This is a genomic window from Alkalihalophilus pseudofirmus (assembly GCF_029094545.1).
Taxonomy (GTDB): domain Bacteria; phylum Bacillota; class Bacilli; order Bacillales; family Bacillaceae_D; genus Alkalihalophilus; species Alkalihalophilus pseudofirmus.
Map to the genome: position 1 here is coordinate 2,066,288 of NZ_CP117835.1, position 230,686 is coordinate 2,296,973.

General features: G+C 40.0%; 243 protein-coding genes, 3 pseudogenes and 2 riboswitches (2 of these 248 cut by a window edge). Of the genes and pseudogenes, 46 read left to right on the top strand and 200 right to left on the bottom strand.

Annotated features, from left to right (window positions below; all coding sequences use genetic code 11):
- Positions 1-399, bottom strand: the 5' portion of a protein-coding gene (locus PQ478_RS11130; protein ID WP_289234235.1) for a DoxX family protein. It extends 30 nt beyond the left edge of the window; the window shows 399 of its 429 coding nt (coding positions 1-399); it begins with the start codon at positions 397-399; its stop codon lies beyond the left edge, outside the window.
- A gap of 52 nt (positions 400-451) precedes the next feature.
- Positions 452-1,306 carry a VOC family protein gene (locus PQ478_RS11135; protein WP_289234236.1) on the bottom strand — a complete coding sequence of 285 codons (855 nt, stop codon included), beginning with the start codon at positions 1,304-1,306 and terminating at the stop codon, positions 452-454.
- Between the two features lie 170 nt (positions 1,307-1,476).
- Here PQ478_RS11135 and PQ478_RS11140 point away from each other — a divergent pair, with 170 nt between their 5' ends.
- A complete protein-coding gene (locus tag PQ478_RS11140; RefSeq protein WP_289234237.1) occupies positions 1,477-1,785 on the top strand; it encodes a winged helix-turn-helix transcriptional regulator in 309 nt (102 codons plus the stop codon).
- A 131-nt stretch (positions 1,786-1,916) separates the two neighbouring features.
- Here PQ478_RS11140 and PQ478_RS11145 read toward each other — a convergent pair whose 3' ends face one another.
- The 5 genes from PQ478_RS11145 to PQ478_RS11165 form a co-directional block, all read right to left on the bottom strand.
- Positions 1,917-2,225: a hypothetical protein gene (locus tag PQ478_RS11145; protein ID WP_289234238.1), complete on the bottom strand. Its 309-nt coding sequence runs from the start codon at positions 2,223-2,225 to the stop codon at positions 1,917-1,919.
- Between the two features lie 15 nt (positions 2,226-2,240).
- Entirely contained in the window at positions 2,241-2,774 is a 534-nt protein-coding gene (locus PQ478_RS11150; protein ID WP_289234239.1) for a P-loop NTPase family protein, read from the bottom strand.
- A 44-nt stretch (positions 2,775-2,818) separates the two neighbouring features.
- Positions 2,819-3,238: a GNAT family N-acetyltransferase gene (locus PQ478_RS11155; protein ID WP_289234240.1), complete on the bottom strand. Its 420-nt coding sequence runs from the start codon at positions 3,236-3,238 to the stop codon at positions 2,819-2,821.
- Positions 3,239-3,424: 186 nt separating this feature from the next.
- Positions 3,425-4,264, bottom strand: a complete 840-nt coding sequence (locus PQ478_RS11160) for an ABC transporter permease (protein ID WP_289234241.1) — start codon at positions 4,262-4,264, stop codon at positions 3,425-3,427.
- A complete protein-coding gene (locus tag PQ478_RS11165) occupies positions 4,264-5,256 on the bottom strand; it encodes an ATP-binding cassette domain-containing protein (RefSeq protein ID WP_289234242.1) in 993 nt (330 codons plus the stop codon). Before PQ478_RS11165 ends, PQ478_RS11160 begins: the two co-directional genes overlap by 1 nt.
- Before the next feature lie 283 nt (positions 5,257-5,539).
- Here PQ478_RS11165 and PQ478_RS11170 point away from each other — a divergent pair, with 283 nt between their 5' ends.
- A complete protein-coding gene (locus PQ478_RS11170) occupies positions 5,540-6,418 on the top strand; it encodes an AraC family transcriptional regulator (protein WP_289234243.1) in 879 nt (292 codons plus the stop codon).
- 640 nt (positions 6,419-7,058) lie between these two features.
- On the opposite strand, the gene PQ478_RS11175 is transcribed toward PQ478_RS11170, so the two are convergent.
- The 8 genes from PQ478_RS11175 to PQ478_RS11210 form a co-directional block, all read right to left on the bottom strand.
- The gene (locus PQ478_RS11175; RefSeq protein ID WP_289234244.1) at positions 7,059-7,238 is read right to left on the bottom strand and encodes a hypothetical protein; all 180 of its coding nucleotides are present in this window, start codon (positions 7,236-7,238) and stop codon (positions 7,059-7,061) included.
- A 121-nt stretch (positions 7,239-7,359) separates the two neighbouring features.
- Complete coding sequence (locus tag PQ478_RS11180; RefSeq protein ID WP_289234245.1) at positions 7,360-7,611, bottom strand: hypothetical protein; 252 nt, start codon at positions 7,609-7,611, stop codon at positions 7,360-7,362.
- Between the two features lie 49 nt (positions 7,612-7,660).
- Positions 7,661-8,194 carry a tetratricopeptide repeat protein gene (locus PQ478_RS11185; RefSeq protein ID WP_289236972.1) on the bottom strand — a complete coding sequence of 178 codons (534 nt, stop codon included), beginning with the start codon at positions 8,192-8,194 and terminating at the stop codon, positions 7,661-7,663.
- Between the two features lie 172 nt (positions 8,195-8,366).
- Positions 8,367-8,843, bottom strand: a complete 477-nt coding sequence (locus PQ478_RS11190; RefSeq protein WP_289234246.1) for a GNAT family N-acetyltransferase — start codon at positions 8,841-8,843, stop codon at positions 8,367-8,369.
- 445 nt (positions 8,844-9,288) lie between these two features.
- The gene (locus PQ478_RS11195) at positions 9,289-9,888 is read right to left on the bottom strand and encodes a hypothetical protein (RefSeq protein ID WP_289234247.1); all 600 of its coding nucleotides are present in this window, start codon (positions 9,886-9,888) and stop codon (positions 9,289-9,291) included.
- Positions 9,889-10,335, bottom strand: a complete 447-nt coding sequence (locus tag PQ478_RS11200) for a hypothetical protein (protein ID WP_289234248.1) — start codon at positions 10,333-10,335, stop codon at positions 9,889-9,891. It abuts the gene before it with no gap.
- Positions 10,332-13,844: an AAA family ATPase gene (locus PQ478_RS11205; protein WP_289234249.1), complete on the bottom strand. Its 3,513-nt coding sequence runs from the start codon at positions 13,842-13,844 to the stop codon at positions 10,332-10,334. The genes PQ478_RS11200 and PQ478_RS11205 overlap by 4 nt, the downstream gene beginning before the upstream one ends.
- 20 nt (positions 13,845-13,864) lie before the next feature.
- On the bottom strand, positions 13,865-14,926 hold the full coding sequence (locus PQ478_RS11210) for a DUF4236 domain-containing protein (RefSeq protein WP_289234250.1): 1,062 nt from the start codon (positions 14,924-14,926) through the stop codon (positions 13,865-13,867).
- Between the two features lie 230 nt (positions 14,927-15,156).
- On the opposite strand from PQ478_RS11210, the gene PQ478_RS11215 reads away from it, so the two are divergent.
- Together PQ478_RS11215 and PQ478_RS11220 are read left to right on the top strand one after the other, a co-directional pair.
- Complete coding sequence (locus PQ478_RS11215; protein WP_289234251.1) at positions 15,157-15,648, top strand: RNA polymerase sigma factor; 492 nt, start codon at positions 15,157-15,159, stop codon at positions 15,646-15,648.
- Positions 15,648-16,562: a sigma factor regulator N-terminal domain-containing protein gene (locus PQ478_RS11220; protein ID WP_289234252.1), complete on the top strand. Its 915-nt coding sequence runs from the start codon at positions 15,648-15,650 to the stop codon at positions 16,560-16,562. The genes PQ478_RS11215 and PQ478_RS11220 overlap by 1 nt, the downstream gene beginning before the upstream one ends.
- Before the next feature lie 62 nt (positions 16,563-16,624).
- Here the strand turns inward: PQ478_RS11220 and PQ478_RS11225 are convergent, their stop codons facing one another.
- On the bottom strand, positions 16,625-17,665 hold the full coding sequence (locus PQ478_RS11225; RefSeq protein ID WP_289234253.1) for a zinc-binding dehydrogenase: 1,041 nt from the start codon (positions 17,663-17,665) through the stop codon (positions 16,625-16,627).
- 185 nt (positions 17,666-17,850) lie between these two features.
- A complete protein-coding gene (locus tag PQ478_RS11230; protein ID WP_289234254.1) occupies positions 17,851-19,674 on the bottom strand; it encodes a serine hydrolase domain-containing protein in 1,824 nt (607 codons plus the stop codon).
- Positions 19,675-20,196: 522 nt separating this feature from the next.
- Between PQ478_RS11230 and PQ478_RS11235 the strand changes: the two genes are divergently transcribed.
- Positions 20,197-20,526, top strand: coding sequence for a hypothetical protein (locus tag PQ478_RS11235; protein WP_289234255.1), 330 nt, complete (start codon positions 20,197-20,199; stop codon positions 20,524-20,526).
- 4 nt (positions 20,527-20,530) lie between these two features.
- Here the strand turns inward: PQ478_RS11235 and PQ478_RS11240 are convergent, their stop codons facing one another.
- From PQ478_RS11240 to PQ478_RS11265, 6 genes are all read right to left on the bottom strand, one after another.
- On the bottom strand, positions 20,531-20,995 hold the full coding sequence (locus PQ478_RS11240; protein WP_289234256.1) for an ASCH domain-containing protein: 465 nt from the start codon (positions 20,993-20,995) through the stop codon (positions 20,531-20,533).
- Positions 20,996-21,009: 14 nt separating this feature from the next.
- The gene (locus PQ478_RS11245; RefSeq protein ID WP_289234257.1) at positions 21,010-21,456 is read right to left on the bottom strand and encodes a GNAT family N-acetyltransferase; all 447 of its coding nucleotides are present in this window, start codon (positions 21,454-21,456) and stop codon (positions 21,010-21,012) included.
- 20 nt (positions 21,457-21,476) lie between these two features.
- A complete protein-coding gene (locus PQ478_RS11250) occupies positions 21,477-21,908 on the bottom strand; it encodes a DinB family protein (protein WP_289234258.1) in 432 nt (143 codons plus the stop codon).
- A gap of 84 nt (positions 21,909-21,992) precedes the next feature.
- Entirely contained in the window at positions 21,993-23,030 is a 1,038-nt protein-coding gene (locus PQ478_RS11255) for a serine hydrolase domain-containing protein (RefSeq protein ID WP_289234259.1), read from the bottom strand.
- 12 nt (positions 23,031-23,042) lie between these two features.
- Complete coding sequence (locus tag PQ478_RS11260) at positions 23,043-23,474, bottom strand: hypothetical protein (protein ID WP_289234260.1); 432 nt, start codon at positions 23,472-23,474, stop codon at positions 23,043-23,045.
- On the bottom strand, positions 23,467-24,024 hold the full coding sequence (locus tag PQ478_RS11265; RefSeq protein ID WP_289234261.1) for a GNAT family N-acetyltransferase: 558 nt from the start codon (positions 24,022-24,024) through the stop codon (positions 23,467-23,469). Before PQ478_RS11265 ends, PQ478_RS11260 begins: the two co-directional genes overlap by 8 nt.
- 113 nt (positions 24,025-24,137) lie before the next feature.
- On the opposite strand from PQ478_RS11265, the gene PQ478_RS11270 reads away from it, so the two are divergent.
- Complete coding sequence (locus PQ478_RS11270; protein WP_289234262.1) at positions 24,138-24,944, top strand: hypothetical protein; 807 nt, start codon at positions 24,138-24,140, stop codon at positions 24,942-24,944.
- A 390-nt stretch (positions 24,945-25,334) separates the two neighbouring features.
- Here PQ478_RS11270 and PQ478_RS11275 read toward each other — a convergent pair whose 3' ends face one another.
- The 11 genes and pseudogenes from PQ478_RS11275 to PQ478_RS11325 form a co-directional block, all read right to left on the bottom strand.
- Positions 25,335-26,696 (bottom strand): hypothetical protein, encoded by a 1,362-nt coding sequence (locus tag PQ478_RS11275; protein WP_075683017.1) that lies wholly within the window; start codon positions 26,694-26,696, stop codon positions 25,335-25,337.
- 254 nt (positions 26,697-26,950) lie between these two features.
- Positions 26,951-28,588, bottom strand: coding sequence for a long-chain-fatty-acid--CoA ligase (locus PQ478_RS11280; protein ID WP_289234263.1), 1,638 nt, complete (start codon positions 28,586-28,588; stop codon positions 26,951-26,953).
- 74 nt (positions 28,589-28,662) lie between these two features.
- Positions 28,663-29,076 (bottom strand): acyl-CoA thioesterase, encoded by a 414-nt coding sequence (locus PQ478_RS11285; RefSeq protein WP_289234264.1) that lies wholly within the window; start codon positions 29,074-29,076, stop codon positions 28,663-28,665.
- Between the two features lie 117 nt (positions 29,077-29,193).
- On the bottom strand, positions 29,194-30,366 hold the full coding sequence (locus tag PQ478_RS11290) for a thiolase family protein (RefSeq protein ID WP_289234265.1): 1,173 nt from the start codon (positions 30,364-30,366) through the stop codon (positions 29,194-29,196).
- 357 nt (positions 30,367-30,723) lie between these two features.
- The gene (locus tag PQ478_RS11295) at positions 30,724-31,236 is read right to left on the bottom strand and encodes a PadR family transcriptional regulator (protein WP_289234266.1); all 513 of its coding nucleotides are present in this window, start codon (positions 31,234-31,236) and stop codon (positions 30,724-30,726) included.
- A 21-nt stretch (positions 31,237-31,257) separates the two neighbouring features.
- Positions 31,258-31,989, bottom strand: a pseudogene (locus PQ478_RS11300) (SDR family NAD(P)-dependent oxidoreductase).
- A 373-nt stretch (positions 31,990-32,362) separates the two neighbouring features.
- The gene (locus PQ478_RS11305; RefSeq protein ID WP_289234267.1) at positions 32,363-32,623 is read right to left on the bottom strand and encodes a hypothetical protein; all 261 of its coding nucleotides are present in this window, start codon (positions 32,621-32,623) and stop codon (positions 32,363-32,365) included.
- A gap of 225 nt (positions 32,624-32,848) precedes the next feature.
- Positions 32,849-34,000, bottom strand: coding sequence for a serine hydrolase domain-containing protein (locus tag PQ478_RS11310; RefSeq protein WP_289234268.1), 1,152 nt, complete (start codon positions 33,998-34,000; stop codon positions 32,849-32,851).
- Positions 34,001-34,164: 164 nt separating this feature from the next.
- Positions 34,165-34,536, bottom strand: a complete 372-nt coding sequence (locus PQ478_RS11315; RefSeq protein ID WP_289234269.1) for a hypothetical protein — start codon at positions 34,534-34,536, stop codon at positions 34,165-34,167.
- A 28-nt stretch (positions 34,537-34,564) separates the two neighbouring features.
- Complete coding sequence (locus PQ478_RS11320) at positions 34,565-35,167, bottom strand: YgaN family protein (RefSeq protein WP_289234270.1); 603 nt, start codon at positions 35,165-35,167, stop codon at positions 34,565-34,567.
- 130 nt (positions 35,168-35,297) lie between these two features.
- On the bottom strand, positions 35,298-35,705 hold the full coding sequence (locus PQ478_RS11325) for a carboxymuconolactone decarboxylase family protein (protein WP_289234271.1): 408 nt from the start codon (positions 35,703-35,705) through the stop codon (positions 35,298-35,300).
- Positions 35,706-35,824: 119 nt separating this feature from the next.
- Between PQ478_RS11325 and PQ478_RS11330 the strand changes: the two genes are divergently transcribed.
- Positions 35,825-36,265: an Lrp/AsnC family transcriptional regulator gene (locus tag PQ478_RS11330; protein WP_289234272.1), complete on the top strand. Its 441-nt coding sequence runs from the start codon at positions 35,825-35,827 to the stop codon at positions 36,263-36,265.
- 267 nt (positions 36,266-36,532) lie between these two features.
- Here PQ478_RS11330 and PQ478_RS11335 read toward each other — a convergent pair whose 3' ends face one another.
- Together PQ478_RS11335 and PQ478_RS11340 are read right to left on the bottom strand one after the other, a co-directional pair.
- Positions 36,533-37,276, bottom strand: coding sequence for a hypothetical protein (locus PQ478_RS11335; protein ID WP_289234273.1), 744 nt, complete (start codon positions 37,274-37,276; stop codon positions 36,533-36,535).
- Positions 37,273-37,998, bottom strand: coding sequence for a hypothetical protein (locus tag PQ478_RS11340; RefSeq protein ID WP_289234274.1), 726 nt, complete (start codon positions 37,996-37,998; stop codon positions 37,273-37,275). The genes PQ478_RS11335 and PQ478_RS11340 overlap by 4 nt, the downstream gene beginning before the upstream one ends.
- A gap of 286 nt (positions 37,999-38,284) precedes the next feature.
- Positions 38,285-38,453: riboswitch (M-box (ykoK) riboswitch) on the top strand.
- A 297-nt stretch (positions 38,454-38,750) separates the two neighbouring features.
- Here PQ478_RS11340 and mgtE (PQ478_RS11345) point away from each other — a divergent pair.
- From mgtE (PQ478_RS11345) to mgtE (PQ478_RS11355), 3 genes are all read left to right on the top strand, one after another.
- The gene (gene mgtE / locus PQ478_RS11345; protein WP_289234275.1) at positions 38,751-40,112 is read left to right on the top strand and encodes a magnesium transporter; all 1,362 of its coding nucleotides are present in this window, start codon (positions 38,751-38,753) and stop codon (positions 40,110-40,112) included.
- Between the two features lie 6 nt (positions 40,113-40,118).
- A riboswitch (M-box (ykoK) riboswitch) is annotated at positions 40,119-40,281 on the top strand.
- Between the two features lie 107 nt (positions 40,282-40,388).
- Entirely contained in the window at positions 40,389-41,099 is a 711-nt protein-coding gene (locus tag PQ478_RS11350; RefSeq protein ID WP_289234276.1) for an MgtC/SapB family protein, read from the top strand.
- Positions 41,100-41,114: 15 nt separating this feature from the next.
- The gene (mgtE, locus tag PQ478_RS11355) at positions 41,115-42,479 is read left to right on the top strand and encodes a magnesium transporter (protein ID WP_289234277.1); all 1,365 of its coding nucleotides are present in this window, start codon (positions 41,115-41,117) and stop codon (positions 42,477-42,479) included.
- Positions 42,480-42,542: 63 nt separating this feature from the next.
- Here mgtE (PQ478_RS11355) and PQ478_RS11360 read toward each other — a convergent pair whose 3' ends face one another.
- Genes PQ478_RS11360 through PQ478_RS11375 form a run of 4 tightly spaced genes read right to left on the bottom strand, consistent with a single transcriptional unit; the run spans position 42,543 to position 43,528 of the window.
- Positions 42,543-42,698 (bottom strand): hypothetical protein, encoded by a 156-nt coding sequence (locus PQ478_RS11360; RefSeq protein WP_289234278.1) that lies wholly within the window; start codon positions 42,696-42,698, stop codon positions 42,543-42,545.
- Between the two features lie 21 nt (positions 42,699-42,719).
- Positions 42,720-42,998: a hypothetical protein gene (locus PQ478_RS11365; RefSeq protein WP_289234279.1), complete on the bottom strand. Its 279-nt coding sequence runs from the start codon at positions 42,996-42,998 to the stop codon at positions 42,720-42,722.
- Positions 42,995-43,201, bottom strand: a complete 207-nt coding sequence (locus tag PQ478_RS11370) for a hypothetical protein (RefSeq protein WP_289234280.1) — start codon at positions 43,199-43,201, stop codon at positions 42,995-42,997. The genes PQ478_RS11365 and PQ478_RS11370 overlap by 4 nt, the downstream gene beginning before the upstream one ends.
- A gap of 12 nt (positions 43,202-43,213) precedes the next feature.
- Positions 43,214-43,528 (bottom strand): hypothetical protein, encoded by a 315-nt coding sequence (locus tag PQ478_RS11375; protein ID WP_289234281.1) that lies wholly within the window; start codon positions 43,526-43,528, stop codon positions 43,214-43,216.
- Between the two features lie 209 nt (positions 43,529-43,737).
- On the opposite strand from PQ478_RS11375, the gene PQ478_RS11380 reads away from it, so the two are divergent.
- On the top strand, positions 43,738-43,956 hold the full coding sequence (locus PQ478_RS11380) for a hypothetical protein (protein WP_289234282.1): 219 nt from the start codon (positions 43,738-43,740) through the stop codon (positions 43,954-43,956).
- Between the two features lie 19 nt (positions 43,957-43,975).
- A complete protein-coding gene (locus PQ478_RS11385; RefSeq protein ID WP_289234283.1) occupies positions 43,976-44,251 on the top strand; it encodes a hypothetical protein in 276 nt (91 codons plus the stop codon).
- Between the two features lie 42 nt (positions 44,252-44,293).
- Here PQ478_RS11385 and PQ478_RS11390 read toward each other — a convergent pair whose 3' ends face one another.
- The 3 genes from PQ478_RS11390 to PQ478_RS11400 all read right to left on the bottom strand — a co-directional run bounded on the left by PQ478_RS11390 (position 44,294) and on the right by PQ478_RS11400 (position 46,884).
- On the bottom strand, positions 44,294-45,673 hold the full coding sequence (locus PQ478_RS11390; protein WP_289234284.1) for a vWA domain-containing protein: 1,380 nt from the start codon (positions 45,671-45,673) through the stop codon (positions 44,294-44,296).
- Between the two features lie 185 nt (positions 45,674-45,858).
- Positions 45,859-46,050 carry a hypothetical protein gene (locus PQ478_RS11395; RefSeq protein WP_289234285.1) on the bottom strand — a complete coding sequence of 64 codons (192 nt, stop codon included), beginning with the start codon at positions 46,048-46,050 and terminating at the stop codon, positions 45,859-45,861.
- 15 nt (positions 46,051-46,065) lie between these two features.
- A complete protein-coding gene (locus PQ478_RS11400; protein WP_289234286.1) occupies positions 46,066-46,884 on the bottom strand; it encodes an alpha/beta fold hydrolase in 819 nt (272 codons plus the stop codon).
- Between the two features lie 122 nt (positions 46,885-47,006).
- Between PQ478_RS11400 and PQ478_RS11405 the strand changes: the two genes are divergently transcribed.
- The 3 genes from PQ478_RS11405 to PQ478_RS11415 are packed head-to-tail and all read left to right on the top strand — an operon-like array spanning position 47,007 to position 48,031.
- Entirely contained in the window at positions 47,007-47,408 is a 402-nt protein-coding gene (locus PQ478_RS11405; protein WP_289234287.1) for a hypothetical protein, read from the top strand.
- The gene (locus tag PQ478_RS11410; protein WP_289234288.1) at positions 47,398-47,589 is read left to right on the top strand and encodes a hypothetical protein; all 192 of its coding nucleotides are present in this window, start codon (positions 47,398-47,400) and stop codon (positions 47,587-47,589) included. Before PQ478_RS11405 ends, PQ478_RS11410 begins: the two co-directional genes overlap by 11 nt.
- A gap of 16 nt (positions 47,590-47,605) precedes the next feature.
- Positions 47,606-48,031: a YgaN family protein gene (locus tag PQ478_RS11415; protein WP_494337379.1), complete on the top strand. Its 426-nt coding sequence runs from the start codon at positions 47,606-47,608 to the stop codon at positions 48,029-48,031.
- An 89-nt stretch (positions 48,032-48,120) separates the two neighbouring features.
- On the opposite strand, the gene PQ478_RS11420 is transcribed toward PQ478_RS11415, so the two are convergent.
- Positions 48,121-48,447, bottom strand: coding sequence for a hypothetical protein (locus PQ478_RS11420; protein ID WP_289234290.1), 327 nt, complete (start codon positions 48,445-48,447; stop codon positions 48,121-48,123).
- 172 nt (positions 48,448-48,619) lie between these two features.
- Here PQ478_RS11420 and PQ478_RS11425 point away from each other — a divergent pair, with 172 nt between their 5' ends.
- Entirely contained in the window at positions 48,620-48,784 is a 165-nt protein-coding gene (locus PQ478_RS11425) for a hypothetical protein (protein ID WP_012958966.1), read from the top strand.
- A 279-nt stretch (positions 48,785-49,063) separates the two neighbouring features.
- Here the strand turns inward: PQ478_RS11425 and PQ478_RS11430 are convergent, their stop codons facing one another.
- From PQ478_RS11430 to PQ478_RS11455, 6 genes are all read right to left on the bottom strand, one after another.
- Positions 49,064-50,170 (bottom strand): ABC transporter permease, encoded by a 1,107-nt coding sequence (locus PQ478_RS11430; protein ID WP_289234291.1) that lies wholly within the window; start codon positions 50,168-50,170, stop codon positions 49,064-49,066.
- Between the two features lies 1 nt (position 50,171).
- A complete protein-coding gene (locus PQ478_RS11435; RefSeq protein WP_289234292.1) occupies positions 50,172-50,516 on the bottom strand; it encodes a hypothetical protein in 345 nt (114 codons plus the stop codon).
- Positions 50,517-50,580: 64 nt separating this feature from the next.
- On the bottom strand, positions 50,581-51,447 hold the full coding sequence (locus PQ478_RS11440; RefSeq protein WP_289234293.1) for an ABC transporter permease: 867 nt from the start codon (positions 51,445-51,447) through the stop codon (positions 50,581-50,583).
- An 8-nt stretch (positions 51,448-51,455) separates the two neighbouring features.
- Positions 51,456-52,388: an ABC transporter ATP-binding protein gene (locus tag PQ478_RS11445; protein ID WP_289234294.1), complete on the bottom strand. Its 933-nt coding sequence runs from the start codon at positions 52,386-52,388 to the stop codon at positions 51,456-51,458.
- A 117-nt stretch (positions 52,389-52,505) separates the two neighbouring features.
- On the bottom strand, positions 52,506-53,138 hold the full coding sequence (locus PQ478_RS11450) for a response regulator (RefSeq protein ID WP_289234295.1): 633 nt from the start codon (positions 53,136-53,138) through the stop codon (positions 52,506-52,508).
- Position 53,139: 1 nt separating this feature from the next.
- Entirely contained in the window at positions 53,140-54,264 is a 1,125-nt protein-coding gene (locus tag PQ478_RS11455) for a sensor histidine kinase (RefSeq protein ID WP_289234296.1), read from the bottom strand.
- 276 nt (positions 54,265-54,540) lie between these two features.
- Between PQ478_RS11455 and PQ478_RS11460 the strand changes: the two genes are divergently transcribed.
- From PQ478_RS11460 to PQ478_RS11475, 4 genes are all read left to right on the top strand, one after another.
- Positions 54,541-55,242 (top strand): YvcA-related protein, encoded by a 702-nt coding sequence (locus PQ478_RS11460; protein WP_289234297.1) that lies wholly within the window; start codon positions 54,541-54,543, stop codon positions 55,240-55,242.
- Between the two features lie 182 nt (positions 55,243-55,424).
- Positions 55,425-56,096 carry a YvcA-related protein gene (locus tag PQ478_RS11465; RefSeq protein ID WP_289234298.1) on the top strand — a complete coding sequence of 224 codons (672 nt, stop codon included), beginning with the start codon at positions 55,425-55,427 and terminating at the stop codon, positions 56,094-56,096.
- A gap of 2 nt (positions 56,097-56,098) precedes the next feature.
- Complete coding sequence (locus PQ478_RS11470) at positions 56,099-57,697, top strand: DUF6792 domain-containing protein (protein WP_289234299.1); 1,599 nt, start codon at positions 56,099-56,101, stop codon at positions 57,695-57,697.
- 6 nt (positions 57,698-57,703) lie between these two features.
- A complete protein-coding gene (locus PQ478_RS11475) occupies positions 57,704-58,021 on the top strand; it encodes a hypothetical protein (protein WP_289234300.1) in 318 nt (105 codons plus the stop codon).
- Positions 58,022-58,052: 31 nt separating this feature from the next.
- Here the strand turns inward: PQ478_RS11475 and PQ478_RS11480 are convergent, their stop codons facing one another.
- From PQ478_RS11480 to PQ478_RS11500, 4 genes and pseudogenes are all read right to left on the bottom strand, one after another.
- Positions 58,053-58,559 (bottom strand): YsnF/AvaK domain-containing protein, encoded by a 507-nt coding sequence (locus tag PQ478_RS11480; protein WP_289234301.1) that lies wholly within the window; start codon positions 58,557-58,559, stop codon positions 58,053-58,055.
- 101 nt (positions 58,560-58,660) lie between these two features.
- Positions 58,661-59,127, bottom strand: a pseudogene (locus PQ478_RS11490) (YsnF/AvaK domain-containing protein).
- A gap of 322 nt (positions 59,128-59,449) precedes the next feature.
- Positions 59,450-59,611: a hypothetical protein gene (locus PQ478_RS11495; RefSeq protein ID WP_012958979.1), complete on the bottom strand. Its 162-nt coding sequence runs from the start codon at positions 59,609-59,611 to the stop codon at positions 59,450-59,452.
- A gap of 16 nt (positions 59,612-59,627) precedes the next feature.
- The gene (locus PQ478_RS11500) at positions 59,628-60,713 is read right to left on the bottom strand and encodes a hypothetical protein (RefSeq protein ID WP_289234303.1); all 1,086 of its coding nucleotides are present in this window, start codon (positions 60,711-60,713) and stop codon (positions 59,628-59,630) included.
- A gap of 180 nt (positions 60,714-60,893) precedes the next feature.
- Between PQ478_RS11500 and PQ478_RS11505 the strand changes: the two genes are divergently transcribed.
- Positions 60,894-61,712: a YitT family protein gene (locus tag PQ478_RS11505; protein ID WP_075682982.1), complete on the top strand. Its 819-nt coding sequence runs from the start codon at positions 60,894-60,896 to the stop codon at positions 61,710-61,712.
- 63 nt (positions 61,713-61,775) lie between these two features.
- On the opposite strand, the gene PQ478_RS11510 is transcribed toward PQ478_RS11505, so the two are convergent.
- From PQ478_RS11510 to PQ478_RS11550, 9 genes are all read right to left on the bottom strand, one after another.
- Positions 61,776-62,606, bottom strand: a complete 831-nt coding sequence (locus PQ478_RS11510) for a PP2C family serine/threonine-protein phosphatase (RefSeq protein WP_289234304.1) — start codon at positions 62,604-62,606, stop codon at positions 61,776-61,778.
- Complete coding sequence (locus tag PQ478_RS11515) at positions 62,599-63,051, bottom strand: HIT family protein (RefSeq protein WP_289234305.1); 453 nt, start codon at positions 63,049-63,051, stop codon at positions 62,599-62,601. Before PQ478_RS11515 ends, PQ478_RS11510 begins: the two co-directional genes overlap by 8 nt.
- 39 nt (positions 63,052-63,090) lie before the next feature.
- Entirely contained in the window at positions 63,091-64,590 is a 1,500-nt protein-coding gene (locus tag PQ478_RS11520; protein ID WP_289234306.1) for a class I adenylate-forming enzyme family protein, read from the bottom strand.
- A gap of 211 nt (positions 64,591-64,801) precedes the next feature.
- Complete coding sequence (locus PQ478_RS11525) at positions 64,802-66,064, bottom strand: exo-beta-N-acetylmuramidase NamZ family protein (RefSeq protein ID WP_289234307.1); 1,263 nt, start codon at positions 66,062-66,064, stop codon at positions 64,802-64,804.
- A 21-nt stretch (positions 66,065-66,085) separates the two neighbouring features.
- Positions 66,086-68,185: a glycoside hydrolase family 3 protein gene (locus PQ478_RS11530; protein WP_289234308.1), complete on the bottom strand. Its 2,100-nt coding sequence runs from the start codon at positions 68,183-68,185 to the stop codon at positions 66,086-66,088.
- 23 nt (positions 68,186-68,208) lie between these two features.
- On the bottom strand, positions 68,209-69,291 hold the full coding sequence (locus tag PQ478_RS11535; RefSeq protein WP_289234309.1) for a DUF871 domain-containing protein: 1,083 nt from the start codon (positions 69,289-69,291) through the stop codon (positions 68,209-68,211).
- A 63-nt stretch (positions 69,292-69,354) separates the two neighbouring features.
- Positions 69,355-70,707 (bottom strand): PTS transporter subunit EIIC, encoded by a 1,353-nt coding sequence (locus PQ478_RS11540; protein WP_289234310.1) that lies wholly within the window; start codon positions 70,705-70,707, stop codon positions 69,355-69,357.
- Positions 70,708-70,721: 14 nt separating this feature from the next.
- Entirely contained in the window at positions 70,722-71,618 is an 897-nt protein-coding gene (gene murQ / locus PQ478_RS11545) for an N-acetylmuramic acid 6-phosphate etherase (protein ID WP_289234311.1), read from the bottom strand.
- A gap of 130 nt (positions 71,619-71,748) precedes the next feature.
- Positions 71,749-72,612: a MurR/RpiR family transcriptional regulator gene (locus PQ478_RS11550; protein ID WP_289234312.1), complete on the bottom strand. Its 864-nt coding sequence runs from the start codon at positions 72,610-72,612 to the stop codon at positions 71,749-71,751.
- A 421-nt stretch (positions 72,613-73,033) separates the two neighbouring features.
- On the opposite strand from PQ478_RS11550, the gene PQ478_RS11555 reads away from it, so the two are divergent.
- Positions 73,034-73,396 (top strand): hypothetical protein, encoded by a 363-nt coding sequence (locus PQ478_RS11555; RefSeq protein WP_289234313.1) that lies wholly within the window; start codon positions 73,034-73,036, stop codon positions 73,394-73,396.
- A 282-nt stretch (positions 73,397-73,678) separates the two neighbouring features.
- Here the strand turns inward: PQ478_RS11555 and PQ478_RS11560 are convergent, their stop codons facing one another.
- Genes PQ478_RS11560 through PQ478_RS11575 form a run of 4 tightly spaced genes read right to left on the bottom strand, consistent with a single transcriptional unit; the run spans position 73,679 to position 76,719 of the window.
- Entirely contained in the window at positions 73,679-74,380 is a 702-nt protein-coding gene (locus PQ478_RS11560; RefSeq protein WP_289234314.1) for an N-acetylmuramoyl-L-alanine amidase family protein, read from the bottom strand.
- Positions 74,373-75,218, bottom strand: a complete 846-nt coding sequence (locus PQ478_RS11565) for an ATP-binding protein (RefSeq protein ID WP_289234315.1) — start codon at positions 75,216-75,218, stop codon at positions 74,373-74,375. The genes PQ478_RS11560 and PQ478_RS11565 overlap by 8 nt, the downstream gene beginning before the upstream one ends.
- Complete coding sequence (locus tag PQ478_RS11570; protein ID WP_289234316.1) at positions 75,160-75,930, bottom strand: DnaD domain protein; 771 nt, start codon at positions 75,928-75,930, stop codon at positions 75,160-75,162. Before PQ478_RS11570 ends, PQ478_RS11565 begins: the two co-directional genes overlap by 59 nt.
- A 48-nt stretch (positions 75,931-75,978) precedes the next feature.
- A complete protein-coding gene (locus tag PQ478_RS11575) occupies positions 75,979-76,719 on the bottom strand; it encodes a hypothetical protein (protein WP_289234317.1) in 741 nt (246 codons plus the stop codon).
- 75 nt (positions 76,720-76,794) lie between these two features.
- Here PQ478_RS11575 and PQ478_RS11580 point away from each other — a divergent pair, with 75 nt between their 5' ends.
- A complete protein-coding gene (locus PQ478_RS11580) occupies positions 76,795-76,968 on the top strand; it encodes a hypothetical protein (RefSeq protein WP_289234318.1) in 174 nt (57 codons plus the stop codon).
- Here PQ478_RS11580 and PQ478_RS11585 read toward each other — a convergent pair.
- From PQ478_RS11585 to PQ478_RS11730, 31 genes and pseudogenes are all read right to left on the bottom strand, one after another.
- Positions 76,956-77,171, bottom strand: coding sequence for a hypothetical protein (locus PQ478_RS11585; RefSeq protein WP_289234319.1), 216 nt, complete (start codon positions 77,169-77,171; stop codon positions 76,956-76,958). The genes PQ478_RS11580 and PQ478_RS11585 overlap by 13 nt on opposite strands.
- 81 nt (positions 77,172-77,252) lie before the next feature.
- On the bottom strand, positions 77,253-77,993 hold the full coding sequence (locus PQ478_RS11590; RefSeq protein WP_289234320.1) for a hypothetical protein: 741 nt from the start codon (positions 77,991-77,993) through the stop codon (positions 77,253-77,255).
- A 392-nt stretch (positions 77,994-78,385) separates the two neighbouring features.
- Positions 78,386-78,472, bottom strand: a pseudogene (locus tag PQ478_RS21990) (GNAT family N-acetyltransferase); the annotation flags it as partial.
- A 95-nt stretch (positions 78,473-78,567) separates the two neighbouring features.
- A complete protein-coding gene (locus tag PQ478_RS11595) occupies positions 78,568-79,086 on the bottom strand; it encodes an NUDIX hydrolase (protein ID WP_289234321.1) in 519 nt (172 codons plus the stop codon).
- 375 nt (positions 79,087-79,461) lie between these two features.
- A complete protein-coding gene (locus PQ478_RS11600; protein WP_289234322.1) occupies positions 79,462-79,971 on the bottom strand; it encodes a DUF3231 family protein in 510 nt (169 codons plus the stop codon).
- Positions 79,972-80,119: 148 nt separating this feature from the next.
- Complete coding sequence (locus PQ478_RS11605; protein ID WP_289234323.1) at positions 80,120-80,332, bottom strand: hypothetical protein; 213 nt, start codon at positions 80,330-80,332, stop codon at positions 80,120-80,122.
- Positions 80,333-80,429: 97 nt separating this feature from the next.
- Positions 80,430-81,263, bottom strand: coding sequence for a 3-hydroxyacyl-CoA dehydrogenase family protein (locus PQ478_RS11610; RefSeq protein WP_289234324.1), 834 nt, complete (start codon positions 81,261-81,263; stop codon positions 80,430-80,432).
- Positions 81,260-82,087, bottom strand: coding sequence for an enoyl-CoA hydratase-related protein (locus PQ478_RS11615; protein WP_289234325.1), 828 nt, complete (start codon positions 82,085-82,087; stop codon positions 81,260-81,262). Before PQ478_RS11615 ends, PQ478_RS11610 begins: the two co-directional genes overlap by 4 nt.
- Entirely contained in the window at positions 82,071-82,973 is a 903-nt protein-coding gene (locus PQ478_RS11620; RefSeq protein ID WP_289234326.1) for an NAD(P)H-dependent flavin oxidoreductase, read from the bottom strand. Before PQ478_RS11620 ends, PQ478_RS11615 begins: the two co-directional genes overlap by 17 nt.
- On the bottom strand, positions 82,966-84,147 hold the full coding sequence (locus tag PQ478_RS11625; RefSeq protein ID WP_289234327.1) for an acetyl-CoA C-acetyltransferase: 1,182 nt from the start codon (positions 84,145-84,147) through the stop codon (positions 82,966-82,968). Before PQ478_RS11625 ends, PQ478_RS11620 begins: the two co-directional genes overlap by 8 nt.
- Before the next feature lies 1 nt (position 84,148).
- Positions 84,149-84,526 carry a MaoC/PaaZ C-terminal domain-containing protein gene (locus PQ478_RS11630; RefSeq protein ID WP_289234328.1) on the bottom strand — a complete coding sequence of 126 codons (378 nt, stop codon included), beginning with the start codon at positions 84,524-84,526 and terminating at the stop codon, positions 84,149-84,151.
- Positions 84,516-84,959, bottom strand: a complete 444-nt coding sequence (locus PQ478_RS11635) for an FAS1-like dehydratase domain-containing protein (RefSeq protein ID WP_289234329.1) — start codon at positions 84,957-84,959, stop codon at positions 84,516-84,518. The genes PQ478_RS11630 and PQ478_RS11635 overlap by 11 nt, the downstream gene beginning before the upstream one ends.
- A 58-nt stretch (positions 84,960-85,017) precedes the next feature.
- A complete protein-coding gene (locus PQ478_RS11640) occupies positions 85,018-86,067 on the bottom strand; it encodes a phosphotransferase family protein (protein WP_289234330.1) in 1,050 nt (349 codons plus the stop codon).
- Positions 86,068-86,104: 37 nt separating this feature from the next.
- Positions 86,105-86,887 carry an enoyl-CoA hydratase/isomerase family protein gene (locus PQ478_RS11645; protein ID WP_289234331.1) on the bottom strand — a complete coding sequence of 261 codons (783 nt, stop codon included), beginning with the start codon at positions 86,885-86,887 and terminating at the stop codon, positions 86,105-86,107.
- A gap of 29 nt (positions 86,888-86,916) precedes the next feature.
- Positions 86,917-87,639, bottom strand: coding sequence for a 2-phosphosulfolactate phosphatase (locus PQ478_RS11650; protein WP_289234332.1), 723 nt, complete (start codon positions 87,637-87,639; stop codon positions 86,917-86,919).
- 6 nt (positions 87,640-87,645) lie between these two features.
- A complete protein-coding gene (locus PQ478_RS11655) occupies positions 87,646-88,203 on the bottom strand; it encodes a TRAP transporter small permease (RefSeq protein WP_289234333.1) in 558 nt (185 codons plus the stop codon).
- A gap of 11 nt (positions 88,204-88,214) precedes the next feature.
- The gene (locus tag PQ478_RS11660) at positions 88,215-89,540 is read right to left on the bottom strand and encodes a TRAP transporter large permease (RefSeq protein ID WP_289234334.1); all 1,326 of its coding nucleotides are present in this window, start codon (positions 89,538-89,540) and stop codon (positions 88,215-88,217) included.
- Between the two features lie 131 nt (positions 89,541-89,671).
- Positions 89,672-90,811 carry a TRAP transporter substrate-binding protein DctP gene (gene dctP, locus PQ478_RS11665; RefSeq protein WP_289234335.1) on the bottom strand — a complete coding sequence of 380 codons (1,140 nt, stop codon included), beginning with the start codon at positions 90,809-90,811 and terminating at the stop codon, positions 89,672-89,674.
- 80 nt (positions 90,812-90,891) lie between these two features.
- Positions 90,892-91,872 (bottom strand): NADPH:quinone oxidoreductase family protein, encoded by a 981-nt coding sequence (locus PQ478_RS11670; RefSeq protein ID WP_289234336.1) that lies wholly within the window; start codon positions 91,870-91,872, stop codon positions 90,892-90,894.
- 31 nt (positions 91,873-91,903) lie between these two features.
- Positions 91,904-93,109, bottom strand: coding sequence for an acyl-CoA dehydrogenase family protein (locus PQ478_RS11675; protein ID WP_289234337.1), 1,206 nt, complete (start codon positions 93,107-93,109; stop codon positions 91,904-91,906).
- Entirely contained in the window at positions 93,103-94,689 is a 1,587-nt protein-coding gene (locus tag PQ478_RS11680; RefSeq protein WP_289234338.1) for a class I adenylate-forming enzyme family protein, read from the bottom strand. Before PQ478_RS11680 ends, PQ478_RS11675 begins: the two co-directional genes overlap by 7 nt.
- A 13-nt stretch (positions 94,690-94,702) precedes the next feature.
- The gene (locus tag PQ478_RS11685; RefSeq protein ID WP_289234339.1) at positions 94,703-95,311 is read right to left on the bottom strand and encodes a TetR/AcrR family transcriptional regulator; all 609 of its coding nucleotides are present in this window, start codon (positions 95,309-95,311) and stop codon (positions 94,703-94,705) included.
- Positions 95,312-95,769: 458 nt separating this feature from the next.
- On the bottom strand, positions 95,770-98,880 hold the full coding sequence (locus PQ478_RS11690; RefSeq protein WP_289234340.1) for a carbohydrate binding domain-containing protein: 3,111 nt from the start codon (positions 98,878-98,880) through the stop codon (positions 95,770-95,772).
- A 147-nt stretch (positions 98,881-99,027) separates the two neighbouring features.
- Positions 99,028-102,195, bottom strand: coding sequence for a hypothetical protein (locus PQ478_RS11695; RefSeq protein WP_289234341.1), 3,168 nt, complete (start codon positions 102,193-102,195; stop codon positions 99,028-99,030).
- Between the two features lie 101 nt (positions 102,196-102,296).
- Entirely contained in the window at positions 102,297-103,307 is a 1,011-nt protein-coding gene (locus tag PQ478_RS11700) for a LacI family DNA-binding transcriptional regulator (RefSeq protein ID WP_289234342.1), read from the bottom strand.
- 757 nt (positions 103,308-104,064) lie between these two features.
- Positions 104,065-104,664 carry a YesL family protein gene (locus PQ478_RS11705; protein ID WP_289234343.1) on the bottom strand — a complete coding sequence of 200 codons (600 nt, stop codon included), beginning with the start codon at positions 104,662-104,664 and terminating at the stop codon, positions 104,065-104,067.
- A 606-nt stretch (positions 104,665-105,270) separates the two neighbouring features.
- Positions 105,271-106,122, bottom strand: coding sequence for a carbohydrate ABC transporter permease (locus tag PQ478_RS11710; RefSeq protein WP_075682960.1), 852 nt, complete (start codon positions 106,120-106,122; stop codon positions 105,271-105,273).
- 11 nt (positions 106,123-106,133) lie between these two features.
- On the bottom strand, positions 106,134-107,051 hold the full coding sequence (locus PQ478_RS11715; RefSeq protein WP_022627761.1) for a carbohydrate ABC transporter permease: 918 nt from the start codon (positions 107,049-107,051) through the stop codon (positions 106,134-106,136).
- Positions 107,052-107,271: 220 nt separating this feature from the next.
- Entirely contained in the window at positions 107,272-108,588 is a 1,317-nt protein-coding gene (locus PQ478_RS11720) for an ABC transporter substrate-binding protein (protein WP_012959005.1), read from the bottom strand.
- Between the two features lie 181 nt (positions 108,589-108,769).
- A complete protein-coding gene (locus PQ478_RS11725; RefSeq protein WP_289234344.1) occupies positions 108,770-110,113 on the bottom strand; it encodes a GH1 family beta-glucosidase in 1,344 nt (447 codons plus the stop codon).
- A 347-nt stretch (positions 110,114-110,460) separates the two neighbouring features.
- On the bottom strand, positions 110,461-111,141 hold the full coding sequence (locus PQ478_RS11730; RefSeq protein ID WP_012959007.1) for an AIM24 family protein: 681 nt from the start codon (positions 111,139-111,141) through the stop codon (positions 110,461-110,463).
- 78 nt (positions 111,142-111,219) lie between these two features.
- On the opposite strand from PQ478_RS11730, the gene PQ478_RS11735 reads away from it, so the two are divergent.
- On the top strand, positions 111,220-111,342 hold the full coding sequence (locus tag PQ478_RS11735; RefSeq protein WP_289234345.1) for a hypothetical protein: 123 nt from the start codon (positions 111,220-111,222) through the stop codon (positions 111,340-111,342).
- A 124-nt stretch (positions 111,343-111,466) separates the two neighbouring features.
- On the opposite strand, the gene PQ478_RS11740 is transcribed toward PQ478_RS11735, so the two are convergent.
- The 16 genes from PQ478_RS11740 to PQ478_RS11815 form a co-directional block, all read right to left on the bottom strand.
- Positions 111,467-112,618, bottom strand: coding sequence for a hypothetical protein (locus PQ478_RS11740; protein WP_289234346.1), 1,152 nt, complete (start codon positions 112,616-112,618; stop codon positions 111,467-111,469).
- Positions 112,619-112,837: 219 nt separating this feature from the next.
- Positions 112,838-114,364, bottom strand: coding sequence for a galactarate dehydratase (garD, locus tag PQ478_RS11745; protein ID WP_289234347.1), 1,527 nt, complete (start codon positions 114,362-114,364; stop codon positions 112,838-112,840).
- A 173-nt stretch (positions 114,365-114,537) separates the two neighbouring features.
- The gene (gene gudD, locus PQ478_RS11750) at positions 114,538-115,899 is read right to left on the bottom strand and encodes a glucarate dehydratase (protein ID WP_289234348.1); all 1,362 of its coding nucleotides are present in this window, start codon (positions 115,897-115,899) and stop codon (positions 114,538-114,540) included.
- 91 nt (positions 115,900-115,990) lie between these two features.
- On the bottom strand, positions 115,991-117,454 hold the full coding sequence (gene gucD, locus PQ478_RS11755) for an alpha-ketoglutaric semialdehyde dehydrogenase GucD (protein WP_289234349.1): 1,464 nt from the start codon (positions 117,452-117,454) through the stop codon (positions 115,991-115,993).
- 32 nt (positions 117,455-117,486) lie between these two features.
- A complete protein-coding gene (gene kdgD, locus PQ478_RS11760; protein WP_289234350.1) occupies positions 117,487-118,425 on the bottom strand; it encodes a 5-dehydro-4-deoxyglucarate dehydratase in 939 nt (312 codons plus the stop codon).
- 92 nt (positions 118,426-118,517) lie between these two features.
- A complete protein-coding gene (locus PQ478_RS11765; protein WP_289234351.1) occupies positions 118,518-119,546 on the bottom strand; it encodes a tripartite tricarboxylate transporter substrate binding protein in 1,029 nt (342 codons plus the stop codon).
- A 57-nt stretch (positions 119,547-119,603) separates the two neighbouring features.
- A complete protein-coding gene (locus tag PQ478_RS11770) occupies positions 119,604-121,100 on the bottom strand; it encodes a tripartite tricarboxylate transporter permease (RefSeq protein WP_435521081.1) in 1,497 nt (498 codons plus the stop codon).
- Between the two features lie 27 nt (positions 121,101-121,127).
- A complete protein-coding gene (locus tag PQ478_RS11775; RefSeq protein WP_289234353.1) occupies positions 121,128-121,628 on the bottom strand; it encodes a tripartite tricarboxylate transporter TctB family protein in 501 nt (166 codons plus the stop codon).
- Positions 121,629-121,656: 28 nt separating this feature from the next.
- On the bottom strand, positions 121,657-122,670 hold the full coding sequence (locus PQ478_RS11780) for a mannonate dehydratase (protein WP_289234354.1): 1,014 nt from the start codon (positions 122,668-122,670) through the stop codon (positions 121,657-121,659).
- A 170-nt stretch (positions 122,671-122,840) separates the two neighbouring features.
- Positions 122,841-123,560, bottom strand: coding sequence for a FadR/GntR family transcriptional regulator (locus PQ478_RS11785; protein ID WP_289234355.1), 720 nt, complete (start codon positions 123,558-123,560; stop codon positions 122,841-122,843).
- Between the two features lie 180 nt (positions 123,561-123,740).
- The gene (locus PQ478_RS11790; protein ID WP_289234356.1) at positions 123,741-125,348 is read right to left on the bottom strand and encodes a multicopper oxidase family protein; all 1,608 of its coding nucleotides are present in this window, start codon (positions 125,346-125,348) and stop codon (positions 123,741-123,743) included.
- 122 nt (positions 125,349-125,470) lie between these two features.
- A complete protein-coding gene (locus tag PQ478_RS11795) occupies positions 125,471-125,815 on the bottom strand; it encodes an AbrB/MazE/SpoVT family DNA-binding domain-containing protein (RefSeq protein WP_289234357.1) in 345 nt (114 codons plus the stop codon).
- A gap of 197 nt (positions 125,816-126,012) precedes the next feature.
- Positions 126,013-126,171, bottom strand: coding sequence for a hypothetical protein (locus tag PQ478_RS11800; protein ID WP_175585162.1), 159 nt, complete (start codon positions 126,169-126,171; stop codon positions 126,013-126,015).
- A gap of 15 nt (positions 126,172-126,186) precedes the next feature.
- Positions 126,187-128,568 carry a heavy metal translocating P-type ATPase gene (locus PQ478_RS11805; RefSeq protein WP_435521082.1) on the bottom strand — a complete coding sequence of 794 codons (2,382 nt, stop codon included), beginning with the start codon at positions 128,566-128,568 and terminating at the stop codon, positions 126,187-126,189.
- Between the two features lie 134 nt (positions 128,569-128,702).
- Positions 128,703-128,912 carry a copper chaperone CopZ gene (gene copZ / locus PQ478_RS11810; protein ID WP_289234359.1) on the bottom strand — a complete coding sequence of 70 codons (210 nt, stop codon included), beginning with the start codon at positions 128,910-128,912 and terminating at the stop codon, positions 128,703-128,705.
- A 126-nt stretch (positions 128,913-129,038) separates the two neighbouring features.
- Positions 129,039-129,317, bottom strand: a complete 279-nt coding sequence (locus PQ478_RS11815; protein WP_012959014.1) for a metal-sensitive transcriptional regulator — start codon at positions 129,315-129,317, stop codon at positions 129,039-129,041.
- A gap of 218 nt (positions 129,318-129,535) precedes the next feature.
- On the opposite strand from PQ478_RS11815, the gene PQ478_RS11820 reads away from it, so the two are divergent.
- From PQ478_RS11820 to PQ478_RS11845, 6 genes are all read left to right on the top strand, one after another.
- Positions 129,536-130,384, top strand: a complete 849-nt coding sequence (locus PQ478_RS11820; RefSeq protein WP_289234360.1) for an ABC transporter ATP-binding protein — start codon at positions 129,536-129,538, stop codon at positions 130,382-130,384.
- On the top strand, positions 130,332-131,267 hold the full coding sequence (locus PQ478_RS11825) for an iron-hydroxamate ABC transporter substrate-binding protein (RefSeq protein WP_289234361.1): 936 nt from the start codon (positions 130,332-130,334) through the stop codon (positions 131,265-131,267). Before PQ478_RS11820 ends, PQ478_RS11825 begins: the two co-directional genes overlap by 53 nt.
- A 90-nt stretch (positions 131,268-131,357) precedes the next feature.
- Positions 131,358-132,368 (top strand): FecCD family ABC transporter permease, encoded by a 1,011-nt coding sequence (locus tag PQ478_RS11830; RefSeq protein ID WP_289234362.1) that lies wholly within the window; start codon positions 131,358-131,360, stop codon positions 132,366-132,368.
- Complete coding sequence (locus tag PQ478_RS11835) at positions 132,365-133,372, top strand: FecCD family ABC transporter permease (protein WP_289234363.1); 1,008 nt, start codon at positions 132,365-132,367, stop codon at positions 133,370-133,372. Before PQ478_RS11830 ends, PQ478_RS11835 begins: the two co-directional genes overlap by 4 nt.
- Before the next feature lie 147 nt (positions 133,373-133,519).
- On the top strand, positions 133,520-135,283 hold the full coding sequence (locus PQ478_RS11840) for an ATP-binding protein (RefSeq protein ID WP_289234364.1): 1,764 nt from the start codon (positions 133,520-133,522) through the stop codon (positions 135,281-135,283).
- Positions 135,284-135,524: 241 nt separating this feature from the next.
- Positions 135,525-137,291: an ATP-binding protein gene (locus tag PQ478_RS11845; RefSeq protein WP_289234365.1), complete on the top strand. Its 1,767-nt coding sequence runs from the start codon at positions 135,525-135,527 to the stop codon at positions 137,289-137,291.
- Positions 137,292-137,363: 72 nt separating this feature from the next.
- Here the strand turns inward: PQ478_RS11845 and PQ478_RS11850 are convergent, their stop codons facing one another.
- Together PQ478_RS11850 and PQ478_RS11855 are read right to left on the bottom strand one after the other, a co-directional pair.
- Positions 137,364-138,866 (bottom strand): glycine betaine uptake BCCT transporter, encoded by a 1,503-nt coding sequence (locus PQ478_RS11850; RefSeq protein ID WP_289234366.1) that lies wholly within the window; start codon positions 138,864-138,866, stop codon positions 137,364-137,366.
- A 325-nt stretch (positions 138,867-139,191) separates the two neighbouring features.
- Positions 139,192-139,944: an SDR family NAD(P)-dependent oxidoreductase gene (locus PQ478_RS11855; RefSeq protein ID WP_012959022.1), complete on the bottom strand. Its 753-nt coding sequence runs from the start codon at positions 139,942-139,944 to the stop codon at positions 139,192-139,194.
- 177 nt (positions 139,945-140,121) lie between these two features.
- Between PQ478_RS11855 and PQ478_RS11860 the strand changes: the two genes are divergently transcribed.
- Complete coding sequence (locus PQ478_RS11860; RefSeq protein ID WP_289234367.1) at positions 140,122-141,069, top strand: arsenic resistance protein; 948 nt, start codon at positions 140,122-140,124, stop codon at positions 141,067-141,069.
- 68 nt (positions 141,070-141,137) lie between these two features.
- Here the strand turns inward: PQ478_RS11860 and PQ478_RS11865 are convergent, their stop codons facing one another.
- The 7 genes from PQ478_RS11865 to PQ478_RS11895 form a co-directional block, all read right to left on the bottom strand.
- Entirely contained in the window at positions 141,138-142,469 is a 1,332-nt protein-coding gene (locus tag PQ478_RS11865) for a 2-hydroxycarboxylate transporter family protein (RefSeq protein ID WP_289234368.1), read from the bottom strand.
- Positions 142,470-142,500: 31 nt separating this feature from the next.
- On the bottom strand, positions 142,501-143,691 hold the full coding sequence (locus tag PQ478_RS11870) for an NAD(P)-dependent malic enzyme (RefSeq protein ID WP_289236974.1): 1,191 nt from the start codon (positions 143,689-143,691) through the stop codon (positions 142,501-142,503).
- Between the two features lie 130 nt (positions 143,692-143,821).
- Positions 143,822-144,529: a response regulator gene (locus tag PQ478_RS11875; RefSeq protein WP_289234369.1), complete on the bottom strand. Its 708-nt coding sequence runs from the start codon at positions 144,527-144,529 to the stop codon at positions 143,822-143,824.
- Positions 144,522-146,120, bottom strand: coding sequence for a DcuS/MalK family sensor histidine kinase (gene dcuS / locus PQ478_RS11880; protein ID WP_289234370.1), 1,599 nt, complete (start codon positions 146,118-146,120; stop codon positions 144,522-144,524). The genes PQ478_RS11875 and dcuS overlap by 8 nt, the downstream gene beginning before the upstream one ends.
- Before the next feature lie 147 nt (positions 146,121-146,267).
- Complete coding sequence (locus PQ478_RS11885; RefSeq protein WP_289234371.1) at positions 146,268-147,545, bottom strand: Y-family DNA polymerase; 1,278 nt, start codon at positions 147,543-147,545, stop codon at positions 146,268-146,270.
- A gap of 364 nt (positions 147,546-147,909) precedes the next feature.
- Positions 147,910-148,326: a universal stress protein gene (locus PQ478_RS11890; RefSeq protein ID WP_289234372.1), complete on the bottom strand. Its 417-nt coding sequence runs from the start codon at positions 148,324-148,326 to the stop codon at positions 147,910-147,912.
- Positions 148,327-148,397: 71 nt separating this feature from the next.
- A complete protein-coding gene (locus PQ478_RS11895) occupies positions 148,398-149,858 on the bottom strand; it encodes a SulP family inorganic anion transporter (protein WP_289234373.1) in 1,461 nt (486 codons plus the stop codon).
- A gap of 324 nt (positions 149,859-150,182) precedes the next feature.
- Here PQ478_RS11895 and PQ478_RS11900 point away from each other — a divergent pair, with 324 nt between their 5' ends.
- Together PQ478_RS11900 and PQ478_RS11905 are read left to right on the top strand one after the other, a co-directional pair.
- Entirely contained in the window at positions 150,183-150,365 is a 183-nt protein-coding gene (locus tag PQ478_RS11900; RefSeq protein ID WP_012959032.1) for a helix-turn-helix domain-containing protein, read from the top strand.
- A 328-nt stretch (positions 150,366-150,693) separates the two neighbouring features.
- Positions 150,694-151,014, top strand: a complete 321-nt coding sequence (locus PQ478_RS11905) for a YolD-like family protein (RefSeq protein WP_289234374.1) — start codon at positions 150,694-150,696, stop codon at positions 151,012-151,014.
- A 64-nt stretch (positions 151,015-151,078) separates the two neighbouring features.
- On the opposite strand, the gene PQ478_RS11910 is transcribed toward PQ478_RS11905, so the two are convergent.
- From PQ478_RS11910 to PQ478_RS11925, 4 genes are read right to left on the bottom strand one after another with little or no spacing between them, the layout of a single operon-like run.
- Positions 151,079-151,516, bottom strand: a complete 438-nt coding sequence (locus PQ478_RS11910) for a hypothetical protein (RefSeq protein WP_289234375.1) — start codon at positions 151,514-151,516, stop codon at positions 151,079-151,081.
- A 9-nt stretch (positions 151,517-151,525) separates the two neighbouring features.
- Positions 151,526-151,792 carry a DUF4176 domain-containing protein gene (locus PQ478_RS11915; RefSeq protein ID WP_289234376.1) on the bottom strand — a complete coding sequence of 89 codons (267 nt, stop codon included), beginning with the start codon at positions 151,790-151,792 and terminating at the stop codon, positions 151,526-151,528.
- A complete protein-coding gene (locus tag PQ478_RS11920) occupies positions 151,792-152,505 on the bottom strand; it encodes a hypothetical protein (protein WP_289234377.1) in 714 nt (237 codons plus the stop codon). Before PQ478_RS11920 ends, PQ478_RS11915 begins: the two co-directional genes overlap by 1 nt.
- A gap of 21 nt (positions 152,506-152,526) precedes the next feature.
- Entirely contained in the window at positions 152,527-153,885 is a 1,359-nt protein-coding gene (locus PQ478_RS11925; protein WP_289234378.1) for an LXG domain-containing protein, read from the bottom strand.
- A 318-nt stretch (positions 153,886-154,203) separates the two neighbouring features.
- Between PQ478_RS11925 and PQ478_RS11930 the strand changes: the two genes are divergently transcribed.
- A complete protein-coding gene (locus PQ478_RS11930; RefSeq protein WP_289234379.1) occupies positions 154,204-154,581 on the top strand; it encodes a hypothetical protein in 378 nt (125 codons plus the stop codon).
- Positions 154,582-154,642: 61 nt separating this feature from the next.
- On the opposite strand, the gene PQ478_RS11935 is transcribed toward PQ478_RS11930, so the two are convergent.
- The 32 genes from PQ478_RS11935 to PQ478_RS12090 form a co-directional block, all read right to left on the bottom strand.
- Positions 154,643-155,098 carry a GNAT family N-acetyltransferase gene (locus PQ478_RS11935; RefSeq protein ID WP_289234380.1) on the bottom strand — a complete coding sequence of 152 codons (456 nt, stop codon included), beginning with the start codon at positions 155,096-155,098 and terminating at the stop codon, positions 154,643-154,645.
- A 38-nt stretch (positions 155,099-155,136) separates the two neighbouring features.
- Positions 155,137-155,652, bottom strand: a complete 516-nt coding sequence (locus PQ478_RS11940) for a GNAT family N-acetyltransferase (protein ID WP_289234381.1) — start codon at positions 155,650-155,652, stop codon at positions 155,137-155,139.
- Positions 155,639-156,109 carry a DinB family protein gene (locus tag PQ478_RS11945; RefSeq protein ID WP_289234382.1) on the bottom strand — a complete coding sequence of 157 codons (471 nt, stop codon included), beginning with the start codon at positions 156,107-156,109 and terminating at the stop codon, positions 155,639-155,641. The genes PQ478_RS11940 and PQ478_RS11945 overlap by 14 nt, the downstream gene beginning before the upstream one ends.
- 39 nt (positions 156,110-156,148) lie before the next feature.
- Positions 156,149-156,433, bottom strand: coding sequence for a hypothetical protein (locus tag PQ478_RS11950; RefSeq protein ID WP_289234383.1), 285 nt, complete (start codon positions 156,431-156,433; stop codon positions 156,149-156,151).
- Positions 156,434-156,458: 25 nt separating this feature from the next.
- A complete protein-coding gene (locus PQ478_RS11955; RefSeq protein WP_289234384.1) occupies positions 156,459-156,974 on the bottom strand; it encodes a DinB family protein in 516 nt (171 codons plus the stop codon).
- A gap of 67 nt (positions 156,975-157,041) precedes the next feature.
- Positions 157,042-158,391: an amidohydrolase family protein gene (locus PQ478_RS11960; RefSeq protein WP_289234385.1), complete on the bottom strand. Its 1,350-nt coding sequence runs from the start codon at positions 158,389-158,391 to the stop codon at positions 157,042-157,044.
- 101 nt (positions 158,392-158,492) lie between these two features.
- On the bottom strand, positions 158,493-159,425 hold the full coding sequence (locus tag PQ478_RS11965; protein ID WP_289234386.1) for an AEC family transporter: 933 nt from the start codon (positions 159,423-159,425) through the stop codon (positions 158,493-158,495).
- Positions 159,426-159,529: 104 nt separating this feature from the next.
- Positions 159,530-160,396, bottom strand: a complete 867-nt coding sequence (locus PQ478_RS11970; protein ID WP_289234387.1) for a LysR family transcriptional regulator — start codon at positions 160,394-160,396, stop codon at positions 159,530-159,532.
- A gap of 22 nt (positions 160,397-160,418) precedes the next feature.
- Positions 160,419-160,577: a hypothetical protein gene (locus tag PQ478_RS11975; protein WP_012959042.1), complete on the bottom strand. Its 159-nt coding sequence runs from the start codon at positions 160,575-160,577 to the stop codon at positions 160,419-160,421.
- 15 nt (positions 160,578-160,592) lie between these two features.
- Positions 160,593-161,126: a GNAT family N-acetyltransferase gene (locus PQ478_RS11980; RefSeq protein ID WP_289234388.1), complete on the bottom strand. Its 534-nt coding sequence runs from the start codon at positions 161,124-161,126 to the stop codon at positions 160,593-160,595.
- A 37-nt stretch (positions 161,127-161,163) separates the two neighbouring features.
- A complete protein-coding gene (locus tag PQ478_RS11985; protein WP_289234389.1) occupies positions 161,164-161,655 on the bottom strand; it encodes a GNAT family N-acetyltransferase in 492 nt (163 codons plus the stop codon).
- Positions 161,652-162,179 (bottom strand): GNAT family N-acetyltransferase, encoded by a 528-nt coding sequence (locus PQ478_RS11990; protein ID WP_289236975.1) that lies wholly within the window; start codon positions 162,177-162,179, stop codon positions 161,652-161,654. The genes PQ478_RS11985 and PQ478_RS11990 overlap by 4 nt, the downstream gene beginning before the upstream one ends.
- A 201-nt stretch (positions 162,180-162,380) precedes the next feature.
- Positions 162,381-162,569, bottom strand: a complete 189-nt coding sequence (locus PQ478_RS11995) for a PspC domain-containing protein (protein WP_075682919.1) — start codon at positions 162,567-162,569, stop codon at positions 162,381-162,383.
- Positions 162,570-162,616: 47 nt separating this feature from the next.
- Complete coding sequence (locus tag PQ478_RS12000; protein WP_289234390.1) at positions 162,617-163,816, bottom strand: erythromycin esterase family protein; 1,200 nt, start codon at positions 163,814-163,816, stop codon at positions 162,617-162,619.
- A gap of 35 nt (positions 163,817-163,851) precedes the next feature.
- Complete coding sequence (locus tag PQ478_RS12005) at positions 163,852-164,550, bottom strand: HAD family hydrolase (protein ID WP_289234391.1); 699 nt, start codon at positions 164,548-164,550, stop codon at positions 163,852-163,854.
- Positions 164,531-165,238, bottom strand: a complete 708-nt coding sequence (locus PQ478_RS12010) for an HAD family hydrolase (protein ID WP_289234392.1) — start codon at positions 165,236-165,238, stop codon at positions 164,531-164,533. Before PQ478_RS12010 ends, PQ478_RS12005 begins: the two co-directional genes overlap by 20 nt.
- A 46-nt stretch (positions 165,239-165,284) precedes the next feature.
- On the bottom strand, positions 165,285-165,932 hold the full coding sequence (locus PQ478_RS12015; protein WP_289234393.1) for a hypothetical protein: 648 nt from the start codon (positions 165,930-165,932) through the stop codon (positions 165,285-165,287).
- 37 nt (positions 165,933-165,969) lie between these two features.
- Positions 165,970-166,647, bottom strand: a complete 678-nt coding sequence (locus PQ478_RS12020; RefSeq protein ID WP_289234394.1) for a VOC family protein — start codon at positions 166,645-166,647, stop codon at positions 165,970-165,972.
- 183 nt (positions 166,648-166,830) lie between these two features.
- On the bottom strand, positions 166,831-167,586 hold the full coding sequence (locus tag PQ478_RS12025; RefSeq protein WP_289234395.1) for an aminoglycoside phosphotransferase family protein: 756 nt from the start codon (positions 167,584-167,586) through the stop codon (positions 166,831-166,833).
- 233 nt (positions 167,587-167,819) lie between these two features.
- Complete coding sequence (locus PQ478_RS12030) at positions 167,820-168,308, bottom strand: GNAT family N-acetyltransferase (protein ID WP_289234396.1); 489 nt, start codon at positions 168,306-168,308, stop codon at positions 167,820-167,822.
- Between the two features lie 23 nt (positions 168,309-168,331).
- Positions 168,332-169,120 carry a GNAT family N-acetyltransferase gene (locus PQ478_RS12035; protein ID WP_289234397.1) on the bottom strand — a complete coding sequence of 263 codons (789 nt, stop codon included), beginning with the start codon at positions 169,118-169,120 and terminating at the stop codon, positions 168,332-168,334.
- Positions 169,121-169,136: 16 nt separating this feature from the next.
- Positions 169,137-169,676, bottom strand: a complete 540-nt coding sequence (locus tag PQ478_RS12040) for a DUF1572 family protein (protein ID WP_289234398.1) — start codon at positions 169,674-169,676, stop codon at positions 169,137-169,139.
- Positions 169,677-169,704: 28 nt separating this feature from the next.
- Entirely contained in the window at positions 169,705-170,160 is a 456-nt protein-coding gene (locus tag PQ478_RS12045; RefSeq protein ID WP_289234399.1) for a hypothetical protein, read from the bottom strand.
- A gap of 276 nt (positions 170,161-170,436) precedes the next feature.
- A complete protein-coding gene (locus tag PQ478_RS12050; protein WP_289234400.1) occupies positions 170,437-170,892 on the bottom strand; it encodes a DUF4064 domain-containing protein in 456 nt (151 codons plus the stop codon).
- Positions 170,893-170,905: 13 nt separating this feature from the next.
- Positions 170,906-171,193, bottom strand: a complete 288-nt coding sequence (locus tag PQ478_RS12055) for a hypothetical protein (protein ID WP_289234401.1) — start codon at positions 171,191-171,193, stop codon at positions 170,906-170,908.
- A 21-nt stretch (positions 171,194-171,214) separates the two neighbouring features.
- A complete protein-coding gene (locus tag PQ478_RS12060) occupies positions 171,215-171,940 on the bottom strand; it encodes an AAA family ATPase (protein WP_289234402.1) in 726 nt (241 codons plus the stop codon).
- 23 nt (positions 171,941-171,963) lie between these two features.
- Positions 171,964-172,671: a cytochrome c biogenesis CcdA family protein gene (locus tag PQ478_RS12065; protein WP_289234403.1), complete on the bottom strand. Its 708-nt coding sequence runs from the start codon at positions 172,669-172,671 to the stop codon at positions 171,964-171,966.
- A 133-nt stretch (positions 172,672-172,804) separates the two neighbouring features.
- On the bottom strand, positions 172,805-172,954 hold the full coding sequence (locus tag PQ478_RS12070; RefSeq protein WP_289234404.1) for a hypothetical protein: 150 nt from the start codon (positions 172,952-172,954) through the stop codon (positions 172,805-172,807).
- 12 nt (positions 172,955-172,966) lie between these two features.
- Positions 172,967-173,269 carry a hypothetical protein gene (locus tag PQ478_RS12075; RefSeq protein ID WP_289234405.1) on the bottom strand — a complete coding sequence of 101 codons (303 nt, stop codon included), beginning with the start codon at positions 173,267-173,269 and terminating at the stop codon, positions 172,967-172,969.
- Between the two features lie 15 nt (positions 173,270-173,284).
- Complete coding sequence (locus PQ478_RS12080; RefSeq protein ID WP_289234406.1) at positions 173,285-173,710, bottom strand: DUF4181 domain-containing protein; 426 nt, start codon at positions 173,708-173,710, stop codon at positions 173,285-173,287.
- Positions 173,711-173,738: 28 nt separating this feature from the next.
- Positions 173,739-173,954: a DUF3953 domain-containing protein gene (locus PQ478_RS12085; protein WP_289234407.1), complete on the bottom strand. Its 216-nt coding sequence runs from the start codon at positions 173,952-173,954 to the stop codon at positions 173,739-173,741.
- 63 nt (positions 173,955-174,017) lie between these two features.
- Complete coding sequence (locus tag PQ478_RS12090; protein ID WP_075682903.1) at positions 174,018-174,278, bottom strand: hypothetical protein; 261 nt, start codon at positions 174,276-174,278, stop codon at positions 174,018-174,020.
- Between the two features lie 156 nt (positions 174,279-174,434).
- Between PQ478_RS12090 and PQ478_RS12095 the strand changes: the two genes are divergently transcribed.
- On the top strand, positions 174,435-174,608 hold the full coding sequence (locus PQ478_RS12095; RefSeq protein ID WP_289234408.1) for a hypothetical protein: 174 nt from the start codon (positions 174,435-174,437) through the stop codon (positions 174,606-174,608).
- Positions 174,609-174,623: 15 nt separating this feature from the next.
- A complete protein-coding gene (locus tag PQ478_RS12100) occupies positions 174,624-174,923 on the top strand; it encodes a TIGR04104 family putative zinc finger protein (RefSeq protein ID WP_075682902.1) in 300 nt (99 codons plus the stop codon).
- A 534-nt stretch (positions 174,924-175,457) separates the two neighbouring features.
- On the opposite strand, the gene PQ478_RS12105 is transcribed toward PQ478_RS12100, so the two are convergent.
- Together PQ478_RS12105 and PQ478_RS12110 are read right to left on the bottom strand one after the other, a co-directional pair.
- The gene (locus PQ478_RS12105) at positions 175,458-176,012 is read right to left on the bottom strand and encodes a GNAT family N-acetyltransferase (protein WP_289234409.1); all 555 of its coding nucleotides are present in this window, start codon (positions 176,010-176,012) and stop codon (positions 175,458-175,460) included.
- Positions 176,013-176,024: 12 nt separating this feature from the next.
- Positions 176,025-176,642 (bottom strand): FMN-binding negative transcriptional regulator, encoded by a 618-nt coding sequence (locus PQ478_RS12110; RefSeq protein WP_289234410.1) that lies wholly within the window; start codon positions 176,640-176,642, stop codon positions 176,025-176,027.
- A gap of 94 nt (positions 176,643-176,736) precedes the next feature.
- Here PQ478_RS12110 and PQ478_RS12115 point away from each other — a divergent pair, with 94 nt between their 5' ends.
- Positions 176,737-176,922 carry a hypothetical protein gene (locus PQ478_RS12115; RefSeq protein ID WP_289234411.1) on the top strand — a complete coding sequence of 62 codons (186 nt, stop codon included), beginning with the start codon at positions 176,737-176,739 and terminating at the stop codon, positions 176,920-176,922.
- 85 nt (positions 176,923-177,007) lie between these two features.
- Here PQ478_RS12115 and PQ478_RS12120 read toward each other — a convergent pair whose 3' ends face one another.
- The 6 genes from PQ478_RS12120 to nagA form a co-directional block, all read right to left on the bottom strand.
- Complete coding sequence (locus PQ478_RS12120; protein WP_289234412.1) at positions 177,008-177,370, bottom strand: DUF4363 family protein; 363 nt, start codon at positions 177,368-177,370, stop codon at positions 177,008-177,010.
- A gap of 20 nt (positions 177,371-177,390) precedes the next feature.
- Positions 177,391-178,122, bottom strand: a complete 732-nt coding sequence (locus PQ478_RS12125; RefSeq protein ID WP_289234413.1) for a YetF domain-containing protein — start codon at positions 178,120-178,122, stop codon at positions 177,391-177,393.
- Positions 178,123-178,253: 131 nt separating this feature from the next.
- Complete coding sequence (locus PQ478_RS12130) at positions 178,254-178,976, bottom strand: SIS domain-containing protein (protein WP_289234414.1); 723 nt, start codon at positions 178,974-178,976, stop codon at positions 178,254-178,256.
- 13 nt (positions 178,977-178,989) lie between these two features.
- On the bottom strand, positions 178,990-179,712 hold the full coding sequence (locus tag PQ478_RS12135; protein WP_289236976.1) for a GntR family transcriptional regulator: 723 nt from the start codon (positions 179,710-179,712) through the stop codon (positions 178,990-178,992).
- A 25-nt stretch (positions 179,713-179,737) separates the two neighbouring features.
- The gene (gene nagB, locus PQ478_RS12140) at positions 179,738-180,475 is read right to left on the bottom strand and encodes a glucosamine-6-phosphate deaminase (RefSeq protein ID WP_289234415.1); all 738 of its coding nucleotides are present in this window, start codon (positions 180,473-180,475) and stop codon (positions 179,738-179,740) included.
- A gap of 2 nt (positions 180,476-180,477) precedes the next feature.
- Positions 180,478-181,659 carry an N-acetylglucosamine-6-phosphate deacetylase gene (gene nagA, locus PQ478_RS12145; protein WP_289234416.1) on the bottom strand — a complete coding sequence of 394 codons (1,182 nt, stop codon included), beginning with the start codon at positions 181,657-181,659 and terminating at the stop codon, positions 180,478-180,480.
- Between the two features lie 196 nt (positions 181,660-181,855).
- Here nagA and nagE point away from each other — a divergent pair, with 196 nt between their 5' ends.
- Together nagE and PQ478_RS12155 are read left to right on the top strand one after the other, a co-directional pair.
- On the top strand, positions 181,856-183,238 hold the full coding sequence (nagE, locus tag PQ478_RS12150; RefSeq protein WP_289234417.1) for an N-acetylglucosamine-specific PTS transporter subunit IIBC: 1,383 nt from the start codon (positions 181,856-181,858) through the stop codon (positions 183,236-183,238).
- A 335-nt stretch (positions 183,239-183,573) separates the two neighbouring features.
- On the top strand, positions 183,574-184,083 hold the full coding sequence (locus tag PQ478_RS12155) for a GNAT family N-acetyltransferase (protein WP_289234418.1): 510 nt from the start codon (positions 183,574-183,576) through the stop codon (positions 184,081-184,083).
- Between the two features lie 89 nt (positions 184,084-184,172).
- Here the strand turns inward: PQ478_RS12155 and PQ478_RS12160 are convergent, their stop codons facing one another.
- The 17 genes from PQ478_RS12160 to PQ478_RS12240 form a co-directional block, all read right to left on the bottom strand.
- A complete protein-coding gene (locus tag PQ478_RS12160) occupies positions 184,173-185,309 on the bottom strand; it encodes a Ger(x)C family spore germination protein (RefSeq protein ID WP_289234419.1) in 1,137 nt (378 codons plus the stop codon).
- Positions 185,306-186,409: a GerAB/ArcD/ProY family transporter gene (locus PQ478_RS12165; RefSeq protein WP_289234420.1), complete on the bottom strand. Its 1,104-nt coding sequence runs from the start codon at positions 186,407-186,409 to the stop codon at positions 185,306-185,308. Before PQ478_RS12165 ends, PQ478_RS12160 begins: the two co-directional genes overlap by 4 nt.
- A 4-nt stretch (positions 186,410-186,413) precedes the next feature.
- Positions 186,414-187,832, bottom strand: coding sequence for a spore germination protein (locus PQ478_RS12170; RefSeq protein ID WP_289234421.1), 1,419 nt, complete (start codon positions 187,830-187,832; stop codon positions 186,414-186,416).
- A gap of 340 nt (positions 187,833-188,172) precedes the next feature.
- Positions 188,173-189,993, bottom strand: coding sequence for a UbiD family decarboxylase (locus PQ478_RS12175; protein ID WP_289234422.1), 1,821 nt, complete (start codon positions 189,991-189,993; stop codon positions 188,173-188,175).
- An 83-nt stretch (positions 189,994-190,076) separates the two neighbouring features.
- Complete coding sequence (locus tag PQ478_RS12180) at positions 190,077-191,036, bottom strand: SDR family NAD(P)-dependent oxidoreductase (RefSeq protein ID WP_289234423.1); 960 nt, start codon at positions 191,034-191,036, stop codon at positions 190,077-190,079.
- A 36-nt stretch (positions 191,037-191,072) separates the two neighbouring features.
- On the bottom strand, positions 191,073-191,360 hold the full coding sequence (locus PQ478_RS12185; RefSeq protein WP_289234424.1) for a DNA-binding protein: 288 nt from the start codon (positions 191,358-191,360) through the stop codon (positions 191,073-191,075).
- Positions 191,361-191,491: 131 nt separating this feature from the next.
- Positions 191,492-192,715, bottom strand: coding sequence for a M20 family metallopeptidase (locus tag PQ478_RS12190; RefSeq protein WP_289234425.1), 1,224 nt, complete (start codon positions 192,713-192,715; stop codon positions 191,492-191,494).
- Between the two features lie 26 nt (positions 192,716-192,741).
- A complete protein-coding gene (gene panF / locus PQ478_RS12195) occupies positions 192,742-194,193 on the bottom strand; it encodes a sodium/pantothenate symporter (protein ID WP_289234426.1) in 1,452 nt (483 codons plus the stop codon).
- Positions 194,190-194,480: a YhdT family protein gene (locus PQ478_RS12200; protein ID WP_022627843.1), complete on the bottom strand. Its 291-nt coding sequence runs from the start codon at positions 194,478-194,480 to the stop codon at positions 194,190-194,192. The genes panF (PQ478_RS12195) and PQ478_RS12200 overlap by 4 nt, the downstream gene beginning before the upstream one ends.
- A 112-nt stretch (positions 194,481-194,592) precedes the next feature.
- Complete coding sequence (locus PQ478_RS12205; protein ID WP_289234427.1) at positions 194,593-195,354, bottom strand: SDR family oxidoreductase; 762 nt, start codon at positions 195,352-195,354, stop codon at positions 194,593-194,595.
- Between the two features lie 18 nt (positions 195,355-195,372).
- A complete protein-coding gene (locus PQ478_RS12210; RefSeq protein WP_289234428.1) occupies positions 195,373-196,458 on the bottom strand; it encodes a tartrate dehydrogenase in 1,086 nt (361 codons plus the stop codon).
- 39 nt (positions 196,459-196,497) lie between these two features.
- On the bottom strand, positions 196,498-197,952 hold the full coding sequence (locus PQ478_RS12215) for an aldehyde dehydrogenase family protein (RefSeq protein ID WP_289234429.1): 1,455 nt from the start codon (positions 197,950-197,952) through the stop codon (positions 196,498-196,500).
- A 152-nt stretch (positions 197,953-198,104) separates the two neighbouring features.
- Positions 198,105-199,901 carry a sigma-54 interaction domain-containing protein gene (locus PQ478_RS12220; RefSeq protein WP_289234430.1) on the bottom strand — a complete coding sequence of 599 codons (1,797 nt, stop codon included), beginning with the start codon at positions 199,899-199,901 and terminating at the stop codon, positions 198,105-198,107.
- A gap of 127 nt (positions 199,902-200,028) precedes the next feature.
- Positions 200,029-200,334, bottom strand: coding sequence for a hypothetical protein (locus PQ478_RS12225; protein ID WP_251189218.1), 306 nt, complete (start codon positions 200,332-200,334; stop codon positions 200,029-200,031).
- Positions 200,335-200,451: 117 nt separating this feature from the next.
- Positions 200,452-201,651 (bottom strand): formate-dependent phosphoribosylglycinamide formyltransferase, encoded by a 1,200-nt coding sequence (purT, locus tag PQ478_RS12230; RefSeq protein WP_289234431.1) that lies wholly within the window; start codon positions 201,649-201,651, stop codon positions 200,452-200,454.
- Positions 201,652-201,809: 158 nt separating this feature from the next.
- On the bottom strand, positions 201,810-203,246 hold the full coding sequence (gene panF, locus PQ478_RS12235) for a sodium/pantothenate symporter (RefSeq protein ID WP_289234432.1): 1,437 nt from the start codon (positions 203,244-203,246) through the stop codon (positions 201,810-201,812).
- Positions 203,243-203,551 carry a YhdT family protein gene (locus PQ478_RS12240; RefSeq protein WP_075682883.1) on the bottom strand — a complete coding sequence of 103 codons (309 nt, stop codon included), beginning with the start codon at positions 203,549-203,551 and terminating at the stop codon, positions 203,243-203,245. The genes panF (PQ478_RS12235) and PQ478_RS12240 overlap by 4 nt, the downstream gene beginning before the upstream one ends.
- Before the next feature lie 137 nt (positions 203,552-203,688).
- Between PQ478_RS12240 and PQ478_RS12245 the strand changes: the two genes are divergently transcribed.
- Positions 203,689-204,597, top strand: coding sequence for a VanW family protein (locus PQ478_RS12245; RefSeq protein WP_075682882.1), 909 nt, complete (start codon positions 203,689-203,691; stop codon positions 204,595-204,597).
- A gap of 99 nt (positions 204,598-204,696) precedes the next feature.
- Here the strand turns inward: PQ478_RS12245 and PQ478_RS12250 are convergent, their stop codons facing one another.
- Complete coding sequence (locus tag PQ478_RS12250; RefSeq protein ID WP_289234433.1) at positions 204,697-205,785, bottom strand: hypothetical protein; 1,089 nt, start codon at positions 205,783-205,785, stop codon at positions 204,697-204,699.
- 125 nt (positions 205,786-205,910) lie between these two features.
- Entirely contained in the window at positions 205,911-207,200 is a 1,290-nt protein-coding gene (locus tag PQ478_RS12255; protein WP_012959088.1) for a glycoside hydrolase family 18 protein, read from the bottom strand.
- 179 nt (positions 207,201-207,379) lie between these two features.
- On the opposite strand from PQ478_RS12255, the gene PQ478_RS12260 reads away from it, so the two are divergent.
- Positions 207,380-207,895: a hypothetical protein gene (locus PQ478_RS12260; protein ID WP_012959089.1), complete on the top strand. Its 516-nt coding sequence runs from the start codon at positions 207,380-207,382 to the stop codon at positions 207,893-207,895.
- Between the two features lie 122 nt (positions 207,896-208,017).
- The gene (locus tag PQ478_RS12265; protein ID WP_289234434.1) at positions 208,018-208,422 is read left to right on the top strand and encodes a secondary thiamine-phosphate synthase enzyme YjbQ; all 405 of its coding nucleotides are present in this window, start codon (positions 208,018-208,020) and stop codon (positions 208,420-208,422) included.
- Between the two features lie 251 nt (positions 208,423-208,673).
- On the opposite strand, the gene ku is transcribed toward PQ478_RS12265, so the two are convergent.
- On the bottom strand, positions 208,674-209,504 hold the full coding sequence (ku, locus tag PQ478_RS12270; protein WP_289234435.1) for a non-homologous end joining protein Ku: 831 nt from the start codon (positions 209,502-209,504) through the stop codon (positions 208,674-208,676).
- Between the two features lie 130 nt (positions 209,505-209,634).
- Here ku and PQ478_RS12275 point away from each other — a divergent pair, with 130 nt between their 5' ends.
- Together PQ478_RS12275 and PQ478_RS12280 are read left to right on the top strand one after the other, a co-directional pair.
- Complete coding sequence (locus tag PQ478_RS12275; protein WP_435521083.1) at positions 209,635-211,455, top strand: DNA ligase D; 1,821 nt, start codon at positions 209,635-209,637, stop codon at positions 211,453-211,455.
- A 94-nt stretch (positions 211,456-211,549) separates the two neighbouring features.
- Entirely contained in the window at positions 211,550-212,230 is a 681-nt protein-coding gene (locus tag PQ478_RS12280; RefSeq protein ID WP_289234437.1) for a peroxiredoxin, read from the top strand.
- Between the two features lie 166 nt (positions 212,231-212,396).
- Here PQ478_RS12280 and PQ478_RS12285 read toward each other — a convergent pair whose 3' ends face one another.
- From PQ478_RS12285 to PQ478_RS12305, 5 genes are all read right to left on the bottom strand, one after another.
- Positions 212,397-212,855 carry a 2-thiouracil desulfurase family protein gene (locus tag PQ478_RS12285; RefSeq protein WP_289234438.1) on the bottom strand — a complete coding sequence of 153 codons (459 nt, stop codon included), beginning with the start codon at positions 212,853-212,855 and terminating at the stop codon, positions 212,397-212,399.
- A 128-nt stretch (positions 212,856-212,983) separates the two neighbouring features.
- The gene (gene cydC, locus PQ478_RS12290; protein WP_289234439.1) at positions 212,984-214,693 is read right to left on the bottom strand and encodes a thiol reductant ABC exporter subunit CydC; all 1,710 of its coding nucleotides are present in this window, start codon (positions 214,691-214,693) and stop codon (positions 212,984-212,986) included.
- Complete coding sequence (cydD, locus tag PQ478_RS12295; RefSeq protein WP_289234440.1) at positions 214,690-216,423, bottom strand: thiol reductant ABC exporter subunit CydD; 1,734 nt, start codon at positions 216,421-216,423, stop codon at positions 214,690-214,692. The genes cydC and cydD overlap by 4 nt, the downstream gene beginning before the upstream one ends.
- A gap of 171 nt (positions 216,424-216,594) precedes the next feature.
- Positions 216,595-218,058 carry a DEAD/DEAH box helicase gene (locus PQ478_RS12300; protein WP_289234441.1) on the bottom strand — a complete coding sequence of 488 codons (1,464 nt, stop codon included), beginning with the start codon at positions 218,056-218,058 and terminating at the stop codon, positions 216,595-216,597.
- A 367-nt stretch (positions 218,059-218,425) separates the two neighbouring features.
- The gene (locus PQ478_RS12305; protein ID WP_289234442.1) at positions 218,426-219,796 is read right to left on the bottom strand and encodes a hypothetical protein; all 1,371 of its coding nucleotides are present in this window, start codon (positions 219,794-219,796) and stop codon (positions 218,426-218,428) included.
- 289 nt (positions 219,797-220,085) lie between these two features.
- Between PQ478_RS12305 and PQ478_RS12310 the strand changes: the two genes are divergently transcribed.
- A complete protein-coding gene (locus PQ478_RS12310) occupies positions 220,086-221,495 on the top strand; it encodes an LVIVD repeat-containing protein (RefSeq protein ID WP_289236977.1) in 1,410 nt (469 codons plus the stop codon).
- A gap of 80 nt (positions 221,496-221,575) precedes the next feature.
- Here the strand turns inward: PQ478_RS12310 and cobT are convergent, their stop codons facing one another.
- From cobT to PQ478_RS12325, 3 genes are all read right to left on the bottom strand, one after another.
- The gene (gene cobT, locus PQ478_RS12315) at positions 221,576-222,616 is read right to left on the bottom strand and encodes a nicotinate-nucleotide--dimethylbenzimidazole phosphoribosyltransferase (protein WP_289234443.1); all 1,041 of its coding nucleotides are present in this window, start codon (positions 222,614-222,616) and stop codon (positions 221,576-221,578) included.
- A gap of 61 nt (positions 222,617-222,677) precedes the next feature.
- On the bottom strand, positions 222,678-224,063 hold the full coding sequence (locus PQ478_RS12320) for a sensor histidine kinase (RefSeq protein WP_289234444.1): 1,386 nt from the start codon (positions 224,061-224,063) through the stop codon (positions 222,678-222,680).
- On the bottom strand, positions 224,064-224,756 hold the full coding sequence (locus PQ478_RS12325; protein WP_289234445.1) for a response regulator transcription factor: 693 nt from the start codon (positions 224,754-224,756) through the stop codon (positions 224,064-224,066). It lies immediately after the preceding gene.
- A 150-nt stretch (positions 224,757-224,906) separates the two neighbouring features.
- Here PQ478_RS12325 and PQ478_RS12330 point away from each other — a divergent pair, with 150 nt between their 5' ends.
- The gene (locus PQ478_RS12330; protein WP_075682867.1) at positions 224,907-225,494 is read left to right on the top strand and encodes a hypothetical protein; all 588 of its coding nucleotides are present in this window, start codon (positions 224,907-224,909) and stop codon (positions 225,492-225,494) included.
- 17 nt (positions 225,495-225,511) lie between these two features.
- Here the strand turns inward: PQ478_RS12330 and PQ478_RS12335 are convergent, their stop codons facing one another.
- The 5 genes from PQ478_RS12335 to PQ478_RS12355 form a co-directional block, all read right to left on the bottom strand.
- Positions 225,512-226,408 (bottom strand): F510_1955 family glycosylhydrolase, encoded by an 897-nt coding sequence (locus PQ478_RS12335; RefSeq protein WP_289234446.1) that lies wholly within the window; start codon positions 226,406-226,408, stop codon positions 225,512-225,514.
- A 17-nt stretch (positions 226,409-226,425) separates the two neighbouring features.
- Positions 226,426-227,769, bottom strand: a complete 1,344-nt coding sequence (locus tag PQ478_RS12340; protein ID WP_289234447.1) for a cell wall-binding repeat-containing protein — start codon at positions 227,767-227,769, stop codon at positions 226,426-226,428.
- 105 nt (positions 227,770-227,874) lie between these two features.
- On the bottom strand, positions 227,875-229,179 hold the full coding sequence (locus tag PQ478_RS12345) for a globin-coupled sensor protein (protein ID WP_289234448.1): 1,305 nt from the start codon (positions 229,177-229,179) through the stop codon (positions 227,875-227,877).
- Between the two features lie 603 nt (positions 229,180-229,782).
- Positions 229,783-230,550, bottom strand: coding sequence for a 3-hydroxyacyl-CoA dehydrogenase (locus tag PQ478_RS12350; RefSeq protein WP_289234449.1), 768 nt, complete (start codon positions 230,548-230,550; stop codon positions 229,783-229,785).
- 52 nt (positions 230,551-230,602) lie between these two features.
- On the bottom strand, positions 230,603-230,686 hold the 3' portion of the coding sequence (locus tag PQ478_RS12355) for a thiolase family protein (RefSeq protein WP_289234450.1). Its footprint extends 1,071 nt past the window's final position; the window shows 84 of its 1,155 coding nt (coding positions 1,072-1,155); its start codon lies off the right edge, out of view — the gene reads right to left on this strand; the stop codon is at positions 230,603-230,605.

A 230,686-nucleotide genomic window follows, 5' to 3' on the forward strand; every position in this document is an offset into this window, starting at 1 on the left:
GTTTTTGTTTCCAAATAATTTAGTGTCCAATGCAAGCAGTTTGCTGCCACTAATAACAAGGGCAGCTGCCATTGCCAATAAAGCTATGTCTAATTCATAACCTGCTGCTTCTGTACCCATGAAACCGAGTGGTAATTTGACCATAAAGATCGCCCCTAGCATGACGAATCCAATTAATGCAGAAATCATTCTAGTTCCAACTCCTAGTAATAAGGCAATTCCACCCACAAGTTCAATGATCGCAACAGCATAACCGAAAAAGCCCATAATACCAATACTTTCAAACCATCCAGCTACGTTACCAAGCCCCATTTGAAACTTATCAATCCCGTGAATTAAAAATGTCACTCCTAATACGACACGAATAATAAATAGACTTACTTCATACTTTTGTTCCACTGTTCATTCTCCTCTATGTTTCTTATTTTCTTACTAACTCCAATGCAGCTTTCTATTGTTTAGCTATTAACCGAATGTGATTGCCTGAAGGGTCTACAGCTACAGTAGAACCGTCGTCTTCTTTTACGGTTGCTCCGATTTCTTTTAACTGTGAAATGATTTGATTTCTCTTTTCCTCACTTGAGAGCATAAGATCAAATGATTCGAGTCCTACACTATTTAGCGGCGGTATCGGAGCCCCTACGCCGGCCCACGTATTTAACCCGATATGATGATGGTACTTTCCATCTGCTATGAAAAGCGCCTGACTTCCGAATCGATTGACAACCTCAAAGCCAAGACCCTTGATATAAAACTCTTCAGTCTTTCTTAATTCTGATACATGTAAATGGATATGGCCCATGACTGTTTCTGATGGAAGGCCTTTCCATTGCTGCTGTTTATGCGTTGTTAAAAGATCAGGAAAATTTAACGGATCAACTGCCATTTGCACCTCTCCATTGCTCCAGCTCCACTCTGATGGGTCTCTGTCTACATAGATCTCAATTCCGTTTCCATCTGGATCAGATAAATAAAGAGCTTCACTTACTAGGTGGTCAGAAGAACCTAACTGTACGTCATGTCTTACAAAATGATGAACGATCTGAGCTAAGTCTTCTCGCTTTGGCAGAAGGAGCGCAAAGTGATATAAGCCCGTCGTTCTTGCTTGTTTTGGAATAACTTGTTCTGGCTGCTCTACTGATAATAATGCTGTCGTTCCATCCGTTGTAAATACAGCGGATCTTGGCGTTTGGTTTAGCACTTTAAACCCAATCACTTCTTTATAAAAAGCAATAGAACGGTCTAAATCTTGTACTTTAAGGTTTACTTGACCTACATATGTAGTAGGCTCACGATGAAAATTCATTATAGTTACCTCCTGAAAATGATTAAATGACAACTTGTTTTATAAGTAGCTTACTTTATGTAAGTTAGTATATAATTATAACTATATGACGTCAAGTAACTTTTTGATATAAAATAATTTTATTATTTCTCGATGCAGTTTATAATATGTGAAGTGAGGAGTTGATTGAATTGGATAAGTCAATTTGTCCTAGATTTGAAAAAGCTATGGGTTTAATGAGTCAAAGATGGACAGGTTTAATCATTTACCAGCTTCTAACTGGTCCACAGCGTTTTTGCAGTATTGAATCGGCAATCGGTGTCAGTGGAAGAGTCCTTTCAGAAAGGCTAAAGGACCTTGAAAACGAAGGGATTGTAAAACGAGAAGTGTTTCCAGAAACTCCTGTTCGAATCGAATATTCTTTAACTGAAAAAGGAAATTCACTTGAGCCTTTCATGCGAGAAATGGAAAAATGGTCACAAGACTGGTTAGAAGTGTGATGTAGGAGATATATTTCTTAAAGTATAGTTGAACATAAAAAAATAACCGTCTAATGAGGCGGTTATTTTTTACTGGTGAAAGCGACAAAAAATTAGCGGAACGAATTAAGTTTCAGTCTCTCTTTTTATTTTTAAGATACAATTATCTTAAAATCTACAGGGGTAAATAGAATAAGGTTAATCATTATTGTTATGAGCGGAAGCAGAATAGCTAGAGCGTTGCAGGTGAGTGCAGCAACAGCCAATGCTCTTCCCCGCTGTGCAGTGTAATGAATTTCTCTCAAACTTAAGAAAGCAAGGATGAAACCGATACTAGCTATGGCGATGCCCGCTAAACTAAAATAACCGATAAACATGGCGGTGATCCCAAAAGTAAGTGATACGATAGATTTTGTGTTCAGGTTAATATCTTTAGATGGTGTGATGGATGGGTTATTCAATGTTTTCTTCCTTTCTTATATGAAGCCTAATCTATTAGGTGATAATGATTGCATATATTCGTCTACAGGTCTTTTATTTTTTACAATGAGTATTTTATCTTGTAACGAAGCATATTTCTTAAAGAATCTTGGCTTTGCAACATCCTCAAAATACTTGTTCCATTTAAACATATTAAATAAGATTTCTTTGGTTGGTTTATAGTTTGATGGTTCAATTCTTAATTTCTGTAACAAATATCTTTTTAGTACTGGGTACAATCTTACGTGGTTAGCTGTATCCAAAAATATGACCAAATCCGCATTGCGAAAACTAGTATCAACCCATTCTTTCGTGTGTACTCCCTCAATAATCCACTGGTCTGATTGAACGAGGGTATGTAATAAGGCTGCACACTCTTTCTCTGTCCGCCTTTTATCTCCTGAAGGGCTTCTCTCCCAAGAAACATTATCTAACTCTATATGTGGAAGATTGAGTTTTGCAGCTAACTCCCTTGCTAAAGTGGTTTTGCCGCTGCCGACCGAGCCAATAATATGTATCTTATTAATCATCTTTTACAGCCTCACTTATCACGTGCGGTGGCCTATATTTGTTACTATGGATCATTATTAAATGCCCATACTTTAAATTCGGTATTTTGCTTTTGTAGAACCCACCCTGACTTGTAATAGTACTCATTAAAGTTGGAACTAGTCGGACAGGAGACAAGGATTGGAAGATCATTGATTGTTTTAAGCATATCAATTAATAAACCTTCCCCCCGATGACTTTCACTTATTGCAAATTGGTATAAAGATATTTGCTTCTGCGTTTTCTTTCGGTAAAAACGAAGGGCCCCTACTACTTTTCCTTGATCTGTCGCAATCATCATTTGGTTTCTTCTTATGGCTGCTTTCATTCCAAGAGGGCATAAAAATTCTTCAGAATAAACTGCACTGTTATTAGTGTCAAGATGTTCATTGAAGAACTTAATCACTTCTGACCCATGTGATACGTTTGCTAAGGAAATTTGCATCGTTCTATCCCACCTTTACTTGCCTGTCAGTAAGGCCGCGCTCGCACCATTCCAGCAATGTCTTACTATTATTACCTTACCATAATTCTCCTTATTTATGGTTTTATTTACTGTATATCCCTCTTTTTTAAGAGTTAACATCAAAAAGCTTAACGACATACAGTTCGTCGTTAAGCTCACACAATATTACTTTTTACGGTATAAATACATCGTCAAAGGTGCGAATATAGCCATGATTAGAACGGAGACAAAGAGCACCCAGCCAATTTGTTCAAGTGTAGCCATCCCATGCATCAATCCACGAACAGCAGTCACTAGAAGTGAGATCGGGTTTACATCAACGAACTTTTCCAACCAGCCTGGCAGCGTCTCTGGATCTACGAATACATTACTGACGAACGTGAGCGGAAAGAGTACCATCATACTGACCATCATCAATGATTTCTCAGAACGCATGATAAGTCCAAGTGTCGTCCAGATCCATGATAAACTAAAGCAGAAAAATAACATTAAGGCGACTGCTTGAATGATCCCGATAAACCCGCCATCCGGCCTGAAGCCAAGCAGAAAACCAAGTCCGATCATAATGGCCGAGGCAATCGAGTAACGAACAGTATCAACAAGTAATGCACCTACTAAGGCTGAAGGCAGCCAAATCGGTAACGTGCGGAAACGATCAAAGATCCCTTTTCTAATATCATTATTTAAGTCAATCCCTGTATACATCGTAATTTGCGCTACAGTCATGACAAGAATACCGGGAAGGAGGAACTGTAAATATTCACTCGTGGATCCCGCAATCGCCCCTCCAAACAGATACGTAAACATAAGTAAAAAGATAATTGGAAACACAGTCACATCAAATAGCTGCTCAGGAATATGCTTAATCCGAAGCATGGCCCTTTTGGCAAAGGTAAGAGATGAAGATAAGGCACTCGGCCGATCTGGGCGTTTACTTGAGGCAATCGCATCAAGCAGTTTTGCATCTGCTCCGTTTTGTTCTTTCGTCTCTGATTGATTATTCATTATCTTGCTTCCTCACTTTCTTTCGCTTCCTCCACAGACTGATCTGTTAACGTTAGAAACACCTCATCTAGACTAGGCTGACCGAGTGAGAAATTATGTACAGCTATTTTCTCCTTCGCTAATTCACCAAGGGCCTCAGCTGCTAATGAAGCATCGGCGGCTTGAGCGGTGAGAGAAGCGGCATCGCCAGCGGGGGAAACTGTCACTTGTAGTTTTTGTGTCAGAACATCAATGGCTCTTGGACGATCTTCTGGATTAAGAAGCGATACATTCAACGTTCCTGTACCGACTGAAGCCTTTAAATCGTTGCTCGTTCCTTCGGCAATAATCTTTCCTTTATTTATCACAGCAATTCGATCCGCTAATTGATCGGCTTCCTCTAAATATTGAGTTGTTAGTAACACTGTTGTGCCAGCATTTACTAAAGCCCTCACGATATCCCACACCTGGTTGCGGCTCCGTGGATCTAATCCAGTCGTCGGCTCATCCAGAAATAACAGCTCGGGTGTCACAACGATACTCGCTGCAATATCAATTCGACGGCGCATGCCGCCAGAATAAGTCTTTACTTGTCTTTTTGACGCTTCTTCGAGGCCAAAGGCACTAAGTAATTCATTTGCACGTCCTTTTGCCTCTATTTTTGAATAACCCATTAATCTGGCTATCATCACGAGATTCTCAACGCCGGTTAAATCCTCGTCAATTGAGGCATATTGACCCGTCAGGCTAATGCGGCTTTTGATGGCCTCTGTTTCTTGAACCAAATCATGACCAAATATGCGAGCTGATCCCTCATCTGGCTGCAGCAATGTCGCAAGCATGCGAATTGTGGTCGTCTTCCCTGCCCCGTTAGGCCCTAAAAAACCATATACTGTTCCTTTTTGAATGGATAAATCTACGCCATCCACTGCTCGGTGATCCCCAAATACTTTGACAAGCCCTTTTGCTTCGACTGCTAAATGACTGGATTGTTCGAGTTGTTGTTCTTTCATATCATTCACCCTCTCAAATACTCATTCCTATTAAAACCATACTTGATTCATTCATGGAATAACAGATATTTTTGTTTCCGTGTGTATCTTCATTTTATCGCCTATTAGAAAACTTCAATAGTTAAACCATCATACCTTCAATACTTATAATTTGTATAATTGAACATTACATTTAATGTTCCACATTCCGGTTCCTTGCCTCTATCCGACAAAAACTGTATTAAAAATATCGAGTATCCAGCTTACAAGGCAGGTATTCTTATAGATGACAGGAGGGATTCACATGCTAAAACGTATGAATGATGCAATTGATTATATCGAAAACCGTTTAAATGACGAGCTCGAACCACAAGAACTTGAGAAAATCACAGGGACTTCCATCTACCACTTTCGGCGAATGTTTTCTTATTTGTCAGGGATGACCTTGGGTACCTACATTCGAAATAGAAGGCTCTCTATGGCAATGGCTGAGTTATTACGTGAGAATGTTTCCGTCACTGAGACGGCATTTAAATATGGTTACGATTCGGTTGATGGATTTACACGAGCGTTCAAAGAGTGGGCTGGATTTACTCCCTCTGAAGTGAAGAAGCATGAATCGTACAAATTGCAAGCTTTTCCCAAGCTGTCCTTCCAATTAACCATTCAAGGAGGAATAAAGATGGAATACAAAATAGTGAATAAGAATGCCTTTAAAATAGCAGGGGTTAAAAAGAGAGTCCCGATTCAGTTTGAGGGAGTTAACAAAGAAATTGAAAAGCTCGCAGAAAGTATTACGAATAAACAGTACGAAAAAATGAATGAATTGAAAAATATGGATCCGTATCAGGTAATGAACTCGTCCTATAAATTTGATGAAGGCCGTTCGGAAGAGAAAGGTTACTTAGAACACATGATTGGTGTCCCAACAACGAAAGAAGGCCCTTACGACGACCTTGAACTTCTAGAAGTGGCGAGCAATACTTGGGCAATCTTTTCTTCTAAAGGCCGTTTTCCTAAAACGATGCAGGACACATGGGCTAAAATTGCATCTGAATGGCTTCCAAGCTCCAACTATGAGTTAGTTGATGCCCCTGAACTATCGTTTGTAGAAGACTATTCAGATCTAGATAATGTGTACAGTGAAATTTGGATTGCTGTAAAGAAGAAGACTGCATTATAACTAATACAAACTAAGACGATGTCCGATTATGGCATCGTCTTTTGAAGTGGCAGAGATATATTCAATGTTTTTAGTATTATGAAGAAATCGGAATTAGATAGTTTGAAAAAGCATTATAAAGAATAAAAAGGTAACTCCGCCAACCAGAAATAACCCCCCAGCAAAATCATTAATCTTTAGGTTGTCTAAAAGCCCATTTCTATTAATAATTGCCATAGTTATATAGACTAAAACGATCCCAATTATAGGTTCAACCGTATCTTTAAATAAATACTCGTATTCAATAAATAACTCGTTAATTTGTAAGGTGATCCCTAAAAGCACTATTCCTATAAAAAATTTTAAGTGATAATTTCTCTTATATCCCCCTACTGATATCCCTTTTTTGTTAAGAAATGTGATAACTAAGATGATAATTGCAATTGATAAAATCATATTAAATTAGTAGATTTGAGGATCCACCTTTCACCTTCTTTGTATAGTTGAATAAAAAACCGCTTGATACATCTATTCGACAGTTCTGGTAACTCAAGTAAAGCCGTTTCGTTAACTTAATGAAACGCTTTACTAATTATTACTCATATTGTATGCATTCTTAATGGGATTCTATAATTTCTCTAGTAAATTGGTTTAGACAGCCCTAAAAAAACATAGGAATAAGGTACAATAAAGTTGTTGCTGCTAAAACGGTAAAAAAGATTAAGATACAGTTTAAGATAAACTTCATTGGCGGTACATATGTAGGGTTTTCTAATCGATCAATTTTTTCGTTTAATTTCTTAAGCTCTATTAATATCTCTTTATTAGTCTGTTCTGACACTTCTATCTCTCCATTCATATGTAATAATTAGTCTACTTCTAGTCTTGTCTTCTTCAAATTAAATAATGTCCTATAGTTTGCCTTTGTCCATAGCTGACCTCTCTTTCGGTATTCTCGGTTGTTAGTCAGAAGGCTTTTGTGTAGAATATGCAGTCCATACTAATACCAGCCCACGAGTTAGTAAAATGAGACCTAATAAATAGGGAAACCAACCCATAATCTCATTCATAACGATGAAAAACTTCCCAACTTGACTACCCCAACTCATAACGTGTGGTACATGCAACGCTATGGCTAAATGCATAAGTCCAAGCAGTAGTGTTCCTGATAAGATGAATACGGAGCCTAATAGAAAACCTTTTGTTTCGTTCAAATGTAACTCCCCTTTTTTAGGATGGTTTATGTATGAATTCGTTAGTACTCTATTTCCACACTTGATCAAGTTTATCAGAATAGAATTCGATTGCTTTTTGGTACAATTTAATTTCTGGATCTGAGGTTGTCTTCACTAAGCAGTTTAGCAATAGATCCATTGCTTTGTTATGTTCATTTAAATTATATAAAGTCATGGCATAAAAAGTTTGAAGTGCTTTATTATGAGGAAAATTAGATATACCATTACAAAATGTTTCTTTAGACAAACCGTATAATCCTAATGTTCGGTAAGTACTACCAAGTCCAAGATATGCTCCTTGAAGTTCCTTTTCAGGTAATCCAAGTGAAATGGCTTTTTTATAATACGGAACAGCTAGTGACTCTTCTCCCAATATGTCATAGCTCCAAGCACATTGATAATTTGTTATTGCATGGTCTGGGTGTTGACGTACAAGTTCTAAAAGGAGCTTGTTTGACTCATTATACTCGTGGTTTTGCCTATATGAGATAGCCTTCTTTATTTCTCTCTCTACTGGTTGCAGTAGAACCACCTGCCTTTCTATGAAATTAACATCCTCAATCCATTTCACTAAGATTCTCTTCAAGACATATCTGATCATTCTTAAATAGATAGGTCAGGAAAAGTATTGATTTAGCTTTTCATCATCAGTACGATTGCTTCACCATGATTCTAAACGATTCTATGCCTCCATGCTTAATACCCCTTATTTAGCTTAAACTTATTAATATTCTTCATAGCTTTAATTGCAAGATGTATTGTTCGCCTATGGGTCCAATTTTTCGTGAGCCTGTGTCGTAAAAGCCTGCTTTTTTGTACAAGCTCTGTGCTGCAAGATTTTTGTGATTTACAGCTAATACTACTTCATTATAATAGGGGAATTCTTCACTAATAAATGTCTTTAGTAATAGCATTGCTTGTTTTGCGTATCCTTTTCCTTGTTTGTCTTCAGTAATTGAAAAAGCAGTAAGCAACATACTTAGTGGATTAGAAGTATATTCTTTAACTCTATCAGTTGAATGGAGCAAGAAGAAACCAACCGGCTCTCCTTTATAATATATTCCTATCCGATATTGACCCTCTTTTACTTCTTTATAATTATCTGGTAGCGAAGTATACATTTCTTGATCTTTCGGCAGGTGAAAAGAATAAAATCCTTCCATTCCTTTATCTGATATCAGTTTTAATTCAAGCTCGTTTGTTTGATGCAAACTTATTCCTCCTTTAATGGGAATTAAACTCTTGTATTCGTATAAAAATCAATTGAATAACATACCAAGTCGGGATTGTTAGGAGATGAATTAACTTATCCTTTCAGAAAATAACTATATACATAATCTACCAACTAATTATACATGATGTATCTGAATTTAAAAAAGTATTTTTTATAGTAGATAAATTTAAAGAGAGAACTGAGTTATGCAGTTCTCTCCTTTTGTGTAGCTTATAATTGTATCTTTTCACCCACTTATTGCGTGGCTTCAAAAGTTAATTGCGCGGCTTTTCGGCTTATTTGCTTCGGTTGACCGCACAATTGCGTCACTCTCTTTGAATTGCGTCAGTTGCGAGCGGATATGCGTCGGTTTAGCGCTGAATTGTATTAATTTTCACTATAATTGCGCCGGTTGCATGCCCTGGCACTGCGCTCCTCCTCCCCTAAGGCAACACGCTCGGCGTCAACGTATACGCATTAGCCCCGCCTGGTGCGACGGCATTGAAAATCGTGTATTTCCGCTCTGGAAATTTAACGGCATATGTTGCCTGGCCTTCTAGCCCTTGGATCGTCACAACACTTGGGACAGGGACGCTGTATGCTGCGGCATTTGATGTGAGCGTATGGCTTTCACGGATGATTTGTCCGTCTACCATGATCTGAACTCGGTCCTCGCTGTCACCGGTGAAGTCCCAGATCAGCATACGCGCCGTGCCCCCGTCAAAGTTGCCGACTGCAAAATCCTGCGAGTCTAAGGCTACTTGGCTTGCATCTTCTAGAACAAAGCCTGATTCCATTTCAGTCGATGTACGGTTTGCGATTTCATCGGCTGCTGCTTCATCAGACATCGTTCCTGTGGAGAATGCCATGCCTGAGATTGTAAGGATCAACGCCAAAAGTCCGATTGCTGTTCGTGCCAGTTTGGCGGATGGGGTCAGCTCTCTTTTCTGACTAGATCCCTCCCGCTCTTCATTAATCAAGTTTTTCACTTGGCTCGCTCGGTCTTGGTTCTTTTCGTTATGCATATATGGTCGCTTGTTCATCTACATCGTCCTCCTGTTTGCAAACGGAGATGAGGCTGGGTGACGGTGAAACCACCATGACATCAGCACTCTTACTCCGATGAAGCTCATAATTGCAAGGAAGATCGCAAAGCCTTTTGAAGGGAAATTATGCTCTGCCCAACTATTCAAAAAGGTCGCTCCAAGCCCAAGGCCAATTAGCATAAATAGCCCCATTTGCAAGATTGGCCAGAGAATCGGCCACTTTGTATAAATCCAGCTTAAGGTCTCTATTCGGATGGATAAATAGAGGAAGAAGCTGCACAGACCGATCATGAACAGATAGACAGACCCGGTTGGTGTTCCGTATTGCAGCATCGTCCGTATATCATCAATGGCCAAAAACGGACCAATGAGAATACTTACAGCAATAAAGAAGAAAAACGGATAAAAGACCAGCCTTCCGCCGACACGTACTAAGCGCATCATGCGATCTCCTCCCTTCTTGCGACATCTTCTTTTGTGATCGTAATTAATTCTTCAAGCTCTGCATCAGGCACATTCATCAGCCTGACGGAATGCTTGCGGATGGTCGCTTCCATTAAACTACGGACAAATCGCCCGTTGCCGCGGGAAGCCTTTGCTGTTTCCATTTCACATTGCTCACGAATCGCATCAAGAGCACCGGCCTCTATTTTGTAGCCTTTGTGCGTGAACATCACGTTGGAAATTTTCACGAGCTCATCTGTTGAATAGTCAGGAAAGGCAATTTGATGTGGGAAACGTGATCGCAAACCGGAATTTGACTCCCAGAATTCTGTCATTTCTTTTTCATAGCCGGCAACAATGACAACGAGCTCTCCTTTTAAATCTTCCATTGCTTTTACGATCGTATCAATCGCTTCTTGTCCAAATTGATCACCAGCCAGGCTGTAGGCTTCGTCAATAAATAAGACACCGCCTCTTGCCTCATCGATGATTTGTTTTGTTTTTAAGGCCGTCTGTCCGACATATCCAGCTACGAGTCCGCTGCGGTCGGTTTCGATTAAGCGGTCTGTTGCGATCACACCGAGTTCATGCAGGCGTTTAGCCGCTATGCGAGCGATGGTCGTCTTCCCTGTTCCTGGGTTACCGGTAAATGACATATGCAGGCTTTGCCCGCTGATCTCAGGCAGATTCAATGCCTTACGTCTTTCGTTCATTGCGACTTGAGCAAAAAGATTTTCCATAAAGGTTTTCACATTTTGCAAGCCGATAATGTCATTTAACTGCTCTTTGGCCTGATCCTTGTTTTCTGTTTCCACGTGGATGTCGAAATCTTCTGCTTGCAGCTCGATCAGTGCTTCAGGTTCATTTGAATCTATTTCAGCAATGCGCACTGACTGTCTTCTAATTGCTGCTTCTAATTCATTTCGAACCATCCGCCCATTTCCAGCCGCTTCACGATCGGCTGCTTGCTTCCTTCTAAATGCTGATTCAAGTTCTGTATCAAGCTCGTGAGACAGCAGAAACCCACGGTGCTTTGTCAGGATATGGAGCATTTGTACAAGCTCCGTCGCTGTGTAATCCGGGAAGTGAATATGCAGCGGAAAGCGGGAATATAAGCCCGCATTGGTGTCGAGTAATTTTTTCATATCGTCTTCGTAGCCTGCTAAAATGACGATGAGATTATCTTTATGAATTTCCATCAGCCGGACAATCTCATTAATTGCTTCTTCCCCGTAGCCTCCGTGACCATCGACTAACGCATACGCCTCATCAATAAACAGCACACCGCCAAGGGCTGACTCGACTACACTCTTCGTTTTTTCTGCCGTTTGACCGGCATAGCCTGAAACGAGCTCGCTTCGTCCCACTTCCACTAAATGTCCTTTTTTCAACACCCCGAGCTCTTTCATCATCTGAGAGAGGGTTCTGGCGATCGTTGTTTTTCCTGTACCTGGATTTCCGGAGAACACCATATTCAATACTTGCTCTGTACGGATCGTATGTCCCGCTTCTTTTCTGCGTTTATTTGCAAGAAGCTGTTTCTCAAGCGTACGGATAACGTTTTTGACAGAGTCTAAGCCGACGTAAGCTGAGAGCTCTTCTTCAAGGTCAAATCTTTGAGTTTCCATGATGCCAAAGTCTTCAACTGTTAACAGTTGATAGTCAGCCTCGGCTTCTTCGTTCACTCGCACCGATTGCTTGCGGATGGCTTCTTCTAATACGTTACGAACAAGGCGTCCGTTGCCGCTGTCATTACGGCCTGGTATCTGTTTTCGTTCAAAAAGTTCAATTAAAGGTTTCTTCGACTCTTGATCAAGGTGGTAGTCACGCTTTTGCGCCATTAACTCAAGCATCGTATAAAGTTCGTCAGCACGGTAATCTGAGAACTCAACTTGAAACGGGAAGCGAGACCGCAGACCAGGGTTTGTTTTAAGAAAGCCCTCCATTTCCTGCGTGTAGCCAGCTAAGATGACAACTAAATCCTCGCGGTGATCTTCCATCCCTTTTACAAGAGTATCGATGGCTTCCTGTCCAAAGCTGTCATGCTGATTTCTTGAAAGAGCGTACGCCTCATCAATGAACAGCACCCCGCCTAGAGCTTCTTGGATTTTGCTCATCGTTTTTGGTCCGGTGTGACCGACATATTCACCGACTAAATCCTGGCGAGCGACCTCAACCAACTGCCCTTTTGATAGAATGCCAAGTCCTTTTAATATGGAGGAAATGAGTCTAGCAACCGTTGTTTTACCCGTACCAGGATTGCCGGAAAAAATCATATGAAGCGTCAGCGGAGTCGTTGATAATCCCATCTCTTTTCGTTTCAACTGCAGTTCAACTGTTTTCGTTAATTCATGCACAAAGGTTTTCACTTCAGCTAATCCGATCAAGCTTTCGAGTTCGTTAAAAGCTTGCTCTACAGACTCTGCTTCTGCTTTTTCTAAAGTGAGAAGCGGGTGTGCCTGACCTTCAATATAAATGGCATGATCAGCAGTGATTAAATGTGCTTGATCATTTAATTGACCGCGGGCACGAGCTGCGACGAGACTTTCAACAAGCTGAATGCTGATCCACTTTTTTAATACCCGTCCGTTTTCTTCTGTGTTCAGAGATAGCTCTGCTAATAATTCAGCAACCGCATCATCATAGGTAATCTGTTTATTTGTAAGCTCGGCTGCTTGTGATTGAGCTCGTTGCAGCATGTGAGACGCTATTTTTATGAGATGCTCGAGCTCTAACGGCTTTGTATGCAGCTGATCTTGGATCTGTGAGCGGATGGCTTCTGGCAGATCTCTTTCTTTTTCAGTAATAAAGACGAGTCTATGATTCGCAGCATCAATCATGACGCCTGCTTCTGTTCTAAAATAGCCATTTTTCACTAATTGCTCTAAGTTAGTTAGAACCTGTGTATGTGCACTTTTGATCCCTTTAAACACGATCGTTGAGCCCCCGTAGGAGAAGGCACTTGAGAAATCTTTGACGAAATTAGAATGTATATCTTTTTCACTGTAGAGACTCACATCGAGTGTAATGACTTGTTGGTTGGTAAGCAGTTTATGGTGATGAAGCGTCTTTACGACTTCTGTCAATCCTTCTGTTTTCCCTGTTCCGATCGGCCCTGTCACAGAGATCACTTGAGCTTTACCGTCAAGACTTCCCTCAAGTAAGTATTGCTTCTTAAACCATAGGACGAGCTCTTTCAGATATTCCTTTTGACCATACACACGCTGGCCAACAGACGTCTCAACTAAATGGAATAACTGATCAATCTCTTCTTTATAAAGCCGCTTTCTCGAGGACTTCTCTTTGACTGGCTTAGTCGTTGCAACAGGACGGTTCGACTCCCTGTTATGGGGAGTCGGGGATGGCTTCATTGCTTCAAGACCATTTGGTGTATGAGTTGTATGTGTTCCCGGCACTCTCATATGTGCCTTGTTCTCTTTAGTGTTACGTTTAAAATCTAATAACTGTAATTCTGGTAAGATGATCCGCGACCACTTTTTCCACATCATTCTTATCTCCTTAACCTGTTTTAACGGATCGGCTGGAATCCCTTCGTTTTTAAGAACTTCCATGCCGGATCATACCCAGCTACTGCAGCTTGGGCATCAATATGTTCAAACCGCTTAGACGCCATTAGAGCACGGGTAAATGTCACTTCTATTAATCTAATATCCTTATGATGACCATCAGTTGGATCAATGCGCCTCTCCTCTACATGACAATGAACCGTCGTGACATCTGGCAATGCATGCAGGCAGTCGCGCGCTGCTTTTAAAAGAAGAGAGCAAATGAATTGCTGATATAAATGATAGTAATTAGTTTTCGTCTGTGCTTTTCTTGAAAGCTTTCCTGTCTTCGTTAAACTAAATGTCTCATCGGGGATCACATCATCGTTTACTAGCACCTTCAACAGTACTTCACTTCTATCAATCGGCACAAGCTCAACTACGGCACCATATTCATTTGCAGCAATGAAAAGATCTGTTTCAGCGAGCAGCTCCTGATACATTTCTACACCGCCCGAAGCAAGTGTTTGTGCTTTATTTACACGGTTAAGCCATGAGGCATAATTCCCTTTGTCCTCTAAGACGGCTTGATCCACCTTTTCCTCTAACCCGGCACGTTCCTTTGCTTCCTTTTTTAATAGTCGCGAGAAAAAGGACGGCTTATATTGTTCGACATCTCTTCGTGCATCCGTCTCGTGTGGCCCCATTTCACCTATTGAAAATGGCGGTGCTTCACTTGCTTTTTCCTTCCAATTGATCGGTTCTGATACTCGTAAATGGAGGTGTTGTAATGCTTTTATGTGTTGTTCGTATTCTTCTACAAGCTGAGAGGTTTCATTAGATTGATCCGTTGCGTTCTTGCTCAAAGCCTGGCTTGAGTTCGTTTTCCTTCCTTTCCGAGAGGAATGAGACTTAGAGTAGGACATGCCGGTCCCTGGTATTCCAGCAGTCGTTGTCCGTCTTCCGCTCGTGTTGATAGAATGTCTAAACCCCTTTCCTCCTACACTTAATCCAATTGATTTTTTGCTGACATTTATTCTTACGCCTGGAGCGATTTTCTTACTTCGCCGAAATCTGAAGGCCATTGCAATGCTGCTCCCCTTTCAATAGAAATATCCACTATTTATGTACATTTTTATTGTCTCTTAATTTTAGCATAGATCTCTTTATTGAGATTCATTGATTACAATTATTGAAGAAAATGCCAAGGCCTTTAAATTTGTCTCCATCCAAGATTACTTTTCATATAAAATTGGTTTTACTGTATACATTTTGAAATGCTGATTCGTTGTATAAGTGTTGGGAGGATAAAGAAATGAAAAAAGAAGATGTGCTCGCCTCCTATCTTATCCAATTGGGAGAGGAAGTGTTTCGGTTGTTATTGGTGAGAGGTGCTGTGAAGGAAGATGCAGAAGATATTATTCAAAATACGTTTTATAAAGTGTATACGCTGCTTGATGATTTAACAGAAGGCAATTTGCGTCCTTGGTTTTTTCGGGTCGCTTTGAATGAACATATTGACTTGATGCGTAAAAAAGAGAAACAAACCATTTATTTGAATAATGAGATTTATACGAAGCTTGCGCATGCAGACCGTGAATTTGACGCGGTCTTGAATAAGGATGAGATCTTCTACCTTTTAAAAGAGGTCAAAAAAGAATACAAAGAAATTTTTTTGCTGAAGTATTATTATGATTTTTCTTATGAAGAAATCGCTGACATGTTAGGTGTGAAGACAGATACAGTAAAACAAAAGTTGTACCGCGCAAGAAAATTTATTCACTCAAAGACCGGAGGAAAACGCTGATGGATCACTCACTAAAAAAAGCCTTAAAAAAAGCAAAGCGAAAGCAACTCCTAAAAATTACGATGATTTCTATCCTTGTCGTCATGCTTTTACTGCCTGTCTTTTATAGAACGGGAAATTATTTTGCGGCAAAAAGTACGATGAGACTCCACGATGCATTAGTGATGCACCATGCGATTTCTCAGCCGAACGTGCATATGGATTCACGAGTGACGAGCAACCGGTCGATGTTCGGCGGAAATATTGTCACAAATCGCTCGAAGAATATTAATGGCTATGTTGTTCCTTGGAGTACTCTAACTAGCTCGTATGGCTGGATCCAAACGGAAATTGATTTTAATGAACTAATACCCGGATCTTACAGTTCTGATACAGGATTTTACGAGTATGATAAGCAAACAAAACAGAAAGTGGCAACCTTTTATCATCCATTAATCGAAGACTACCATGATGGGGTGCAAAATCAATTAGCAGCTGTTGCAGAAATGGAGAATTACGTGGCTGAAGTGGCTATTTCGTTTGACCGCCCCTACACATTTGCAGAGGTTCAAGGACGTATTCCTGACAACTTAAACATCGTTTGGTTGTATATGACCTCTGAAATTCGAGATGAAAGCATGGGTCCGGCTGGGATGCCTGTTTACGGATTTGCTCCTGGTTCCTCGCCTGATGATGATACCTATGCCTATTTTGTTGAGACACTAAAAGAGTATGATGACAGAGGCTATAATGACGCCATTCAAGAGTTTCTGAGTGAAAACGGCGATAAATCCATTGATGAAGTTGAGGTGCTGGGTGTAATGCTGACGGGTCAGACAGAGAATTTTGAAGCGTTAGTTGGTGAAGATTTCATCCGTGGTGCATCTGTTGGAGTGACTGCGGAGATGGTTCCTTATATTACGCCGGAGAAGTAAGACTATTAAAAGAAGCCTAATCCCTGCTACTAAAGAGAGGAATTAGGCTTTTATTCTTATGGTTATTCTTCAGGAAGCAAGACTACCTTTCCTAGCTTTCCTGCTTTTTTAAAATAGGCTTGAGCTTCTCTAGCTTGTTCTAGAGGGAACGTGCAATCAATGACGGGTTTGATTTTGCCCGCAGATATAGCTTGAAGCATGCGTCTGAACTCATCTCTAGTGCCCAATACAGAGCCGTAAAACGTAATATGTTTTAAGTACAGTGTTCTAAAATCAAGTTCTGTCTTTTGACCGCCAGCAGAACCAGATATACAGAACTTCCCGCCTTTTTTCAGTACTTCGAGGGAAGTTGGGAATAATGCATCCCCTACTACATCTAACACGGCATCAATTGGTCCGCCATTTACTTCGATTATTTCTCGAGCAAGATTAGGTGATTTATAAGATAATACATGGGTAGCGCCTAGCTCCTTTAATTGTGCTTCCAAACGCAGGTCGCCAACAATTGCAATCACCTTAGCGCCAAAAACGTTAGCCGCAATTTGCACATTAAGAGATCCCACACCGCCATTTGAGCCTGTAACCATCACAGTCTCGCGGGGGTGAGCTTGAATTTGTTCAACCATATGCCAAGCCGTCAACCCGCTAACTGAAAAAACGGCACTTTCGATATAATCGGCAAGCGGCATATCAAAGCATAGTTCAGCCGGCCATACGACGTATTCTGCATATCCCCCATCAAATTCTGAGCCGATAAAGGACATATCATCTGAAATATGTTCGAATCCTTCCTCTCCACTCGATTTAAACGGGAAAAGAACGACATTTTTATTGAGCATCGATTGATCTACAAGGCTGCCCGCCTTTACGACGGTACCGGTAATATCAGAGCCTGGGATGCGTGGAAACTCTACCCCTTCTGGACGCCATCCAGACTTAGAGCCATTTCCGTAAGCTCCTTCCCTCATCCAGATTTCTGTATTATTTATGGCACAAGCCTTTATTTTAATGAGCACTTCATTGTCTTTCGGTTCAGGAATAGCCCTTTCAACAATTTCTAATTTATCTACATCACCATACCCTGTTACTTGTACAGCTTTCATACCTTTTCCCCTCCCTTCGTTGGATAGTATAGAGTGTAGTACTTTTCGTTTAAATATACAAAAGGAATAAGATGAAAAAAATATGTAACATTTAAGTAAGCAACAGCTTCAAACGTTAAAAAGACAGCACTTCGTGAAAAGTACTGCTCTGGCATTGCAGCATTGACGCTCACTTATTATGGAGCTTAGAAATAAAACTCCCAGTACAGCATGTTTACACATAGAATAACCGTAAAAATAATCGTCATGATCCAAAATCGCTTTTCACGTTTATCTAAGCGTTGATTTTTTAATTTCACAGTTAAAAATACACTATTTATAAGAGCGATCACGATATAGATTAGGTTCAGAGTTAAAAAGGGCTTGAGAAAGTCATAGCTGACCATGGATGCTGTCTTGTAAACGATCCAAAGAACGTTTGTGAATATAAGCAGATTTAAAAGATTTTGAGTAAATAGTAATCGATGCAGAGGTTGTTTAGTCCATATCCTTCTAATAGCAGCAATTATCACATAGATGAATGAAAACAGTATAGCTGCTGCACAGAGAACGAGTCCGCCCCACTCTAGCACATGTTTATAATAAGGCACGTAAAGGAGATCAGAATAAGTATTAGATAACACGTTTTTCAGTTGTGGGTGCTCTGAATACACATCTAAGCTGTATAAGCTCGGGCTGTCCTCTGTTTTGTAGATGCCTGGTTCTAGCTGGGTATATTGTAAGCCATTAATAGCTAAATGATTCGATTCACTTTGTGTCGTTTTCCCTCTTAAAAATAACCCGTACACCTTGCTGAATCCAGAGCTAGGTAGCCTGGCTGGCTCATACACACCTTTCCACATAGATGACTCTTCAAGATTTCCGTTATTTTCAACATGAACATATTCACCAAAAATCAGTTCAGGTATTCCCGTTGTGAACGTACTTTCATTTTTAATGTTGGTTAACACGATCACTCCGGTACGTTCGTTTCGATCTACATAAAATGAGGAGCTAAAGGCTTTAGAATTACCGCCGTGACCATACACATGCTGACTTTTGGATGGTAAATAAAAGAAGCCATTTGCGATCCTTGGGATAGTGGTACCCGGATAATATAATGTTGTTTCAAACAGTTGATCAAGTGTCTCTTTATTTTTAAATAGAGGGGTATTATCTTCAGCTAATAAAGCTTGCATTAATCTTTGTAAATCTGCAGCTGTCCCGGTCGCACTGCCAACTGGATACATAGGGATTGAGTAAAAATTAGGTTCAATAAGCTGCAGTGCTGACGAATATCCCTGTACCTCTTCCCTCGCTTCTCTTACCCATTCGTTATCGTCTAGTGCTGGGTCGATTGCTGTTTTTGTCATACGAAGCGGTTCGAAAATTTTCTGCTGGACGTATTCAACGTAGTCTAGGCCGCTCACTTCTTCCACAATATAGGCAGCAAGACCACTTCCGTAATTAGAATAAGCAACCACATCACCAGGAGGAAATACCTGCTTTATATCTGCATTTTCAAGTACTTCTTTTAGGGTGTGCTTTTCAGGTGGATGATGAATCATTAAATCTGTATAGCTGTCATCAAATCCCGCTGTATGATGCATTAAGTGACGCATCGTGACTGGTTCTTCATACGTGGTTTTGGTGCGGAAATCATCTGGCAAGTACGTTTTTATATCTGTTTCTAAATCGATTTGTCCTTGCTCGACTAATTGCATGACACTGATCCAAATAAGAATTTTAGACACAGATCCCCATTCAAATACCGTATCCTCTGTAACGGGGATTTGATTTTCTATATCGGCGTAACCCTTCATTTTGTATATGAGTTTATCTTCGTCTATCACCATTGTGGCTAATCCAGCGATGTCTTTTTCGTGTTCTTTTAAATACTCCTCAACTTTATTTTCTATGGAATCAGCTACATTTGCAGATAAAGTTGAGGGAGAATCGAATGTAAATAAAACTAAGAATAATAGATAAAGGATGCTTACCTTGGAGAATTGATTGGTATGATGATTCACTGTAATTTTGTCCCCTTTTTGTCGATTAAACGATCAGTAGAAACTTGCTGTGTTCAGTTACATCAAGTTAGGGATGAAGACATACAGGAAGAATAAAAAGCCGAGGAGCCCAATTCCTGCGCCTGCTAAGATGAGTAGCAGTGGAGTTAATTTCTCTCTCATAGTTTCTCTCCTTTTATTACAAGGATTTGATAAAGTGCAGCTTATTGGTTTGGTGAGAATGAATTAATTGTATGTATTGAATTGATTATTGCTTTGCTTACCGTTGCAATTGCGTTGGTGTTTGTCTTAAATGCTCCTGTTGAGAGTGTAAGTGCGTCGATTCTCACTTATTGCGCCAGTATTGATACTATATGCGCGAATATAGTTTGTTATTGTATTCACTTATGTATTAATTGCGCCCGTTAATACCGGAAAGCTTCTTCACTCATCATTATTTAGGTCTTTTTAAACCTATACAAGCAACCTAGGCCCATGCCTCTCATAAGATAAACTAACGATTCTAAGTGAGGTGGTGGTGACATGAACAGGCAAATTCCTGCTACATTTGCTAACAATGATTCGGATAATTCGCTCCCATCTAATAACCAGCAGCCTGGTCCTTCACCACAAGATAATCCTTATAACGTTAGCTTGAGCCTGCGATTAGGATTAATAGCAGGGATTATTACGACCATTGGTGATGCTTTAGCTGCTTATTCAGCAAGGCTTGCTATAGATGAGGAGATCTCAAGTAATTTTGATAATCTTAAATCTCAACAGGAGCAGGACGAACGTTTTGCCAAATTAGAGAGCCAAATGGAGCAATTACAGCAGCAATTAGCGAAAATGTCCGATCAAAATAAGAAGTAACATCTTACTTATAAACGACTTCAAACCTCTCACAAACAACGGGCATTTTATAGGTGAATTCTTTTTCAATTTGATCAAACTCTTTTCTAAAAAACGTCTCATGCACATCACGCCAATAAGCTAACGACCGGTCCCCTTCGCCTTCTAAATACGCATGTTCTTTTGTCACTTCATCAAATGGAATAACTTCGACTGACGTTGTTTGCACAATTGCTGCGGCATCTCCTTCTCCATTTAAAATGATATTCAGCTGACCCACTTGCGGCAATGCTTCATTTTCGAGTTCATACAGCGTAAAGTTTGATGCCGTCGCTGTTTTCACTCCTTCAACGACTAATAAGGCAAGCTCATCTGCCATTTCCTTGGAATCTCCAAAGGCCCAGGCTGAATATTCCTCTGGTGCATTGGGATTGCTTTTACGGAAGGTTTCCCATAGTTGTGTAATAGATGTATTATTATTCAATTTCATTCACTCTTTCTTTATTAGTTTGTGTCAAAATCATAGGGTAGAATCTTATAAAAACCCGTAGCTTTTCCTTCAAATCCTCTGTTTGTATAAAATTGATGAGCACCGTCTCGCTCGTCACGATTACCGCTGTTCAATACTAATTTCACAATCTGATTTTCTATGGCCCATTCCTCCGCTTTATTAAGCAGAGCAGCCCCAATACCACTATTCCTGTAATTTGATGCAACGACGAAAGCGACTATACGTATGTAATGATCATTTCTTTCATAATGAGTTCCTAAAATCATGCCAATCATGCCTATAACTTCACCATTCATCTCCGCAACTTGGGTATTGTAGTCAGGATTAGCTTGAATTTTATTAAATCGTGTTTCCATCTCTTCACTAGTTGTCGGATACCCCAACTCACCCATTAGACTTGCTAAGCTAGGAATGTCTTTTTCGGTCGCTTTTCGAATCATGAAAGATCCTCCATTTCTAGCTAATACTTGTTTAAGGCAGATCTGATTTGTTCAAAATGGTGTAAGTCATGTTGTATCAGCCCTATTAAATAATCATTAAGAGTGAGAGTTGACGTTCCTATAATGAAGGACGTCTTCCAATATTCATTTGCAATCTCCTGAACATTGTTATGTAAATGAGTCCTAGTAGAAATAAATTGGCTGATGGTCGTTTGTTTACTCTGTCTCCTGCTTAAACTTGCTGATTGCTCATTTAGTGCATGCGCATCTGGTCCTATTAGCAGTGGCTTGTTAGTAAATAGGTAAGGTAGTCGTTTGTCGATCACAAATTGATCCCAAGGAATGAGGTGGCCAACTATTTCTGCGACAGTCCATTTTCCACTACTTATTGCGGTACGCCATTCTTGGTCAGTTAAATGTTCTAATGATTGGACAAACTCTATTGAATGCATAATGAGCTAAAACATAAGCTTTATCATCATGCAAAGCTAGTTCACCTCACTTCCGTTTCTCAAATCGTGTCAATATCAAGTATTTCATGAATCTAAATGATTACTAATCAACTCTTTCTCTAATACTTTAACAATATCATAAGCTCCATCAGACTTGTTGGAACAAACAACAATGGAAATTGAAGCTTCTGGATAATAAGAAGAGTGAAAACATACACCAGGGTCATAGCCCATTACATGATACTTCTCAACAGATGTTTGGTTCTTCTTAATCCATACACCATAACCGTAGTAATGAACCTCTTCTTCAACATTGACATGAGGGTTAAGCAGGAGCTTGGTGTGTTTCTCATTTAGTATGGAGTAATTCATAAGCGCATTCCAAAGTTTCGTCATATCGTTAACTGTGATAAATGCTCCTCCATCTGAACCACCCTTGACAGGTAATGAATAGATATTTGTCTTCCACTTTCCACTAGGTAAATCAATATATCCTATAGCTGTATTTTGGGGCAGCGCATCAAATTCAAAGTATCCAGAATCTTTCATATTATTTTTATTAAAAATAAATGTTTGGATGTAATCCGTAAAGGTAAAACCACTTGCTTCTTCAATAATTAATCCGAGTATGATATATCCTGCATTGTTATAATGAAACCTTTCTCCGACTTTTAATTTCATCTTTTTATTTTGAAAAAGAGGCAGGAACCCACTTAACCTCCTTAATTGATACATCGGAAATTCAGACCAAAGCTCTTCAAAATCGTCCATTAGTTCCTCGTCAAAATAATCTGAGATGCCAGAAGTATGGGTTAAAAGATCATGAACTGTTATGTTTTTATCAAAGTGCGGAAAGTCTACTTTAAGGCAATCAGATAATTTTGTATCGAATGATAGCTTTCCGTTCTCTACTAGCTGGCAAATAGCTATTGCTGTTAGGAGCTTACTTCCTGATGCAATTCCAAACCTTGTAGATGTGTCATTCTTAAGCTTTTCAGAGCGGTTAGCATGTCCAAAAGACGTTTCTACCAACACATTTTCATTTTCTGTAACCAAAATCGAACCTGAAAAGTAATTTGCTTTTTGAATATCGGATATAATTTTCGTTATGTTAGCCTTCATATTAAGTCTCCCTTACTGACTGGAATGAATTATTTCAGAAATCGTACGGTGCAATTCTAGATGAGCATTAAAATGAAAGGCTGCTAATACGATGAGCAGCAGGATAAAACCTGCTGTAATCCACTTTGAATAAGTTTGCGGTTTAATCACTTTTGGATAGATCAAGTTAAAGGTTGCTACGAGTAATGCGAAGATGGCTACGTTCAACTCCCATAGTTGATTCGCTTCTGTAATTGGCAAAACAATGCGTAATGCTTCACTTGTTTCCACTTCGAACTGGTACACTTCTTTTGTTAGATATCCCTCTTCAATCGTTATCACACTCAAATCATCACTTAAGGAGTACGCATACCCAACAGGATTAAGCTTGTTTGTTATAATAAGAACGATGGCAAGGACGATTATTGCCATGTAAATGATCAATAAAAGTTTTCTATTATTCATTTAATAAAACCCACTCACTTCTCAACATCCCCATCTTGATCGCGTCATAATATTCACCTTCTACGGTTCTAGCCTGCCTGATCCGTGCTTCTTCTTTCATTCCGATCTTTTCAGCTGCTCTCATCATCCGTATATTTCCAGACCAAGTAGACATTCCTAAGCGATGCAAGTCTGTAGTGGTAAATAGATAATCAATCCAGAGACGATAGGCTTCTGTACCGTAGCCTCCATTCCAGTATTCCTTGTCATAGATGACGATTCCCGTTTCCAGCCAATTTGTATGTTTATCTACCCAATAACAGCTGACAATGCCAATCAGCTTTTCATTAACATGAATGGTTAGTGCACTTGGAGTGTTTGGAATGATTTCATTAGTCTCTTGCCAATGCTGCTTAAATTCCATTTTTGAAATTACAGGCTCAGGTATGTAGGGTCCATTCCACTTTTTAGCGGCTTGTTCTTCTTCTACGTACTTCCAATAATACAGTCCATCTAGATCTTTTTCGGTTGCTTCTTTAAGAGTGACTAACTTGCCTGAAATGTTGATCATGATAATCCTCCAGCCATTCTCTATTAGTCTCCTATTTTATCGTAATAACCCACTTTTATCAAAGGTTAGAATAATATGGTATAATTATGCCAAGATAGGTGGTGTTGATTGATATGATGAAGTATATATGGGGGCTTGTCTCCGTCGTAGGAACAGTATTGATTTCTTCTCTACTGCTTTTATTAGGATCTCCTGTACACTCTTTTGCAGTGTGGGTATTCCCTCTAGGTGCCTTCATACTCGGCTTACTGTCTTCACTTGGCTATTTCATTTATTTAAGAAAGAAAAGAAAGTGGCAGGTAGGTGATTTAGTATTTGTTAGTTTCACTTCACTTCTTACTTTTATCTCGATCTTTTTTATCCATTTTCAAGCGACATTTATTTCTGATCATGGGTTTATTAATTATTTCGGCGATGGAACGCATATTAGTGATCCGAGTGTGGTATTAATGGCCGGGCAGCAGGTAGATTTCTTCTCATTTATGAATAATCTTTATACAGATCGAAACTTTCAACACCTAATACCTGTAGATCAAGTATTAATTGTACCTGCCCTATGGGTGGAGGTTGCTGGATATGTAGCAGGAGCTTTAGCTATTCCGTTTTTGTTGTCAGCAAATGTTTATAAATGCAAAAGCTGTACGCCAGGCTATTATTCTACTACTAAATTATTCGATGTTCTTCCTGAAGAATATGAAAAAGAGAGGGCAATTTTGCACCACTTATATCAATCAAACAGCTCTGAATTATCTAGTTACCTGATTGAAAAACAAATGACAACTGACCTAAGACATTCAACTAATAAGGTGACAATATATAACATTGCTTGTCACACCTGCAGCACTAGACACTTAGCAGCAAGACATTATACAACTGAAAAAGATGCACCACCTTTGAAAGTTGAGTCAGAACAAATTTAGTATAGAGCAATAGCTGTTAATGAAGGGCCTTATCTACGTGACAAGAAACCATGTATATAATATCCAAGGGTGCTTCCCTCTTCATTCTATGAATTACTCAACTATAAAATGGGTTAGATCAACGGTGATACGTTTGCGTTGTTTATTTAAAATTTTGCGCGTTAGTTTGTGCGTCTTTTAAACCACTGTTGCGCTATAACTGTGGCACTATATAGGTTAAATCTGAAAGACGATCACCTTAGCAGTGATCGTCTGGTGATAGATAATTCATTTGACAGTATCGTAGTACAAATATGACATTTTAAATGAGATAGCTCTTATTAAGCAAAAGAAAAACGTTCCTGCTTACAACAGAAACGCATGATTTTTTTAATATCAATTATAGAAGCTTTATGAAACTTGCTTATCCTCTTTTGATGCAGTACCTTCCATAGCACCACCATTTTTGCCGATTAAGAGCAAGTATAGAACGATACCGGCTCCTATTCCCCATGCTGGACTTACAAAGGCAGTGATCATCCCAATCGCTAATGCATATCCACGGGAGATATTATCATTTACCATCGACATCGCAACATAAGCACAGGCAAACCCTGTTAATAATAACGTAAGAGATAGAGCAACTGGTAATAACGGGACGATGAGCCCGATAATTGGCAATAAAAACCCTAATGGTAATGATAGTAAATACCAGCTGATGGTACCAGAGTAGATAGAATCTAATGCTTTTCGACCAGACTTGTAACGCTCCATAATAAATACTTGAATTCCCGTCCACATCGGGCCATGCAAGGGAATGAGCACCCCGCCTGTAAACATTTGACCAACGTTACGAATGGCTAGTGCCCAGTGCGTACGAGTGTGATTGACATCAACCTTTTCATCTTGTCTCGATTTAGATGCTTCCTTTAATAGCGAATCGGCTACAAGAAGGTCACCAAAGACTAAAACATAAATCATAAGGGAAATGGGAACTGCAGATAGGATTAATGACCATGATGGCATGCCGACTCCCCATGGAGAAACTGTAGCCAGCAATTCACCAAATTGCGGGATGAAGAATCCCCACTCAATCGAAAATGTTAATTCCCCTGCAAATGTTCCAACAATCCCGGCTACGATAAAACTTACTAGCATCGCATTGGATGCCATCAATACTTTTGCCTTCGTATTTGGTAAACGCCCGAATGGTATTGAAAACATGAGTACTAATACAACAATCCATGAGGTGATCAGTGTAAAGGGTAATGTTTGTACTCGATTAATCTCCGACATAAATGCAGCTATGGCAGCACCAAGGATTATCCCGGCTTTTAAGGGCCCGGGGACTAGTTGATTAAACTTTTGTCCAAGGCCTGTTATCGCGAAGAAAATAAATAAGAAGGAGACTACTAAAGTGATTGCTATCATCGCTTGCACGGCTTCAGACCCCGGTGATACACCACCTAAAAAGACTAATATTAAAGGGAGCGCTGGGGTGATCCAACCAGCAGCATAGGCATCTCCAAATAGTACTGTTTGCGACCATACCCAGAACAATTGAATCGTTAAAATCGACCATGCTACTTCGAAAGGAACTTCAAAAAATTGCATCATGAGCGGTGCTAGAGCTCCCCCTGTAGCAAGCGATAAAAATGCCCCTTGAATTGCTTCAGGCCACGAAATAGCCACATGTACCCCAGGTAGCCGCATCGTAAAAGGTCCCCACTTAACACCTGGCTGAATTCCGCCGTATGTACGTTTTTTTCCCATCTTTCAACCTCCCTATTTCATCATTATTTTTGTTTAGGTGCAAATAACCCCCCCATATAAGTAAACGCTTTCATTTTTCCTTGAAATTAAAAACTAACCGGTCAGTATGTTAATTTTATATTCACTCTAAATCTATTTGTTTACGATGTCAATAAAAAAGATTGAATTTTCTAATTTTTGTTCCCTTAATTCTAAAATGATAAATCCATTAAGGATCTAGCTTTTCTTAATGGATTTACGAACGATACAGACCTTTATGAACGAGCCTTGTTTATTTCCTCATCACGGAGCTTTTTTCTTAATAATTTCCCGACAGCTGATTTTGGAAGTTCATCGCGAAATTCTATAAAGCTTGGAACTTTGTAAGGAGCAAGTAATTTTCTTGCAAAGGCAATTACGTCCTCTTCAGTCGCCTTTTCACCTGCTTTTAAATTAATAAAAGCTTTTACAGTTTCTCCTCTGTATTCATCTGGAACACCGACGACAATCACCTCTTGAATGGCAGGATGTTGATAAAGGATTTCCTCAATTTCTCGAGGATAGACATTGAACCCACTTGCAATAATCATATCCTTTTTGCGATCGACGATATAAAAGTACCCTTCCTCATCCATTCGCGCCAAGTCCCCTGTATAGAGCCATCCTTCTTTTAATGCGGCATTAGTCTCCTCTTCTCGCTGCCAATAGCCTTTCATCACCTGTGGCCCTCTAACGAGTAACTCACCTACTTCACCTACAGGTACGTCAATCGGACCACGATCAGTCTCTTTAATTATTTTTGATTCTAACCCAGGAAGTGGTATACCGACGCTTCCCACTTTTCTATCTCGCGTTGGAGGATTAAAGTGAGTGGTTGGTGAGGCTTCAGACAGACCATAGCCCTCGCATAAATTACAGTTCGTTCTTTTTTCAAAAGTCTGTAGCTGCTCAATAGGCATAGCTGAGCCTCCGCTATTAAAATAGGATACTTGATCGAATCCGTATTCTTCTAATTTCGGATGACTATTTAATGCTACATACATGGTCGGAACGCCCGAAAACTGGAAAGGCTTCTGTCGTTTAACCGTTTCAACGACTTCTTGGAGCTCGAAACGAGGTAAGATAATTTGATTACATCCACATTTGAATCCCAAAAAGACGTTACACGTTAAGCCGTAAATATGAAACATAGGTAAAACACTCATGATTTTCGGATTGTCTGGGTACTCAATAGGTTTAAACATAAACTCATAGATTTGTTCTATATTCGTCATCAAATTACGATGTGTTAGCATAACCCCTTTTGACACACCTGTTGTCCCACCTGTATATTGAAGCATTGCAATATCTTCCACTGGATCAATCTCTACATGAGGTGGTTGCTCTGTTCCTAAGGATAAGAAGTCATTAAAAAAGAAATCATTCTCCTCTATTTCCGTTATTTCTGACCCCAAGCTTACAACGATGATATGTTTCAGATTTGTTTTTTCCTGAATTTTTTTGACGCGTGGATACAGCTGATCTAAAACAATCATGTATTCTGCCCCGGAGTCTTTGAGCACATGTTCAATCTCTCTTTCGATATACATCGGATTGACTTGAACTCCGATGCCACCAAGTTTTGACACACTAAACAACGTAAAGAGATAGTGAGGAGTATTCGGAAGCATAACAGCGAAGCGATCTCCTTTTGAAAATCCTAAACTATGAAGAGATGACGTATATTGCTTGGTGATTCCATCAACCTGCTCATAGGTAAAGGTTCGGTCATAGAAAGTTAAAGCGGTTTTGTTCTTGTATTTTTCAATCGATTGGGTAAATAAATCATTTAACGAGAGATCGTTTACTTCAATTGTTTCTTCTACACTTTCATGATAAAGCGATAACCATGGCTTATCGTTGTAAATGGACATAGTGATCCTCCTTGTATTAAGTCGTTTCAAGATTACTGATCGTAAGCTTTCGTCCATCACGTGAAAGTTGCCTTCTAGTTGGATGATATCTTTTCTTGGTAATACTTGTTTAAACGTTCTTTCATAAAATCTGGCAGGGATTGAGTTGTTTGCGAATGAAAATCAAAATGGACCACAGCTGCCCGGCCTCTCGCTACAACTTCTTTAGCGGGATTAAACACTTCATGGACAATATGGAAGCTAGATGTACCGATTTTTTCAACCGATGTCTCTATCGAAAGAATTTCGTCAAAATAAACTTGTTTAATAAAGTCACATGAAGTTGATGCTAAAATGATATTCCAATTTTCGATTGTCATATCTGGATTGAGGGCTTTAAAAAATTCTACACGTGCTTCCTCCAAATAGATAAAGTAGCTGACATTGTTAAGATGACCTAAGGCATCCGTTTCACAGAAGCGCACTTTTACATTGGTTTCGAATTTCATTTCTGCCTCCTTAGTATAATGGCGTTCTGAACACTCACATTTATATCCTTTGCAACTAAAACATACCTACTAGTTAGTATGTTTTAGTTGCGTACGTTCATTTCTCTTTCCTTTTTGTTATTCTCTTTCAATCAAGGTAGCAATCCCTTGCCCTCCACCTATGCAAGCGGTAATTAAGGCTGTTGATTGATTTCTCCTTTGTAATTCATAGATTGCCTTCGTTAAAAGAATCGCTCCTGTTGCCCCTAATGGATGTCCATGTGCAATCGCCCCACCATTAACATTTAATTTTTCAGGGTCAAATTCTAATTCGCGATCACATGCGATAACCTGTGCTGCAAACGCTTCATTTAATTCGATTAAATCGATCCTATTCAATTGAATTCCTGCTCTGTTTAACAGCTTTCTGGTCGCTGGTACTGGCCCGATCCCCATAATCGTAGGGTCGACACCACTCACCGCATAATCTAGTATGACCGCTAAAGGTTCTAACCCGCAAGCTTTTGCTTTTTCTCTAGACATGATCACAACAGCACTTGCAGCATCATTTAATCCAGAACTACTCCCTGCGGTTACAGTCCCATCCTTAAGAAATGCTGGGGATAGCTTTGTTAAAGCTTCGAGACTGGTTGAAGGTCGTGGATGTTCATCGGTATCAAATGTAATACTTTCCCCTCGTTTAACAGGGATCTCTACCGGAACAATTTGATCTTTAAAATAAGCTTCTTGCATAGCTCTAGCCATTCTTTGTTGACTTCGCACAGAGAATTCATCTTGTTCTTCTCTGGAAATACTGTATTTCTTTGCAAGATTTTCGGCTGTAATCCCCATAGGCGGGTCGCCAATTTCTTTAGGTGATAGTTGAGAAGTACGGAATTTAGGAGGAACTGGTGAATAGGTTTTCGTTGGACGATCCATTAAGTAAGGTGCCCGACTCATGCTCTCGACCCCGCCGGCAACGAACACATCCCCATCACCTGCTTTAATCGCTTGTGCTGCAAGGTTAATAGAATTAATACCAGATCCACATTGACGGTCAATCGTTAGACCAGGGATTTCTAAGGACAAACCTGTTTGCAGAGCTGTTAAGCGAGCGATATTACCGCCACCACTTAACACATTCCCCATAATCACGTCATCCACCATTTCGGCTGAAATCGAAACCCGCTCAAGCGCTTCTTTAATCACAACCGCTCCGTACTGATGGGCATCTAAACCTGCTAGTGCACCACCTTGTTTACCTATTGCTGTTCGAACTGCTGAAACAATCACTGCATCTCTATTCGACATCCTTTTCCTCCTTCTATCAATTTTTGAGGTCTTCATCTTTACCTTTCTAGATAATTGAAACAATTCCTTTAAATTTATATGCTTGTTCTATTTAAATAAAATCATTTCACTCAAAAAAATTTCTTATTCCAACAATAACAACCTACCTCAGTTGGTGAGGTAGGTTGTTATTTCAATTGGATTACGTCCTACAAAAGGTTCGATAAGGACGATCTGATTGAGGGAGCAGTGTGGCATACTCATCTCTACGCTTATTTCTTTTTGTGAAAACGTTTCTTCGTACTTCAAATAATAAAACTCTTCTAGATCTTTATCGGTTGCTTCTTTAAGAGTGACTAATTTATCTGTTAATTTAATTTAAGAATCTTCCTCTCTTAGAACCTCATTTACTCGCTTCAACCAATTGTACTGCAACTCTAATTGTTCATAATAATGCTCTTGAATCAATTGATTGATTTTATCATTGTATTCTTTGCGTTGATTCAACTCTTCACTTAATTGATTCATCCATCTTCCAATATGCTGCAGCACGTTTGATTTATCTGCATGCTCAATATAAGCGAGAGCTGGATAAAGTGTTCTTGCATCTGTTTGCTGCTTTTCAAACACTGATACAATCGATGCTTGGAGATGTTCTTTTCCAGTTGGTGTGATTTCATAAATCGTGCGGTTGGGTCGATTATTCTCTTTCTCCGATTTCACTTCACGAATGCATTCTAATTTAGTTAACGTTCGGATCGCTTGATATAGGTTGCCATCTGTAATCAGAATTAATTTATTCCATCCATCTTTATAAAGAGTTTGTTTGATTTCATATGGGTGATTCGGCTTCTTTTTAAGTGTAGCCAACACTAGAATTTGCATGGACATAAGAACATTCCCTTATTTAAATTATAGAGCAGAGAAACCTCCGTCAATGACAATTTCAGCTCCTGTAATATAGGATGACTCATCAGAAGATAAGAATAGAACGGTATTAGCAATGTCTTCTGGTTTTCCTAATCTGCCTAGTGGTGTTGCTTGAATAAGCTGGTTCAACATTTGACTTGATGATTGCAAGGCTTGGGTCATCGGTGTTTCAATCACTCCTGGGAAAATAGCATTTACTCGTACTCCTTGGCGGCCGTAGTGAGTAGATGCTGCCTTAGATAAGGCTCTCACCGCCCCTTTTGAAGCGGAATATGCATTCAACCCGAGTCCGATTTGAGCTGTATAACTAGAGATGTTTACGATTGATCCTGCTTTCTGTTTTTCCATAGTAGGAGCCACATGCTTAATCCCTGCAAATGGACCAAAGCTGTTAATACGCATCATCACATCCCAATCGTTGATTGATATTTCTTCCAACGGCTTCTCACTTGAGATTCCTGCATTATTAACTAATATATCTATTCTACCAAATTCATCCTCTACCGTCGAAGCGAGTGCTGACCAAGATTCTTCAGAAGACACATCAAGTACCTTCGCATGGACAAGATCCCATTTTGCCACTTCTTTTAAGGCTTCTTCATTGATATCAGCTGCAATTACCGTTGCACCTTCCTATTTAAATAATCGTACAATCTCTTTTCCAATCCCTGATGCTCCACCTGTTACAATCGCTACTTTATCTTTTACTCTCATTTTTAATCCCCCTGGACGTCTTTTTACTTTGTTCAAATTACTTTGTGCAAAGTATAAGTATAGTATAAGGCCTTCACAGCTTTTCAAAGGAATAGTCTTGAAGGATTAGCATGTTTTGCATTAAAAAAAGAGCTGATGTGTGTCAGCTCTTTTTAGGTTTGTTGATTGCGCCTTTTGAGAGGTTAATTGTGTTGCTTGAGAGAGCTATTGTTCTGGTCCACTGTTTTATTGCGTCGATTGGACAAGTATATGCGCTGATGTGGTTCAATTGCGTCTATTCAGCTCAGATATGCGTCAGTTGAAAGCTTGATTGTATATACTTTCTGACTAATTGCGCCCAAGCACGAGACCCCTACATTAAACCACCCCGCCATTACTTTTGTTCCTCAGGATAGATCAATGCGTGATCAACAAAAATTTTGCATTGAATTTTAAAGGTGCCACCAACTGTTACTTTTATATTTCTTTTCTCGCCGTTTTGATCAGTTAACTGACCTTGTAAAGTGGATCTTAATGAGAGACCTAGGTTTTGATCTTGTAAATTCCCATCTACATAGAGCTTCTCCCCGCTAAACCAGCTATTTTCGACTCGGATTTGACGTCCTTCATACGTTGCTTCAAATACCTTTGTCACATTAATCACTCCTCCACTATGTTTCTCTCTACTTATTTGCCACTATAATTGTCACTTTTTTAACAAATGGCTCGACCATATAAATGGCTTCCTCACGGGAATTATAATCGACCAAATGGAAATCTATATGATAAACCATACCAGATTTTTGGAAACTTAGTCTAGTTATATTATAGTTTTCTTGTTCAAAACATCTTTGGGTATACTGGTTTAAATTATTTATCTTTATCCTTCAAATAACTTCAATAAAAACTGTTCCGTTATTTGTTCAAAATACAGACCGTAAGATTCGTTTGGCAAATTGCTTGTAAATACAGCGACAATATCGAAATGAGGAATGACGATCAGTTTTTGTCCAAATGCACCTGAGCCGTAGTAACTATGAATCAACTCGCCTGTATCGAGATGCAGCGTCTTAACCCACCACTGGTACCCATAATCTCCGAAGCCTGCTGTATTTAATTCTGTCATAGTGTGATAAGCAGTTGAAGTTTCCACCCATTCTTGAGGGATGAGCTGATCTCCTTCCCACCTACCACCATTTAAGAATAAATAGCCGATTTTTGCGAGGTCAGCTGGCGCCATTTCCATCTTATATCCACCAGTGTAATATCCATTAGAATCAATGTCCCAGAAATAGTCCATCGTCCCAATGCCTAGCTGTGAAAATAAATGCTCATTCGCAAATTGCTTTGTTGACTGACCTGAAGCTCTTTCAATTATGACAGATAATAAATGAGATGATCCTGTATTATAGTTGAATTTCATACCCGGTTCATATGCTAGTTCACGAGAAAGAATGAACTCCACCCAATTCTCACTAGACTCTAGCGGCACCATGATCTCATTCCATGAGGTTGTTTCCGGCCAATCCAAACCATCTGTCATGGTTAAGAAATGCTCGATGGTCCAATTCTGTTTACGCGTGTCCTCTTGATCTAGTATTTCTGGAATGAAATCTGATGCTTTTTGATTGATTCCCTCAATATGGCCTTGTTCAATCGCTATGCCGATTAAGGAAGAGGTAATACTCTTTGCAACCGAATTGATCGGAGTTCGTGAATTGTCAAAAGCTATCGATTTGTAATATTCCTCCGCTAAATAACCGTCTTTGATCAACAGCATACTGTACACATCTTCGTGACGGACTTCATCTGTTAATTCTTTTAACACCTCTTCATTTAAGCCCAGTACAGCAGGTGATTTCGTTTGCCAATTTTCAGTAGGATAGTAATCTCTTTCTTTGTCTATTTGCGTTCTTACTGCTTCAGCCGGGAAGTCTTCTGAGGCTGGCAATGAGGAGGTATTAGCTTCTATGCATCCAGCAAGCAGCAGAGGCAGGAACGTATACACTAAAGCTTTATGGATTTGATTCATAGCAGCTCCTTCCTTAAATATATTAAATTTAACTTTATTTCTATTTAATACCTATACGTATTATTTGTTGTCGTGGTTTCAGGTTGGGCGTAATTCATTATCTTTCTTAAATTGAAAAAACAACAAAAAAGCTAAGAACATATCACTCTCAGCTCTTCTACCCTTTAATTTAAATGAATGTTTTCTAAATAAATCTCCCCTGCTTCTCGTTCATCACTCGTTTCAAAAACAATTCCGTTTGTATCTAGAAATACATAATAAGGAGCTTCAGCTATCGCTAGTTCAGAGTATTCTAAGTTAAAGTTTTCAAGCGACATCATGGTTCCGAGTGTTAAGTTTGAATTTTGTTCATACCCTCTCATAAATTCAGGTATCCTATGCTCTGTATGTTCGTTTGGATAAATCACTACATAAGAGTACTTCCCGTCTTCTGCCGGAAGTAGCTGTGGATATGAAAACTGGCTAGTATTTACTTCGTTCTTACAACCTGAAACTAAACAAAGAACAATGATTAGAAGAATAAATTTATTATTCATAAACGTCTCCTTTATTATAGGACCAAGCTCAATTCATAAATTTACTTCTCAGCAGGTAAACCACTTCATACTTTTCAATCTCATGTATCCGTCCTTCCACATCATGATAAAATTCTGAAGAAAGTGAACTCATACCTGCTTCGTCCCATGAATAACATATACTGCCTAGAACAAGCTCATCGTTTGTAATATCGATCTCTTCGTTAAGGGTATCCCACACTGTTTGCATCCCTTCTGAGTCTTTATTAGAAATGATGTCAGAAAGCGCAGAAGATCCTGTACTTCCATTACTGGAAATGCCTAAACGAAAAAAGGCTTCGTTAGACTCTACACTTGATTGATTAGTAGTAAAGAAAATAGAACCGTTCTCCTCAATCTCCGTTCTAATGTGACCTATTGGTTCATCAACCAACTTCCCAAATTCATATTTTTCAATCCAAACATCTAGTTCGTTAAATTCACTGCCGGTAGTGAAGTCAAAAATAAATGTTTGATCCGTTGTTGCCGAAAGGATGGTTTTTTCTCTTTCGGTTAACTCTGCATTTACAATTGTATTTGAGGGTACGTCATTATTCCCACAAGCACTTAAAACAAAGGCTGCTAATAGAACTGTCGTTATTAACTTTTTCATTTTGATTCCTTTCTTCTAGAGCAGGTAGTTAAATAGAATAGTATATTCCTTATTTTAATATTAAATGCTATAAAAGCAGTGAATAATATTAACATATTTTGTTCTATCAGCAGCTAATGTATTTATACTTTCACCCTTCCAACTGCATTATTGCTCCAAAATACTGCGAGGCAGTGGTAAATGTAATAAAGGCAAACAGTTCACTTATTTCTTCTTGTGAAAACGTTTCTTCAATTATTTGAAACTGTGAATCTGAGATCGTTATGTTTTGTTTTAAAAACACTTCTGCTAGCCCGACTGCTATTGAGGTTTTTTCATCAAATTGCATAGCGTTTGGTTTTCCCTTTGCCTTACAATACTCACACCCGTTGCCCTGTGCTAATGTTCTTCTGACTTGTTCTTTTAGATCAGCAGAGATTAATGCATCCCGCTCTAATACATTACCTAAATTTGACCATGCATTCATCACTTCGGGGTTATGTCCCAATAGTCGTTGAAATGGTGTTCTGCCTGTTTTTGATTCCGTTATCCTTGCCATTTAGATCTCCTCCTTGTATATTCATTATAATAATTCGATAATACAAAGCACATTAAATAGTAAACGTATAATCAACATTTACTTATATAATTTAATTAATTCAAGGAGAATAACATTAAATGAAAATTGATGAGATTGATCGAAGGATATTAGATGAATTAAAGCAGGACAGCCGCCTTTCAATGAGCGAGCTCGGAAGACGAGTAAACCTCTCATCCCCATCGGTCACAGAACGCGTGAGACATATGGAATCATTTGGTATTATTAAAGGCTATACCTTGACGATTGACTATGAGAAATTAGGACAGTCTATACAATGCATGGTTGAAGCGACGGTTAAAAATGGAGATTATATTGGATTTAAACACTATATTCAGTCCCTTTCGAATGTAGAGTTCTGCTACCGTATTGCTGGCCAGGCTTGCTTTATGATGAAGCTGCATTTTCAAAGTTTTAAAGAAGCAGAACAATTTATAGAAGACGTAAATCCCTATGCACGTACAGTCACGCATTTTATTTTTTCAGAAGTGCCAACGGAGGTTAAGATAAAAGGCGAGTAATAAAAGAAGAGTCCACTTACTTAAGTGAACTCTTCTTTTACTTTTCTTCATATTCGTGATCTAAGATACTCATAAAGACATCTGTTTCATATTTACCATTTATCAGGTTCCTTCACATTCTGCCCCTTCCAATTCATTTACATTCAAGTGTATTTCCAGCATCTATTACAATATAAGCTAATTCTCCACACTATGTATTTGAAAAAGCTAAGCATTATTGAGCCTACTATTATCAACAAATGATTTCATCCACAAATTAGTTATTTTTTACTCTAGTTCGTCTTCTCTTACCCAAAACAATGTTTCTCCATAGAAGCTGCCATAGCTGCTAGTTGAGCCATTTGGCGAAACACGTTCGCTTATTTTACCATCCTCACTATACGGTATCCAGCCGTAGCTTAAGCTGCTCCTATGAAAATGGTTTAAGAAAAAATCATCCGTACTTTTAGCGCCTTCAACTTCTAAATAAGTTTCAAGAAAAGTAATCCACTCTTTTGGCAAGCGTTCTACACCGTATGATGCCTCATCAAGGTTAGTTTCAATTTGATGCTGCAGCTGGACTCCAGGTGTATAAGTATTTGTTTGGTTAAAGTCACTTGATCTAAAACCCCTGCGATTCATGAGGTACAAATCGATTTGTGAAAGGTCATTAACTGGATCAAGATTCCATGTAATATAGAAGGTGTTTGGGTCGTTAGGATCAAGCTGCCATAAATATGGATCTAACATTGTATTAAATCCTTTCATCTCCCAATTACGTTTCTCCCATATCCAAAAACTGGTTCCGTAAATTTGATCCTGTGCAAATGGTACAAACACATGTGTATCATCTAAGTAGATCGTATCTAGAATTTCCAATGAGTCAAAACCATATTGTGGTTCATTTATGATGTCGATCCTTTCATCTTCTGATAAAAACTCCGACGGGTTTGAAAAGTAGTTATAATATACACTAGCTACAATGATCATAGCTATGATGCCACTAAGTGAGATCCATACTTTCTTCATCATTCCATTCCCCCGCCCTTCAACACGGAGTCATCCGCTTGGAAATATCTCTGCTCGTCGGGCAACTCAATTAAAATGCCTTTTCCATCTCTCTCCACATATAGTATTGCAGGCAGTCCGCTTCCCCATTTCGTATATGTGCCCGTAAGCATGTATGGAAATTGCTCGTTTTGTTCTGATCGTTCTCCATAGGCTATTTCTTCGTACCAGCTCAAATCCATTAATGAGGATTCCTCAAACAAAGGGAGTTGTTGCTCTAGACTCTCCATATCTAACATGACCTCATCTGCCGAGGGATGGGTTGCCATCAATTCAGCATGTTCATAGTTAGCTATAAACGTTGTCAGATCATCTTTCGGGTAAACCAAATTATGTATAACTAGTGATAGAATCATAATGACAATCGTTATATAATTACTTAAAAATCCAAACCAGGCGAATGGGCGATACCTCTCCCATGCTCCGTTTTTTCGCGTTGAGGCATACCAAAGCAATAACCATACTCCGATAGGTAAAATAGGCAGGCTGAGATCGGTGTTAAACATCGTTGTATTAATGTTAAAACTGATAACCCCTGCAAATGCGGCTAGACATGCCTTCCAAAGCGTCGATTCCTTTTCTTGCTTTTGATAAAAATAATAAATGAAATAAATAAAAATACCCCACGATAAAGCCGTACCAACTAGATCGATCACATTCATTGGTACGTGAAGTGAAAACTGCATAAAACCCCACCTATATATCCTTTATTACTGTTTACAACCTTGAATACATCTATTGACCTCTGTATTTACCAAATAATTGAGTAACAAAAAAATCCCCTCCCATTTTTGTATAAGAACGAGATTTTCAATTAATAGTGTATATCCTGTAAACCCCTATTACTCTATCATTTTCCAATATATTAGTAAAACCTATTTCAGAATTATTTTTGTAGTAAGCTAATTTATCGATTAATAAAAGCTGTTGACAAAAGAATATTTCTCTAGTAGCCTTTTAACTGTTGTTAATTGAATACCTCGTTAGGTGAGGCTCCTGTGCTGGAGATACGCTGCTGCCCAAAAACGTCCAAAGACGCCAATGGGTCAACAGGAACCATCGACATAAGGTGGTTTTTAATGTAGCTGGAAGAAGATTCCTATGCCGCACAGTGCTAAAGCTCTACGAATGGAGGAAATTAGATGCATATTTGCTGTGTCTTTGCTTTGACGTGCTTGTTAAAGTATATACATAGCTTTAATTTGCTGTGAACAAGACGCCTTCATTGTAGAAGGCGTCTTTTTTTGTGGAATTAACCAGGTATTCTAACTAAACAAACATCTAGTATGTGGAGGTGGTGTGGATTGGATAGTTATTCAGAACCTGATTCAGCGTGTTCATTATTTAGTTTATACGAAATTAAAAGGATCAGGAGTACATGTCACACTACCTTTGCGAGGGAAATTCTAGATGTACTCCGATGTTAAGGAGGATTACTATGGTTAGATTAGATAATCAAAATCGTGAGAAATATGAACAAATTATTATAGAGACTCTTAAATTACAGGACGCTAAGCAATTTCGAGACGTATTTTTAGAGCTGCACCCTTCCGATCAAGTCGATATTTTTATTAAATTACAAGATGATTTACGTAACCAAGTTTATGAATATCTAAATCCAGGAGAATTTTCGGACATCTTTGAAAGATTAGAAATAGATCAGCAAAAGCGAATTTATGTTGAACTAGACGAAAGCTACTCATCAGAAATGTTTAATAATATGTTTGCTGATGATGTTGCTGACTTTTTAGAGCTGATGACAGGAGAAAAAGCTGAAACCATCTTACGAAAAATGAACAAAGAAGATGCAGATGATGTTAAAGAATTAATGTCTTACGAACCCGAGACAGCGGGTGCTGTAATGACCAAGGAATATGTAAGTATTTCTTCAGCAGATATTGTTTCAAATGTGATTGATAAATTAAGAAGTGCTGCTCCAGATGCAGAGACGATTTACTATTTATACGTTGTAGACGAACTTGAAAAATTAGTAGGTGTTATTTCGCTTAGAGACCTTATTACAGCGCAGCCAACGGATGTGATTGAAAACGTAATGAGTACTAGAGTTGTTTCAGTCACCGATGACACTGACCAAGAAGAGGTTGCAAAATTAATTAAAAAATATGATTTCCTAGCAGCTCCTGTGGTCTCAAAACAAAATCATTTAGTGGGAATTGTTACGATTGATGATGTTATTGATATTCTTGAAGAAGAAGCTACAGAAGATTTAGGTGAGATTTCAGCTGCAAAAGGGGCAACTGACGTAAATGTTAGTGCTATAACAGCTGCAAAGAAACGTTCGCCTTGGATTATTATGCTTATGTTTTTTGGTCTGATTACAGCAGAAGTCATCGGCCAATTTGAAGAAACCCTAGAAGCCATTGTTCTGCTTGCTGTATTTATCCCGCTGATTATGGATTCAGCCGGTAACACAGGGACTCAATCACTTGCAGTAGCCGTCAGAGGATTAGCACTTGGTACGATTAAAAAAGGCAGTATTGGAAAGATGGTTAGACGTGAGTTAGGAACAGGAGTTATGCTCGGGTTTATCTGTATGATTGTGTTAAGTATCACCGTGACGGTTATGTATCAAAATTGGATGTTAGCATTAATTGTTGGCTTCTCAATTTTTTGTACACTAAGCATTGCTACAGTCATCGGAGCAACAGTTCCACTGGTTATTAATAAACTGAAATTAGATCCTGCGATTGCATCAGGGCCTTTTATTACAACTGTAAATGATATTCTTGGCCTCTTGATTTATTTCTCGATTGCCACTGCCCTACTTGATTTCTTATAAAACTTGATATTGCTTCGTTAGGTGAGGCTCCTGTATGGAGATACGCTGATGCCCAGAAATGTCGAGAGACGCCAATGGGTCAACAGAAACTATCGACTAAGGTAGTTTTTAATGCAGCTGGAAATTTCCTATGCCATACAGTGCTAAAACTCAACGATTGAAGTGGTTTGCTATCTTTGATGAAAGGCACCCTTTATCGTTTGGGTGCCTTTCTATTTTTGGGGCAATATTTGGGCAATATAGAAAGGTTAGTGATATGTAAAGAAGGTGAACGAAATGACAAACGAATTAGAGCTAGTGATAAAATTATCTCTAGCGTTATTTTTTGGCATGTTGATCGGAATTGACCGCCAATTAAAACATAAACCACTCGGGCTGAAAACCTGCATGATCATTTGTGTGGCAAGTTGTATGGTAACGATTGTATCTATAGAATCATTTTATAAGTTTGCTACCCCTACTTATCATGCAATGGACCCTATGCGTCTTACCGCTCAAATTGTAAGTGGAGTTGGTTTCTTAGGTGCAGGAGTAATCTTACGTCGAAATAATGATGTGATCTCAGGCTTAACAAGTGCTGCGGTCATTTGGGCAGCCTCTGGCTTGGGAATAGCAGTAGGTGCAGGTTTTTATTTATTACCCTCTATCGCTGTCTTGTTATTCATTCTAGCCATTAACTTCATTCCGAATCTTATCAAAAAAATTGGTCCGCGAGCATTAAGTCAAAGAGATGTACTAGTTAAAGTGGTAATGGAACCTAACTTTAAGATGACTGAATTAATCCAAGCGATTGAACGAAAAGGTCAAGGGCTTAATGCAACTGAAAAAAGCGATATTGTTATTCGTAACTTGAAGCTGAAAGATCTCGATAATGGCAATCAACAAATAGACTTAAAATTATCTGCTCCTGAAAAACAATACACAACAGAAATTTATTACTTGTTGAAGAAAATTGATAATGTCCTCTCGGTTGAAATTGAGCATTAGAAGGAGGGATGACTAATGAAGAAAATAAGCTTTAAGAATCGTGAAGAATATACGTATTATTTATTTATGTATTTAAAAAACAAGCAAAAAGATCTGTTCCGAGAAGAGTTTTTGGACTTACACCCTACCGACCAAGTAGATATCTTTAAACAAATGAGTCTAGAGAAACGAACACAGGTCTATGACTATCTATCGGTTGATGAATTTGCTGAGCTTTTCACAGGGCTTAAACCAGATGAACAAAAACAAGTTTTTACTGAGCTAGATGATGATTATGCGCATGAAATGCTTTGTGAACTGCCTGCTGATGAATTAACCGACTTCTTTAATGTACTGCCTGAACATATTACGACCTACCTGTTAAATAAGCTTGATAAAGCAGATGCGGAAAACATTAGAAACCTACTCAGCTATAATGAACATTCTGCCGGCTCACTTATGACGACAGAATACGTGAAAGCATCTGCTCAGGACACCGTATCACTTATCATTGAACGACTGCGCTTAGAGGGTATGGATGCAGAAACGATTTATTATATTTATATAGTTGACGAGTTCAATAAATTAACTGGAGTCGTTTCTTTAAGGGAGTTGTTATCTGCTCCGCCTTCTTCAACTGTGAATACGATCATGAAAGAACAAATCATTTCTGTCTCTCCTGCAACTGATCAAGAACAAGTTTCTACGATTATAAGAGACTACAATCTTCTGGCTGTACCTGTATTAACCTCAGATGAGATTATTATTGGAATAGTCACTGTTGATGATGTGATGGATGTGATCGAAGAAGAAACAACTGAGGATTTAGGAGAGTTTGCTGCAGTTAAGGGTGCTCTAGATCTAGAAGTCACTGCACTAACAGCAACCAAAAAAAGATTACCTTGGTTGATCCTTTTATTGTTTATCGGCCTGTTCACTGCGGGGTTAATTAGATCATTTGAAGCTACCTTAGCTGAAGTGGCTGTACTAGCTATTTTTATCCCAATGATTGCTGATATGGCTGGTAATACAGGAACTCAATCCTTAGCTGTGGTAGTACGTGGCTTAGCTCTTCGTAAATTTGATCAAAAAACCATTTTACGATTACTTAAAAGAGAAGCAGCAACCGGTTTTCTAATGGGTCTAGTATGTGGGATATTAGCTTCTTTAATAGGTTTTTTGATTCCTGGTGGCAGTGCGACACTAGGAATCATCATTGGAGTATCCCTTTTCATAACTGTTCTTTCTTCAACATTGTCTGGCACACTAATCCCCTTGGTCATTCATCGTTTAAAGGTTGACCCAGCTGTTGCATCCGGACCGTTTATCACGACAATTAACGATATTATTGGTTTATTTGTATATTTTACAATTGCGACTTCCCTTTTACACTATATGTAATGACTGTGAAGGAGCTATTATGAAATCAGGCTCCTTCCCTCAATTTTCTAAAACGAATGCCTTTTATAATAGGATATTCTTTAATGCTAATAACCCGTATAATAAGGCGGTTCCAATAATTATAAATAACGCTATCATGACAAATCCATAAAGAAACCCTTTTCCCATTGAAAATAGATCGAGAAACATATTTTTAAATCCATTTACGACCTTAAACATTTAAATACTCCTTCTTATTCATTAAGGTTCACTGATCCCCATAGCTAGCAGTAATAATGCAGCTATAACAACAAAAAATCCATTTCCTAGCAGGCTGAAGATAAATAATAGATGGCGTTTCTTCATATACCAGGATACTAATGCGAGTGCGATCCCTAGAGCAGCAAGCATCCCGTGTGTTTTGATTATAAAATAAATATCAATATTTGGTCCTCTATAAACATAAAAGATAATAATGTTTGCCACGATAGGGATCAGAGAACAAACATACAGAATTATGCTTGCATGTGTTTTCTTCATTTTCCAAGCCTCCTTAAAAGGATAGGAACGGCAATAAGTAGAGCGACAAATGTCACTTTAACAAGTGATACTTGTTCAATCATCGGCGTGTGAGTCGATCGATTTGATGAGAAAATTGACCACCAGCTTGGTTCTGGGTATATAAAGGAGAGGATGACCCAAGAAACAAAGATAACACCTACGAAAAAGGAATAAATTTTCATACGTTTCCCCTCTTAAGGTCCGAATTCAATCAAGCCTGTAAATAATGCAACGAAAAGAATAACTAAGTAGATTGGAAATGATAAAGTTAAAATCAAGGAAAAGATCAGTAGTGGGCTGCGGCCATATTTTTTCAGTAAGATGCTTGTTAACGTAACACCGATGAACATAAGGGTAATAGAAATCATATCCCCCCACGCATGACCTGTCATGGTGATTCTGGTAAAAGGAATGAAAACAATACTGAAGCAAAGAATGCCAATGATGAATGCAATGAGCTCAAGCCTTTTTTTGTTAGGAATATAACTGCTATTATCCGCTTTTTCCATACATACCTCACCTGCCCCTTTATGATTCTATAAATATAGCATAAATCCCCTTAAACGGTATCTAAATATGGTAAAATAACCTTATCATTCCATTTTATTTTTGTGAAGGTTGGTTCATGACTAATGGTTAACTAACTTATTGATTTCGAATGAAAGGTGTAACGATCTTAATAAACCAAATATCTAATATTTCTTAATGAGGTGTTTTTTTGAAAAACGTAAATACAATCGCCTTTCTATTGTACTTCACTGCTATGTGCGCCATCTTTTTCGGTATTTATGTGCAGGTTCAGTTTGATACATCAAGTGACGGATTGATCTTGCTAGTAAGTGTAGGTAGTTTAGTGGCGGGATTGTTGTTAGTAGGTATAGCAGAAATGATTAGACTGCTTTCAAAGATTAGTCGGAAGCTTACTGCCACTAAATAAAAGGAGCTGAGGTGAGAATGTGAGTGATGGGAATCGTAAAATAATTGGTTATTTGTTTGCTGTATTAGGCTTTTTGATATGGTTGTACGTTTCAAGTCATCACTCAGCTGCTGGACATTGGTGGTCGGTATGGACCTTACCGGAGAAGCATAATGGTCTTCATCTTATAACCATTATTCTAGATCCAAGCTTCTACAAGATTTCTCCACCGAAAGTAATCATAGGTTCAGCTGTATTTATACTTTTAGGAGTCTTTCTTACGTTGTTGATTCCGAAAAGCCGTCAAAATGCATAATAAAAAAGCTCAGAGTATGAGCTTTTTTATTTTTATCATTCATTACTCTGTCTTTTCATTGACCAGCTCGTCAATTTTTTCTCTCATCTGCTCTCTATTTTCTTCATTTGCATTGTACAGCTCATCATACACTTCTTCACCGATATCATAGGCAGCTTGTTGTCTTTCGAGTAAAATATCCCATATTTCAATTGTATGAACTGGAGCGACTTTATCGTTATCATTAAGGTATTTAACTAGATCTACCATGTATAAACGTTCGTCCTGAGTTAAAAGGCGCCATTTTACTCGTTCATCCATAATTTCGACAGCTTGTTCGGTACGTATTGCCTCAATTTCTACTCTAGCGTCGGTTTGAAACATCATCCATGCTTTTGCGAGTTTGCCACTTCGGTCGAGTTCCGCTCTTAACTGTGCTTGATCATTTACCGTAGCAAATGCACTTCCTGAAGCTTGAGCCATTTCTCTTAGCTGCTGCTGCTCGTTTGCAGGCACATCGAAACCAATGATCGAAATAAGCGGTGTCACATCCAATTCACTTAAGTCTTTAACGGCCTGTACAGGATCACCTCCGCATGTGTCCATCCCATCACTTACAATTAGCACCATATTTGTCGCCTCTTCTGAACCATTTCGATAATCGTTAATTGTTACCTCTATTGCCTTTGCAAGAGGCGTCCAGCCATTAGCCATGACCCCATCAATCGCACTCGTGAAACTGCTTTCATCATATGGTTGAAGATCATATACACGGTCAATTCCTTTACATGACTTCTCAGGACTTTCTCCTACGTGTCCATAGACTCGAAGCGCCACATTTGCTTGATCAGGCAGCTCTTCGACAAAGTCTTGGATCGCTTCACGTGCTAGGGTCATCTTATCAACCCCATTCACTTCATCTTTCATGCTTCCGCTTGCATCGAGCAAAATTTCGACATTCAATTCCCTCTTTTCGGGTCCTAATTCTCCCTCTTCATTCGGTGCTAAGAAACTTAATTGCTCCCAGCGATTCGCTAGCAACCTGGGGTCGGGGTACGCTGGTGCCGTTAATGTTGATAAGTGGATAATGTATGTACGGATTTCCTCTGATGTAGCCTCTTCTCCAAGATTAGGCAGTTCTGCCAATACGTCTTGAAACTCTTTAGACTCTGTTGGATCAACAAGAGCAAATTCCCCCACAGGATACGTGAGCACACCCTCCATTGACTCTGGCACATAAGGAACCTCAAGTTGATTAAATATAAAATCGTTCGTTTCTTGTTCACTTTCTTCTTCTGTTATTTCTTCTACTTGTTCATTCTCATCTTCTACAGCATTTTCTACAGCTGAATGTTGCACTTCCTCAGTTTGTGTATCAGACGATTCTGTTGAACAGGCAGCCAGCATGCACGCTGCTGCTGTGATCCATACTATTTTCTTCATTCTATATATTGCCTCCCGTATCCCCGCCCATAAGTGTAAAAAATACCCACTGATTAGCAGTCACTTTCCATCGTAGATCATACCAAACCTTCTTACCAATACGAATACATTCGACAAACTTCGATGAAAAGACGTGACAATCAGCCTATCTGCACAAAAAATCCTAGATCAATAGTTGGAGGATTTTACATTGTTTTATTAAACCACCATGATACTAGAAAAAGACTGATCACTCCCCAGCCAGTTACCGCCATTATCCATCTAACTACAGGTTGAGGATTTGAACTTTCCCTCTTATCTATTTTCTTTTTTATTAAAATAAGAACCAGCCATCCGCCGAAAAAGAAAAGCAACATAAATGCTAGCAGTAGATCCATTGGGTATACTCTCCTTTAAATGATTTCCTCTAACCAGGCTTCAATTTTTTGTGAAACTAAATCTCTTCTCTCTATATAGAGCATATGACCTGCATTATGAATTGCAACAAATGATTTGTTTGGAAACTTTTCAAAATAATTCGAGTGATCTTGATACCCACAAATACAGTCTTGTTTCCCGACAATGATTAATACTTTGTGTATTACACTCGCAACCTTTGCTAATGGCGTTAGAGAAAATAAATAATGATTCTCTTTCCACGTATTGTTTATGACTTTCTTATTCACAAGCAATCTGCCAGGCTGTATTTCTTCTAAAAATCTTTTAGCGTTTTTGCCATTTTGATACGTCATTAATAAGTTATAAGCATTCTTCACTTCTGTATCCCATTGCTTAATAATAGATTCGTCTGTACGATCTGAAACAATTGTTTTCATTGGAAGAATTCTTTCTTTTAGGTGCAAAACAGGTGCTAGGAGACATAAACTTTGAACTTGATTGATATTATGATCTAAAATTCCTTGTGCGATATATCCTCCAAAAGAGCAGCCAATCAGAGAAAATAGTTGATTACCCAGCTTCATATTAATAAATTCAAGTATATTTTGAAGCATGTCATCGGTTGTCTTTAATTGATGAGAGGCGATGCTTTTACCGTGTCCTGGGAGATCTATATAAATTCTTTGAAACCCAGTACTTCTTTTGAACAGTGGTTCTAACCATAGATACATAGAGCGATAGTCTGTACCTAAAGGATGTAGAATTAAAATTGGAGTTCCTTCCCCTTCTATTTTATAGTGAATCCTCCCCTTAGAAACATGACAAATACCCATGAATTCATCTCCTTATTGCGTGCTTTAACATAAATACTACATTTTCTCAGTTAGCTATAACCTATATTATACATTTAGTGGTAATATAAAGGAATGAATGTTCAGTCAAAAGGAGAATTGTGATGAGTAATCGGATATATCTTGCAACACAATTTTCAGGGGCTGGATTCTTCATTTTAATGCTCGTCAAAGACTTTTTTCCTGCTGTTCCAGTTAGTATGACAGTGGCTGCCTTAGGCGTAGTTTTTTCTATTTTGCTTAGTGTGGTTTTCCGGCCTAAAGGTAAACCTGTCTTTCAGTCTGCTAAGCAGGAATTGATGTTTATTATCGTAACAAGCGCTGGTTTTTTCGGTTTGTTAGCTTTGCTGCCTATTCTTGGCGGGACATCGGAAAGAGGAATCAGTATCACAAGCCCAATCCTCTGGGGAGTATTTCTGATTAGCCTATTTACAGCATATAATCGATATAAAAAAGAAAGACAACAATCTACATTTCCGAGAGGAGCTCATCAAAATGAGTCGTAAGAAGATCACTGCTCTATGTATAGCGGGCTTGCTAACAATTCTTTCTGCAGGATGCTCAACTGGAGTGTTTCAATCTAATAACAATCCGACAATCAAAGCAGCGCCAAATTCTGATTATGTAAAGGCGTTTGAAGCGATGCATCTAGGAATCTTATTTGATTTTGAAGTTTTTTGTACCTGATGCCGATAAGAGATGGGTGAATCTTTGGGTCGAGAGATATCATATGGGTGAGTTAGATCCGGAACCTCTAACGCATCTTTCATACGGCAGTCAACCTTCAGATAAATCAGAAGGTCCTTTAGGTTTTGGGTTAATCAATCCGAATACAGAAGATCCTCTTATTTTTCTATACGCACCCGGAGTAAGTATTATCCCTTCATCAATCGAGGAGGAACTTCAATTTGAGGCTGGGATGGCGAGTACGTGGGATTATGCCATATCTGAAGACAAAGCGGAAAATGTAGAGCTAGGTGAAACCGTACTTTTAGCTGCTTATAGGCAGTCTTCTAACGGCTCGATCTCAGGCTTTAATTTTGAAAATGAGCAAGATCTAGAACAGATGGTAAAAAAATATTCGACGGTGTTGTTATTGAAAATGAAGATTGAAGAAGATATTGAGTGACTTTTAGGTCATGATTTTTACCCCGAAAACCTCCTAAACCATTTGTAAATAATGGGTAGGAGGTTTTATTATGGTTAAATGAAAGAATCTTAAAAATTTAGTTTACTTGCTACATAATATTTTCCTTCCATCTCATAAGCGATATAGCCAACTTCACCATCTGAAACTTCTCTTCCCTCTATTTGATATAATTTTGTATTTTTTGCGATCTCTTTTGCTTCGCCATTTTTCTCTACGTCACGATTAACAACAACTGAGATTTCCCCAATTTCTCCTAGGATCTCCTCTTCTGAGATAGGTTCATTTGTAGCAATGTATAGATTGTCGTTCCACATAAAATGAGGAGCGTCAATCTTATTTGAGCACCCAGCTAATAATAAGAGAATTATTAGTCCTATCCAAATCACTCGTACCAACGTATAAACACTCCTTTTCTTTTTCATTTCATTTCAAGGAAAACTTTATATTATTATACCTACATAAGGAAGGAAGTGGTAAAAAGATATTCTGTAACAAGCAATTTGCTTATGCATAATTCTTACTCTTGTTGAAGACACTACTCACATATATGTGAAGGAGGTTTTCAACATGTCCACTGGTAAAAGCCATAACCATAAGAGAAAAGGTCACCCTGGTGCCTTTCCTGAAGGCAGCGAAAACGTGCAGGCTAAAAACACGGATACTAAAACACCTGAAGAAGAAGGATATTTGTCTACTAAAGAAGCATTTAAAAACCGTGTAACGGAAGAGTAAGAATAGAAGCTGCGGCCTGAAATTGTATGATTTCAGGCTGTTTATGCGTTGGTTTGTTAGTTTATTAAGCGGGTTCCTCGCATAATTGGGCCGTTTGCTGAACCAGTTAAGAAAGTGCTGCCCACAATGGACAGCACTTTCATTATATAAACAACTGACAAGTATTTTTAAACGAACTTAGCATTTTATGAACGAATTTCCTAATTTTTAAACGAACTTAGCATTTTTATAAACAAACGGAGCAAATATTTGGAAAATACTTCTTCCTAGTCACCGGTACTACCCTCGTCTTTCCATCAAATTCATCCCCACTCCCATACATAAGACTCCTATAAGCAACAGGATGGAGATTGGTTCGGCGAGAGAGACGATTCCTCGGTCATAAAGAGCGGCCCCTTTTAATGCTTCCATTCCATACAGAATCGGCATGCCTTTTGATAAGGTTAACAGAATATCGTTTGTTACCGCTTCGATTGGCCAATATGCTCCGCCAAGCATCGCCATTCCACTTGCAACAATGGGTATAATCGCATTTAACTGCTGCGACGATTTGGAGAGTCCAATCAACAAGATTCCAACAGCAACAATGGTAAATGTGTAGCATGCAATGACAAACAGAACCGTACCTATTCGATCCCCTAAATCAAAACCAAATCCATAGATAAACAGGATAAATATTAGGATGATTTGTAAATATCCGATCACAAAGCTGAATGCTAAGTGGCCAAGATACACCTGCCACTTTTTAACCGGTGAAATGATTAAACGATCCCACGTTCCAAGCTGCTTTTCATCTACTACATTCATTAAACTATAGATAATCGTATAAATGACAAAGAATAAAGTCATTCCAACTAAAGCATGAACTTGCTCAAATTGATTAGAAGAAGACTGGTCCCCTCCTAATGCTGACGTTTTCACTTGTAATGCAGGCTCCTGCATGTATTCAATAACGTTTGATCGAAACTCCTTATTTTCAAGGGAAGAATCTAACTGCTGCAAGCGTAGTTCTTCTCGGTAAACCTTTTGTAGATAAGTTTCAATTGCAAATCGTGAAGGATCTTCCGTTGCTACGACAATCCTGTAGTCATCTGGTAAAAGCTTAAGTGCCAGACTTTCTTCTCCTAATGATACAGATTGTTTGGCTGCATTTTCTTCGACCCAAACAAACTCATAAGCATCTGATTCATTTAAAGTCGTGATCCAAGCTTCTTTTTCTTCTTCAGTTAAAGAGTCATCAGCAAAAGTAGAGATTGTTAGCTGGTGATCGCCCGATGAAAATCCTGCGATAAACGCAACAAAGATGATCGTTAAGACAAAGAATGACAGCACTAACATAGGAGATCTTCTGAACCTTTGCCATTGTAGTAAAAAGACAGATTTCATCCTACACGGACCTCCTTTTTGGAAACACAAGAACACTGAGCGCTAATAACACAACAGTGATTATCATGATCCGGAGTAAAAGCGGCCAAACAGCCACCATTCCAAGTCCTTGCATCCACTGCAAGTAAGCCGTTAATGCTGCCCCGTTCGGCGTCCAGTTTCCAATTTCGCGAACAATTTCAGGCATTCCTGTGGTCGGGAAAAAGCTTCCTCCGGCAAAGGCAAGGATCGTTACAAGTCCTCCAGCAAATACGTATGACACACTGTCTGTATCCCATTTAGTTGAAAGAGCAGTTAATAATGCGGCAAACCCTCCTACACAAATAGAAAGCAATAATGATATCAATCCCATGCCTGCCCAAAATTCCACTGATTCAAAGGAAAAGGATTGGAATAACAAGGCGGATAAACTAAATAAAATAACAAGCTGCAAAAAATGATATGACGGTAGCTGCGATTGCTTTTCCACTTAAATAAGCCATTGGTGATGTACCTGAGAGCATAATTCGGTGAAAAACATGCTGCTTCTTTTCTACAAACGCCTTACTTGAAATGGTTGAGCCTACAAATAGAACAAACATGACTGCCATTCCAATTGTGTAGTACTGAAAAGAAGATATCGGTTCCGTTGCCGTAATGGTTTCCACCCCGCCAACCTCGGTCGCTTCTGCTTCAGTTATTGCTGCCCCACTCTCCCCCGCTGCTTGTGCAATAGCCGTCTCAAAATTCAAGGTGTCAACAAAGCTTTCCATAATGTTTTCGAGCACAGTTGTTTTCAAGGAGTATTCATTTACGGTGATTTCTAACTCACTTTCGCTGCTTTTGTTTAGTATCATTTTATTTAAAATACGGTATGTGAAATTATTTGGTATAGTAATGATTGCATCAACGCTGCCTTCTTTTAATTGCTGTTTTGCAGCAGCTTCGTTTAGCTCGGTAATTTCTAAGAGCTCTTTCACTTCATCATTAGAGAATAATTGATGAAGCATTGGAATCGGACTGACTTCAGCAGCTGTTGCTCCTAACGTTTCTACTGCCTCATCAGGCAGGCCGCTCCCTCTCAGATCTTCAACAAACTGTGCAATCCCCTCTTCTTCATGATCATTTTGCACGATGGCTACGTTCATGTGCAGGGCTTCCGTATCTCCGCCAAGCAGTCCTCTTAATGCAAAGCCAAGAATTGTTAAAAGGATAAACGGCATGGCAAGCAGGACAATTAATTCACTTCGATCGCGGATCAGCACGAGAATATCTTTTTTCAAAAATGTACCCATCATATCCCCCCCTAGTCTCTTAGCTTTCTGCCCGTTAAGTGTAAGAAAACATCTTCTAAGGTCGGGACTTGGACGTTTACATTCAAAATATGCGCTTGATGTTTTTCTGCCTCTTGGAAAATCGTTGCTAAAAGCCTGCTTCCCTTTGGTACAATCAGCTTCAAGCCTTTCTCCGTTTCAATCGTTTGCCGGATGCTGTCATGCGTTTTTAAATCGGCAGTGAGATTCGGGTATGGTTTATCGAGTTCTAGAATGATTGTTTCTTCACCAGATAGAATGCTTTTTAACTCTTCTTTTGTGCCGCTCGCCATGACCCGGCCGTGATCCATAACGTAGACGCGGTCACACAGCCTCTCTACCTCTTCCATGTAGTGGCTTGTGTAGAGCACAGTCAGTCCCTTCTCCTCATTTAAATGACGCACGGTTTCTAAAATATGACTACGTGATTGAGGATCGATTCCGACCGTCGGCTCATCCATAATAAGAATCTCCGGTTCATGCAGCATCGCAGCGGCCATATTAATCCGGCGCTGCATCCCGCCAGAATACGTTTTAACAACCTCTTTTTGCCTTCCTTCTAGTCCTACAATTTCAAGCACCTCTTGGATTCTCTTTTCTAACGTTTTCCCTTTTAGCCCGTAGAGCCTGCCGAAGAACTTAAGGTTTTCATACGCCGTCAGTTCGGTGTATAACGCAATTTCCTGTGGTACGATGCCTAACACATTCCTCATTTTACTCGGATTCTTAATCACACTTTCTCCGTGCAAATACACCTCACCTGACGTTGGTTTGACTAATGTAGAAATCATGGAGATTGTCGTTGATTTGCCTGCCCCGTTCGGACCTAGGAGACCAACTGATTCCCCTTTATCTAAATACAGACTCACCCCGTCTACTGCAGGCTTTGTTTTAAATGCTTTTTTCAATGCTTCTGTCTCAAGCATGCTTCATCCCTCCCAAACAAAACTTCAACCTATGAAATAGTATATAAACGAAAAGACAGTGCGCACACTGTCTTCAGTCATCACTTATGTATCTACCTATGACTTGAGTCACTTTTTCTACACCACATTGTGGCGGATCGCATAAATCGCCAGCTGTGTGCGGTCACGTAAGCTTAATTTATCAAGAATCGCACTAATATGATTTTTGATCGTGCCGACAGATAAAGAAAGCTCTTCTGAGATCTCTTTATTGCTTAGCCCTTCGCCAACAAGCTTCATAATCGCTAACTCCCTTGGGGTAATGGTCGGGTCTACCGTGGCATCCTGCGTTTTCTGCATTAATCGTGGCATCACTTTTGCTGCAACATGCTCCTCGATTGACAGCCCGCCTGATAAACAGCTCCTGATCGCCCGGATTAACTCAACCGCATCAGCATCTTTCAGCATATAGCCGCGAGCCCCGTTACGCAGCGCCTGAAGCGCGTATTCATCGTCATTAAAGGTCGTCAAGATTAATACCTTTCGTTCAGGCCAGCGAGAATGCATAATCCGTGCTGCTTCTAGTCCGTCCATTACAGGCATACGGATATCCAGGATGATGACATCAAAATACTGGCTTTCACATAAGGCGACTGCCTCTTTCCCGTTCGCAGCCTCACCCGTCACCTTTAGCTCTGTATCTGTTTCAATCATCATTTTCAATCCTTGTCTGACCATTCCCTGATCCTCTGCTAATAAAATACGTACCATCCTACCCCTCCTTCCTATCTTGTATCGGCAATGTACCGCGTACAACAAATTGACGATTTCCTTGAAAGATTTCAAGCTGTCCTGAAACATTCTCTACTCTCTCTCGCATCGATTTTAGTCCAAACCCTTCTGTATAAGGCCTTTCTTCCTTTAATGGATTCGTGACTTCAAAGCGAAATACCTCCCCGGCAGGTGCTTCAAACGTAATACTCACTTCACGGCCTCCGCTGTGGCGCATCATATTCGTCAGAGCTTCTTGAATTGCTCGATAAACGGTAATCATTTGCTCATTAGAAAGAGCGGCTGAGAAGGCACCAGGTTTTAACGAAAATTGAATCCGTAAAAAATTCTCTGATTCAAGTTTTCTGATTAAATTCATAATCGCAGATATCCCGCCAACCTCATCTTGTTTTAATGTTTTAACCGCACTTCTTGTTTCATCCAAGCTTTCCTTGGCTAGTTCCTTTAGCTTTAGCAAATCGGATGCTGTCTGCACGTCAGCTTTAAGCCTTGAGACTTCGATCTGCATTAAGAGCGCCGTTAATTTATGACCAACTGAATCATGGATATCTCGTGCAATCTGGGTGCGCTCCTCCTGCCTTACAAGGTGCTCGCTTGCAGCTACCTGTCGTTTTACTTTACGGTATTCACTTAAAAGAGCTTCATTTCGCGCAGTAACCTCTTTGTGACTGTTGTAATAATGATAGAAAGCAATGAAGCCCAACCCGACCATGCTGAAATAGAGGATCAGAAACACTGCAGATAAAGAAGGATACCCAAGCATCGTTGGTGCCAATGCTACGCCCAATAGGAGGACACCCAACATTCCTGCATACCATTTAGGTACATGCAGCACTGCCTTCCCCAAAATAAGTGAATAAATGAACAACGTATGAGGATTAGGTTCAGTAAGCGGCTCGGGCCATAATGTCAGCGTGGTGATGATTGCTGCAGAAGCTAAGATCATCGTAAAGATCGTTTCACGTCTTTTATAAAGCGCAGATATAAAGAATAATGCAAAAAAGGCCGCTGTTCCAATCAAGTGCTGCGGAGTTATGGATGTGTGTATTATGGCCGCTGTCCAAGAGATGCCTAGTATAGCTAGCCATAACCAGTATGAAGGCATAGTGTTTTCCCTCCTCTCTGATGTTAAATATTTATTGGTAGATGTCTTTTTTAACCAGTTAATTGTAGCAGAGATAAGGGTGTGAGGGGAAGGTTTGAAGTAACATGTATTAGCTGAACATCTGGTTTGTAGCACCTCTATCCCTTTCCTTATAATCATAGTTCAAATGGAGCAATTCCATACGAACCTACTAACCTTGTTATGTCACCTGTGATTATATGGTAAATTTAGAAAGGTGTATTTCATTTACGAATTTTAAGATTAGGTGTGATGTGGGTGCAAAAACGTATAGTAGTTTTGACTATGGTAGCAATACTCGGATTGGTGAGTTATTTTACAGTAAGACTTATGAATAATGAGGCCACTGCTTTAAACGATTCATTTACGAAAGAGTTCATTGTAGAGGAGTTTGTAGAGGAGTTTGTAGAGGAGTTTGTAGAGGAGTTTGTAGAGGAGGATTTTCATTTATTCGAATCTAAAACTGGTCAATATCGGATGCTTTTTCCAAATGAGTTTCAAATGATTAGTGAGCCGCCGGAGTTTTATGGGAGGCAGGGAGATTATTATGAGCATTGGGCCGCGCAAATTTTTAATGAGAAAAGTAATGGAATTAGCTATTATTTCACAGTGAAGTTTAGAGAAGATGAAGGGGACTTCCATGAAATTCGGTTAAATAGAATGTTAGAGGATAATTCATATAACGGACTTTTTGAAGAGCTAGTAACAAAAGATAAAATTATCTCTCATGGCTCTTCGTTTTGGGATTCTAATGATCCAAGGGGCGACAAAAAAGATCCAAATAAATATAACGCAAATGTATTTTTCGGACTCATAGTTGATACTAACTCACATCGTTCAATAGTAATTAACTACTCAACAATTTGTTATAAAGAGGAACTAGGCTGCGATTTAAATAGTGATAAAGAATATGAGTTTGCTTTGAAATTAATGAAAAGTATTGAATTCCTTAACCCTTAAGCGAACTAAGAATCGCCTTCTATACCTTTATAACTACCTCACTCGCCCCCCACTCTTTTTTATTAGTCCTTATGAATCAATTTGCAACTATACTCTGCTGAATGCGTTAAAGTAATTGTGATTATATGGTAAATTTTAATAAATGTTATTTTTCTATGAATTTATGATTAGGTGTGATGTGGGTGCAAAAGCGAATTGGAATGATTAGTTTATTCTTTTTACTTGTGTTAGGAGGTTTTTTTGTAGTGAAAGCCATGAATGGTGAAGCGACTGCTTTGAACGATTCGTTTACGAAAGAATTCATTGCAGAGGAGTTTGTTGAGGAGGATTTTCATTTATTCGAATCTAAGACTGGTCAATATCGGATGCTGTTTCCAAATGAGTTTCAGATGATTAGTGAGCCGCCGGAGTTTTATGGGAGGCGAGGCGAAGGCTTTGAAATGTGGAATGCTATGGTTTATGAAGATACTAATGATGGGATACGCTATGACTTTAGAGTTATGTTTAGGGAGTCAGAAGCAGATTTAACCAGTACAAGACTAAATGTTTTACTGGAAAACAATTCTTATCAAAATCAATATGATGAATTAGATAATGATCGTACAATTATTTATCACGGTTTATCACACTGGGAAATGAATGATACAAAAAGTGAGTTTAGAGATCCGAAGCAAAGCCCGGCTAATAATTTTTTTGGACTTATAAAAGATCGGCATTCAAACCGAACGATAGAATTCGTTTATTCAACAATTTGCTATAAAGAAGAACTAGGCTGCAAAATAGACAGTGATGAACAGTATAAGTTCGCTTTAAAACTAATGAAGAGTATTGAATTTACAGGTCAAGGGGATTAATTATGAGTAAACCAACACTAGATAATAAAACCCGGAATTATTTAACCGAATTACAATATACTGATGATTTTACCGTAGAAGATGTTAGGACAATTATTCATGAAAGATCTAAAAGTGACTTATCAGATATTGATATGAGGGTTTACCATAGTAAAGATTTAAATATTGGAATAGAGTCAGGGTTTGATGGTTCTGCTATACACCTATATAACGAAGATCAAAACATAAATGAAGTATACTATATTTTTCGTGGTACAGCGAAATTTGAGGATATCTATTATAATGCTGCTGGAATTGCCACGGCTTCTAACAATGATCAAATAGAGGATGCGGGAGAATTTTTTAAAAAAGTACAAAATAAACTTTCAACAGTGAATCAAGAATTATATGGGGATGGTCATTCATTAGGGGGACATCTTATAACAAGTTTAGCATTGAATACAAAAGCTTTCTCTGATGTTAGAGGATTAAATGATGCCCCAATAAATGTTTTTCAGATGGCTACATACGATAGAGAATTCAATAGATATTTGGTTAATCACACTGGAGAATTCGATACCAACAAAATAAAAGAAGAAACCATCACAGCCCTTGCTCGTGATTTCTACAAGGAACAATCGAAAGTGATCAGCCACACTCGGGTTAAAGGTGATCCACTTTATTCGCAGAGCTTTCCTGGCAAATTGTACATTGGTGAGCAGATTCATTATATTGGCGATTTAGAGACGAGGGATTTTCCAGACGTTGGGCAGTACCCGTTATCTAATTTGGCTAAATACTCTCCTGTTCTCACATTAGATAAGCTTAGGTATGAATCAAAGGTTGGTTCGTTGTTTTGGCTGGTGCGGGAAACGGATCAACGCTTTGGGAGTGAAGGTGTGGAGTACGTCATGAAGAACTGGCAGGATATTCTTCGCCGCTCAGCTGCCAGACCAGAGGGTCAAATAGCTTTAGGAGCTTCTGGTACGTATTTATTGTACACAGCTCAGCAAGCTCTGAGAAGTCCGGGGATCTTATACCAGTCTTATGAGGTTAAGTCCAATTGGCACCTTGTCCATAACCACACTTTAGATGCGCTTATTTCCTCTTACAATGAACAACATGATACTAAGCAAACGATTTATCAAGTTCAAGATGTACTTTCTGGGGAGTATGTCCTTTTGAATAAACAGGACTTAAGGGAATTCGGGTTGCGTTATGAGCATGCGATTGAACAAAAATATCTTATCCTGCAAGAACTGAGGGCGTTCTTGCATCAAGAAATAGATGATTTGTATGATGAGGTCAAACGAGATTTAAATGCGAAAATGACCTCACTTGAATCCTCTCCTGGCTCAATCGTATCCACACCGAAACGATCCTCAGGAGGTGTCCTGGGTGGAAGTTTGTCTGATTTTAGAACGTTAGATCGGATTGAGTTTGATCGTTCCTTTAAGCCTATGGATGAAGCGATTACCAATCCTGTAAATAATGTGATCAATCAAATCGAAAATGAGATTAATCACCTAGAATCCTTCGTATCGTCGTTTCAGGCGACTTATCTTGAAATGTTTGCAACAGATGAATCAATTGCCAGCTCAATCGGCACTTATGCGAGGTGAATCTATATGGTCTTTAGACGTACCCATACCTTTACCAATCATTCAAGTTCGCTTATAGACGAAAAAGCGAACCGGCTTAGAGCCTTAATTGAGCGAAATGAAGAAGCGAATCATACGATTTATCAAGCAAAACAGCTGATTGAATCACAATCTGGTGAGTATATTGACTCCCTTTTAACCTTTTCCGATCAATATCAACGTATATCCACTCATACCAATCAAGAACATCTTTTATTCTCTGTGCCTGAATTTCAAATGAGGTCGCAGCATTTCTTTCAAAACGCACATAAGAGGCCATATTCGGTGTTTTATACGTACGGCTAAAAAAGGAACCTTCTAAGAAAGAGATTCCTTTTTACTGTTCTTCCTTTTCTATCACATCCGCTTGCCCTTCTGTTTCAACAACCGCAACTTCTTTTTTCACGTTTTCTTTTATATGCTGCACACCTTCAATTTGCTGCTTCTTAATCGTGACTTCATTTAATTGGACAGGATGTTTGCTGATATCTATTTCCTCTTCTTTCAATGGAATTCGTAACTCGTCCTCACTTCCCGCTTCGATCACCATCTCTTCTCGTCTAATCGGGACGGTAATGGTTTTTTTGTCTTCCACTATTTCCTTGTGTATCTTCACTTCCCCTGTTTGTACGCGTTCTTTTTTTATATCCATTTCCTCTTCACGAAGCTGCATGGTTTGTGAATCAGAAACCTGCTTACTTTCTGAGGATGATTTTTTCTTATACCATGTGCCCACGATCCCCCCGACAATAGCTCCAAAAATGGCTCCAGTCGCGACTGTCATATTCAAAAGTAAACTTAGGAGTCCTCCTACAACTGCTCCACTGATGATAAACATACCCATTGACATGCCTCCTGCAACATATTTGGCTATAGTTTAGCCTATTTTTATATCAAAAATCCCTACTTAACTTAAGCTAAGTAGGGAAAAAAGAGAGTGACTAACTAATCCTCATTAATCACTTCTGCATCTCCATGTTTTTCAACTTCAGCCACTTCTTTATGAAGGACATCATGCACCTGCTCGGTTTCCTCAACTGAGCGTTTGTGAGCTGTTACTTCACCTGTGACGACAATGTGTTTTTCTACATCTACTCTTTCAGCAGTTACAGGTATATGCATCGTCTCTTCTGCAGAAATAGGTTCTTCAGTTGGTTCATGGTCAACTGCTCTTTGTTCAATATGACTTGATCATGTGATACAGGAACATTCACTTCTTTTTCTTCCTCAACAATTTCCTTGTGAAGCTCGACATCGCCTGTTTCCACACGGTGTTTATGGATATCCAATTCTTCTTCACGTAGATCTAGGTGTGCCTCGTTCGCAAATTCTGTATCTTGCCCTTCCTTACGAACTTGTCTTTGTTTGTCTTTGTTTTGTTCTGGCTCTTCAAATAGGTCAAAAAATCCCATGCTGCATACCTCCCCAAAAGTGTGTGGATCAAACGTACATAAGTATTGTGACCTCTCGCGCAGGAACTATGCTTGGAAAAAAGTCCTTTGAGCGGTTGATACACCTATTGAAAAAATGGACTTTGTCACCTACATCCGGTTGGCTGTATACATATATTCCATATAGGAAACAATGGAGAGGACAAGCAAAGGGCAGGAGGGTTTTCGTTTGAGTAAATCAGAATCATCAAAGCAGATGGAACAAATGATGAATGAGATGAAACGCCGTAATGAAGAAGCAAAAAACAAAGCGAGCGAAGCATTAGGCAAATAAAAGCTGACACTATGTGCCAGCTTTTTCTATTCGCTTATCGGCTTGTCCTTCATTCTTTTCTAAGGCTTGAAGCGCTTGTTCTCGCACTTGTTTGTTTTTTAATTTACGCTTATTCAAATAATGGTTAGAAAGTTGTTTGGAGTAGGGTTTCATCGTAGAGGCTTGTCTCATTTTAGCGCACCCCTTTCTATTGGGTAGTAGAGTGAGGTGAAAATTTATTTAACAATTCGCAGCAGATCCATAACAGCTCTTGCGTTATGGTTACATTCAGCTTACCAGCTTCCTCTGAATGGTTCAATTTATGTCGGTTCGATTGATCTAGATGAAGAGAAATAATCCATTCCGTTCCATCTTGTAGCGTTCTTTTCCATGAAATAAAATCAGTGAGAATGAGCGGATTTTCTTGAGTTTTATCGATCGACATCACGTATTTATTTTTACCCTCGCTTAGAGGGATAGAAACATCAAGCTCTGCTTTATTCAAACCATAGGAATCAATAAAAGTTAAGTGGTCTTCATTTACTTTATATAAAGAATAATTGACACCAAAGTCAAGATTATCTAAGTTAAATTGATCGGTAACGAGAAGGTTCAGCTTTGCTTTTAATTGAAAAAGAAAGTCGATTAACAGATCATACTTTTCTCTGAATAAATCTGCCGAATCTTCTGTCTCTTCAAGTTGGACGAGCAGTGATTCAATCGCTTCATTTTTAAATTGGATTGCCTCTTCTAGCTTCTTCACTAAGCTTTCATATCCGCCTTGACCATCTGGCTCCGAGCCTTTAGCTTCTTCTATTTCTTTTATAATATCTGCACGCAGCCTGTCAATAAAGTCTAATTCCTTGGCAAGTGCAATCAAGGAACGATATTCAATCTGACGTCTTCGTTCAAATACCTCAATATGAAACAGGTCGCTTTCAATCCTGCTCATTTCATTTAAGGTAAGCGTTCGAATGTATAAAAACGTGAGTGCGAATGCCGCGCCACCTAGCAGCATAAGAGAGCTTAGGGGCAGACCGACAATATGCTCAAATGCACTTGTTGTTTCGTAGATAAAGTAGCTAGGAATAAGAATGAATATGATGCTTAAAATGCCTTGAAGAGATAAAAGCAGCTGGACTTTCCGAAATAGCATTATGAACGCATTTTTGGTCATAAGCGCCCAGGTGAGCTTTTGATGTGTTTTTGAATGATTATAGAGAATATTCAGCAGGTCATTTAACTCTTTTGATAGGACAGATAACTTTGATTTGATTTTCTCTCCTCGCATCATGCCCCCCTTTTTCCTCAACATTCCTTTTTGTAAATTATACCAAAAAGATTTGGTTTTTAGCACCTTACGGCTTGATTCAGTACTTTTTACCTCCTTCTATCTTTTTTCCAAATTACTTTTGCTCTAGTTGTTTTTGGGGTAAATAAGTGGAAGATCTTGTTATAAGTTAGGAGTGTCAAAATGAGCAATATGTATCGTTTAATTGGAATCTTTGCTGCCTCTATAGTGCTTGGCTTTGCGTTTAATTTATTCCTCTTGCCGCATGAAGTGTTAACGGGCGGCGTCACTGGTCTTGCCATGGTATTTGGCTTACTTACACCTATTAATGCGGGGATATGGATCTTTGTCTTAAATATTCCGATCTTCATTTTAGGCTGGCTTGGGCTTGGTAAAACGTTTATTGCAAACAGCGTATTTTCAGTAGTTGTAACGTCAATTTCTATGCTTTATATTCCGGTTGTCCAAGTTACAGAAGATGCCTTATTATCGTCGGTGTTTGGAGGCGTGATTGCAGGTGCTGCGATCGGATTTATCATTCGTTTTTATGGATCAACAGGCGGCTTTGACGTCATTGGACTTATACTTACGAAAAAGCGCGATGTTCCACTTGGCGCGTTAATATTCGCATTAAATAGTATTGTTGTGTTTATTTCAGGCTTTGTCTTTGCTTGGGATTTAGCCCTATATACCATGGCATCCATCTATATAACAGGGCTCGTTATCGACCGTATTCATACCCGCCATATCAAACTTAGCCTTGTCGTGGTGACGAGCCGGGAAGATGAGTTAAAGGAAGCGCTGCTTAAAAACCTGTATCGCGGAATCACCGTGATGGAAGGAGAAGGCGCGTATTCGAAAGCGAAATTGCAAGTTCTCTATACGGTTATTTCTCGCTATGAGTTAGCGATCATTAAGCCGATCATAAAAGAAGTTGACCCTAATGCGTTTGTGAGCATAAATGAGACAATGGAAGTGCTGGGGAATTTCAGGAGAGGATAAGGACTTGTTTTATAAGTGTTGGTCACTAGAAGAGGTGCTCTCGGCACCTCTTTTAGTGAAATCCTATGGTGATTGATTGTGACTATTACTTGGCATGGCTGCTTCCTTTACACTATTTATATTCCAAGAAATGATTGTCGTATTATCTTTAACATTATGATCACGGAGTTCGTCAAATATCGAACGAATAACGCTTTGATCATCGTTACAATTCTTAAAAGAGTTATATAGTTTTAACGGATTTGAGTATGGTTCGTTTGGACATTCAATTAAACCATCCGTTGTGACTAAAATCCGATTCTCTCCTTTTCTTAACTCATGTATTCCGACACTATAACAAGGTACATCACCCTCAAAAGTATTCACTTTCCCGATCCATTGATAAAAATGTCTTTGATTTAATTGATATTGACCGAGTGCAGCTAATTCTTTGTGAAACAAATACAGCACACAGTCCCCAACCGAAAACCACCAGACATACTTATCTTTTCTTGCCACAATTAAACAAGACGTTTCACCTTGGACTTTAGAACAAGCAGATCGAAAGTCGCTTGATTGAAACAAGATTAGTATGTTTTCTTCCAATCTTTTAAATGTGTGATGGGTGGTCTGTAGGAATAATAGTTTGGTGAGTTGCGACCGTCGCTGATTGAATTCTGTGACGATAAGTTCTGCACTCTCTGCTGTATGGTGAGCATCCAAAATAATCATAAATTCCCAATCTTCCTTTTCACTAAACCAGACGAGACAGCCATCTTCATTTTTCGATTGGCCTGCTTTCGAATGACCACCATATCTCCCTACAATGATATGATTGAGTGTAAAAGTGTGAGGGTTGTCGATAAAGTGTTCTTCACTGCCTACCCAGCTGAACTCATTCCTATCGTTACTCATTTGTATGGTTCTCTAAATACGTTTTTATACGGTTACAAAGCTGAATGACCTCTTCATTGTCCCCCATAGGAGCCTCTTCCCACTCATAAACTGCATTTGGCCCCCAATGTTCTTTAGGAGTGTTGGGATAACGAGGAACAAGATGCATATGAAGATGGGGAACAGCATCGCCCATCACATAAGAATAGATATGCTCGGCATTCTCGCTTTCTATCAGAGCTTTACTCACTCGTGCGGTGATCATGCCAAATGCTTTAGCTTCTTCCATATTCATATCACCAAGCGTTGGGACATGTCTTTTTAAATCAATCATGATATGACCTAAGTAATTGGGATCTCCATTTCGATCAATATGACCTACATACACATAATCATCCTTATAAATCATTACTCCCGAGGTTTGGATTGAATTAGAGTGTTTTTGGCAGATAAAACAATCGTTCATGTCACGCCTCCATTTAAAAGAATATTGCTAATGAAACCGTTAGTGGGCTCTTAAGTTTGTCTTTAACACTTTCCCGCTTGCATTCCTTGGTAAGCTCTCGATACGTTCAATTTCTTTTGGCAGCTTATAAGGAGCAAGTCTCTTTTTGCAGAAGTGCAGAATCTCTTCTTCTTCCAAATCAACCCCTTCTTTCAAAACCACAAAAGCTTTTGGTACCTCTCCTAATACTTCGTCTGGGACACCGACCACTGCGGCCTCTAGAAGCTCAGGTATTTCATATAAAACCTCTTCCACCTCAACAGGATACACATTCTCCCCGCCCCGGATGATCATATCTTTTTTTCGGTCCACGATATAGAGAAGACCATCTTTATCCAAACGGCCTAAATCGCCGCTGTAGAGCCAGCCGTCTTTTATCGTCGCATTTGTTGTTTCTTCATTTTTTAAATAGCCTTTCATCACTTGAGGGCCTTTGACAATAATTTCTCCTACTTCTCCAACATGAACAGGTTCACCCATTTCATCAACGACTCGAATTTCCGTTTGAGGTAAAGCTTCTCCCACCGAGCCTACTTTATCAAGGGCATAATGGTCTTTTAGGGTCGATGCCGCTGGGGAGTTTTCTGTTTGACCATATAAATTTTGAACTTTAATAGCAGGAAAAAGTGCTTTTACTTTTCTTACTAACTCATAAGGCATAGGTGCTGCTCCGTATGTGAATAATCGCAGATGAGATAAATCTAAAGTAGACATCTTAGGGGTATTGAGCAGGATGCTGTACATAGCTGGGACGCCAAAGAAAATGGTTACCTTCTCCTTTTCCATCGTTTGAAGCGCTTGGTCAGGAGAGAAGCCTTCTTCGATTATGATCGTTCCCCCTGCATAGATCACTGGTAAACTAAACACATTACTTGCTGCACAGTGAAAGAGAGGTGCGACAATATGCATTCGATCCTCACTTGTAATGTCCATCGCTTCCATCCATATGTTTGTAGAGGCTTTGATATTGTCTGCTGATAGCATGACGCCTTTAGGTTTACCTGTAGTCCCTGAAGTGTAGAAGACAACTGCCGTTTCCTCACCTTGGTTATCATTTTTTTGAACAGGCAGCTCGGGCCCTCTTAAAATATCAGCTAATGAATGATCATCCTTGCCAACGATGATCAGGTCATTCATTTTGGAAGTTGTCTCTTTTAACTCATCAACAACAGATTGATAGCGTTCATCATAAATAAGAGCTTTAGCTTCAGAGTGAGTGAAGATATAGTCGATCTCAGCGGCAGTCAATTTCGTATTAACAGGTAAAATGGTAAACCCGCCAATCTGACAAGCATAATAGCATACTAGAAAATAATCGGAGTTTGGTAAATAAACGGCAATAATATCTTCTTTTTGGTACCCTTTCGCTTGGAAGTATCCCGCTAAGTTTTTTGCTTGTTTATAAAACTCTGCGTACGTCGTATCTCGGTTGTTAAAAGTAGTGATCACTTTCTCTGGGTTCATCTCTGCGCATAAGGCTAATTTTTCTGATATGTTCATTATTTAACCCCTCTTCCCTGTATAGTATGAAACCTAATGTTCGGGTACCATTTGTAACATACGTCGAGTTGATTTTATGATCTTATCCCCTTCACTATTAGACTTCTCTTTTTGTAAGGGTAATCCTTTGTCCTCAGACATTTTTTTGCAAATCAGGACCATATAAAGCAAAGAACTTGAGGATCCTCACCTCAAGTTCTTAACACACTCCCTAATAGAGCAAGTATTTACTACGGATCTTTTTAAACGATCGTAACTCTTTATCCCATTGCTTTGTCATGTCTTCCACTGAACGTCCCTCTTCGATTCCTTTACGAATCCAGCTGTTTCCGATGAGATTATCGAAAAATGAGATGCCCGCACTGTTTTCTGCACGGAATTCAAAGTCTTCCGGATACAGATCATGGATCGTACTCACGATATGAAGCCCTGTTTCGACTGGCTCATAAAGATTTCTGTCTGTTACATGTATTTCAAAACCATGTGAAAGGCTGCCTGCGTGTTTAGAGAAGGTTGGTGTAAATGATGCTGCTCTAAACGTGACGCCTGGCAGGTTTAATTTGTTTAAGGTACTTGATAACTCAAATGCATCTATAAAAGGGGCTCCGATTAATTCAAATGGTTTTGTTGTTCCTCTGCCCTCTGATACATTCGTGCCCTCAATTAACGCTGCTCCGGGATAAACGAGAACAGTATCTAATGTCGGCATATTAGGCGAAGGCAAGACAAATGGCAACGGCGTCTCGTCATAGTACATACTTCTTTTCCAACCATTCATTTCCACTACAGTCAAATCGGCTCCAATGTCGAATTCATCATTAAAAAAGTGAGCAAGCTCTCCTACCGTCATCCCGTGACGAAGCGGGATCGGGTAATTTCCAACAAACGTAGCGTAATTCATATCAAGTACCGGCCCCTCAACATCCACACCATTAAGCGGGTTTGGACGGTCGAGAACGATAAATGGAATGTCCTGCTCTTGGGCTGCTTCCATCGCATAGGCCATTGTGTAAATATAGGTATAGAATCGTGTACCAACATCCTGAATATCAAAAAGAAGTACATCAATATTTTCAAGCATTTCCGGTGTCGGTTTTCGTGTCGGACCATATAAACTGTATACTGGCAGACTTGTTTTATCATAAATATAGAACTCTACATAATCACCGGCCTGTGCATCTCCCCTTACCCCATGCTCCGGACCGTAAAGCGCAGTTAATTCTGTATCCGGGTCTTCATGCAAGAGGTCGACAATGCTTGTAAGCTCTTGGTTTACCCCTGTCGGATTGGTAATAAGACCTACTCTTTTACCTGCAATCAAGTCTTTTTCTTCTAATAACACTTCTACCCCAAGAGCAAAGGCCTTCTCTTTTCCTTTTCCCTTGCCTTTCCCTTTTCCATTATCAGCAAACACGACAGATAGGGAACTTAACGTTAGAGCTGCAACGAGTAATAGAATCAACCATTTTTTCAACCTAATCCCTCCGTTTTATGCTTAATAGTTTAAGTAGTGGCCAAAATTATAAAGCACTCCCTTATCATCATCCGGGATGGTAACAGGTAGCTGACCAGTCGGTTGAATTTCACCAAAAATGGTTGCTGCTGTTGCCTGAAAGCTTGCTGCTCTAAATCCATATTGTGTTAAGTACGCATCCACTTCCGGATAAGCCATAATGTCATAAGGATTACGGATTCCCACTGCAACAACTGGTGTTTCCGTTTCATTTATAAGTGAATGAACGAGCTGCATTTGCGGGCTGTTTGGCAGACGGTCATTGACTCCAGCTGTAGTGGTACCGACTATAACTGAACTTGCGGACTTTACTTTTTCGAGCTGCGCAGGAGTTAATCTGAAATCTGCACCTACTTCAATTACTTCTGTTTGCTCATGATGCAATTTAACGGCAGCGCCTAACTCTTTAATATAACTTCTGCCTACAACGACTAATGAATCACTTGCCTCAGGGCTTAGCGGCAGCACATCTTCATTTTTGATTAAAGTAATTGATTTCTCTGCTGCTTCTTTTTCAACTTCTTTATGTTCCTTAGAACCTACCACTTGTTCGGCGTGTTCTATTTTTTCTTCCACCGATAAAGGCGTTTCTTCAAGGATTACACCTCGTTTTAGTTTTAAAGCGAGAATACGTTCTACTGATTTTTCAATACGTTCAACTGTCAGCTCTCCTGCTTCAACTGCCTCTAACAGGCCATTTCTCACTTCACTCAGTCCGACAGGCATTAAGATGATATCTGATCCTGCTTGAACGGCACGAACAGCCGCATCTACAGGTCCAAAATGATCAGCAATCGCAAGCATGTTTAGTGCATCTGTTGTGATTACCCCATCAAAGCCCATGTCCTCACGCATCAGTTCAGTTAATACTTTATAGGAAAGTGTCGCAGGGATCGCGATTTCTTCTCCTGTCTTTTTGGAAATCGCTTTTGTATCATCAATGTTTGGGAACGTGACATGAGCTGTCATGATCGCATCAATTCCAGCATCCATCGCTTGTTGAAACGGATACAGCTCTACCTCTCTTAAACGCTCGATATCATGCGGGACTTCCGGCAACCCTAAATGAGAATCCACAGCCGTATCACCATGGCCTGGGAAATGTTTAGCTGTACCTGCTACTCCGCTCGATTGAAGCCCGTGAGTGTAGGCTACACCCATGTCTGCGACAAGCTTAGGATCTTCTCCAAACGAACGAACACCAATAACCGGGTTATCAGGGTTGTTGTTCACATCCATCACAGGGGCAAAGTTCATATTAATTCCAAGTGAATGCAGCTCGCTTCCAATCACTCGCCCGACATTTTCGGCAAGCTCAGGTGAGCGCGTTGCACCGAGTGCCATGTTTCCAGGCATATCGGTTCCTGATTGCAATCTCGTTACAATTCCGCCTTCTTGGTCAATCGTCATTAATAAGCCAAACTTCTCACTTGCTGCTTGGTAGTCAGCGACAAGCTTCGTCGTCTGCTCAGTTGTCACCACATTTTCACGGAATAAGATGACACCGCCTAAATGATAGTCTTTCACTAATTGCTCGATCTCTGGAAGCATCTCTTCTACATTTGCTCCGTTATATGTCCGGAAATCAGGCATGAGCAATTGACCAATCTTCTCTTCGATTGTCATTTGACTAATCGCATGATCGATCAGGTTGTAGCGGTTTCCGGATTCTTTTTTGATCTCAACTTTTGATGCTGGTTTTCCTTTTCCTTTGTTTGGCTCTGGTTTAACACTAAAGGCAATTCGGTCTGTATATTCACCATTTGTCACGCTAATAAATGTTTTACCATTTTGCCCAGTTAGTCGCACATTTCCATCCTGATCAATATCGGCCACATTTTTATTGGAAGACTTCCATTCCAACCCTTCTGTGACAAGGAGAAACTTCCCGTCTTTATAGACATTCAGGGCGTTTAACTGAAAGGCGTTTTCTAAATCATTTATATCTGCTTGCGGCACATTTTGATAGATGACAAGATCTTTAAGCGAGTTATCAGCGAGTACAGATCTTGGTTGAAAGCTTGTTAGGAGTAATGCCGTGATTAACATACATACCAAACCGAGACTAATTAGTTGTTTCATTCTCATCCCCCATTACCGTTTATTTAAATATGCTGCTTATTTACTTCATTTAATACAAACGCTTCTCCTGGTTGCAGCAGGTCTAGTAAAGGCTCGTCCTGATTGATCACATGTCCTATGACATTTACGCCCGGCTGCGGGGCTAATGACGTTTTCGTTAGTTGAAGCTCCCCTCCATACCTGCCGTTTAATTCATTATCAATCGTGATCGTCCCCCTAGGCCGCTCGTCACATCGCTCAGCTAGTATGCTTATGTTAGTCTCTTGAACATAGATTCTTGTATCTTGGGACCTGATCACATCTCTTGCTGCATCCATTCTCTGTGTATGAGTTTGATTAACTATTGCTTTTACCTCATCATTCATTGGGTAATGATTTGTACGAAAGGTCATTATGCCTTGATCATACTGTTTAAATGCTTGAATCGTGGACTCAGACAGATCTGGGTCTCCTATGAGTACTTTATCGATCTTACACATTCTTGACAGCTCAACTGTAGCAGCAAACGGAGAAATATCGCGGTGTTTTTCTAATGTTGGCAAGCCTTTGAATAAAGGCCCTCGTCTATTAGCATCCCCCGCAACAAATGCTGCCATCATAATCCCGTAGTGACGCAGCTGTTCATTTTTTTGAATAAAGGCCTCTTTATCTAACCCTGTTTCAGGGCGTGGATAATAGTTGTGCCAGGCTTCTACATTATGTGTGACGAGCCCTTTTTTTATTAAGTTTTGGATCGCTTCTTCAGTCAGGGTGCTGGCATTTAAGACGACTTTCATTTTTTTCGATAAGGAAACGATGATGTCTGTATCTATGCCGTAATCAATACGTAAGCCTGTAATGCCCCAGTCAGTTAATTCATATGCCTGTTCAAATGAATATCCTAGGTGGCCTAAGGATGCAGGGGAGATGTCAGCAACCAACTCTAAAGATAAATCTGATGTTATTTGGGCCAGCTGCTGCAACTCCTCTTTATACACTGTTGGATCGTCCTCAGGAATATGAAGTGATGTAAAAACACTTTGAAACCCAGCTTCTTTCATTTTCACTAAATAGTTTTTCAGTTCAGGATATGTCTGCTGTCCTAGATAGACAGAAAGTCCTCGCATGTCTCTCACCTCCTTTTCGTAATGAAGGGCGTCTCATCTTGATTCATGAGACACCCATGTCGATTATTGCAAGTTTTTCGCCATTTCCTCTTTGTAGCCAAACAGGTACGTAAAGATGAAGCCAAATGTATAGGCAATCACAAGTCCTGAGAAGTAGAGTAAATATTTATTATCAGCAATCAGCGGGATAAGTGACAGCCCAGAGACCCCGATTCCAAGTGAAGCAGTCTGCATAACAGCTTGAAATGCTCCGCCTACAGCAGCACCTAGACAAGCAGTAATAAAAGGACGTCCTAGCGGGAGTGTGACCCCGTATAGCAGCGGCTCGCCAATTCCTAGGAAACCAACGGGAAGTGCCCCTTTTACGGTATTTTTTAAGCGCTCGCTCTTCGTTTTGACGAATACGGCAATCGCTGCCCCGACCTGCCCCGCTCCGGCCATTGCTAAAATCGTTAACAGCGGTGTGACGCCAATGGTGTTAATAAATTCTAAGTGGACTGGTGTTAAACCGTGATGCATGCCAACCATAACGAGTGGCAGGAAGGTACCTGCTAAAATAGCCCCTGCAAACGCACCGCCAACATCTAATACGGCATGCAGGCCTGTCGTAATGCCATCTGATAAAAGACTTCCAATCGGCTGGAGCACTACAATTGTTAATATTCCGACAATTAATACCGTTAAAAATGGCGTTAAAATAATATCTAATGAAGACGGTACACCTTTTCGAATGAATTTTTCTACGTTTGCCATCACCCATCCGGCTAAAATGATCGCAAACAATCCCCCCTGACCAGGTATGAGCTGTTCTCCGAAGAGGGTGATGTCAGCTAAAGCTGGATTAATAATGAGAATACCAGCAATGGCCCCAAGTGCCGGCGTTCCGCCAAATTCCTTTGCCGTGTTCCACCCAACTAAAATACCCAAGTACGTGAAAATCCCTCCACCAATCACAAGTAAGATTTGAAGCCATGTGGTCTCGGGGTCCACACCTGCATTCCTTGCAAAGTTAGCTCCTCCGTTTATCAATCCTGATGCGACAAGCGCGGGAATGAGCGGGATAAATATATTTCCGATTCGTTTTAAAAAGCTCTTGATCGGTGTTCGTTTCACTTGCTGCTTGTTTGGTTGATCCTGCCCCTCGCCCTCATCCACACTGCCTAGCGAATGGCCTGTTATTTGACAAAGCTCCGCTGTCACTTTATTAACGGTACCTGGCCCAACAACAATTTGCAGCGTTTCATCCTCTACTACACCCATGACGCCTGGAAGTTTCTTTAGCTCTTCCATTTGAACCTTTGATAGGTCCTTCACATCTAGGCGTACTCTCGTCATACAATGAGTGATGCTCTTAATGTTTTCCTTGCCGCCAACGAGATCTGCTATCCCCTGTGCGATCATCGTTTCTTTTTTCATTAATTACTCCCCCTTTACGAAGTGATAGAAATCGCTTCTTTTACAAACCCTTGAGCTTTTTCCAGCCGCTTTTTTGCCTCTTCATAAGAAACGTCTGCTAAGATCATCACAATCGCAGGCTTAACTTGCTGCTCTGCTTTTTGAAAAGCATTCTCTGCCGTCAACTCATTTACCCCAGTTGCTTGCACAATAATTTGAATCGCTCTTGCCACAAGCTTTTCATTCGTTGGCTGAACATCGACCATTAAATTATTGTACGCTTTTCCTAAGCCAATCATTGTGGCTGTGGAGATCATATTTAAGACCAGCTTTTGTGCTGTCCCTGCTTTAAGACGGGTAGACCCTGTGAGCACTTCACTCCCGGTTACGACTTCTACTGGACAATCCGCCCACTTGCTGATTTCTGCGTCATGATTACAAGCGATGCTGCCTGTCACAGCCCCTATTTCTTTTGCATATTGCAACGCCCCAATCACATACGGGGTACGGCCGCTTGCTGCAATGCCAATGACTACATCATTTTTTGTGAGATGGATTTCTGCTAAGTCAGCACCTCCTAATTCTAGTGAATCTTCAGCCCCTTCAACTGCTTTTGTAAAAGCCTTCTCGCCTCCTGCAATGAGCCCAACGACCATCGACGGGTCTGTACCAAAAGTCGGCGGACACTCGACTGCATCTAAAACACCTAATCGTCCGCTCGTACCGGCTCCAGCATAGATTAAACGACCGCCATTTTTCAAAGACCTAATCGTTTGTTCTACTAATTTTGCAATATCGGGGATTGCTTTTTTCACAGCAAGAGGTACTTCAGCATCCTCTGCATTCATAACCGTTAAAATCTCTTGAGAGGACATCTCATCCATTCTCATCGTTTTGTCATTTCTACCTTCCGTTGATAAATTGTCCAGCATACCTTCCCAGCTCCTTGGATGAACAGCTAATATTTAGCGCGTTAAAATTAAAATTCTAAATTTATTTATCTTTACCTGAAATTAAATTTCAACAAAGACATCAAAAATCCTCCTTTTTTCTTCAATCTTTTTATTTTCTTTTTTCACTAGCTTTCTCCCTCGAAAGATCAAAGGCCTCAACAAGGTCCTCTCCAATCTGATGAAAAATACTGACATATAAAGCGTCCACTACATTTTGATGTGCGGTTCTAGAAGCAATACTGCCAATTCGTTCTTCCGCTTCAAGATCTGGAATACAAAGTGTAATATCAGACATTTTATATAACGGTGATTGGTTCAATGTGGTAATGGAGATCACAGTAATACCTCTTTCTTTTGCATATTGAGCAATGTCGATGACTTCTTTTGTTTTTCCAGATGTACTGAAAACGAGGATCACATCCCCTTTTTTCATGTACGTGATAAAAGGAACCATATAATGATAGTCGGATGAGGCAGCCGCGTGATAGCCGATCCGCATCAGTTTGTACTGTCCATCAACAGCCGGAGGGTAGGAGCCGCCCACTCCAAATAAAGCCACTTTTTTTGCTTGAACAAACGCAGCCACGGCTTTCTCAAATTCTGAATGACTGAGTGTTTTTAATGTGAGATCGAGTGCCATTTTATTCACATGGGTTACTTTTTGAAACAAGCTGTGCGGCGTGTCATTGGACTCGAGAAGCGACACACTGTTCACCGTCATCGGGCCTTGTGAGAACTCTTTGGCTAACACCACCTTTAACATGCGAAAGCTGTCAAAGCCAATTCGCTTACAAAAGCGGACAATACTTGCCTCACTTGCATCAGCAGCTTCTGCTAATTGTTTGGTCGTCATCGTCGGAACAAATTCTCCGTACTCCAAAATATAATCAGCAACTTTCCGTTCTGCTGCTGTAAATTGATGTATATGCTTTTTTATTTTTAATATGATCATCGTCTCTTCCAAGGAAAGCACCTCCTGACGTCTATTATAAACAATTCATAGATAGAATGTAGCGGTAAAAATGAAGTTAAAGGAAAAAGTACATGGTCATAAGTGTTAGCTTTTAAACTTTAATAGCCATAATCATGTTTTATAGCGGAGTCTACGCATATTTCATCCGCTAGGTTAATGTTTTTTCAGCAATTAAGTGGAGGGATGAGGATGATTCCGGACCGCCTGTGGGAATCGACTATCGGAATGGCTGAAACCGCGTGTTGCGAGACATCAAACGCCTAAGGAAATCGTGGTAGTTGATCAACTGCCTTATAACCGCAGTCGGTAAGCTTGATAAAAAGCAGCTGCGTAATTGGTAAAGTGTTACAATTTCAGACTTAAGACGGAGGCACTCCTTTTCTATTATTTGTAAAATGAAGGTAGAAATGAGGTGATGTTTATGTATTCATTGGAAAGATTGTTATTTGGTACAGGGTTGTTTTTACAAGGTTTGATCACCGTGCTTGTGATCCCGCCGGTTGCTTTTGTTCACATGTATTATCCGGAATTACTGCCGACCCAGCTTGAGCTGTGGCTTGCATATGTTGTCCTCGGAGCTCACCTTATCGGTCTTGTGATCGGATTACAGGCTTACAAACTGTTAGAAACCGAGCCGCAAAAGGCAGCAAAGCGTTTTCTGATCACTGCCCTAGTGATGCTCGTTTTAACAATTGGCGGAACGATTATTCAATCTACGTTATTTCTTATTGCAAGCATGATGATCATAATTAAGGGGCGAAAAGCTGCACCTGTTGAGAGCTGACCTATTGGGGCGGCTCTTTTTGATGAGTATTGGTTTTTGGCGGTGAATGAGGACTAGCATGAAGTGACAAGGCGTGGACTGGCGCAATTACTAGCAGATTGGATACCATTCAGCTGAACACCGACGCATATAGCGTCTGAACTGACGTAATAAATGGAGATCGACGCAATAAGACTTGCAACCGGCGCAATTAGCTGACGGAACCGCGCCTATCCTCCGTCAACTCACGCATAAGCGGTCTCATCTGACGCAATCGCCGCCCCCCCTGACCCACGCAAACCGCTACTCCACTCTCTCCACCTCAATCTTCTTCGCTGAATCGAGAAACTGATTGACCTGAGCCATCACATTTTCACGTTCGCCGTATGCTCCGACCTGCACGCCGTCTACAAGGAGGCGGTATACCTTGACAAGCTTTGGTCGTGGAGCTGGATTTTCATTTAACAATTTCAAATTAAGCGTTTCCTGCAAACCGACGACATGGCCTGTAGCGATGGCTTTGATCACACTTAATTCCTTTAACTTTTTTGAGTCTTCTACATGATCGATGAAGTAGCTCTCAGTCAGGACAGCAGCCATTTTTGTTAAGCGCAGCACGGCATAATTGGCCGTCTTTCTGCCGCGGTCACGAGCCTTAATTTTCCCCAGAATGGCTTGGTGGATGCAGGCTTGAAATTGGCCGGTGTGCTTTGCTGCATGCGGGTGGATAAAGCTTTCAAATCCTGTGCCGCCTCCTGCATTAATATGAACAGAGATGAAGTAATCAGCTCCCCAGCTATTAGCCAGCCGAGCTCTGTCTTCAAGGGAGACGAACATATCACTATCGCGGGTCATCCTGATGAGCACGTCATAATTTCTTAGCAGCACTTCTCGTATTTCACGAGCAATCGTCAATGTTAAATCTTTCTCCACTAAACCATTTGCTACAGCTCCCGGATCTCGTCCGCCATGTCCTGGGTCGATCATTATTTTGATTTTACTCATGCACACCACTCCCTTTTTCTTGTGAGAAATGACTTAAGCGGTGGTCAGGTCCGCTTATGGCAATCACTTTTGTTTGCTGCATCATCCGGGAAAAATTCCTGGCCCCAACCTTATCCTGCAATGCTTTTCCACCTAAATTCGTTGTATAGATTGTATGCTTGCCTATCCGGCTGTCGATAATTTCAAACAGCTTTGATGTTGCCCAGCTAGATGGATCACGTCCGTGCTCAGCGCCGACATCATCCAGGACGACGCAATCAGCTTTTTCTAGCAGCTCTAAATAATTATCTTCTGAGAACTCACTATGTTTGTTGTAGGTTGCTTTTAGTTTTGTTAGGAGTTTCGGTACAGAGATGAAGATCGAGGTGTATCCTGACTCTATCAATACTTTTAGAGCGGCTGATGATAAGTGGGATTTTCCAAGACCGTATGAGCCGGTTAATAGAAGGTTTCTTGGTTTATCTTTTGAATACGTATCACAAAACTCTCTCACTTGCTCGTATGCAGATTTTTGGCTTTCCGTACGTGGGACATAGCTGTCAAAACTTGATTCAAGTAAGTCTTGATTTAATAAGCTTTCACGATCGAATATCTGATAGATTCGCTTTCTCTCTAATTCTTTCCTTCTTTTAAGCACATTCTTTGCCAGTTCAATATCTTCACAGCGGCAGCCATACGTTAATTCCTTTTCTGTTCCTTTCTCCGGTCCGAATGGAATCAAGATCTTTCTAACCGTAATGTTTTCATGGCAGCCTGGACATACCATTCTTTTTACAATATTAGAATCCGAAGTCATAGCTTGAATAGTCGGCGGAAGATGGGCATTGACTTGTTTCATGTGGACTCACCCCTTTCTTCTTCGCATGATATGCAGCCATTTTTTGTTTCCACTTTTCTCGTTCTGCACGAATCTCACCCACCGTCTGCAAGCCTTTGCCGCTCCAATCTTGCAGGATCTTTGAGACATAGCCCCAAGTTCTCACATTTTGCAGGAGCGACACTTTCATCGCTTCAATCACCACTCCACTCGGTTCTGTAAAGGTTGAATCATCGAGCCAGGCATTGATTGATTCAGAGATAAATGGTGAGAGCCTTCCAAATCCGTTCTCTTCATAGAATTGAAACGGAGTTATATCTTTAGTATCTTCTTTTAAATTGTTTTCTTTAATTAATAGGGAACTAGGTTGTGCATTAGGTTGGGAAGAAGATGATGCATTAGGTTGGGTACGATCTTGTGCATATAGTGCACGAGGTTGGTGATGAAGGTTAGTTGATAGGTCGGTCATCGCATATTGAGCAGCTTGACCGCTGCCTCTGCTTTTAAAGGTGAGATAGCCCTTTTCTTCCAGCTCTTTTCGAATGTTATAAAAGTGACGTACCTTCATTCCTGACTTCACGGCAATGACTGATACAGCAACAGTAAACGACTTCGGCCAGCCTGCTTTTTGCCATACTTGCATTAACGCATGCCATGTCGCAATTCCTGATGGGGTGAGCGGGTTTGTTTCTAGTTGGTTGTAGAAAGCTTGGATGTGTTGTTCGTAATTCATGGATTGCCTCCTTAGGGGATAGTTTTGGTTTTTGGTAGATTGGGTTATTTACATTTGCTCAAGCCACACGGGCATTCCGTCACGGTCTCTCACAATACGTCGTTTTTCTTCTGCTAGTTTGGCAAGCAGTGTACCGTAAAAGTACGAATAAATAGTAGATTGTATCTTTTGTTTTTTGTACTGTTGAATGACTTGCTTAAAGGTTTGAATAATAAGTGGAAGGTGGTTTTCAATCGAATCTGTGAATTTCATTCGTTTGAAGGAAGCTTCGGCAATCGACCAAAGCTTAACAGAAAGATTCGGTTCCCAATCAGTGAATGGAGCTGTTGCTTTAGTAAATTCTTGTGGAACGGACGAATTTACTTTTTTCTGAGTGGCTGAATTTACTTTTTTGTGGAGTATGGGACTTGTTCGTTGCTTTGGGGAGATGTTTGAAGAAGTAAAAAGCTGAAAAATATAGATGCTGTGATGGTAGCCGCCCGTTTCGCGGATGGTATGATGCATGGTGATGACCCCTAGTTTCCGAGCTTTCACGAGCATCCTCTCAAATGTTGACCGCGATACCGGGTTTCCACTTGCATGGGCCGCTGCAAGCATTTTGCACACGGTAGACACCGCGACACCGCGATGTGGAATACTTGTTCTAATTAATTGATTCCAGGCAATTCGCTCACTTGGGGTGAAGCATTCCGTATAAAATGCGAGATGCTGCCTGACCTCTTTTTTAAAGTGATCGTCTGTTTGAAAAGAACTTAACTGTTTGTAAGTCTCTATTTTTGTATGTTGCATGTTTGTTGCCTCCTTTAAGTGGTAGGCAAAGCATAACTGAGCAACATAGAGCGCGCATGTTGGTAAAATATCAAAATGAGTGGTCCATATGCTGGTGTTTTGCTTTTTTCGCATAGGGCAAAACGTCATTTTGAGGGGTGGAGAGGTGGTCATTTTAAGAAAATGAGTGTTTTTATTTTTAAAAAACAAAAAGCCTTAGAAGATGAATGCTTCCAAGGCTTGAAAATGGTAGCTGATTATCTTAAATAGGTCATCATCATAAGGAGCAACGGGATGCTGATGACGAAAAATGCGATCGTTTTCCACCTAGATTCTCTAGGTGACTGCAGTAAAAAAATGACCACCCCCGCCCCAAGAATACTTAATGATAAGATTCCCGAAACTGTAGTTTGAAAAATAATATAGTTAAGAAATGCGACAGGGATAAGTAGTACTAATAGAATTCTGATCATTGTTGTCACCTCTTTATATGTACCATAGTAAATAGTCGATAAGAATAACAGTCTAAGCAGGAAAACCTAGACTACTATGAATTAATCATTCGGACCCCATCCTGTAGTATATGTATCATAATAATGCGGTCCTTCTATATAGTGTTGATTTGCTTTATCTGCATAAATTGTGGTCTTGCTGCGTTCTCCCCTAGGCAAAGAGGTTCCCTTAATATATTTATAATAGACTTCATCTTTTACCCAAAATGCATCTGTATTCATGGCGTTAATGATCCCGGCTGCAGTTATTGCTGCACCTGCTTTCCAATTGTAAATTCCTACTAACGTTGCCGCAATTGCGTCTCTCGCCATGCCTTGGATATCTTGTCTGTAGTTCGAGGTGAAGCTATATGTCCAAGGTCCAAGATCTGCATAATTGCTTGTTGTAAACATTAACCCCTCGGTCTGTGCTTCCTTTGTAATATCATCCACATCGGGCGTGTCAATTGTAAATGAATTGGTTTGTCCATTTTCCACTGAAGTAATGTGAGTATGTTCTCTGTCTGTAATGAATTCGGTAGTTCGAATTAATTCGTACTCGCCTTTTTCATTTTGTTTAAATACTTCATTATGTATCACACGGTCATATTCAGAAAGATACATATTTACTTTATAATGATCGCCGTCTTCCACATACGTATATTGTACAAGGTCTTCACCTTCCTGAATGATTTGAACAGCCTCCGCGCCATCGATTTCCACAGTTTGCCCATTAGTATCAGCTGCAACGGACATAGGCAGCACATATCCCATAGTTAATAATAGACTCAAAACTTTCTTCATTGCCTTACACTCCTATCAAGTTTTTTTGAACAAGAAAATTGATTATTCTCATTTTTTGCTTGTTGTCACTATAAATGGTTTTTTTCTGATGAACAAGAGTGTTTCCATTATTTATTAAAATTGGTGTGAAAGTATTGAGACCAATAGAGTGGGGTCATTTATGTAGGAGACTATCAGCAGACCGTTAGATTTACCTGCAAAAAGGTCCGAGTTTATCGCGAATCGGTTCGGATGATAGGGAGAGAACCCCTATTAAAAGTGAAATCACCTGTTAAGCGACCTATATTTAAACCTAATTTAATAGTGTATATGAAAATAAAAACGCTCAGAATTCTGAGCGTTTGTTGATCTATAGTTGCTAGCCTTCTTCTATAAATTCCATTATTCATCACCTATTTTCTTGCATTTCTTAAAACACCCTCTTTTACAAATCCAGACTTTTCATTACAAGCAATGGCAGAAGAATTAAAGTCAAACACTCAGACATTTACCTCTTATTTATATACTTTTAGGATTTCCAGCTGCTACCTCAACGAACATTTTTCGTAACAACAGAACCCATCAGCAAAGACTTTTACCCTTGAATCGTCCCTCTCTTGTCTCGGCAGTCAAATAATAAATGGATCAGACTTTCATAGTATGGTAGAAATTCTTCGTTTTTTATCATCTTCAAAATCTCTTCCTTACTAGCCCATTTCACGGCTTGAACCTCCTCATACTGTAGCGTGAGCGTATGTAATGACACATCTTCTTGAATTAAATATAAGTCATCAAATCCATTCTCAAAGTTAATCGTTAAGTGAGGTCGGATATCCTGAAAATCTATGTGCAAACCAATCTCTTCATGTAATTCTCTTTGCGCAGCAATTTGACTTGTATCTCCTGCAATCGCACTCCCTCCTGCAGTGAGATCCCAGAGATCAGGCCATCCATCTTTAAAGGACTGCCTTTGCTGAATGAGCATTTCTCCATTTGAATTAAAAATGCATACATGAATTACTAAATGAAAATCCCCAGGTTCAAGCTCTTTACCTCGAACCCATGTGCGGTCTGTCTTCCTGCGATTGATATCATACACATCCCATAATTCCACAAGTGTACCTCCTGCTTTGAGTTTATATAGTTACAGGTAAAGCCTATTAATCTTTATACAGTGAGCGCAACAAATGATGTTAAGAAAACCGTGCTCAAACCGTTTACTTTGTAATGTTCCATTCGTTGTTTAAGGTTGATTTATCTTAATTTCATGACTCCCCCTAATTAACTATTTCCTAAAATTAATATCCCTCTTTAGTTTAACATTAATTTCCTTTTCATTAACTTAAAAAACATACCTTGTATAAGGAGGGCAGCCGTTGAGACAAAAAAGGGAGACACCTCTTCGTATATGAATAGTGTCTCCCGTATGGTTGTTCTTTGGTGTTTTCTCACCAGTAACCGAACCTGTAAGCTTTTTTGGTATTAATAATTAATCACATTTCTTCGTCATGTGTAATGGCGGCGGGATTAACCAGCCTTTTTCTTTGTTTAGCTTTAACACTTTAGCGCCGAATTGAGCTTTTGCTGCATGGAACTGGCCATACATCATAGCGATATCTTCTCTGATCGATTGCCCCATCGCTTGGCTGCATGCTACAAGACCGGCAGCTGAGTCAGCTGACAATTTCGCACCGATCTCAGGGTCCATAAAACGAGCTCCAGCAGGAATTGATTCCAGGTCCGCACATGGACGTTCCGGTGATGCTTGTGGAAGTCCTACTCCATTTGCTTTAAGCAGCTCTTCTAATTGCTTGTTCTCGTTTTGTAATCCTTCAATACCTTCTTGAACAAGCTTTTGTAAGTCTTGATCACCGGCATGATTTAATAACGATTGATAGCCAGCAATCATTCCGTTATTTGCAAGTACATTGCTCCATACTGTAAAAACTTCCCCGTAATGCATAGGCTCATCTTGCGGATTCCCACTTAAAATACCCATAACGACACTCCTCGCTAATTTTTGTAGATTCATCATATACCTCGTTTCAGGTGAGGGTTGACATGTCACAGGGGTTATTGTTTGCATTAGAACATTCAAATATGCAATATCTTCATGATAAATGGGTATTATAAGTATGGTACTTCAGCTAGGAATCCAGTTCTTCTTGATAATTTTTCCGATATTTGGACCAATTGATCCATGCTAAAATAATAAAGCTTAATGCCATAATACCAAGCTGAAGCGGGTCGCGATTAAAACCAAATAAAAGATTTATTGCTGCAGCAATAGGAATGAGTAATAAACAGATGATGGCGAGTACTTTATAAAATGTCCGATTATCTTTTGTTGATTGATTCACAGTTTCACCTCAATTTAATGGGTAATTTAAAATGATTTACTGTTAGGATTGTAACATAAAAAACGAACAGCTGATTACACTGCTCGCCAAAACTTGTTTAGTACTCATAAAATCCTTTTCCGCTTTTTCTTCCTAACTTTCCTGCCTCTACCATGTTCTTAAGCAATTGAGGTACCCGGTATTTAGGATCGTTTGTTTTAGTATATAAAGCATCCTGAATATGAAGCATCGTATCTAAACCAATCATATCTGCAAGCCATAATGGACCGATAGGATGATGAGCTCCTAATTTCATGGCTTTATCAATATCTTCTGGGGAGGCTGTGCCTTCCTCTACAAGATAGACCGCTTCACAAATTAATGGGACAAGAAGACGGTTCACCACAAATAGGGGTGTATCCTTTACTCGAATGCTTTCCTTGTTAATGTTCTCTACTAGGCTTTCAGCTATGGCTAATGTTTCTTTGGAAGTTTCTTCCGTTGCGGTTACTTCTACGAGTTTCATGAGCGGCACTGGATTGAAAAAGTGTAATCCTACGACGCGGTCTCGCCTGTTCGTAACAGAAGCCATTTCTGTGATGGATAAACTTGACGTGTTAGATGCTAGAATTGTTTTTGCATCACATAATTCATCTAGTTCTTGGAATATGATTTTCTTCGCTTCTACATTTTCAATAATGGCTTCAACGACCACTTCTGCATCTTTGAGCTTCTGTTTATCTGTTGTAAAGTGAATATTATTTAGTACCTTATTAAACTCTATGCCGTCCTGTTTTTTGCTTAGTGTCTCTAAGCTATTTTTCATATTTACCTTTGCCTGTTGAAGAGCTTCTTCTGAAAGATCGACCAGCACAACTGAGTGGCCGCTCATTGCGAACGATTGAGCAATGCCATTCCCCATAATCCCTGAACCTATGACTGCAAGTTTCATTTATGTTCCTCTCCTTTGTTAAAACAATCGGGTACATCGTGACTGTTTAATGGGAATTTTGCCGCTCTTTTCTCCAAGAATGCTTGGATTCCTTCTTTGGCATCAGCATTTTTCCCCGCCCAATAAAGAAATTTAGATTCAGCTAAATGGGAAGCATAGGGATGCTCTTGTCCGCTCATTTTCCAGATCAATAGTCGTGTAAAACTATTTGAAGTAACTGCTGTTTCTTGTGCAATCATCTTTGCGATTTCGTACGCTTTTTCTAATGGCTGTTCATCCACATATTGCACTAATCCATGATTGAGCGCTTCATCAGTAGGGATATATCTGCCTGTATACATCCATTCCAATGCTTTTCCCACTCCTACAAGACGTGATAAAAACCACCCAGAGGCAGCTTCTGGTCCGATCCCTCTTTTTGCAAATACAAAGCCGATCTTAGCATCTTTTTTCACGATCCGGATGTCCATCGGAAGCGTCATTGTCAGCCCAATCCCTACTGCAGGGCCATTAATCGCAGCGATGATCGGTTTTTTCGATTTATAGACCTGCAAGCTGATTCGACCTCCGCTATCTCGGTAATCTTCCATCTCTTCATTCGAAGAAAATGTCGAACCTCCCTCACTTAAATCCATTCCTGCACAAAACGCTCTGCCCTCACCAGTAACAATAATCACTCTAACCTCGTTGTTCTCATTCGCCTCTTTGTACACTTCTATCAGTTCTTCACACATTTCTTCTGTATAAGCATTCATTTTTACTGGGCGGTTCAAATACACCGTCAGCACACCTTCTGCAAGATTGGTTCTAATTGTTTTGTACAAAGCTTTGGACCCCCTCTTTGTATTCAATCTTTAGTTGTTGAATGATCTCGGCTGTTGTTTCGTGCTTTTTCACGTTGGTTACCCCATGTCCTGCTGACCAAATATTGCGCCATGCTTTGACATCGACCAAGTGCGAAAGATCAATATCATCTCTTGATTGCAGCGTTTTCGGATCAATACCTTCTTTTATGAGGCTCGGCTTCAAAATATTGGCAGACACACCGCTGAATGCATTGGTATAAAGGATATCGTGAGCAGAAGCTTGAATAACCATCTCCTTATACTCGGTATCCGCACTGCTCTCTTCGGCGGCTAAAAAACGTGTCCCCATGTAGGCATAATCCGCCCCCATCATTTTTGCAGCCGCTATATCTTTTCCGGTAGATATACTTCCAGATAGAATAATCGTTCCATGAAAAAATTCTTTTACTTCATTTATAAAAGCGAAAGGATTTAATGTCCCGCCGTGGCCACCTGCTCCGGCACAAACAAGAATCAGTCCATCCACTCCTGTTTCAGCCGCTTTTTTTGCATGGTTAACCGTCGCCACATCAGAATAGACTAATCCACCATAGCTATGAACCACTTCAATCGCTTCCCCAGGGTGGCCTAAAGAGGTAATAACAATTGGAGGTTGATAGTCTTTGATTAAGGTTAAATCTTCTGTGTATCGATTATTTGATTTTTTATGACAAATGAAATTAACAGCCCAAGGGAGCTCAGGTATTTCCTTTTTTATCTGCTTCATCCACTCCGCACATTGTTCAGCGGGACGAGCATTTAACAGCGGAAAAGAACCAATCACTCCAGACCTTCCCGCTTCAATGACCATTTCAGGAGTAGATACTAAAAACATCGGTGCAATAATTAACGGCAGTTTAGACATTCTCGATCACCATCGCAATTCCTTGGCCGCCGCCAATACATAAACTTACAACTGCGTATCTACCATTCCGTCTTTTAAGCTCATAAGCGGCTGATAGTAAAATACGAGTACCGCTCGCCCCTACAGGGTGTCCAAGAGCAATGGCTCCACCATTAACGTTGGTCTTCTCACGATTTAAGCCTAGTTCTTTTTCAACGGCTAAATACTGGGCAGCGAACGCTTCATTTACTTCAATCACATCCAGGTCTGCTAGCGTAAGATTAGCCCGTTGTAAAGCAGTCTTAATCGCTGGTACAGGTCCGATCCCCATTATGGATGGATCAACTCCAGCAACAGACCAAGAAAGAATTTTAGCAAGAGGGTTAATTTTATTTTCTTTGACAGCATTCTCACCGGCTAACACAACAGAAGCTGCCCCGTCATTAATTCCAGAAGCATTTCCAGCCGTTACGGTTCCTCCTTTTGTAAATGAGGATCTCAGTTTGCTCAATGCTTCTATGCGGCTGTCATGTTTGATATGTTCATCTTTAGTAATGAGTACATTTCCTTTCTTCGTTTTCACTTCAACAGGAACAATCTCTTGTTCAAATCGTTGATTCCTGCATGCATCAGCTGCTCTTTTATTGGATTCTACTGAAAATAGATCCTGTTCTTCTCTTGAAATCTCATATTGATTGGCTAGTCTTTCTGCCGTTAAGCCCATTCCCTCTCCTGTATATTGATCGGTTAACGTTACTAACAGCATATCCTCAAATGTTAAAGAGCCCATTTTCGAGTGTCCAAATCGTTGAGTAAAGTTTGAATAGGGCGATTGAGACATATTTTCAGCTCCGCCAGCTAAAACCACCTTGGCATCTCCTACTAAAATATGTTGGCAAGCGCTCACCACAGCCTGCAGTCCAGAGCCGCATAACCGATTCAGGGTTAATGCCGGTACTTCTTGTGGAATGCCGCCCTCTAGTCCAATATGCCTCGCTAAGTATGAGGCATTCTTTTCAGTATGAATCACATTGCCGTAAATCACATGATCCACTTGAGCAGGTTCGATATGTGAGCGTCTCATTGCCTCAACTGCTGTTGAAACGCCTAGTTTTGTAGCCCCGACTCCGGCAAAAGAGCCACCAAAGGCCGTAAATGCTGTTCTTGCCCCTTCCACTATATATACGTCCGTCATTTTATTCCTCCTCATGTAATGCAAATGAGCCTTTTAATTTAATCTCTTCTCTATCATCCGTTATCTCTATTAGACCTTCTCTCCAACCACCCGTAGCCGACTCTGTGCACTTAGCTTGTATAATTAATTGATCATTTGGATAAGTAGGGCTCATAAACCGAACTTGAATCCTTCTTAATTTTTGATGTGGAAACCATTCTTCAATGGATCTTGCAGCAAGCCCCATCACATACATCCCATGCGCAATAATATCTCGATGCCCTTGATTCTTGGCACAATCCGGCACTGTATGAATCGGATTAAAATCCCCAGATGCTCCCGCGTATTTCACAAGGTCAATCGGCTCAATCGGTCCCATCATCATCGTTTTATGATTCATGTCCGCCTCCTTTTATATCGATTATAGTGGACCGAGCAATTAAAACGAGTTCCCCAAATTGATTGTGATAAATAGTCTTAGTGTAGTAAAATGTCTTCTTTTGTTTGACTACTTCACGCTCAAGGGTGACCTCTGCTGAGATTGTGTCGCCTGAGAACATATCCCTTACATACTCATACTCTAGCTCGCCGTGAAGGACATGTTGTGGACTGAGATTGAGCTCTTTGAAGAATTGATAGATATCACGTTGGTTTGTATAATCGATCACCGTGGCAAAAGTAGGGGGCGCCACCACCCCTCTGTATTCTTTTTCTATAGCTGCTTGTTGATCGTAATAAATAGGATTGGTCAAACCAAGTGATCGTGCGAACTCCCTTACTTTCCCTTGCTCTATTTTAAAAGGCGTATAGTTATGACTTCGATTAATTCTCATGTCATCCCTTCTTTATTTAAATAATCTGAATTTAGTTCCCGTAACTCATAAAATAGATTTAAATAATCTGATGAGATCGTGTTAAATGCGCCATTTCAAATAGATTGGCAACCGAGTGGTTTAAGTGTTTGAAACGAGGATCTTCTATCTCGCCTCGATGCCAGCGGTTATAAATCTGCTGCAAAATGACAGCAAGCTTATAAAAACCAAAGGCTGTATAATACGTAATCTCAGATACGTCACGCCCGCTTTCATTCGCATAATGTTCGATAAATTCTCTCCGGCTTAAAAAACCTGGCTGGTCTGTGATAATATTTATACCTAAATCAGGATCATCCGCTTGACCCCAATAAGCAACTGTCGACCCAAGATCTGTCATCGGATCACCAATTGTTGATAGCTCCCAGTCTAGTACCCCGCAAACCATACTCGGGGCCTTTGGGTGTAATAAAAGATTATTTAGTTTAAAATCGTTGTGAACGATCGTGGTCTCTTTTGTTTTCGGACGTTTTTCAGTGAACCAAGCTTCTAAGTCAGCTAACCCGGCATAGTCTTCCGTTTTCGCTTGTTTATATCGCTTCATCCACCCATATACTTGCCGCTCTAAGTACCCTTCAGGTTTTCCAATATCCGATAAATCAGCTTCCTGATAGTTAATAGACTGCAGCTCTATCATGGCATGAATCACACTTTTCGAGATAAGGGGCCCTGCTTCCTTTGATGTACCATACTCTTTAGGTATACAATCATCTATTGTCACGCCTTGCTTTTTCTCCATTACATAAAAATGCCTGCCCATGACCTCTTGATCCTCACTAAATAAATAAGGTTTAGGAGCCAATGGATATACATGACTAACCTTCTTTAAAATTGAGTATTCTCTTTGCATATCATGCGCTTTTGGCGGAATGGCTCCAAACGGCGGCCTTCTAAGAACGACCTCAAACTCTCCAAATGATAATAAATACGTTATATTCGAATAGCCTTCTGAGAATTTTTTGACGATCATCTCTGCATCAGGAATATCATCCAATGATGCTCGCAGGAGATCTTCCAGCTTACCCCAGTTAACGTATTGATGATCGATACGTTCTTCAGATTTTCTCATAAAAGTCCCCTTTCTATTAGGTATTTTTTCTATAGGTTTATTTTCCTGTAAATTGAGGAGCGCGCTTTTCTTTAAAGGCCTTAACCCCTTCTTGCATATCTTCTGTTAAGCATAAACGGGAGAATAACCTGGACTCTAGCTTTTGACCTTCTTCAAGAGTTCCTTCAAGTCCTTGATCTATGGCTAATTTAGCTTTTGAAATCGCAATGGGACCTTTAGTTGCTATTTGTTCAGCTAACTTTCGGGCTGCTTGATACGACTCACCGTCCTCAGCAACCTCCTCAATCAGGCCGAATGCATAAGCTTCAACAGCAGAGATAGCCGCTCCGGTAAAGATCATTTTCTTTGCCTTCCCTGGTCCGACTAACCTCGCTAGACGCTGAGTGCCTGCGTATCCCGGCAGAATTCCTAAGCTTGTTTCTGGAAGGCCTAGCTTTGCTCTTTTTTCTGCAATTCGAATGTCACAAGCAAGCGCCAATTCTAATCCCGCTCCTAGTGCCAGCCCGTTAATTGCACAAATGACTGGAAAAGGTGCGTGGGCGATTCGATCAAACACCTTTTTTCCTTTCTCAACGAGCTCTATGCCACTCGTTTCAGTTAAACTTGGAAACTGACGAATATCTGCGCCTGCAACGAACGCTTTCTCTCCAGCAGCTCTTATAATCAGAGCTCTGCACCTTGGCTCTCTCAATATATTTTCCATGACTACGTCTAGCTGGGTAATCACCTCATCTGTTAATACGTTTAAAGGAGAGTGATTGATGGTAAGAGAGGCAAAATCTGAGTTTATTTCATATGTGACAAGTTGTGTGTCCCCCATAGTTCCCTTCCTTTCTCGTTCTTAATCATTTATTGAGCAGCTACAAAACGGCCATGTTGATAAATAGGTACTGCCTTCAAGTTTTCAATGTTTGAAAGAACCCAGTGAATGGTGTGTTCATATCCTGTTTGACTCAGCAAGTCGGCTGTTTCTGTTGTTAGCAGATTGATAAAATGTTTGGCCCGCGCCTGTTGATAGGATTCTCTCGCACTTGTTGCAGCATCTGAGAGAGTAAACGTGCCCTGAGTAAGAAGGTGATCAATCAGCTGACCTGCCCCGACAAAATCTTCGATCGAAAATCGTCCGGCATTTCCTGAACAGATGAGGACAACAGATGAATCATCCCCCTTTAAAACAATATCCTCTGACACTCGGTCTCCATTTACTAAGGAGGATGCATATAATCTCTTTGCAAACTGAGCTTTTTGTATCGCAACCGTTCCATTTGTAGAGCAAATTACAGCCGATTGCTTACCCACTGGATGTTCAATAAGGGTAGGATCGGGATAGATAAATTGATCGATCGATTTTCCATTCGATTCTCCCATCAATAGGCAAGGAGTTTGAAGTGTATTTGCTTGGTCTAAAGCAATGGATGCATCTTTTACGGCAAAGACTTCCGTATATTGACTCTCAATTAATGCCGTGATGGTTGATGTAGCCAAAAACACATCAATTACAACTGCCGTGCACCCACATATTAAGTGTGAATCTACAAGTTCTTTTTGAGTAATGACATGAATTTTCCGCATAGCACCTCAACCTTTTTGATGATCAGCATTTTTATCGGATTTAAATAGTAAGGTCGGTTCTTTCACTAAAAAATTTTTAAGTAATAGAAACATATTTTCAATAATGATTAAGAAAAACGAAAGCGGGATTAAAAAGAATAAAGGGTAGAGCGGATAGAGCGTTCCTGCTGCCGGAAACGACATTTGCCTGGCTAACCCATTCATGGCGTAATCGAGCGTATACTTTGCCATAATGACCAGGATAAAGACCTCAATTACCAGCATCCCAATAATTAAACACTTTCTAATCGAACGCTTACACTTTTCGATGAGTAAATCCATGCGCGGCAGTACACCAGACGCGTAAATATAAGCGAGTGCCGGGAAGACGACGAGGGGCATAAAGTAATTTTGTACGATTTCAAATCCCCCGTTAATAGAGTTGCTAAATACATTTCGCAATACCACATCAAAAACAATAAAAAACATCATGCCGAGTAAACTAATGCCACTGATCCATACACCGGCTATTTTCATATAGTCAAACCACTTGTACGCTATCTTTAGGCCATTCATATCCATCATCCTTTCGTTCCTCATTTCATGGAATCAGGCAAAAATGTTACGATACTAGGAAATGCAATCATTAAGCCACAAACGATTACTAATACTGCTAGAGCAAAAACCATACCGATCTTAAAAATCGGTTCTAAGCGGATTTTACTCACACCTGAAACCGCGTATACACTCAACCCAACGGGCGGTGTGATGAGGCCGATTGTACATAGGATCCCTACAAAGACCCCGAACCATAGTAAGTCAACCTGAAGAGCCGTCATTATCGGAAGAAGAACTGGAATGGACATTAAAATAACCGCAGCCCCTTCAATAAACATGAATAGTACAAACAGAACGAGTGAAATGACAATCAACACAAGGGCTGGTGTATCCATAATTGGTTCTAGAAGCGAAAGCAGCTTTCTAGGTAGTAGAGATAACGAAACAAAACGCCCGAAAATCTGAGCACCGATCATGATTAACATGACCATTCCTGTAAGTTTAAGAGTTTCAACAATTGAGACTTTGATAAATCTTGCATTCACTTTTCCAAGAACAAATGCCGTAACTAAACCTACAAATGCTCCGACTGCACCTGCTTCTGTTGGAGTAAAGACGCCCGAGTAGATCCCGCCAAAGATGATCATCATAATCAACATCGCAACAAAACTTACAATAAAAAGCCTGATCGGTGAAACGGTATGAGGAGCTTGTTCATTAATTAGTCCTGCTTCTATTTCAGCTGGCATCTCTTTTTTCTGTAATTTCAAGTAGACCAGCATCACTAAGATAAAGACGATCATGACCATAATTCCAGGGATGATCGCCCCTATAAAAAGTTTTCCCACCGGAGTTTCAGTAGCTACTCCATATAAAATAAGGATAATACTTGGAGGAATGATCCCTGAAAGTGAACCTCCTGCTGCAGCAATGGCTCCTGCAAGCGGTGCACTGTAACCATGTCTTCTTAATTCCGGTATGGCAACTTGCCCCAATGAAGCTGCTGTAGCCGTACCAGACCCAGAAACAGCCCCGAGTACGCCTCCAATGCACATCGTTAAAATACCTAAGATACTATTTTTCCCTCTGGACACTTTATGAACGATATGAAAAATATCTTTGACGATGTCTGAGTGAAGGATAAACTGAGCCATCAAAACATATAAAGGAATCGTCGTCAGGGTATAACTTGCGACCCGGTTAAACGGTTCATTGCCTAAAAGACCAGGGAGAGTAGAAAAACCCTCCAGTAAAATCAACCCAATCACACCGCTTGCGAATAACACCGAATGGATATAGAGACCTGAACTGAGAAAGAGCACTAACATTGTAAGGATAATGCCTATCACTATTAAACTGCTCATCTGTATCCCTACCTTTCTTGTATTCAACCAACAAGAAAGAACCTATCACCATTCGCAATTGTCCATTAAAGATAAACTGTCTGACATCGAAGTGATAGGTTCAACCTTTTTCTTATTTCCGAGCTTATTTGTTACTCCATTTCTTTTAATCCCTCTGGTACATCTCCACCTTGCTCGATGACAATATCACGCCATAAAGTAATTAAGTCCATGCCAGGCAGTCCTTGTGATTCTAATAGTTCTGCATAATTCTCCCATGTTTCTTCAATCCCTTGGTTAATCACATCTTGGACGCCTTGATCAAGATTGGTAAACTCAACAAACTCTCCGCCATCCTCAATATTTTGTTCAATTGCAGCTTCTGCACGGGTAATCCATTCCTCCGCACCAGGTGTAAAGATTTCTTCATTCGCTTGAGTCATAGCCTCTTGCACATGTTCCGGAAGTCCTTCCCACTTTTCATTGCTCATCCCAATAAAGGCATTAAAGTGTCCAAAGTTGACCCCTGTTACGGTGTATTTGAATAGATCTTGGAATCCGTAACCAGACCAGTCTGCAATACTGTAATAGCTGCCATCAAAGGCTCCTCGGCTTAGGGCATCGTACATTTCAACAGCTGGCATCGTGATACTATTGACACCAATTTTGTCTGAATATACTTCATGAATACGTGAGGGCGTACGAAGAGCCGTTCCTTGTATATCTGCTGCTGAGTTGAACTCTTTACCAGTAGTTGAGATGGAATATTCTTGAGTGGTTGAAATAGGGAAAACTTTAAAGTCGGCAAATTGCATCTCTTTATATGTTTTACCATCATCTAATTCAACGTCACTTTCTAATAGGGCTTTCCATGCATTCGATCCAATATGAGTATCTGAATGAGCTAAAGGAAGCATCGTGACTTCAGCCATCGGATATTCACTTGGTTGATAGATTGGCAGAACGAGCCCCACATCAATGGTTCCATTTAATACGGCATCCCCTTCATCTGGAACAGAAACGAGCTCTCCACCTGGGAATGTTTCAAATTCTACTTGACCTTCTGTTAACTCTTCTACTCTCTCCATCCAAGGAACCATCGTATCAGACCACCACGCATGCTGGGTACTTAAGCCAGTAGCTGCTCGAAGCGTAATAACTTCTTGATTTTCGGCTCCATCCTTATCCGTTTCTGGCTCGGAATCTGATGTAGTATTATCAGAACAAGCACCAGCTACAAGGAAACCGCTTACAACCACTGATAGGAAAAGATATTTCTTTAGACGTTTCATCACTAAATCCCCCCAATAATAATGTTTCTCTTCATTCCTTCATAGTCTGTAACCTTTTATCAAATCAATTAGATAAATACTCAAGGATGGACGACTAATTTTCCCCATGTTTGCCGGCTTCCTAATTCATCTAATGCCTGTGGAACTTCTTCAAAAGCATATTGCTGATAGATCAGAGGATCGATTTTCCCTGCCATATATAGTTGCATTAGATCCGCATGAGCTTTTTTCACTTTTTCCGGGAATAACTTTCTGAAGTAGCCAAAATGAACGCCGACGAGCGAATAATTTTTAATCAAGGCGTGATTCATTGGTGCATCAGGAATAGCTCCTCCTGCAAAGCCGATCAACAGCAGCCTACCGTCAAAAGCGATACATTTTCTAGAGCGGTGAAATACCTCTCCTCCCACTGGATCAAAAATGACATCAGCACCCTTACCTTTTGTCACCTCTTTTACCGTTTGATCAAAATCATCTTCACGATAATTGATGACTACGTCTGCTCCTAATCGTTTACAGACTTCCTGTTTTTCAACTGACCCAACTGTCGCAATAACTTTGGCACCAAGTGCTTTCCCTATTTGAATCGCAGCAGATCCAACCCCGCCAGATCCTGCATGTATTAAAAGACTTTCCCCTTTTTGCAAATTGGCTTTTGAAGATAGCGCGTAATAGGCCGTATGGTACGTAATGTGCATTCCTGCCGCTTTTTCAAAAGGAAGGTCCTCTGGAATGGGGTACAAAGCATCTTCCCCTACGGTGACATATTCAGTAAAACCACCGTTTGGGAGCTTCGGTGTGGCCAGTACACGCTTTCCTCTTTCAATTTTCACTCCCTCACCCTTTGCAACAATGATTCCAGCTACTTCAGCACCAGGCGTAAACGGGAGGGAAGGCTTCTCTTGATAAGTACCTTGGCATTGCAGGATATCAAAGAAATTAAGCGAGAACGCTTTTACCTGAATAAGTACTTCTCCTTTTTGTGGAACGGGCTTTGGTGTTTCTTTTATTTCTAGTGCGTCGTTTGGTTCTCCTATTTTTGTTACAAACCATGATTGCATTCCAACAACACCTCCTCTGCGTACAAATCTGTTATAACTGTTCTCTTAATTCCAATTTAGCAATATCTCTTAAGTGAACTTTGTCAGGACCATCTACTATTCGAAGCGTTCTAGCATTTGCAAAGTGAGCAGCAAGCGGGAAGTCATCAGATACACCGGCTCCGCCAAATACTTCAATGGCTCGATCAATCACGTTGATTGACACACGCGGTACTGCAATCTTAATCATGGCTATATCTTTACGGGCTGCCTTTGCACCTTCTTGATCTATTTTGTGAGCCGCCTGCAATGTCAGCAGTCTCGCTTGTTCAATTTCAATTCTGCTCTCAGCGATTTCCGTGCGGATCGTATCCTTATCCACAAGCTTAGAGTGAAACGCTTCTCTACTATTCGCCCGGTTGATTAATAGAGTTAAGGCTCTTTCCGCCGCACCAATTGCGCGCATGCAATGATGAATTCTTCCCGGACCTAATCTGCCTTGTGCAATCTCAAAACCGCGACCCTCACCGAGCAGCATATTCGAAGCTGGCACTCTGACATTATCGTAGTGAACCTCTGCATGACCGTGCGGAGCATGATCATATCCAAACACTGGCAAATGCCGTTTCACAGTTACGCCAAGAGCATCAAATGGAATGAGAATCATCGATTGTTGTTTATGTGGTTCTGCATTTGGATCTGTTTTACCCATTACAATCGCCACTTTACAGCGAGGATCCAGTGCGCCTGTTGACCACCATTTTTTTGCATTGATTACATACTCATCTCCATCACGTACAATGGAGCTTTGGATATTAGTAGCATCAGAAGAAGCAACATCAGGTTCAGTCATGGAAAATACAGATCGGATCTTGCCTTCAAGCAGCGGCTCAAGCCATTGTTTTTTCTGCTCTTCTGTTCCGTATTTTACGAGCACTTCCATGTTCCCTGTATCAGGAGCGTTGCAATTAAAGATTTCTGGTGCCATCAATGAACGTCCCATGATTTCACAAAGGAAGGAATATTCATAGTTACTTAGACCACTGCCATGTACCGTGTCTGGTAGAAAGAGATTCCATAGCCCTTGCTGCTTTGCTTTTTGTTTTAATTCTTCAACGATCGGCGGGATCGCCCATCTATTCCCCTGTTCATTTAACTGTTCTTCAAACACGGATTCATTTGGATAAATATGTTCATCCATAAAAACGAGCAGTTCTTCTCTTAATTGATTTGCGTAACTTGAAAGTTCTTTTAACATGGTAACTCCCCTTTATCTGTTTTTAGTGCGTGTTTCATAATTTTTCCAGAGGCATTTTTGGGCAGCTCTGAAACAAATCGATAGACTTCAGGCACTTTGTATTTAGCTAAATACTGTGAGCAATGACTCTTAATTAAAGAAACATCATCTGCAGTAAGATGATCACTGACAATGTAAGCTTTTACTTTTTCCCCATATAACGTATCCGGAATGCCGATGACAGCCGCTTCTTTAATAAGCTCATGCTTTTTAAGAGCATCTTCGACTTCAATGGAGAAGATTTTCTCGCCGCCATGATTAATCATATCTTTAATCCGATCTCGAATATAAATGAACCCGTCCCTATCCATCATGCCAAGGTCTCCTGAATGCCAATATCCATCAGTAAAATTTATCTCATTTGCCTCAGGGTTCTTCCAATATTCTTTAATCACCATCGGTCCTTTTATATATAGCTCTCCTACCTCTTCTAGGGCGCATTCCTCCCCGTTTGCGTTCATAATCTTAATATCGCCAACAGGAACAGAACGTCCTACAGAAGTGACCTTGGATTCATCATAAGTAATCGGCATCAAAGTAGCTGGCGATGTCGTTTCCGTTGCGCCGTAGGCGTTATGAAGTTCCGCATGAGGAAATGCCTCTTTTAACATATTGAACGTTTGCTGGTAAATAGGAGACCCACCAAATGCTACTTTCGTTACAAAATCAAAATTCATCTGTCTGAACGTTTCCTCTGTAGACATCATTAAGAAAATAGTAGGAACGTTAAATAAAAAATTGATTTTGTATGCTTGAATGTATTTAATGTATTTTCTATTTTGATAGCGATCCATGGTGTAACATGTGCCACCTACATAAATCATGTGCAGCAATTGACCGACTAGACCTGTCACGTGAAACATGGGAACCGCTATTAATGTTGTCGTTTGGCTGTTCGTTTGAAACGTTCGCTGATAATTAAGCAAACTATGAATGACATTAATATGGGTAATGACAGCCCCTTTTGGCCTTCCTGTCGTTCCAGACGTATATAAAATGAAGAGAGGATCTAATTCGTCAACTACCACATTAACGAGCGCACTGTTTGGCTCTAGTAACCTAGTAAAGCTGTTCACACCCTCTATTTCAAAGATATTCTCTTTATTTGGAAGTGCTTTAGCGTTCTTCATCCTAACCTCTTCTAATTTGTTCATATGCTTCTCTTCACTAATGACGACTTTCACTTCTGAATGACCTAAGATATAGGACATCTCATCCGATGTGAGCTTTACGTTGACTGGTACTAGAATGGCTCCTATCTTAGCGCAGGCTAATACCACAAGTGGAAATTCGCTGCGGTTGCCGATAATAGCAGCGACTCTGTCTCCTCTTTCTACCTTACAATCCTGCTGAAGGTTAGAGGCAATTCTTGAAGAAAGCGTGTCTAGTTCTTCGTACGTATACGTTTGGTCCTCAGTGACAATGGCTTTTCTATCTTTATATCGTCTTACACTGTTTTGCAGAACGGCCGTTAGATTTTTAGGCCGCTCACTAAATACCTTCACATGGTCTCTTTCATAGAGAGTTATTTCTTCGATCACGAGTATCCTCCTCTCATTTCAACAGCTTTATAATGTATTGACTATATAAAGCAGTGAGTTCATCTATCGTTAGTCTTCCGTTAGGTTTATACCATTGCTGCACCCAGTTCATAGAACCCAGAATGAACATTCGAATAAAGGCTGGTTCTTCTACACTGAATTCGCCGCTCTTCATTCCTCTTGAAATGATTTCTTCAAACAGCCCTTCATATTCTCTTCGCAATTGAAGAACTAGTACCAATTGTTCTTTATTGAAGAACTGTTTAGGTTCCATAATTAAATTAAATGTTTCCTTTTCTTTAATCGCATATTTAATATGTGCAGCAATCATTAATTGAAGAAATTCTTTAATTGAACGTTCCTCAGTTGAACCTGCTTGATTTAAAATGTTCCTTAATTCATCGGTCGCTTGTGAGAGGACGAAGTTATGACATTGATACATCAGATCACTTTTATTTTTGAAGTAATAGTACAAGGAGCCCTTTGTCATCAGTAATTCTGCTGCGATCTCTTCCATCGTCGCTCCGTTGTAGCCCTTACGATTAATAATCTCAATCGCCGATGCGAGAATTTGCTTCTTTTTTTTAGATAATCTTTTCTCTGACAGTTTGACGATAACCACCTCCAGACAATCAACGTAACCGCTTACAATTTATATCTATTAAATGTTTTCATCCACCTAATCCTCTTTAAAAATTAAACACTCTTCAATATTTGAACCTCGTTAAGAAATTGAATTAGTCTATATATAGTTAGCAGGTACCTTTTCTAGAACGAAAAGTTAAAAATTGAACGTCGTTTAACTAATCGAGGGCTTTGGAGTCCGCTGTAGATACATTTTATTTGTATTGTTTTAAAGCTTTTATGCGCCGATATTGAGCTTAAGTACGCGGGATCAATAGTTATATGTGCGCATTTCCGACACTATTGCGTCAATCTCATGTAATTGCGTCCGTTCACCTGCTGTATGCGTCAGTGCAAGGCACAATGGTATCCACTCTGACAGTAATTGCGCTCATCCACCGCATGACAACACTAAAAGGAGCTGCCTAATTCGACAGCTCCTCCACGTACATATCATCAATTATTCTTTTCTTTATTTATCCCTTTGCCTTTACCTTTTTCTTTAGCTTTTTCTTTCATATTCTTGCCTTTCTCTTTGCCTTTCTCTTTCTTATCCTTACCCTTGCCTGGCTTATCCGTTACCGGCTCTTCATTTCCTGGTTCCTCTGTACCCGGCTCTTCGGCAGCTGCTGCGCCATGTAAGGCATCTTGTGCGCCTTTTACTTCGAGGATGACATTATCGATCACAATGTCATGTGCGTTCCCGATTGTTTCTCCAGCTACTTTTCCGACTAAGAAGCTCAGTGTAACTGAATCACTTTCAGGCATCTCGAATTCATAGCTGAATGTTTGCCTCGTTTGATCTAATTGGACGATGTCTTCAAAATAACGATGATAATTTGGTGCCCCGTTGTCGACGACTAGTTCATTTTTTCGGTCCAAACTCGCTCTTGCGTCAAATTGTAAAACATATGTTTCTCCTGATTTTAGTTCCATTTCTTGCTGAGATAAGGAGATATCCCAAGGGTTTTCCCCTTCGTTAGTGACAGAAATAACTGCTTCCCTGTCTCTTTCTTCAAAGCTCGCTTGTGACGGCCCGTCATAGCTACCTTGAACATGTCCATTCCAGTTGTCTAAACCACTAGAAAAATCACCATTAGCTAAAGGGAAAAACTTTTCTCTTTCGCCTTTCACTTCTAATTTTACTTGATCAATCTTCACCTCGTGAGGACCGATCGCTGCTGCGTCCCCTACTTTCCCCATTAAATACTTTAGGTCAACAAGATCAGTTTCCGTCATGTTAAATTCAAACGAATAGGTTTGCATATCCGGAGTTAACGAAATCACCTCATCGACATATCGTTCATATGCACTGTTTTCAAGCACGACTTCTAGCTCTCGTTTTACAGTAGAAGAGGCATCAAATTCTAGAATATACGTTTGATTCGCTAGCAGCTGCATCTGATTTTGCATTAATAAAACATGCCACGGCTCATATCCTTCATTTTCGATCGATGCTGACACCATTCCGTCTTGATGCTTAACTTCAGCTATGGATGTACCTGCCTCATGATCGCCTTGAATATGTGTATCCCAGTAGTTCAGACCATTGACAAAGGCACCATTTTTAAGCGGGAAGCTTTCATCAAACGTTAATCCGTCAAATATATCGGTTAAACGTTCAAGTTTGATTGAATCAAGCATTACATCATGCGCAGATCCTCCAAAATAGAAGACTAATTGTCCTTCAATATCTGTCGTATCAGGCATTGTAAACGTCATGACGTGTTCATTCATTTCTGTTGTAATGGTTTCAGTCCCTTCAAAATAACTGATTGTTCCGTCTTTACTAAGCAAGGCTGCTCCGATCTCTCTTGCTTCATCTGCTCTTGCTTCAAATGACAATTGATATTCATTGTTTGCTAGAAGGTTCATCCCTTTTTGTGTGAAAGTGATCGCATCAGTACTCTCGCCGCCATCTGAAATTTGTACATGAAGCTCACGTTGATCAGGTTCAACCGATGCTTCTGCTTCGGCGCCATTTGTCTCGAAGTTCCAGAACGTCATACGATCCATGCGGCCTAAATCAAAGTTTCCATTGTACACATGGTTTCCATTTCTTAATGGATTTTTAGGAGCATCTTCTTGGTATGGATCTTCGGCATCTACTTCCTCAAGCGTCACATTCCCTAACCAAACGGGATTTGTGTTGAGCCCCATATTAAATTCTAAACGCGAGAGAATATCTGTATCGTGCTGCATTTGAAACACCAATTCATACGTTTCCACTTGATTAGACAGGGTATAATCACGATTTGGTGAATAAGCGGTATAGCCACGGTCAGGCCCCCCGCCAAGCTTTACATTCAGTGGACGTGCTGTCGTAGATTTAGCATCAAAGCTCAGCTTATACCATCGGCCTTTTCCTAGCGTCACATTTTGAATCATCTGAACGGAATAAGACTGGCTTCCTCCGCGTGCAATATCTACTTTGGCAAAACGATATCCATCAAGTTCCTCTTTAGATACCGTTGCATCACCGTTGAAGTCTGATAAGTAAACTAAGTTCCAATAATCTTTACTCCACTTCTGGTCAAGCTCTGCACCCGTTGCAATCGTCGTAATCTCCTGTTCAAAGCTTGAATCATACACATAATTGCCGTCTATAGCTTCTTTCGCATTTTCAGGCAGCTCTTCTGCCTCAAATACTGGCTCAACCGGCTCACGGTAGTCACGTCCTTCAAGCTCATATACTTTAACGTAATCAACCTGCATCTCACCTGGGAAATCGGTTGTCGCATCAGGGTTGCCGCCATACCAGCCGCCGATTGCTAAGTTTAAGATCAGATAAAACTCTTGATCAAACGGAGCAGGATAAGCAAATGGTGCAGGGCTGCCTGCATCTTGTGAGCTCCAGTTATTCAGTGTTTGGTACAGTTCACCGTTCACATACCAGCGGATCTCACCAGGCTCCCACTCCACCGCGTACACATTAAAGTTTGTTACATCCTGTCCTTCAGGAAAATGATAGTCTTTTGCCGTGTATGTGTTATTCGGCCATTGTCCGCCGTAGTGAATCGCCCCGCCAATTTCATTAGGCCGTCCGCCGGCATTTTCCATAATATCAATTTCCCCTGATGCAGCCCAGCCGCCATATACATCATCCTCTGGCATCATCCAAAATGCCGGCCAGTAGCCTTGTCCTTCTGGAAGGGCCATTTTCGCTTCGAATTTGCCATACTTTTGCGAAAATTTACCCTGTGTATGGATCTTTCCTGAGGTATAATTGTACGTTCCATGTTCATCTGAAACGGATTCTTCCTGGCCCGTAAGTACAAGCTTGCCATCTTCTACTCGGACATTTTCTTGTTGATATGATTGCAGTTCTTCATTTCCCCATCCTGACACATATGTCCCATTTGAATCAACGAAACCATTTCCTGTGTCATAGCTCCATTTGTCTAAATCTAAATCAGTTCCTTCAAAATGATCCTCCCAAACAACTTTCCATTCGTCGCTTGATTCATTCGTATCGTTTTGCTCTCCGGCAGCTTGTGCGTTGATGTTCATGCTAATAAGTGAAGCTGCCATAACTGTTCCTGCAAGTAAACGAAATGATTTTTTCACTCGATTTTCCCCTCCCATTTAATCATTGTTTCAAGATTTTGAAAGCAGCAGCCACTCCTCACCTCCTTAACAAGATATATCGAAAGCGCTTTCAGTTCCTGTTAAAAGAGGCAGAGAAGGAATCGTACTTCCCTCTCTGACCAATTTTTAGCTTAAGTAAACGTTCATCTTGCTTACTTCACGGTTGCGGACTGCCTCTGCAAGTTCTCCAGTCACTTCATTCGCACCAGCTTCTTTTACTGCACCATCTTTAAACGTCAGTTCAATTCCAGATGGAGTGACTGCATCTTCTCCGTACGTAGAGCTCTTTGCACGATTGATATACGTCACAGAAATCTCACCAAGGAAGGTAAACGTGACTTCCCCATTCTCATCAAACAGCCAATCAGGCAGACGTGGAGATAATTCTAATGACAGCTCGCCTTCTTTAAGCTTAAATGGTGAGCCTCCTGTCATCATCACAAACCACATATTCATCAGTTCAATCGTTGAGCCGCTAAGACGTGACACAAATCCTTTGCCGTGAAGCTCAACATTTGGATTGGCACTGCTAGCGATAAATGAAGAGTTCTCTAAGATACTTCGTCCATACATTTCTGGATCTAAAAATGGAATCAGTGCTTGTTTCATGTCCTCATAAAACTCATCATAGAGACCTGATTTAAGCGTTGCGAGCAAATACTTATATTCCATATGAAGGAAAATAGATTCATTTTCCAGCCAGCCTGGTGTAAAGGATTTTACTCGGCCAAGTTCATTGGGCTCACTGTTAATGCTCATAGATGTTTTGTACATCTTCAGTTTGCGGTCATAAATTGGTGACTGCTTCACTTCATCGTACAGTGCCTTAGCTGAATCGCGGTCATCTGTTAGCTTTAACTGTTTTACAACTCCCTCTAAATATGGAGTGACTGCTTTAGGCGACCAATCAAACTCAAGACGCTCAAGCGATTCTTGTGTGAGATCTTCCTTTGGTTCAAAGTAGAAATACGTCGGGCTGAACGGTTTCGCATATGACTCAACACTTTCGATTCCTGTGTCAACTCGTTTAGCCAGTTGTTTTACGTAATCTTTGATTTCGTTTACGGTGTACGTAACTTCCTGACCGCTGATTCCTGCATACACGTTTTCACGATACGCTTCTCGCTGAGATGTGACTTGCTTCCAGTAGCGTTGTTCTGCTTCATCAGAGCCCTCTTCAACCTCTTTCACTTCACCTGCGACTTGTAAAAGGAAGTCATTCACTTCAGCCGGCAGAGCAACCTCACCCTCACTTTCCACACTATCTAACAGCGTGAGCAGGCGTTTTAATTCATATAACTCAGACGTACTCGCCCCAATCATTCCAGGCAGTCCGTTTAATGAATCATTCCAGCCCGGCTTGTCCCCTTCCATCTCAATGCCTAACCCAAAAGGTGCCATTGTCGATGTTTTCACTAAAGCAAGTGTGACGAGCTTTGAATACAAGCTTGTATGATATATCTCTCCGCTTGCATCTTTGACCCAGAGGACGCCTTCATTTTGAGCCGCTTGAGATGCTTTTTCCGCGATTTTCTCTACAGCTTCATATTGTCGCAGACCGCTCTTTACGAAACGATACTTCTCCCGTCGTGTTTTCACTCGTACAGGACTGTCAAAGAATCGGTAGCCAGGCGTTAAGAAAAACTCGTCTGCTTTATCAGGATAAATAGCTAGATAACTATCAATTAAGTCTAAGTTATACGTCCAGTGATCAACCCAGTATCCTTCACCAAACTCTGCCTGCTGCAGCTCTTCTGATGCATGCATCACATAAGCAAGAAATGATTCAAACGGCTCGGATAAAGAAATGTTCTCATCTTCAACAAAATGCTTCAGCTCACCCGGTGTATAGCTTTTTTCAAGAAACGATTGGAGCTTCTCTTCGCCTGCTTCTACATAGGATGCGAGATCCAAGGTGCTGTTTACTTTAAAACGAACTCCTTTAACCACTAGCGGATTGTATCCATCAAGCTGAATCAGATTCATAAACAGTTGAACATTATAGTCTTTAACTCTTGGTTCTAGTAACACATCACAGCGGCGATTTTGATTAATATCACGGTAATTCCCGTTCCCTTGAGAATAATAGGTTGGACTGATTGAGAAGAAGTTATAATCTCGCTCTAGGTCCCCGTGTTTTCTTGAGAATAAGTAGTACATTTTATCCTCGTTGTCACGTTCAATCACTAACGGGAATCCACCGCGCAAACCGTTGTCTAAATAGCTTTGCTTCACATACGCATCAAATAATGGCTGGCTCGTTTTCGTCGCCATTTTATTTGTAATCGAATCTGTGATTTTTTGGGCACGCGTCTTCATTTCACTAAGAGCATTGATAGAAAGAGTTTCTTTTACACCTGTATTTACAAGATCAAGGTTTTTTGCATATCCAATCACAGTGTATAGGTCGATCTGTTCATTTGTTTGCAGACTGGCTGATTCACAAGAGAATCCGCATGAAACTTTATTAGTCGTATGCTGCGGCTTATCTTTTAAGGAGTCTACCGGCTCTTTAATAAATACTCGCGGCACCTGCAGTGAGGTGTCACTTCCAAAGATCGCATCTTTATCAATAATCGGTTCTAGGTGCGTTTCCTCTGATGCCGGTGTGCGTGAGAAGCTCGTATAGAAATGTCCGTGATGAATCTCTTTGACTTCAGCTGAATCTTCAATACTTCCTCTTAATTGATAAAAAGGAATCTTATTTTCGATATTTTTGACGTCGAACCAGCTTTTGATCGTATGGCCTAATTCTTTGTAGGCTGCATGCGGCACACCACTTGGAAAAATCGAAGGCAGACCGTCTACAATCTCAAACTCTCTTGCTGCATCTCCTAGATTCGTTAACGTAACCGTTCTCACCAGGCCGGCAAAAGGCGCTTCAGGAAGGATGAAATATTCAACATTTAACTTAAATGCATGTTGATGATGGACGTATTCAAGTGCAAGCATATTCTCTTCGATTTTCATCGTTTCCTGCACTTCCTCCTTACCTGATGTGAGAGGAGAAAACGCTTCAATAAAGGTTTCCTTCCCATCTTCTTTGACTTTAATAAAGGTTCTAAATCCTTGAATCTGTACCTGCTGATAGGATTTATCTGCTGGCATAAATTCTAGCATCGCATGATTTTTGTCTTGGACACCAAAGCTTGCAATGCCTTGTCCGCGGTTCACATAGAATACCCACATTGGAATGCCGTCGACCCCTGCAATTCCTGGCAAGAAACTTGCAAACGGGGATTTTTGCTGATAATTAGTGATCTCAAAGCGTTTATGATCTTTTAATGTATACATGGTATCACCTTCTAAATATATAGTAGACTTTTACTAAAGCGCTTTCGAAACAAGTTAAACGAAGCCGTACAGAAAAAGAAGTGAAAGAATGTAGACCAATGTTAAGAAATTGGTCTACAAGAGTTTCTTTCAATAAGTGTTACTGGAATTTTGATCGACATATAATGCTTTTTCTTATCGTTAATTTGTTCTAACAACAATCCTGCTGCTGTTTTTCCAATTAAAAATGTATCCTGTTTAATGGTTGTAAGCCCTGGTGTCATATACCGAGCAATCTGGATATCATCAAAACCGATAACCGAGATGTCATTTGGGACACTTAATCCTTGCTCTTGAATCGCAGTAATTGCACCTAGCGCCATTAAGTCCCCCGCCGCATACACAGCTGTCGGTCTATCTTCTAGCTTCAGTAAATCTTCCATCGCTTTTTTTCCGCTTTCAAAAGTGAAGTAGCCGCCATCTGCAATGTATTCATCTGGTATATTAAGATTATGCTTGTTCATCGCTTGAATATAGCCTTTTAACCTGTGAACGCCGACATATAAACTATTGTGACCAGCAATATGAGCAATCTTTCTATGTCCTAACTCATAAAGATGATCCACTGCTAATTCACTTCCATGAATATTATCACTAAAAACGACACTTGCTCCCCTTGTATCAAGGTCAATCACCACAGAAGGGAGATCAGATTCCATTAATATATCAAGGTCGGGAGAATCCATGGTTGAACAAACGACAACAACCCCGTCAACGCCACGGTATAGAAAATGGTCTAAATACGATCTCTGCTCCGTGCCGATCTTATTTGATGCAAACAAAAGATCGTAGCCTTCTTTTTCGGCAGCCTTCTTGAAGCTTTCAATGACTGCGTTAAAGAAAGGATGCTCAATTCCAATCCCGGAGTCCTCTACAAATACAACGCCGATCGTCCATGATTTTTTTGTCGAAAGTGTTCTCGCACTAGAGCTCGGATAGTATCCCAGCTCTTCGACTGCTTCATTAATAATCCGCTTCGCTTTTTCACCAACATCACTATAATTATTTAACACTTTCGAAACCGTGCTGATTGAGTAGCCTGTTTTTTTCGCAATATCATAAATAGTAGCCATATGTATCCCCCCTTTACTCTTTGATGCTGTTGATAAAATTTCTATTAAATAGTTATTCCGCCTGTCAGATACATGAATCAATAGATAAGCCCCGACTGTGATTGTTGATCTCCGCTGCAGGCACACGCTTTCCGCGGGCGGTCCGGGAGCTTCTTCGTCGCATTGGCTCCTGTGGGATCTCCCTGGTCTCCCGCATCCCGCTGGAGTCGGTGCCTTCCGCTCCAATCAGCGGAGGAAGCATGTTGTATAGTGCTCCCATTTTTATAAACAGAGTTCAGTGAACTTAGCAAATGAACTCAAAAGTGTCTTCATTTTTCAAATTTGAACTGTACCATAACTAAATCACTCAACATAATAATTACAAAAACGCAATAACTTAGCGGATGAACTATACGAAGACTCCTGTGTGGACTAGAGCAGGGGTGAGATCCCACAGGGCCCAAGCCCGAGGAAGCTCACCAGCTCCACACGGAAAGCGAAGTATAGTTCAGGAGCGGAGATGCTGCTATAACCCATGTTTAAAGCATTTAAGGTATTTAAGGCTTTGAGTCTGTTATCACATCACTCCACGTAAAAGTCATTTAGAGCAATCACTTAGCGGATGAAATATGCGTAGACTCCTGTGTGGACTAGAGCAGGGGTGAGATCCCACAGGGCTTAGCCCGAGGAAGCTCACTGGCTCCACACGGAAAGCGAAGCATATTTCAGGAGCGGCGACTATGCTAAAAATCATGTTTAAGCATGTTGATGTTTATAGTTAAACCGCATTATATTTCTTAAAAACAGAATAATTCACATTCATCAGCACATAAGCAAACACACTTATCCCTATCACAAAGGACACTCTCGGGAAATTGACCACAATTAAAAAGTACGCAAGAAGCCAAACAAGCTGCGTAAGGGTCATTAATGGATGAGCAAAAACAAGTCCAAGTGATGCTTTAATATAAGAGAACGTTTTATATTCAAAATGCGCCATAACAGAAAATACATTTAAAAATGTCATTAGTATAATAGCTGCAATGGCAGCAATGACGAGGTAAACGAATAATTGTGTCGACTCACTGTAGAAATATCCAGCAAATGAAAAGTTTACATAAATAATATAAAACAATCCGGTAAAGATTGCACCTACAAGATTTGAACGTATAAATTCCGCTTTATAATATGTGAAGTAACTTGAAAATAAATTGAACTGATTTCCTTTGATCCAGTCTCTTATGACTCGAAACAAAGCAAGGGTTGCTGGCATAAATCCAAATAAACCAAGCCCTGCTACAAAAAAGAACAGCCATAGGATATTCAGTGCAATAAACTTATAGACGACTTCGGTTATTTGAACGATTAACTTGCCCATTTGAAACCCTCCTTTTACGTAAGAATACTAATAGTTGGTTGTAATGCAGATTCCCTGCAATAATTGTTGATTTCCGCTGCAGGCACTCGCTTGCTCTTGTGGAATACCTCTTGGCCACGCATATACTGAAAAAGTCTCCCCTGCGATAGGTGTTGATCTCCGCTGCAGGCACTCGCTTTCCGCGGACGGTCCGGGAGCCTCCTCGGGCTTTCGCCCTGCGGGGTCTCCCCTGGCCACGCACATCCCGCAGGAGTCGGTGCCTTCCGCTACAATCAACCGAGGAGGGATATTGTAAGTGCTCCCTTTCTATATGCAGCTGTTCACTGTTTTTAGCAGATAACCCACGGATGTCTGCTTTTTTTAATTTGAACCTATGCATTACTAAATCGCTCAACATAATAATTACAAAATGCAATAACCTAGCGGATGAAATATGCGTAGACTCCTGTGTGGACTAGAGCAGGGGTGAGATCCCACAGGGCACAAGCCCGAGGAAGCTCACCGGCTCCACACGGAAAGCGAAGCATATTTCAGCCGCGGTGACTTCGCTCTAACCAATATTTAAGTGAATTACCTTAAACAGACACCGCAAAGAGCTGATGGTGATCAGCTCTTTACTGCTCCTTCTGATAAACTTTGAATGAACAAACGGTTAAATAATAGGAAGACAATTAGTAATGGTACTGTTGCCCAGAACGTACCAGACATTATCATACCATAATCCATCTGTCTGGAATCATTTAATGCACGAAGCGCTACTTGCAAGGTGTGCATCGATGGGTCGCGAAGAACAACGAGCGGCCATAAGAAGTCGTTCCATACATGCATGAATACGATAATTCCTAATGTTGCAAACGCCGGAAGCGTCATCGGTACAACAATATTCCAATAAATTCGGAAGTTAGAGCAGCCATCAATTTTTGCTGCTTCAATCATTTCAAACGGTACACTTTCTTTAATATACTGCCTCATCCAGAAAATACCGAATGCATTTATTAAACCAGGAATGATCAATGCTTTAAAGTCATTTAACCAGCCTAATGTTGTAATAATATAATATTGTGGAATCAACCCAAGCTGCGGCGGGACCATCATCGTAACAAGAATCATGACAAATAGTACGTTTTTTCCTTTGAATTCTAACTTAGCAAAGGTATACCCAGCTAGGGAACATAAGAATAATGTCCCAATGGTAATCGTCGTGGAAACAAAGAATGAATTCCACATCGCACCGAAGAAATCAATATTACTCGTTACTTTTTGAAAGTTTTCAACTAAATGTGTACCTGGTGTAAATGGCGGCGGTACAGAATTGATTTCTCGGTTTAATCGTGTTGCCATAACGAACATATAATAAAAGGGAAACAGGGAAACTAAAGATCCAGTGATCAAGAACAGATAAACCAGAACCTTATTTAGTGAAAATTTCCCTTCTCCAACTTCTTTTTTAGCTGCCATGCCAATCCCTCCTAACTAATCTTTTTTGATCGGCCGATTCTGTTTGTAATCCATAGGTTAATTGCAGTTAACGTAATAATGATTAAGAATAAAACGATTGCTGCAGCTGATGCGGTTCCAAATGAGTTGTAAACAAACGCATCTCTCCATAAGTATGCAACCATTGTAATCCCTTCTTCACGTAAATTACGTCCTAAGAAAATTAATGGTTCTGTGAATAATTGAAAGCTTCCGATCGTTGCTGTGAATACAACAAACATCGTAATCGGCTTAAGCATAGGAAGGGTAATGAGACGAATTTGCTGGCTCAATGTAGCCCCGTCCATTTTTGCTGCTTCATATAATTCTTTTGGAATACTTTGCATCCCTGCTAAGAAAATAATCGTGTTATAACCAACCCATCTCCAAAATACCATCGTTGCAATGGCAATCTTTACAGGCCAGTATTCAGCATCCCAGCGAATAGGCCCTACATCAAAGAAGCTTAAAATATAGTTTGCAAATCCAAACGGCTGATTATTGAATACAACACCGAAGATGATTGCTACTGCTACAATTGATGTAATATACGGCAGGAAAATCATCGTTCTGAATGTGTTACGAAAACGGATCAAAGTAGAATTTAAGGCAAATGCTATTAAAATAGCAATGATAATCTGCGGTAATGTTCCCATGATCCCAATAATGAACGTGTTTTTGATAGAAGAATAAAACACTGGATCATTAAAGATAAATTCAAAGTTTTTAAATCCATTAAATGTCATTGGATTTAATCCATCCCACCTAAAGAAGGATAAATAGAAGCTGAATATCATTGGGAATAGCCCAAAGATAGCAAATAGAATGAAAAAAGGAGAAATAAATAAGTAGGCTGATAAAGCGGTACGTCGTTTTTCTGTCAGCCATTTGGCTTTTTTAGATGTCTCCAATCGTATGTACCTCCCTGCAAAATAATTTTGACTGCTGTTAGAATGGCTTGCTGGTTTTCGAGAGTGGCTTATATTCCCTATGGTCACTTGAATGTTCATTTATAGGTGTAGAAGCCAGCCTCGAAACGATGTAATATTAGTCCAACAAGCAAAGATAACTGTCAATTTCTTTGTGAGTGAGAGGGAATACCTGTGTAGTCAGGCATCCCCATTCACTTAGTTATTGTCTGTCAAGAATACGCTCCATACGTACTAGCGCTGCTTCCCACTCTTCTTGTGGATCGCTGCCTGCTGCTACGTTATCAATCGCTTCTTTCACTTCGCCGTCAACAGGGTAGTAGTTTCTGCCTTTGTATACAGGTACAACTGCTTCTGCAGCTTCAGAGAAGATTTGAGCAACTGGCGCACCCCCGAAATACGAATCTTCATACTCTAAGAATTCAGGCATTTCATATACAGCTGGTGCTGATGGGAATAAACCGTAATCTAAGAATGCTTTTAGCTGCTGTTCTGGAGCAGTAAGCCACTCAATGAATTTATACGCTTCTTCCGGATGCTCACTCTCAGCTGGAACTGTTAAGTAAGAACCGCCCCAGTTTCCTGCACCTTCAGGCATTGTCGTTAGAGACCATACGCCTTCTTCAGGGCTGTTGTCTTTAATAACCCCTTGCATCCAAGCAGGAGCTAACATTGTTGCATAGCTTCCTTCATCCATTCCAGCAAACCATTCAGGCGTCCAAAGCGGAATGTTTCCAATTAAATCTTGGTCAAGTAAACTAGCTACATAGTTATAAGCATCACTAATTTGGTTATGCTCTTCTACGATTAGCTCATCGTCTGTGTTAAAGTATTGCTCCGTTGCTTGATCACGCCTTGCATTGTATACAAGCTCCGCTCCATCAACCATTTGCTTTCCTGTTTTCTCTTGAATCTCTTTGGCTACATTTTCAAAGTCGTCCCAAGTTGCAACTAAATCAGATACAGCTTCTGGTGAAGAATCAAAGCCAGCTTCTTCAAACACATCTGTGCGGTAGAACATAACAGTTGGTCCAATGTCTGTTGGCAGTCCGAACAGGAAGTCGCCGTCTGCATTTTCACCATTTTGCCAAACCCAATCAAGGTAGTTCTCAGACACTTCTTCTGCTCCAAGATCGTATAGGTTTGTAAACGCATGTTCAGCATTACGGTATCTCTCGATTTGAGCTTCTTCGATCATCGTAATGTCAGGAGCACCCGTCCCAGCAGAGATCGATGTAAATAAGTTATCATGTAAATCATTCATATCACTGTTTTGTAGGTTAATTGTTACATTTGGATTCTCTTCTACATATTCTTCAATTAATTTATCGTAGCCTGTATTACCGAACTCCCAAAAAACTAACTCAATGTCACCATCGCCAATTGTTTCTGACGTTGTGTCATCTCCTGCGTTATCAGTGTCACCGCCATCGCCGTTCGTGTTTTCATTTCCTCCACAAGCAGCTAGAACGGATAGAGCTAATACAGTTGTTGCTGTTAATCTCAAGAATTTTTTCATTTTTATTGCTCCCCCTTATACCAGTTATTTTCTGTCTGAAACAGTGATGTTATTTACTTTACAACAATTCTCTACCCCTCACCCCCCTTAATGAAGTAAAAAGTAATAAAGGAAAAGGCTGCAATCTTAAGCTCGAATTAGCTACTAAAGCGCTTTAGTTCATTGTAAAAAAATATATCACTTACACTTCAAAGAAATTATTCGCAACCGTTTGTTTGTACCAGTAAAAGCTGTCTTTTTTCGTACGTTCAAGCGTTCTGTAATTCACGTGAACGATTCCAAAGCGCATTGTATAGCCTTCTGCCCATTCAAAGTTATCTAATAGAGACCAAGTAAGATATCCTTTAATGTTCACACCAGATTCGATGCTGCGCTGCAAAGCTACTAAATGCTGCTTCAAATAATCTGTGCGGCGATCATCTTTCACTTCACCGTTTTCCACACCGTCATTAATGCAAGCACCATTTTCCGTGATATAGATCGGAACATTTCCGTAATTCTCATTAATATGTGTTAACACTTTATAGAAACCTTCAGGGTAGATGTTCCAGCCAATATCTGTTTTCAAGTATCCTGCATCGACTTTTTCGTGGTCGAATAATCCTTCATTTTCTTTGTAGCGTCCGACCCCGCCAGAGTAATAATTAATTCCTAGAAAATCGATCGGCTGTGAGATGATCTCCATGTCGCCTTCTTCAATTTGCAGTACCGCTCCCTTTTCTTCAAACCATTTCACCATGAAATCTGGGTACGTTCCTTTGAATACCGGGTCAAAGAACCAATCCATAAAATAGCCATTCACTCGCTTACATGCATCAATATCTTCTTCTTTATTGCTGTATGGCTCATTCCATTCAACATTCGGAGCGTAACCAATCTGTCCTTTTATTCCAAGTTCTCTAAAGCGAATAACTGTTTTGCCGTGTGCCACAAGCAGGTGATGCGCCACATTCATTGCTAGCTGCAAATCATTATTACCAGGAGCATGAGCACCTACGTAATTGGATAAGAATGACACACACCAAGGTTCATTAAACGTAATCCAATGCTTAATTTTCCCTTCGAATTCTTTGAACATTAACTCTGCATACTGCAAGAAAGCTTCAATCGTTTCACGGTTATCCCAGCCGCCTTGATCTTGAAGTGCTTGCGGAAGATCCCAGTGATAAAGGGTACACATCGGCTCGATACCTTTCTCAAGCAGACGGTCTACTAAGTTATGATAATAATCTAAGCCCTCTTGGTTTACTTCTCCAGTGCCTTCTGGAAAAATTCTCGGCCATGCCACTGAGAAGCGGTAGAAATCAACCCCAAGGTCGTCCATAATCTCAATGTCTTCTTCATACTTGTGATAGCTGCCGCAAGCGACATCTCCGTTATCTCCGTTTACTACTTTGCCTGGAGTTTTTGAAAATGTATCCCAAATCGATGTTCCTCTGCCGCCCTCATTTGCGGCGCCCTCTATTTGATAGGATGCTGTAGCGACTCCCCATTTCATATCTTTAGGAAATTGGATAATAGTCATGTATGATAACTCCCTCCATGTCGTTTTGAATATTCTGTCTAGTAAAAGCGCTTTCGTAGTTAGCGAAAAAAATAGATCGCTGTATTCTACTAAACGTAAACGTATTATTGGAACCTCGACTGCCTGCTAGCAGTGTGAGATCTCGTTTATATAAAATTGTTTAAGAAAGCCCTTTCGTAAAGTTATTATATACTCTCCTTTTCTAGTATGCAATACTTTTTTCGAAACCGCTTTCCTAAATTTTTTCGAACAATTAGAATAAGACGCCGCCCTTTTTCGGACAGCGCCGCTGCAACACCCCATATCTAGCTATGAGATAAAATACTTAGTGACTCACTAAAATTCTTTTATTTAGCCCCTTCAAAATATGGCTGAACAATGACAAAGCCATTTCCTTCAAACGCCATTTGAATGGACTCGCCGCTTCCTCTGCCTAAAAAGGTCCGGTAGTTCATATCGGTTTTAAATTTCGGTTCGAGATGACCTGACCAAGCGACAGTTGCACTAGGGTCTGTAAATACAGGCTTTCCAGGCTCAACGAGTAAGGTCAGCGGCTCGTAATGCGTCGTAATTGCTACTTTCCCACGCCCCTCTAAACCAATATTAAATAGCCCTCCGCTCATCATCCCTGCTACCTTCCGCATCATATGAATATCCCAGTCAACCGAAGGCTCAAATGCTAACACATCGTCTCCATTGACAGTGATTTTATCTCCAAGCAAATCTAAAATTGTAATCTTTTTTCCTTGATCTGATAAATAAAGAATGCCGTTTCCTTTCGCTTTCATCAGCTCGTTGCCTTCATTCGTGAAGGCTTTTTTAAACATCCGGTTTGCCCCGTGCTCAAGCATCCCTTCACGTTCAAAGCGAATATCCCCTTCATAGGCAATCATTGAGCCCATTTTAGACCAAATTAAATCATCAAGCTCCACTCTTAATATGCGGTCCGTCTCTAATCCGAACGTATCGTATTGCTTCTCTTTGTTCATCGTCTTTTGAATAAATTCTTGGATCGAGTATTCGCTCACTCGTGCCTCACCTCTTATTCATTATCTATCACCCTATGTCAAGATTCTACCATTATATGGTTTAGGTGGTAAAGAGATGTGAGTTGGAGTGCTGAGTGTCTTGAGACTGACGCAATTATTATTGGACTAGATACAATTGCGACTGACACCGACGCAATTGTCCTCTCAATCGGCGGAATTAATGCAGACAGACGCAATTGACCCCAGAACAGACGCAATAACCTATGCAACCCGCTCAATTATCTCCGCAACCTACGCATAAAGCGTGTGAAAAGATACAATTGCCGGCAAGGTACACCTACAAACGACCTCAAATAAATGACCTTTATTTCACCATCATCACAAAACTGATTCCTAAAATGGCCAGAACAAGCAGGTGAACACCATTCGTTCGCAGTCCTGTCTGTACTCCTGTCATGCCGACTAGCCGGCTGACCATTAAATTTAATCCTGAAAAAGGACTTAAAGCAGCTGATATGGACCAAGTGAGCAACAAAAGCATAGCCAGTGACAGCGTACTGATTCCTAACTCATCTGCATTAAGCTGCATGGCAAGAGCAGCAATAACGGCAATTTGATGAATGCCGATATAAGTGACAAGCAGGACAAGAGCCATGATAGCCATGGCAAATAATAAAAATGATTGTTCAGCTATTACGATTAGCAGCTCACTAATCTTATTTGCGAAAGTGGTCCCTTGAAGAGCGTGAGCTAATACGCCGGCACTCATAAACAGCATAATTTCATTGTTTAACATCGGGACCGATTGATCACGGTACCCCTTTAATAGTGGATTGAGTTTCCTCCAGCTTTTCGTTAATACTCCCCACATTAGCGGAAGGATCACAGAAATCATGCTCACGATTATGACCATCGACCACTTTGTCACATACTCTATTGCTAAGGACGAACTCATAAGGATCATCACAAATAAGACTAGTTTCAGCAGCTGCCATTTATGTGTTTTATCTAATTGCTTTTGGGGAAATCCTTCTGCAGAAACGGTATGGTTTCTACTCCATAGATAAAATAAAAGATTGCCAATAAGGAGTGAAAGAATAGAGAGCCCCATGCCATAGATAATATAGCGGCCCACTGGCATATTTAAGTAATATAAGATTAGAGAAACAGAAGCAAAGTAGGGAGACCACATTAGTGCTGATGAGAATCCAATTAAATAGCTTTTAGCTGACATTTCTGATGGGAGCTTTAGACTCTCTAAAAACTCACTGACGATTCTTATCGATCCTAAATTTAAGATTGGACTCAAAATAAATAATGAACTTGTAATGCCGAAGAACAGTTTTCTCGGATGATGCAGCAGATTTTGTAAGAACGACTCTACGGATTGGAAATATCCATTCAGTTTGAGCGGCATCGAGAGCATAGGAGAAAGTGTTACTAAGCAAAGAAGAGGCAAAATGAGTAAAACCCCCTCACTCACCCCATGAAACCCAGCTCCTTTACTAAATTCCAACGCTATCCCTGTTCCCATCATGATAAAACCAATTATTCTTGGAAATCCTCGAGAAAAATAGGCACTTGTAATGAAGGCTAGCACAGCTATCACAACGACCACGTACCCTAACCATGTAAGCTCTGCGAAGTATTGTATAAGAAATAAAAAACACATCGATAAAATGAGATAACTACGCAGCAGCTGCCCCTTTCCACTAAACGAAGACATGGCGTTCAATTAAGAGATCGGCGCAGGATTAAATAGTGTTAGATCATTACTAATTCCCCACTGATCAGCCCATGTTTGTTTTCTTCCGCTCGCAACATCGAGGATAAAATGAAATAATTCCCAACCTACTTCTTCAATCGTCGCTTCACCAGTTGCAATGGTACCGGCATTTATATCAATTAAGTCCTTCCATTCTTCCATTAATGAATTTCGGGTGGACACTTTAATCACTGGTGCCATTGAGAGGTTATACGGTGTACCTCTCCCTGTTGCAAACACCTGTAAGTGCATACCAGCAGCCAACTGCAACGTACCGCAGACAAAATCACTCGCTGGAGTGGCTGCAAAAAGCAGTCCTTTTTCCGTTGCTCTTTCCCCAGGGGGGACAACCCCTGAAATGGGACTGGTGCCTGATTTCACAACAGACCCTAACGATTTTTCCACCACATTGGATAGCCCGCCTTTTTTATTACCTGGAGATGGGTTTGCACTGCGGTCTGCCTCGCCTTTTTCTAAATAGGTATCATACCACTTCATCTCTTGAATAAGCGAGCGGCCTACCTCTTCATTTACTGCCCTTTCTGTTAATAAATGAATCGCGTCTCTGACTTCTGTCACTTCAGAAAACATCACAGTTGCACCTGCCCGAACAAGTAAATCTGCTGCATATCCTATTGCCGGATTCGCTGTTACACCCGAGAATGCATCACTTCCACCGCACTGCAAACCTACGACTAACTCTTTCACAGGGATCGTCTCTCTTTGCCTTTCATTTAACTTCGCTAACCTAACTTCAGCCATTTGGCAAATCTCCGTCACCATCGCCTCAAATCCAGGCTGTTGTTGAAGGGATAAAATATTTGATGGCCCGCTTAGTTGTTCAGGCTGAAGCTTCTCACACCCTAACCCCACTACTAACACTTCTCCACCAAAATTAGGATGAACGGCGATATGTTGAATGGTACGAATTGGTATTTTTGCTTCAGGTGCACCAATCGCTACCCCGCAGCCATAGGCGTGATTTAGAGCAACAACATCGTGAACATTTGGGTACTGCGGCAGAATGTCTTTTTTGATTTTCTCTACTGCATAATCTAGGACACCTGTTACACACTGTACGCTTGTCGTAATTCCTAAAATATTTTTGATTCCTGCTGTTCCGTTTGCATTTCGATATCCTTCAAATGTATAACCCTCTAGAGGCGGAAGGGGTTCGTGTTTTCGCGAAGCTATCGACAAATGATCTAAATCAGGCGGTTTAGGCAAGTCTATTAATGACTCCTTGACCCAGCTTCCGGTCGGAATAGAAGATAATGCATAGCCGATAATTTCCCCGTAACGTATAATTGGTTGATTTTGCTCGATGTCAAAAAGAGCCACTTTATGCCCTTGCGGAACAAATTCGATCAACTCTAAACCACAGGTGAAGGCTGTTCCCTTTTTGAGGCCGCCTGAGTTTACAATAATCGCAACGTTATCATTCTCATGTACTTTAATATAAAGCGGGATGTCATTTACTTTTGTATGTACATCCATCCGAACCTCTCCTTTCTTAGTCATAAAGCAGATTGGTTGACTGGCCAGCTGGGCTTTTTACCTGTTCATACTGCATTACTAATAACGGCATACCCTTTTTCCATTAAATAGGAAGAACCGACACCTGAAACACCTTTTGCAATCACTACTTTATAGCCCACAGCCTCATCCTCCTACTCTCGAACAAGGCATGGTCGTTTATTGTCAAACTTCCAACCTGGGATCAAATACTGCATCGCGATTGAATCATCACGCACCCCAAGACCCTCTCTTTTATAAAGCTCATGTGCTTCTTCAATCTGATCAAAATCTACCTCTACCCCTAAACCTGGAGTATTTGGAACATCGACTTTCCCATCTTTAATTTGGAACGGGTTTTTCGTAAGATACTGCCCATCTTGCCAAATCCAATGCGTATCAATTGCCGTGATCTCACCAGGCGCAGCAGCTGACACATGTGTAAACATAGCAAGGGAGATATCAAAGTGATTATTAGAATGAGAGCCCCATGTTAAGCCCCAATCGTGGCACATTTGAGCGACACGTACCGAGCCTTGCATCGTCCAGAAGTGAGGATCTGCTAGTGGAATATCGACTGATTGTAAAGTAATAGAATGCCCCATCTGTCTCCAGTCCGTAGCAATCATATTTGTGGCTGTTTTTAACCCGGTTGCCCGTCTGAATTCTGCCATAACCTCACGGGCGGAATAGCCATTTTCTGCACCACATGGATCTTCTGCATAAGCGAGCACATCATGTTTATCACGACATAGTTCAATCGCTTCAGCTAGAGACCAGGCACCGTTTGGATCAAGTGTAATTCTTGCCTTTGGAAAACGCTCGGCAAGGGCTGTCACTGCTTTCATTTCTTCTTCACCAGATAAAACTCCGCCCTTTAGTTTAAAATCATTAAACCCGTAGCGTTCATGAGCAGCTTCAGCTAAACGAACGATAGCCTCTGGTGTCATCGCTTCTTCGTGACGAAGACGCATCCACTCATCCTCATTATCAAGATTACTTAAGTATGGCAGGTCTGTTTTCGTTCGGTCTCCTATATAAAACAAGTAACCTAGCATTTCAACTTGGTCACGCTGCTTGCCTTCTCCGAGCAATTCGGCTACTGGCACACCTAAATGTTTCCCGAGTAAATCTAGAAATGCAGACTCTAAAGCTGTAATCGCATGTATGGTAATGCGCAAATCAAATGTCTGCAGTCCACGGCCGGCTGAATCACGATCAGCAAATTGATGCCGAATGACGTTTAAAATAGAATTGTAGGTGGCTATCGATTTTCCAACAATTAAAGGTGCCGCATCTTCAATTGTTTTTCGAATGCCTTCTCCTCCAGGAACTTCGCCAACCCCAATATTTCCAGCGCTATCTTTTAATATGACAATATTTCTAGTGAAAAACGGGCTGTGTGCTCCGCTTAAATTTAAGAGCATACTATCATGACCTGCTACAGGAATGACCTTTACCTCACTTACAACCGGAGTAGATGTAGCTTTTTCTTCTTTAACTTGTTCGATATGCATCCTGATCCCACCTTTATAGATTGAATAAATAAATTGATAGACTGATTCAAGCGCGACCACCAGAATGATTTATTCTAGTGGTCACGCTCTTTTATTTAACAAATACAGTTTTAATTGAAGTGAAGAACTCTTTCGCTGCCTGCCCTTGCTCACGAGAGTGCGAGCTTGATTGCTTCATTCCGCCAAACGGAGCTTGCAGCTCAACTCCAGCACTTTCTGAATTCACACGGACAAGTCCCGCTTCCATCTCATCCACAAAGGAAAGCATCTGTTGGATATTTGTTGTAAAGATGGAGGCACTTAACCCAAACTCCACGTCATTTGCCACTTTAATCGCATCTTCTAAGCGATTCACTTGAATAAGGGCAATGACAGGACCGAAAATTTCTTCTTGAGCAATCGTCATATCAGGTGAAACATTTTCAAAAATGGTAGGTTCTACAAAATAACCTTTATCAAATACTCCCCCTTTTAATCTGTTCCCACCAGCAATGAGTGCCGCTCCTTCTTCTTTTCCTTTTTCAATGTAGTGAAGTACCGTATTTAACTGATTTTCACTTGCAGAAGGGCCCATCCACACATTCTCACCAAGACCATCACCTATTGTAATTTCTGCTGTTTTTGCGAGAAGTTTCTCTTTAAATTCTTCATACACGTCAGCTTCCACTATCACTCTGCTTGTTGCGGTACATTTCTGGCCTGTTGACCGGAATGCCCCGCTGATCGTTGCTTCAACAGCTAGATTAAGATCTGCATCTTTTGTTACAATCACAGGGTTTTTACCGCCCATCTCAAGCTGATACTTCGCTCCGCGGGCAAGACAACCTTGGCCTATTCTTTTTCCAACTGAATTTGATCCAGTAAACGTAATCCCAGCCACATCCGGATGATCTGTTAATGCCTGACCGATCACAGAGCCAGAACCTGTAACCAAGTTCACTACACCTTTAGGAAATCCTGCTTCTTCTAAACATTCCACTACTTTTGCACATGTCACAGCTGCCTCTTGAGCCGGCTTTATGACGACTGCATTGCCATAAATTAAGGCTGGGGCCATTTTCCATAATGGGATCGCGACCGGAAAATTCCACGGAGTAATCACACCAACAACACCTAATGGAGCTCTTTTGGTAAACATGAGGGCACTTGGGTCTGTGGAAGGAATGACGTCCCCTTCGCTGCGCAGACCTTCCCCGGCATAATACCTGAGGATTGCCACACCACGAGCGGTTTCTCCTTTCGCTTCCGGTAAGGTTTTGCCCATCTCGCGAGTCATACATTCTGCGATTTCATTTAATCTGTTCTCTAAAATGTCTGCTGCCTTAAATAAGTACGCGCCTCGCTCATTTCCGGAGAGCTTTCTCCAAGCTTGCTGAGCTTGTTTAGCGGCCTTTACTGCATCATTAAGTTCTTCTTTTGTAGACATTTGAATTGCACCCACAACATCATCCGTATTAGCTGGGTTGAGGTTCGTTTTCACTTCTCCGCTTACTGATGCAACCCATTCACCATTTACAAAATTTAAGTACGTTTTATTTTTTGTTTCAACTGTCATGAAATATAATCCTCCTTCTTTTTTAAATAGATTTATAGATTGGAGATTTCTTTTTGTTCTGCAGGGTATTTTTCTAACGCTTTCTTAATGATTTTGCTTAGTGTTTCGTAATGATCGCTTTCTACAGCAATACACGGCGGTCTTACTGAATTCTCTACTGGGAAGCCCTGAATGTTCATTCCAGCCTTAATCAATGAAACAGCATATCCTTTTCTCGCTTTTCTAATTGAATTAATCGGCAGTAACACATTTACATAAATATCATTGACGACATCCTCGTTGCCTTCTTTAAGTGCTTCAAAGAAAAGGCGTGAAATATGCGGCATGTAATTTGACATCGCTGATGAGTAAGAATTAAAACCGATTTTTGCATAAGCCGGCATTGTAATCTCAGCAAACGGCATTCCATTTAACCATTCCAATCGATCACCAATTGTTTGAACGAGCTCTAAATTCAACTCCATATTACCCAGACCGTCTTTTAACCCTACAATTTGAGGGAATTCATTAACTAAACGTTGGAGTGTGTCAAGATTAACAATTGCATTGTCACGGTTATAAAGAATCGCGTCTAGCTCACTCTCTTTGACAATGGCTTTGTAGTACTGATACAATCCTTCTTGCTCCCCGTCAATTAGGTATGGAGGTAAAATTAAATATCCATCTGCCCCAAGATCCTCAGACAGCTTAACTAATTCAATAGCATCGGTGATGTTGCCGCCAACACCTGTGTATACAGGAACTCTGCCAGCAGTCGTTTCAACCGCAACCGCAACCATTTTCTGATATTCTGCTCGACTGATCGCATGAAATTCACCAGAACCGCAAGCAATAAATATAGAGCTGAGTCCTTCATTTATTAGAAAATCGATATTCACTGCCAGTGCTTTCTCGTCAATTGTACCTTTTTCATTGAAAGGTGCTGTTGGGAAACCAAGAATACCTGTTGGGAATTTTTTTCTAGAATTCATCTCTTCATCTCCTATTGTTTGTTTTATGATTTAATTGTCTTACAAATAACTCTAAAAATTTTTTGTTCTTATACTAGCTATAATTAATCTGTTTATTCTTCTGCATACAGCTCCTCATAATAGGCTTCTGCTTCCTGCATGTAGCTTGCAGCCTCTTCTGGACTCATATAAGTTGGTGCTACTAAATACTTTTCAGCTTCTGCGCGGTACTCATCATTTGCAACAACTGTTTCTACAGCGTTTGTAAATGTCTCAACTACTCCGTCTGGTGTATCAGTTGGAAATCCGAAAAAGAAGAATTTCTCGAAGCTGCTATTAACACCTTGCTCTATAAAAGTAGGTACATCAGGCATTAAGTCAGATCTTTCAGCTGCCATTATTCCAAGCGTTCTCATATCACCCGACTCAACATACTCTTGCACTAAACCTAACGACGTTGGAACGATATCAATATGCCCTCCGAGTAGTGCAGCAACTTTATCAGCAGCGCCGCCCACATCAACGATATTCAGCTCGATATCTTGATCTTGCTCAAGTGCTAACAGCTGCAAGTGAGTAAAACCGCCAACTTCAGTTGCAATCGATACTTCATTTGGGTTTTCACGAGCATACTCTACTAAGTCTTGCAAGTCTTCAAATTGAGAATCACTGTTGACCATGAACGTATTTCCTTCATCTAAGATTGGGATGCCAGCTAGTTTAAAATCATCAAAACTAAAGTCAACCAAGCCCAGGATCTTGTTTAGAAGCAGAGAATTGTGGAAAAACAGAACGGTTTGTCCATCTGCAGCAGAATCTAGCACTTCACGAGCTCCAACTGTTCCACCTGCTCCTGTTACATTTGAAATGACAACTGGCTGCCCAAGTTCTTGCTCTAAGTATTTAGCGAATGTTCTAGCGTTAATGTCTGTGTCGCCGCCAGCACCGGCAGGAACGACAACGGTGATTAGACCTGCTGGATAGTTAGACGCAGCGGCTTCCGAACTACTTCCTTGCTCTCCGTTTCCTGATGATTCACTTGCCTCACCAGATCCACCCTCACTAGAACAGCCTACAATCGCAGCACCTAGAAATAAAACAGCGAACATAAATACAAGCTTTTTCATATAACCTATCATCATACAACCTCCCCAATTGTTTTTATCTATCTTAATAGAGTTTCTCTATTAAAATCTTAATTAGATTCCTGTGTTAATTCCGCCAGCCTCATCTAGTTTTTTCTTTTTGTACGTATCTCTTAACTTAAATACAATGGATAAAACAGCGAGGATCAGAAAGACTGCTGCAATCGGCTGAGTAAGAAATGGAATAAAATCTCCTTGAGAATACATCAAGCCACGACGCAAATTCGTTTCAACAAGCGGTCCAAGGATAAATCCAAGAATGATCGGTGCAATCGGAAATTTATATTTAATGAGTAAATAACCAAGGATCCCAAAGAATAACAATGCCGCAGCATCGAACATTCTGTTGTTTACGCCAATGGCCCCTACTACACATAAAACGAGAATGATCGGCAGCAAAATGTATTTAGGTATACTTAGGATTTTCGTAAAGAACCTCATTCCGTAATAGAGAAAAGCAATCATCGCAATATTGGCAATAATTAAAGCGATGAAGATCCCATACACTACATCCCCGTTATTTTGAAATAACAGCGGTCCTGGAGTGAGGCCATGAATCACTAACCCGCCTAGTAAAAGGGCTGTAACTGTGTCTCCTGGTATCCCTAGAGCAATTAACGGTACAAGCGCTCCGCCGACTGCAGCATTATTAGCTGACTCTGATGCAACAACGCCATCAGGGGTGCCTTTCCCAAATTCCTCTGGATGTTTAGAGCGGTTTTTCGCTGTTACATAGGCAATTATATTAGCTGTTCCGCCGCCAATACCAGGCAGAATCCCAATCCCTGTTCCAATAAAACTTGACCTTAGCCCATTCCAACCCTGCTTAAAGAAATCTTTAACCGAAAAACCGAAGCCTTTCATTTTGTAGTCAACGGACTGCCCTTTTGAAATTTTCCGTTCGGACGCTTTGATAATTTCTGCAACAGCAAAGAGTCCAATCAGCACTGGCAAGATATTAAATCCGGCATCGAGGGCACTATAACCGAACGTGAACCTAGGAAACGCATCAATTGGTGCAGATCCGACCATCGCTAGTGCAATCCCTAATAATCCGGCGATCAACCCTTTGACAAGTGAATTCCCTGCAAGACTAGAAATCATCGTTAATGCAAATATCGTAATGGCAAAATATTCGTAAGGTCCAAATTTCAATGCAATCGTTGCCAGCGGCGGTGATAAGAGCATTAAAATGATAATACTTAATAAACCACCTAAAAATGAGAAGAGAATTGCATACCCAAACGCTTTACCGACTTCTCCTTTTCTAGCCATCGGATACCCATCAAATGTCGTTGCGATTGAAGATGGTGTGCCTGGCAGTTTAAGCAGGATAGCAGGAATGAGCCCGCCTGAAATCCCCCCTATATACAAACCCATCAATATAGCCATGCCTTCCATTGGACTCATCCCAAACGTCATCGGAAGAACGATCGCGATGGCCATCGTTGCTGTTAAGCCTGGTATTGAGCCAAATACTAATCCTACTGCCGTTCCAAGTAAGATTAATAATATCGTTGATAAAGTCATGACTTCAGAAAAGCCTTGCATGAAAAGATCAAACACCTTCTCACCCCCTTATCCTAAAATCCCTGCTGGAAGTCTTAAGTAAAAAATATTCTTGAAACAATAATAGATAACACCAGATGAAATGACAGAGACCACTAAAAATAGTACGATTCTTCTTTGTGATTTTTCAGCCAATATATACATCTGTAAAAATAAGTAGACGACTGTCATAAGCAAAAATCCAATGATTGGAATGAGCGCAACATACCCAATCAATAATCCAATTGTTAGGAAAACAGACTTTTTGCTTATTGGCACGTTCTGATCAGCTTCAGTATCTTCATCACTCTCTTCTTCTGCTTGGGAAGCAGGGTTCTTTTGTTTTCTTATCGAGGTAATAAGCATGATGAAGCTAAGGATAAATAACCCTCCAGCTACTAATCTAGGAGCAAAATCTGCTCCTATCGCTGAAACAGTCATTTGTTGAATATTGTATGTGGCAATAAACATTAGCACTGAAACCGCTAATAAGAAAACGCTTGCAAAAGCATCTTGATTTCGTTGGATCATCGCATCCTCCCCCTCTCACTCTATTATGCTACCCTTCAAATTCTACTAAAGCTGCTAACAAGGCTTTAATGTAGCCGATTGAATACGCAAAGCCGACACTTCCATAACTCCAGCCAATATTCGAATGAGCCCAATTCCCGTCAAGGTCTGGGTTATCTCCTTCCATCATTGGTACGTGGTCTGGGTTTAAGCAGCCATTGTATCCAACTTTTCTAAGTTCTAATAAAATCTTATACATATTCATATCACCATCATCTAAGAGAGCTTCTTCAAATGCACCTGCTGTAGGCAAGGAACCGCGCACATTTCGAAAATGAACTAGAAAGATGCGGTCTTTTCTGCCGTATTGATTAATTTCATTCAATACAAGAGGGCTCCCACCTTCTTCTGCCCTCGTACCTACGCAATAGATGTAGCCTACATTTTTGCTTGGGAATTCATCCATGATCCTGCGGTATCCAAGTCCACCGAAGGGAGTATCATGATTAGGCGAATCCGATGGGTGCATCCCTAAATTCACATCGTAGTCTTCACAAGCTGGCACCAGTTCAGCGTAGGCCGCTCTAAAACGTGACCACCATTTTTCATGCTCTTCTAAAGTTGGTGTTACATAAGGTTCTTTTTGAAAGCCTAAGCTTTCTCCTCTAGCAATGGCACCGCCTCGCTGCCTGGCTTGATAGCTTTTTGTCATATAATTGTATGTATCTCCTGCAAATCGCTGTCTGACAATCTTAATACCAGCCTCACCGAAAACTTTTACAGCTTTAACGGAGTTTTCAAGCTCCAGCTCACTTCCATCGTCTTCGTTCATAAAGCGCTCGGAGAGATCCGGAAGCGTCACTCTGTTTACATCTAAACCGAATGAGCGAACCCGTTTTTTCATCTTAAGTACCTTATCTAAATCAGGAAAACCTTGTTCTTTCACTCCAGGAAAAGAAGAACCTGTACCAAAGTCCACACAATCCACACCAAGCTGGCACATTTGTCTCAATTCTGCGTCTGTTAAATCAAATTTAGTCGTGGTAACCGATACCTTCATCATATTGGTCATCTCCATTCAGATAAGAATACGCTTACATAGTTTTGTATTGTATTTGATTCAGCTATTTGTTTGTTATTTTAATTGTAAGACAAATGAATTTATAAGTCAATATTGAATTTTCTAAAAATATAGATTTTAAAATCAGCCAAATAATGATTAAAAGGTAACCATTATTTGGCTTCTTCCATCTTTTTCTTTAACGCTCGTAAGGCTTTCTTTCTTACAAAGTCTAAATGCCGATACATCGCACTGTATGCTTCGATTGGATCTCTTTTTGCAAGTGCATCATAGATGTCTTGATGATAGTTTAATGTAGCATTCAAATCACGATCCTCAATAGGGATCTGTTCTAACACTTTCATGTGAGATTTCTGCAGAGCATCAATCATCCCTTCAAATAGCGGGTTTCTGGCACTATGAGCAATTAATTTATGAAAACGCATATCAATCTCAGATGAATCATCAGTTGGCAGCTTTTTCATATCATCTATAGAATCTTTTAATTTGGCTAGCTCCCCGTCCGTAATTTTTTCAGCTGCAAGGGTTACGAGCCCCAATTCCAAAGCAATACGTGTTTCAATGATCGAAACCACATCACCTGCTGAGAGGGCGAGCATCATGGAAAATGGTTTACTCCCTATCTTTTCTGAAAAAAATGTCCCATGGCGCGTTTTCCGATTCACAATTCCCATCACTTCAAGTGATGTTAAGGCTTCCCGGATTACGGGCCTGCTCACATCACATATTTCCATTAACTCCATTTCAGATGGGATTTTATCACCTGGCTTCAACTGACCTGTCATAAGTAAATTTATGATTTCATCTATCACTTGTTTCGATAATGATTTCCGACTAAGCGATTTAATATCAACTTCTTTATTTTCTTCCACTGGAAAATCCCCCCTTCTTCTAAAGATGTATTTTAATTGTAAGACAAATAACTAGAAATTGAAAGCGTTTAATAAATATTAGAGATATAAATTAATTTATATGAATTTTGATGTAAGTTCCTCGCTACAAAAAACCCGAATAAGAGAACACTTCTCTCTACTCGGGCCATTGTTTATTTTTTATTCGGGTTTATTAGGAATATCAGGATCTACCGTGAAATCAGGTGCAAAACCTTTGTAGCGAACTTCGGCCATCATTCCTGCATTCGCATGATGGAATTCATGACAGTGGAACATCCATATCCCCGGATTTTTTGCTTCAAACACAATTTCATACGTTTCTCCTGGTCTGATATTCAAGGTATCTTTTACAATAGGCGACCCAGAAATTGGAGTGCCATCTTTTGAAATGACGTTGAAAAATTCACCATGCATGTGCATAGGGTGATCTACTTCTGTGTCGTTTTCAATAGTAAACTTTACAACATCGCCTTCTTCCACTTCATAGCTTTCATGGTTTGGAAACTGCTTATCATTAATTGTACAGGTTTCCCCTCCATCATCTGTCCCTAGAATCATCTCATATTCTCTTGTTATTTCGCCGTAATCTACTTCTTTTGTTTCACCGTAAGAACTTATATCAAAGAAAGAGGAGCTTGCTTCTTCAGTTTCAAGATCATTATCTTCATAACCTTCGTAAACAAGTGGAACGATTGCATCTAATCTCTCTTTATTTTCTTCTGCATAAATTTGAATGCCCCACGCACCAGTTTGATCCAGCTCAATTTCCACATCAAATCGTTCAGCAGGAGCTATACGGAATGGTGTACCTTGAATCGCCTCTGGTTCGTTTACAGCCTGTCCATCATAATGAGTGATTTTATAAGAGTGCCCAGGTATAGATACAACTTGGGTAAAGAGCCCGGCATTAACAAAACGAAGCTTTGTTTTTCCAACTTCCTGTACCTCAATCGCTTCAATTTCAGGCGCTGCCTTCCCGTTAATTAAAGGGGTATCATACATGCGGTTCATCATTTCTGCATGAGTCATACCGTCCATGTTATGATTCTCCCCTTCCTCATTAGAGTTCATATTTCCATGGTTCATGTGTCCATCATTCATATTTCCATGATCCATGTCTCCATCATTCATATTTCTATGATCCATGTCTCCATCATTCATGTTTCCCTGGTCCATATCACCCATCCCCATAGAAGACCATTCATCTATAACAATAACTTCGTCTATATCATAGTCTTCTTCATCTTTGGGCTCTACAATAAAGACTCCGTATAGTCCTTTATCTACTTGTCTAGCTCCATCTTGATGAGAATGATACCAATACGTTCCTGGAATGTCTGCTTCATACTCATAGGTAAATGTTTCCCCAGGCATAATTGCATTTTGCGTAATACCTGGCACCCCGTCCATTTCATTTGGAACCGGAAAACCATGAAGATGAAGGGCAGTAGGTTCATCTAATTGATTTTCTACATTGACAATCACCTTGTCTCCTTCTTGAACTCTAATCTCTTCACCAGGTAAACTGCCATTATATGTCCAAGCATCTTCCATTACCTCTTCATTGAACATCCAATGGGTTTCTTCTACAGTTAAATTAAATTCTTTGACTCCCTCATTATTTGAAGATGTGTTGATCGTCTCTTCTTTTTCCTCTTGAGTGACCTCCTCATCTGATACCTGCAGGTCAACCGCTTCATTTGAGCAGCCTGCTATTACGAGGGCAAAAGCTGTTGCAATCCCTGTCGCTTTCAAAGTCTTTTTCATTATTGGCGCTCCTTTCTTAAATCCTTATACTCCTAAAATAAACAAAAAATATTTAGAAAGTATGAAGAAACGATAGATATCTTAAAATTTATTATTGAAATTAGATAACCCTTGTCCCCTCTCTACATTTCTAATTTGTGTAGCAGTATTAAACCATCTTTTTCTCTTACATGAATACGAAAGCGATCACCTTTACAAAAGCCCGCACGCTTGGTTATTTCAGACGGGATCCGAATAGAGCCATTTTCACTAACGACCATTTTATTATCAACCAAAGATCCTATATCTTTTTTAATAAAAATGCTTGTTGTCCCAGGTACCAGACCAACAGTAATCAATACGCCTGGTTCAATTAGTAATGTTTTTCGAACGGTATAAGGAAGAGTGATATCTTGTCTGCTATTAAGTTTACAGTAAAAGGAATTCCCTTCTAGTTTTTTTAATGTTTCATCCTTTGTTCTACGCATCTTGTATCCCTCATTTCTAACGATCATCATAAAGAATAGATGATATGTATTTAGAAAGTATTAAGATCTTTAAAAAACGAAAAAAGCTGGATCTACTGAAAAGCAGACCACAGCTTTTAATCATTCTCTCGTTTTTTAATACAAAACTGTTAAGGGCGTAGTGACTTCTTTTATCCCGTCACCATATCTTTTAAGAGTTAGGAAGAATGTTCTCCATGTTCAGTCTCTGATTGAGGATGGTGATCATGGAAATCTCCTCGCTCAAATGGATCTTCTCCAGTAATTGCACCATATGCAACCATTACGAGCGCGACATACACAAATCCAGCTAACGCCCAATTTCTTTTATTGTTCATAAAAGGAGCCTCCTTTTATTTTGTAAACTTCACCTTCTGTAAACGTAGAGCATTTAATACAACCGATACGGAACTAAACGCCATTGCAGCACCTGCAACCCACGGGGCTAACAGGCCGACTGCAGCAATTGGGATGGCAGATGTGTTGTAAATAAAAGCAAAGAATAAGTTTTGCTTGATATTTTTCATCGTCTTGCGGCTCATATGAATCGCATCTGCTACACTATTTAAGTCGCCTCGCATAAGTGTGATATCTGCCGCTTCAATCGCAACATCTGTACCTGTTCCGATGGCCATTCCGATGTCAGCAACTGCAAGGGCAGGCGCGTCATTAATCCCGTCACCAACCATCGCTACTTTCTTCCCTTGCTTTTGCAGCTTCTTAACCTCAGAACTTTTTTGCTCTGGAATGACTTCTGCTATGACGTGCGTGATCCCAACTTGGCTGGCAATAGCCTTGGCAGTACGTTCATTGTCACCGGTTAGCATGATCACTTCAAGCCCCAAATCATGCATTCTTTCAATTGCTTCTTTTGAGGTTTCTTTCACCGTATCAGCAACCGCGATAATCCCTGCAAATTGCCCTTCCACAGCTATTAGCATCGCCGTCTTCCCTTGGTTTTCTAGTTCTTCCATTAAAGAATCTGCGTTCTTCATAGGAACAGAATGTTGTTTCATTAAGTTTCTAGTCCCAGCTAGAATCTCTTTATTATCGACAATAGCACGGATTCCATAGCCTGGAATTGCCTCAAAGTCCGTTGAGTCATTTAGACTGATCCCTTTTTCTTTAATTCCTTTGACAATTGCCTGAGCTAAAGGGTGCTCTGAATGTTTTTCGGCAGAGCCGACATAATATAAAACGTTTTCTTCAGTGAAGCCCTCAGCAATTTCTACATCCGTTAATTCCGGCTGTCCTTTTGTGACGGTCCCTGTTTTATCTAACACAACTGTTTGGATGTTCTGCGTATTTTCTAAGTGTTCGCCGCCTTTAAATAATAACCCCATCTCAGCTGCACGGCCTGATCCCGCCATAATAGAAGTTGGAGTAGCTAGGCCTAGTGCGCATGGGCAGGCAATAACTAAAATGGAGATCATTGGAATTAATGCTTGACGTAAATCTCCAGGCGCAACAATAAAATACCAAATAAGAAATGTAGCAATGGCAATAGCTACTACGACTGGAACAAAGATTCCTGACACTTTATCCACTAAACGCTGGATGTCAGCTTTAGATCCTTGCGCTTCTTCGACGACTTTTACGATTTGTGATAAAGCTGTATTTCTACCGACTTTTGTTGCCTTTACTTTAATCGATCCATTCTTATTAATAGTGGCACCGATCACCGGATCGCCTACACTCTTATCAACCGGAATACTCTCACCTGTAATCATTGATTCATCTATCGCAGATCTGCCTTCGATCAACTCTCCATCAACTGGAACTTTTTCACCTGGCTTGATGATAACGACATCTCCCACAATAACTTCTTCTGCAGGAATTTCCACCTCTTCTTCGTTCCGGATGACTCGTGCTGTTTTGGCTTGAAGACCAAGCAATTTTTGAATGGCTTGGCTTGTGCGGCCTTTGGCACGAACTTCAAACAGCTTTCCTAGCACAATTAAAGTAATGATCACAGCAGCAGCTTCAAAGTAAAGCTCAGGCATCCCTTGACCTCCGGCTGCCATCCATTCCCATCCTAAATAGATACTGTAAAAATAAGCTGCACTCGTTCCAAGCGCCACTAGCACATCCATATTGGCACTTTTGTTTTTTAGAGCTTGGTAAGCACCTTTATAGAATTGAGCACCTACAATAAATTGAACAGGTGTTGCGAGCGCTAATTGCACCCACGGATTCATGAACATACCTGGCATATACAAAAACGCCGTCATTTCAAAATGAGTAACCATCGTCCATAAAAGCGGTAATGTTAGAATGGCTGAGAAGATAAACTTCCCGTATTGCTTTTCAATTTCTTTTTCTTTATGGTCGACCGTCTCCCTTGCATCTTGCTTGGGAATGAGTGTGAATCCTAATTTTTTAATTGTTTCTACCATTTCATTCGGGTTAATAGCCCGGTTATCATATTCAACGGAAAGAGTTTCTAAGGCAAAGTTAACATTGGCAGATGAAACGCCCTCTAGTTTATTCATTCTTTTCTCAATCCGGTTTGCACAAGCCGCACATGTCATACCTGATATATCAAATTCTGTCTTGTCGTGAATGACCTGATATCCTAGTTTCTCGATTTTTGCTTCGAACTCTTTCTTATCAACGATAGAAGGGTCATACTTAATTGTTGTTTTCTCAAGGGCAAAGTTTACGTTAGCTTCTTCTACCCCTTCGACTCTAGATAACCCTTTTTCTATTTTATTGGCACAGGCTGCACATGTCATACCTGTTATAGTTAACGAAACTTCTTTTTGTTCCAATGTAAATCCCACCTAACCTCATACCCAGTATAGGTATATTTTTTTGAAAAAATATCGTGCTTCACAAGTAAGCACGACATTTTCCTAAATAGGGATGCTTATGATACTACATCATATCCTTGGTCTTCGATTACTTCCTTGATCGTTCCAAGGTTTAATTCGTTTTCGTTATAAGATACTTCCACTTGACCTTTATCAAGGGCAACCTTTACAGATTCAACTCCTGATAATTCGCCAACACTTCCTTCTACTGAACTTACACAATGCCCGCAAGACATTCCTTTTACTGTGAGTGTTTCTTGTGCCATTTTGAACCCTCCAAGAAATAGTTTTTAATCACTTCAACCTCAATATACTATACTAGGGTATAGTATTCAAGGGTTAAATAAAAAGTAAAGTATTAATTGCTTTTTTACATCTAGTATGAAGGCTTATTAGAGCATTTTCTTCATTACATCCATTAGTTCATCAATTGCCTTTTCACCGTTATCATTTTTAATAGCATTGGCTACACAATGACGAGTATGGTCCTCGACAAGTCCTAAAGATACTTTATTTATAGCAGCTTGGATAGCTGAAATTTGAGTCAATACATCTACACAATAGCGATCATTTTCAATCATATTATGGATTCCTCTAACTTGTCCTTCTATTCGTTTCAATCGGTTTAGCATTTGCTGTTTATTCGGCTGGACTGTTTTTTTTGCTTCCATAACCATCCTCCTTATACGTATACCCCGTAAGACTATCCTAACACAGCCTATTCAAAATTTCTAATACATCCTCCTCTTTTGCTTATTAATATAAGAAGAATCGTCTAATTACTCACAAAAAAATTCATTGACACTTAGAAATTCTAGACTTATAGTGTAATCATAAATGATAGTGATAATTGTTTTCAGTTAGATGGAGGGATTGGAGGCTACATAAAATGACTCGTCTTTATACAGAAGATTTACGTATCGGTTACGGTGAGAATGTCATTGTAAAGAATTTGAGTATAAACATACCTGATGGCAAAATCACAACCATTATCGGTCCCAATGGCTGCGGAAAGTCGACGCTGCTTAAAGCGATTACGCGTGTGATTTCCTCGCAATCTGGCAACGTCATACTAGACGGCGAGAGTATTTTCACGAAGGATACGAAGGCTCTTGCCAAGCAAATGGCGACATTGCCGCAGACTCCTGAGAGTGCAAGCGGATTAACGGTTGGAGAACTTGTTTCCTACGGTCGTTTCCCCTACCAGAAAGGATTTGGTCGTCTAAGTAAAAGAGATATCGAAGTCATTGACTGGGCTCTTAGTGTGACAGGTACTCTCGAGTATAAATATCGTTCGGTCGATGCCTTATCAGGCGGACAGCGGCAGCGGGTCTGGATTGCGATGGCCCTTGCACAGGAGACTGAGATTATCTTTCTGGATGAACCTACCACTTACCTTGATATGGCTCATCAGCTTGAAGTGCTTGAGCTGTTGCAGAGGCTTAATCATGAAGAAGGCCGTACGATTGTGATGGTGATTCATGACTTGAATCAAGCTGCACGATTCGCTGATCATATCATTGCGCTAAAAGACGGTCGCATCATTCAATCTGGTACATGTGAAGACGTCATTAAAAATGATGTTCTCAAGCAAGTGTTTGGAATTGATGCTGTCATCGGACGCGACCCGAATACGAACAAACCAATGTGTATTACTTACAATTTACTTAAAGGAGAAAACCACCATGAAAAAACAACTGCTCATTCCCTTTCTTATGCTCTTAGTGCTAGTTCTTAGCGCTTGCGGCAGCACATCAGAAGACTCTGCTTCTTCAGCTGAAGAAGATACAAATACTGAAGAGACTGGTACAATCACTTATCAGTCAGAAAACGGTCCGATTGAAGTTCCAGCTGATCCACAGCGTGTCGTTGTGTTATCTTCATTTAATGCAGGAAGCGTCATGGCTCTAGATGTTCCTATTGTCGGTGTTGATTCTTGGGCAAAAATGAACCCACGCTATGAGGAATATATTGGCGATGCAGCGGAAGTGACCGATGAAAGCTTAGAGCAAATTATTGAGCTTGACCCTGACCTTATTATTGCAGCACCAACAAACAACAACCTAGACAAACTGGGTGAAATAGCTCCAACTGTTACGTTTACGTACGGAGAGGTCGATTATTTAACGCAGCATGTTGAAATTGGCAAGCTGTTAAATAAAGAAGAAGAAGCACAAGCTTGGGTTGATGACTTCAAAGAACGTGCACATAAAGCAGGCGAAGAAGTGAAGGAAAAAATCGGCGAAGACGCGACGGTTACAGTTATAGAAAATTTTGATAAACAATTATATGTATTCGGCGATAACTGGGGCCGCGGCACGGAAATTCTTTATCAAGAAATGAAGCTTGAGATGCCTGAGAAAGTTCAAGAAATGGCTCAAAACGAAGGCTACTATGCTCTTTCTGTTGAAGTATTGCCAGAATATGCTGGTGATTATATGATCGTCAGCTCAGATGGTGCGGATACAGCGTATCAAGAAACGGAAACGTATAAGAACATCCCTGCTGTTGCAAATGAGCGTGTATTTACAGCAAATGCATCTGAATTTTATTTTAATGACCCAATTACACTAGACTTCCAATTAGACTTTTTCACTGAAAGTTTTTTAAGCAGTAATTAATAGTTGTTTCAATGATTAATTTGGGAGGAATCTAAAGCGGATTCCTCCTCTTATTTTATCCTATTATTTCAGAAGAAGAGTTGAGATGTGATGGTACATACTAAACGATTAATTAAATCTAAATCCGCAGCATTTCTTATAGCTGCAGCAGTATTTATCGCCATTTTTATAAGCTCCGTCTTGTTTGGCGCAGCTGATGTGACGATTCAGGATGTGCGGGCGGCTATGTTTACAAGTGATTCTGGTGAGAAGCTGTCGATGCTTCGTGAAATCCGCTTCCCACGTGCAGTTGGTGCAATGGCTGTTGGAGCTGCTCTTGCGGTTTCAGGTGCGATTATTCAAGGGTTAACGAGAAACCCGTTAGCTGATCCCGGCCTTTTAGGAATTACAGCAGGTGCGAATGTTGCGCTCGCTATTACAATCGCCTTTATCCCTGCCGCTAATTATTTCGGCATGATGATTGCCTGTTTTATTGGTGCAGCTGTCGGAACTCTTATGGTGCTTGGCATAGGTGCCTCCCGCCGCGGCGGGTTCTCCCCGTTTCGGATCGTTTTAGCCGGGGCTGCCGTAACGGCTTTTTTAACAGCCATCGCTGAAGGGATCGGGATATATTTTAAGATTTCTAAAGACGTCTCAATGTGGACGGCAGGCGGGTTGATCGGTACGTCTTGGGGACAGCTTGAAATAGTTACGCCCTTTATTTTTGGGGGAATTTTAATTGCGATCCTTCTGTCTAAGCAGCTGACAATTCTCAGCCTAAGTGAAGAAGTGGCTGTGGGGCTTGGCCAGCATACGACCAAAGTCAAAATCATGCTATTTATTGTAATTGTGATTCTCGCAGGTGCTGCAGTCGCGCTTGTTGGTAATATGGCATTTATCGGCCTCATGATCCCGCATATCGTTCGGGCAGTAGTTGGAACAGATTATCGCAATGTATTGCCGATGTCCGTCTTATTTGGTGCCGGTTTTATGCTTCTTTGTGACCTTGTTGGACGTACAATCAGTGCACCTTATGAAACCCCTGTTGCTGCAATTGTTGCAATCATTGGGCTTCCATTTTTTCTCTTTATTGTTCGAAAAGAAGGGAAGGCATTTTTATGATTCATCCAAGTATTATCAAAAAACAGCGCATGATTTTAATTGTCTTAACGGTTCTAATCATACTTACAGCGGCCATCGGAGCAAGCATAGGCCCCTCTTCCCTCTCTTTTAACCGCATCCTCCCTACTCTGTTTGGTCAAGGAGAATTTAAAGAGGAATTTATCTTATTTTCTGTGAGGCTGCCTAGAATTGTTGTAACTCTTCTTGCAGGTATGGCCCTTGCGTTATCGGGCGCAATCTTACAAGGCATTACACGAAATGATTTGGCTGACCCGGGTATTATCGGCATTAATTCTGGAGCCGGCGTTGGAGTAGCTGTCTTTTATTTATTTTTCCCGGTTAGTAATGGCAGCTTTGTCTTTTTGCTCCCTCTGATCGCCTTTGCCTCTGCCCTCATTACAGCAATAGCGATCTACTTATTCGCCTATAATCGTACAACAGGCCTTGCTCCTGTGCGGTTAGTATTAACGGGTGTAGGGTTTTCGATGGCTTTATCAGGTGTGATGATCTTGCTCTTTTCATCTGTTGATCCATTTAAAGTAGATTTTATTGCCAGGTGGATGGCAGGAAATGTGTGGGGGGCGGATTGGCCATTTATTTGGGCGATACTGCCTTGGCTTGTTATTTTAATTCCTTTTACGCTCTATAAAGCAAACCGATTGAACATTCTCGGGCTTGGTGAGCCGGCTGCGATTGGAGTTGGCATCCGTGTTGAGCGTGAACGATTTGTACTGTTGATCACAGCCGTAGCTCTTGCTGCATCAGCTGTTTCAGTTACTGGCGGCATTGCGTTTATTGGTTTGATGGCTCCTCATATGGCAAAGGCGTTGGTTGGACCAAGAAATCAGCTCTACATTCCTGTCGCAATCCTGCTTGGCGGCTGGCTCTTAGTGTTAGCTGATACGGTTGGACGAAATCTTGTCGAACCTGATGGGATCCCGACAGGCATCATGGTCGCGTTAATCGGTGCTCCTTATTTTATGTATTTGTTGATGAGAAAATAATAGATATTTATACGTTTACCTAATATAGCCCTAGTTATTTCATGGAGAGACAACCCTTGTTGAATAGAAGAAATTGAGATACAATATTTGAATCGATAAAGCAGGGATTGTATTAAATCTTGATCCCCAGAAAGGGTTGTATGAACGATGGAGAAAACAGATTCTCTATATACATTACTACAAAAAAAGAATCATATAGACTCCATCCAAGCCTACTATACTTACACTGAGCGTGAAAAATATTTACATCATGCGTTCCAGTTTGTAAGTTTTGCATTAAAGCATAATTATAAAGTCATATGTATAGAAGATGACTCTCTATATCAAGAATTGCTTTCTCAATTATCACTAGTATACTCTGATGATTTACTTAGGAATATCACTTTTTATGACAGCAGCGAATTTTATCTTGCCTCAAATGTATTTAAAGGCGAGGACCAGTCTTCAAAGCTATTAAATGCAATGAGGCCTGTTATTAACAATGGGGATCGTCTCATGATATGGGGCAATATAAAATTTGCAAATGAAAAAGTTGTTCTTCAACAACTCAAAAAGTTTAAAGTTTATTGCGATCCATATATTACAGAGCATCAAATATCAACAGTGTGTGCGATGAATGGGTTTAACACCCCTGCCTATATTCAAACTGAATTACTTAAAACACATAAATATTTTATGACCGATGATGAAATTACTAAATCAGGTATCTTTAAGATGGGGTATTACCACGTCGAAGAAGAATTAGAGAATAAACGTATACATATGATTGAACAACAGAACAGACAACTCTCTATTGATAATGAAAAATTGAGTAACGCGTATGAACTGCTTAGTAGAAAAAAGAAGGAATATCGCAAGTTATTAACCGAGTTACCCATTGCTACATTTATTACCAAATCAGATTGTATAGTATATGCGAACGAAAAAGCTCTCATAGATTTAGAGCTCCCGAACTTTGAATTTATTCATGATGTAAATGTATTTGATATCATTCAATTTATCGATCATTCCATTAAAGAGCAATGGTTACTTAGCCTTCAATCAAATCAAGATTTTCAACTGAAAGAAGTAGAACTAATCCTTTCTAATGGGCAGGTTAAAACGTTTGAGCTAAAGTCGATGCGTACTTGGTATCAAGGCGGCGAAGCCATTTTGCATGTTCTAATTGATTTAACTCCATATAAAGTGTTAGAAAAAGAAATGATTCGTTCAGAAAAATTAAATATCGCCGGGCAGTTGGCTGCAGGAATTGCCCATGAAATTAAAAACCCGCTTACTGCGATCAAAGGGTTCTACAAATTGTTTAAACTTAATATGGGGAAAGAATTCTATTATAAAATAATTGAAGATGAACTTAATCGGATCGAACAAATTGCTAATGAATTCCTAGCTTTATCTAAACCTCATTCAAATGTATTTGAAGTTCACTCGATTTCAAAAATCATTCAAGAAGTGAAAACTTTACTAGAAACAGAAGCGATTCTTAAAGGAAATGAAATTATAACGTCCTTTCAGAAAAGTGACGAGCTTTTCATTTATTGCGAGGAAACAAAAATGAAACAAGTATTTGTTAACCTCATTAAGAATGCCATTGAAGCTACAACAAACGGACACATATTTATAACGACCAATCTACGAGGCGAGAATGTAGAAATCAGCATACAAGATCAAGGCTGCGGGATTTCAGAAACCACTTTAAAAAAAGTGGGAGAGCCTTTCTTTACAACGAAAGAAACAGGAACTGGCTTAGGTTTATTGATTTGCGATAAAATTATTGACACTCATAATGGTACTAGGAGCATTGAAAGTACTAAAAATGTAGGAACTACGTACACAATCTTATTACCTCTAGCACAAAAACATTTGTCTTTAGATGCAGATTCACCTTCTTATAGTAAACAGTATATCTAAATGATTCAAATAAGCGACTGCAAATGTAATTAAATGTAAATTTACCTCGAGAGCATATTTTCTCTCGGGTTTTTTTACTTAAATTGGGTTATTATTCCTATTAACCACGTATGAAGAAAGTCATCCATGTTTGCAAATATTTTTTATAATAAACAGAAAATTCAGTCCTTTTAAAGGGTATCTTTGCTCTTATGTTGAATACTATCAGCAATGACTAGTAAGAAAGGGTGAAGTTTTAGTTATGAAAAATATGACAACTCTACAACTGTTCTTAGACCAGAAGGATCGGGTTGAGCCCCTCCATATTTACTACACATTCTCAGAACGTCATAAATATATTAGAAACGCTCTCTACTTTCTTAGTTATGCACTTGAACATAATTTAAACGTGCTTTTTCTTGAAGAAGATACTGTCTATCAAGAAATAAGAGTTCAGCTTCTCAAAACCTACTCTTCTGAAAAAGTAGATACAATTATGTATCAAGATAGCATGCAATTTTATCTCAATGGGAAACAATTCGATGCAGACCGTAACTCAGAGCATGTTTTATCGCTCTTAACTCCCCTGCTTCAAAAAGGAGAACATATATTAATATGGGGTCAAGTACTTTTCCCAAGTGAAAACTCTCTATCTCAACTTAGACAATATGAAATGAACTGCGATAAATTTATTTCGGAAAAACATATTACCAGCGTATGTGCTTATAATGGCCTTACCATTCCTGCTTATGTTCAAACGGAGCTCCTCAAAACACATAAATACTTTATGACCGATGATGAAGTAACCATATCAGGTCTATATCAACGTGAACACCTTCAAAGTTTTTCAGATCATGATAGAAAACGCATAGCTAATATTGAGCGAAAAAACAGACAGCTTATTCATGATAATGAAAACTTATGTGAAGCCTATGAAATAATCGCTAGAAAAAAGAAAGACTACTGGAAGCTACTAAAAGAATTGCCTATCCCCATCTTAATCTCTAAAGATGATACCCTTGTGTATGCCAACGAAAGAGCCCTCGCAGACTTAGAACTTCCACCTTTTGAAAATATAAAAGGGGAAAGTATTTTTAACTTCATTCATTTTACAGATCATTTCCTAGAACAAAAATGGATAAATACCTTGCAATCGAATCAAGAATTTGAAATGAAAGAAGTTGAATTGAAGCTAGAAAATGACTCTATTAAAACGTTTAAGCTTAAATCAATCTTTACTTGGTATAAAGAATCTGAGTCTATTCTGCATGTATTAATTGATTTAACTCCATATAAATTATTAGAAAAGAAAATGATTCGTGCTGAGAAGCTAAATTTAGCTGGTCAGCTCGCTGCTGGGATTGCTCATGAAATTAAAAATCCTCTCACATCAATTAAAGGCTTTTACAAGCTGATCAAATATGGAATGGGCAAGGAAAAGTACTTTAACATTATTGATGACGAGCTTGACCGGATTGAACAAATTGCTAACGAATTTCTTATCTTATCTAAACCTCATTCAGATATCTTTAAAATTCATTCCATTTCTAGAATTATCGAAGAAGTGAAAACTCTCCTTGAAACACAAGCCATCATTAAAGGTAATGATATTATTACATCTTATCCCGAAGAAGAGCTGCTTATTAAATGTGAGGAAACGAAAATTAAACAAGTATTTGTGAACCTCTTAAAAAATGCTGTAGAAGCAACAAAAAATGGTCATATTTATGTTACGGTGAAAAAGCAGCTTGATTTTGTTGATATCATCATTCAGGATGAAGGCTGCGGAATCTCAAAAGAAGCTTTATCAAAAATATCTGAGCCTTTCTTCACGACAAAAGAAAAAGGCACAGGCTTAGGCTTACTTATTTGCGACAAGATTATCGAAAATCATAACGGAATGAGATCAATTGAAAGTACAGAAGGCGTTGGTACTACTTTTACAATTACATTTCCTTTAACAAAAGGACAACAGACTTATATTCCTGTAGATCCAATCCTATATAATGACCTTTCTACCCATGTTTAAAACAAATTTGAGTAATTAAAATTTAAAAAGGGGCTTGCCCTATTTAGTAATAGGTAAGCCCCTGCATTCTTATTAACTCACTTTTTTCTTCTTCAATTCAACAGTTGGATTCGCACCTAAATCTTTTAATTCTTGATTCAGTGCTTTGACTAATCCGTACGTCATCAAAAGAACAATGAACGTTAGCGGCAAGGCACTGACGATAATCGCTGTTTGCAGTCCTTGCAAGCCTCCTGACACCATTAGAACACATGTTGCAGCAACTAAAATAATGCCCCACGTGACTTTAACCTTATTAGACGGGTTAAGCTTTCCGCCGGTAGTCATCATACCAAGTACAAACGTTGCCGAATCAGCTGATGTCACAAAAAATGTGGTGATTAGGGCAATTGTTAAGAATGATAACAAAGCACCTAACGGCAGCTGCTGGTATACATAGAATAATGCTGTCTCAAGAGACTGACTAGATACAGCGAGTCCCTGTGTCAACTCTAAAAACATTCCTGTCCCGCCAAAAACGGTAAACCACATTGCACATACTAGTGATGGAACCAAAATAACGGCTACAGTAAATTCTCTAATCGTTCTTCCTTTTGAGACTCTGGCAATAAACATACCGACAAACGGCGTCCATGAAATCCACCATGCCCAGTAAAAGACGGTCCAGCCTTGAGTCCAAGCTGCTTCATTTTCATCAAACGGAGATAAACGTAAGCCCATTTGCATTAAATTCTGCATGTAGCTTCCAAGACTCGTGGTAAACATATTCAGTAAAAATAAGGTTGGTCCTAAAATAAGCATCGCAGCAAATAATACAACTGCGATTGACATATTCGCATTACTTAAGTATTTAATACCTTTAGAGATTCCTGTATTGGCTGAAACAATAAAGAGAACGGTGATAATCCCCATAATCAGCATTTGAATGCCGAATGTATTAGGTATTCCAAATAGATATTCAAGCCCGGCATTAATTTGCTGTGATCCAAGTCCAAGCGATGCTGCTACACCAAATAATGTAGCGAAAACAGCAGCAACATCAACCGCATGCCCAATTGGCCCTTTCACTTTATCACCTAATACGGGATACAGGGTTGCACTCATTAATCCCGGTGCGCCTTTTCTAAATTTTTGATAAGCCAGCGCCATCGCAACAACAGCGTAGATTGCCCAAGCATGAAGGCCCCAATGCAGCCATGTATAACGCATACCCATAATAGCGGAAGCTTCTGTGCTTCCTTCTCCCATCGGAGGTGCAGAGAAGTGAGCAATTGGTTCTGATACTCCGTAAAATAACAGCCCTATTCCCATCCCTGCTGAAAACAGCATTGCAAACCAAGTAGGACGGCTGTATTCAGGTTTAGAATCAGGCGCTCCTAATTTGATCTTTCCGTACTTACTAAAAATCATAAATGCTGCAAACAGCAGGAAGAACGTCGCAACAAGCTGATAAAACCAACCAAATGATTCAAGCACAAAGGCTTGAGCGATATTCATTGCCTCACCTAACTGTTCTGGAATTAACGCACCGATTAATACAAAAATGACGGCAATTCCAACTGAAATCTTAAACACTATCCTGTCGTCTTTAATAGTCAACACTTCCTATTCAATTATTTTTTCCCTATCGTCAATGAAAACACTTTACTATTTAACCACAAACTTGATGTTGATTTAAAACGTCGTTCGTATGGATAAATCGTGATATGCAGTGATATACTATAGCAATCTAGTATTAGGATGGAGATCTTAACTATTCCGCTAGATTCGTAACAAATCCTTATGTTTCCTCAATAATTTTAGGATTTATTGGAAGAGTTTACAGCGGTGGCGCTTACATCATTCTAATTTTAATGAAAAAAGCAGTCCATACCCTGATGACATGGACTGCTTTTATGCATTAAAATTTAGTATTCGTAAAGCCTCCATCAATTCTAATGACCTCACCGTTGATATATTCTGCTTTTGACGTCAGCAAAAATGTGACCAGTTCCGCTACTTCTTCTGGTGTTCCAAGCCGTTTTTGCGGGATGCCGCTTTCTGCACTTTCTTTCATTTTCGGATTCGCTTCAAAATAAGACTTCACCATAGGCGTTTCAGTAGGTCCTGGAGCAATCGCATTTACCCTGAGCCCGTCTTTTGCATACTCTGCGACCAGACTCTTCGTTAAGCCGACGATCCCATGCTTTGTTGCTGAATAGGTGACAACCGTATCCTGCCCAATTACGCCAGCACTTGAAGCAGTGTTGACAATCGAGCCGCCTCCATTTTTCAGCATTACTTCTGCGACATATCGAATGCCATATAAAGCACCGAGCAAGTTAATTCCGACAATCTGTTCAATTTCCTTAATATCAGTCTCAAGAAAATACGCTCCGCTTCCTGAGATTCCTGCATTATTGAAAAAATAATCAATCGTGCCAAAATACTCTATCGTCTCATCTACATATCTTTTCACATCTTCTGCTTTTGAGACATCTGCTTTAATAAAAATCGCATCCTGGCCGAGTTCTTTAACCGCTTCAACTGTTTGATTACCACCTTCATCACTTACATCGACAACTGCAATATTTACCCCTTCTTCAGCTAAACGAATTGCACAAGACTGACCTAACCCGCTGCCGCCGCCAGTAATAACCGCTACTTTACTCACATACATTCCTCCTGTCATTTACTATGTACAAAATTGGACCACATTTTTCCTACTACCATACAATACCCTGTTTGGATAAAAAATATCATCGACTGAAAGAATTTTTCCCCTGACTTGATAAACTCTGAATATGGTAAAATGAACTTTACTACCTCTTGAAAAGAGTTGTCATGTTGAATGAGTGTTATTGAAAAATTATATTCCATCATTATTTTAGCGGCGGTTATCCTTGGCTTAAGCCTAGGTCAAGTCGATCTGATACGTATTCATGCTGAGAGTCTTATTGTTCCTTTTTTATTAGCCATGCTCTACATCACCTTTTTACAAATACCGCTTGATCAATTGAAAAAAGCGTTCAAAAACATCAAATTCACATCAACCTCACTCTTGCTGAATTTTGTCTGGACACCTGTTTTTGCTTGGTTATTAGCAATGATTTTTTTAAGTGATCATCCTGCACTCTATATTGGTTTCATCATGTTGATGGTGACACCTTGCACAGATTGGTATTTAATTTTCACAGGCATTGCAAGAGGAAATGTTGCCTTATCTACCGCAATCCTCCCCTTAAACCTACTGCTTCAAGTAATGCTGCTGCCTATCTATTTATTGCTGTTCGCAGGGTCAACTGGTGTTGTGGAGGTTAGTTTTTTAGTAGAAAGTGTGCTGGTTGTGTTGATGATACCTCTTATACTGGCTGTTATGACGAATTTCCTTTTAAAAAGGCATAAAGGACTCCAAGAAGCGATACTAGTAAAGCTAAGTCCCTTGCCTATTCTCTTGTTGAGTCTCGCGATTATGGCGATGTTTGCTGCACAGGGACAATTGCTGCTTCAGAACTTAGAATTGCTATGGATCATTTTCGTACCGATCCTCCTCTTCTTTATTGTAAATTTATTTATCTCTCAAAAAGCGGGCAAGCTCCTTAAGTTTTCATACAGCGATTGCGTGAGTTTAAGTTTGACGACACTCGCTAGAAATTCTCCGATTGCTTTGGCAATTGCGATGACAGCCTTCCCCGATGAGCCTTTCATTGCACTGATACTTGTGATCGGCCCGCTGATTGAGCTTCCTATTCTAGCAGGGATCTCACAAGTGTTGTTGTGGAGTTCAGCTCGAAATTAGCTTTTTAAAGCCCTAAAAACACCCTCGCTTCTTGCTCGAATCGAGGGTGTCTCATTTATTCTATAAGCTTAAACGAGCAGCGGTATAATCAATCCGGCTAAAAGAAGGATGAGCGCGCCGCCAAGTCTTGATGCAATTTGTGCAAAAGGCATTAACTGCATGCGTTTAGCTGCAGATAAAACGGCAACGTCTCCCGTACCGCCCATATTGGCCATACATAAACCAGCTGAGATTGCAGACTCGATCGGATAGAATCCAACTAAACGACCAAGTAATGCTGCTCCTAACACTGCTCCGAAAACCACACCCGCAACAAGTAGAATATACTGCAGGCTTAGTGCGGCTAAGACTGAATCAAGATCCGTGAAGGCTACCCCAATTCCGAATAATAAAGCAAGCGTCCATGTTTTTGCGACAAATTGATACCACTGGCTTGCTCCTTCAACGACTGTTTCAGGAATAAGATCAAGTATTTTCACCAACGCGACTAACATAATCATTAACGCATATGGGTGAAGCGGAATAAATGCTCCTAGCAGATGCCCTAATGCAAAGAATAAAAGAGCAGTTAGAAGTCCGATACCCATTTTAGAAATATCAAAGCTTGACTGTTTTTCTTCAATTTTAAATCCTGGAATCAACTGACCATTTCCAGATAAAGACGGCATTTTATTTCCAAGCGAGTTTAACAGACTCGCAAAAACGATTGCAAAGACATTTCCGAGTGCGAGTGCCGGCACGAGAATTGAAATATAATAGCTCGGAGGATTCCCTAAAAACTCAGAATACACCTGCGCCATTGGGATTGCCCCAGCCCCCATGCCGCCGCCTAAGATTGGCAGGGCGATTACTAACACAGCATCTTGAACGGAAAACCCAATTAAGAAACCTACAATCCCGGCAATCACCATTGCACCGATGACCGCTCCAAAAATCGGTACAAAATAACGTACGCCTATTTTGACTAGCACTTTTGAATTCATTCCTAGGATACTTCCTGTAATTAACGCAGCAATATAGAAATCAAGAAATCCGCCTGTTGTCATAAATTCATCGACGCCTGTAATCACACTTTCAGGAAGGAGACCAGCATACACCATATATGCCGATCCAAAAATTGCAACAATCGCTCCCCCGCCTAAATACGACTTAATAATTGGCAGCCTGTCACCAATCCAGCCAAGCGCCTCTCCTAAAACCACCATTACTAGAAGACTTCCAATCATTCCTGTTGGCAGGTTTCCTGTATATAGTGTCACTAGTGTAATCGCTAAAAAAACAGCAAACCAAATTAGCGGCAGTCCCATAATTTTGAGTTGGTCTTTTCTTTTCCTATCATACACTTTCAGTTCGTTTGCAGTTAATTCTTCTGTGTGAAGTTTCTTTGCTGATTCTCCCATCTCCTGCACTCCTCTCTACTCTATCTATGCTCTAGCTCGTTTTCACTGCTTGCTTCCTTGTTTTTAAAGCTTCATCTGCTACTGATTTCGCAACAACGTCAGCGACTTGCTCGTTAAGTGCATGCGGAATGACGTAATCAGGCGCGAGTTCTCCTTCTGGTATAACGTTCGCGATCGCATAGGCTGCAGCAATTTTCATCTCAATAGTAATGTCTGTGGCTCCTGAATCAATCGCCCCTCTGAAAATTCCTGGGAATGCGAGGAGATTATTAATTTGATTCGGATAATCTGAACGGCCGGTGCCGATCACTTTTGCTCCTGCAGAAAGCGCCTCTTCGGGATATATTTCTGGGATCGGATTTGCCATAGCAAAGACGATCGGATCAGCTGCCATCAATTTGACCTCTTCAGCTTTTAAAGCAGCGGGACCAGAGACGCCAATAAAGACATCCGCCTCAACGATCGCATCCTTCAAGCGACCTTTACGATTCTGTTTATTAGTGAGAACTGCCATCTCTTTTTGACTAGGATTAAGCCACGCTTCATCTTTGTGAACGATTCCTTCTAAGCTGACAAGAGTCAGATCACGAAAGCCTGCTTCAAGCAGCAATTTAGCAATCGAGATGCCCGCTGCCCCTGCGCCGTTAATGACGACTTTAACCTGGCTCATATGCTTGCCCACCACTTTCAAACTGTTCAATAACCCTGCTAATACGACAATCGCTGTTCCGTGTTGATCGTCATGAAAAACAGGAATGTCGAGCTCCTCTTTCAACCGCTTTTCAATTTCAAAACAACGCGGAGCTGAGATATCTTCTAAATTAATTCCGGCAAATGTCGGTTGCAGCGCTTTCACAATTGCCACAATTTCATCAACGTCTTTTGTATCCAAACAAATAGGGGAAGCATTAATATCTGCAAACTTTTTAAACAGCATACACTTGCCTTCCATCACAGGCATCGCTGCTCCAGGTCCGATATCACCCAGACCCAAGACAGCGGTTCCATCAGTGACAACGGCTACTGAATTCCCTCTTGAAGTTAAGGTGTTCAGCTGTTCAGGATTTTTCTCAATTTCCTTGCATACATCTCCTACTCCGGGTGTGTAAACAAGGCTGAGATCAGATTCAGTATGGATATCTATTTTGCTCACCATTTCAATTTTACCTTTATGTTCTCTATGTAGTTGAATGGCTCTCTCACGAAGATTGCTTTCAGTCATCATGTTTTCCCCCTTGGTGTAATCGGTTTCAATAATCTTGAACCTAAGTCTATACTCATCACATCAAATCGAATAGTTTATGAAAGATAAGTAACCTTTTGTAATTAAAAAAAGCAGCCATAACGGCTGCTTATACTAAATCTTGAAAAGACGATTTCGTTAAATTTCTATTCACGTATACATAATATGGTCTTCCGATCGCTCCATACGTCATTCTCTCTGCCAAGGCCCCAATCTCTTTTAAATACTTAATGTATTTTCTGACAGAAACACGTGAGATTTGTACAGTTTCTGCTATTTCATCCGTTGTAAAGGGTTGATTTTCTTTATCGACAATCGCTGCTGCTATCACCTGAAGCGTATTCGGAGTAAGGCCTTTTGGCAGCGTCATATTCTTTTTCTCATGTTGGTGAAGAATGCTTGCATCTAATTCTTCTTGCTTTAAAGACTGCTGGGCCGTGAGCAGACTGTGCTTTTCACGATAGGTTGTTAATGCTTTATTAAAGCGTTCAAATTCAAACGGCTTAATAATGTAATCAACTGCCCCGTACCTGAGCGCCGTTTGAATACTATCCACATCGTCTGCAGCTGTAACTAGAATTACATCCACATTGTAAGCCGTTTCTTTACGAATATATTGCAGCAATTCAAGCCCATTTTTACCCGGCATATAAATGTCTAGTAAGAGCAATTGTACATCGTTTTCCTCTAACAGCTGCTTCGCCTCATCGAAGGATTTTGCCAAACCTGCCAGTTGAAAGCCTTTTATTTCTTCTACATATTGTTTATTAAACGATGCAACCATTGGATCATCATCTAAAATAAGTACGTTAATCACTGTCATTCTCCTCTGCATCATATGGTATATCAATCATAATCGTTGTTCCTGCACCTACGACCGTATCGATCGTCAAGTGACCAGAAAGCTGATCAATACTGTCTTTAACGTTGGCTAAACCGTATCCGCGCCCTTCTCCTTTTGTAGAGTAGCCTTTAGTGAATATTTCTTTCAATTGTTCAGTCTTAATGCCCGGACCTGTATCCTTCACTTCTATGTGCAATTTTCCCCTTTTTACTGCAAGAGTCATTTCTACTTTTTTAAACGGTGACTCAGCAACAGCTTCAATCGCATTATTGATCACATTTCCGAGGATTGTAATCATCTCATGCACCATTTCTTGATCAGGCGATTTATGAATAGGTGTCTGACTTTTTATGGTCAGGGTAACACCGCATTCTTTCGCATAGCTTAATTTACCTAATAGAAAACCTGATAAGACAGGGTCTCGTACGTGTTGCACTTGGCTGATTTCATGACTTTTGTGATCGACTAATTTCAGGATAAACTCCTTTAACTGATCATACGCCCCAATCCGAAGCATCCCTAAGATCACATGCAGGTTATTTTTCACCTCATGGGATTGTGAGCGAAGAGCTTCGACATACAGCTTTACTCCAGTTAATTGCTGCGCGAGCTCTTTCACTTCTGTTTTATCACGTAATGTCGAGATCGCTCCAATTACTTTATCATCAACGATAAGCGGCGCACGATTCACAATGAAGGACATGTCATTAATAACAAGCTCATCTCCTAGCTCTGCCCTGCCTGTCTTAAGCACTCGTTCTAGTCCTGTCATAGGCAGGAACGAAGCAATATCAACTCCGATCGGATCTTCTGTTAGTCCGGCTCGCTTTAACAACTTACGAGCAGATTTATTAACGAGCGTTATTTTCCCCTCTTCATCTACGGCAATAATCCCTTCATGTACCGATTCAAGCATCGCATTCCGCTCTCCTAAAATGCTTGCAATCTGTTTAGGTTCAAGGCCGTATAATGTTTTCTTTATGTATCTTGCCATAAAAAAAGCCCCGAGAACCCCAGCCAGCAAGCCAAACAGCGATCCTAGCAGAATATTTCTGTGGTTCTGGTTAATCATCTGCTCAATATATTCAAGCGAGATCCCAACGACTACAGCCCCAATTTGTTCCCCCTCATCATCTAAAACGGGTGTAAAGGACCGAAGTGAAGTAGTTAGAGTTCCTTCGGAGATTGAGCTATACTCTTGATTTAAAAAGACCTCTTTCTCATCACCGCCTTCAAACGGTTGGCCGACCATCTCCTCATTTGGATGGGAATAACGGATACCGTTCATATCTAACACGACCACAAACAGCACCTCAGCAGAGCTTCGTACACGATTCGCATATACTTGTACGGCATCTGTTTCTTGGTTTTCTAACCCGCTTATCACAATATCAGAATCAGCAACAATCCTAGCTGTCGTAAGAGCCTTCTCTTCTTCATAACGCATGCTGTTCTCATTAATCGACCTTGAGACTAAGAGGTCTGTGATAAACAAAGATAATAAAACGACCATACATACAAGCAGCAGAATCACGGTACGAAGCTTTACTTTTCTCATCAACATTCTAACCCTTCTCTCAAAACATCATTAGTTGATATTGTAACGGTTGTTTCTTTTTTTAGAAAGATTCAACTTGAGAAAGTTTCTTATCGTTAAAGTAATTGAAGCTAAACAACTCCCGGATATCAGAAGATCCCGAGAGTTTCTCACTTACTTTTTATGTCCGGCGATCAAGCCGCTCCTATGTCTCGTTGTCCCGCCTTTTGTATACGAGCTTGCACGAAGAATCGCTGTTGCCCCGTACTTTTCTCGAATTGAATCCATCACATAACCAAGCTCCCGCTTACGAGTCACTTCTTCCTCATCTACAAATAGAGATAACTGGCGCTCGGTATCCGGCTGTACTTTTGAAAGGGCCACATACACCTGCCTAACCGTTTCCCCATGATAATGTTTGTTTAAAAGTTTTAAACAGGCATTGTAAATATCGAGCGTGCTGTTTGTCGGCTCATCAACTGTGAGCTGCCGGGAAAACCCTCCCCCGCCTTCGTTTTTACTATAGCCTAGACCAAGGCTGATCGTTCGGCCTGCTGCTCTTTTCTTCCTTGCACGGCGCACAACCTCCTCACACATTTCAAGAATGACCGTTTTAATTTCTTCGGTCCCGACATAATCTCTAAGTAAAATTTGGCCGACGGAATAGCTTTTCGATTTGATTTTTGCTGGCTTATGAATGTCACTGACATCGATTCCCCACGCATGCTGATACAACTGCTGTCCCATCACTTTGCCGAATTTAAATTCAAGACGTTTAAGAGAGGAATTCGCAAGCTGTGCGACCGAGCGGATTCCCATATTCATTAATGTTTTCTCATAGCGGCGCCCAATCCCCCACATATCTGATAATGGCTGAATTCTCCACAGCTTCGTTTCAACGTCCTCATAATCCCAGTGGGCAAAATGATCCTCCTGCTTTTTAGCTTCGATGTCTAAAGCTACTTTAGATAAAAGCATATTGCAGGAAGATGAGCCGACAGCAAGCGTTAATCCGAAGCATGATTTAATCGACTGCTGCAGCATACGTGCAAACCCACGCTGATTCTCCCTTCCTTGATGACGCTTTGAGGTAAGTTTAATAAATGCCTCATCAATCGAATACACAAAGATGTCCTCTGGCGGAACATATTGTTCCATATGTAATGTAATCTCGGTCGAAATTTTTAAAAACTCCTCCATTTCCGCGTTCACAACGACGATATCAGGATCTTTTGGAATCTCGAACAGCCTTGAACCAGTTTTGATGCCCATTTCTTTTAATTTAGGTGTCGCCGCAAGCACCACGCTTCCGTTACGTTTTGTATCTCCAACGACAGCAAGCTTTGTTACAAACGGGTGCAGACCAAGCTTCACAGCCGACACACTCGCATAAAAACTCTTTAAATCACAGCATAAATAAGACTGTTTAGGGAATGCTTCATAATTGAACATCCTACTTCCCCCTTTTTCTCTCTTTAAGCTTATTATACACGAACAAACGTTCTTACAAACATAAAATATTGGTCGGCTGGGTTGAGGGATTATGAGATGTGATTCGATTGCGTCAGTGTAAGCAGAAATTGCGTGGATGCTGCAGCTGATTTTGCAAGTGTTTGGCTTTTTTGCGTCTGTTTGAGCATTAATTGCTTCTGTTGGTCTTTTATGCGCCGATTGGAAGGGGAATTGCGTGGGTGCAGATGCGAATTGCGTCGGTGTCAGGCTTTATTGCGCCTGTTCGCTTTTAAAGGCCTCACACAATCCACTTCAAAACAAAAAAGCTGATACTACACTCAGTATCAGCCTCTCTACCACCTATTCACTTCACAATCATGACCGGACATTCCACTCGCTTCGCCACTTTGTGGCTGACGCTTCCGAGCACCATGGTCTGAAGGTTATTTAACCCGCGGCTGCCAATGACCAAGCACTCATATTCACCTTTATTGGCAAAATCAACGATTGTCGGGCCCGGCTCTCCGCGTAAAACGTGGATCGTGCACGAGATTCCTTCGTCTTCAAAAAGCTCTGCGATCCCTCTAACTTTCTCTTTCCTTGCATAGTCCATTTCTTCTTTACTCGCATGATGCAAAACGTCTTGTCTAGAAGATGAACCGCTTACAACATAGACAATATCAACTTTTCCCTTTTTAGGATCTACTAATGTTCTTGCCTCTTTCGCAGCTCTGAATGAGTGCTCTGAACCGTCTGCAGCTAATAGTATATTGCGATACATGTTCATTCCCCTTTTTTATTTATTAAAAGGTTGATTGCAATCTCTTACAATCAACCTCTCTTTTTAGATGATTAATGTCCAGATGCTTTAGATAAGCCTCCGATGCGTTCTTTTAACTGTTCGCTTTCGCTGTTAAGGCCAGCGTAGCTCACTTTAATATCATTTTGTTCAAATTTTGATTCAATCTTGTCAAACGCACCAATTGCTGAATCATCCCATAAATGAGCTTCTGACAAGTCAAGAACAACTTCCTTTATATCTTCTTTGTAATCAAATTTATTAATTAAATCTGTTACCGAAGCGAAGAAAATTTGCCCTCTGATGCGGTAGATCTTCTTAGCACTCGTCTGTCCTCTAATTCCTTCGACATCTACTTTAGAAATTTTCGCAGCAAAGAAAATTGCACTTAACAGGACACCGGCAAATACACCGATGGCTAGGTTATGAGTAACAACAACCGTTGCAACCGTAACAACCATAACAATCGCATCTGTTCGTGGCAGTTTATTGATGTGACGGATTGAGCCCCAGTCAAATGTACTGATTGATACCATGAACATAACCCCGACTAATGCAGCCATTGGAATTTGAACAACAAGACCACCTAATACCAAGATCAAGAACATAAGGACTACACCTGCAACAAGTGCTGATAAACGCCCGCGTCCGCCTGATTTCACGTTGATCACCGATTGACCAATCATGGCGCAACCAGCCATACCGCCGAAGAAACCAGCTACAATGTTTGCAATCCCTTGTCCGCGGCTCTCTTTATTCTTATCACTTTCCGTATCTGTCATATCATCAACAATATTCGCCGTCAGTAATGATTCAAGGAGACCAACGATCGCTAATGCTAATGAATAAGGAAGGATAATCATGAGTGTTTCTAAATTAAATGGGATTTGCGGAATTAAAAACATTGGCAGTGCTTGCTGCAGCGCACCCATATCTCCTACTGTACGAACATCGATGTTCATAAAAATAACAATAGCAGTAATCGCTACAATCGCTGCTAAAGCTGATGGCACAGCCTTTGTTACACGCGGCAGTAAATAAATAATCGCAAGTGTTGCAGCAACTAAGGCATACATTACCCATGTCGCGTCTACAAATTGGTCAAGCTGAGCCATAAAAATGAGAATTGCTAGAGCGTTTACGAAACCAACCATGACCGATCTAGGCACAAAACGCATAAATCTAGCAAGCTTGAAAACCCCAAAAATAATTTGAATGATCCCCGTTAAGATTGTGGCGGCAAGTAAGTATTGCAGCCCATGCTCTGCTACAAGTGTAACCATAACAAGCGCCATAGCCCCTGTTGCAGCTGAGATCATACCAGGTCGTCCACCTACAAAAGCGATCACTACAGCAATACAAAAAGATGCATAAAGTCCTACCATCGGGTCAACACCGGCAATGATAGAAAAGGCAATTGCCTCTGGGATTAATGCTAGAGCGACAACGAGTCCTGCGAGCACATCTCCCCGTACATTACTAAACCATTCTTGCTTAATTGATTCGATATTCAATTTAGCACCTCTTTCTATTAAATTGTTAAACTGTTTTTGCGACTTTCGACTCTCACGAAAGCCAAGGTCCGTTTTCAACAGAAAGAATCATACCACAAAGTTACATAAAACCTAAAATCCGATGTAAGCGGGAACAAATATACTTTTTATCGTTCAAACATCCGATTTCGTCCATATTCTCTTCTTTTGAATGAATCACCTTTTAATTACTTTTGAATTAAACCATTTATAACTGAGTATAAATATCTCTAATGTATAGGCACAAAATCGAATTATATAGTATGATAAAAGGAAGGTTAGCTTTGATTCGGAGGGACTTATCGTATGGAGAAAGAGATTATGACGGTTACTCAGGTCGCTGAGTATTTACAATTAAGTGAAGTGTCTACGTATAAATTGGTTCAGGAAGGAAAGATTCCTGCTTTTAAGATCGGCAGACATTGGCGCGTAAAAAAAGAAGACTTGAATGAATTTATTGAACGATTGAAAAAAGGGGAACGGATTTAAGATGTAACGAGACCTTGCTAGTAGTGTTAATGACTACTTGCAAGGTCTTTTTTAAGGTGAATGTCAGCAAAGGTTATAAAAGTAGAATTGCGTCAGTCTTCTGCTTAATTGCGCCTGCTACAAAGGTGATTGCGCGGGTGTTTTGCTTTATTGCGCTGGTTCAAACGTGTATTGCGTCAGTTGGCTTTTATTGCGCCTTTTCAGAGTGTAATTGCTGCCATCTGAATGCGAATTGTATTCTATCCCCCTTTTAATTTCGCCTCTTTCCGGGTATACTAAACACGAAATACGAACATATATTCTTATAAAAGGGAGGAAGTGATGTATTATGCAATATCGAGGTATGATTAAATGGACACAGCTGGCGATACCAGAACATATGGAGATGATCCGCACAGAACGGGAAAAACGCAATCTCCCGCAAAAACCAGAACTTGATCCGCAAGCAATGGAAGAATTGATGTACATAATAGAAGAAAAAATCGCCCTGCAGCAGCCAGCCAAAGTTACTTATTGGCAGCAACATGAAGCGCGTGTGGTTGACGGGTTTGTGAAGAAGCCTTCTTCGTCTCCCTCTTTGATTGAAATAAAGGATGAGGGGGAAAACAAAATGAAGATTGAGTTAGAAATGATCCTTAGCATACAGTAAGAAGAGGTTACAAGAACCTAAAAAGGCTAGGACCAAACATTTTAGTTATGTCCCAGCCTTAATATCATTCTTTAGAATTTAAAAATGCAATTGCTTGATCAACATTTTCTGTTGAAAATACGACATTATCAGGATTTATCATCATCTCATCATAAATTCTTTGATATTTATAACCAGGAATTAGATTAAATAGCTTCTTCCACTTATGTCTTTTATTTAGCGCATCTATTTCTGCATCTATTTTATCTTGATCCACTCTTATAATGACGTAAACAGGCCGTATTTTAGCTTTTTCTAATATATCTTTTTTGAATCTCTGAGTATATTCCTTAGGTTGGTCGTTTAAAACAAGATTACCACTAAAAGCCATATTATCAACGTTATATTTGATCTCTTCTTGAATATCATTTCTAACAGAGTCTTTTAATTCTGTTTCAGTAACAATCAGAACGCTAAACCACTCATGTTCTTGTTGAGGTGCTTTCTTTTTATTAAAGAGCATATGCGACACCTACACTTCATTAAGAACTTTTTGAAATTCTTTCTCTTCTTGATCCGAATATCCTTTATGTATGATTTCGGCAATATCCTTCTCATTAAAAACATACGAATAATCCGGATTAATATAGCCTTCTGGATAAGGAACAGCTAAATAATCATACATTTCCTCTTTTTCTTCAGCAAGTAACAGTTGCTTTCTCCCATAAATCATTAGTTTTTTATTTCCTCCATTTAAAAGAACAATTGAGCCGTTTGGTATAAATGTTTTTGCGTTCATTATTTCACCTCAATATGATGCTGTTTCGATTTTTTTAGTGGTTTTTCTAGTTTTACTAAATGACTATTTGCTCGCATGAATAGATACTTGTGGATGAATTTGACACTTGTATAAGAAAAGACCAATGCAAACATATAGAATACCCCAAGCAATGCCATTAACATAGCCATTTCAGATTGCTTTGCAACTTGATGGTAAAAGATATAACCAAGGGCAGGGCCAGCGCCATATAATATGTAAGTTAATTTTGAAGGTTGCTTGATGTTTCTCTGACCATCCAAATTTAACATTTTCCCCTTATAATATAAATACATAACTACTATAAGTACCACTTGAATTCCAACGGTTAAAAAGAGAAATAAAGGACCTTGAACGTTTAAGATTATATATGCATATTTTTGAACAGCAACAGTATAAGCCCATGCAGCTACAATACTCAACATACCTAAAAACAAAAAAACGTGTACTTGTATGGTGTAAGGACTCCTAAATAATAGGTAAATAGACCATAAGTTTATGATTATAATTAAAGGGACTGTCAGTGCAGCATATAGATAAGTAAAAGGTACCAGGAGAGGAAATAAAGAAAAATTTAATAATATAAATGTAAATCCCCCAATAATTTGTTTAGTTTGAAATGAAGCAAACACATGTAAATGTTGTTGTATAGCCTTAGGTAAATCCCTATATTTTATTTCTTTATTTATTTGCATAATAACCACCAAATCTAATCATTATTTTGCCGTCTGTTCTTTCTTAAACCAACCAGCTACCGTCCCTGTAACCGTACTTATGCCCTTTTGTACACCATCCTTTATATGATTTGAAATTGATTTACCCCCAACCTTAATACCATCAAGGAGCACAGAAGCACCTATTGAAACTCCAGCACCAATCAATGCTCCTGTTAAAACAGGCAGCCCAGCAGCAACTACAAATGATGTAACAACTGCCCCTCCTACGATCGTAGCAACTCCAATACTTACATCAATAGCTGCATCACCTATCGTTTTTGCCACTTTTTCATCTGCTTGCACATTTTCATATAAATTATGACCAGTCGTAACACCGACTCCTACCCAGCTTAGTCCATTTTTCAAAGCATATTTAGCAGCTACCTTTGGTTGCACATACCTAGCAATTTGAGGTTCATTGCCACGCTCTAACTGTGAACTTATATAAGTGTTTTGGTAATTCGTCCCATTAATTTTGTTGACCATACCATTTTTCACTTTATAACCCGCTTTGTATTTTTCTATAGCGAAACCCTGAACTTGTGTCTTATAGAAAACACTTGATATAACAGCTGCTTCAGCAACCGTATTCACAGTATTTCCTACATTTGAAAAAGGTGCTGAAGGGTCTAGAGTTACTTTTCCATTGGGACCTAAATAGATATTATTAAATCCATTAGATGATTGTTTTTCTTCTAAGTTATTATTTATTATATGTATATCTGATTTGTACTGCTTTAAACTTCCAACTCTATATGAAGAGACCCCTACATCTCTATAAATACTTTGTACGCTCGTTATATGTTTATTCAAACTTTGAATACTAGTTTCTATGTTTAATAGAGCGCCTGACATTGCCCAATCAAAAGAGTGTACTTCTTCGATTGTAGAATGAATTTCTTTTTTACCTTGATTTATGTATTCCAATACATTTTCATCATTTAGCCTTGGCAAAGAAACAATGTGTTGTACTTGTTGCATTATTTGATTAGCAACATTAGTAAGATCAATGGTGAAATTTTTTACTTTGTCTAAAGAAGGCTCTAAATCACCTTCTAAAAAACTCTCCCTAATAAACCCGTTTGAATCAGGTTCTATTGTGTATAAGCCGTCAGTTATTTGATGCAGAACATTTTCGTAAGCATTAAAAAGATCTTTAAAGGATTTTAGAAGCGGCAGATGACATTCCTTATAAAAAGATTGAATTGACTCACCAGCATCCCCCTTAAAAGAATCATTCAAAGAAGTAAAATTACGAATATTGTTTTCTATCAAATCAAATTGTTTTGATAATAATTTGATTGAATGAATAGTCTCATTTATTCCAGCTTCCATTGATTGGACTTCTAAAACTTTCATTCGTGTCCTCCTCCTTTAAAAGGATAAACCCACTTTTTATGTAAAATTATCCTATTAATCTTTTCCATATTAAAGCAAGGGAGTTTTTTATTCAATATGACTAAAGTGATTAGCCTTAATCACATCAAAATTCCTAGTCAAATAGATTTAGATAGGATATAGTTATATGTAATTTTTTAAATTCACCTTAAAATTTAACATTAATAATAAAGATTGTTATATTAACCTTAATTAATAATAAATAGTGAGGTTGACTTGGAATTTTATGCTAAAATGAACCTATATCATATAAAATACTATTCATTATGGGGGATGCGGATGGAAAAGGTTATTGGAACAGGATTATTATTTATGCTGCTTCTCACCCTGACTGCTTGTGGGCAAGACACTGTGAAGTTTAGCGGGCAAGGCGAACATTGGGAGGCTGTTTATACGGCGAATATTTACGAGGAAAATAGTGAACAAACTGAATTTAGCATCCGCTATTTGGGAGAAAACCCTCCTGCCACTCCTGTAGACTTTGAGATTGGAAGCATTTCGGCTAACGGTTGGGAGCTAAATGATAACGGCACATTATCAAGCAGCGAAAGTGGTGGTTGCAGCGGCTGTGCAGTTACCACCCGTGATGACCGTATTAAATTTACGATTGAGTGGGACGGCCAGACAGAGAGTTTTGTTCTCGAGAATGTGAATTAAACGTACAGTGACATAAAAAAGTGCGATTTCCGACCATTAGATTCGCACTTTTTTCCTCAGATTATAGCTTTAGTTTTAATCCCTCATGCGTGGCTTCAAATCCTAACCGTTCATAAAAGCGCAGGGCATCAGGTCTTTTTTTATCTGTTGTCAGTTGTATCACCTGACAGCCTCGTTGTTTTGCTCGATTGATTGCCCATTTAATTAGCTCGCTGCCAACCCCTTGACCACGTACTGATGCGGCTGTTCTCACACCTTCTATCGTTGCCCTCCATCCTCCTTGATGCGTTAAATAAGGTGTAAAGGTTAGTTGTTGCACACCTACGACAGTCTCCTCTTTGCAGGCAACGATTAACTCATTATTTGGATCAGACTTGATTGAATGGAAGGCTTTTATATAACTTTCTGGGAGTGGTTGTTCATACTTTTCTCGTTTGCTGCCTAATACATCGTCAGCAAGCATATACACAATCGAATCCAAATCACCTTCTGTTGCTAGTCTAAAATGAATGTCCATTTTAATCTTCCCTCCTCAACTAAAATAATAGGAAGTTACTAATTACATTTCACTTCCATCAACCACTCTCTTCCCTCATTGATCTGCTTCACTTTTCTAAACCCACATTTCTCATAACACTTTATCGCTCTCACATTCGATATCGCTGGATCGACAATCACCGTGTCTGCTCCCGTATCCTTTACTATCTTCCTGACAAAAAAGGAAACCATTAGGGTACCTATCCCTTTATTAAACAAAGCAGGCTCGCCAATAAATTGATCCATCCCATATACTTTGAGGCTACGGCCGTATCCAAATTCATTATATTTATCTTCAGCAAGCTTGTAATACTGCATAAAGCCGATCGGCGTGCCTTGCCACTCGACGATAAAAGGAGGTACATTCACTTCTCCCTGCACACGCGGTTCGTACTTTTGCTTTACTTGCTCAAATGAAAAAGGAGCATTGACATCACCATAGTATTCTAAAACCTCATTCGTACTTAGCCACTTTGCCATGATTGAGAAATCCTCTTGAGTCATTTTTCGGATATAAATATTATGATCTTCCATGTTCAGTTCTCCCTATAAAATGAGCTGAAACAGGCTTAAATTCAAGTTCCCTTGCCCAGACTGATAATTGGCCTATATGGTGAATGTCATGAGCAATGACGTGATGAAGGATCTCATCTTTAGTATAAGATTGATTTTCCCAAGACACATTTAGACTCTCATCTTTGTTTGCAAATAACCCTTTTTCTATAAACTTCATAATTTCAGCACGACATTCATTAGAAAGCTTTTTCAATTGTTCCAGCGTATCGTATTGTTCAAATGAAATAATTTCATCCTCTTTGCCTTGAATGGCTTTAATCCAGCTGTTTTCTACCTCAATAACATGAAACAGGGTATATAGTATACTGCCTGGTCCGCCAGTGCGCGGCTTTAGCAGCTCTGCCGTTGATATCTGTTCACACCATTCGAGCCACTCGTCTCTCACCTGCCAGTTGTACTCAAAAAAAGATCGCATCACTTCACCTCATCCATTATTGCTCGTCTTTATCCACTGTTAAACCATTAATATGATGATCCACCCAATAATGATCAACGGAAAGATCATAAAAAATAAATTAAAGCCTTGCATGATTTTCAGTGAAACATGAGCCTTTCCTTTGCTCGTTATTCTAATGTAATAAAAAGAAATCCAACCAAATACAGGCATCAAAAATGACCATACCCCGTAATTGGGTTCTGTTGCATCAATTAATTCTTCCATTAACAATAGAAATAAAAAGAGATTAATCATTAATAGAGTAAGAGGTATCCATTTGTTAAAACTTATCGTTGTTTTCATAGGGCGGCACTCCCCTCAGCAAGCTCTATCCTAATTCAAACATCCTCTTAATTAACCTGATCTGTCCTCGATGACTGATTTCATCTTCCATTACGTGAAACCATAGGTAATAGTTATTATAGGAGACACCATTATCCCATTTACTTTCTTCAAATAACCATTGATCATCTTTTTCTTTTAAATGAACCAATGTACGCTCCCTTATTTGACGCAGTTTTTCAGCATAATACTCAACTGGTTTATTTCTGATTGTCTCTTTTGCTAATGTATTTATTTCTAACAACGGGCCCCATTCTTCATACTCCTTGTTTGTTAAGTCTCTCTTTTCAAACGAGATTACCTGATGAACAAATTCAATGGATGCAATATGTGCCAATAAAATAGCAATTGAATTTATCGTTTTTTCTGCAACTAAATCAAGTTCTTCCATGCTTAAATGAGCAATTTCGCTTAAGGTCACCTCTCTTGTATGCTCTAACATCCATATAAGCTCACCTATTCTCTTTGAATGATATGTGCTTGCCTGTATACAATAATCCATCCACCTTTACCTCCTTTAAAAAAAGAGCTGCATGTAAGCAGCTCTAGAAAGCAAGCTTCAGTTATATTTATTGATTCACCTGCTCGCGGTATTCCTCTAACATATAATCTCTTGCCTCAATCGCTTGTTTTTTCAAGCTGGCTAGATCAACATTCAATAATTTCCCGTCTTTCTTAACCGCTTCTCCTGCCACATAAACTGAATCAACATTTGCTGTGTTCGTCGTTTGTACCACGGTTCCAATAGGATCATTCACAGGGAAGATATTTAAATCATTCGTACGGATCATAATCATGTCCGCTTGTTTGCCTGGAGCTAAGCTGCCGATTTTATCTTCTAGCATAAGAGCTTTAGCACCTTCAATGGTGGCACATTCTAAGATCGTTTCTGCTGATAGATTCAGCTCGGGACCTGGCATAATCCCTTTTTCTAGCTGAATCTGATTATATCTCGCTCGCTCTGCTTGAAGGGCAAACTTCATTTGTGCAAACATATCCCCGCCTGTTGAGGTGACGACATCGACTCCGAGTGCTGGTTTTAGTCCATTTTCAAGCGATAACCCTACAGCGGGATACCCGTGTCCCATCATCATCTCAATTTCAGGTGTTACGGAAATACTTCCGCCTTTTTCTGCTAATAGCTTCACCTCTTCAGGGCTGATCGCATTAGCATGGACAAAGTTTAAATCTTTTCCTAATAAGTTCTCCTCATTTAACTTTTCAATCGAACGAGCTGTTGATCCCCATGTACCAAAACCAAGATGCATGCTACATACGGCATCCAGCTCTCTTGCTAATTGAATTTCTTTTACACTAGTTTCCCAAGAACTAAACTCAGGGCCGCGAATGGCGAGGCCCATTGTTAACAGCTGATCCCGTGAAGAGAAATAACGCGCTTTTATTGTTCTGGCATCCTCTGCATTATCGATGGTGCTGTCAGCATTCCAATATTCTGTGTCCCCCGGGCTGCCATGAGCAAAGACTGCTCTAATTCCAGAGTCTTTCAACCCTCTAATCATCTCTTCTGTATGGTCAGGAGAAATGATCATCGTCCAATCAAGCAAGGTGGTGACCCCTGCATCTAATGCTTCAAGAGCACCGAGCCGGTTTGCTGTATAATCATCTTCAGGCCTGCGCATCGACCCCAAGCCACCATAATAGATTTTACTCAAATACGTTTGCAGCGACCAATCTGCTCCTATATTACGGATGAGCGACTCCCATGTGTGCCGGTGTGAATCCACCAACCCTGGCATCACGATCATATCCGATGCATCAATTACTTCACAGTCTCCTGCTTCTATATTGGGTCTTACCTCAACAATAGTAGATCCTTCAACGAGAACATCAGCCGTCTCAAAGTTCCCTAAATTCTTATCTAACGTCAGTACTGTGCCGCCCTTAAATAGCTTTCTCATCGATCTTCATCCTTTCTGCTAAAGTGGAAATCTATCTCAACTCTTCCATTCTAGCATTCACAAATCGGAATAATCGAATCATTCGCTCAATTATAAGGGAACTAATAAAGAGGAAATAAAATTCCAGCCGCATAAACGACGGTTGTAACTGTGACCATACTGAATATTGTCGAGACAAGTACAGTTTGGGCTGCATACTCAGGGTAATTATTGTACTCAAGCGCAAAGATCGAGCTGTTTCTAGACGTTGGAAACGCACTTGCGATAAACAATGCTTGAGCAATGATTCCATCAAGATTTAGAAGAAAAATAACGAGAAGTCCAATACATGGGGATAAGAGAAGCCGGCCTGCTAAACTCATGAGTAAGGGCTTTTGGAATCTGTACAATTTAATAAAAGCACTTTGTGCACCAAGGGTAACAAGTGCCATCGCGAGAAAAGCATCAGCTATATTTTCAATGGGCGAGAAGAAAAAGCTAGGTATCGCAATAGAAAATACTTTTAAAAATAGAGCGAGTAATAAAGCATAGATGACGGGGTTCTTTAAAAGGAAACTAAGAGATTGAAGCCCTTTTTTCTCAGCTGACACAGCATTGAATAATCCATAGGTAAACGTAAGGATATTCTGAAATAGCAAGACGACTACTTGAACGGTTACGCCTATTGGGTGCTGCGCAAAAACGAGCTGACTGATCGGAAGGCCAAAATTCCCATTATTACTCAACACTACACTGTTTTTAAAGGTAGACGTTAAGCGATGATCGAAACCTGCTGCTTTTGCAACGGCTGCACTTATAATAATGAGAATGCTATTTTGAATGACGAGAAAGAGAAGAATAAGAGAAAGCGCCTCGCCACCCATTTCACTTTTATATACATTCACAAAGCAAACCGCCGGAATGAGCAGGTACGTATTTAATTTAGATAACGTCTTCATATCTAAAGTGAATTTCCGATGAAGGTACGCACCGATCGCTATTAATGAAAAGATCGGCACCATTACCTGAATAAGTATGGCGAATAAAACATCCATTGCACACCCCTCCTCTTAAGCTAGCTTATAGCTGAAAGGAAAGAGTGTAAAATTCAATTTATCTATTGAGAGGTATTCAAAAAAGGAATGATATCTTGGAAAACTTATTCATTAAAATCAATTCGTTTCATAAAACGGACGAATTCAGCGATTGTCTTAAGCTTTAAAGAGTCTTCATGAAACAGCATCCACGTCTTCCGCACGATAGGCTCGCCGTTTTTATCCGTTAAATTCACACGGAACAAACCTTCTTCCTCTTCTATTAACGTGCTAGGAAGAATTCCGTACCCTAAGCCATTAATCACCATTTCCTTGCATGTGACTCCTTTGTCAACTTCCATTCCAATGAGCGGAGGGTGCGAATACGACCTGCTCCACCAGTTATCGATTATCTGCAAAAGAAGAGTATCCGTTTCATAATCAATTCTTGGATATGACGGCAGATTCTCAAGATTTATTTCCTCTTTTGAGACAATGCAAATGTTTTCTTCAAATAGTAGAAGCTTTGATTCCGGCCACTCATACTCACCGCGGACGATCCCAATCTGTACATCCCGGTGATACACTTGATTAAACACTTCTTGGCTCCATCCAGTCGTAACCTTATAGTTTACGTTTGGAAAATGTTCTTGAAATAGCTTTAACATGTGAGGAAGTTTATGCGTCGCAATATAATTAGAAACCCCTAATCGCAGTGTCCCGCTTACCTCGTCTTCCATATTTAAGACCGTTTCTTTAATGCTTTGAAAACGAGCAATCATCTCTTCTGCGCATGTTGCCAAGTACTCACCTTGTGGCGTGAATTCCACTCCTCTTGCCCCTCGATTAATAATAGAAACATCATATTCTTTTTCCATTTGTTGAATTCTCTTCGTTAAGGTTGGTTGTGAAATATAGAGACTTTGAGCTGTTTTTGTAATGTTTTTCTTTGCAAAAAGCTCTTTTAAAATGAGCCAATTCCGTTCATCCATATGTATTCCCCCGTGCAATAAACTACTCTTTTTTACTATGATAAATCTTCTTTAACGTGTTATTGATGTTGTTTAAGCTCAGCAAAATAAAGCCAAGCATAACGAACGTCACAATTTCCCCAGTGAAAAAGGCAACGACCCCTAATACGATAAAATAAAAACTATACCACCATTGATTCATCTTTCTAACATCCCTCTATTTATCTTTATTTTTCTCTATGTACTCTCTTTTCAGAACTCCCATAATGATTTCATCCGAATATTTTCCGTCTATAAACAGGGCGTCACGCAGAACCCCTTCTACTTTGAACCCTGCTTTTTCATATGCTTTCAGTCCTCTTTTATTATGGGAATATACTTCTAGTTGAAGACGGTTTAAGTTTAGCTTATGAAAGGCATAGTCTAACGCTAATTGAACTGCCTCCGTCCCGTATCCTTTATTAAAGTACTTCGGGTCATGAAGAGCAATCCTGAAGGCGGCCTTATTATTGCCTTCATCTATTTCCAAGATAGCTAAATCCCCGATACACTGATCATTAAGAAGGCAGATCGCAAAATCATGTCTTGTAGAGTCATCTGCCGCTTTGTCATAGAATTGAACGACATCTTCATATGTAAATTGCTTTTTGGTCCCTGTCATATATCTAATTTCCTTATTTTCTATCGCCTGGTAAAAGCTATGAAGATCTCGCTTTTCAAGTCTTCTAAGACAAACTAAATCTCCTTTCATATATACACCTCCTCTTACCACTTATAGCGCTGAGTTTTTAATCAATTCCAACAAGCTGACTTCTTCTCTCTAACAAAATGGTATCCCGCCACACACCGTTCATCTTACCAATCCGCTCGCGTTTGCCAACTTCTCTAAACCCACACTTCTTATGTATAAAAAGGCTTGCTGTATTCTCAGGAAAAATGCCTGATTGAAGGGTCCAGATCTCTCTATTTTCACTAAGGTCCACTAATGCGCTAAGTAATAAGCTTCCAAGACCTTTTCCGCTCCACTTGTGACTAACATACACACTAACTTCTGCCACACCTGCGTAGACACGGCGGTTCGATACCGGGCTAAGTGCAGCCCAACCTGCAACCTCGCCGTCTATTCTTGCCACTAACCGGCATTCATTGTCATGACTTCTATCCCACTCTTCCCACGCCGGCGCCTCAGTTTGAAAGGTGGCATTCCCACCAGCAATCCCCTCACAATATATAGCTTTAACTTCGGTCCAATCGGTCGGATTCATTTTATCTATGATCATGACGTATCACCTTTCGATTCATGTTGTCTAAAACCCGCATAAATGTAGTGATATTTATAAAAAATTAATACTTCTTTTTCTCTCCCAAAACCTATTTTCTCTGCCACTCGAATAGACGGCTTGTTTTTAGGAACAATCAAGCTGATTAGTCGATCAACCTTTAATTGCTGAAACCCATAATCTCTGCATGCGATGGCCGCTTCAGTAGCATACCCTTTTGACCAATGCTTTTTATTGATATGATAGCCAAGCTCAATTTCATTTTTCCCCTCGACTTGTTGGGTAACCAATCCGCAATCACCGATGACTTCACCCGTTTCCCTAAAGCATACTGCCCATAAGCCATGACCGTCCTTTTGATAACGTTGAAGATTTTTCTCCACCCAGCTTTTCGTTTTTTCATAACGGAATGGTGCTGGGTAATGCTGCATTGTTTCAGGATCAGAGAAGATCGTATGGAGATCCGGAATATCTTCTTTAGTGAAAGGCCTTATTGTAAGTCTTTCTGTTTCAAGTTTGAGCACTTTTTCCCCTTTTATCATCGCTGCCTTCAAAAAGCATACCACATTCTTCCTTTCTTATTGGCAAACGATGAAGCAAAGATCAGTAGCGACCTTATGCTTCATTATTATGTATGAATAGGGTATGAATAGGACAACTCCATATTTGCTATCCTTATCTAATACTAATTGCGTAAATACGGTACTTACCTCAATATACTTTAATTAATACAAAGACTCAGGTGCATCCGGCAGTATTACTGAAAGAATAATGTAAACCAGTAAATTAACCGGTAAAAAGATGAATAAGACTCTTACAACAAAAGAAGAGATTCCTAGATATTCTGCAATGCCTCCGCACACTCCTGTTAGTGCTCGATCATTTGATGATTTCATTAATGTATTTTTACGCATAATATCCCCCTCTTTTTATGTGTTATTTCTGGCTTACATCTCATTTTTCACGCTTTACATTCATTCCGTTTTAAATAAGCAGGAGGAGATGCTTCTCGGATAAACATAATAGCATCATAATGCTTTTGCGGTTGAACAACCATAGGAGATAGTCCTGAAAATCCTGACTCTAATAATCGCCATCTTCTCAACCACTTTTGATCTTCGTTTCCAGTTAGTGGGAGGAATAAATCCGCTTCTTTTACCTCATAAAGAAGCGATTCTAAATGATATTGTTTTTTCTTCATATATATGTTTAAATTTACCCGTAATTGTGTGGCAAAGGTTCCGCTCCCTGCATACAACCCAACAGTATATATATCTTCAGGGTACTTCTTTTGCAGCCAATACCCGACTGATTTAATCCCTAATGCTTTTGCGATCATCGGGCGTTTTTTTCTTATATGAAAATTATGAGCCCATACAATGATCTTCTCACCTTTATAATAATGATTCATGAGCCACTCTAGATTCTGAAACATATGTAACCCTCTTTGAACACCTGAGGCAACATACCCTTTTAAATTCACTTGCAGCCACTGCAGCCTATTCTGCATTCCCCGCTCAATAAGTAAAAGCATCTTCTGTATTTCAGGAGTTTTTTCTCTCATTTGTTTGATTGCTAGTAAATCTAGTAAGTCTTCATAATCTTGAATGCTTTTTTTCATTTTCCTTTTTAACGGCTTTGTGATCTTAAATAATAGTTCATCTTGAAATTCAAAGTACTGTTCTTCAGCTTTTTTCATTGAGTGATATAATTCGTCATCTACGTGAGTTTTCACCCATTCTACCATGTATTCAGAGACTAAAGGGTATGTAGGCTGAGGGTCCATTCCGCTGAGTTTGATAGACTGGGCCCATTCTTCTTGAAACAATGGCTTCATTTCTTCATTATGGTAAATATCTAATAAGGTTTCTTGGATTTGTTTATCGGGGGATAGATTTGTTAAGAACTCTTTACACAGAGTGGCTTCAAGAAGTCCGCTTTCAAGTACGACAACGTTAAACCCGTGATGTTGATGCAGGTAACGGATTAACTCTGTTTTTGTGGTAAAATAATTTCCTATTCCGTGTGAGTTTTCACCAAGGAGAATAATTCGCTTATCTTTTATATAGCGAGCAATACATGAAAAGTCTTCGCTAGAATTGATTTCAAAAGTAGCTTTCTTCACTTCTTCGCGCCAGCTGTTTCTTTTGAGTTTTCCCATTATACCCTCCCCAACAGAACTCGCTTATCATTCTGTTATTCAGTGTGTAGTATACTTTTTGAGGTCGCAGCTTCTTTCATTAAAGAATAAAAGATTTTAGGTATTTCTGAAAGATCTTTAACAATAAAGTCCGCATCAACTTGATCCCACTCACTGTCTTTTTTCCAAATCGCTTTCATTCCAGCTTGCTGCGCTGCATAGACATCATTATCCGGATGATCTCCTACAAAAACACTTTCAGCAGAAGCTACATTCATTCTCTCTAGTGCACTGTGAAAGATCTCCTGACTTGGCTTCTTCATCCCTTCCCATTCAGACACTACAATGACATCAAAGAACTCTTTTATACCTAGAGCTTCAATGTTATCCATTTGGAACTGTCCATAACCATTTGTGATCATTCCTACTGGAAGCTTCATAGATTTAAGCTCTTTAAGCATTTCTATCAACCCATTGAAAGGGACGCAGTGATGTTTAAATTCACTGATATAATCTTCAAGCATGTCCTCCCACTGTAAAGCTGACAAATCGAAATCAGTGAGAAGCTGCTTATAGACTCTGTCCTTCCACACATAGCCCCGCTTATCTAATTCGATAAACCTGGAACAATACGTCTCTTTCGGGATATGTTTAAGGCCGTTATTAAGCCGATCATATTGATTTTCTATAAATGCATGAACAGAGGCATCTCTATTTAATAAGGTTCCATCTAAATCAAAAAGGACAGCTTTCATCTAGCATATCCCCCTTTCGCTCTTGCTTATTTAGCCTTCCCATTAAAATTTCTTTAACCTCCTCAACACTTTCCACTAGATACGTAGGATGACACGCCTTTAACTCTTCAAAGGATCCGTAGCCATATGTTACAGCAATTGAGTCAATGCCTATTTGATTTGCGCCGATCAAATCATGCTCCCTATCACCGATCATCACAAATTCGTCTAGCTCACAATCAGGAAAGCAATCCAGTATAAATTGAATAATTTCTGCTTTTGAAGATCTTGAACCATCTAATTGACTTCCTACGATGAGTTCAAAATAATGATCTATCGCAAAATATGTAAGGATCTTTTCAGCAAAAACGGTTGGCTTAGAAGTGGCCACTACCAATTTAAACCGCTGATTATTTAAAGTATGTAATAAGTGAGGAATACCTTCATACAGCTCATTCTCATACATCCCCGCTCTCTTAAATCGTTCCCTGTAATAATTGATTGCGGTTTGAGTATGCCACTCGTCAAAACCGCAATATTCCGAAAATGAAACGTGTAGTGGAGGACCAATAAATGGTTCAAGCTCTTCTTCATCGGGAACAGCTTTATTCATTTTCTCTAAAGCATACTGAACCGATTTAGTAATTCCTGCCTTCGGATCTGACAGTGTGCCATCTAAATCGAATAAAACGACTTTATATGGATTCATAAGTACCTCCTATTTAAAGTTCACACCTATATCTTACTATTATTTACTATCGAGAAAAGTTGAAATCAAAAGGATATTGATCACTTTGCTGAATATGTTGTTGATTGTTGAGGACACGGGCAGCATCGATTTCTAAAAAGTAAGTCGCTTTGCTGAGCTCATCATAAAAGAAAGAAAGGAACTCCAAGTCTTTAAATAGATAAACCTCTATTTTTCTTTCACCATTACGATACGCTTCAAAGATCCGGTGGTTTCCATTAATACAATAATACTCATTGTTAGTAAGATAATGACTTTGAATGACCATTACCGGATTTTTATGATTGGGTTTTATTTTAGCTGGACCTCTATTGATGTTACCTGGATCAACAGCATCAATTATATTTTTCGGCGAGACTTTTATTGGCGACATGCCTTTTTCTTTAATTAAAGAAGTCGCCAGGTCAATATCTAAAGCATACTCAAAAATACCTGATGGATAGTCTGCATAGAGAGAAAATGTTTCCTTGCCAATCGGATGAACAACTGGATAAACCTCGTTCATCTTTGATCTATTTAATAACTCTCTCCATTTAGAAGCAAGCTGCACCCCGTAACTGGATGTCTTCTCCATCTCTTTTATTCGTGATGCAAAATGAATTGAAGGGTTAAATTCACGTGATTTTCGCTCAAAGACTTCAATCATATTCTTCAAGTCCATTCCCCCTTAATACTAGTGTAAGAAAGTTGGATTACTCTTCCTCTTCTTTCTCATTAATAACTTTACCTTGTTCTTTTCTAAAAAAGAACCTGCCCATCCCTTCTACACTCACTTCCAAGGGAAAGAAATGCGCTTCTTTATCGGTGAAAAACCAGCGCCTGCCTTCTTTAACGATAATAAACAGGCCGTGCTCATCCCCTGTTGGTGTTAATGCCTCGCTGTCCTCTTTCCAATTTGGGATACCAATTTCATTCAGCTTCCTTACAAACGGTACAACCTCATCAACCACAATTCCGATTTCACTGATATAAAGAAGGTCCTCAATCGAGAAGCGATGATCCACTTCATTTTCTAATTCATGCCTGGCAATAAATTCTACAATATTACCGGATGGATCTTCGAAATAGAGTGCATGTGCGTTCCAGCTCTCAAAAAATACCTCATCGGCTCCATTCTCTTTATTTAATTCTACTCTTGGTTTCAGCCAAGACTTTGCTTCTTGAAATGTGTTTGAAGGAATATTTACAGCAAAGTGATAAACAGGGTTTTCCTTAGTATCAGCTTGCTTAAACGTCACTGCACTGGTGCCTATTTGTATAACAAAGCTAGTTTGATCTTCATTCAGTAATGGAAGTTCAAGTACTTCTGAGTAGAATTGTTTTAACTCCCCTAGATTGTTTGTTAATAATGTTATATTAGTAAATTTCATTAGTCTGCCTCCGTTGCATTTTATAAGGTGGGTTAGCATACTTCTCATGCAGCCCTCTTTTTACAGCATATAATCTTTTAAGGCAACTAAACACGTCGGAAGGTAGTAATCTTTATACAACTTTAGATGGAGAAAGATTACTACGTAAGGTGAACTAATGCGTTGTTTTCAAATTAATCCGCTTTACTCTAGGTTAATATGATATTCAATGCATTTTATTAGCCATTCAGCTTCTGCAGCTGAGACATTTTCAGTCAGCCTTGCAGCGGAAAGAATCGGAATCCATCTTAATATATCCTCCTTAGCTAACCCGCTTTTTTGACAATACAGCTGCAGGTACAATTCCGCTAATCTTTCAGAGAAAGGTTGATATAATAAGTAGGTTCTGCAAACGTCAGCCAGGATGTCTCCAGAACTTGCATCTACCCAATCAATGATTGAAACACGATCATCCTCTGTGACTATTAAGTTAAATAAATGAAAATCTCCGTGACATAGTTTCTTTTCATAGTTCATCATTGATAGTTTTTGAAGCAGATAAGATCTTTTTTCCTGATGTAATTGATTAGCTGCTTTTATTTTCCTAACTAATTTCGCTTCCATTGACTCAAGATTAACCGTATTCACACTATGTATCCTCTGTTGGACATCTATTGAGAGGTTGATATAGTCTTCTGCAAGCTCCATATTCTCCATTAGCAGCTCACCCATTGCTTTACCTTTTATATACTCCATCACAATAGCTTGCTTCTGATTAATCCGGGTAACATCAAACACTTCAGGAACAAAGAGCCCCGCCTCGTAAGCACGCCTTTGCTTATTTGCTTCATAAGCTGCTTCTGCAGGCGGCAAGTGATCCTTGAAAATCTTTATGATCCTTCCATCTATCAGATAGATCTCTGCTGTATTACCACTTGCAATCGGTGTCTCTAATATCACTTAAATCCCCCTCTATTTCTTAAGGTTCCTTCTTTTTATGGCCGAATTCTTCTGGTTTAAGATCACTCCGAGGATGACACGCGAAAAGAAAAATAAGGCCAACACGACAAAGACAATTACTAAACCTAATTCTTGATTACTGTAGTTTCTGAATGCATATAGTGCCATGGTAAATGCACTAATAAGTCATGAGAACAGAATCAGAGGATGAAAGTAACTGGACTTTACTATTGTCATATCTTTTTCTGTAAGGAATAGATCGCTTGTTCAGCTCCAAACCGAAAGAGGATCTGCTCTTTTTTCATTCCTACTTTTTCTAACAGTCTGCATGATGCGATGTTAGCTGTTTGTGTTTCAGTAACTATTTTTGAAAGATTCAGATCATTCAGAGCGTAAGGAATAATTACCTGAAGGATTTCTGTAGCATAGCCTCGCCCCCACCATCGAGGTAGCAGTTGATAAGATAATTCAATATTTACCCCATCATGATGAGGATCAAGAGAAGCCAATCCTATAAACTCGTCCGTTTGTTTTTCTCGGATAATCCAATAATAGGAACCACTTTTAGGTCGCTCCATTTCTTTTAAAGACGCATCAATTGTTTGAGCTTGTGGAACTCCGCCTAAATACTTTCGAACTTCTTCACTTTTGTAAAGCTTTCTTATCTCTCTTATATCTGATCGTTGAAAAGCCCGTATGATACACCTTTTAGATTCGAGCAATTAGTGTCATCCTTTCAAACATATTAAGCTAAGCTAAAATCAACAATGGATACCTGTGCAGCCGTCTCATAGCCTAAATCTTTATATAACCGTATAGCTGGAAGATTATCTCCCAACACACCTAGATAAATATCAGAGGTTAACTCTATACCTAGATGCGTTAACTCACTTGTCAGCTTCTTGCCTAGACCTCTGCCTCTGTACTTTGGATGCGTATATATATTTCCGAGCTCGACATATGATCGGTCATAGAAATGAAATCCCCCGGCTGCAATGAATTGATTTTCTTCTTTCACACCATAAAACGGACAGCGAATTAATTCCTCGCTCATAAAGAACTTCATCCCTCCCTCATGTAAAAACCTAGTTACATTTTGGAAGTCCTCTTCAATCACACGTTTACTCATACTAGAGTCCAATAGGTTAGACTCGTCTACATGTTTCATTGACAGAAAAGTCTGTGGTGGATTTTTAAGGAGATTATGAGCTTCAAAGAGTTCAAGTTCCTTTGCGCCAAGGATGGTTCCACAGATAGCCTTATGATCTAACCCTGTGATCTCTCTTGTGAAACTCATCAGCTCTGGTAAATAGACTTCGTTTACATTGCCACAGTAAAATGAAAAAGCAGGGAATGGGAAGTCACTTAAGTAGCCTAAAACAGCTGTCAAATGCCCCTCGACATATTGACCAATAAAGAATGCACTATCTCTTCGCTGTGTTAAATAACTGTAGAAAAGCAGGTTTTGCTCTTTATCTATTTGTTTTGTCAATTGATTAATCGTTTCTTCTACAAGCAGCTCATGTGATACCATTCGTCTTTCATCTCCATTATTGATCTCGGTGTTTTTCCATCAGTTCACTCTTAAACTCTACTGATTTTCCTTTTGGAATACTCAGGCTGCTCCAACCGCTTCCCTTAATTTGTTTGGCTATGTATACGATTTGCCCTACGTGATAGGAATAATGAGCTAGCTGCCTTTCGATTGCTTCTATTACAAGATGACCTTCTCCGCGGATGTATACCTTCTTTAACAAATCTTCTTCTTTTAAACTAGTAAGTGAATTGAGCATTACTCTCCAGCCATTATCCCAATATTCGATCAACTCAGCTTTTGAATAGGCAGCGATTTTAAATTCTTCATCGCGGTTACGCCATTCCTTTTCTCCATCTGAAGTCATAAAGTCAGTCCATCTTGAAATCATATTTCCACTAACATGCTTGATGATTACTGCTATACTATTTGAATCATCGTTAAACGACCATAACAGCTCTTCATCAGATAATTGCTCAATCGTTTTGTCACCAAGCTCTTTTACATTGTTAAATCGAGCTGTGATTACTCTTATGTATTCTTCACTAATATTCATTTAGACCTCCTAGGGAACATAGCATCTTCTATCTCCGGGGCGATAACACTTCCATTAACCCTACTATATAATAGGCGTATTGCTGGGTATGAAGGGAATGCAGCTCCTGTTCTTTATCAAATCCAAATAACTCCTGTGGTGACTTTAGTGAATCTGCATAATGTAGATAGACGCTATAATCAACAAAGGAGGCAAAATACGTTGATTGAATTTCTTTAAATTGTTCCTCTGAAAGGGAGGCTGCGGTATATAAGTAGGTCTGATAACTTCCGCTTTGTAAAACGTTACGTGTATCTGTTTTTAACATCACTTCTGTGTATTCTTCTTCGTTTAAATAATCTTTAGCCTGATCTACTAAGATAAGTTGTTCTTCTGATAACATTCCGCCGTTAAATGCTTTTTCCGTTTGTTGATCACATCCTGAAAAAAAACACATACTAAGAGCCAACCCTACAAAGACGGCGACATATTTCAATACGCCCATTCCCTCACCTCCCTGACTAGTGATAACATTAATGAACTATGGAGTATGTTTTTCTTTCCTTCCTCTGATTATAAGAGCTCCTGAACTTAGAATGGCGATACCTGCTATATTCATAATGATGTTTCCAAAGGTTCCGAAGCTATTAACAGTCAAACTCAATAAGAAAGCTCCAATTAAAATAATTGGTATGCCAAAAGGAAGTTTCCCACTCGTACTCTTTCCCCATCCTTTTATACGAGTTGCTAGATAAAAAGTTCCCAACAATTTCTCGTTTCTTCATCTAGACTCAGCCTTTAATTCCCTTCCCCCGTTTTCTCCTTTTAAAAGCAGTGATCCTGAAATCACCTGCATGATCGGTGGAATGACAGTAAAGCAGGATGCAGCCGCTGCAAACATAAAGAGACTGCCAGACATTTTGCTGTTTTTATTTAATATGAATAAGCTCACTACAGTTAAGACTGCAGAAAGAATAAGGGCTCCAATCGGCAGGTACATATATTGATTTATGTATTGCAAAGTATCTGTTGCAAATTCATCTGGCTGGATTTGCAAGGTCCCGGATAAGGTATCACGCTGAACTTTAGGATCCATCTGATACAAGTCAATCACCACAGAACGTATACCTTGATGTTGTTCTAACGGTCCGATTGAAAGCAAAAAAACGGTTCCACCAACTAACAATCCTAACGAAATTACTGAGATAAAACGGATCATCATGTGTTTCTTATTCATCTCATCACCTAATTTACTGTTTATTTTTGTATGTATGAACTGTGAAACCCTGTACGATAAATGTGATTAAAATAAGAATCCACATCAAATCACGGTACGTTTCAAACGAATAATTTATGAATGAGTGCGTGACTTCAATCAACAGCCACCCAATCGGCATAATTGGTAGAGCTGCCTTATACGAATGATTCAAGATGTTCTGCCCTCGTTCACTTTTCCCCTCACTGCTTCTTATAAAGGTGAAAAAGACATACAAAGCATAGAAAAAGAATGGTAATAATAATACGCCTGCAATCTTCATTTGTGTCCTCCAAAACTACTCTTATGAATCTTCTTTAAAAAGCTCTTCTAGCATACGTTCTCTATTTTGCAAAAATGATTTCGTGATGAGATAATGATCAGTCGTCTCATACTCTACTCTTTCCATTCGATCTTGATCAAAGCTAAAGATGTCAGCTCCCGGATATCCTAATAAAATAGGTGAATGAGTGGCGATAATGAATTGAGCGTTTCCTGTTGAAGCTAAGTCATGAATGATTCTCAAAAATGTCAGCTGTCGTTGCGGCGACAATGCTGCCTCGGGCTCATCAAGTAAATAAATCGCTTTCCCATTAAAACGATTTAAAAATAAAGATAAGAATGATTCCCCGTGTGATTGCTCATGAAGAGACCTGCCTCCATATGCTTGAAAACCCGTCGTATCTACTTCATCAATATGAGTAGCAAAATGATAAAAAGATTCTGCCCGAAGAAAAAAGCCGTTCGTCGTTTTCGGCATCCAAGACAGCCTGATATACTCCCCGAGCGCAGACTCTGAAGCATGCGCCTCATAGAGATTATTCCTGCCTCCGCCTGCTGTATTAAATTCACATTTATCCGCAATCGCTTCGAGTAACGTCGATTTACCAGACCCATTTTCACCAACAAAGAACGTCACATTCTTGTCTAACTCTATCTCGTCAAGATTCTTAATAGCAGGAACTGTAAAAGGAAAAGCTGTGAAAGATGAGATCTCTTCACGAAGAAGGGTTATTCTTTTTAGAAACATGTGCATCACCTTTAACTATTTAATTAAAACAAACCGCTGAAAAACTGTTGAATTCGGTTGCCCCAGATATTTACGTAATACATCTTATTAAAGAAAATCGTCACACCTAATATAATCATGATTACGCCGCCAATTTTCATCAGGACGGCTGAGTATTTAGTTAAAAAACGTACTTTTCCAATTGCAAAACCCATCGCTATAAAAGGAACAGAAAAGCCGAGGGAAAAGGCCGTTACATTGACAAATGCACCTGCGGGGTTCGCAACAGATGAGTACATAATTGCACTGAAGATCGGCCCAATACATGCCGTCCATCCAGCTGAAAAGATCAATCCGATTAAAAAGGTATTGATGTAGGAGACTTTTTTAGGACGATACTTTATTCTCCATTCAGACATCAGCAATTTTGGCTCGATCACTCCAACTAAAAAAAGCCCTACTAATACAAGAAAAATACCACCGAGCTGCTGGATTAACATTTGATTTTCAATAAACAGCCTGCCAAACAGACTTGCTGAGAAGCCAAGCACATAATAAATGATTGAAAATCCTACGCAAAACAAACTTGAGTGCGCAAGGGTGATTTTCCAAAGTTTCTTATTTGTTTTCAATTCGTGCACCGAGACTCCGGTGATATAAGATATAAAAGATGGATATAAAGGCAGTGTACAGGGCGATAGAAAGGCTAAGACCCCTGCTGCAAAAGCTAAATAAATCGTAATCTCTTCCATATTCCGCTTCCTCTCTTATGTCATCTTACAAGCTGATTAAATGATATCATCCAATTCAGTAAAAAAATGGAGAGGATATGGATATTTACTGACATTCTTTTACTTTATGTATGTAATGGACATATTTATTTTATTAATCTCCATTTTTCCTATCAGTCTCATTTTGCTGCTTTAATAAGTTTATGATCTCTTCATTTTGCTCGTTCATCTTAGCTAGTTTCTTCTCAATGGCAAATAACGTTGCCATTAGTAAAGTAAAGGCTATAAGTGCAAAAATAAACATCTCTTCTCTCCTTTATGATTGAAAAAGGATCGGTCCGAGACCGTCTCCTTCCACTGATAAATAAATATATACAGTAAAAAGGATAATAAACAGAGAGGAAACAACCGCTCCTAGCGAACTAATAGTCAGCCATAAGGAATCCGGATAAGCTCTTCGAATCGCTTTCACTCCTGCACCTAGACTGACAGAACCTATTAAGAGACAGGTGGTAAAACCAACAACAGGACCTATATATAAAAGACTTCCGCTTAAGAAAAGAACAAAAAAAGTCGCCTGCAATAATAAGTTTAGGATTACGAAATGGTATGTTCGCATGGTCAACATCCTTTTTTAAAGATAGATAATGTGCGTTAGTCCCATAAGCGTCGCAATGGAAATAAATGTCGCTGCGGCTGCTATATCATGATAATACCTTCTCTGACTCTTGTTCTCTTTCCACTCTTCAAAAGCTCGAAATGTACTTAGAACAGCCGAAAACAAAGTGAACATTACACTACTTAATAGGCTTAAAAATGGCGACAAATCTACAGATTCGGTAATAAGTATAAAAAATGTCATAATTATAAAGATCAATATTAAGAGCCCAAACAACCCAATCTCAATTGCAGTGTAAACTAATTTTCTTTCTACGGAAAAAATACTTATTTTGCTTCTTGGAATATTCCACTTTCGTTTAAAGATATATTCAGTTACGATGATAAAACCAACTAATATAGCAACCGCACCAATAATCAAGACAATAAAAGCCGTATGCAATACTTCTCCCCCTTTGGACAAGTATGTACTAGCTACCTAGCAAAGCCCCTTGAATGGCCACAATTAAAACAAACAATGCCGCAAATAAGCTTAAGTAGCCTGTAGTACCTTTTATATTTTTTTGTAGTTCAATTACACCTGTTGTAAGAAGTGTTAGTCCGATAATGATCAGTAAATAATTTGTATATTCAACGTTTTGAGTGATAATTCCGTACCCGGCCAAACTAACCCCAGCTACGGCCAACACAATCCTTAGTTTGTTAAGAATACAGATTCCCCTCCTATATCTATCATACAAAATCTTGTTTTATTTCTTTATTTTTTCATACTGAATGTCAATATCTTTAGCTATTTCAAGACTTGCACCTTCATCATACACAATCCCATTTACTTCTGCTCCAATCGATGCTTTTGAGTATTTTCTTAAAATGAGATCACCTTGTACTGGAGCCGTTAACTCTAATTTGGCACCTGGTAAAACCGTTAGATTGCCATTAATCTCTGCCATCACTTTTGTATCTGCTTCTATAATGACATCGCTGTTTCGTTTTTCAAAAAATAAGTTCATATAGCTTCAACTCCTATATCTTTCAACGGATACCCACACCTTAACATAGAAATGTGAAATAAGTATAAAATCTGTCGTTTTATCCATAATCTTCTTTTTATTATTTGTTACACTAGGTAGAGAACTTTTGAAAGCTACGTTAGGAGAGGTTTACATATGGACGGCTATCATATTCCATCAATGATTTTTCAAGTATTTAATTTTATTATTTTGTTTACGATCATCTTTTTTATTATTCGATATTTGGTGAATGCGTCTAAACAACGTAAAGAGATGAATAGACGTTTGCAAGCGATTGAAGAAAAGCTAGATGACATAAATCATCTGTAGAAGGAGGGATCATGCTTGAAATTACCTGCATGCTGGAACTGCAAAAAACAGTTTAGCTACGGAAAGCTCTTGCTATTATGGGGAGGAAGTACTGTCTGCCCACGCTGCGGAGAAACGAATTATTTAACCGCGGAATCAAGAAAAAAAGGCGCTTGGTATACGCCTATTCTAATCATCCTCATGGTTATTGGCTTAAATATGTTTGACATAGGATTTCCTGGGATTATTCTTTACGGCCTCATCTTCTTATTAATAGGATTATCACTCAGCCCATTTACGTTTCATTTTACAGATGAACAAGAGCCGTTGTTTTAGGTCCAATAAACGGTTCAGAGTAACTAAAATTATTTACCTTCCCTGCTGTAATTGTTGATTTCCGCTGCAATCAACGGAGGAAGTATTTTGTATAGTACTCCCACTTTTATGAGCAGCAGTTCAGTGAACTTAGCGGATGCATTTTTATATAATTTGAACTGAACTATAACTATTTCGCTTAACATAATAATAATAATACGCAGTAACCAAGCGGATGACATATACGTAGACTCCTGTGTCGACTAGAGCAGGAGTGAGATCCCACAGGGCTTTAGCCCGAGGAAGCTCACTGGCTCCACACGGAAAGCGAAGTATATTTCAGGAGCGAGTACTATGCTATCACCCATGTTTGAGGCCCTATATGTTTAATAGCTTTTGAACTATAACTAAATCCTCCACATCATCATTACAAAAAACAATAACCAAGCGAAGCATATTTCAGTAGCGAAGACTATGCTATAACCCTTGTTTGAGGCAATTAATGTTTAATAGCATTCTTTGTTTAGATGATAAAGCGATTATTTATCCCCCCTATTAACCCCACTCTTCTTTCAACAATGAATACATATACAAATCATCAAATTTCCCTTGAGTGTATTCATATTTTCGTAGAAGGCCTTCTTTAACAAACCCCTGTTTTTCTGCTAATCGCTGCGAAGCAATATTGAGCGGTTCAATCAATGCCTCAATTCTTTCAAGCTGCATGTGATTAAAGCCTGTGCTAATTACAGCTTGAAATGCCTCACTTGCTATCCCTGTCCCCCAATACTCCCTGCTAAGCTCCGTTCCAATTTCTGCTCGAAAATGCTTTTTTGCTCTGTTAAGAAACCCGCAGCTTCCAATTAGTTGATCTTTTCCTTTCAAGGTGATGCCCCATCTCATTCCTGAACCTTCTTTATGGATCGTATGATACCAACTAATTTCACTTTTGGCATCTTCTAGAGATTTAAACCGCTCTAAGCCGATATGCCTTACTACTTCAGGATCAGACATATAGTTCAACATATCAGCTGCATCATCATGCGTAACTTCACGCAGCTTCAATCGTTTTGTTTCAAGCACAGGAAAGACGCTCTTTTTTTGCTTCATTTAACCTCTCTCCTAATCATTATTTTTAGATTGTGCCATCATCCACTCAGCAATCAGCTTATCATTGGTATGCTCACTTTTCGCTAATTGTTTAGCTACCCGCTCTTGGCGTTCTTTTGGATGATTTTGACTCAGTTTGGCTTTTCCCTCTATTTCTGTGATTCTGATACGGAACGCTTGGATTCCTTTTCTTAGTCCATCTATATAATCAGCATCAACTTCATTAAGATTGTATGTACTATCAAGGCCTTCATATTTATCTATCAATTGACGAAGAGATGCCAGCGTACTCTTTTCTTCATCGATTAATTCTACGCTGCCATACACATGGACAGATAGGTAATTCCACGTTGGAACAGCTGTTTCTGTTTCATACCAAGTTGGTGAAATATAACTATGCGGACCTTGGAATACCGCGAGCACCGTTTGACCTTCAATGTCCTTCCATTGTGAGTTAGGACGTGCGAAATGACCGTATAAATAATGACTTTCACGATCTAGCATCAGCGGTAAATGTGTGGCAGCAGGTCTTCCGTTACGCTGGCTGAACAGGGTGGCAAAGCCATTCTCGTTTATAATTTTCTCTATTACGGCTTGATCATTCAGCTTAAAAGCTTTTGGGATATACATGGGGATTCCCCTTTCTTTTTTACTGCTTATCTAATACCATTTATATTAACGTAATTTTCCAAAAATAAAAATAAGAAAGAGGTGGACTCCCCGGATGAAGATAGAAATTCTATTATTCTGCGCCTTTTCAGCAGTAATCGTCTTTATAACCGTATTTTATATGGTAAAGGTATTAAAAATCGCATTATCAAAAGAAGAAATAAGCCGAAGAAAATTTATGATTCTCTCATGTGCGTTTGTAACTGGAGGAGTTTTTGCAGTTTTAGTATTTATTATTTAGCTCAACCGGTGTTCCGGCTGTTATTATAAACGTTCAAGCAAAAAACGGATCAACATTCCCCATCCGCAAACGTTGATCCGTATTGTTATCCGAGATCTTTCCATATCCCATAAAAATAATAAATGTCTGGCATAATAGTCGGTTCATCTTTTGCTTTAATCCCTCCTTCAATTCGAGATAAGACCTCTGTGATAGCCATCATATCATCACGTTCTACGCTATATTGAACTCGTTTGGATATTTTCCTCCAAGCATGTTGTGCTTTTTGATGCTCTTGATCTGCTTGCTCCCAATTTTCTGCTTTCACATTTTCTTCAACGTTTTGAATGTAGGAGAGAAGATGATCATCTTCGCCAAGAGGCTCCTTTAACCACATGCCGCTGATCATAATGGAAAAAGATACGATCATAAAAAGAATAGGAATGGCATACAATAGAAACTTTCTCACAAGTAGTCATCCCTCCTTTCTTAATAAGGTCCCTTATAGTCACTAATGTTCATATCATCTGAAACGTCATCATCAAACTTATCAACATAGAATTGATCATTTGGAAGAATCGCCGCATAAGAAACCTCTTCTAATGAAGAAATCCCGTGCAGTTTTAACTGACTCATTAACCAGTCTTTATCTTTTTTCCTTTGTTCTAAATTTTGTTCAATGATTCTTCCATCAATAATTAATTCTGTTGTAAGTTTTGCTGGTTTTGGCGGAAGATTAAGATCTCCCCTCTGGACCGGCTGATACTGTGATCTGGGTAAAACAGACACCGTGCCGTCAGGTTCTAACAGCGCTACTTCCACTTCTATAGGCGAGAATATATTTTTGGAGCGAAGCTGGAGCATCAATTCATCTTTCGTGATCCTTACTTTCGCTAAGTTTTTCTCTAGCATATTCCCACGCTGCAGAAGCACAACAGGTTCAGAGTCTTGAACTTTTGAGAGAAAGCGGCTTTTTAAACCAATGTATTGCAAAACAATCGTTAGTACGAGGAATACGGTTAACGCAATCCAATGGACAAGTGCTTTTGAGGAAACATCCGTTGCGAGAGTCGCAGCGATTGAACCTATTGTTATCCCATTTATGTAATCAAACATCGTAAGATTTCCTATGAGCTGCTTGCCGATTAACCTTGAATATAATAGGATCGTAAAAAAAGTTATAACTGCTCGTACAATCGTAACGAGAGATTCTTGCATCATCTACCATCAACCCCTGATAATAAGACATGTTCTTAATCTCCCCTTTAAAAGATACCTTATTCTCCCATAAAAAAACCCCAGACAAAGTCTAGGGCGAATCTACATATTTGCAAAAGCTTTTTACAAGCTTGTTAAAAGCGAATGCGGTCCGAATATTGATCCATGAGATGTTGATTATACTCATCAGACCCATCTATGTTTCCGCTTTTAAATACAGGCGGTGTCTTGCCTGATTGAATCAGATTATCGACTGCACCTGCCATTAACGCATTGATTATGGCAAGTCCGATCACAGAGGAGGAGGGGCCAAACGAGAGCTCCCCTCTATGCAGTACGCCATCGCCTGGTTTTGTATGATTGTTCAAAACAAGATCAACCGCATCCGCTAACAGCTTCCCGCTTTTATGTCTGGATGCTTGAGATTGATTATATAACAAAGAGGTAAGCCCAATCACGTAGGCACCCTGTTCTTTTCCATAAAGGGCAAGATCGATCGGCACTGGGTTCCTGCCAGAGGTGGAGGCAACAAGCAACACGTCCCCGCTTCTAATGTCAAGCTGTCCCTTTATCTCCTGAAAATAATCCTCACTTCGTTCCAGTTTCGAAGAATTAGCAGCTCCTTTATGCAGCATCAGTTCTTCGATAAAAATCGGCTGTACAGGTACAAGGCCGCCAGCGCGGTAAAACACTTCTTCTGAAAGCATATGAGAATGCCCACAGCCAAACACGTGTACAATCCCTCCACTTTCTATGGCGTGAGCGATTTTAAAAGCCGCTTTTTCAATAGACTCAGCTTCGGTTACTTCTACCTTTTTTATTAGTGCTTCAATCTGCTCAAAATAGTTCGTAATCAATATAACCCCTCATTTAGCGTTTTAATTTAGATGTAAATTTATAACGGTCGGCTCGGTACGAAGAACGAACGATCTCAAATGGGGTGCCATTTTTTAAATACGTACATCTTTCAATTAAAAGGATCGGATCACCTTCATTTATTTTTAACAGTTCCACTTCTAAATCATTAGCAAGTGCTGACTCTATTACTTGCGTTGCTTCGCCGATCTCGAGCTGAAGTTTTTCTTCTATATATTGATATAATGACTGGTTAATAATTTCTTCTGTCAGCCCTTTAATCAGGTTGGCAGAGATATAACACGTTTCAAGAGCCATCGGAGTATTGTCAGCCATGCGTATACGTTTGATTTCATATACAGGTGTATATTCAGAAATGTGCAATACGGCCGCAATGTTAGCAGAAGCCGGGATTAATTCAAACGAGATAAGTTTGCTGCTTGGAGTAAGTCCTCTTCCTTTCATATCTTCAGTGAAACTGGTCAATCCTTGGAGAGGCTGTTCAAATTTCTTCTCCGCAATAAATGTTCCGCTCCCTTTTTTACGATAAATCAAGCCGTCATTCACTAGGTTATTAATCGCTTGCCTGATTGTCATTCGGCTCACATCAAACTGCTCTGCATATTCTCGCTCAGGCGGGAGAACGTCTCCTGGCTTTAATTCCCCTTTTTCAATTCGTTCTTTTATATATTCTTCAATCTGGCTGTATATCGGCAGAGGTGAATTTTTATCTATTATCAAAATAAAACCAGTCTCCTTTCTGTTAACGAGTGATTCCTGTCGACATGAGCGCTTCGTTGTCAGCAATAATTGTAACACGAGGGTGTGTTTTTAAAATAGAAGCAGGAAAGTCCTCGCTTGGTAATTGATCTGATAACAATCGTTCGAGCGCCTCACTTTTTGCGTCCCCTGAGACAAGGAGCAAAATTTCTTTACTTGCCATAATTGAGGCAATCCCCATTGTAATTGCATGCTTCGGTACATCATCAATTGAAGGGAAAAAGCGTGCATTGGCTTCTCTTGTCGATTCAGCAAGGGCAACAACATGTGTTTTACTATGAAAGGATGTACCTGGCTCATTAAATCCAATATGTCCGTTCGCACCAATTCCAAGAATCTGTAAATCAATAGAAGCTTCCTTCACTTTTACCTCGTAACGAACACATTCCTCCTCTTTATCCACGGTATCTCCGTTAGGAATATGCGTATGATTTAAAGGAATATCAATATGATTAAATAAGAGATCTTTCATATAAAAATGATAGCTGTTTGGATCTTCCGCCGAAAGCCCGATGTATTCATCAAGGTTAAACGTTGAAATCTGCTGATATGACGTCCCATTTTGCTTGTGATCTTCAATGATATATTGATAGGTGCCCTTAGGCGTACTTCCAGTTGCTAAACCAAGCGTTATCTTAGGGTTAGCTTTTATTTTATCTATAATATAACGAGCACCAGCCTTACTCATTTCTTCATAACTATCTACTCTTACAATATTCATGATTACACTCCTTCTTGGAAAGCAATATGTCCCTTACAAATGGTCAATACAACTTGATTATGCTTGTCTAAAAGGACAAGATCCGCAGCTTTTCCAACGGTAATACTACCTGTGTTATCCCAAAGGCCAGTCTGTTTCGCTGGATTCTCCGCCGTCATTTTTGTTATGTCCCTTAGTGAGCATCCAGTATAAGCGATCATATTTCTTACAGCCTCATCCATTTTCACAATACTTCCAGCGAGCGTCCCATCGGCTAATAATGCTTTGCCGTTTTCTACCTTTACTTCCTGTCCGCCTAAGTCATATGTTCCTTCTCCAAGCCCTTTCGCTCTCATGGCATCTGTAATTAAAATAATCTCATCCGCCCCTTTTGCTCTATAGGTACTCTTCACGACTGTCGGATGAATATGCACACCATCCACAATCATTTCGACCATTAATTCAGAATGGGCTATTGCTGCACCCGCAACACCTGGCTCCCTGTGGTGCAGACCTCTCATGCCGTTATATAAATGGGTGACATGCGATAAGCCTTTATCAATCGCCTCCACAATGACCGGATAAGTGGCATCAGAATGTCCGATCGATACGACCGTGCCATTTTTCTGCAATTCTTCTAAAAAAGCGAGTCCATTCGTTTCTTCTGGTGCCATCGTTACTACTTTAATTTGATGATTTGAACATTCTTGCCATTGATTAAAAAGCTTGATGTCAGGTTCTTTAATATGATGAAGGGGCTGTGCTCCTGCTCGTTTATCCGAAATGAAAGGCCCTTCTAGGTGTACACCTGCCATATCTGAACCAAGATTTGAGGCTTTTACCTCTTTATAGAAAGCCGTTTGTTTTAAAGCCTCTTCGATTAAATCTTCCGATTGGGTGATGGTTGTTGCTAAAAAGCTTGTCGTCCCTTCCCTTGGAAGATACTCAGCAATCACTTTTAACGACTCAACACTGCTATCCATCGTATCAGCCCCATTGGCCCCGTGAATATGAACATCAATAAAGCCAGGAAGCAGCGAATACTCATTGTTATAATCCAAAACTGTGTCCGTTTCAGCGCATTTAAACGCATCCATTGACCCAACCTCTGCAATTTTCCCGTCATGTATTTTGATAAACCCATTTGTAATCAGGTTCATCTCCTCATATATCTCTACATTTGTAATAAAAAGATTCTCTCTCATACCTACTCTCACATCCTTCTCCAAAACAAAACAACTTTTATTTGTCTATACCAATTCTATATTATTTTCTTTGTTAATTCAATAAACGACTGTCATAAGTCTCAAAATAAAATAATAGGTATAGACATCTATACTTTTCTAATGCTACACTAATTTCATCTTTACTACCCTATTATTCGATAAGGAGATGAGGTACATGCTTGCGTTTTTACAAAAAATTGGTAAATCATTAATGCTGCCAATTGCTGTTTTACCAGCAGCTGCACTGTTGCTCAGGCTTGGGCAAGAGGACTTATTAAATATTCCATTTATGGCCGGAGCTGGAGCTGCTATTTTTGACAACCTGGCGTTGATCTTTGCGATGGGTGTGGCAATTGGATTTGCTCACGATAACAATGGATCAGCGGCTCTTGCCGGGGCGATCGGATATTTTGTCTTAGTCAATGGAACACAGGCAATTAACGACAATATTGAAATGGCGATTTTAGGAGGAATTATCTCAGGGATTATTGCTGGACTTTTATACAACCGCTTTCATAACATCCAGCTCCCGCAATGGCTCGGATTTTTCTCCGGCCGGAGGTTTGTCCCGATCGTTACTGCTGCGACAATGGTTATATTAGCTGGTATTTTCGGTGTCGTTTGGCCGCCGATTCAAGAAATGATTAACGGCCTTGGGCAATGGATCATCGATGCAGGTGCACTAGGTGCAGGAGTATATGGTTTCTTAAATCGTTTGCTTATTCCAATCGGACTGCATCATGTGTTAAACAGTTTAGTATGGTTTGTATTTGGAGAGTTTAACGGTGCAACAGGTGACTTGAATCGTTTCTTTGCAGGTGATCCTAGTGCCGGAATCTTTATGACTGGTTTCTTCCCTGTCATGATGTTCGGTCTTCCTGCAGCGTGTCTGGCGATTATTTTAACAGCTAAAAAAGAGAAGAAAAAGCAAGTGACAGGAATGTTCATTGGTCTTGCGCTTACATCATTCTTAACAGGAATTACAGAGCCGATTGAATTCTCGTTCATGTTCTTATCTCCATTACTTTATGTGATTCACGCACTCTTAACAGGGGCTGCGATGTCCGTTACCTACTTACTTGAAATACGGCATGGGTTTGGATTCTCAGCAGGCTTTCTAGATTATGCGTTGAACTTCTCCATAGCACAAAGGCCTCTCTTATTGTTAGGAGTCGGACTTGTGTACGGGGTCATCTATTTTGTCATCTTCTATGTATTAATCCGCGTACTAAACTTAAAAACACCGGGCCGTGAAGATGACGATGACATCGTTGAAGAGTCAAGCACAGAGCACGCAACAGGCGACAAGTATCACACGATGGCTGTTCAATTCATTGATGCGTTAGGCGGCAAAGAAAACATCACTTCTATTGATAACTGCGCGACACGATTGCGTCTTGAGATTGCTGATTCTAGCTTGATTAATGAGAATGCACTTAAGAAAAGCGGCGCCCGCGGTGTGATGAGAATGAGTAAATCAAGCATTCAAGTCATTGTTGGAACGGATGTTGAGTTTGTCAGTGATAAGATGAAACAGATGTTGAACGATCGTTCATAGTACGAGAGAAAGAGCATGATGAGGATCATGCTCTTTTTTATGTTTCGTAAAGAGGTAACCGTATTTGTCCCTTTGTCACCGTTTATGCGTCGGTTGAGGATGTTAATGCGCGGGTTCAACCGGTTATAGTATTGCTTCAAGGCTTAGTTGCGTCAGTTTACTCTAATTGCGCTGGTTCAGCGGGGATATGTGCCGGTGGAGAGCACAATTGTATTCACTTAATCGATTATAGCGCCACTTCATATGTGAGCTGATTAAAAGATACACTACCTTATTTATTTCGTACTCTTTAATCTATTGTTATACTGAGTAGTAATAGATTGGAGGGCTCTGACATGGATATTCGATTACTAGATGCTGCGAATGCTTATGATTACAAATGCTTACGCCTACGAGCACTCAAACATCATCCGGAAGCGTTTAGTTCGAGTTATGAAGAAGAAAAGAAATGGTCGCTGAAGAAAACAGAAAAACGCCTTACACTCGATCATTTTATAACGTTTGGCGCGTACGTGGATGCACAACTCGTTGGAATGGTCACTTTACTCAAAGAGGCAAAACAAAAAATCATGCATAGGGGAACCATCGTTGCCATGTATGTCGCACCAGAGCAACGAAAGTCTGGCATAGGAAAAGCGTTAGTGAAGCAAGCGATTTTAACAGCAAAAAATGAATGTGAGATGGAACGAATCTATTTGACAGTGACCTCAACAAACCTCCCAGCAAAACGATTATATGAATCACTCGGGTTCACCACATACGGTGTTGATCAACATGCTTTGAAAATTGATGACTGTTATTATGATGAGAATTTAATGGTTTTGCCTGTAAAGGGTAGTGTATAAGAAGTGTCTTGAATTCTTTTTAACCACCTTTACTTGGTACCCTACTATAAAAAGGGGAGCGGCAAGTTGCTGCTCCCCTTTGAACATATTCAATCTCCATTCTGGTTTTTACCGCGTGTTCCAAAGTCGACGATGGTTAAATCTACTTCATACGTTACTGAGGCTTTTTCAAAAACAGCATCCCACTCATCTTTGTGTTGCTTCCAAAATGGATATTGCTGCACCCGAACATATTTCTCAAGATCAATAAGATCTGTTTTATACTCTGTTTGCAAGAGCTCGATCATGTGTGTGACTCCATTTGTTAGCTCTTCCTCAAAAATTGTTTCTAGCTTTTGTAGGTAATCAGGGTTATAAGGATCTTCATTAGGATCCCAGTTTTCTGCTAAACGACCGTCTGACACCACTTTAATATGCAAGCTTAGCTGATCTCCTTCAACAGATGATAAAACGGAATCAACATTTGCTTCTAAAATTTCGTAGACGATTCGTGATTCGTTTACTTTTGCATTAATCACTCCAGATTGCACATCACCGATTAACCAGTTTACGTAGCTTATTTGGTCGGGAGATAGAAACCCATCAATATGTTTCCCATTTTTTAATATATGGGCTCCTTCTAATTTAACATCCTCTTCGCTGATTGTTATATTTGGTATTAAGATTGATTGCGATCGTTCAATCGAATCAGATAACTTTCCAAGGGTTACGGGTACCGTAATCTCAGTCGTTCGATCATTATTTTGAGCAAGTGAATCTAGTGTCTGTGAGGTTGGAGCTACATTACTTCCTTTAGGGTAATTAAAAAGGTCAATAAGGTCCTCGTTAGTTACAAATACCCGTACCCCTCTCCGTGCTCGTTCATCTCTCATTTTCTGATTAATTAATGCCTCAGCTTGCCACTTTTTAAGTGCCTCGCTGTGAAGGACTAACGCCAATTGATGATCACTCATAACTCCTTGATCAACCAACTCAAGATTCCGTATCGCTTCAAGGGTGGACTCACCTGTTGAGTATTTATTTTGGTAAGTTAGTGTAGACGCCCCTTCATTTTCGCTTATTGGTAAGTAAAGCTGAGTAACCATACCTACTTTTTCAGGGTTGCTATGGTCAACGCCGATCCCGACACCCATGACAAAGGAAAATGTTTCAATATTGGCACTATCCCAGCAGCCACAAAGACATAGAGTCAACACTATACATGCAATAGAACGAATTCGTTTCATGTCTTCACCTTTCTTCTAATCATAACAAGCACATAACAGAGGATGGGTAGAAGCATAAAAATGACGGCAAATCCATATTGCTGCCAATCAGATACTTTTGAAATCTGATCAGTTGTTTGTGGAATTAATGCAATCGTACAAGTGATTATCGTGGCACCGATTATGAGGTAGCCCCTTTTTATCGGTAATGATTTATCGAGTAAATAGGTTGCAGCATATAACGAAAATACACTTGTTAAGAAAAATTGAAGCGTCCATGTCGTGATTAAAAAAGAGTCCATTCTTTCGGTAAATAAGAGACTACTATCGGCAGCGTGGGTTAGGGCAATTGTAGGCCATATGACCGTTTGAACTTCAACCACTCCAAGTACTGAAACAACAACTATATAGGTGGTCACATAAAAAACAGTAACAAAGGATAAAGCACCAATTCCTGCTTTTGTTGTCTTCGCTTTTTTTTGAACGGACGCCAATAAAATCAGGATCAACTCAATCCCTTGAAAAGGCTGAAGTGCATATTTTAAATTCTTTATAATAGGCCCTATCCCTTCTGGAGCAACCGGTCGTAAATTATATAATGAAGCATCTCTCGCACCTAATCCTAGAACAAATAGAAGGACAAGAAAACTAATCGGAAAGAAAAAGCAGGCCACACGTACAATGGTCGGTAAAGAATGATAAACGGCATAAGCACATAAGACAATAATTATACAAATAACAAGGTAATATGGAGTACTCTCAAGCAGGAAATAGCGAATCATCTCACTCATCGCTACAGCCTGCCAGCCGCATAATACAAGAAAATAGAAGGCAATGGCTAAACTAATAATTTTGTTGAGTATATCTCCAAAAGCGATACTCATATAATCATCTAGTGACGATACCTGATGCTTTTTAAAAGCGTAAATGATAAACAGATAAAAAATTCCCATTCCTAGTCCTGCAATAATAACTGAAATCCAGCCATCTGCTGTATCTAGGTGATCGGTTAGAGTTCTTGGTAAATTTAATAGACCAACCCCAAGCATCATTGAAATCAAGGAAACAGCTAACTGATAAGTCGTTAACGTATCACTTAACCGAACGTGGGAGGATTTCATACGATCACCCTTTCTTATCTTTCATGATCGACGGAAAGCGAATAAGTAAATCAGAAAGACCGTGATGTTTAAGTGAAAAAGCAAATGAAAAGTAATGAACACCAAAGTTACGTAAGCTAGCAAGGTGAATCGACATCAGAATAAAAAATACGATGACTCCGAATAAACCGAGTACTGAGGCAAAGGCAATAGCGATAAAACTTAAAAAGCGAAAGGACATACTCAGGCTGTATAACGGGACAGCAAAAGATGCAATAGCCGTTACAGCAATAATAATAACCATAATAGAGCTGACGAGATTTGCCTCAACCACAGCCTGTCCGATAACTACCCCACCTACTAGACCAATTGTCTGCCCTAGTTGATTGGGCAGTCGAATACTTGCTTCACGCAACAAGTCCACAAAGAGTGTCATTAAAATAACTTCTCCTACGGCAGGAAACGGCACATTCATTCTAGAGTTCATGATGGTTACAGATAGCTCATTTGGGATTAACCCCTGATGAAATGACACTAAAGCAATGTAAATCGGAGCCGCAAACAAGGTAATAAATAATGCTATGTATCTTAAAAGTCTTATAAGAGAGCCAATCATCCATCTTTGGTAATAATCATCTGGCGCTTGCATCTGCTGTTCGAATGTCGTTGGAACCATGAATGCAAAAGGAGAACCATCAACAAATATAGCTACTCTTCCTTCTTCAAACCCTGCTAAAATACGATCCACTCGATCAGAACTTTGAACCTGAAGAAAAGGGGAATAAATAGGCGACCCATCTAAAAAGCCCTCAATTTTTCCAGAATCCTCGATATTTGCTTGCTTTATTTTAGAGAGCTTTTCCTTGACTTCTTCTACTACACTTGGATTCGTTTTATCTTTATTAAACATGTATAGAATCTTTTTTTCTTTTTTCATATCTGTTATGACATGTTTTGCAGCAACCAAATTCTGATCATCTGCAAACTGACGAATTAGCGCTATATTTTGATCTACATCTTCAATAAGAGAAGCACGCGGGCCTCGAATCACCCTCTCTGTTTCTGACTCCTCTAAGGGTCTCTGTAGTTCTTTTTTTAACCGCACAGCATAGGCAAAGGAAAGACCTTCTATAAGGATGATGCACAGGCCTTTATGTAAATAAGAAACAGATTCATCCACACTTTTTGTGGTCGCTTCTGCCATACAGATCATGGGTTCACGCTGCTCTTCTAGTATCTCTCTCTCTTCAACAAAAGATAGAGTTAAGCTATTCATATAGTGTAGACAGCGGTCAAATTTATGCTCATCCATCTCCCCAAACGAATAAAAAGTAACTCTACGTTTCAATGACGAAACGTATGCGCTTTTAACAACAAGGTCTGATTGGGGTCCGATGCCGGTTAATAAGTCAGTTTTGTTTTGAACATAATCGACCGTAAACATAATGCGCCCCCTACCATATAATATGGTTAGGTTTTCATTAATGGTTATTTTTATACACTGATTAGTAGAATTAAGAGGTCGAAATAACTGAAGAGATGAGACTGACCGGTCAATGTACTCTTTCAAGACATTTTTGAGTCAGTTGAATGGGTAATTGCTTGGGCTCATCCAGTTATTGTATTGCTTCATAGACTAATTGCGTCAGTCTGCTCTATTTGTGCGGGTTCAGCAGTTGTATGCGTCGATACTGATCCGCATTGCACCCATTCACGTAATAATTGCGCCTCTTCACATCACCAAACAAAAAGCTGCCCCAAAATGGGACAGCTTCTATACCTATCTATTTATTCAAATTCCCCAACACAGCACCCTTTTCAAAAAAGCGTTCAATTTTCTTTTCAACGGCTGTATCTGCAATAAGCGGCGGTGCGTGATGCGGTTTAATTCTTGCATCAATGATAAGATTGTCACAGCCCCAATGCTTGTGCTCTATCGAACTGTTTACACCGTGCATATCATGTGAAGGATTGCTGCGAGTAAATGTGGCCCATAAGAAGTTGCTTAATGAAGCGCTCATAAACTCACTGTCATCACACACAATGAAGAGCGGGCATCCTGAGAGGTCCCCTTTTTGCTTTAATGCAGCGGTCAGTTCGTTCATTTCCTGTTCAACCTTCGTATAGTCTTCAAACTTAGATGCTTGGAGCGCAACGACCCCAGGCATCACACAGCGGGCGTTCATGAAGCCTTCAAGCTCGCTTGGAAGACTCGCAGCAAGGTCTCTTTTCTTATCGCCGCAAGCAGCAAACACGACTTTACTTCCTGTATTTAAGCCCGTTCCAGAATAATCGAGTGTATCAATCGTCGTATTCGTCTGGAAATGAATATCGCGGCGCAAATCCATCCGTTCTAGTATATACGATAAGAATTCTACTTCTTTATGAGTCGATAACGGCTTGTCCTCTTCTGCTGCGATAAACAGGTACTTAGCCAGACTAAGCTGCCCTGTACCGAGCACTCGATTGGCAATCGTCAAAAGCTCTGCTGGCTGCTTTACTTTTTGGTAAGGCGTATACCGCTCACTTCCGATCGCAAATAACAACGGGTGAACCCCTGCTGCATCAACCGCATGTACTTCTTTAACCCCGGGGATCTCCTGCTTCACTGCATCTCCTGTCAGTTCATGGATTAAATCACCAAATGCTGTGTCCTCTTGAGGCGGACGTCCCACCACCGTAAACGGCCAAATCGCATTGTCCTTTGCATACACTTTATGCACACGCATCAGCGGGAACTCGTGCGTCAGACTGTAGTAACCGAGGTGGTCACCGAACGGGCCTTCAGGCTTTGTCTCTCCAGGATGAATTTCTCCTGTGATGACAAAATCCGCATCGTGGCTGATGCAGTAGCCGTCTTCATAGCTGTAGCGGAAGCGGCGTCCTGCAAGCATCCCGGCAAACGTCATTTCACTCAAACCTTCAGGCAGCGGCATCACAGCAGATAACGTATGCGATGGATGTCCGCCGATAAAGATACTCACCTTTAACGGCTTGCCTTGTTTCACCGCTTTCGCTTGATGAACGCCGATCCCGCGGTGGATTTGATAATGAAGGCCGATTTCTTTATTCAACTCATACTCGTTCCCGCTTAACTGAACACGGTACATTCCTAAATTGGCATTCATAATACCCGGCTTTTCAGGGTCTTCTGAATACACTTGCGGCAACGTCACAAACGCTCCGCCATCATCCGGCCAATGATGAATCAGAGGAAGATCTGAAATTCTCACTTCTTTAAATGTGCTAGGCAGTGAAGATTTTTTTTGCGGAAGAGCTTTCGTTGCTGCAAGCCCTGAACCGACATGCTTAAAAGGGCTTTTCAGTGCGCTCATCGGGTCATTTCTAAGTCCAATGATTTCCTGTGTTTTATCCCATGTCTTTCTAAAAATAAATTTACTGCGCTCAACTGTGCCAAATAGGTTGGACACAGCTGGGAATTTTGAGCCTTTCACATTTTCAAACAAAATAGCAGGTCCATTTTCATTAAATACTTTCAAATGAATGGCTGCTATTTCTAAATGAGGGTCAACCTCTTCTTTTATGCGGATCAATTGTCCATTCTTTTCTAAGTCAACAATACATTCTTCAAGGTTTTGGTACATGATCTAAACTCCTATGTCTATGTCGTCATCAACCCCTATTATAACTCTTCACACCTGTTGTGTCTTGTGTGGGCTAGGAAGGTTCAAAGAGTTGAAACATCTTGTTGATAGGGAGTCATGATCGATTCGCAGAAATCAATCAGCTTTTTTCTCTCTTCTGGATTGTCTGCATAATACGGATAAAACTGAGATCCGGTTAGCTGCTTAACCTGCTTTAAGACAGATGGCTCCTCATCTGCACGCACCATCGTTTCTAGCTTATCGTTCATTAGTGACCCTGTTACATCCTTAAAGCGTGATGATGTACAAATATCCACATAGCATTTCGCCATTTTTTCAGGAGGCGGTAAGAATACATTTTGAGCTCTAGCTGCAAGCCTCCACTTAAGCGTGAATTTATCCAGGGTCTCTCGTGACATTCGTGCCCCGTTGATCTGCAATGCGTTTACTCTGATGCCGTCCTCTTTATACTTTTCAGCTAAATAGAAGGTTAACATCACTAGAGCCATTTTTGATTCACAGTATTGTTTATACACACTAAACGGCTCTCTCGCACTCCACTCACCCTTTAAGTGCTCAAAATGAATGTGCTTTTTCGGATCAAAGAAGTGCTTAACGATATTGCTCGATGCATTTAAAATGACAGGCTTTTCTCCACGCTTTAAAACATCTCTCAGTATTTCACTCATGTAAAACGGACCGACCACATTCGTGGAAAATGTCAATTCTATATTATCTGAATTTAAACGATGCGGGGAACCATGATTAATATAAGCCGCATTATGTATCAAGATATCAAGTTTATTAAAACGTGCTTTATACTCTTTGTAAAATTCTTTAATTGAGTTAACTGAGGACATATCCACCTGCATGAGGTGTATATGCCGGTTGTTTGTCGTTTGAATGATTTCCTCTTGTACCTGCTTACTTCTTTCCTTATCTCTACAAGCCATTACGACCTCACAGCCAAGCTCTGCAAATTTAAAAGCAGCAGCACGGCCAATGCCTGAATTTGCTCCCGTTATTATAACGACTTTGCTCATTTATACTCCCCCTTTTACTAGCATGCAGAAAATCGTTTAGTCCTTTAGCCACGCTCTGACCTTAGCTTTTGGATAATAGACTGTATTATTAATTATTAAATGAGGAATTTGGGGATGTTCTTTTATTAAATGTTTTGCATCCTCTTTTGAAATCCCCATAAAATGATGAATCTCGTTTTCTTTTATTAATCCATACTCTTCATCTTCAGTTAGTGAATCAAAAAAATTTGGCGAGTTTGGATTTTTGAAGTTTTTTAACCCCTCACCAATAAAATACCCAGCTGCTGCAATCCCCGCTCCAATAAAGATAAAATCCCAAACCATATGTACCTTCCTCCTAATCTCAATCCTATAACTTATTACATACAACTAAAGTTTAGCATATGATTTAGGCATAATATCTAAAGAAAAGATAAAGAGTGCAGTCTCACAAGAAACTGCACTCATATCTCTCTTTATTTGTTTAAGAAATGTAATGCTGCTTGACGATAAATCTCTGTGGTTTCTGCTAATTCGTCTAAATCAACATACTCATTTATTTGATGAGGAACTTCCCGATCTCCTGCTCCTGTGGTTACAATCGGTATTCCTTCTAAATGTAAGAAGGTACCATCCGTAGCACCAGGAACACCATTATAAACCGGTTCTTTTCCAGTAACTTCTTTGTAAGCAAAAGCAAGCGACTTGACTACAGGTTCCGTCCTGCTTGTTTCGGTCCATGGACGGTCTTCTATGACTTCAAAAGAAGCTTTGAAATCAGGATCCGCTTGCTTAAGATAATCCAGTATAGATTGAATATCTCTTTTTATAGTCTCATGGTCTTGACCAGGAACGGTTCTAATATCCAGAGTAGTCATACACTCATTTGGTACAACGTTAATTTGTGGATCTCCTTTCACTGGCGCTTGTAAAATAGTCGGTGTCACACTAGGCCAGCCTAGCTCGGGGTGGCAGCCTACTCTCTCTTTTTCTAGTTGCTCATAGCGATCAAGTTCACAAATCACCTTAGCCATTCTCGTATTAGGATTAATTCCTGATAATGGCATCGCCCCATGAGCCATCTTTCCATACGTACGCACGATGACTCTCATCGCACCTTTTTGACTGATGCATAGTTGATTTTCTTCAGGTTCACAAATAATAGCCGCATCCACCCCCTTGGCCCAGCCTCTCTTTATAAATTCCTTAATACCGATCATCATTCCTTCCTCATCACATGGGATGCAAAGGAGGATTTTCCCTGTGAACGATTCGTTATCACGGAGAATTGAATGGACTGCTGTAATCATACATGCTAAATTCCCTTTGGTATCATTCGTACCGCGTCCATACATTCTGCCCTCTTTAATAACAGCCGCAAACGGCGGGTCATCCCAGGCTTCTGGGTCCCCTTCTGTTACAACATCTGTATGCCCTTCAAACAACAAGGTCTTTCCAGGCTTACCTGAGTCAACGATGCCAATCACATTTGGCCGGCCTTCCTCTACGTACTCAATATGGGCTTTTATACCAAGCTTCTCTAAATAATCTGCCACAAACAATGCTACCTTCTCTTCATTGCCATCCTTCGTTCCGGGTCTATATACACTCGGTATTTGAACAAGCTTTTGAGTGAGACTTATAACCTCTTCTCGATCACGGAGCTTCCTTTGTTCTTGCTTTGGACTCAATTTGTACATCTTCACATCTCCCTTCAAAAAATAACTTAAGCATTCACTTGGTTTTCCGTTGAAATCGATTGATCCTTTGTTATTAAACTAACTGCCACAAACGCGATAAATGAAAGAATGATTGGAAAAACAACCGTATGAACTCCGAAAACGTTTGGACTGAATGTGTGAATAAGAATGTAGGTACCTACCCCAACCACCATTGAAGCAAGCGCACCATGTTTATTCCCGCGACTCCAATACAGTCCCATAATAACCGGCCAGATAAATGCTGCTTCAAGACCACCAAAAGCAAATAAATTTAACCAGATTAATAGATCAGGCGGACTTAATGCCAAAGCAAAGACAAGCACACCTAGTAAAGTAGTTACACCAAGCGTTATACGCTTCACTTGTTTATCAGAAGCAGTTGGCTTGACATAATTAAGGTAAACGTCTTTTACTACAGTTGAGCTGACCAATAAAAGCAAGGAGTCAACTGTTGACATGATAGCAGCCATTGGTGCAGCTAGGACAATTCCTGCCAGCCATGGAGGGAGAACTTCTAATGTAATAAGCGGCATAACAGAATCTCCAACTTCAATTCCAGGTAAAATGGGGCGTGCAAATACCCCGATCAAATGCATACCAAGCATAATAAATCCAACAACAATAGTTCCTGTAATTAAGGCACGATGCATCGCCTTCGAGCTTTTATAAGACATAGCACGCACAGTTACTTGAGGTAAGGCCACGACCCCAACTCCAACTAAAATCCAGAAAGAAGATACATAGGCAGGTGTTAAGCTGCCATCATGACCAAACGGGCTTACAAGATTCGGGTTCTCAGCTATGAGGTCTGACATAATGTTGCTAATCCCACCTCCAGCTATAATGGTCCCTATTAAAATGATGAGAGTACCACCAACCATTACAACACCTTGAATCGTGTCTGTTAGTGCAACCGCTCTAAAGCCGCCGATGACTACATAAACTAACACTGCAACCGCGAAAATAAATAATGCGGACGTATAATTAAGGCCTGTAAGTGATTCTATTAATCTTGCACCGCCAACCCATTGTGCAGTCATTGCAGAAAAGAGAAAAATGATAATACTGATTGCAGAAAAAATAGCTACTCCTTTGCTTCTATACCGTTTTCTTAAAAAATCAATTAATGTAATCGCTTCGTATTTACGAGCATAAATGGCAAACTTTTTACCAAGTATCATCAATACAAAATAACCTGTAGCTACTTGAGCCATCGCTAGGAGCACCCATGCGAGTCCTTGAGTATAAGCTACACCTGGTCCGCCAATAAAACTACTTGCACTGCCGTACGTAGCAATCATAGTCATCGCTAAAATGAATCCACCAAGCTCACGACTTCCTAAAAAATATTCCTGCAGAAAGTTATTTGAAGATTTAATGTAGCGTGATGACCAGAAACCAACTACAAAGATCGAAAGCAAGAAGATGATTAAAGGAATCATTACTGCCCAGTTCATTGAATCTCCTCCTCTTCTTCATCTTCAAATGGAACTTCTACAAAGAAACCTTTTACTGCCACTATTACTAATACCACCATAATTAGAAAACCTACTACACAGCTATAGAAAAACCAAGAAGGCAGCCCAAATATATATGAATATTCTTCTACCGGCCTAGACCCTAATCCATACGCAAAACCAAACCACCAGATAAAATTAAATAGTACTAACCCCACACCGATTAATGCCTCACGGTTGGCAATTTTAAATCGAGGATCATTTGGATCAATTTGATTATTAGCCATACGTAATAGCTCCTTTCAAATAGAAATCAAGGAATAAAGATTCGTAACTAGGTCTAGGAGGATAGATACATTTACTTTTTCTTAATTTTCTGTTATTTTTCCATATAAAAAACTAAATTCCTCTTCCCCCATCTACATTTAAAATTTCTCCTGTAACACTTCTGGCTGCATCCGTTGATAAATAAAGGGCCGCCTGAGCGATTTCTTCCGATTGTATCAACGCACCTAATGGCATGCTTTTCACAAAAATATCATTTATATCTTCATTCTTTGATTCATCAGCGAGGAATTGAGAAATCATTGGTGTTTCAGTTGGTCCAGGGTTAATGGCGTTCACCCTGATTTTGTATGGAGCTAATTCTATCGCTAATGCTTTAGTGAGCATAATTGCTCCACCTTTGGACGCGCAGTATGCATTTAAACCTGGTCTAGCTCTAACCCCAGCAATTGAACAAACATTAATAATAGATCCAGAATGCTGCTTTTTGAAATAGGGTACAGCATATTTAGTTGTTAGAAAGATTGACTTTGTATTTACATCCATTAAACGATCCCATTCTGCCTCCTCTAACTCTTCAATCTGAGTAAATGATTGAGGGATTCCCGCACAATTAACTATAATATGAAGGGTTCCAAACTTTTCGACTGTTTCAGAGATTAAAGACTGGACACTTTTAGCATTTGCTACGTCTGCTTTAACGGTGATAGTCGTATCGTTTGAAAAAACACTTGCTGCGTCCTCAGCTGCCTGCATGTTAATATCAGCAAATACAACATTGGCCCCTTCGCGAACAAATAGCTGTGCTACAGCTTTTCCCATGCCAGAACCTGCCCCAGTTACCACTGCGGTTTTACCTGCTAATTGTAATGCCACACCTCTCACCACCTTAGATTAATTAACGAATTGACTTAATTGCTTAAACTTATGGACAATAGCCTCTCCTACTTCAACTGTAGACGAATTCCCTCCTAAGTCTGGTGTGCGTACAAGCCCTTCTTGAAGTACCTCTTCAATCGATTGGATAATCAGCTCACTTAGTACCGTTAAACCTAAGTGATCCATCATCATTGCAACGCTCCAAATCTGCCCAATAGGATTAGCAATTCCTTTTCCTGCAATATCCGGTGCAGACCCGTGAATCGGTTCAAACATAGAGGGGTAATGAAAGTCAGGATTGATATTTCCTGAAGGAGCTAACCCTAACCCTCCTACGATCGCTGCACCTAAGTCGGTTAAGATATCACCAAATAGATTACTGCCGACAACAATATCAAATTCTTCTGGCTTAGAGATAAAGTAGGCTGCTAGAGCATCAATATGATAGATATTCGTTTCTATTTCAGGATGATGACCGGCTATTTCTTTTGCTATCTCATCCCAAAAAGGCATTGCAAAGTTAATAGCATTTGATTTAGTTGCAATCGTCATGTTTTTCTTTTGTTTTTTATTGGCTAAAGTATATGCATATTCTAAAATTCTTTTTGTACCGAATTTCGTAAAAACATTGTTTTGGATTGCTAATTCATAAGGGGTTCCTTCGTGCAGCCTCCCCCCAATATTTGAATATTCACCTTCTGTATTCTCCCTTACAACTAGAAAATCTAGGTCATCATGCGTCTTATGACGTAATGGACTCTCAAGACCTTTAAGCAGTTTAATCGGTCTAAGATTGACATATTGTTGAAACGTCCGCCGTATAGGAAGGATCAGTTCCCAAACTGATACATGGTCAGGCACTTCAGGAGCACCAACTGCACCAAATAAAATGACATCTGAATCTCTAATCTGATCAAGCCCATCTTTTGGCATCATCATTCCGTTTTTTAAGTAATAATCACACCCCCATCCGTATGATTCATATGAAAAGCGAACCCCTCCATGAAGCTTTTCAGCTGCTTCAACGACTTTTAATCCCTCACGCATGACTTCCGGACCGATCCCATCCCCTGCAATGACAGAAATAGAAAAATGCTTCAAGCGAACACACCTCACAAACGTTTATAGTTTAGTAGATTTTTATGTTACTTTGACTGCAATATTTTTTAGCTGTGTATAATTTTGCAAAGCTTCAACACCCTTCTCCCTGCCAATACCGCTCTTCTTATAACCGCCAAAAGGCATTTCTACCCCTCCTGCAGCGCCGTAATTATTTATAAATACTTGACCGCTTTTTACTTTGTTGCTAACCCTGTGAGCACGCGAGATATCTTTTGTCCAGATACCTGTCACTAACCCGTAAGCTGTCCCATTAGCAAGACCAATTGCTTCTGACTCGGTTTCAAAGTCAAATACAGTAAGTACCGGTCCAAACACTTCCTCTTGAGCAATCTCACTTTTTGGAGAAATTCGATCTAAAATTGTCGGCAGGTAATAAAAACCTCTTGAATGAATGACCTCTGCTGGTCTACCTCCAGTAATCACATTGGCCCCTTCTAATTTAGCCTGTTCAACCATTGCTTGAATTCGGTCGAACTGTTTTTTTGTAATAATTGGTCCTAACTCGTTATTCTCTGCTCCAGGACCAATAGAGATAGATTCTATCAGCTTAACTAGCTTCGTCAGTAATTGTTCTTTGACTGTATGGTGTACAATTAATCTAGAACCGGCAGAACATGTTTGGCCTGCATTCTGAATAAATGATCGGACAATTACTTTAGCAGCTTCATCTAAGTCAGAGTCTTCGAAAACGATATGGGGTGACTTACCTCCAAGCTCTAATGTAACGGGTACGATTTGTTTAGCTGCAGCCATCATCACCTTGACTCCCGTATCATAAGAACCGGTAAACGTAATATGGTCAATGTCAGGGTGATTAATCAAAGCATCTCCTGCTTCATGACCGTAACCAGTAACAATTTGCAAAGCTGATTTCAATGTCTCATTACCAGCAATCAGTTTCCCTAGTGCTAGGATAGAGAGTGAAGCATCTTCAGCCGGCTTCACAACAACTGTATTACCTGTGGCGATTGCAGCCGCTATGCTTCTAGAAGCAATTTGCAAGGGGTAATTCCAGGGGATTATCTGTGCACTTACCCCAATAGGCTCTCTAATCGTATAATCAAGAATTCCAGGTTCCACTGGTATGGTTTCCCCGAACATCTTGTCTGCCATTCCAGCGTAATATTCAAAATAACGAGCGCTGTTTTCTACATCATTTTCTGATTGAGATAATGGTTTGCCTGTATCACTTGTTTCAATATTGGCTAATTCTGATTTATTCTCTCTTAAATTAGCTGCTATTTCATTAAGAGCTCTACCCCTTTGTGAAGGCTTTAATGACTGCCAAGATTCAGAATCAAACACTTTCTTAGCTGCTGTCACTGCGTGTGCCACATCTTGCTTTTGCCCACGTGGTATTGCGGTTATGACTTCCTGACTTTCGGGATTTACAACCTCAATCATTTCTTTATTCGAAGCATTCAACCAGTTACCATCAATGTACATCTTTTCCCAAATCTGTGTAGAGTCCATTTTCCTATCCCCCCGCTTTGCTTGAATAATGAGCTGGTACTAAATAACAAGCAAGAACTGTGCCAATTTTAATCCACATAAAAGTACACTACTTTAGAGATAAAGGTTGCATTAAGTTGCAAGAAACAACAATGATGTTGCAGATTGCAACATCATAGATTATATTTTTTTATTTTTCTCCATAAAGTGGTTCGATCAATACCTAAGGAGCGAGCTGCAAGCACTCGGTTATTATCATATTTCTCAAGAGCATGTACGATTAAATGCTGCTCATTTTCTTTCAGCCCTGCTTGTCTAGCTACTTCCCTTTCTTCCATATACGGGATAAATGGATTATCCGCTTTCAATACCGAACCTTCTTCTAAGACAACCATTCTTTCTACAACATTTCTAAGTTCTCTAATGTTACCCGGCCATTCATACTCCTTTAATTTTCGATAAACGCCTTCTTCAACCTCTAAAATAATAGAACCTCTTTCTTTATTAAACTCAGACATAAACATCTCTACGATGTCCGGTATATCCTCTAACCGTTCTCGTAGGGGAGGAATATCTAACGCAAGTACATTTAATCGATAATAAAGATCCGCTCTAAAACGCTGTTCCTTGATCTCAAGTTCAAGTTCACGATTTGTAGCAGCTATAATGCGAACATCTACAGGTATAATTTTATCTCCTCCAACGCGCCTGACCGTTTTTTCCTGTATCACGCGAAGGAGAAGAGTTTGAATTCTTTGAGGTATTTCTCCTATTTCATCTAGAAATAATGTGCCTCCATGAGCTAATTCAAACAGCCCTTGTTTTCCACCTTTTAACGCACCAGTAAATGTACCTTCAACATACCCAAACAGCTCGCTTTCAAGTAAATTTTCAGAAAGTGCAGAGCAGTTGATCCCTACAAATGGCCCGTATGAACGCCTGCTTGAAGCATGGATTCCTTGGGCAAATAGTTCTTTTCCAGTACCCGACTCTCCAGTGATTAATACGGTTGAGTCTGTTGCAGCATACTTTAATGCAAGTTTTTTAGTAGAGTGGATAATGGGGGATCGTCCAACAATATCCTCTAGGGAATATACCGTCTCTAACCCATTTTCATGTAACCTTCTTCTAAGTTTCAGCTCAGCTTTCTGAATATCAGTAATTTCTTTAAAATTCGAGACAGCACCGATCACTTTCTTACCAATTTTAATGGGATAGCGATTAATCACTAACTTACGCCCATGAACTGTTGCAAGATCTCCCATTTCTACGACACCTGTCTTCAAAACACGTAACATATCTGAATCAGGTATATAAGAGGTGATATTCTGCCCAATACTGTGGTTATCTAACCCAAGAATTCGTTTAGCATGTTGATTTACAAGCTTTATTATTCCGTCTTTGTCAACCGTTACAATCCCATCATGATCAGAATCAAGTATGGCATCAACTTGATAACGGTCCCTAATTACCTCTTCAGTAAAAGTCAGCATGGAGGCTGCAATTTGAACAATATTAATTAAAACAGCTTTACCTGGTGTGACAAAATTGAGATGTTGAAGCGGTATATGAACAAGTTCTTTTTTCAGCCAAATAGGTGCTATGTATGCAGTGCGATCATCTATTGCTATAGAGGAAGCATCTTTTAATAATACAAAAGAAGACGCTGAATCACTTCTTTTCAACCAATCTATTTCATCCTGAGTTCCAACTACTTTATAACTTGTTTCCTTATTATGATTTATATATTCTTGAATGTCCCAAGAAGTAATCATTATAGGAATAATAGGCAAAGGAATATGCTCTAACTCTTTCTTGTATATCGCAGGAGTCACTATGATCATTGGATTCATTACTTGGTCTAGTAGTGAATTAAGAGAGGAAAAATATTGAACTTTTATCTTTTCCTTTTCGAACAATGCTGCTAGCTCATCAACGTACATCTCATCAACTTTATAAAGTACAATCATTAGAACCTTCACACCCCTTTTATAAAGAGTTCTATAATTTGAGTAAAGTTCCTCTTTCTCTAAATCTCTAAGACTTTCTTTAAATATAAAAAAACCCTTAACACTAAGTGTTAAGGGCATCACCAACTCAACTAAACAACGGAACCACATTCGTATAACGGTTAAATTCTCTTACTTCCTCCGGGTCTTTCATCAGCTTGACAGCATCTTGATAGCTTTTCATTTTCTTTAGCATATCAATAAAAATCTCATCTGCTGCAGCTTGTTCCTGAAGAGATGCGAGCAATGTGGCGTTAGCTAAGAGCCATTCGAATGTTTTGGTTTCATAGTTTTGTTTCATATTCCAAGATAGATAGAGATAGGTCACTTCTGAAACTTCTTCTTCATTCCTCAGAAGGTCCTCACATAATGAAATCGCTTGTTCTTTATCCATGCCGATCATCCTTTATTATTCGCTCCCCTCATTATAGGTGAGATGTTAAGTGACATCTATGGACGAATAAAGGGAGTAGATTCAATGTTTTCCAGCTTACAAACAATGGAATGATTTTTAATTAATCGGTTGGACTTCCTTCTCATAAATAATGCCAATTTTCTCTGCAGCCTTCTTTGACTGTTCACATGCCGCGTCCACTGTATCAGCCGTGCTTAAGCTGACAGCAAGACGTCTTCCTTTGAGGGCATTCGGTTTTCCAAAGATCCGTAATTGTGTGTTAGGAACCCTTAGAGCGTCTTCCATACCTGTCATTTGATAAGTGTTACTTGCTTCTGTTGCTTTAATCGCATGGCTTGCGCCGTTTGAATGCAGTTCGATTTCAGTGATAGGCAGCCCTAAAATCGCACGAACATGAAGAGCAAATTCAGATAAATTCTGCGTGACTAATGTAACAAGGCCTGTATCATGAGGACGCGGTGACACTTCACTGAAGTATACTTTATCCTTTGTTAAGAATAATTCAACGCCAAACAATCCATATCCGCCTAGTTCATCAGTAATCTTTTTAGCAATTTGCTGTGATTCCTCGATTTGAGCAGCTGACATTTGGTGCGGCTGCCATGATTGTATGTAATCTCCACCCTTTTGCACATGGCCGATTGGTGCGCAATACGAAGTCCCTGATACAGAGCGGACAGTCAATAAGGTAATTTCTGAATCAAAGTGAATGAACTCCTCAACAATGACTCGTGTGCTTTTCCCGCGTCCGCCTTCAATCGCTTCATTCCACGAGGATTCAACATCATCAAATGTTTTACAAAGTGTCTGTCCTTTTCCTGAAGAACTCATAAGCGGCTTAATTACGCATGGTGTACCAATTTCAGCAACCGCTTTTTTTAATTCTTCAAGAGAGTCAGCAAACGCATAATTCGCTGTTGGCAGACCTAGTTCTTCTCTTGCCAAACGTCTGATTCCTTCACGATCCATAGTAAGCTTCGTCGCTCTTGCAGTAGGAACGACGTTAAAGCCTTCTCCTTCAAGCTCAACCAATGCATCCGTTGCAATGGCCTCCACTTCTGGAACAATGAGATTTGGCTTTTCTAATTCAATCACTTTGCGCAGTTCTTCTGCATCAAGCATATTTACCACATGACATCTGTGAGCGACCTGCATCGCTGGTGCCCCCGCATAACGGTCAACAGCAATCGTTTCCACTCCGAGTCTTTGAGCCTCAATGATCATTTCTTTTCCTAATTCACCTGATCCTAATAGCAGCATTTTTTTGGCATTCACTGTATTTGGCACACCATACATATGTAACGACCCCTTTATCAAATGATTGGTTTTAACTAATGATAACGCGAATCAGATGATATAATCAAGGTATTTTACACCATTTACGAACATTTATATATATTAGTTCATAAATAATTCGCTTTTATAACTTGCTAGATAAATGAAAAAGCTGCCCTCTACAGGACAGCTTCATTTGCAGGCTTTGTTAGTAAACTGACGACCACAAAGAAAATAAAGGATAATACGATTGGGAACACCACGGTATGCAATCCGAATAAATTCGGCGCAAAGGTATGAATAAGAATATAGGATGCCACTCCAACAATCATCGAAGCGAGAGCACCGTGTTTGTTCCCTCTTTGCCAATACAGTCCCATAATAACAGGCCATATAAAGGCCGCTTCAAGTCCTCCGAATGCAAATAAATTTAACCAAATAAGCAAATCAGGCGGGCTTAACGCAAGCATAAACACTAAAATACCGAGAGCCGAGGTTGTTCCTATGGTGATTTTCTTTACCTCTTTATCAGCAGCATTTGGCTTAATGTAATTTAAATAGACATCCTTAACAACAGTGGAGCTGACTAAAAGAAGCAGGGAATCCACCGTTGACATGATCGCTGCCATTGGTGCTGCGAGTACGATGCCGGCAAGCCATGGCGGCAGAACCTCCAATGTAATAAGCGGCATGACACTGTCAGCCACTTCAATGCCTGGAAGAATCGGACGTGCAAATACACCGATCAAATGCATTCCAAGCATAATAAAACCGACAACAATTGTTCCAGTAATCAAGGCGCGGTGCATCGCCTTGGCATTTTTATAAGACATCGCACGAACGGTTACTTGCGGCAGAGCGACAACTCCTACTCCGACTAAAATCCAAAAAGATGAGACATAAGCAGGCGTCAATCCACCGTCAAGCCCAAACGGGGTAACCAAATTCGGATTTTCAGCGACGAGATCCTGCATAATGTTCGTAATCCCGCCCCCTGCAATAATCGTCCCAATTAATATGATCAATGTACCAAATACCATGACCACACCTTGAATCGTATCCGTTAAAGCAACAGCTCTAAAGCCCCCGATAATAACGTAAAATAAGACCGCAACGGCAAAAATAAATAAAGCCGACGTATAACTTAACCCAGTTAGCGACTCAATTAATCGTGCACCGCCAACCCACTGGGCAGTCATAGCTGAAAATAAAAAGATAATAATGCTGAAGGCAGAAAACAGCACGACCCACTTGCTTTGATACCTCTGCTTTAAAAAGTCAACAAGCGTAATCGCTTTGTATTTTCTCGCGTAGATCGCAAATTTTTTCCCAAGCACCATTAAGACAAAATAACCTGTAGCCACTTGCGCCATTGCAAGTAGTACCCAGCCTAATCCTTGGGTATAAGCGATGCCAGGCCCGCCGATAAAGCTGCTAGCACTGCCGTATGTAGCAATCATGGTCATCGCTAATATAAAGCCGCCAAGTTCCCGGCTCCCTAGGAAATATTCTTGTAAAAAGGAGTCAGACCGCTTTAAAAACTTCGAAGACCAAAAACCAACGACAAAAATTGAAGCTAAAAAAATAATCAGTGGAATGATGACGGGCCAGTTCATTTAGACTCCCCCTCCTCATCCTCAAACGGAACCTCTTTGAAGAATCCCTTTACAGCAATAATGACGAGAACAACCATAACGAGAAATCCAACTACACAGCTGTAGAAAAACCATGCAGGCAGTCCGAATATATATGTATATTCACTCACTGGCTTAGAGCCAAGTCCATATGCAAAGCCGTACCACCATGCGAAGTTTATGATGACTAAAATGACTCCAATCAGCGCCTCTCGATGAGCGATTTTAAATCGTGGATCTTTTGGATCAATGTCCGGCTTATTTTTTTGCTCAAACGAACCTTTCATCGCTTACTCTCCTTTCTTTGTTTGTTCGTATTCTGCATCAGTCCATTATACAACGGAACACCCCGGCACTGTCGATTTTTTTCGAATGAAAATCTAGACCCAGACTCATACTAGTTTGAGGGGTGATTACCATTAAAATGTCAAGTGCACTACTATCCATCATACTTTTATTTTCTTTTATGCCGAGTGAAGAAACTCTAACGTTAACCCATGACGGTGAAACACTGATTACCATTCATCGCACTGAATTTGCAGATGGCATTCTTGGCAGAGCTGCTGTAGATGAGGATAAATACGCTGAGCTTGAGGATACCATTGCCACTCAGGTGTACATGGATCCTGTAAATGCCAAGCTTGATGAATTTGGCCAGATTATCCCTGAAGAAACTGGGATAACCTTAGACCGCAGAGCGTTTAGAGAGTTATTTTTTGAGTATTTTTACGGAAGCGAACGGGTCTCAACTGACGTGCCGACCTTTACTCTATTTGCAAAAGTAGATAAAGAACTGTTAAAAGAGATCCGCGCTGTTCAGATGGGTGCCTATGTTACCTATTTCAATTCACACAACAAGGAACGAGCCCATAATATTACCCTCGCAGCTGAAGCGATTAATAATTATGTTGTCTTTCCAAATGAACGCTTTTCCTTTAATAAAGCGGTGGGCAAGAGGACACCTGAGCGAGGTTACCTTCCAGCACCAGTCATTGTGCGCGGTGAATTAACGGAAGGAATCGGCGGCGGCATTTGTCAGGTTTCATCGACCTTGTTTAATGCCGTAGATAAAGCTGGCATGAACATCATTGAGCGTTATACGCATTCAAAACGTGTGACGTACGTGCCGCCAGGAAGAGATGCAACAGTCAGCTGGTATGGCCCTGACTTTGCCTTTACTAACAGGCATAATCAGCCGATTTTGATCCTCGCTAAAACGTATCACGGAACCTTGCTTGTAAAAGTCTTCTCATCGGAGGAAATTGATTATACACCGCGCGATGTTCCTCGTGCGCCTAATAAACTCCCGCCTGAAGTTGATGTAGATGAATAGAAAGGGAATTGTAAACGAAGCTGCCTCCAACATGAGACAGTTTCGTTTTTTTACTAATTGAGTGAATATCTCACTATATTATCAAAAAGAACCGCAATGTTAATTGATTGCGGTTCTAATCATTCTCCATTCACTTAGAGGAGATTCTCTTTGTAAGCGGAATGTGGTTGTGAGTTCTCTTTCCTTTTTCCCTCTCTCAGACAACCTGTACGTAAAGGGTATTTCCCGGTACAGAAGGTTATCTAAGCTAGGTGTGTGCTCTTTTGTGATTCGCATAATCTCTATCTGTTTTAATTCTTCCGTTCGGATGTCGGTTTTAGGTATATGAATTAATTTGGCCAAGTCTGAATCATTATGGTTGTATGCTGTTGCTAATAAATGTACGATATTTTCAGGCGTTTGCTGCTTTACAAAAGGAACAACTAACCCTGCAGCCTTGTGTATCATTACTTGATGAGACAAGTCCAAATTCTTCGTTTTATGTGTTACACTCCCTGCAAAATGAATACAAAAGTGACCTGGAAATCCATTTGCAAGGGCCCCGCCCCCATGCGGCATGCCATGCATAGAAGCAGCGATTTCACGGCCGTCATGTTGGATAAGAATCGCTCGACGCGCCCAGCTCCATTTTCCGCCATATATCTCTTTCATGATTTTTGTGTCTTCTAATGTTAAAGGCTGCACATCCGCATGATTCGCTCCTGCTCTGCGCTGTCCTCGAAAACTTAGTCCTGTTTCAAGGTCTGAAATCGTAAAACTCGTATACCTTGGGATGAGTTTATCCACTTCTTCCCATTCCATCAATTCACCAAAATGTTCTTCTTCTAGCCCGGTAAAGAACGTACTTAGCTTCTTCCATATCTCCTCTTTTTCAAATTGATATTTGGTCATAGTTGAGGGGTCATATAAATACCCTCTTTCATCAATTGAAAAAGCTTGTACACGATACCCTTGATCAACTAAAATCGAGCGGGTAGAGAAAGGGATTTCCCGGACCTTTTGAATGGGTTTTATGTTTTGCAGTGCTCGGTTGACAAGAGAAGACCGAATCTCAAGCTCTGTTTGATGAACAGCATCACTCGATGATTTGACCACAAGCATGATTGGCGCAGCTTCCTCTTTTGCTAAGGCAGAATGGGGCATCATAATGGCCATGAACAGTAGTACACTTACTAAAAGACGTGTCATTTTTTCCCATCCTTTATTGAAGTTTAACTTATACTCTTTAACTATTTGCAAAACAGCCCCCCATCAATCAGGGTGTTGTTGGAAATCAAAAAACCTCTAAACCACAGGGCTTAGAGGTGAAATACTTACACTCGTTTATTAATCATAAAATTGTCTTCAAGCAAAAGCCAGTTTTGTGGAAAATCCCAGCCGAGCACCCAGTAAAATAAACCACGCAGCCCAAATTCTTTGACAAGATCGAATTTAGCCTGAATGCTTCTTGCATCATCAAACCACACTTCATGCTGGCGGCCCTCTTCATCAACATACCTGAAATAGGGAGATTGAGCGGTTTGGTCATATTCAATGGCTGCATTGTATGTGGCAGCAAGCCTGATCGCTTCTTGATGATCAATGGCTCTCGCACGTGATTGACCTGCGACAAATGGCAGAGTCCAATCATAGCCGTACAACGGAATGCCCATCATAATTTTATCATTAGGCATCTGAGAGGCGGCAAACTCAATCACTCGCCTTACCTGGTCAATTGGCGCAACAGCTCTAGGAGGTCCTCCTGTCCAACCCCATTCATAGGTCATTAAAAAGACAAAATCAGCGACCTCGCCATGCGTCCGGTAATCATGACCTTCATATAAGACCCCTTCCATCCCCTCTTCCACTTGAGGTGCAAGCGCGCTCGATAAGTAAAATCCTTTTTCATCCAATCTTTCTTTTGCTTTCCTCATAAGATTGTTATAGGCTTCTCGATTTTCTGATCCTAAATATTCCAAATCAAAATCAAGTCCTAAGTAGCCTTTTTCCTCCATAATTGCGATCGCTTCGTCGAGCAGCCGGTCCTGCAGCTGTTCATCTTGCAAAATAGCAGTAGCAAGCTCTGTGCTGAAGCCACCATCTTCAATATTTGTAATGACCATAAGCGGAATCGCATTCTGACTGTATGCAGTATTTATAATCGCTTGATCATCAATCGGACGAAGCGTTCCATCGTAGTTCATTTCGTAACTAAATACCATCACAAATGTTAAATAGCGGGCCTTATCCCCTACAACATTTGCCGAATCTTCCCCTGTAATATTTAAATCAATATAACCACCCACATCAATAGCAGGCTTTTGACGGTATTCGGTCGGAATATACAACCTCTTCCACACATGCACGTCGCGTGTAGAATGAATTTGATTAACTTGAGTTATCAGCTCTGGCGGAATGTGATACCGTTGACTCACTTCCCAAATATTCTCACCAGGCTGCAGCCAGTGAAATCTCCCGACTGATGGAATGACCAACGCTTGCCCTACAACAAGCTGGTCGGCGTTTTCTAGCTGGTTTGCATCTACAATCATCTGATAAGGGATCTCATATTGTCTAGCGATTGACCAGACCGAATCTCCCGGTACCACCACATGAATTTGCAAATTCCCGCCCCCCTCTTATCTTATCTTTTCTGTGCCGTACTTTGCTCCTCTAAAAACGGTATTCATAAAATGAAATATAATGCCTGGACACTTTAAATATCTCTTGCAATTTTTTGTGTCATTTGACTAGGTCATGAATAGGCTAACGATGAGAGCAAAACAAGGAGGCTGAATTAACTATGTTACACATGAACAGAAACGCAATGAGAGATCACCATATGCAAAACGGTATGAATGGACAGATGATGCCGGGTATGATGAATGGTACTGGCCAGATGCAGATGCCAGGTATGAATGGGCAAATGCCGCCTGAAATGATGAATGGCAACGGACAGATGCAGATGCCAGGCATGAATGGACAAATGCCGCCTGAGATGATGAATGGAAATGGACAGATGGATCAACCTTCTCAAGAAGAAATGTATAATTTCTGTACTCAATTCATGCAGCATTTAGTACAATTTGGTACAAATGATGGAAGTATGTACGATGGAATCATTGAGGATGTCAATCAAGAAGGGGTTACGATGCTGATGCCTGCTGGTGATGATGATTATGATAACAACATGAACAACAATCAGCGTCAATATCCTTATGGCTATTATGGCCGTTACCCTAGAAGATTCCGCAGATTTAGACGTCAATTTTTCCCTTTCTTCTTATTAAGCAGTTTATTCTTCCCTTACTTTTATTAATAGAGAAAGCCGCAGCCTCGGGCAGCGGCTTTTTTCTATTCATGTTTCTGTCTTCTATAGTAAGGGTACAATATGAATGATACGATAATGATGCGTTAAAGGAAAAGAAAGGAAGGGTAGCAATGGAAAAAACCTTACATATCGATACAAACAGCCGAGATCAGATGATTGATATCACCTCGCAAATTGAACATTGGTTAAAAGATGTTGGAGTAGGTGACGGGATTGTGATCGCTTCATCTCTTCATACAACAGCAGGAATTACGGTCAATGAGAATGCGGATCCTGATGTGAAAACAGATTTCCTAAGAAGACTAGATGAAGTATATCCGTGGGAGCATGAACTTGATCGTCATGCAGAAGGAAATACGGCCGCTCACTTAAAGACAAGCACTGTCGGCCACGCGCAAACCCTTATTATCTCAAATGGACAGCTTGTTCTTGGCACATGGCAAGGTGTGTATTTCTGTGAATTTGACGGCCCGAGAAAAAACCGGAAAATACATCTAAAGGTTATTTCCTCATAAGAAAAGAGAGCTGCATTTTCGCAGCTCTCTTTTTGTGTTGGAAGTGACGCAATAATAAGGTGAATCAATACAATTAGACTTATCACTGACGCATATCCTGGCTGAACAGGCGCAATACACTTGAAGCGACGCAATAATGAGGTGTACGAATACAAATAATTATAACACCCGCGCAATAAGCGCTGACATTGACACATAAATCGTCTGAATGTATACCATGGCTCCCTAGCCCTACCTTGCCAGCACCAGCCTTATGCGTTTTTCTTAGCTTTAGCCGTTGTCCGCTTCTTTGGAGCAGGCTTTTTCTTTTTCGTCTTATCAATCGATGCTTGCAGCGCCGACATTAAGTCAGTGACATTCGATTCTTTCGGCTTTTTATCTGTTGCTGTAACGGTCTTCTTGCCCGTTTTCTTCTCTTCAATAAGATCCATCAATGCGGTTCTGTACTCATCATGGTACTTTTCAGGGTCAAACGTGGTCGTCAGCTGTTCAACTAACAACAAGGCGGTGTCTAATTCCTTCTTCACAATCTTCTGCCCCTCAGGCAAGTTTGGTACATCTTCTATATTTCGAACCTCATCTGGAAAATGAATGGTCTCCATAATCAGGCCCTCTTTGTATACACGCACAACAGCTAGCTGCTCTTTAGAACGTATGATAATCTTGGCGATGCCAATTTTTCCTGATTCATTCAATGCTTCTTTTAGAAGACTATATGCTTTTGCCCCGCCTGCATCGGGTGCCATGAAATAACTTTTTTCAAAATAAATCGGATCTATTTCCTCTAACTTCACAAAATCAATAATTTCTACTGCTTTTTCTTCCTGTTCTTTTTTTAATTGCTCAAGATCCTCTGCGTCAAGGACGACAAATTTATTTTTGGCGTATTCATAGGCTTTGACGATATCCTCTTGAGCTACTTCCTCTTCACAATCGGGGCACCTTTTTTGGTAATTGATCGGTGTGTGACATTTTTTATGGAGCTGTCTTAATTTGATATCTTTGTTTTCAGTTGCTGTATGCAGTTTCACTGGTATATTGACAAGTCCAAAACTAATGCTTCCTTTCCATACTGTATGCATTTTCTCACCTGCTTTTTTTCTTACTATGCAGAAGTTTGTCTCGAATTATGTATAGAAGAATGCATTTATCAAACGATACTATCAAACGATACCAATATAAAAGAAAAGGCAGGTTTTACACTTGAAACCGATGCTTCTTCACTCTAATCCAACCATACCCCGAGGCACCCAATGGCTCTACGAAGCAAAGTACGATGGTTATCGCTGCCTGTTGGTTTGGGAAAATGAAACGCCGAGACTTTATAGCAGGAACGAAAAAGAATTAACCGCAAACTTTCCAGAAGTCATTGAGTGGTGCCGCACTAAATATGAGCTAGTAAAAGAATATCTCCCTCTTATATTAGACGGCGAGTTGGTTCACCTTTTGAACCCTTATCAAAGTGAATTCACATTAGTGCAGCAGAGGGGGAAACTGCGGACAAAAGAAACCATCACTCATCACAGCAGGATTCATCCGATGAATTTTATCATATTTGACCTCCTAAAAATCAGCGGCACATCTCTTATGGAGAATCCACTTTTCACACGAAAAAAACAGTTAGATAAGCTATGCAAAGTATTAGGCATAACAAAAGATACGTCTCCTCTGCAAATCATCGAAACATTTAAGAAAGGAGAGGAACTCTTTGACTTTGTTACAGAACATAATGGCGAGGGTCTTGTAGCAAAGAAAAAGACGAGTACGTACCGATCTACCCGCTCAAAAGACTGGTTGAAAATTAAAAACTGGCGCTATGTTCAATTAATAGTGACCGCCTATGATAAAGGAAACGGATATTTTGAAGGCAGCGTTTTAAAAGATGGTGAGCTGACTGCTGTAACTCATTTTAAACACGGAATGAAGGATGAGGAGTACACGACTCTAACTGAATTATTTAAGGAGAATGGCGAAAAAAGAGGGAAAGAAACGTGGACCCTGCCACCATCTATCGTGGTGAATATAGCTTCTATCGGCTTTGATGGAAAACAGCTTCGTGAACCTCAGTTTGATTCATTTTTGATGGACGCAGAACCGGATGATTGCACATGGAATTCTCTACAAAGACAGCTCCACCCTATCCCTAAACAAGTTGAAATCACTCATCCTGACAAGCCAGTTTGGCCATCTATTCATCTAGTGAAGGATGATTATCTTTTGTATTTGCAAAAAGCAGCTCCATTCTTGCTTCCCTTTTTACAAGACAGACTGTTAACTGTTATTCGGTTTCCACACGGAGCAGAAGATGAGTCATTTTACCAGAAAAACACGCCTGATTATGCCCCATCGTTCATTCAAACGGCAGTCGATGAGGATATTGAATATATACTTTGCAATGACCTTAAAAGCTTATTGTGGCTTGGTAATCAATTAGCACTTGAGTTTCACATCCCGTATCAGACGATTCATCAAACCAAGCCTGCAGAATTAGTATTTGATCTTGATCCGCCCAGTGTAGATGAATTTGGACTAGCTGTTCAAGCAGCCTTACAGATGAAGGAGATCTTTGATCAGTTTCATCTCACCTCTTATGTGAAAACGTCAGGGAATAAAGGACTTCAGCTTTATCTCCCGCTGCCAGAGGAAGCATTTTCATATAAGCAAACTAGAGCATTTAGTGAGTTTGTCAGTATTTATTTATGCGAACAAAACCCTGAGATATTTACCATTGAGCGGCTGAAGAAAAATCGTGGCGGTCGTTTATACATTGATTACATTCAGCATGATGCTGGAAAAACAATCATTGCTCCATACTCAACCAGAGGTCATGGACGGGGACTTGTGGCTACTCCACTTTATTGGGAGGAGGTTGGTGACAAACTTACACCTGATGACTTTACGATTCCACGAGTAATCGAGCGGTTACGTTCGGAAGGTGATCCTTTCCGCAACATACGTGAAAATCTTGATGAGCAAGGAGAGGCGTTTGCGGCAGTGCTTGGAGAGTTAAAATCATTAAAAGCAAACACTTAGAGCTGTCTATATATCTTTAGCTGCAAAACGATCCATTCATATAATTCCACCTAGGCAAATATTATATTTCAGAAGAAAAAAGGAGGGTTTATGAATGGATCAGCCACATCAAGAAATCCCACCAAAGATAGGTGACCTACTCCCTACCTTTGTCGTTCAGACGACTCAAGGGAAAAAAACACTGCCCGATGACTACGCAGGGAGCTGGGTCATGCTGTTCAGCCATCCGGGAGACTTCACTCCAGTTTGTACAACTGAATTCTATTCTTTTGCTACGAATGAACAGGCATTTCAGCAGCTGAACACACAGCTCATCGGCTTGTCGATTGATACTGTATTTGCGCATATGAAATGGATGGAGTGGATTCAAAATAACTTAGGAATTCAAATTAACTTCCCAATCATAGCAGATGAATTGGGTAATGTGGCAAAACGTCTCGGCATGATTGCCCCAGAACGCGGCACGACAGCGGTTCGGTCTGTTTTTATCATTGATCCAACAGGTCATATTCGTATCATTTTAAATTATCCTGCAGAAGTCGGCCGTAATACTAATGAATTACTTCGGATTATTCATGCTCTGCAGCTAGCAGACGGATACGATGTGAAAATGCCGGCAAACTGGCCAAACAATGAGTTGATTGGGGATAAGGTCATTTTAGCTCCTCCATCTGATGTGATGAAAGTACAAAAGAGGATTGAGGAAGCAGAAGCTGGTGAGGTTGAATGTTTTGATTGGTGGTTCTGCTATAAAGACCTGCCTGAAGAGTCCTGATAAACAATCACGCCGCTCCCGAAATATACTACGTTTTCCATGAGAAGCTGCTGAGCCTCCTCGGGCTTATGCCATATGGAGTCTCAGCTTTGCTTTAGTTCCTATTGAAGTCTAAGTATATTTCATCCGCTTGTTTATATTCCATTTAATCACAACACTTTAAAAACTACAGTATATTTTCAACAAATTGTTCTTCAGAAATCACTCGGAAACCATTTCTTTTAAGTAAAGCTGAGGTAACCTCATTTCCTGGAATTTTTTCACCTTTAAATTCACCGTTATCTATCTTTGTACTACCACAGGAAGGGCTGTTTTCTTTAAGAATCACTATTGTTGCATTGATATCTTTAGCTGTTTCTAAAGTGGCATAAGCTCCTTTTAGGTATAGACTTGTTACATCTTCACCACATCTATTGATCACCTTAGCTTTTCCATCAAGCACATTTTCACCCTCGCCTCCTAATATTTCGGCTGGTTCTCTAGGTGTTGAAAATCCACCAAGCAGTTCAGGGCAAATAGTAATAGCTTGATTCTCCGCAACTAATTTTCTTATTCTTTTATCTAAACTATGTTTGCTGTTATATCTTACTTCTAACCCAGCCAAACAAGAGCTAACCAAGATCATAAACATCACCCCTCAAAAAGAAATTTAAATGACATCGTATGTTCGAATAGCTAATTATACCACTCAACCCCTAAAACGATCATAGAAAAATAAACCGAGCATCCTTCACTCGGTTTATTTATATAGGTTTATCCAACCATCTCTCTTTCCACTTGTTTCATCTCATAGAAGTAATCCTTTTTCGCCATAAGCTCTTCATAGCTTCCTGATTCCACGATTTCCCCGTGGTCCATCACAATAATTTGATCCATATATTCAAGCCCTGTCAGGCGATGTGTGATGAAAATCATCGTATCGTCTTTTGCTTGTTGGAATAGATGGCTATAGATGTTCTTTTCTGTTAGAGAATCGAGTGAAGAGGTCGGCTCATCTAACAGCCATAGAGACTTTCCTTTTAGCATCGCTCTTGCAATGGCAAGACGCTGCTTCTCGCCGCCAGATAAGTTTTCTCCTTTTTCATATACCTGATCCTTTAGCTGAAACCCGCTTAGTTCCACTTTGCGCAAGACTTCAATCAGCTCTTCATCTGATGTATCATCTTTAGCGATTAATAAATTATCTTTAATTGTGCCGTAAAAGAAATGATTTTCTTGAAGAACAACATTTGCATGTGTCCATATACTCTCGTCTGATACATCGTTAATCGATGTTTCGTTAAAAGCAACCTCACCTGAGTCTGCTTTTTGTACCTTTAACAAAAGCTGCATCAAGGTTGATTTTCCAGAGCCGCTTGCACCGACAATCGCTGTTTTGGAGCCTCTTGGAAAGACCGCTGAAATGTTTCTTAATGCCGGCCTAAAATCTCCCTCAAATGAAAATTGCAGATTGTTCACTCGAATAGATGGTGCACCAGTTAGTGACAATGGGCTCTCTGGATTTTCTTGCTTATCATCCTTCACCACTTCATTTAATCTGCTGCTAGCTTTACGGCTCTCCTCATAATGGTTCGGAAAAACGGCCATTGGAGCTGCATTTTCAAATGCTGTTAACGAAATCATCACGAGCATCGCAAGAAACACTCCATCTAGCTGTCCGCCGCTTACAAGATAGGCACCTAAAAGAAGGACGCCCCATGAAATCATAAGAGAGGCAGCTTGATGAATTGTTTGATTGACCATTGCTACATTCCCTTCAATCTGCTGTTCCCTAACATAGGAGGCAGCTGATTTCTCAAGCAGACCTTGTTTCTCATTTAGCTTCTGATAAATTTTCAAGTCGCGATACCCATGCATGAATTCAGTGGCATCGGTTGATAGCTTTGCCCGTTCCACTCGCACGGCATTTTTCTTTTTCTTCAGGCTGACTGCAAAAAGAGCTGGGAGAATAATGCCTGTTAACAGCAAGCCAAATAAAAGCAATAAGGCAATATAGAATGAGTAAAACATTGAAAACATGATTGTTGCTAAAAAAACGAGCCCAAGCACAAGGGGCGGATAGAATACACGCAAGAAAAAGTTCTGCAGGCTTTCCACATCACCGACCACTCGCGCAAGCAGGTCACCGCTCCGGTATTTAGTAAATAAATTAGGGGCATGCGGTTCAAGCTTCTCATAAAAGGACACTCTCAGGTCCCCTAGCATAGTAAATGTTGCTCGGTGTGAGAACAGCCGCTCGCCGTATCTGGCTGCTGCTCTTGATATACTGAACAACTTCAATAACGCAATCATGATGGATAATGCATAAAGCGGAGGGGCGAGGGCTGCTTTGGAGATTAAATATCCACTTGCAGAAAACAACCCTATGGCAGCAAGACCCGCTAAGAAACCTAAAAGAACTGAATAGACAATGTCTCTTTTTTGTGAAAGCAATAAAGCCGCCACATTCGCTAATTCTTTCATCGAGTCTCCCCTCCTCGTTGAATCTGAACCATCTCACGGTACTCGCGAGACGTTTGTAATAACTCCTCATGACGACCTTCTGCGATCTTTTCACCCTTTTCTAAGAGAATAATGCGATCTGCATGGCGTATCGTATGAAGACGGTGAGCGACTGTAATTACAGTTGATGTTTTAGAAAGATCCTCGATTGACGCTTGCAGGATTCTTTCTGTTTTCAGATCCAAGCCGGTCGTAGGCTCATCAAACAGAATAATTTTGGGCTGCTTTAAGAACGCACGAGCGATTGCGAGCCGTTGCTTCTCACCGCCAGAAAGTCCTCGTCCGGCTTCACCGACTTCTGTATCATAGCCATTTTCTAACTCGTTGATTAACTCAGTTAAGCCTGCTTTTTCGCATGCCTCAACAATATCATTGCGAGTTACCTCACCACTTGTTCCAATCGCAATATTCTCAGCAATAGTGCCAGCAAACAAGTAAGGGTTCTGTGAAATATAGGAAACCTGATCAAACCATTCCGACTCTTTATATTTTGATTGTGGCAAACCGTCGATCATGATCTCTCCCGCAGTGCGTGGAAGCAGCCCGGCGATCGTATGAAGCAATGTTGTTTTTCCTGATCCGCTGCGTCCGATAATGGCTACTTTTTCATATGGTTTAATTGTTGTATTAATGTCCTGTAAAGTGAAATCTCCATCACCATATGTGACCTCAAGCTGATGCAACTCAATTTTAGGCGGCACTTCATCACTCTTCATTTGAGCGTCACCCCAGTTTACTTTCCCGCTTTCTTCCTTCAGTTCATCGGTAATTTTTTTAGCAGCCCCTTGACTGCCTCGCCCTGTATGAAAGGCACTGCCGAGGTCTTTTAGCGACATATAAAATTCCGGTGCCAATACGAGAACAAAGAAGGCTGCATGAAACGTGATGCTCTCAAAAATGATTAAACGTAATCCTACTTCAAGAGCAATTAAGCCAATTCCCAGCATGGAGATAAATTCGAGCATTAATGAGGAGATGAAGGCAATTTTTAATACATCCATTGTCGCTTCGCGAAACCCCTTGCTGCTCTCACGAATCGTCTCTTTTTGCTTTTTAGCCTGACCAAATAATTTTAATGTCGTCAACCCTTGAAGTGTATCTAAAAAGCGCCCGGAAAATGAGGCGAGCTTATCCATTTGCTCTTCTGACTTTTGCTTTGTTTTTAACCCAATGATCACATAGAACAATGGAATAAATGGTGCTGTTATAATCATGATCAGCGCGGTATAGATATGCGCTTGAAAAACGGCAATCAAAATCATCAGCGGAATAACAGAGGTCTGGATGACCTGCGGGATATACTTGCTGAAATAACTATCCACCTCATCCACTGAATCCATCAGCACACTGACTTTTCTTCCAGACTGTCCTTTTATCGATGCTTGAAGCGGATTCGCTGCCAGCCTGTCAATTAATGTTTTTCTAAGCTTGGCTTTAGCTGATGCAGCCATTTTAACACCAAGTAATCCGTTTATATGAGTCAGGACCACTCTCCCAATAAGTGCCGCAAGAAGCCAGCCGAATAGTGGGATGAGTTCTGTAAATGCACTGCCCTGTACAAATACTTCATCGACAATCGTGACAATGAAATAGGCTTGGGCAATCACTGTTGCACCAGTTAAAATCGCTGTGATAATAAGAGCAAGCTTAGTCATTTTATATGATTTTGCAATTTGTTTAAGTTCAGTCATCGTTTCATTCCCCTATTTTTTAACTTGAGTAAATCGAGTTAGTGAAATGATTCACAATATCTTTATTGATGTCTATTATAAACAACCTATTAGTAAAATGCACTTAATCTGATTGAACGAAACGTGAACATTTTTATAGAAAAAACTGCCAGTACTAGACTGGCAGTTCGCTTATTTTTTCGCAGGGTGAACTTTTAATTGCTTGCCTTTGATCGTACGATGTTTCATCTCTTCAAGAACGAGCGGGCCTTTTCCATTTAAGATCTCAACATAAGCTTCTCTTTCTTGAATGATAATAATCCCGATATCATCTGACTGTATGCCATTTATGGAAGAGAGAGTTCCTACAAAATCAACCGCACGTAATTTCTTTTTCTTTCCACCATTAAAATACAATTTCATAATATCTTGATTCAGGTTTTTTGCCTTGTTTTCTTTTAGTTGCGGTTTCTTTTCTAATTTATTCTGAAACGCCTTCACGGCTTTTCTTACTTCTTCTTTTACAGGACATGGTACTCGTGTAATTTGCTCACCAATAAAATCTTCAATATCATCAATGTATCCATGTTCTCTCGGAGTAACAAGGGTTATCGCTTTTCCTTTTTTCCCTGCACGGCCTGTCCGCCCAATCCGGTGCACATAATTTTCTTTTTCGGCAGGTACATCATAGTTAATGACAAGGTTTATATCAGCGACATCAATTCCTCTGCCAGCAACCCCTGTTGCCACCAAATAACGAAAAGCACCTTCTTTAAACCGATCCATTACATCAAAACGGTCTTCCTGCTTCATTCCCCCGTGTAATTTTTGTACAGGATATTGGCTTCTTAAAAGGGATTTTTCAAGCTTATCTACCTCTACTTGCGTTTGGCAGAAAATGATGCAGCTATCAGGATTTTCTACTATTAACACATCTTTTAACACGTCTTCTTTCTCAACAGCATCTATTTCAATTAAAGCATGGTTAATATTTGGCCGGCTTGCTTCTGTTGATGTAATTTCGATATATTCAGGAAGTCTCATATGGCGCTTAGAAAGCTCCTCTACTCCATCAGGAAACGTAGCTGAAAATAACATTGTCACTCTGTCAGCTGGGATATGCGCGATAATGGCCTCCACTTGATCAATAAATCCCATATTCAGCATCTGATCAGCTTCATCAATGACCAAATATCGAATATTTGTTGTATCAAGTGACTTCTTCTCGATATGGTCAAGAACTCGTCCTGGAGTGCCAGTTACGATATGATTTTTTTGCTTTAGCTCTATTTTTTGTCTTTCGTAGGATTGTTTTCCATAAACCGCTGCTGCTTTCACTCTTTTAAAACGGCCTATATTAATGATTTCTTCCTTTACTTGGGCCGCTAACTCTCTTGTCGGTGTTAATACTAAGGCTTGCGGTTTATTCTCCTCCCAAACCACTTTCTCGCACAATGGAATGGCATAAGCAGCCGTCTTTCCACTTCCAGTTTGCGCTTTAACGATCACGTCTTTTTCAGCTAAAGCAACTGGTACAACTTTTTTCTGAACGTTCGTCAGCTTTTTATAATTCAAGAGGTCAAGCGCCTTTTGAACTTCTTTACTTATTTGAATTTCATTGTTTATTTGATTTCCCTTGCTTATTCGATTCTCCATAACATCCCTCATCTTTTCTTTTGTCCATATGATTAGGTTGCACTTTTATAGGCACCTAAATGTTTTTTATTTTTTTGTATAGAAAATAATCCTTTGGCTATAATAAATTTTGAGGGCAGCAGTGCTCTCATTAACCATACCCCATCATTTTAACATGATGTTAGCTATACAAATTGGATGTTTTTCGATTATCCCTTTTATGAGGTGATTGCATTGTACAGTAACCAGAAATTTCAAGATTGTTTTTAACAAGAATGAAATGAGGTGTCTGTGGCAGATAATAATCGTTACGACCCCAGATTGTAAGTTGTTAGGGTAAGGTAGAAGGAGATGACCGCCAATGCGCTGGTCATCTCCTTTTTTTCCTTTATAAAAGCAAATAGCCGATTAACGTGCCGACCCCGCCGTAAAAAATAGCGAACGGCATATTTCGCAAGGTGATACGATAAGGATTTTGGACAGTGTTCATCGAGGTCATCGTGACGGTGATCCCGTAAGCTCCAACTGTAGCTGTTGCTAGCGCTCCTGTAATTAATACCATGCCAACGCTCATTGGATTAATGACTGAATATAAAGGCTGCATCACCTCAGCTAAAATGCCAATTGTCGCTACCGGATGGACACCGATCATACTCATCAATAAGTATGTACCTTGAATAAGCAGTAAAATGACTAAAGGTGTTTCAGAGGCAGCTAAAAACGGCTGCTGGATCATTCCTAGAAAAGGTGTTTCGTTTAAGCTGGAGGAGAAAAAGGCAAGTGATAAAAACAACACAACAAAATTCTGCATGTGGTTTGTTCGAAATTTCCACGTCCCCCATCCAATCGCAAGAAAACTCCGCATCCTGTTCATCACAAGAGCCCAGCAGAAACTAAATGGCAAGATGACAAGCGTAACAGATAAAATAAAGTTTAAGTTGTAGGCATTCCCTAATGTCACCACAATGAGCAAAAAGGCAGTTAATGCAATAACCAGTTTTGTGATTTTCCATGCAATGATGCCAGGTTCAATCGTTCGCTCGGGATGGTAGACAGCTGCTTCATAAGGTACCGACTTGAATCGCCTGGACCCCCATAACCAATCCACCATTAACACAATGAATGAACAAAGAATGAGCCAAGGAAGATAAGCTAGATAGCTGACACCTGTCGCATCCACTGTCATCGCCACCATAATCTCCATCGGACTCCAGCAGAGTGCAACGGCAAACGCTCGCAGCGTCGTTTGACTTATAAAAGAATCCTTGATTTTTTTCTTCATTTTAGCCATATTCTCTAGCAGAACTTCTTGAGAAATCGATAAGGCGGATAAATTAATGAACGAACATAAAGTGTACGTCGTAAACGAGCTTCTGACATACAGCTTCCCCAAGTCCGATACATTTGCTTTCATTAATTCATTAATACGACGGTCAAAACGTCCTGCACGAACGATGCTGTTCATCCAAGGTAACACGATGAAAAAGGCGAGTAACGGCATAGTGGATGTAAAATACAGCGGGACTTGATAGAGCGGCAGTCCAGAATAGATATACATCCCCGTACCGACAGCAATAAAAATACTGCCTAAAATACGAAATAGTTTACTCGCTCCTAATAAGGATATGAGAAGCATCGGAATGGCAAGGATCCCGATTACATAATGAATTGATTCACTGCCTATAAAAGTATTGGCTATATACATAAGTAAAATGACAGAATAAACAACATATAAATGTTGCTTCAAAAAATGATTCATAGGTTTCCCCTCTTACTCTCTTTTTTCCATTCCTCCACTTTACTCCTATTTAATAATAGAAGCAATGAGAATGTTTCGCATATAGAAATATTCTAGTTCTTTTTTATTCAGCAGCTACCTTCCTAGAAAAAATATCCAACTACATACCTACTGCTCGTTAGGAAAATAGCATTAATTATTTCAATAACCGAAATAATTAGTATACTAATAAAGGTTTCTGCTTTAGTATATTGAATTGTGAAAAGGTGAAATATTCTAATAATTATTGGAGGTTATTCGATTGAAAAAAATGAGACATGTTGTTCTTAAATCTACATTAGCAGGCGCTTTAGTATTATCGGCTGCAGTACCTGCAGTACTTGCACATGATGCACTAGATGAGTCTGGACTTCAAAAGGGTGAGCGTATTGTCTTCTCAAATGAAGAGTTAGCCACGCTTGGTGAGGCGAAAAATGAAGGGACAGGCAAAGTGTCAAGCTTACAAGAAGCAGCATCTGTACAAATCGAGAAAATTAATGGAGATGCTCAAAACAACACCGCTGATGTGTATGCACATAAAGGATTCGCTTATTTAGGAACACATACAGCTGGCGGAGCGAACGGCGGGGTTCGTGTTTTTGATATGAAAGATCCTTCAAACCCTGTTGAAGTAGCTGCATTTGCCAACGATGATGTTCCTGGTACATGGCAGGAGAAAGTCATTGTAAAATCAGTGAATACACCTGAATTCAAAGGAGATCTTGCGGTTGTAAGTGTTCAGCAGCGCAATCGTAATGCCGACACTGCTGGAGGATTCTTGCTTTATGATGTAACCGATCCATACAGTCCCGAGAAACTTGGTTTCTATGAAGTGTATGATAATACAGCAGGTACCCATGAGCTTTATTTAGCGACTCAAGGAAATCGCGCCCTAGTCTTTGCTTCAAACCCATATGCTGACTACTACAGCCACGGTGAAGAAAAAGACTTCCAAATTATTGATGTCACTGATCCTGCAAACCCTGAAAAGTTGTGGGAGTTTGACCCTCGTGATCTTCCTGAAGTAGACGATTCCTTTAATGGATACCACTGGAACGCTCCGGATGGTAAAACTAGAGCAGTATTTAATCATTCAGTCATTACAGACAATAATGCACAATATGCATATGTGTCTATGTGGGATTTAGGAACAGTCATTTTTGATGTACGTGACCCTGAAAACCCTGTATACCTTGGTCGCACAGACTTTTCTTCTGAGCAGCAAGGTTCTGCTCACTCCGCTGCACTTGCTCGTGGCGGCAACGTCTTAATTGAAACAAGAGAAGTGTATGTTCCTGTACGCGCGGGCTATGAAGAGTCTTATGGTTATACTCGTATTTTCGATGTGAAGGATAAGTCCAATCCAAAGCTTTTAAGTGAGTTCAAAACGGACTTAACGGAAAAAGTAGAAGATGGTACGACATTTGCCAATACTGTTCATGACCCTAAAGTACAAGGAAATACGCTTTACTTAAGCCACTATGCTGGCGGCGTGTACATGGTAGATATTTCAGACCCAGCTAACCCAGAGCAAATTGGTCAGTATGTACCAGATCAAGGCGATGTATGGGGCGTATTCGTTGACCGAAATTACGTACTAGCTTCTGATATGGGACAAGGATTAAAAGTTCTAGTTCGTGGAAATGGGCAGAATAATGGCGGTAATACACGTACTGAATAACTGCAAAAATAAATCCCGGTGGACAGCGACTAGCTGTGCCTACCGGGATTTTTTATGGTGAGATCATTTTCCTATAATAATTATTTTGAGATACCAGCCGATTCAAAGGTAGCCATCTCATTCAGCATTCTGCATGCAGATTCAATAATTGAAAAAGCTACCGCAGCACCAGAACCTTCACCAAGCCTTAATCCCAAATTAACTAGCGGTTTCTTTTCGAGGGCTTCCACTGCTGTTAAGTGTCCTGGCTCAACCGACTGATGCCCGACAATCATGTAATCTTCACATACTGGTGCCATACGGACAGCAATCAGTGCAGCGACCGTGGAAATAAATCCATCTAAAATAATCGGCACGCGACGTTCAGCCGCACACAGCATGGCTCCTGTCATGCCTGCAATCTCAAGACCTCCTAGCTTCCTCAACACATCAATCGGATCTGCTGCATTTGCTTTTCTGTTCTCGATTGACTGATTAATAACCTCTATTTTATGCTGCAGGCGTTCATTTGTGATACCCGTCCCATATCCAACTAAATCTTTAACGGGCTTGCCAGTCAATACAGCTAGGAGCGCACTGCTTGATGTTGTGTTGGCAATTCCCATTTCTCCAAGAATGATGCTCTCAATGCCTTCTTCAATGAGTTTTTCAGCCTGCCTTCTTCCGACCGCAATGGCTTCAACTGCTTCGTCGTATGTCATCGCATCTTCTTCTAAGAAATTACGAGTGCCGTTTCGTACCTTATCCACAATTAACGCGTCATGATCGATCTCTCCTGCTACACCAATATCTACAACCTTCAATGCAGCACCAATTTGTCTTGAAAATACATTAATCGCAGCTCCGCCATTAAGAAAGTTCATGACCATTTGCTCGGTCACTTCTTGCGGGAATGCAGAGACCCCTTCAGCAGCTATTCCATGGTCAGCCGCAAACACTAGAACGCCCGCAGGGGATACTTTAGGAAATGGATTATTTTTCATTTCGGCTAACTGAATCGCTAATTCTTCTAATCTTCCTAAGCTTCCTGGCGGTTTCGTTAAAGTGTTAATATAACCTGAAACCTGCTCGCCTAGCTCTTTATTTAGTGCTGGGATTGTTGTTGGATGTATTGTATTCATGATATGCCCCTCTCCAATTATATAAAAGACTCCTATAATTGAAATATATCATAAAAGCGTTCTATTCAGCAGGAATTTCGATTATAAACGTTGTCCCCTCCCCCATTTTACTAGAAACGGAGATCGACCCGTTGTGGAGATGAATGATCTCTTTCGTAATGGCAAGACCTAAACCGCTGCCGCCAAGTTTAGTAGAACGAGAAGAATCTACTCGGTAAAACCTTTCCCAAATGCGATCAAGATCTTTTTCGGGTATGCCTGTGCCATTATCGTGTATTTCAATCATACACCTCTGATTTTCACGAGTTAGAGTAACATTAATTTCTCCCCCAGGTTGAGTATGACGAATCGCATTAGATACAAGATTCATTACCGCCCTCTCAAACTGTCCTCTGTCAATAAATACATACATATCATCATTAGGTGCATGAGCCTTTAAATTTAGCTGTTTTGATTGGATATCAAGCTTCAATTTTGTTTGTATTTGATCAAAAAAACCTTTCAGATCCGTTCTTTCAACATCCAAATGGAATGAACCCTCTTCATATTTCATTAAATGAAAGAGATCTTGAACTAAATGCTCCATCCGGGAGGCTTCTTGATAAATAATGTTGGATTGCTCTTTGACTACAGGTGGTTCAAGCTGCTGATCTTTTAATAACGCGGAATAGCCCTTTATGTAAGTTAAGGGGGTTCTAAGATCATGAGAGATATTCGTTAAAAATTGCTGTCTTTCATCTCGATACTCTTTTAAACTTTTAGCCATAATTGAAATATCGGAAAGCAATATGGAGACCTCATCTTTACTAGTCGATATAGGTACGTCTACATCTAATCGACCCGAGGCAATCTCCCTAGTTAGTTCTTGAGCCTTCATAATAGGATTGGTCAGCCGCTTTGATAAATAGAAACTTACGATGACAGCTAAACACATGGCAAGGAAACCTATGCCTAATGTTAATAAGAAGATATGTTTTCTCGTCTTCTCGAAGCTTCCAGTATCTTGATCAATAAATAAATACCCTCTTTCTCCATCTATTGTCGCAAAGGAAGTGTAAGACCAAGCATGAGGGATATGTTCTTCCATTGTGTCGATAAATTCAGTTTTGATGTTCTGATGAATCTTCTTTGATATCCATAATTGGTAATTAGCTAAGACCTCATCAGAAAAATACCTCGAACTGTTGATGACTTGTAGTGATTCATCAAAAATAATGAATGTATTTTCTTCTTGCCCTGCCTCCATCATCATGACATGCGCTAAGGTTGTCTCATCAGAGTGCGCGCCTAATATTTCGGCATGAGAAAGCAGCCGGTTTTCCACGTCTTCTTGAAGTTGATGTTTATAATAAGACTTAGAAAAATGATAAAAAGATAGACTCATTACGAGGATGACAAAAACAATAGAGAAGAAAATAGCTATTAATAATTTTGTAGCCAGCTTCACCTAGTCCAGCTCCTCTAATGGCATTTTATACCCCACACCCCACACGGTTTCAATTAAGGGTCTTTCTATGCCAGCTTGTACTAACTTGTCTCGAATATGCTTGATATGGACATCTACATTTCGGTTGAAGCGTTCTTCTTCCTCTTCCCATTCAAGTGTTAGGAGTTGATCTCTGGTATATACTCTTCCTGGATATTGAAAGAACCTAGAGAATAATTGATATTCTTTATTTGTAAACGGGATGACCTGTTCATTATATGTGAAAATTCTTTGAGATGGGTTCCTATTAATTCCGAACCTGCTAATAATTGTATCTTTCTCAAATAAGTGTTCTGTTCTCTTGATAACTGATTGAACTCTAGCCTTTAATTCTCTAGGCTCAAACGGTTTTGTGATAAAGTCATAAGCGCCAAGCTCAAGACCCTTAACAACAGCTTCTGTATCATCCATAGCGGTAATTAAAATGACCGGAATTTCTTTTTGTAATTCATTTATGCGCTTCAAAAATTCAAAACCCGTCATCTCTGGCATCATAATATCTAATAAGATGAGGTGGACATCCTCCTTGTTTAAATAAAACTCTGCCTCAATGGCGCTTGATAACGTTCTAATATCATAGCTGCTTGATTGAATGCAGAGTTCAAGTAACTTTTGCATTTCCCTCTCATCATCAATAATTATTATTTTCTTCATCTATTCTCACCAATCTCTTCTTTTCGTTTTTAGACATATTTATTAAGACAAACTAATACTAGTGTACAAACTACCTTTTGAATAAAGGGTTATTCATTGTATTTACATAGTACGTAAATGTACATTTTGAAATAGAAGGGAGAATTCGTCATGCAGTGGTATTTACTATGTCTCCTCGTCATTTTACTGGCCATCATTGGTTTTATTGTCTTTGTTTATAAATCTCATTTATCAAATATGCTCGGAATGTGCACAGCTATGGCAATTGGAATGATGATAGGACTTTCATCGGGTGTTGTCCTTGGAATATTATTTTCAGATGCCTTTTTTGAGACGACCATCATCAGCATGTTTATCGGCGCTTTAATAGGCGTTTTATTTGGCTATCCATTCTCACTTATTGCTGTAGTGGACGGATTTATCTCAGGTTTAATGGGAGGTATGATGGGCACTATGCTTGCCGTAATGGTGCCCACGCAGCATCATTTGCCACTCACTCAAGTCATGCTGCTGCTTTTAGTCGGCACCCTGTTTATTCTTTATTTAGCACTGGCTCAAGAAATAAAAAACAACACCCAAAAGACCTTATCTCTCAAGACTATCTGGTATTTCTTATTCATTTGTGCAAGCTTTATCTGTATTCATTTTATCGAAGCTCCAAGTCTCGCTCCAAATGAAGATCCCCATTCCAATCATCATCATGCTATAAAAACAACTGACCATTTAGATATCTTCTAAATGGTCAGCTTATTGTTCTACGGAAGAAATTTTCCATTTTCCGCTAATTGCGTCCAAGTGTCTCCAAAATCACTTGTATGATAGATCGCCTCTTGCATGGAACCTAAAATGATTTCATTATCTTGGCCTGGATGTTGACTAATATAAGAAATCATATCATTTTCTAAAGTGAAATCGAGGGACTCCCATGTTTGTCCAAAATCTTTACTGAAATATAACCCTTCTAATTCACCTACAAAGTAGGCCATTAATTCTTCGTTATCTCCGTTTAATGATTCAAGTGCAGTCGCTGTAGAATTGCTCTCCATTTCTTCCCAGGTCTGACCGCTATCTAATGACATATACACTCCCTCTTCAGTACCAGCAAGTACATGACTAGGAAACTGAGGATGTGACGTTAAACTGTACGTATGACCAATTGGCTCTGGCAACCCTTCTGTTTCAACCTGTTCCCATGAATAACCACCATCTTCCGAGTGATAAAAGTGAGAGTTGTACGCATCTATAGCATAAACTTGGTTTGAGTCTCCTTTATTTGCATGAAGAAGATGAAAATCCACTTCTGGATAAAGAGCAATCGGTTCCCACGTTTCTCCTTGATCGGTACTTTTCATCACCCCAAGAGGATCTTCTAAATTTGACGAGTGACTCGGGTGACCACTTGAGAGCATTGTATTCTCATCCAGAATAGCAAGACCCATAAAATCATGTTTCTCTGCTTCTTTATTTACATCTATCCACTCCCCATCTGCATGCTTAATTAACCCGTGGTGAGTAGCAACATAAAAAGCATCTTCATGATGGGCATACTCAAGTCCATGGAGGTGAGAAAACTCTTCTACTTCACTTCCTGCAGTTTGACATCCCGCAAGGATACTTACGAAACCCGCTCCTAGTAACAACCATTTTTTCATTTTATTTCTCCTTTTGCTTAATGTTGACCATGACCGTCTCCATCAGCTGAGACAATCTCTAATTTTTCATCTAGTATTCCTTGTGTATTGAATGATATTGTATCAAAGGTACCTAGCAGATATCCATGATTATAAGGTCCTTCTGTTGGATCTTCCTGAAATTCAGGCTTTACTTGAGCCAAATAATTGTAAAGATCTTGAGTAAGTTCTCCTTCATCGAGCCAGATCATTGGAGCATGTTTGCCTAAATGGGCAAATGGTGCCGCTGCAATGGCGAGCTCTGGTGAGGCAGTCGAAGCAAACACTAAGCCGTGTCCAGGTTCTGTGATCCCCCACCCAAAACCAGTCTCCGTGTCTTTAAAAGAAGCCATTTCAATTGATTGACTGACCGCATTCTCACCTTCTATACGTACAACATCACCATACTCTTCTAGTGCGCTTACAACTGATTGATTAATCATTTCTTCTGGTCCTAACACATATATTTGGGCCGAACCTTCTCTTTGTGCTAAGGCTTCTTTTGTTTCTTCTGGAATCGTATCACTATTCACATACAAAAGTGATTCATTCATATGAGAAATCCAATTCGCTGCAGTGAGCGTATATTCTTTTGCAGTGTCTTCCATCGAACCAATGATGACTGCCTCTTCTACAGTATCAATTGTTTTTGAAAACTCTTCTTCTACCATTTGTGCGAACGCCGCTGGGTTGTTCTCGTTAATCGTTTTCACTTCAAATGCAGTTAATTTACTTCGTTCAGACTCGCTAAGCTCCCCGACAGCTAACACTTCAATTCCTTCATTATTACCTTTTGGATTTAGACGGTTTAATTCATTTAATACATCATCATTTATTTCCTCATCATAATAAAGAATAGGGCCGTCATTTGGATGATGTACTAAAGTTAAAGCAGCTAAAGAATACTGCCAATTATTAACTGGAGCTAAAATAACGGTGCCCGGTTGATTTTCCTCATGTGTAGAAGGCCAGATCATCTGAGATACATGAATAGACAATGTTATCGGATTATCTTCATTTAACCTTGTAATATTTTTTGTGTTTGATACGAGTAACTGTTCGGTTGCAGCCTCGTTAAATGAATGTGGTTCCTCTGCATCATCCGTTTTTTCACCTTGATTATTATGACTTTGATGGGCATCTTCATTGGAGTCGTCACTGTCCATTTGATCATGATCCATATCACCGTGATCCATTCCCTCATGTTCTATTTCTTCGTTCATATTCTCATCCATCTCTTGTTCCATAGCAGGCTCATGGTCCGTATGCGTTTCCTCGCTGCAGCCTGCTACAAATATGGAAGCACCTAATAAGGCAGATGCTAGAAAAGTTGCTTTTTTCATTATTTTCATCCTCTCTAAGTAGTTGATTATAATGTACAAGATAAATATTAAAATTTAATTAAGAACAAAAAAACACCTGAAGTTTTTCACTTCAGGTGCTTTCTGTTAGTCAAGATGATGCGTAATCATATTCAATTCATTAGCAGTTGTTGCAAGCTGATAGGCTGCATCATTAATCTCTTCAATAACATGAGCGATCTTCTTAATTTCTTGATCGACATTCCGGTTCTGTTCTTTCGTCGTTTCTGTTTGAGTGACAATACGGTCGAAAAATTCATTCGTACTAGATAAACCATTGGCACTATTTTTAACAAGTTCATCAATGGTAGACATATAGGACGATACAGAACCTATCCGTTCTTTTGTAGACACGATTAAGCCAGACACTTCACTTACGGACGCTTTCGTCTGCTCAGCAAGCTTTCTGACTTCACTTGCTACAACAGAAAAGCCTTTACCCATTTCTCCTGCACGGGCTGCCTCAATCGCTGCATTTAACGCAAGTAAATTCGTTTGATCAGCAATAGATTGGACAAGCCCTACAATATCATTAATTTTTTCTGAAACGTCTTTTAATAATTCCATTTCAGATGAAATTTTCTCCATGTATTGATCGACTTCTTTTACTTTTAAATACTGTTCTTGAAGCTTATCCTTTCCTTCTTTCGATAGGCTCTCCACTTGAGATGAGGCAGCTGTCCCCTCCGTGCTGTAACGATGCACATCTTCTGACTTTGCTTTCAACTCGTCAATCGACGCACTCGTTTCCTCTGAGATCGCTGCAAGCTCTTCAGCAGTCGTATTCACTTTCAACTGAAGCTCGTGGCGTTCTTCAAGATCTTTCTGGCGGTTACGCTCATTTTCATTTTCATAAGCCTCAAGTACGAGCTGCTGCTCAATATTTAAAATTTTGGATACAGAGAGCATTGCATCCAGACATTCAGAAGTATCCACCGCATGCTCTTTGATCATTACTGCAATCGATGTATACAAATCTTGAAATGCACACATATACCACTTCGGCTCAAGACCAATTACTACATGCGCATGAGCAATCCGATTTCTCTGCTCTATGTAAGCGGCATCCATTTTCCCAGCAAACATTTCCTCAATATGTCTCTTCAATGTTTTCTTTAGCCGGTCTACAGAGCTGTGATCTTCAATAATCGATGTAAGTGAAGGATTTTGATATAGATTTTTATAGAACTGATCGACAATCTCTTCAATATGCTCATGAATAAGCGGTTGGATTGCTCTAATTCGAACTAAATCTTCTTTTGTTAAATGAATCATTTTTAATTGGAGTGCCACTTCTGGTGATACATCTAGCACTACATCATCATAGGTAAGTGTATCCATTTCTTCTAATAATTCAGATTGCTTTTTACGTTGTTTAAATAACAGCTTCAACGTCACTCTCTCCCCTTATCACCCTTTTTTATATACCTACACTCATAAACATATAACAGACATTTTTCACATTACATTAGACCTAAACTTTATTCATCTTACACCATTCTTATCCATTTGGAAATAAGTCTTTTTAGCAATTTAATGAAAATAGTGATTGGACAGATCGATTGGTTTTGATTTAAGGGGAGAAGGTGTTAGTGGGAGGCGTACTTCTTCTCAAATAGAGTGCATTTTTCACGGGGGCTGGTGAGTGAACAATTAATACCAAAAGAGTTCAATGTGGGATTGCCGCTCCTGAAATAAACTACGCTGGGTTATTATTAGGTGAAGTGGTGATGTAGTGATAGATTCAAAATTTAAAGCACCGCAAACATGGGTTATAGCAGGCTCGCCGCTCCTGATCGATACTTCGATTTCCGTGTGGAGCTGGTGAGCTTCCTCGGGCTAAAGCCCTGTGGGATCTCACCCCTGCTCTAGTCCACACAGGAGTCTACGTATCGTTCATCCGCTAAAGTTATTGCGGAAGCTCCCGGTCCGCCCGCGGAAAGCGAGTACCTGCAGCGAAAATTACAACCATTGTGCAGTGACAGACCCTAGTAATTATTTCATCTGCATTCGAATGGCCCCGTCCAGCCTGATCACTTCCCCATTTAACATCGGGTTTGTAATAATATGCTGAACGAGATCGGCATACTCTTTCGGATGACCGAGTCTATTGGGGAATGGGGTCATTTGACCTAGTGATTGCTTAGCGGCCTCTGGAAGCGTAGCAAACATCGGCGTTTCAAATATTCCTGGTGCTACCGACATCACTCGGATGCCAAATGCGCTAAGCTCTCTAGCTAGAGGCAATGTCATGCTGACTACTCCACCTTTTGAGGCAGCATAGGCAGCTTGCCCAATTTGTCCGTCAAAAGCAGCAACAGATGCTGTATTAATAATGACTCCTCGCTCTCCTTCACGGTTCGGCTCATTCTCTTTCATCACCTCTGCTGCATGTTGAATCATTGAAAAAGTACCGATTAAATTCACCTGCATGACCTTTTGGAAGGTTTCGACCCCGTGAAGCCCTCTCTTACCTAGCACTTTTTTGGCGATTCCTACGCCTGCGCAATTGATGAGACCGTGCAACGTTTGAAAATGGGAAACAGCATGAGCGACTGCACTTTTTGCATCTTCATCGTTTGTCACATCTGTTTTGACAAATGTGACTGCTTCTCCTAGTTCAGTTACTAAGTCTTCGCCTTTCGTCGAATCTAGGTCCGCAATCACCGCTTGACCTCCATTTAAAACGATCATCCGTACTGTCGCCTCGCCAAGGCCTGATGCGCCTCCTGACACTAGAAACGTTTTGTTCTTTACTCTCATTTTCTCATGCCCCTCCTCTAAGTTAATTCATCGAGTTAATCCATCGAAAAGATCAGTCTAGTCGTTCAATAATCGTCGCATTCGCCATTCCAAAACCTTCACAAATGGCTTGCAGGCCGTAGCGTCCTCCTGTACG

What these genes read in the sequence shown, in the direction of transcription:
- PQ478_RS12105 (WP_289234409.1), bottom strand. Translation starts at nt 176,012, where the DNA reads ATGAAGCAAAAAAAGAGCGTCTTTCCTGTGCTTGAAACAAAACGATTG.
- PQ478_RS11725 (WP_289234344.1), bottom strand. Translation starts at nt 110,113, where the DNA reads ATGACTATTATCCAATTTCCTAAAGATATGAAATGGGGAGTCGCTACA.
- PQ478_RS11885 (WP_289234371.1), bottom strand. Translation starts at nt 147,545, where the DNA reads ATGTTCAATTATGAAGCATTCCCTAAACAGTCTTATTTATGCTGTGAT.
- ku (WP_289234435.1), bottom strand. Translation starts at nt 209,504, where the DNA reads ATGCATACAGTATGGAAAGGAAGCATTAGTTTTGGACTTGTCAATATA.
- PQ478_RS12045 (WP_289234399.1), bottom strand. Translation starts at nt 170,160, where the DNA reads ATGGGCGTATTGAAATATGTCGCCGTCTTTGTAGGGTTGGCTCTTAGT.
- PQ478_RS11845 (WP_289234365.1), top strand. Translation starts at nt 135,525, where the DNA reads ATGAAAAATATGACAACTCTACAACTGTTCTTAGACCAGAAGGATCGG.
- PQ478_RS11150 (WP_289234239.1), bottom strand. Translation starts at nt 2,774, where the DNA reads ATGATTAATAAGATACATATTATTGGCTCGGTCGGCAGCGGCAAAACC.
- PQ478_RS11905 (WP_289234374.1), top strand. Translation starts at nt 150,694, where the DNA reads ATGCAATATCGAGGTATGATTAAATGGACACAGCTGGCGATACCAGAA.
- PQ478_RS11675 (WP_289234337.1), bottom strand. Translation starts at nt 93,109, where the DNA reads ATGTTAAAAGAACTTTCAAGTTACGCAAATCAATTAAGAGAAGAACTG.
- PQ478_RS11650 (WP_289234332.1), bottom strand. Translation starts at nt 87,639, where the DNA reads ATGCGGAAAATTCATGTCATTACTCAAAAAGAACTTGTAGATTCACAC.
- PQ478_RS12090 (WP_075682903.1), bottom strand. Translation starts at nt 174,278, where the DNA reads ATGAACTTATTTTTTGAAAAACGAAACAGCGATGTCATTATAGAAGCA.
- PQ478_RS11835 (WP_289234363.1), top strand. Translation starts at nt 132,365, where the DNA reads ATGATTCATCCAAGTATTATCAAAAAACAGCGCATGATTTTAATTGTC.
- PQ478_RS11170 (WP_289234243.1), top strand. Translation starts at nt 5,540, where the DNA reads ATGCTAAAACGTATGAATGATGCAATTGATTATATCGAAAACCGTTTA.
- panF (WP_289234432.1), bottom strand. Translation starts at nt 203,246, where the DNA reads ATGAACTGGCCCGTCATCATTCCACTGATTATTTTTTTAGCTTCAATT.
- PQ478_RS12265 (WP_289234434.1), top strand. Translation starts at nt 208,018, where the DNA reads ATGGAAAAAACCTTACATATCGATACAAACAGCCGAGATCAGATGATT.
- cydD (WP_289234440.1), bottom strand. Translation starts at nt 216,423, where the DNA reads ATGACTGAACTTAAACAAATTGCAAAATCATATAAAATGACTAAGCTT.
- PQ478_RS11555 (WP_289234313.1), top strand. Translation starts at nt 73,034, where the DNA reads ATGTATTCATTGGAAAGATTGTTATTTGGTACAGGGTTGTTTTTACAA.
- PQ478_RS11400 (WP_289234286.1), bottom strand. Translation starts at nt 46,884, where the DNA reads ATGGGTATTTGTCATGTTTCTAAGGGGAGGATTCACTATAAAATAGAA.
- PQ478_RS11520 (WP_289234306.1), bottom strand. Translation starts at nt 64,590, where the DNA reads ATGAACATATCAGAAAAATTAGCCTTATGCGCAGAGATGAACCCAGAG.
- mgtE (WP_289234277.1), top strand. Translation starts at nt 41,115, where the DNA reads ATGAAGAAAATAAGCTTTAAGAATCGTGAAGAATATACGTATTATTTA.
- PQ478_RS11915 (WP_289234376.1), bottom strand. Translation starts at nt 151,792, where the DNA reads ATGAACGCAAAAACATTTATACCAAACGGCTCAATTGTTCTTTTAAAT.
- PQ478_RS12020 (WP_289234394.1), bottom strand. Translation starts at nt 166,647, where the DNA reads ATGAAATTTACTAATATAACATTATTAACAAACAATCTAGGGGAGTTA.
- PQ478_RS11570 (WP_289234316.1), bottom strand. Translation starts at nt 75,930, where the DNA reads ATGAATTACGAACAACACATCCAAGCTTTCTACAACCAACTAGAAACA.
- PQ478_RS12215 (WP_289234429.1), bottom strand. Translation starts at nt 197,952, where the DNA reads ATGGACTCTACACAGATTTGGGAAAAGATGTACATTGATGGTAACTGG.
- PQ478_RS11865 (WP_289234368.1), bottom strand. Translation starts at nt 142,469, where the DNA reads ATGGGAGAATCAGCAAAGAAACTTCACACAGAAGAATTAACTGCAAAC.
- PQ478_RS11455 (WP_289234296.1), bottom strand. Translation starts at nt 54,264, where the DNA reads ATGCCTTCATACTGGTTATGGCTAGCTATACTAGGCATCTCTTGGACA.
- PQ478_RS11910 (WP_289234375.1), bottom strand. Translation starts at nt 151,516, where the DNA reads ATGCTCTTTAATAAAAAGAAAGCACCTCAACAAGAACATGAGTGGTTT.
- PQ478_RS12125 (WP_289234413.1), bottom strand. Translation starts at nt 178,122, where the DNA reads ATGATGCAAGAATCTCTCGTTACGATTGTACGAGCAGTTATAACTTTT.
- PQ478_RS11135 (WP_289234236.1), bottom strand. Translation starts at nt 1,306, where the DNA reads ATGAATTTTCATCGTGAGCCTACTACATATGTAGGTCAAGTAAACCTT.
- PQ478_RS12065 (WP_289234403.1), bottom strand. Translation starts at nt 172,671, where the DNA reads ATGGAAGAGATTACGATTTATTTAGCTTTTGCAGCAGGGGTCTTAGCC.
- PQ478_RS11995 (WP_075682919.1), bottom strand. Translation starts at nt 162,569, where the DNA reads ATGCGTAAAAATACATTAATGAAATCATCAAATGATCGAGCACTAACA.
- PQ478_RS11260 (WP_289234260.1), bottom strand. Translation starts at nt 23,474, where the DNA reads ATGAATAATAGAAAACTTTTATTGATCATTTACATGGCAATAATCGTC.
- PQ478_RS11900 (WP_012959032.1), top strand. Translation starts at nt 150,183, where the DNA reads ATGGAGAAAGAGATTATGACGGTTACTCAGGTCGCTGAGTATTTACAA.
- PQ478_RS12260 (WP_012959089.1), top strand. Translation starts at nt 207,380, where the DNA reads ATGTTACACATGAACAGAAACGCAATGAGAGATCACCATATGCAAAAC.
- PQ478_RS11795 (WP_289234357.1), bottom strand. Translation starts at nt 125,815, where the DNA reads ATGCGTAGAACAAAGGATGAAACATTAAAAAAACTAGAAGGGAATTCC.
- PQ478_RS11535 (WP_289234309.1), bottom strand. Translation starts at nt 69,291, where the DNA reads ATGCGAGGACTTTCTGTCTATCTAGGACAGCAGACATATCCTGAACTG.
- PQ478_RS11830 (WP_289234362.1), top strand. Translation starts at nt 131,358, where the DNA reads ATGGTACATACTAAACGATTAATTAAATCTAAATCCGCAGCATTTCTT.
- PQ478_RS11820 (WP_289234360.1), top strand. Translation starts at nt 129,536, where the DNA reads ATGACTCGTCTTTATACAGAAGATTTACGTATCGGTTACGGTGAGAAT.
- PQ478_RS11155 (WP_289234240.1), bottom strand. Translation starts at nt 3,238, where the DNA reads ATGCAAATTTCCTTAGCAAACGTATCACATGGGTCAGAAGTGATTAAG.
- PQ478_RS11375 (WP_289234281.1), bottom strand. Translation starts at nt 43,528, where the DNA reads ATGGAAAAAGCGGATAATAGCAGTTATATTCCTAACAAAAAAAGGCTT.
- PQ478_RS11275 (WP_075683017.1), bottom strand. Translation starts at nt 26,696, where the DNA reads ATGGGAAAAAAACGTACATACGGCGGAATTCAGCCAGGTGTTAAGTGG.
- PQ478_RS11870 (WP_289236974.1), bottom strand. Translation starts at nt 143,691, where the DNA reads ATGACTGAAAGCAATCTTCGTGAGAGAGCCATTCAACTACATAGAGAA.
- PQ478_RS11390 (WP_289234284.1), bottom strand. Translation starts at nt 45,673, where the DNA reads ATGAAGAAAATAGTATGGATCACAGCAGCAGCGTGCATGCTGGCTGCC.
- PQ478_RS12165 (WP_289234420.1), bottom strand. Translation starts at nt 186,409, where the DNA reads ATGAAATCCTCCCACGTTCGGTTAAGTGATACGTTAACGACTTATCAG.
- PQ478_RS11215 (WP_289234251.1), top strand. Translation starts at nt 15,157, where the DNA reads ATGAAAAAAGAAGATGTGCTCGCCTCCTATCTTATCCAATTGGGAGAG.
- PQ478_RS11705 (WP_289234343.1), bottom strand. Translation starts at nt 104,664, where the DNA reads ATGGGCAAGTTAATCGTTCAAATAACCGAAGTCGTCTATAAGTTTATT.
- purT (WP_289234431.1), bottom strand. Translation starts at nt 201,651, where the DNA reads ATGTATGGTGTGCCAAATACAGTGAATGCCAAAAAAATGCTGCTATTA.
- PQ478_RS12155 (WP_289234418.1), top strand. Translation starts at nt 183,574, where the DNA reads ATGGATATTCGATTACTAGATGCTGCGAATGCTTATGATTACAAATGC.
- PQ478_RS11765 (WP_289234351.1), bottom strand. Translation starts at nt 119,546, where the DNA reads ATGATGATAGGTTATATGAAAAAGCTTGTATTTATGTTCGCTGTTTTA.
- PQ478_RS12280 (WP_289234437.1), top strand. Translation starts at nt 211,550, where the DNA reads ATGGATCAGCCACATCAAGAAATCCCACCAAAGATAGGTGACCTACTC.
- gucD (WP_289234349.1), bottom strand. Translation starts at nt 117,454, where the DNA reads ATGACAGTTGAAACAAAAAATAAAACGTACTTAAATTTTGTAAATGGT.
- PQ478_RS11265 (WP_289234261.1), bottom strand. Translation starts at nt 24,024, where the DNA reads ATGATCAACATTTCAGGCAAGTTAGTCACTCTTAAAGAAGCAACCGAA.
- PQ478_RS11610 (WP_289234324.1), bottom strand. Translation starts at nt 81,263, where the DNA reads ATGAAACTTGCAGTCATAGGTTCAGGGATTATGGGGAATGGCATTGCT.
- PQ478_RS12335 (WP_289234446.1), bottom strand. Translation starts at nt 226,408, where the DNA reads ATGAAAAAATGGTTGTTACTAGGAGCGGGTTTCGTAAGTATCCTTGCG.
- PQ478_RS11480 (WP_289234301.1), bottom strand. Translation starts at nt 58,559, where the DNA reads ATGGGTATGTTTATCATCAGTGGAGCAGTTGTAGGAGGACTCCTAAGT.
- PQ478_RS11210 (WP_289234250.1), bottom strand. Translation starts at nt 14,926, where the DNA reads ATGGCCTTCAGATTTCGGCGAAGTAAGAAAATCGCTCCAGGCGTAAGA.
- panF (WP_289234426.1), bottom strand. Translation starts at nt 194,193, where the DNA reads ATGAACTGGGCAGTAATGATTCCTTTAATCATCTTCTTGCTTTCGATC.
- PQ478_RS12250 (WP_289234433.1), bottom strand. Translation starts at nt 205,785, where the DNA reads ATGACACGTCTTTTAGTAAGTGTACTACTGTTCATGGCCATTATGATG.
- PQ478_RS11290 (WP_289234265.1), bottom strand. Translation starts at nt 30,366, where the DNA reads ATGTCGAATAGAGATGCAGTGATTGTTTCAGCAGTTCGAACAGCAATA.
- PQ478_RS12180 (WP_289234423.1), bottom strand. Translation starts at nt 191,036, where the DNA reads ATGAGCAAAGTCGTTATAATAACGGGAGCAAATTCAGGCATTGGCCGT.
- PQ478_RS11575 (WP_289234317.1), bottom strand. Translation starts at nt 76,719, where the DNA reads ATGCAACATACAAAAATAGAGACTTACAAACAGTTAAGTTCTTTTCAA.
- PQ478_RS11920 (WP_289234377.1), bottom strand. Translation starts at nt 152,505, where the DNA reads ATGCAAATAAATAAAGAAATAAAATATAGGGATTTACCTAAGGCTATA.
- PQ478_RS12050 (WP_289234400.1), bottom strand. Translation starts at nt 170,892, where the DNA reads ATGAATAAGAAACACATGATGATCCGTTTTATCTCAGTAATTTCGTTA.
- PQ478_RS12005 (WP_289234391.1), bottom strand. Translation starts at nt 164,550, where the DNA reads ATGAAAGCTGTCCTTTTTGATTTAGATGGAACCTTATTAAATAGAGAT.
- garD (WP_289234347.1), bottom strand. Translation starts at nt 114,364, where the DNA reads ATGGATGTACATACAAAAGTAAATGACATCCCGCTTTATATTAAAGTA.
- PQ478_RS11580 (WP_289234318.1), top strand. Translation starts at nt 76,795, where the DNA reads ATGAGTGGTCCATATGCTGGTGTTTTGCTTTTTTCGCATAGGGCAAAA.
- PQ478_RS11800 (WP_175585162.1), bottom strand. Translation starts at nt 126,171, where the DNA reads ATGAACAATAAAAGAAATTGGGCGTTAGCTGGATTTGTGTATGTCGCG.
- PQ478_RS12225 (WP_251189218.1), bottom strand. Translation starts at nt 200,334, where the DNA reads ATGGATAAAGAACAAGCGATTTCATTATGTGAGGACCTTCTGAGGAAT.
- PQ478_RS11985 (WP_289234389.1), bottom strand. Translation starts at nt 161,655, where the DNA reads ATGATCATAGATAAAATGAATCCGACCGATTGGACCGAAGTTAAAGCT.
- PQ478_RS11365 (WP_289234279.1), bottom strand. Translation starts at nt 42,998, where the DNA reads ATGAAGAAAACACATGCAAGCATAATTCTGTATGTTTGTTCTCTGATC.
- PQ478_RS12160 (WP_289234419.1), bottom strand. Translation starts at nt 185,309, where the DNA reads ATGAAACGAATTCGTTCTATTGCATGTATAGTGTTGACTCTATGTCTT.
- gudD (WP_289234348.1), bottom strand. Translation starts at nt 115,899, where the DNA reads ATGCATATCGAACAAGTTAAAGAAGAAAAAGCTACATCTACTCCGGTT.
- PQ478_RS11360 (WP_289234278.1), bottom strand. Translation starts at nt 42,698, where the DNA reads ATGTTTAAGGTCGTAAATGGATTTAAAAATATGTTTCTCGATCTATTT.
- PQ478_RS11240 (WP_289234256.1), bottom strand. Translation starts at nt 20,995, where the DNA reads ATGAAATTGAATAATAATACATCTATTACACAACTATGGGAAACCTTC.
- PQ478_RS11710 (WP_075682960.1), bottom strand. Translation starts at nt 106,122, where the DNA reads ATGGCAGCTAAAAAAGAAGTTGGAGAAGGGAAATTTTCACTAAATAAG.
- PQ478_RS12060 (WP_289234402.1), bottom strand. Translation starts at nt 171,940, where the DNA reads ATGTTTCTAAAAAGAATAACCCTTCTTCGTGAAGAGATCTCATCTTTC.
- PQ478_RS11935 (WP_289234380.1), bottom strand. Translation starts at nt 155,098, where the DNA reads ATGGACATTCATTTTAGACTAGCAACAGAAGGTGATTTGGATTCGATT.
- PQ478_RS12300 (WP_289234441.1), bottom strand. Translation starts at nt 218,058, where the DNA reads ATGGAGAATCGAATAAGCAAGGGAAATCAAATAAACAATGAAATTCAA.
- PQ478_RS12330 (WP_075682867.1), top strand. Translation starts at nt 224,907, where the DNA reads ATGCAGTGGTATTTACTATGTCTCCTCGTCATTTTACTGGCCATCATT.
- PQ478_RS11340 (WP_289234274.1), bottom strand. Translation starts at nt 37,998, where the DNA reads ATGCAGTTTTCACTTCACGTACCAATGAATGTGATCGATCTAGTTGGT.
- PQ478_RS11940 (WP_289234381.1), bottom strand. Translation starts at nt 155,652, where the DNA reads ATGGAAGATCATAATATTTATATCCGAAAAATGACTCAAGAGGATTTC.
- PQ478_RS11565 (WP_289234315.1), bottom strand. Translation starts at nt 75,218, where the DNA reads ATGAAACAAGTCAATGCCCATCTTCCGCCGACTATTCAAGCTATGACT.
- PQ478_RS12070 (WP_289234404.1), bottom strand. Translation starts at nt 172,954, where the DNA reads ATGTTTATTTTTGCACTTATAGCCTTTACTTTACTAATGGCAACGTTA.
- PQ478_RS12185 (WP_289234424.1), bottom strand. Translation starts at nt 191,360, where the DNA reads ATGGTTTGGGATTTTATCTTTATTGGAGCGGGGATTGCAGCAGCTGGG.
- PQ478_RS12010 (WP_289234392.1), bottom strand. Translation starts at nt 165,238, where the DNA reads ATGAATCCATATAAAGTCGTTTTATTCGATTTAGATGGCACACTGTCA.
- PQ478_RS11540 (WP_289234310.1), bottom strand. Translation starts at nt 70,707, where the DNA reads ATGAAAAAAGAAACGATGATCGCACAGGGGATAGCAGATCTCGTTGGC.
- PQ478_RS12245 (WP_075682882.1), top strand. Translation starts at nt 203,689, where the DNA reads ATGTCAAGTGCACTACTATCCATCATACTTTTATTTTCTTTTATGCCG.
- PQ478_RS11220 (WP_289234252.1), top strand. Translation starts at nt 15,648, where the DNA reads ATGGATCACTCACTAAAAAAAGCCTTAAAAAAAGCAAAGCGAAAGCAA.
- PQ478_RS12075 (WP_289234405.1), bottom strand. Translation starts at nt 173,269, where the DNA reads ATGCGAACATACCATTTCGTAATCCTAAACTTATTATTGCAGGCGACT.
- PQ478_RS12200 (WP_022627843.1), bottom strand. Translation starts at nt 194,480, where the DNA reads ATGGCTAATAATCAAATTGATCCAAATGATCCTCGATTTAAAATTGCC.
- PQ478_RS11470 (WP_289234299.1), top strand. Translation starts at nt 56,099, where the DNA reads ATGAGTAAACCAACACTAGATAATAAAACCCGGAATTATTTAACCGAA.
- PQ478_RS11165 (WP_289234242.1), bottom strand. Translation starts at nt 5,256, where the DNA reads ATGAAAGAACAACAACTCGAACAATCCAGTCATTTAGCAGTCGAAGCA.
- PQ478_RS12170 (WP_289234421.1), bottom strand. Translation starts at nt 187,832, where the DNA reads ATGTTTACGGTCGATTATGTTCAAAACAAAACTGACTTATTAACCGGC.
- PQ478_RS11970 (WP_289234387.1), bottom strand. Translation starts at nt 160,396, where the DNA reads ATGGATGAACGGAATTGGCTCATTTTAAAAGAGCTTTTTGCAAAGAAA.
- PQ478_RS11655 (WP_289234333.1), bottom strand. Translation starts at nt 88,203, where the DNA reads ATGATGGATATGAATGGCCTAAAGATAGCGTACAAGTGGTTTGACTAT.
- PQ478_RS12040 (WP_289234398.1), bottom strand. Translation starts at nt 169,676, where the DNA reads ATGAATATTAGTGAAGAATACATAAGAGTAATCACAGCTCGATTTAAC.
- PQ478_RS12110 (WP_289234410.1), bottom strand. Translation starts at nt 176,642, where the DNA reads ATGTATATCCCAAAAGCTTTTAAGCTGAATGATCAAGCCGTAATAGAG.
- PQ478_RS11250 (WP_289234258.1), bottom strand. Translation starts at nt 21,908, where the DNA reads ATGCATTCAATAGAGTTTGTCCAATCATTAGAACATTTAACTGACCAA.
- PQ478_RS12240 (WP_075682883.1), bottom strand. Translation starts at nt 203,551, where the DNA reads ATGAAAGGTTCGTTTGAGCAAAAAAATAAGCCGGACATTGATCCAAAA.
- PQ478_RS11320 (WP_289234270.1), bottom strand. Translation starts at nt 35,167, where the DNA reads ATGAAAAAGTTAATAACGACAGTTCTATTAGCAGCCTTTGTTTTAAGT.
- PQ478_RS11370 (WP_289234280.1), bottom strand. Translation starts at nt 43,201, where the DNA reads ATGAAAATTTATTCCTTTTTCGTAGGTGTTATCTTTGTTTCTTGGGTC.
- PQ478_RS11670 (WP_289234336.1), bottom strand. Translation starts at nt 91,872, where the DNA reads ATGCAATCATGGTTTGTAACAAAAATAGGAGAACCAAACGACGCACTA.
- PQ478_RS11945 (WP_289234382.1), bottom strand. Translation starts at nt 156,109, where the DNA reads ATGCGATCTTTTTTTGAGTACAACTGGCAGGTGAGAGACGAGTGGCTC.
- PQ478_RS11950 (WP_289234383.1), bottom strand. Translation starts at nt 156,433, where the DNA reads ATGAAAACAACGATAAGTTTTAACAAATGGATACCTCTTACTCTATTA.
- PQ478_RS12115 (WP_289234411.1), top strand. Translation starts at nt 176,737, where the DNA reads ATGAAGATAGAAATTCTATTATTCTGCGCCTTTTCAGCAGTAATCGTC.
- PQ478_RS11960 (WP_289234385.1), bottom strand. Translation starts at nt 158,391, where the DNA reads ATGAGAAAGCTATTTAAGGGCGGCACAGTACTGACGTTAGATAAGAAT.
- PQ478_RS11255 (WP_289234259.1), bottom strand. Translation starts at nt 23,030, where the DNA reads ATGAAGGCTAACATAACGAAAATTATATCCGATATTCAAAAAGCAAAT.
- PQ478_RS11160 (WP_289234241.1), bottom strand. Translation starts at nt 4,264, where the DNA reads ATGAATAATCAATCAGAGACGAAAGAACAAAACGGAGCAGATGCAAAA.
- PQ478_RS11235 (WP_289234255.1), top strand. Translation starts at nt 20,197, where the DNA reads ATGAACAGGCAAATTCCTGCTACATTTGCTAACAATGATTCGGATAAT.
- PQ478_RS11450 (WP_289234295.1), bottom strand. Translation starts at nt 53,138, where the DNA reads ATGGTACGTATTTTATTAGCAGAGGATCAGGGAATGGTCAGACAAGGA.
- nagA (WP_289234416.1), bottom strand. Translation starts at nt 181,659, where the DNA reads ATGAGAGAGAATCTTTTTATTACAAATGTAGAGATATATGAGGAGATG.
- PQ478_RS11405 (WP_289234287.1), top strand. Translation starts at nt 47,007, where the DNA reads ATGAGTAATCGGATATATCTTGCAACACAATTTTCAGGGGCTGGATTC.
- PQ478_RS11955 (WP_289234384.1), bottom strand. Translation starts at nt 156,974, where the DNA reads ATGGATTATTGTATACAGGCAAGCACATATCATTCAAAGAGAATAGGT.
- PQ478_RS12175 (WP_289234422.1), bottom strand. Translation starts at nt 189,993, where the DNA reads ATGTACCAAAACCTTGAAGAATGTATTGTTGACTTAGAAAAGAATGGA.
- PQ478_RS11295 (WP_289234266.1), bottom strand. Translation starts at nt 31,236, where the DNA reads ATGTCCATGCAAATTCTAGTGTTGGCTACACTTAAAAAGAAGCCGAAT.
- PQ478_RS12055 (WP_289234401.1), bottom strand. Translation starts at nt 171,193, where the DNA reads ATGAAGATTGCAGGCGTATTATTATTACCATTCTTTTTCTATGCTTTG.
- PQ478_RS11285 (WP_289234264.1), bottom strand. Translation starts at nt 29,076, where the DNA reads ATGAAATTCGAAACCAATGTAAAAGTGCGCTTCTGTGAAACGGATGCC.
- PQ478_RS11930 (WP_289234379.1), top strand. Translation starts at nt 154,204, where the DNA reads ATGGAAAAGGTTATTGGAACAGGATTATTATTTATGCTGCTTCTCACC.
- PQ478_RS11720 (WP_012959005.1), bottom strand. Translation starts at nt 108,588, where the DNA reads ATGAAAAAATTCTTGAGATTAACAGCAACAACTGTATTAGCTCTATCC.
- PQ478_RS11205 (WP_289234249.1), bottom strand. Translation starts at nt 13,844, where the DNA reads ATGATGTGGAAAAAGTGGTCGCGGATCATCTTACCAGAATTACAGTTA.
- PQ478_RS11660 (WP_289234334.1), bottom strand. Translation starts at nt 89,540, where the DNA reads ATGAGCAGTTTAATAGTGATAGGCATTATCCTTACAATGTTAGTGCTC.
- PQ478_RS11600 (WP_289234322.1), bottom strand. Translation starts at nt 79,971, where the DNA reads ATGGGTATTTTAAGTGGGAATCCGCAAGATGAGCCTATGCATTACGGG.
- PQ478_RS12275 (WP_435521083.1), top strand. Translation starts at nt 209,635, where the DNA reads ATGCTTCTTCACTCTAATCCAACCATACCCCGAGGCACCCAATGGCTC.
- PQ478_RS12000 (WP_289234390.1), bottom strand. Translation starts at nt 163,816, where the DNA reads ATGGGAAAACTCAAAAGAAACAGCTGGCGCGAAGAAGTGAAGAAAGCT.
- PQ478_RS11445 (WP_289234294.1), bottom strand. Translation starts at nt 52,388, where the DNA reads ATGCTTGAGACAGAAGCATTGAAAAAAGCATTTAAAACAAAGCCTGCA.
- PQ478_RS11335 (WP_289234273.1), bottom strand. Translation starts at nt 37,276, where the DNA reads ATGATGAAGAAAGTATGGATCTCACTTAGTGGCATCATAGCTATGATC.
- PQ478_RS11620 (WP_289234326.1), bottom strand. Translation starts at nt 82,973, where the DNA reads ATGTCTAAACTGCCGTTAATTATTGCACCGATGTTTTTAGTATCTACT.
- PQ478_RS12350 (WP_289234449.1), bottom strand. Translation starts at nt 230,550, where the DNA reads ATGAGAGTAAAGAACAAAACGTTTCTAGTGTCAGGAGGCGCATCAGGC.
- PQ478_RS12035 (WP_289234397.1), bottom strand. Translation starts at nt 169,120, where the DNA reads ATGGTATCACATGAGCTGCTTGTAGAAGAAACGATTAATCAATTGACA.
- PQ478_RS11560 (WP_289234314.1), bottom strand. Translation starts at nt 74,380, where the DNA reads ATGAGTAAAATCAAAATAATGATCGACCCAGGACATGGCGGACGAGAT.
- PQ478_RS11890 (WP_289234372.1), bottom strand. Translation starts at nt 148,326, where the DNA reads ATGTATCGCAATATACTATTAGCTGCAGACGGTTCAGAGCACTCATTC.
- PQ478_RS11645 (WP_289234331.1), bottom strand. Translation starts at nt 86,887, where the DNA reads ATGGGGGACACACAACTTGTCACATATGAAATAAACTCAGATTTTGCC.
- PQ478_RS11350 (WP_289234276.1), top strand. Translation starts at nt 40,389, where the DNA reads ATGACAAACGAATTAGAGCTAGTGATAAAATTATCTCTAGCGTTATTT.
- PQ478_RS11495 (WP_012958979.1), bottom strand. Translation starts at nt 59,611, where the DNA reads ATGAGACAAGCCTCTACGATGAAACCCTACTCCAAACAACTTTCTAAC.
- PQ478_RS11630 (WP_289234328.1), bottom strand. Translation starts at nt 84,526, where the DNA reads ATGAATCATAAAACGATGATGATGGGACCGATTGAGCCGATTGACCTT.
- PQ478_RS12285 (WP_289234438.1), bottom strand. Translation starts at nt 212,855, where the DNA reads ATGATCTTGGTTAGCTCTTGTTTGGCTGGGTTAGAAGTAAGATATAAC.
- PQ478_RS12325 (WP_289234445.1), bottom strand. Translation starts at nt 224,756, where the DNA reads ATGAAGAAAATAATAATTATTGATGATGAGAGGGAAATGCAAAAGTTA.
- murQ (WP_289234311.1), bottom strand. Translation starts at nt 71,618, where the DNA reads ATGCTGGACAATTTATCAACGGAAGGTAGAAATGACAAAACGATGAGA.
- PQ478_RS12305 (WP_289234442.1), bottom strand. Translation starts at nt 219,796, where the DNA reads ATGAATCATTTTTTGAAGCAACATTTATATGTTGTTTATTCTGTCATT.
- PQ478_RS11395 (WP_289234285.1), bottom strand. Translation starts at nt 46,050, where the DNA reads ATGGATCTACTGCTAGCATTTATGTTGCTTTTCTTTTTCGGCGGATGG.
- PQ478_RS11695 (WP_289234341.1), bottom strand. Translation starts at nt 102,195, where the DNA reads ATGTATACATTAAAAGATCATAAACGCTTTGAGATCACTAATTATCAG.
- nagB (WP_289234415.1), bottom strand. Translation starts at nt 180,475, where the DNA reads ATGAATATTGTAAGAGTAGATAGTTATGAAGAAATGAGTAAGGCTGGT.
- PQ478_RS11200 (WP_289234248.1), bottom strand. Translation starts at nt 10,335, where the DNA reads ATGATGCGCTTAGTACGTGTCGGCGGAAGGCTGGTCTTTTATCCGTTT.
- PQ478_RS11440 (WP_289234293.1), bottom strand. Translation starts at nt 51,447, where the DNA reads ATGATGGGTACATTTTTGAAAAAAGATATTCTCGTGCTGATCCGCGAT.
- PQ478_RS11585 (WP_289234319.1), bottom strand. Translation starts at nt 77,171, where the DNA reads ATGATCAGAATTCTATTAGTACTACTTATCCCTGTCGCATTTCTTAAC.
- PQ478_RS12310 (WP_289236977.1), top strand. Translation starts at nt 220,086, where the DNA reads ATGAGACATGTTGTTCTTAAATCTACATTAGCAGGCGCTTTAGTATTA.
- PQ478_RS11505 (WP_075682982.1), top strand. Translation starts at nt 60,894, where the DNA reads ATGAGCAATATGTATCGTTTAATTGGAATCTTTGCTGCCTCTATAGTG.
- PQ478_RS11330 (WP_289234272.1), top strand. Translation starts at nt 35,825, where the DNA reads ATGAAAATTGATGAGATTGATCGAAGGATATTAGATGAATTAAAGCAG.
- PQ478_RS11430 (WP_289234291.1), bottom strand. Translation starts at nt 50,170, where the DNA reads ATGAAATCTGTCTTTTTACTACAATGGCAAAGGTTCAGAAGATCTCCT.
- copZ (WP_289234359.1), bottom strand. Translation starts at nt 128,912, where the DNA reads ATGGCACAAGAAACACTCACAGTAAAAGGAATGTCTTGCGGGCATTGT.
- PQ478_RS11640 (WP_289234330.1), bottom strand. Translation starts at nt 86,067, where the DNA reads ATGAGAAAATCTGAAGAACGTATCGATCATCAATACGTTAACTGGGGT.
- PQ478_RS11775 (WP_289234353.1), bottom strand. Translation starts at nt 121,628, where the DNA reads ATGATCCAACGAAATCAAGATGCTTTTGCAAGCGTTTTCTTATTAGCG.
- PQ478_RS11780 (WP_289234354.1), bottom strand. Translation starts at nt 122,670, where the DNA reads ATGATGAAGGTATCGGTTACCACGACTAAATTTGATTTAACAGACGCA.
- PQ478_RS11225 (WP_289234253.1), bottom strand. Translation starts at nt 17,665, where the DNA reads ATGAAAGCTGTACAAGTAACAGGGTATGGTGATGTAGATAAATTAGAA.
- PQ478_RS11325 (WP_289234271.1), bottom strand. Translation starts at nt 35,705, where the DNA reads ATGGCAAGGATAACGGAATCAAAAACAGGCAGAACACCATTTCAACGA.
- PQ478_RS11700 (WP_289234342.1), bottom strand. Translation starts at nt 103,307, where the DNA reads ATGGCTACTATTTATGATATTGCGAAAAAAACAGGCTACTCAATCAGC.
- PQ478_RS11315 (WP_289234269.1), bottom strand. Translation starts at nt 34,536, where the DNA reads ATGAATAATAAATTTATTCTTCTAATCATTGTTCTTTGTTTAGTTTCA.
- PQ478_RS11500 (WP_289234303.1), bottom strand. Translation starts at nt 60,713, where the DNA reads ATGATGCGAGGAGAGAAAATCAAATCAAAGTTATCTGTCCTATCAAAA.
- PQ478_RS11515 (WP_289234305.1), bottom strand. Translation starts at nt 63,051, where the DNA reads ATGAACGATTGTTTTATCTGCCAAAAACACTCTAATTCAATCCAAACC.
- PQ478_RS11510 (WP_289234304.1), bottom strand. Translation starts at nt 62,606, where the DNA reads ATGAGTAACGATAGGAATGAGTTCAGCTGGGTAGGCAGTGAAGAACAC.
- PQ478_RS11770 (WP_435521081.1), bottom strand. Translation starts at nt 121,100, where the DNA reads ATGCAAGGCTTTTCTGAAGTCATGACTTTATCAACGATATTATTAATC.
- PQ478_RS11825 (WP_289234361.1), top strand. Translation starts at nt 130,332, where the DNA reads ATGAAAAAACAACTGCTCATTCCCTTTCTTATGCTCTTAGTGCTAGTT.
- PQ478_RS11425 (WP_012958966.1), top strand. Translation starts at nt 48,620, where the DNA reads ATGTCCACTGGTAAAAGCCATAACCATAAGAGAAAAGGTCACCCTGGT.
- PQ478_RS11975 (WP_012959042.1), bottom strand. Translation starts at nt 160,577, where the DNA reads ATGAATCAATGGTGGTATAGTTTTTATTTTATCGTATTAGGGGTCGTT.
- PQ478_RS11635 (WP_289234329.1), bottom strand. Translation starts at nt 84,959, where the DNA reads ATGAGAATTAATCGAAGTCATAACTATACGCCTTTTAAAATAGAGCAA.
- PQ478_RS11980 (WP_289234388.1), bottom strand. Translation starts at nt 161,126, where the DNA reads ATGAAAGGAGATTTAGTTTGTCTTAGAAGACTTGAAAAGCGAGATCTT.
- PQ478_RS11475 (WP_289234300.1), top strand. Translation starts at nt 57,704, where the DNA reads ATGGTCTTTAGACGTACCCATACCTTTACCAATCATTCAAGTTCGCTT.
- PQ478_RS11280 (WP_289234263.1), bottom strand. Translation starts at nt 28,588, where the DNA reads ATGTCCATTTACAACGATAAGCCATGGTTATCGCTTTATCATGAAAGT.
- PQ478_RS11840 (WP_289234364.1), top strand. Translation starts at nt 133,520, where the DNA reads ATGGAGAAAACAGATTCTCTATATACATTACTACAAAAAAAGAATCAT.
- PQ478_RS11410 (WP_289234288.1), top strand. Translation starts at nt 47,398, where the DNA reads ATGAGTCGTAAGAAGATCACTGCTCTATGTATAGCGGGCTTGCTAACA.
- PQ478_RS11310 (WP_289234268.1), bottom strand. Translation starts at nt 34,000, where the DNA reads ATGAATCAAATCCATAAAGCTTTAGTGTATACGTTCCTGCCTCTGCTG.
- dctP (WP_289234335.1), bottom strand. Translation starts at nt 90,811, where the DNA reads ATGAAACGTCTAAAGAAATATCTTTTCCTATCAGTGGTTGTAAGCGGT.
- PQ478_RS11815 (WP_012959014.1), bottom strand. Translation starts at nt 129,317, where the DNA reads ATGGAAGCAAAAAAAACAGTCCAGCCGAATAAACAGCAAATGCTAAAC.
- PQ478_RS12220 (WP_289234430.1), bottom strand. Translation starts at nt 199,901, where the DNA reads ATGATTGTACTTTATAAAGTTGATGAGATGTACGTTGATGAGCTAGCA.
- PQ478_RS11530 (WP_289234308.1), bottom strand. Translation starts at nt 68,185, where the DNA reads ATGAAACAACTAATTAGTCTCGGTTTGGTATGTATGTTAATCACGGCA.
- kdgD (WP_289234350.1), bottom strand. Translation starts at nt 118,425, where the DNA reads ATGAATTCTAGAAAAAAATTCCCAACAGGTATTCTTGGTTTCCCAACA.
- PQ478_RS11195 (WP_289234247.1), bottom strand. Translation starts at nt 9,888, where the DNA reads ATGAACAAGCGACCATATATGCATAACGAAAAGAACCAAGACCGAGCG.
- PQ478_RS11790 (WP_289234356.1), bottom strand. Translation starts at nt 125,348, where the DNA reads ATGAAAAAGACTTTGAAAGCGACAGGGATTGCAACAGCTTTTGCCCTC.
- PQ478_RS12190 (WP_289234425.1), bottom strand. Translation starts at nt 192,715, where the DNA reads ATGTACAAATTGAGTCCAAAGCAAGAACAAAGGAAGCTCCGTGATCGA.
- PQ478_RS11805 (WP_435521082.1), bottom strand. Translation starts at nt 128,568, where the DNA reads ATGACATGTGCAGCCTGTGCCAATAAAATAGAAAAAGGGTTATCTAGA.
- mgtE (WP_289234275.1), top strand. Translation starts at nt 38,751, where the DNA reads ATGGTTAGATTAGATAATCAAAATCGTGAGAAATATGAACAAATTATT.
- nagE (WP_289234417.1), top strand. Translation starts at nt 181,856, where the DNA reads ATGCTTGCGTTTTTACAAAAAATTGGTAAATCATTAATGCTGCCAATT.
- cobT (WP_289234443.1), bottom strand. Translation starts at nt 222,616, where the DNA reads ATGAATACAATACATCCAACAACAATCCCAGCACTAAATAAAGAGCTA.
- PQ478_RS11965 (WP_289234386.1), bottom strand. Translation starts at nt 159,425, where the DNA reads ATGGATGTTTTATTCGCCATACTTATTCAGGTAATGGTGCCGATCTTT.
- PQ478_RS11590 (WP_289234320.1), bottom strand. Translation starts at nt 77,993, where the DNA reads ATGAAGAAAGTTTTGAGTCTATTATTAACTATGGGATATGTGCTGCCT.
- dcuS (WP_289234370.1), bottom strand. Translation starts at nt 146,120, where the DNA reads ATGTTGATGAGAAAAGTAAAGCTTCGTACCGTGATTCTGCTGCTTGTA.
- PQ478_RS12095 (WP_289234408.1), top strand. Translation starts at nt 174,435, where the DNA reads ATGGACGGCTATCATATTCCATCAATGATTTTTCAAGTATTTAATTTT.
- cydC (WP_289234439.1), bottom strand. Translation starts at nt 214,693, where the DNA reads ATGAAAGAATTAGCGAATGTGGCGGCTTTATTGCTTTCACAAAAAAGA.
- PQ478_RS11270 (WP_289234262.1), top strand. Translation starts at nt 24,138, where the DNA reads ATGATGAAGTATATATGGGGGCTTGTCTCCGTCGTAGGAACAGTATTG.
- PQ478_RS11245 (WP_289234257.1), bottom strand. Translation starts at nt 21,456, where the DNA reads ATGATTCGAAAAGCGACCGAAAAAGACATTCCTAGCTTAGCAAGTCTA.
- PQ478_RS12340 (WP_289234447.1), bottom strand. Translation starts at nt 227,769, where the DNA reads ATGAAAAAAGCAACTTTTCTAGCATCTGCCTTATTAGGTGCTTCCATA.
- PQ478_RS11925 (WP_289234378.1), bottom strand. Translation starts at nt 153,885, where the DNA reads ATGAAAGTTTTAGAAGTCCAATCAATGGAAGCTGGAATAAATGAGACT.
- PQ478_RS11625 (WP_289234327.1), bottom strand. Translation starts at nt 84,147, where the DNA reads ATGACGGACGTATATATAGTGGAAGGGGCAAGAACAGCATTTACGGCC.
- PQ478_RS11860 (WP_289234367.1), top strand. Translation starts at nt 140,122, where the DNA reads ATGAGTGTTATTGAAAAATTATATTCCATCATTATTTTAGCGGCGGTT.